This is a genomic window from Nocardioides sp. Arc9.136 (genome assembly GCF_030506255.1).
Classification (GTDB): Bacteria; Actinomycetota; Actinomycetes; order Propionibacteriales; family Nocardioidaceae; genus Nocardioides.
This window is the reverse complement of sequence record NZ_CP113431.1, coordinates 2,420,001-2,646,766: the sequence shown is the minus strand read 5'-3', so window position 1 is coordinate 2,646,766 and position 226,766 is coordinate 2,420,001. Positions and strand designations below refer to the sequence as shown.

The following is a 226,766-nucleotide window of genomic DNA, read 5'->3' as shown; positions in this document are numbered from 1 at the left end:
CCGGTTGAGTCGGTAGTCGATCAGGCGGGCGGTGGAGTCCGCGACCCGCTGCTCTGCGGCCTCGCGGGCGGCCCGGGGGTCTCGGTTCGCGATGGAGTCCACCACGGCACGGCAGCTGCGCACCATCTGCTCGTGGCTGGAGTCGTCCCCGAAGGCGATCCACAGGAGGGTGCCGAACTCCGCCTGGAGCCGGACCTCCTCGTGGTAGAGCTGCGGCGACTGGGCCGCCGCGGCCACCTCGACGTGGAAGTGGGCGTCGGCGCGCCGGCGTGCGTCGGGCGCGGTGGCGGTGGCGAGCGTGTCGGCCACCCGCCGCAGCCGGTCGAGGTCCTCGGCGCTGGAGCGGCGCGCGGCCAGGGCGGCGCTGGCGCCGCTGATGGCGGCGTAGACGTCACCGAGGTCGCGCAGCTCACTGAGGCTGAAGCCGTCGAGCCGGCGCCGGGCCAGCTCCACGACGCCACCCTCCGGCGTGCGCACGAAGCTGCCGCCCCCGCGACCCCGCCGGGTCTCGATCAGCCCCTCGGCCCGCAGGACGGACAGGGCCTCGCGGACGGTGACGGTCGAGACGCCGAAGATCCCGGCGAGGTCGGTCTCGCCGGGCAGCTGCTCGGCGTCGGGGAGGAGGCCGAGCGCGATCGCGTCGGTCAGGCGGCGGCTCACCAGCTCGGACCGGCTCTTGGACTCCAGTGGCGAGAACACCGCTGCCGACGCCCGGCCGTAGAACTGCACCGCCACGGGACCTCCTCGCTTGTTACCGCTCGATGACGTTTCCGACCATCCTGCCGGAACCTATTGCACTGTGAACTCTGAAGTCATAGGTTAACGCGCCAACCGGACCTGACGAAAGGCCACGACTGATGCCACACCCGACCAGCGCGACCGCGCCGGCCCCCGCGCCGGGCGCCGCCCCGCAGGTCCCTGCGATTTCCCTGCGCGGACTGCGCAAGCACTTCGGCGACGTCGCCGCGGTCGACGGCGTGGACCTCGACATCGCCGACGGCGAGTTCTTCTCCATGCTCGGTCCGTCGGGGTCGGGCAAGACCACGGTGCTGCGCCTGGTCGCCGGGTTCGAGCAGGCCTCGGAGGGCACCGTGCTGCTCGGCGGCGTCGACGTCACCCGGGCCGCGCCGTTCGAGCGCGACGTGCACACCGTCTTCCAGGACTACGCGCTCTTCCCGCACATGAGCGTCCTCGACAACGTCGCCTACGGGCTCCGCGTGCGGGGCCTGGGCAAGAAGGACCGCCGGCAGCGGGCCCAGCAGGCGCTCGACACCGTGCGGCTGGGCCACCTCGGCGGGCGACGTCCCACCCAGCTCTCCGGCGGCCAGCGCCAGCGGGTCGCCCTCGCGCGGGCGATCGTCCTCGAGCCCCGTGTGCTGCTCCTCGACGAGCCGCTCGGCGCGCTCGACCTCAAGCTCCGCGAGCAGATGCAGGTCGAGCTCAAGCAGCTCCAGCGCGACCTGGGCATCACATTCGTCTTCGTCACCCACGACCAGGAGGAGGCGCTCACCCTCAGCGACCGGATCGCCGTCTTCGACGCGGGTCGCATCCAGCAGCTCGGGACGCCCCGCGACATCTACGAGCACCCGACCTCGGCGTACGTCGCCGGGTTCGTCGGCACCACCAACCTGCTCACCGAGGAGGTGTCGAGGCAGCTGCTGGGCGTGGACGGCGAGCACGCGATCCGGCCGGAGCGGCTGCGGCTCACGCCGGCCGGGTCGGAGCCGCCGGCCTCCGGCGAGGTCGCCCTCGGCGCGGTCGTGGTCGAGACGATCTACCTCGGCAGCGCCAACCGGGTGCACCTGCGCACCCACGACGGCGTCGACCTGGTCGCGCTCGAGCCGAGCGACGGCCGGCTCACCGATCCCGAGCACCGCGGCGACTCCGTGACGGTCCGCTTCGCCCGGGCCGACGTGGTCGCGCTGAGCCCCGCCACCTCCTGAGCGCCGAGCGCCCACCCGAGCCCCACCCGAGCCCCACCCGAGCCCCACCGCACGACCACCACACCATCCCCAGAGAAAGCGGAGATCTGCATGAACCCCACACTCCGGCGTGGCCGCGCCACCCTGGCCTGCCTGACCCTCCTCTCGGTCTCCGTCCTGACCGCGTGCGGCGGGGGAGAGGACGACAAGGAGACCGCCGCCGTCGAGGAGGTCGGCAAGATGGAGGGCCAGGTCTCCATCCTCGCCTGGCCCGGCTACGTCGAGGACGGCACGAACGACCCGAAGGTCGACTGGGTCAGCGCGTTCGAGAAGGACACCGGCTGCGAGGTGACCAGCAAGGTCTACGGCACCTCCGACGAGGCCCTCAACCTCGCCAAGTCCGGTGAGTACGACGTGATCGCCGCCTCCGGTGACCTCTCGCTGCGCCTCATCGCCTCCGACGAGGCGCAGGAGGTCAACACCGACCTGATCCCGAACTACGAGAACGTCTACGACTTCCTCAAGAACACCGAGTGGAACACCGTCGACGACGTCAACTACGGCGTGCCGCACGGGTACGGCGCGAACCTGCTGATGTTCAACAAGAAGAACTTCGACACCCCGCCGACGTCGTGGGGCGCGGTCTTCGAGCCCGACCAGCTCGAGGCGAACACCGGCAAGGTGACGGCGTACGACTCGCCGATCTACATCGCCGACGCCGCGCTGTACCTGATGAAGACCCAGCCCGACCTCGGCATCGAGAACCCCTACGCGCTCGACCAGGAGCAGCTCGACGCCGCGGTGGAGCTGCTCAAGCAGCAGCGCCAGCACGTCGGGGAGTACTGGGCGGACTACCTCAAGGAGGTCCAGGCCTTCGAGACCGGCGACTCGGTGGTCGGCACCACCTGGCAGGTCATCAAGAACAACATCAAGAACAAGGACGTCGACGTCGTCCTGCCCGAGGAGGGCGCGACCGCGTGGAACGACACGTGGATGCTCTCCTCGCAGGCCAAGAACCCCAACTGCGCCTACGCCTGGATGGACTACATCCTGAGCCCGGAGGCCAACGCCCAGGCGACCGAGTACTTCGGCGAGGCGCCCAACAGCCCCGCCGCGTGCGAGGAGACCACCGACCCGAAGCACTGCGAGACCTTCCACGCCGGTGACGAGGAGTACGCCGACCAGCTGTGGTTCTGGCGCACGCCGATCAAGGAGTGCCTGGACGGCCGCACCGACGTCGAGTGCACCGACTACTCGCAGTGGACCCAGGCCTGGACGGAGATCAAGGGCTGACCATGGCCACCTCCACCCCCGTCACCGACGGCCGGACCGGCCGGACCACCGACCCCGCACTGCGGGCGCCGGTGGCCCGGCCGGGCTCCCGGCTGCTGCACCGCAGGGTGTGGCTGCGGCTGAGCCTGCTGCTCTCGGCGCCGCTCGCGTGGATGCTGCTCGTCTACGTCGTGGCGCTCGCCGCGCTCCTGATCACCTCGCTGTGGTCCGTCGACAGCCTCAGCAGCGAGATCGACCGCTCCTGGACGCTGGACAACTTCCGCACCCTGCTCGAGAACGAGGTGTACCGCACCGTCGCGGCCCGCACCGTGGGCGTGGCGCTGGCGGTGACGGTGATCGACGTGCTGATCGCGCTGCCGATCGCGTTCTACATGGCCAAGGTCGCCTCGCCGCGGGCGCGGCGGATGCTCGTCGTCGCCGTGCTCACCCCGCTGTGGGCCAGCTACCTGGTGAAGGTGTTCGCCTGGCGGGTGGTGCTCTCGGAGGGTGGCCTCGCCGAGTGGTCGGGCATCGGCTCGCCGGGCTACGGCCTGACCGCCGTGGTGATCGCCCAGTCCTACATCTGGCTGCCCTACGTCATCCTGCCGATCTTCGCGGCGCTCGAGCGGGTCCCCGACTCCCTCCTGGAGGCCGCGGGCGACCTCGGCGCGTCCGGGGGCATGGTGCTGCGCTCGATCGTCATGCCGCTGCTCGTGCCCGGCATCATCGCCGGCGCGATCTTCAGCTTCTCGCTGACCATGGGTGACTACATCACCGTCAACATCGTGGGCGGTGCGAGCCAGATGCTCGGCAACCTGGTCTTCGTCAACGCCGGCGCCGCCAACAACCTGCCGCTCGCCGCCGCCATCGCCATGATCCCCATCGTGGTCATGCTCGTGCTGCTCACCGCGATCCGTCGTACCGGCGCCCTGGAGAACCTCTGATGAACCTCAGCCGGACCGCGCGCCGGACGCTCGCCGCGCTCACCTTCCTCGTGCTGGCGCTGGTCTACCTGCCGCTGCTGGTGGTCGTGGTGAACTCGGTGAACCCCAGCCAGTCGATGACCTGGCCGCTCGACGGCGTGACCTTCGAGTGGTGGAGGCGGGCCGCCGGGAGCGAGGGCGCCCGCGACGCCCTGGTGACCAGCCTGCAGGTCGCGGTGCTCGCCACGGCCATCGCGCTGGTGCTCGGGACGCTCCTGGCCCTCGCGCTGCAGCGCTACTCCTTCTTCGGCAAGCACTCGGTCAACCTGCTGGTGATCCTGCCGATCGCCCTGCCCGGCGTCGTCACGGGCATCGCGCTGAACAACGGCTTCCGCACCATCCTGGGGGTCGACCTCAGCCTCTGGACGATCGTGGTGGCGCATGCGACGTTCTGCATCGTGACCGTCTTCAACAACGTCCAGGCCCGCCTGCGCCGGATGGGCACCAGCCTCGAGGAGGCCTCCGCGGACCTCGGCGCCGGGGTCCTGACCACCTTCCGGCTCGTGACGCTGCCGCAGCTGCGCTCGGCCCTGATGGCGGGCGGGATGCTCGCGTTCGCCCTCAGCTTCGACGAGATCATCGTGACCACGTTCACCGCCGGCAGCGGCGCCAACACCCTGCCGATCTGGATCCTCAACAACATGTTCCGGCCGAACCAGGCACCCGTGGTCAACGTCGTGGCGGTCGTGCTCATCGTCTTCTCCATCGTCCCCGTCTGGCTCGCGCAACGGCTCTCGTCCGACGTCGAAGCCGTCCGCTGACGCCCGCCCGCCACCCCAAGGAGCCCCCCATGCCCGAGTACGCCGTGCTGAACCCCGCCACCGGCGACCTGGTCGAGACCTTCCCGACCGCCACGGACGCCGAGGTCGACGCCGCCGTCGACGCCGCCGCCGCGGCGTACGCCGGCTGGCGGCGGACCTCGACCGTCGAGGACCGCGCCGCCCTGCTCCACCGCGTCGCCGAGCTGCACCGCGAGCGCCGCGAGGAGCTGTCGACCACGATGGTGGAGGAGATGGGCAAGCCCCTCGCCGACGCCGAGGGCGAGGTCGACTTCTCCGCCGACATCTACGACTACTACGCCGACAACGCCGCCCGCTTCCTGGCCGACGAGCCGATCGACCTGGCCGAGGGGGAGGGCTCCGCGCTGATCCGGCGGGCCCCCGTCGGGGTGCTGCTCGGGATCATGCCGTGGAACTTCCCCGCCTACCAGGTCGCCCGGTTCGCCGCGCCCAACCTGGCCACCGGCAACACCATCGTGCTCAAGCACGCCCCGCAGTGCCCGCGCTCGGCGGCGCTGCTGCACCGGCTCTTCCTCGACGCCGGCCTGCCCGAGGGCGCCTACGTCAACGTGTACGCCACACACGAGCAGGTCGAGCGGATCATCGCCGACCCGCGGGTGCAGGGCGTCTCGCTGACCGGCTCGGAGCGTGCCGGCTCCGCCGTCGCCGCGATCGCGGGGCGGCACCTGAAGAAGGTCGTGCTCGAGCTGGGCGGGTCGGACCCGTTCGTCGTGCTCGGCACCTCCGACATGGCGGCGACGGTCGAGGCCGCGGTGGCCGCCCGCCTGGAGAACACCGGCCAGGCGTGCAACGCCGGCAAGCGGTTCATCGTCGTCGACGAGCTCTACGAGGAGTTCGTCGCGCGGTTCACCGAGGCGCTCCTCGCCGCCTCCCCGGGCTCGCCGCTGGTCTCCGAGGCGGCCGCGACCAACCTCGCCGACCAGGTCGCGTCCGCCGTGGGCGGGGGAGCGGCGCTGAGCAGCGCCGGGGACCGGACCGGTGCGTTCCACCCCAGCGGCGTGCTCACGGGCGTCGAGCCGGGCAACCCGGCGTACCGCCAGGAGCTGTTCGGGCCGGTCGCGATGGCGTTCCGGGCCGCCGACGAGGACGACGCGGTCCGGCTGGCCAACGACACCCCCTACGGCCTCGGGTCCTACGTCTTCACCGACGACCCGGAGCAGGCGCGTCGCGTCGCGGACCAGATCGACGCAGGCATGGTGTTCGTCAACGGCGTCGGCCTCGACGCCGCGGAGCTGCCCTTCGGCGGCGTGAAGCGCTCGGGGTTCGGCCGCGAGCTCGGCCGGTACGGCATGGAGGAGTTCGTCAACAAGAAGCTCATCCGCACCGCCGGCTGACTCCGCGGCGCCGGGCCGTTCACTCGGGCGCTCCGCGGAGACCGAACCGTGCCGGGGCCCGGTCGAGGAGTCGACCGGACCCCGGCTCGGTGGGGCGGCCCCGCTCAGCGCACGCGCACGGTCGTGCGCGCGGCAGGGGTGAGGGCGTCGTGCCCGACGAGCACCGGGAGCGGCCCGCGCGGGGTCACCCAACGGTCACGGGCACTGTCCCAGAACGAGAACGCCTCCCGGGGCACCCGGATCGTCACCCGCCTGGACTGGCCGGGCCGGAGCTCGACGCGGGCGAACCCGGCGAGCTGACGGGCCGGGGTCCGGACCTTGCGGGTCGGCAGCCGGCCGACGTACACCTGCGGGACGTCGGCGCCCGCCCGGCCGCCACGGTTGGTGACCCGGACGCTCACCACGAGCGCCGTCCGGTCGCCCTTCGTGACCCGGGCACGGAGCCGGTCGTACCCGAACCGGGTGTAGGACAGCCCGTGCCCGAAGGGGAAGCTCACCTCGGAGCGGGAGAACCCCCGGTAGCCCACGCGCACCCCCTCGCGGAACACGGCGCGACCGGTTGGCGTGCCGGGGACCTGGCGCTCGCCGCGGACGATCGTCGCCGGCAGGTGGCCGGACGGGTTGACCCGCCCGAAGAGCACGTCGGCGATCGCCCGACCCTGCTCCTGCCCGGGGTACCACGCCTGGACGGCACCCTCGACGCGCCCGATCCACGGCCGCACCCTGCTCGGCGCCCCGGTCTCCACGACGACCACCGTCCGGGGGTTGACCCGCGCCACCTGGCGGATCAGCTGCTCCTGCTCCTTCGGGAGCCGGAGGTCCGGTCGGTCGGCGCCCTCGGTCTCGTAGTCGCGGACGACGACGACGGCGGCGTCCGCGGTCCGGGCGGTGCGGACGGCGCTCCGCATCTTCGGCGTCAGCACCGAGGCCGGGTGCCGCCAGAAGAGCCGCACCTGCCCGCCGGTGTACTGGTTGGCGGCGGGCGCGGCGTACTCCACCCGGACCGTGACCTCCTGGCCCTTGCGCAGCCGGACCCGCTTCCCGACCGACGACAGGTCACCGGTGTGCTCGACGAAGAGCTCGCCGTCGAGGTAGAGGCGGGCGTTCCCACGGGCCGTGAGGCCCAGGGAGTAGCGCGCCGTCGCCGGGGCGGTGAGCACGCCCTCCCACCTCGCGGAGAGGTCGCCGAGCAGGGCGAAGTCGCCCACCGGCGAGGGGATCTTCGGCGAGGTGGCGTTGAACCCGCCGAAGTTCTGGAACCCGAAGGCGACGTTGACGTTGGGGTCCACGACCGTGCGGTGCGGGTCGCCCTCGAAGTCGTCGTTGCTCCAGTACTGCGCGGACAGCCCGTTCTCGCGGCTGCCGGCCGCGGGGGCGAGGATCGAGGCCGGCACCGGGTGCGGCCCCGGCAGCAGGTCGCCCTCGGAGATGCCCTCGATCCCGGGGGCGTACCGAACCCGGGTGCGGTCGCCGACCGCTTGGCGGATCCCCTCCAGCGGGCTGACGGAGCGGGTCGGGACCGACACGACCGAGGAGCCCCCGCCCTGGGCGGAGATGTTGTCGGCGTCCGGCCCGATGACGGCCACCGACCGCAGTCCGGTGCCGAGCGGGAGGGCCCGCCCCTGGTTGCGCAGCAGCACCATGCCGCGCGCGGCGATGCGCCGCGCCTGCGTGCTGTTGCGCGCCTTGTCCCACTCGCGGACGGCAGGGCGGCTGTCGAGCAGTCCCAGGCCGACCATCGGCCGGAGGATCCGGCGGGCCATGTCGTCGAGTCGGGCCTGGCTGACCTCGCCCTCGGCGACCGCCGCCAGCAGGCGCTCCCCGAAGTTGGCGCTGCCGGGTCCCTGGTCCCCGGGTTGCTCCTGGTCGAGCCCGTTGTTGGCGGCCTGCACGGTGCTCGGCGTCGCGTTGTAGTCGCTCATGACGAACCCGCGGAAGCGCAGCTGCTGCTTGAGGATCCGGTTCAGCGCCGGGTGCTCGCAGGCGTGGATGCCGTTGAGCCGGTTGAAGGAGCACATCATCGAGCCGGGGTGCGAGCGACGCTGCGCGATCGCGAACGGGCGCACGTAGATCTCCTGGAGCGCCCGCTCACCGACCTCCGCGCTGACGTCGAACCGGTCGGTCTCCTGGTTGTAGGCGAACGGGTGCTTGAGGGTGGCGATGACCGGGCGGGACTGGATGCCCCGGACGACCTGCGCGCCGAGGTCGCCCGACACGAGGGGATCCTCGCCGAACCCCTCGAACGCCCGTCCCCACAACGGCGTGCGGGTGATGTCGAGGGTGGGGCCGAGCAGGACGTTGTGGCCGGTGTCGAAGGACTCCTGCCCCAGGATGCGCCCGTAGCGGCGGGCGGCGCGCGGGTCGAAGGTGGCGGCGAGCGAGGTGCCGGACGGCAGCTGCGTGGTCTCCCGGTTGACCTCGGGGTTGGCGACCCTGACCCCGATGGGCCCGTCGGCCATCGTCTGGGCAGGGATGCCGAGCCGTTCGACGGGGTCGTTGTAGAAGCCGAAGAAGTTGTTGAGCTCGCCCGTGGCGAGGTCGGCCTTCTCCTCGTCGGTCATCTGCGCGACGATCTCGCGGACGCGACGCTCGACGGCGGCCGAGGTGTCCCACCGGGGCAGCGGCGCGGCGAGCCCCGTGTCGGCGGGACGGACGGCGGGTGGCGGGAAGCCGGGGCCGGTGAAGCGCGGCCGTTGGTCGGCCCCGTCGCCGTCGGCCGAGACCGCTGCGAGCGGGGTGGCGACGACGAGGACGGCGGCGAGGGCGGTGCTGAGCGTTCTCGGTTGTCTCCTCATGGGGAGTCCTTGGGCTGGGGGTGCTCGGGGCGCCACGCCCCATGGCCGACACCTGTCGGAAGCGTCACGTGGCGGACCGAGGCGCCCGCAGTACCCACGTGCCGCGCGGATCATGCGCCGCCTGTCCGGGTGAGTGGAGGGCACCGGGCGGCACGTGGGCCCGGCCGGCGCGGCCGGCGTCAGGAGGCCGGCGCCGCCACGTGGTGCCGACCGATCGGGAGCATGAGCGGTCGCCCGGAGACGGGGTCGGTGATGACCGAGCAGTCCAGGCCGAAGACGGCGCGCACCGTCTCCTCGGTGAGCACGTCCGCGGGGTCGCCGGCGGCGTGGAGCCGGCCGTCGGCGAGGGCGACGAGGTGGTCGGCGTACCGCGCGGCGAGGTTGAGGTCGTGCAGCACCATCACGATGGTGGTGCCGCGGCTGCGGTTGAGGTCGGTGAGCAGGTCGAGGACCTCGACCTGGTGGCTGACGTCGAGGTACGTCGTGGGCTCGTCGAGCAGGAGCACGTCGGTCTGCTGGGCCAGCGCCATGGCGATCCAGACCCGCTGTCGCTGGCCGCCGGAGAGCTCGTCGACCGGCCGGTCGGCGAGGGCGACGGTGTCGGTCGCCTCGAGCGCGGCCGCGACGGCGGCGTCGTCCTCGCTGCTCCACCGGGACAGCAGCCCCTGGTGCGGGTTGCGACCCCGGCCGACGAGGTCGCTGACGGTGATGCCCTCGGGGGCGGTCGGCGCCTGGGGGAGCAGACCCAGCGTGCGGGCCAGCTCCTTCGCGGGCAGCTTGTGCACCTGCTCGCCGTCGAGCAGCACCCGGCCGGCCCGCGGGCGCAGCAGGCGCGACATCGACCGCAGGAGCGTCGACTTCCCGCAGGCGTTCGCCCCGACGATCGCGGTGACCCGGCCCGGCGGCAGCACCAGGTCGAGGGAGTCGATGACGGTGCGCTCGCCGTACCCCAGCTCGAGGTCGTGGACGGTGAGCGTGTGGTCGGCGGTCACAACGAGCCTCCGGCGCGGTTGGTGCGGACGATGAGGTAGACGAGGTACGGCGCGCCGAGCACGCCGGTCACGACGCCCACGGGGTAGCGGTGGTCGAAGGCGAACTGGCCGCACAGGTCGGCCACGAGCACCAGAAGCGCGCCGACCAGCGCGGAGGGCACGAGCAGCGAGGCGCCCGGCCCGACGATCCGCGCCGCGATCGGGCCGGCGAGGAACGCGACGAAGGCGATCGGGCCGGTGGCGGCGGTGGCGAAGGCGATCAGGCCGACGGCGGCGACGATGACGACGATCCGGGTCCGCTCGACCCGGACGCCGAGGGCGGACGCGGCGTCGTCGCCGAGCTGGAGCATGTCGAGGTCGCCCGACTTCACCACCAGCAGCGGTCCCAGGACCAGGAGCGCGAGGACGGTCGGGACGACGTCGTCCCAACCGGCGTTGTTGAGGCTGCCGGTCAGCCAGCGCGCCGCCTCCTGGAAGTCCCAGGCCGCCGCGCGGCTCAGCACGTAGGCGATGACGCTCTCGAGCATGGCGGCGATGCCGATGCCGATGAGGATCAGGCGGGTCCCCGCGACGCCGTCGCGGAAGGAGAGCACGTAGATGAGCAGCGCGACGCCGAGGCCGACGCTGATCGCGAGCAGCGACACCGCCGCCCCCGAGAGCCCGAAGGTGACGATCCCGACCGCCGCGGCCGCGCTCGACCCGGTGCTGATGCCGATGATGTCGGGGCTGGCCAGCGGGTTGCGCAGCATGGTCTGGAAGGTGACGCCCGCGATGCCGAAGCAGAGCCCCACCACCAGGGCGAGGACCGCCCGCGGGAGCCGCAGCCGACCGACGGTGAACGAGGCGCCCGGGACGTCCTGCCCGGCGATGACGGAGAGGACGTCGCCCGGCGGGTAGAAGGTGCGGCCCACCATGAGGCTGGTGGCGAAGGTCGCGAGCACCAGGACCGTGAGCACGACCACGACGCTGCGGCGCCTGGCCGCACGGCGCGCCCGGCCCCGGGCGACGCGCTCGACGGTGGAGGGGGCCGGGTCCGCGGTGAGGTCCGCGGCGGCCGGGGCGGTCGGGGCGGTCACAGCTCACGCACCTTGTGGCGGCGGACGACGTGGATGAAGAACGGTGCGCCGACGAGGGCGGTGATGATGCCGACGTCGACCTCGCTCGGGCGCGCGACGATCCGCCCGAGCACGTCGGCGGTGGTGAGCAGGGCGGCGCCACCGACCGCGGTGAACGGCAGCAGCCAGCGGTGGTCCACGCCGATGAGCATCCGGCACAGGTGCGGGACGACGAGGCCGACGAACCCGATCGGGCCGGCGACCGCCGTCGCCGCCCCGCAGAGCAGCACCGCGCCGGCCGCCGCCGCGCCGCGGGTGAGGGCCACCCGCTCGCCGAGGCCGGCGGCCACGTCGTCGCCGAGGGCCAGGGAGTCGAGCCCGCGGGCCGAGGCGAGGCAGACCAGCAGCCCGACGGCGAGGAACGGCAGCACGAGCGTGATGGCGTCGAACGACGCCCCGCCGACCCCACCGATCTGCCACGACAGCGCGCCCTCGGAGATGTCGTTGCGGGGCAGCACCACCGCGGTGATGAACGAGACCAGCGCGGCGGACGTGGCCGTGCCGGCCAGGGCGAGCTTGAGCGGCGTCGCGCCGCCCCGCCCGAGGGAGCCCACGGCGTACACGAAGACGGCCGCGACGGCGGCGCCGCCGATGGCGACCCAGATGTACGACGACGGCGCGGTGAGCCCGAACCAGGCGATGCCGGTCACGACCGCCAGCGAGGCGCCCATGTTGACCCCGAGGATCCCGGGATCGGCCAACGGGTTGCGGGTCACGCCCTGCATCACCGCGCCGGCGAGGCCGAGGGCGGCACCCACGAGGACGGCGAGCAGGGTGCGCGGGATCCGCTTGGTGACCGCGGCCTCGTCGAGCGTCTCGCTGGAGCCCCCGAGCGCCGCGACGATGTCGTCGAGGCCGACGTCGCGGGAGCCGACCGCGACCGAGAGGGCCGCCAGGGCGACCAGCAGCAGCAGGCTCGCGAGCAGCCAGGCAGCGCGCAGCCGCCTCGGGCGCCGCGTGGCGGCGCCCGAGGGGGTGCCCGAGGTCGGGCCGGCCTGGGTGGTGGTCACCGGAGGATGATGCCGTCGGTCCTAGGACTCGGCGCCGGCGGCCTCGGCCAGCATGGCGACGTAGTCCTCGAGGACGTAGGAGATCGACAGCGGCGTCGGGTTGGCGGCGGTGCCGAGGGGGTTGTTCGGCAGCAGCACGATCGCGTCGTTCGCGACGGCCGGCATCTTGGACAGCAGCGGGTCGCCCTTGAGCGCCTTGACCAGCTCCTCGTCGCCGTAGGTCACGATCACCTCGACGTCGTCGAGCTTGTCGACCTGCTCGGCGCTCAGCGTGCCGGAGAACTGGTCGGTCTCGGACGAGGCGTCCGCGATGCTCGCCGGGGTGGAGAGACCGAGGTCCTCGAAGAACTTCGCCCGGGTGTCGTGGGTCGTGTAGTAGCTGACCTCGCTGAGGTCCGTGGTGTCCACGTGGGTCAGGAACATCGCCGAGGTGCCCTCGAGACCGGGGTGCTCGGCGACGGTGTCGGTGATCTCCGACTCGAGCTCGGCGACCAGCTCCTCGCCCTCGGTGGCCATGCCCATGGCCTCGCTGCTCTGCAGGATCATGTCGCGCCACTCCGTCGACCAGGCGGCCTCGGGGTACGCGACGACCGGCGCGATCTCGCTGAGGGTGTCGTAGTCCTCCTGGGTGAGGCCGGAGTACGACGCCAGGATCAGGTCCGGCTCGGTGTCCGCGACGGCCTCGAAGTCGATGCCGTCGGTCTCGTCGAAGAGGACCGGGGTCTCGGCGTCGAGCTCCTCGAGCTCGTCGCTGACCCAGGGGAGCAGGCCGTCGCCGTCGTCGTCGCCGAAGTTGGCGGCGGCCATGCCGACCGGGACGACGCCGAGGGCCAGCGGCACCTCGTGGTTGGCCCAGTTGACGGTCGCGACGCGCTCGGGCTTCTCCTCGATCGTGGTGGTGCCGAGCGCGTGCTCGATCGTGATCGGGAACTGCGTCGACGAGCCGTCGCTGGACGGGGAGTCGGAGGCGGTGGACTCGTCGTCGGACGAGCCGCAGCCGCTGAGGACGAGGGCGGCTGCTCCGAGGGAGGCGGCCAGGAGGCGCAGGGAACGCACGGGTGGTCCTTTCGGCACGAGGGGCGCCGGCGGCGCCCGCACAGGTCGCTGGACGGGGTGCCCGGCCGGCTGACTGCAGGTGAGGCTAACCTAACTACGACGACGAGGTGGAGGAGGGTCCCGTGCACGGACGGGTGGAGACGGTGACGTGGGTGACGCCCGCGATGGTGCGGGTCGTGCTCGGCGGCGAGGGACTGGCCGGGTTCGCGACGGCGGACTCGACCGACGCCTACGTGAACCTCGCGATCGCACCGGAAGGCGCGCCGTACGACGCGGTCTTCGAGCCGGCCGAGGTGCGGGCGTCGTACGACGCGCAGTGGTGGCCGGCGCGCCGGCGCTACACCGTCCGGGCCTGGGACGGCCAGCGGCTGACCATCGACTTCGTCGTCCACGGCGACACCGGGGCCGCGGGCCGCTGGGCCTCGAGCGCCGCGCCGGGGGACGTGCTCGTGCTCGAGGGCCCGGGCAGCGGCTACCGCCCCGACCCGGACGCGGACTGGCACCTGATGGTGGGCGACGAGTCCGCGCTCCCGGCCATCGCGGCGTCGCTCGAGGCCGTGCCCGCCGGCGTGCCGGTCGTCGTCCGGCTGGTGTGCGACGACGCCGAGCACGAGCTGCCGCTCACCACGCCGGGCGCGCTGGACCTGCGCTGGCTGCACCGGGCCGGCGACGGGGACCCGGCGACCCTCCTGCTGCGCTCGGTCGAGCAGCTGCAGGCGCCGGCGGGCCGGGTGCACGCCTTCGTCCACGGCGAGGCCGAGGAGATCCGCGGCATCCGGCGCCACCTGCTCGCGGAGCGGGGGCTGGCCCGGGGCGACATGTCCTGCTCGCCGTACTGGCGCCGGACGATGACCGACGAGGCGTGGCGCGCGGTGAAGGGCGACTTCGTCGCCGCCATGGAGGCCGACGTCGCCTGAGGCCGGCCGCCGACGGCCGGGTGGTCGACGGCTAGGTGGTCGTCGGCCGCCGGTCCAGCAGGGCCCAGACCCGCAGCGCCGCGGCGAGGACCGCGAGCACGGTCGCCCCGATCGCGACGGAGGCCAGCAGCGGCGCCGCGTCCGGCGCGGCCTGGCCGCCCGTGCGCAGCAGCCGGCTCGTGGCGACGGCGGTGCCCGCGAGCACCGCGACGATCACGAGCGCCATCAGCGCCTGGCGGCCGACGACCGCCCAGCGCTCGCGGCTGCTGCGGCCACGGGCGGTGAGGTAGAGCTCGCGCAGCGGCATGAGCAGCGCGAGCACGACGTAGAGCAGGCCGCCGAGACCGGTGCCGGGGAGTCCCGCGGTCATCTCAGTGTCCCTTCTCGTAGACCAGCAGGGGCTTGCGCAGGACGACCTCGGTCCACAGCGCCTCGAGCATGAAGAAGCCGTTGACGGTGCGCAGCACCAGGAACGCGGGTATCGACGCGAGCGCCTTGCCCACCTCGCCGCGCCGGCGCGCCGCGACGAGCACCGGCACCAGGATCGCCGGCACGTCGACGACGTAGGCGAGCAGCACCCACGGGCTCAGGACGACGGCCAGCACCGGCAGCAGGAACAGGTAGACCAGCGAGGCGACCAGGGCGTCGACCATCGCGACGCCCACGACCGTGCTGAGGAACGGGATCGGCAGGATGCCGCGCCAGTGCAGCGCGACGTTCTGCACGAAGCCGTGCGACCAGCGCTTGAGCTGCTTGCTCATGAAGTCCAGGTCGTGCGGCTCGATCGGGTAGCAGACGGCCTCCGGGACGAACCGGACGCGGTGACCGCGCTGGTAGAAGGTCCAGGTCAGGTCCATGTCCTCGGCGCGGGTGCGCTCCGACCAGCCGCCCGCGTCGCGGAGCACCTCGGTGCGGTACGCCGAGAAGCAGCCCGAGGAGATCAGCGGCTTGCCGTAGTAGTCCTGGGTGGGCTTGTAGAAGGTGAACGACAGCAGGTACTCGACGTACCGGCCCCGCTCCCAGGTCGACCGGACGTGCCGCGGCACGACGAACCCGCAGGCCGCGACCGTCGCCTCGTCCTCCTCCAGGGGTGCCAGGAGCAGCTCGAGCGCGTCGGGGGCCAAGGTGGTGTCGGCGTCGATCGCCATCGTGTACGCCGTCGTCACCAGCTCCAGCGCGAGGTTCTGCGCGCCGGCCTTGGACCCGGTGTTGTCCTCGGGCCGGATCACCTCGGCGCCCGCCGCCCGGGCCAGGTCGCCGGTGCCGTCGTCGGAGCAGTCGTCGATGACGATCACACGCGCCGGCGGGGTGGTCTGCCCCAGCACGCTGCGGACTGTGTCGGCCACCGACGCGGCCTCGTTGTACGCCGGGATGACGACGGTGAGGTCGTCGGCCGGGACCCGGTCGCGACGGTGCCGGCCCGGCCGCTGCTCGGGCCGGTCCCGCCGCTCCGGGCCCGACGGCCCGTGCAGGTCGAGGTCGGGGGCGCTCCCCACGTCGGGGCGGACGGAGGTCGTCACGGCGGCTCCTGAACTGTCGTCGTGGCGCACCGGGGGCGGTGCCGGGCGGCGCAGGTCGTGCCGTCCCGACCTGACCTGTCGCGGGGACGCCCGGGTGTTACACGCCGGCGGCGACCGTCTCGGCGCTCAGGACACGAGGACGGGGTGCGCGGCGGGGCCGAGGAGCCCCTCGCGGCGGGCGACGACGACCGCCGCCGCGATGGTGGCGGCCACGGCGAGGCCGTTGAGCGAGGGAGCCGTGACCGTCTTGACCAGCACGAACGTGTCGAGCGGCTGGGACTCCAGCAGCCAAAGGGTGCCGGCCGCCTTCGCCGCGCCGAGCGCACCCCACAGCAGCGTGAGCCGCCAGAACAGCCGCCGGATCCCGGGCCGGACGGACAGCTCGTCGTCCAGGGGGTAGAAGTCGCCCGCCAGGCGCGCGACGACCGGGCGGGCCGTCGCGAGCGAGAGCAGGAACAGGGCCGCGATCACCCCGTCGGTGACGATGGGCTGCAGGAAGTAGAGGTAGGTGCTGTCGAGGAGGACCGCCACCAGCGTGCGCACGGTCATCACCGCCGCGGTCAGGTAGAGCAGGCCCGAGGGACGACGTCGGGTGCACGCGCGCCAGGCGATGGCGCCGTAGGACCAGCCGAGCGCGACGGCCATGGCGACCCACACGTCGGCCAGCCGGAAGCAGGCGTAGAAGAGCACTGCGGGCACGACGCAGGCGACGAGCAGGCTCACCGAGACCCGCCGGATCACCGCGCCCAGGCGCGGGCGGCAGGTCGCCGCGGTGGCGGGGGCCGTGGGGCCAGGCGGGACGGTCGCGTCGAGGAGCGGCATGGCGGGCCCTTCCGGACCTCGCGGTCCGTGTGGGGGTTCGTCACCGTGGGGGACGACGCCGGGTCGTCGTCGCGGGTCTCCTCGGTGCTCCGAGCCTACGTGGGCCGCGGTCGCCGGCCGCATCGGCGGCCGCCGCCGCACCCGCCGAACCGGGGACTCAGCAGGGCAGCGTGACGGTGAACGTCGTGCCGCGGCCGGGCTCGCTGTCGACGTCGATCGTGCCGCCGTGGGCGGTGACGATCGAGCTGACCACCTCCAGGCCCAGGCCGGTGCCGGGGATGTGCTTGCGCAGGGCCTCGCCGCCGCGGAAGAAGCGGGTGAAGACCTGGGGCACCTCGGCCGCCGCGATGCCGAGCCCGGTGTCGGCCACCACGAGCTCGACCGCTCCGGCGGACAGCCGCGCCGTGACGGTGACCGACCCGCCCGGCTCGGTGTACTTCACGCCGTTAGACACGAGGTTGTCGACGACCTGGCGCAGGCGCGGCCCGTCGGCGCGGACGACGAGCCGGTCGGGTGTCTCGAGCCGGAGGTCGATGCCGGCGCGCTCGGCCGACGGCCGGGCGGTCTCGACCGCGTCGCGGACCAGCGGGACGAGGTCGAGCTCCGAGCGCTGCATCACCAGCCCGACCTCCCCGGCCTGGGCGACGAGCAGCAGGTCGGCCACGAGCGTGCGCAGGCGCTCGGCGTTGCGCTGCACCACCCGCAGACGGTCCAGGACGTCGGGCGGCAGGTCCTCCTCGGCGAGCATCTCCAGGTGGCCCAGCATCGCGGTCAGCGGGGTGCGCAGCTCGTGGGAGGCCGAGGAGACGAACTGGTCCTTGACCTGCAGGGCCCGCAGCAGGTCGGTGATCTCCTGGTAGGCGAGGGCCGCTCCCAGGCGCTCCCCGGACGGCGCGCGCACCTGCCGCGCGGAGGTCGTGAACGCCGCCCGGGTCAGCGGGTCGTCGCCCACCCAGTACCGGTAGTCGGTGAACTCCTCGCCCTGGGTCGCGCGGTACGACGGCATCTCCTCGCGCGTCAGCGGGGTGCGGCCGTCGAGGTGGTAGACGTGGCCGAGCTGCCCGGCCCGGCCGGCGTGCCCGCCGGGGAAGGGCAGGTTCATCGTCTCGCGGTGCCGGCGGTTCATCCGCTGGTACCGACCCTCGGCGTCGATGAGCAGCAGCCCGACCCCGACCGTCTCGAAGACCGTCTCGATGGTCTGCCGCTCGTGCTCGACCTCGGCGATCGCCGCCCGGAGCCGCTGCTCGTACTCGTGCCGCTCGGTGACGTCGACGACCTGGGACACCAGGTGCGCCGGGCGGCCCTCGGCGTCGCGGACCAGGCCCACGGAGAGCTCGGTCCACACGTGGCCGCCGTCGGCGTGCAGGTAGCGCTTGCCCAGCCGGTAGGTGTCCAGCTCCCCGGCCACGCACCGCTCGAACTGCTCGACGTCGGCTGCGAGGTCGTCGGGGTGGGTGAGGTCGGCGAACGACGCGTGCTCGAGCGCCTCGGGCTCCCGGCCCAGCATCTCGGCGAACGCGCGGTTGGCGAGGAGGATCCTGCCCTCGAGGTCGACCACCGCGAGGCCGACGGGGGAGTGCTCCAGCGTCAGGCGCCACAGGGCGGCTGCGCCGGAGCCCGGGCCCTGCTCAGGCGTCCACTGCACTGGCCCTCCCGAGTCCGGTGTCAGATGTGCTGGCTCACGGTAGGCGACGGACGCCCTCGGCGGTGCCGGATCCGCGGACCCCGCCGGTCGGCTCAGGTGGTGCGGTACCGCCGCTCGGGGCGGCCGGTGCCGCCGTACCGCAGGCGCACGGTGGCCCTGCCCTCCTCGACGAAGTGCTCGAGGTAGCGCCGACAGCTCACCCGGGAGATGCCGACGACCTCCGCGGCCTCGCTCGCCGACAGCTCGCCCGCCTCGCCCAGGGCGGCGAGGACCGCCTCGGCGGTCTCGGGGCTCAGCCCCTTCGGCAGCACCGCGCGGGCCCGCCCGAGCGGGGCGAAGACGGCGTCGATGTGCTGCTGGTCGGGCGCGTCGACCCCCTGCAGTGCCTCGTGCGCCGCGCGGAAGGCCTCCAGCCGGGCCAGCAGGTCCTCGTGCTCGAACGGCTTGACCAGGTAGTGCGCGGCGCCGGCGGCGGCCGCCGCGCGGACGGTGTCGACCTCGCGCGCCGCGGTCACGACGATGACCCCCACGTCGTCGCCGCGGCCGCGCAGCCGGCGCAGCACCTCGATCCCGCTGAGGTCGGGCAGGTGGACGTCGAGCAGCACCAGGTCGGGCCGCAGCCGCTCGACCGCCTCGAGAGCCTCGGCACCGGTCGCCGCCCGGCCGGCCACCGCGAAGCCCGGGGCGCGCTCGACGAAGCGGGCGTGGATCGAGGCCACCATGAAGTCGTCGTCCACGACGAGGACCTGCAGGACCCCCGGCGACGTGGCGGTCGGGTCAGGCATCCTCGTCCCCTCCTTCGAGGCGTCCGGGCCGGTGCCCGGGCAACCGGGCGGTGAAGACCGCGCCGGGTCCGTCCTCCCGGTCGTGCACCGACACCGAGCCGCCCCGGCGCTCGCAGACGACCTGGACCAGGGCCAGGCCCAGCCCGCGCCCGCTGGCGTCGCTCGGCTTGGTGGTGAAGCCGCGCCGGAAGACGGCGTCGACCTGGTCGGACGGTACTCCCGGTCCCGTGTCGGCCACCTGCACCACCGCCGTCCCGTCCTCCTCCTGCACCAGCCGTACGTCGACACGCGCGCGTCGTCCGGTCCGGCCGGTCGTCGCCACGGCCTCGACGGCGTTGTCCACCAGGTTGCCCAGCACCGTGCCGAGGTCGGCGGAGAGCTCGTGGTCCAGCCGCGGCAGCCGGGTGTCGTCGGTGAGCCCGAGCCAGGTCTGCCGCTCGGCCGCCGAGCTGGTCTTCGCGATCAGCAGGGCCGCGACCGCCGGGTCCTCGACCCGGGAGGTGACCGCGTCGCTGATGGCGGCCCGGCGACGCGTGAGGGTGCTGATCACCCGACCCGCCTCCTCGTGCTCGCCGAGCTGGAGGAGCCCGGAGATCGTGTGCAGCTGGTTGCTGAACTCGTGGGTCTGGGCGCGCAGCGTCTCGGTGACGCTCTGCCGCGCGCTCAGCTCGCTCTGCAGCGCGAGCAGCTCGGTGCGGTCGCGCACCGTGGTCACCGTGCCGGTGGGCCGGCCGTCGTGCTGGACCGGGTTGCGGTTGGTCACCAGGACGCGGCCGGCGACGACGAGCACGCCGTCGCGGACCACGCCGTGGCCGGTGAGCAGGTCGCGCACCGCCGGCTCGAGCTCGAGCTCGGCCACGCGCCGCCCGGTGGGGTCGTCGGGGAGGCCCAGCAGGTCCCGGGCGCTGTCGCTGACCACCGTCAGGACGCCGGACTCGCTCACCGCGACGACCCCCTCGCGCAGCGAGGTCAGCAGCGCCTCGCGCTGGTCGGCGAGTGCGGCGATCTCTCCCGGTTCCAGGCCCCGCGTGCGCCGCTTGATGAGCCGGGAGAGGAGGAACGACCCGGCGACGCCGAGCGCGAGTCCCAGGGCCAGGAAGGTCACGAGGTCGTCGAGCGTGCCGCGCAGCCGCTCGGGCCAGGGCGGGTACCGCTCGGCGACCACGACCACGCCGACCAGCTCCCCGGCGCGCGGTGCGCCGTCGCCCCCCGGGCTGAGCACCGGGACCTCGGCCGCGATCGCCCGGTGACCGGCGTCCTCGATGTCGCCGGTCCAGCTCCGGCGCTCCAGCACGTCGCCGGGGCCCAGGTCCAGCAGCTCGCCCTCGCGGGTGGGGTCGGTGCCGACCAGGACCCGGCCCCGGGCGTCGGCCAGGTGCACGGCGGTCGCGCCGACGTCACCGGCCCGCTGCTGGGCGTAGAAGGCCAGGGAGTCCCGCCCGGTCCCGGTGGCCAGGGCGTCCTGCACCGCGTCGGTGCTCGCGAGGCCCTCGGCCGCCGACCGGAGCCGCGCCCCGCGGTCGTCGCGGAAGGTCACGTCGGCCTGCCGCACCGAGACGACCCCGGTCACCAGCACCACGACGAGCAGCACGAGCAGCTGCAGCGCGAGGAACTGCCCGGCGAGGCTCAGGTGGCGCGTCCGGGGCGGGCGCCAGCGCGGTGACCACAAGTTCCACAACCTCCGTTGCTTTCCCAAGGGTGACGGCCGCCACAGCGGGCGGGATGCTCGTCTCCGCAGAGCCTCGCAGCAGAACCGGACAGGAGCGACATGGTGGGAGCAGCACGAGCACTCGCGGCGGTGGCCGCCGGGCTGGCGCTGGTGGTCTCGACGACGGCCTGCGGGGTGACCCGCGGCGACGACGACCGGGACCTGGCGATGTGGATCCCGAACAGCCCCGGCGGCGGCTACGACCAGACCGGCCGCGCCGCGGTCGGCGTGCTGGAGTCCGAGGACATCACGGGGGGCTCCTTCGAGGTCACCAACATCCTCGGCGCCGGCGGGTCGGTCGCGCTGACCCGGCTGATGGGGGAGGAGGGCAACGAGCACCTGCTGATGACCGTCGGGCTCGGCGTCGTCGGCTCGGCGTACTCCTTCGGCCTCGAGCACGGCCTCGGCGACGCCACCCCGGTCGCCCAGCTGATCGAGGACTACGAGGGCGTGCTCGTGCCCGCCGACTCCCCGTTCAAGACGATCGACGACATGGTCCGCGCCTGGAAGGCCGACCCCGGGTCGGTCGTCGTCGGCGGCGGGTCGAGCCCGGGCGGCCCCGACCACCTCTTCCCCATGCAGCTGGCCGAGACCGTGGGCATCGACCCGCGCGAGGTCACCTACGTGCCCTACGACGGCGGCGGGCCGCTGACCAGCGCCCTCCTCGGCGACAAGATCCAGGTCGGCTTCTCCGGCCTGGGCGAGTTCGAGGGCCAGATCGCCAGCGGCGAGCTGCGCGTGCTGGCCGTCTCCGGCGACGAGCGGCTCGAGGGCGAGACGGTCAAGGACGTCCCGACCCTGGAGGAGTCCGGCATCGACCTGGTCTTCACCAACTGGCGCGGCGTCTTCGCCCCGCCGGGCATCTCCGACGAGCGGCGCGACGAGCTGGTCGACCTGCTCGGCCGGATGCGGGAGACCCCGGAGTGGCAGGAGCAGCTGGACAAGAACGGCTGGATCGACCGCTTCGTCACCGGCGAGGACTTCGGCGCATTCATCGACGAGCAGGACGCGCGCGTCGCATCGACCCTGGAGGAGGTGGGCCTGCTGTGAGCACCCTGGCCCCGGACACCCACGACACCGCCCCGGGCGGTCCCGCGGCGCCCCGTCGCGACCTGGCGCAGCTCGGCCTCGCCGCCGTGCTGGCGGTCGTCGGCGCGCTGACCGTGTACGACGCCACCACCCTCGGCACCGGCTTCGCCGACCCGGTCGGCCCGCGCGTCTTCCCCTACGTCATCGGCACCGGCATGGTCGTGCTCGCGGTGCTCCTGGCCGTCGCTGCGCTCCGGGGCGACGTGCCGGAGGCCGAGGGCGGCGAGGACGTCGACCTGACCAGCGACACCGACTGGCTCACCGTCGCCAAGCTCGTGGCCGTCCTGCTCTTCACCATCGCCACCGTCGACGTGCTCGGCTGGGCGATCTCCGGGGCCGTGCTCTTCGCCGGCTCCGCCTGGTCGCTCGGCAGCCGCACGCTGCTGCGCGACGTCCTCGTGGGCGCGGTGCTGGCGGTCGCCAGCTGGTACGCCTTCTACGTCGGCCTCGGCATCCCGCTGGCCCCCGGCATCCTGGACGGCATCCTCTGATGGACTCCTTCGACCTGCTCTGGGGCGGCCTGTCCGCGGCCGTCACCCCCGAGAACCTCATGTACGCCGCGATCGGCGTCCTCCTCGGCACCTTCGTCGGCGTGCTCCCGGGCATCGGCCCGGCGATGGCCGTCGCGCTGCTGCTCCCGGTGACCTACGGCCTCGAGGCGACCTCGTCGTTCATCATGTTCGCCGGCATCTACTACGGCGGCATGTACGGCGGCTCGACCACCTCGATCCTGCTCAACACCCCCGGCGAGTCGGCCTCGGTGATGACGGCGCTGGAGGGCAACAAGATGGCCAAGCGGGGGCGGGCGGCCCAAGCCCTCGCCACCGCGGCCATCGGGTCCTTCATCGCCGGCACCATCGGCACGCTCCTGGTCGCGTTCTTCGCCCCGGCGCTGGCCTCGGTCGCCGTCGACATCGGCGCCCCGTCGTACTTCGCGATCATGGTGCTCGCGCTGGTCATGACGGCCACGGTCATCGGTGCCTCGGTGATCCGCGGCCTGGTCGCCCTCTTCGTCGGCCTCACCATCGGCCTGGTCGGCCTCGACCTCAACACCGGCCAGCCCCGGCTGTCCTTCGGGGTCGCCCAGCTCAACGACCGGCTCGACATCGTCGTGGTCGCCGTCGGCATCTTCGCCCTGGGCGAGGCGCTCTGGGTGGCCGCCCACCTGCGGCGCACGCCGCTCCAGGTGGTCCCGGTCGGCCGGCCCTGGATGGGGCGCGCCGACGTCCGGCGCTCGGTCGGGCCGTGGCTGCGCGGCACGGCGTACGGCTTCCCCTTCGGGGCCATCCCCGCCGGCGGTGCCGAGATCCCGACCTTCCTGTCCTACGTGACCGAGAAGCGGCTGGCCCGCGGCAAGGGCGGCGAGGAGTTCGGCGAGGGCGCGATCGAGGGCGTCGCCGGTCCGGAGGCGGCCAACAACGCCTCGGCCGCCGGCATGTTCGTCCCGATGCTCGCGCTCGGCATCCCGGTCACCGCGACCGCCTCGGTGATGCTCGCGGCGCTGCAGGGCTACGGCATCACGCCCGGCCCGCAGCTGATGACCGAGCAGTCCGACCTGGTGTGGACGCTGCTGGCCAGCCTGCTGATCGGCAACTTCCTGCTGCTGGTGCTCAACCTGCCGCTGGCGCCGATGTGGGCCAAGCTGCTGCGCATCCCGCGGCCCCAGCTCTACGCCGGCATCCTGTTCTTCGCCTGCCTGGGTGCCTACGCCACCAACCTGGACCCCTTCGACGTCGGCCTGCTGCTGGTCTTCGGCCTGCTGGGCCTGGCGATGCGACGCTTCGGGCTGCCGGTGCTGCCGCTGATCCTCGGCGTCATCCTCGGCCCGCTGATGGAGACCAAGCTGCGCGAGGCGCTCACGATCTCCGACGGCGACGCCAGCGCGCTGGTGAGCGAGCCGCTCGCGGTCGTCGTGTACGTCGTCATCGCGCTCGCCCTGCTCGCCCGCGTGCTGCGCCGCCGCCCGGCGGCACCGACCCACCCCGAGGAGACCGACCGCCGTGACGAGGAGCTGGTGAACCGATGAGCGCAGGACGGATCGTGGTCGGGTGGACGCCCGACGAGTTCGGAGCGGTGGCCCTGGTCCACGCGCTCGCCGAGGCGCGGCTGCGCGGACTGGGCGTGGTCACGGTCAACGTCAGCCGCGGCGACGCCCTGGTCGACGAGCACTACGCACACCCGGAGGCGCTGGACCGCCTCGAGGCCGAGCTGTCGGCGTCGGGCCTGGAGCACGAGGTGCGCCAGGCGGTCGCCCCGGACGTGGCCGCCGAGATCCTGCGGGTCGCCGAGGAGGTGGGCGCGGCGCTCGTCGTGCTCGGCCTCAAGCGCCGCACGCCGGTAGGCAAGCTACTCATGGGCAGCGTCGCCCAGCGCGTGATCCTCGACGCACGCTGCCCCGTCCTGGCGGTCAAGCCGCACGAGTGAGCGGCCCCGCCGGCCCCGCGGGTTCGTCGGGGCGGGTGGTGGGCGGTCATACTCGGGCACGACCATGACTGCAGCTGACACCCGCCCCGGACCGACGACCCCGCTCTCGGTGGCGCTGCTGACCCTCGGGTGCGCGCGCAACGAGGTCGACTCCGAGGAGCTGGCCGGCCGGCTCGAGGCCGACGGCTTCCGCCTCGTCGAGGACCCCGCCGACGCCGACACGGTCGTCGTCAACACCTGCGGCTTCGTCGAGAGCGCCAAGAAGGACTCCGTCGACACCCTGCTCGAGGCCGCGGACCTGAAGCCCTCGGCCGGCGGCAGCGGCCGCGCCCAGGCCGTCGTGGCCGTCGGCTGCATGGCCGAGCGGTACGGCAAGGAGCTCGCCGAGTCCCTCCCCGAGGCCGACGCGGTCCTCGGCTTCGACGACTACCCCGACATCGCCGCGCGGCTGCGCTCGATCGTGGCGGGGGAGACCCACCACCCGCACACGCCGCAGGACCGGCGCCGGCTGCTGCCGATCTCGCCGGCCGAGCGGTCCTCCTCGACCCTGGCCGTCCCGGGCCACGCCTCGGTCTCCGGTGCCGCCGGGGTGGTCGCGCCCGCCGGGACCTCCGAGATCGGACTCGGCGCACCGGCCACCGGCCCGCGGGCCGTCCGGCGGCGGCTCGACGGCGGCCCGACCGCCCCGCTCAAGCTCGCCTCCGGCTGCGACCGGCGCTGCTCGTTCTGCGCGATCCCGGCCTTCCGCGGCTCCTTCGTCAGCCGCCGGCCCAACGACGTCCTGCAGGAGGCCCAGTGGCTGGCCACCCAGGGCGTGCGCGAGCTGTTCCTCGTGAGCGAGAACTCCACGTCGTACGGCAAGGACCTCGGCGACCTGCGCCTGCTCGAGACGATGCTGCCCGAGCTGGCCGCGATCGACGGCGTCGACCGGGTGCGCGTCTCCTACCTGCAGCCGGCGGAGACCCGCCCCGGGCTGGTCGAGGCGATCGCGACGACGCCGGGCGTCGTGCCGTACTTCGACCTCAGCTTCCAGCACGCGAGCGCGTCGGTGCTGCGCCGGATGCGCCGCTTCGGCGACCCGGAGAGCTTCCTCGGCCTGCTCGAGCAGGTGCGCGGCCACGCCCCGGAGGCGGGCGTGCGCTGCAACGTGATCGTCGGCTTCCCCGGTGAGACCGAGGAGGACCTGCAGACGCTGTGCGACTTCCTCGTCGCGGCCCGCCTCGACGTCACCGGCGTGTTCGGCTACTCCGACGAGGACGGCACCGAGGCGGCGACGTACGACGGCAAGCTGGACGAGGACGAGGTCCGCGCCCGCGCCGAGCACGTGACCGCGCTGGTCGAGGAGCTCACCGCCCAGCGGGCGCTGGAGCGGCTCGGCGAGACCGTCGAGGTCCTCGTCGAGTCCGTCACCCACGAGGACGGCGGGACCGCCGTCGAGGGACGCGCGGCGCACCAGGGCCCGGAGGTCGACGGCTCGACCTTCCTGGTCGGCTGCGAGGCGCGGGTCGGGGAGATCGTGACCGCGGTGGTCGTCGACGCCGAGGGCGCCGACCTGTACGCCGAGCCGATCGTGCAGGAGGCGCGCGCATGACCGAGACCCAGCCCCAGGTGTCGAACCTGAACCTGCCCAACGTGCTGACCACGCTGCGGATCGTGATGGTGCCGTTCTTCGGCTGGGCCATGCTCGTCGACGGCGGCGACTCGATCCTGTGGCGCTGCGTGGCCTACGGGCTGTTCGTCGTCGCGATGATCACCGACAAGATCGACGGTGACATCGCCCGCGCCCGCAACCTCGTCACCGACTTCGGCAAGATCGCCGACCCGATCGCCGACAAGGCGATCACCGGTATGGCGTTCATCGGCCTCTCCATCACCGGTGACATCTGGTGGTGGGTCACGATCGTGGTGCTCGCCCGGGAGTGGAGCGTGACGCTCCTGCGCCTCTCCGTCGCCAAGCGCGTCGTCATCGCCGCAGCCGACCTCGGCAAGCTCAAGACCACCGTGCAGGCCATCGCGCTCGGCGCGCTGGTGCTGCCGCTGCGCGACCCCGACCTCCCCGAGGCGCTCGAGGTCCCCGGCGAGGTCGTGTTCTACCTCGCCCAGGCCCTGCTGGTCGTCGCCGTCGTGCTGACCCTCTGGTCGGGCTACGAGTTCTTCCGCGACGTCTGGAAGCAGCGCCGCACCCTCCGCACCGCCGCGCGCTGATTCGTCACCTGATCGTCACCTTCCGGGTGACGCCAGGACCTGCGGCGCCGTACTAGGGTGACGGCGGCCTCATCGGCCGCCCGCCCCTCGTGCCGGAAGGTTTCCGCTTGCTCGCGCTCGTCTCGGGACGTCGTCTGTCGACGGCGATGACGTGTGCTGGCGCCCGCATCCGGGGCTGTCCTCGGGCCTCGGCCCGTTCCCCCTTCCAGGAGTTCCGCTACATGCCTGCATCCCGCAAGCGGCTGGTCGCACCCCTGGGTCTCGGGCTCGCCGCCTCGACCCTCGTGCTCATCCCCGCCCCCGCCCACGCCGCCGACGTCGACATCACCCTGCTCAACATCAACGACTTCCACGGTCGCATCGACGAGAACACCACCAAGTTCGCGACCACGATCGAGCAGGCCCGGACCGACGCGGGGGACGCGAACACGCTCTTCCTCTCGGCCGGCGACAACATCGGCGCCTCGCTGTTCGCCTCGTCGAACAAGCAGGACCAGCCGACGATCGACGTGCTGAACGCCCTCGACCTCGCCGGGTCCGCCGTGGGCAACCACGAGTTCGACCGCGGCTTCGCCGACCTCGAGGGACGCGTGCAGGACGCCGCCGACTTCGACTACCTCGGTGCGAACGTCTACACCAAGGGCACGACCACCCCGGCGCTCGACGAGTACGCCACCTACGAGGTCGGCGGCGTCACCGTCGGCGTGATCGGCGTGATCACCGAGGAGACCCCGTCCCTGGTGAGCCCGGCCGGGATCTCCCAGCTGACCTTCGGTGACCCGGTCGCCGCGGTGAACCGCGTGGCCACCCAGCTCTCCGACGGCAAGGCCGACAACGGCGAGGCCGACGTCCTGGTGGCGGAGTACCACGAGGGCGCCGGCGCCGGCACCCCGGAGAAGGCGACCCTCGAGCAGGAGATCGCGGGCGGCGGTGTCTTCGCCGACATCGTCACCAAGACCTCGGCCACGGTCGACGTCATCTTCACCGGTCACACCCACAAGCAGTACGCCTGGGACGCCCCCGTCCCCGGCGTGGCGGGCAAGACCCGGCCGGTCCTGCAGACCGGCTCCTACGGCGAGAACATCGGTCGGGTCGACCTGACCGTCGACGACGCCACCGGTGAGGTCTCGGCGTACACCGCGACGAACGTCGCGCGCGTCGCCACCGCGGACACCACCCTCCCGCGGGTCGCGGAGGTCGCCACGATCGTCGACGCCGCGCTCGCGGAGGCCGCCGCGATCGGCAACCAGCCGGTCGGGAAGATCACCGGCGACATCACGACCGCGTTCGCCGACGGCAAGCGCGACGACCGCGCCTCGGAGTCCACCCTCGGTGGACTGGTCGCCAACGCCCTGCGCGACGGCCTCTCCTCCATCGCGGAGCCGGACCTTGGCCTGACCAACCCCGGCGGCCTGCGCGCGGACCTGCTGTTCGCCGGCGACGCCGCGAAGAACCCCGCGAACACCGACGGCGTGGTCACGTTCGCCGAGGCCAACGCGGTGCTGCCGTTCAACAACACCGTCGCGCTGGTCAAGCTGACCGGCGCCTCGCTGACCAAGGTCCTCGAGCAGCAGTGGCAGACCAACGCCGACGGCACCGTGCCCTCGCGGCCTTACCTGCAGCTGGGGCTGTCGGACAACGTCCGCGTCGTCGCCGACCCCTCCAAGCCGGCCGGCCAGCGGATCACCTCGGTCACCGTCGACGGCAAGCCGCTCGACCCGGCGAAGACCTACACGGTCTCGACCCTGTCGTTCCTCGCCACCGGTGGTGACAACTTCCGTGCCTTCGGTGAGGGCACCTACACCGACACCGGCCTCCTCGACGCCGAGCTGTGGCGCAGCTACCTCGCCGCGAACTCGCCGATCGAGCCCGACTTCACCCAGCGCCAGGTCTTCTCGACCATCCCCGCGACCGTGAAGCCCGGCACGACGGTCTCGTTCCGCGTCGAGAAGCTCGGTCTCACCTCGCGCAGCGTCCCGGCGGACACCCAGCTGACCGCCACCCTCGGCGGCAGGACCATCGGCACCTTCCCGGTCACCGACCGGGCCGCCCAGGTCGAGCTCGTCGTCCCCGCGTCGGCCAAGGCCGGTGACGTCATCACGCTCACCAGCGAGCAGGGTGCCGTGCTGACCACCACGGTCGGCAAGAACGCCGCCGAGCTCAAGGCGACCCAGCCGGGCAAGGCCGTCGTCGGCCGGGCCGTGAAGCTCAAGGCCGCCGTCACCGCCGGCGGCCGACCGGCCACCGGGTCGATCAAGGTCTTCCGCTTCGGCAAGGCCACGACCATCAAGCTCGGCAAGAACGGCAAGGTCGCGTTCACGCTGAAGGGCTACGGCAAGCCGGGCCAGAAGAAGGTGCGCATCAAGTACCTCGGCAACGACAGCACGACGTCCGACACCCAGGTCGTGAAGTTCCGGGTCAGCAAGAAGTGATCCACCCGCGGGGCCTGCCGATCGGCAGGCCCCGCGGTCGTTCCGCCTGCAGTCTCCCCCCACCCCCCCTTCTCGGAGGTTCCGTCATGCCCTCATCCGGGCGTTCCCCGCGCAGGCTCCTCGCCTCGCTCTCCGGTCTCGCCGTCGCCGCGACCGGGCTGTCCTTCGCTCCGCTCCCCGCCTTCGCCGCTCCCGACGGCAGCGGCCTCGTCATCAGCGAGGTCTACGGCGGAGGTGGCTTCGCCGTCAGCGGCACCCTGCCGGCGTCGACCTACGCCAACGACTTCATCGAGCTGTACAACCCGACCACCGCGGACGTGCGCCTGGACGGCTGGGCCGTCTTCTACGGCAGCCCGTCGCGGAGCGCCGGCGGCAACCTGCAGAACAAGATCGACCTCTCCGGGACCATCCCGGCCGGCGGGCACTTCCTCGTCGGCGCCGCGGGAGGCGACAGCGGCGCCGCGCTGCCCACGCCTGACGTCAGCGGCGGCGTGAACCTGGGCGCGAACTCGGGCCTCGTGGTCCTGAGCAACCAGGCCAGCACGATCTCCGGTCTTCCCACCGGTGACATCACCGGCGCGTCGTCGGCCGTCGTCGACGCCGTGGGCTACGGCACCGCCAACACGTTCGAGGAGGCCAACCAGGGAACCGCGCTGTCGGGCACCAGCTCGGCCAACCGAGCGGCCACCGGGGCCGACACGGACAACAACTCCGTAGACCTGGTCGTCGCTGCACCGAGCCCCACCGCCTCCGGGAGGGGCACGGCCGAACCTGAGGAGCCGACCCCGCCGGCCACCCCGACCGCGCGCACGATCGCGCAGATCCAGGGCACCGGCACGGCCACGTCGCTCGCGGGCCAGCAGGTCGTGACCCGGGGCGTCGTCACCGCGGTCTACCCGAGCGGCGGCCTCAACGGGTTCTACCTGCAGACCGCCGGCACCGGAGGCACGGCGGTCGACACGACCCCCGGTGCGTCCGACGGCATCTTCGTGTACGCCGGCACGGCCGGATTCGCGACGTACCCGCAGATCGGCGACTCGGTGGAGGTGACGGGTCAGGCGGGCGAGTACACCAGCAGCGGTGCCAGCCTGACGCAGATCGGCGGCGCGACGTACACCGCGCTCACCCAGACGCTTGCGCCGGTGCAGCCGCGGAGCGTCGCCTGGTACACCACCGACGCGGAGCGCGAGGCGCACGAGGGCGAGCTGATCGACCCGACGGACGACTTCACCGTCACCAACAGCTACGCGACCTGGCAGTACGGCGAGGTCGGGCTGGCGACCGGGGACCGCCCGCTCATCCAGCCGACGGAGGTCGAGGACGCCCAGACCGGTGACCCGAGGTCCGTCGAGCAGGACAACGCGCGGCGCCTGGTCACGCTCGACGACGGCAAGTCCCAGAACTTCGGCGGTGCCGCCAGCGGTGAGCCGCTGTCCTGGCTCGATGCGCAGCGCTCGGTCACGGTCGGCGCCGAAGCGGTGCTGAAGGGCGCCTTCGTCGTCGACCACCGCAACGGTCTCTACAAGCTGCAGCCGACGAAGCCGGTCACCGGGCTCGGCACGGACGTCGCCGAGTTCGAGGACCTCCGCGCCGAGAACGCGGCGCCGGCGGACGTCGGCGGCGACAATCGGATCGCGACGTTCAACGTCCTCAACTACTTCCCGACGACGGGCAAGGAGTTCGAGTCCAAGGGGCTCGGCACCTGCACCTACTACGTCGACCGGGCGAAGAACCCCGTCACGGTCAACAGCTGCACGAACAACGGTCCGCGGGGCGCAGCCGAGACGGAGGACTTCGAGCGGCAGGAGGCGAAGATCGTCGCGGCGATCAACCGGCTCGGCGCGAGCGTCGTCTCCCTCGAGGAGATCGAGAACTCGGTGCAGTTCGGCAAGGACCGCGACTTCGCCCTCAGCACCCTCACCGACGCCCTCAACGAGGCGGCCGGCTCGGAGGTCTGGGAGTTCGTGCCGTCCCCGCCGGCCTCGGAGCTGCCGACCCCGGCGCAGGAGGACGTCATCCGGACGGCCTTCATCTACCAGCCGGCCAAGGTGGCGCCCGTCGGGACGTCGTCGGTCCTGATCGACGAGGTGAACTTCGACAACGCACGCGAGCCGCTCGCCCAGGCGTTCAAGGCCGTGGGTGCCCCCGACGCCGAGGCGTTCGGCGTCATCGTGAACCACTTCAAGTCCAAGGGATCGGGCGCCGACGACGGCACCGGCCAGGGCAACGCGAACCCGGACCGCATCGGGCAGGCGCGTGCGCTCGACGCCTTCGCCGACGACTTCGCGGAGAAGCGGTCGATCGACGCGGTGTTCCTGACCGGCGACTTCAACTCCTACAGCGAGGAGGACCCGGTCCAGCTGCTCGAGGAGAACGGCTGGACGGCGCTCGAGTCGACCGACGACCCGGACGAGGAGTCCTACTCGTTCTCCGGGCTGTACGGCTCCCTCGACCACGTCTTCGCGAACGCGGCCGCTCGCGAGCTGGTGACCGGCGTCGACATCTGGACGATCAACTCCAACGAGTCGGTCGGGTACCAGTACGGCCGGTTCAACAACAACGTCGTCGACCTGTACTCCGCCGACCCGTTCGGTGCGTCCGACCACAACCCGGAGATCGTCGGGCTCGACCTCGTCGCAGACAGCGTCCCCGGCCCGGTCGACCCGGGCCCGGTGACTCCCGGGCCGACCGACCCGCCGACCCCCGGCCCGACGGACCCGACGCCCGGGCCGACCGATCCCGAGCCGACGCCGACGGACCCGACCCCGACCGACCCCGAGCCGACCCCGGAGCCGGTGACGCCGAGCATCAAGCCGTCGGTCAACCCGGGCAGGATCGTCGCCGGCAAGACGCGGGCGAAGATCACCGTCCGCGTGGCCGCCGAGGGTGAGGACGCGAACGGCTGGGTCCGCATCGAGACCCCGGGCAAGCCGGCCAAGGTCGTCAGGCTCAAGAACGGCAAGGCCAGCGTCCGGCTGTGGCCGTTCGGCGGCGCCGGTGAGAAGACGCTGACGATCACCTACAACGGCCGCGGCGACGTGGCGGCCAGGACGATCACCCGCACGATCACCGTGGTCGCGGGGAAGTAGCCCGCCAGCACGACCACGACGGGGGTCGGCCCACGCGGGCCGGCCCCCGTCTGCGCGTCCTGCGGGCGCTGCGGCCACCCGGATCGTTCAATTGAACGATCCGGGTGCCCGCAGCAGCCGTGCAAGCGCTTCCACGCCACCGTGATCGTTCAATTGAACGATCACGGTGGTCCAGGAGCGAACCCGGGTCAGCGGCCGGTCAGCCGGCGACGTCGGCGACATCGGCGACGTCGGCGAGGACGAGCGCGGCCTGCACCAGGGTCAGGTGGCTGAACGCCTGGGGGAAGTTGCCCGTCATCCGGCAGGCGACGGGGTCGTACTCCTCGGCGAGCAGGCCGACGTCGTTGGCCAGCGCAGCGAGGCGGTCGAAGAGGGCGCGGGCGTCGTCGGTCCGACCGGCCAGCGCGAGAGCCGAGACCAGCCAGAACGAGCAGGCGAGGAAGGGGTGCTCGTCCCCGGCGAGGCCGTCGACGCCGGTCTCGGTGCGGTAGCGCAGCAGCAGCCCGTCGCGCATCAGCTCCCGCTCGACCGCCGCGATCGTCCCGAGGATGCGGGGGTCGTCGCCGGGCAGGAACCCGACGAGCGGCAGGACGAGGAGGGAGGCGTCGACCGCGTCGGTGTCGTAGTGCTGGGTGAAGGTGCCCTTCGCCTCGTTCCACCCGCGGGTCAGGACCTCCTCGCGCACCTCGTCACGGATGCGCCGCCACTCCTCGACCGGCCCGTCGAGGCCGTGGAGCTCGACCGCCTTGACGGCGCGGTCGAAGGCGACCCACACCATGGCCCGGGAGTGGGTGAAGTGGCGCGGCTCGCCGCGGATCTCCCAGATGCCGTGGTCGGGCTCCCGCCAGTGCTTGCCGAGGTCGTCGACCAGCGCCCGCTGCAGCGCCCAGGCGTCGTCGTCGGCCCTCCCGCGAGCGGTCCGGACCCGCTCCAGCGCGTCCATCACCTCGCCGAGCACGTCGTGCTGCTGCTGGACGGCGGCGCCGTTGCCGATCCGCACCGGCAGCGAGCCGGCGTACCCCGGCAGGTGCGGCAGCTCGTGCTCGGTCAGCCGGCGGGCGCCGTCGACGGCGTACATGATCTGCAGGTCCTCGGGGTCGCCCGCGACCGAGCGCAGCAGCCACGCCCGCCAGAGCATCGCCTCCTCGGTGTAGCCGGCGTCGATGAGGGAGGTGATCGTGAGGGCCGCGTCGCGCAGCCAGCAGAACCGGTAGTCCCAGTTGCGCTCGCCGCCGATCTCCTCGGGCAGCGAGGTCGTGGGCGCGGCGACGATGCCGCCGGTGACCTCGTGGGTCATCAGGCGCAGGGTCAGCAGCGAGCGCTGCACCAGGGCGGCGTGCGGGAGGTCGGACCGGCACGCGCGAGCCCACTCCTCGTCCTCCGCGATGCTGCGCGCGACCCGGTCCTCGACCTCCTCGAGCTCCTCCACGTCGACGTGCGAGGGGAGCCAGGTCATCGAGAACGTCAGCTCCTCGCCCGCCGAGACGTCGAAGGCGTCGTTGTGGCTGTGGTCGCTGGCGCGGGGGAGACGGGGACCCCGCAGGACGAGCTGGTCGGGGCCTGCGATGGCCACGATCGCCTCCGTGCCGTGGATGTGCTGCCGGCGGACCCACGGGTGGACGGCGCCGTAGTCGAGCCGGATCCGCCACTCGTGACGCATCCGGACGGTGCCGCGCACGCCGGTCACGCGTCGTACGACGTCGGCCTGGCCGTCGCCGCGGGGCATCAGGTCGGTCAGCCTCACCACGCCGTCGGCCGTCGTGAACGTCGTCTCCAGCACCGCCGAGGCACCGACGTAGCGGCGCTCGGTGCTGTAGACGCCCTCCGGGACGAGCTGCCAGTGGCCGTGCTCGTGGGTGCCGAGGAGCGCCGCGAGACAGGCGGGGGAGTCGAAGCGGGGCAGGCACAGCCAGTCGACGGAGCCGTCGGTGCCGACGAGCGCGGCGGTGCGGCGGTCCCCGATGAGCGCGTAGTCCTCGATCGGCAGCGGCATGCGGCGAGGCTACGGGTGCCGACCCACCGGGGAGGCCCCGGCGCACGGGACCACCGGTGGCCGCCTACGATCGCTGCGTGATCGACGTCGCCGCCCGCGTCCACCTGCTGCTGCGTGCCAGTGGGCACACGATCTCCTCGGCCGAGTCGCTGACCGGTGGCCGGCTGGCGGTGAAGCTCACCGAGACGCCGGGCGCGTCCGAGACGTTCCTCGGCGGCGTGGTCACCTACGCCACCGAGCTCAAGCACAGCCTGCTCGAGGTGTCCGACGAGGTCATCGAGGAGCACGGCGTCGTCTCGGCCGAGTGCGCCCGCGCGATGGCGGTCGGCGTCCGCAAGCTGACCGGCGCGACGTACGGCGTGTCGACCACCGGCGTCGCCGGACCGGGCGAGCAGGAGGGCAAGCCGGCGGGCACCGTCTTCGTCGGCCTCTCCGGCCCCGGGCTGCTCGAGGCCGTCGAGCTCGAGCTCGGCGGCGACCGCGTCACGATCCAGGACCTGACGGTGCAGCAGGCACTGTCGGCGCTCGAGGACATGCTGGGCACGGAAGAAACCGCGATCGGGTAGCGTTGACCAACCGACCAGGAAGGGGAACCCGCATGGTGCTGTTTCGTCGGCTGCTCGGCGACGTGCTCCGCGAGCACAGGATGCAGCGCGGGATGACCCTGCGGCAGGTGTCGGCCGAGGCCCGGGTGAGCCTCGGGTACATCTCTGAGATCGAGCGCGGCCAGAAGGAAGCCTCCTCCGAGCTGCTCGCCTCGCTCTGCGGGGCGCTCGACGTGCCGCTGAGCGACGTCCTGCGCGACGTCTCGCACGCGGTCGCCGTCGAGGAGGCCGCGCTGGCCCCCATCCCGATCACCGCCAGCAAGGTCGCCGCCCACCGCAGCGCCGGCGAGGTCGTCGCCTCCGCCGCCTGACGGTCCCCGGCTCGACCGCGGCTCAGTCCTGCGACCGCTCCGGCTGGCAGCTCGGGCACCAGTACGCCGCGCGCTCGCGCCCGGCGGGCCCGGTCATCGCCACCGCGATGGGCGTGCGGCACCGCCGGCACGGTGACCTGTCGCGCCGGTAGACCCACATCCGCTCGCGCAGGTCGCCGGTGGTGGACTGGACCGCTCGCTCCTTGTTGAGCTCGAGCATCTGCTTCCCGCGGCGCACCAGTCGCGGGAGGTTGGCCACCGAGCCGACCGGGTCACGCGGGTGCACGCCCGAGACGAAGCACAGCTCGGCCATGTACATGTTGCCGATGCCGGCCAGGTTGCGCTGGTCGAGCAGCGCCTCGCCGAGCGGGCGCTCCGGCTCGGCCCGCAGCCGCCGCAGCGCCTCCTCCTCGTCCCAGTCCGGGCCGAGCAGGTCGGGCCCCACGTGCCCGACCACGGAGTCCTCCTCGGCGGTGGGCACGAGCTCGACGATGCCGAGCGAGAAGCCCACCGCCACCCGGTCGTCGGTCGTCAGCACGACGCGGGCCTGGTGGGCCGGCCGCTTCCACCCCTCGCCCGGCTTGTGGACCCGCCAGGCACCCTCCATCTTCAGGTGGGTGTGCAGCGTCCAGCTGCCCTGGTCGCCGTCGATCCGGGTGAGCAGGTGCTTGCCCCGCGAGACGGTGCGCACGACCGTCGACCCGGCGAGGTCGACCGTCGCGTGCTGCGGCACCCGGAAGTCGGTCCGGAGCAGCCGGTGGCCCGACAGGCTGCGGTCCAGCAGCCGGGCGGCGCGGTAGACGGTGTCGCCCTCAGGCACCGGCGCCCCGTAGCCGTAGCCCCTTGGGCGTCGAGACGAACCCGGCCGCGGTCAGCGCCTCGCGCAGCGGCGTGGAGCCCGAGCCGAGCAGCTGCTCGCCGTCGGCGCGCTCGACGGTCAGCCGGCCGAGCGAGCCCCGCCGCGCGGCCTCGGCAAGCGCCTGCGCGGCCGGCGTGAGCCGGTCCTCCTCGTCGGTCCAGGTCAGCAGCGTGCGGCCGCCCCGCTCGACGTACATCGTCAGCACGCCGTCGACGAGCACCACCATCGCGCCGGCCTTGCGGCCCGGCCGGTGGCCGGCGGCGGTCCTCCCGTCGGCGGCGTCGCTGTCGACCACGCGCTCGGGCCAGGGCAGCGCGGCGCCGTACGGGTTCGCCGGGTCCGTCGCGGCCAGTGCGACCGCCACCGGCTTGGCGTCGGGCGGGAGCTCGGAGAAGGTCCGGAGGCGGTCGATCGCCCCCGAGGTGCCGAACTGTGCGGCGCCCAGGCCGTCGACGAAGTAGCCGCGCCGGCAGCGGCCGGAGTCCTCGAAGACCGACAGCACCTTGTACGCCGCCGCGAAGCCGCCCGGGATCCGCTCGCTCACGACCGCTCCGCGGATGACCACGCCGTGCCGGTCCAGGAGCCGCTCGGCGGTGGCGTGCGCACGCCGGGTGGGGTCGTCGTCGATCTCGGGGAGGACCGCCCAGCGACCGGCGGTCTCCGGGGGGCCGGTCCGGGCCGGCATCCGGCCGCGGGTGGTCTGGGACATCCGCACGCGGGGCGCCGAGCGCTTGGTCCGGTGGCTGGCCGACCCGCCGCGCACCAGCGCGCGCACCGGGGTCAGCGTGTCGTTGCTGATCCGGCCGGCCCAGACCAGGTCCCACAGCGCCGCCGACACCGCCGGGTCCGGGGTGCTGCCGACCGACGCGGTGACGGTGTCGGCGAGCTGGCGGAAGAAGTACGCGCCGCCGGGGGCGAGCGCGTCGAGGAGCGCCTGGTGCAGCTCGGAGTGCTCGAACGGCTCGTGCTCGGGCAGGGTCAGGTGGGCGGAGTCGGCCAGGTGCAGCGAGATCCATCCGTCGGAGCCCGGGAGTGCGCCGTGGCCGGCCCACAGCACCTCCCCGGACGCGGTGAGCTCGTCGAGGTAGGAGGACTCGTAGTCGCGGACCCGGGCAGAGAGCACCAGCGGCTCCAGCGCCGAGGCCGGCACCGGGCAGCCGGCCAGCTGCTCGATGACGGTCAGGACGCCGTCGACGCCGCGCGGGCCCCGGCCGGACCCGGTGTCCACGTGCTGCCACGCGGTGAGGAAGCGGCCGAGGGCGGCCGGCTCGACCGGCTCGACCTCCTTGCGCAGCCGCGCGAGCGAGCGGCGGCGCAGCCGGCGCAGCACCTCGGCGTCGCACCACTCCGACCCGGACCCGGAGGGACGGAACTCACCGTCGAGGACGCGGCCCTGGCCGGCCAGCCGCTGCAGGGTGTGCCGGACGACGGCCTGCCCGAGGCCGAGCCGGTCGGCGCACTGCTCGGTCGTGAACGGGCCGTGCGTGCGGGCGTAGCGGGAGACGAGGTCGGCGAGGGGGTCCTCGACCGGCTCGGTGAACGCCGAGGGGGTCCCGGGCGGCACCGCCACGCCGAGGCCGTCGCGCAGCCGACCGACGTCCTCGATCGAGGACCAGCGCTCCTCACCGGCCATGCGCACCTGGGTGGTCCGCCGGGAGTCCGCGAGCGCACCGAGCCAGGCGGTGACGTCGGCGCCGTCGACGCAGCGCTCGGCGACCTCGGCCGTGCTGAGCGGGCCGAGCCCGCGCAGCAGGTCGGCCACCCCCTCGGCGTCGCGGGCGCGGCGGTCGGGGTGGACGCGCTGGAGCTCGGCCTCCACCTCGGCCAGCACGTCGGGGTCGAGCAGCTCGCGCAGCTCCGCGCGACCGAGCAGCTCCGCGAGCAGCCCCTGGTCCAGGGAGAGGGCGGCCGCCCGCCGCTCGGCGATCGGGGAGTCGCCCTCGTACATGAACTGCGCGACGTACCCGAAGAGCAGGCTTCGCGCGAACGGCGACGGCGCGTGCGTCGAGACGTCGACCACCTGCACCTCGCGCCGGTCGACGCTGCGCATGAGCGCCACCAGGGACGGCAGGTCGTAGACGTCCTGGAGGCACTCGCGCACGGCCTCGAGGACGATCGGGAAGGAGGGGTACTTCGAGGCGACCTCGAGCAGGGCGGCGGACCGCTGCCGCTGCTGCCACAGCGGGGAACGGCGGCCCGGGTCCCGGCGGGGGAGCAGCAGCGCCCGCGCGGCGCACTCGCGGAAGCGCGAGGCGAACAGCGCGGAGCCGCCCACCTCCGTGGTGACCAGGTCCTCGATCTCCTCGGCCTCGAAGACCACGACGTCGCCACCCGGAGGGTCGGCGTCGGTGTCGGGGATCCGGATGACGATGCCGTCGTCGGAGGCGACCGCCTGGCCGTCCACGCCGTACCGCTCGCGCAGCCGCGCGTTGATCGCCAGCGCCCACGGGGCGTGCACCGGGATGCCGAAGGGGGAGTGCAGGACCAGCCGCCAGTCGCCGAGCTCGTCGCGGAAGCGCTCGACCACCATGGTCCGGTCGCTCGGCAGCGTGTTGGTCGCCTCGAGCTGCTCGTGGAGGTAGGTCACCAGGTTGCCGGCGGCGTACTCGTCGAGGCCGCGGTCGCGGGCCACCTGCTCCGCCTTCGCCGGCGGGAGCGAGCCGAGCTCGCGGGTGAAGGCTCCGATCGCGGCGCCGAGCTCGGCGGGACGGCCGGGGGCGTCGCCCTTCCAGAACGGCAGGCGCCCCGGGATGCCCGGCGCCGGGGTCACCAGCACCCGGTCGTGGGTGATGTCCTCGATCCGCCAGCTCGTCGCGCCGAGCGCGAAGATGTCGCCGACGCGCGACTCGTAGACCATCTCCTCGTCGAGCTCGCCGACCCGCTTGCCGGGGCCCTCGCCGCCGACGAGGAAGACCCCGAAGAGACCGCGGTCCGGGATCGTCCCGCCACTGGTCACGGCCAGCCGCTGGGCGCCGGGACGGCCGGTGAGCGTGCCGGTGACGCGGTCCCACACGATGCGCGGGCGCAGCTCGGCGAACTCGTCGGAGGGGTAGCGGCCCGACAGCAGGTCCAGCACCGCCTCGTACGCCGAGCGCGGCAGCTGCGCGAACGGGGCGGTGCGCCGGACCAGCTCGAAGAGCTCGTCGACCTGCCACGGCTCCATCGCGGTCGCCGCGACGACCTGCTGGGCCAGGACGTCGAGGGGGTTCGCCGGCACGCGCAGCGACTCGATCGCGCCGGTGCGCATCCGCTCGACGGCCACCGCGGTCTGGGCCAGGTCGCCCCGGTGCTTGGGGAACAGCACGCCGCGGGAGACCTCGCCGACCTGGTGCCCGGCGCGGCCGACCCGCTGCAGGGCGCTGGCCACGCTGGGCGGCGACTCGATCTGCACGACGAGGTCGACCGCGCCCATGTCGATGCCGAGCTCGAGGCTGCTCGTCGCGACCACGGCGGGGATCCGTCCGCGCTTGAGGTCGTCCTCGATCAGCGCCCGCTGGTCCTTGGAGACCGAGCCGTGGTGGGCCTTGGCCACGACCGTGGCGTACGGGTCGTCGGCCGAGACCGGCCGGGAGGAGCCGGACTGGGCCATCACCTGGGCGGGCGGGCCGGTCGGTCCGCCCCCGGTCTGCCGCTCGAGCGCCTCCGGCGGTGGAGCGGCGCGCTCGGTGGCGATCTCGTTGAGCCGGGCGGTCAACCGCTCGGCGAGGCGGCGGGAGTTGGCGAAGACGATCGTCGAGCGGTGCTGCTCGATCAGGTCGACCACCCGCTCCTCCACGTGCGGCCAGATCGACTGCGCGCGGCCGGGGTCCTCGGAGTCCTCGTCGTACTGCTCGGGAGCGGTCATGTCCTCGACCGGGACCACGACCCGGAGGTCCCACTCCTTGGCCGACGGCGGCGAGACGATCTCGACGGGCGCGGAGCCGCCGAGGAACCGGGCGACCTCCTCGAGCGGTCGGACGGTCGCGGACAGCCCGACGCGCTGCGCCGGCCGGTCGAGGAGCGCGTCGAGCCGCTCGAGGGTGAGCGCGAGGTGCGCGCCGCGCTTGGTGCCCGCGACCGCGTGGACCTCGTCGACGATGACGGTCTCCACCCCGCGCAGCGACTCCCGGGCCTGGGAGGTGAGCATCAGGAACAGCGACTCCGGCGTCGTGATCATGATGTCGGGCGGGTTCGTGACCAGCTTGCGCCGGTCGGCGGCCGGGGTGTCGCCCGAGCGGACGCCCACGGTGACCTCGGGGACCTGCGTCCCGAGCCGGTCGGCGGTCTGGCGGATGCCGATCAGCGGCGTGCGCAGGTTGCGCTCGACGTCGACGGCGAGCGCCTTGAGCGGGGAGACGTAGAGGACGCGGCACCGCTTCTGCTTGTCGTCCGGGCGCGGCCCGCTGAGCAGCCGGTCGAGCGACCAGAGGAACGCCGAGAGCGTCTTGCCGGACCCGGTCGGTGCCACGACCAGCGCGTGGCGGCCCGCGCCGATCGCCTCCCAGGCCCCCGCCTGCGCCGGCGTGGGCGCGGCGAACGCCGCACCGAACCAGGTGCGGGTCGCGTCGCTGAACCGTGCCAGCGGATCGGGTGCCTCGGGCATGCGTCCATCCTCGCTCAGGGCACCGACAGTGGTCCGGCGGCGCTTGCGGGGACCGTTGCCCGGGTACGTTCGGGAGCATGAGCGAGCAGCAGAGCCACCACGACCACGACGCCGCCGACCAGGCGCGCATCGACCGCCGTGCCGAGCTCCTGCCCGAGGAGGAGGCCGCCGGCAGCGCCGACCCGGAGGCGCAGGCCGAGGCGATCCTCGAGGAGTCCGACGAGCGGACCCAGGACCCCGAGGGCACGCAGGAGGAGTCCGAGCAGACCGGGCCGCGCACCTCCGAGCAGGCCAGCCACACCCCGACCGGCGCCTGACCCGCGCCCGGCGCGGCCGCCGGTCGCTCCCTCACTAGGCTCCGCGCCATGAGAGCCGTGGTCTACCGCGAGCACGCCGCGACGCCGGCCGTCGAGGACGTGGCCGAGCCGGCCTGCCCGGCCGACGGCGTGGTCGTCCAGGTCGCGGCGACGGGGGTGTGCCGCTCGGACTGGCACGCCTGGCAGGGCCACGACCCCGTGCCGCTCCCCATGGTCCCCGGCCACGAGCTGGCCGGGACCGTCGTGGAGGTCGGCGCGGGCACCACCCGGTGGTCGGCTGGCGACCGGGTGACCGTGCCGTTCGTCGTCGCGTGCGGACGGTGCTCGTGGTGCGCGGCGGGGGAGCACCAGGTGTGCCCCGACCAGGTGCAGCCGGGCTTCACCTACGCCGGGTCCTGGGCCGAGCGGGTCGCCGTCCCGGCCGCGGACACCAACCTCGTGCGCGTGCCCGACGGGATCGGCCTCGACGCGGCGGCGGCGCTGGGGTGCCGGTTCGCTACGTCGTTCCGCGCCCTGCACGCCCACGGCGAGCTCCGCGCCGGTCAGCAGCTGGCCGTCCACGGATGCGGCGGCGTGGGACTCTCGGCGGTGGTGATCGGCGTCGCGCTCGGCGCCCACGTGGTCGCCACGGACCTGGACCCGGCCGCCCGCGACGCCGCACGCCGGCTCGGCGCCGAGGTGGTCGACCCCGCAGCCGTCGCGTCGGTCGCCGATGCGGTCCGCGACCTCACCGACGGCGGCGCGCACGTCTCGCTCGACGCCGTCGGGTCGCCGGTCACCGCCACGGCGTCGGTCCGCTCCCTGCGCCGACGGGGGCGCCACGTCCAGGTCGGGCTCCTGCTCGGGACGGAGGCCGCCACCGCCCTGCCCATGGATGTCGTCGTCGCCCAGGAGCTGGCGGTCCTCGGGTCGCACGGCATGTCCGCACGCGAGTACCCCGCCATGCTCGACCTGGTCACCGCCGGCACCCTGGACCCCGCAGCCCTCGTCACCCGCAGGATCACGCTCGACGAGGCGCCCGCAGCCCTCGCCGCGCTGGGGACCCCCGGTGCCGCGACGCCCGGCATCACCGTCGTGCTCCCGGGCGGCTGAGCCGCGGCGTCGGGTCCGCGTCAGAGCCGCAGCTGCCACCACTCGGTGTCGATCCAGCGGTCGTGCTTGAAGCCGACCTCGCGCAGGACGCCCGCGGAGGTGAAGCCGCAGCGCCGGTGCAGCGCGACGCTGGCCGGGTTGGGCAGGGCGATGACGGCGAGGGCGGTGTGCACGCCGTCCGCGCGGAGCCGCCCGAGCAGGTCGTCGTACAGCGCGCTGCCGACGCCCCGGCCCCTGGCCGCGTCGGCGAGGTGGACCGACACCTCGCGGGTGCGGTCGTAGGCCGGCCGCGGGCGGTACGGCGCGGACGCGGCGTACCCGAGCACCCCGCCGTCCTCCTCGGCGACCAGGAGGTGGTCGCCGGACCCCAGGGCGGCCAGCCGGTGCTCCCAGTACGCCGTGCCCTGCGGCTCGAGGTCGAAGGTCGCCACGCCGGTCACCACCTGGTGGTCGTAGACCGCGGCGACGGCGGGCAGGTCGGCGGCGGTGGCGGGACGGACCAGCATGGCGCCATCCTGGCGGAGATCGGCAGGAAGTCGGCGGCGCCCCCGGCCCCGGCCCGCGAGGATGGCGCGCATGGACACGCCCCTGACCGCGCCCGGCGCCGCCGCACCCCTCGAGCCCGACACCAAGGACTGGACCTGGGTGCTCGACCGTCCCTGCCCCGAGTGCGGGTACGACGCCGCGTCGGTGGACCGCGGACGGCTCGGCGCGCTGGTGCGCGACAACGCCGCGGCGTGGGCGGTCGTGCTGGCCGACCCGGCGGCGACCGAGCGGCCCGACCCGGGCACCTGGTCGCCGGCCGAGTACGCCTGCCACGTGCGCGACGTCGACCGGCTCTTCGCCGAGCGGCTGGACCTGATGCTGACCCAGGACGACCCGACCTTCCCGAACTGGGACCAGGACGCGACCGCCCTCGAGGAGCGGTACGACCTGCAGGACCCCGCGGTCGTCCGCGAGGAGCTGCTGGCCGCCGCCGAGACCGTCGCCGCGGCATACGACGCGGTGCCGGCCGGTGCCTGGGAGCGGCGCGGCCTGCGCGACAACGGCAGCGAGTTCACCGTCGACACGTTCGGCCGCTACCACCTCCACGACCTGGTCCACCACCTCTGGGACGTGCGGGCGGGCTGACCCGGCGCGTCGCCCGAGTTGGCCCGGCGGCGATGATGGGCCCATGCGACACACCGAGTTCTGGGCGCGGCTGGAGCGCGCGCTGGGTGCGGGCTACTACGAGGTGTGGGCCGACCAGTTCGTGATGGCCGAGCTGGGTGGCCGGACCGCGCGCGAGGCGCTCGACGCCGGCGTGGCGCCCAAGCAGGTCTGGGCCGCGGTGTGGTCCGCGCTCGGCCTGCCGCCCAGCGAGAAGTGACGCCACCCGCGTCGAGCAGCGCCCGACCGGGCACAGTGGCGCCATGAACGCGCGCGCAGAGGTGGCCGTCATCGGCGGCACCGGCTTCTACTCCTTCCTCGACGACCCCGAGGAGCTCACCGTCGACACGCCGTACGGCGCGCCCTCCGCGCCGCTGGCGGTGGGCACCGTCGCGGGCCGACGGGTGGCGTTCCTGCCGCGCCACGGCGGGGACCACGCGCACCCGCCGCACGGCATCAACTACCGCGCCAACGCCTGGGCGCTGCGCTCGCTGGGCGTCCGGCAGGTGCTCGCGCCGTGCGCGGTCGGCGGCCTGCGGGAGACCGTCGCTCCCGGTGACGTCGTCGTGCCCGACCAGCTCGTCGACCGCACGCACCGCCGGGTGGGCAGCTTCGTGGACAGCGGGGCCGTGCACCTGCCCTTCGCCGACCCCTACTGCTCACGGCTCCGCGAGACCGTCGTCGCGGCCGGCGACGGCATCCGCGACGGCGGCACCATGGTGGTCGTCGAGGGCCCGCGGTTCTCCACCCGCGCCGAGTCGCAGCACTACGCGGCGCAGGGCTGGGACCTGATCAACATGACCGGCGCCCCCGAGGCGGCGCTCGCGCGCGAGATGCGGCAGTGCTACACCGCGATCGCGCTGGTGACCGACATGGACGCCGGCGTCGAGTCCGGTTCCGGTGTCGGGCAGGAGGAGGTCTTCGCGCTGTTCAAGGCCAACCTCGAGCGGCTCAAGGGGCTGCTGACCGGCGTCGTGGGCTCCCTGCCCGACCCGGACGGGTGCGAGTGCAGCACCTGGGCCGACGGCATCGACCTGACCTACGAGGTGCCGTGATGCGCGTCCTGCTCACCGGCTCGGCCGGGTTCATCGGCACCGCCATCGGTCGTCGGCTCGAGGAGCGCGGCGACGAGATCGTCCGGGTCGACGTGATGCTCGACAACGCCCACGGCGAGGCGGAGCCGCCCGAGGGCACCCACCGGCTCGACGTCCGCGACGCCGCCGAGTGGACCGACCTGCTGCGCGGCGTCGACGTCGTGTGCCACCAGGCCGCCCTGGTCGGGGCCGGCGTCACCGTCTCCGACCTGCCGCTCTACGCCGGCCACAACGACCTCGGGACGGCCGCGCTGCTCGCCTCCATGCACGAGGCGGGCGTCGACCGGCTGGTGCTGGCCTCCTCGATGGTCGTCTACGGCGAGGGCCGCTACGCCTGCCCCGAGCACGGCGTGCAGACCCCGCCGCCCCGCAGCCGCGAGGCGCTCGACGGCGGCGACTTCGAGAACCACTGCGCCACCTGCGGCCGCCCGCTGACCTGGGAGACCGTCGACGAGGACGCCCGGCTCGAACCACGCAGCACGTACGCCGCCAGCAAGCTCGCCCAGGAGCACTACTCCGCCGCGTGGGTGCGGCAGGCCGACGCCGCCGCGGTGGCGCTGCGCTACCACAACGTCTACGGGCCCGGCATGCCGCGGGACACGCCGTACTCCGGGGTCGCGGCGATGTTCCGCTCGTCGCTCGAGCGCGGCGAGGCTCCGAAGGTCTTCGAGGACGGCGGCCAGATGCGTGACTTCGTCCACGTCGACGACGTCGCCCGCGCCAACGTGGCGGCGGTCGACGCGGTCGCCGGTGCGGGCGGCGGCCACTGGGCGGCGTACAACGTCTGCTCGGGGGAGCCGGTGCCGATCCTCGACGTCGCCCGGCTCGTCGCGCGCGGCACGGCGGCCCGGACGGGCGACGCCATCGAGCCCGAGGTGACCGGCGGCTACCGGCTCGGCGACGTTCGGCACGTCGTCGCCTCGCCCGAGCGGGCGCGCTCCGGGCTCGGCTTCTCCGCCCAGGTCCGCCCCGAGGACGGGTTGGCGGAGTTCGCGACGGCGCCGCTGCGGGCGTGAGGGGGTGTCGGAATCCCCGGGGCCCCGGGGATTCCGGCACTCCTCAGGCGATGCATCCCCTGAGAAGCACCGGATTCCCCCGGGAAGCCCGGCTCACCAGCTCGTGTAGAGCAGGTGCTGCACGAGCAGCGCGAACGCCACCTGCAGCCCCAGGCCCCAGCGCCGCCACCGCTCCGGCAGGAGCGCGGTGGTGAGCACCATCCAGGGGACGAACGGCAACCAGATCCGCTCGACCTCGGCCTTGCTCATCCGGGACAGATCGGCGGCGGCGACGGCGAGCAGCGCGGCGCCGGCGAGCAGGACCACGACCAGGTCGGGCCGCCGGAACGACGCGCGGCGCACCGACGCGAGCCCGGCGCCGAGCAGGGGACCGGTGCAGACGAGGAGGGCGGCGACGTTGCCCCACATCCAGTACGCCGCCGGGCGGTCCGCCGCGATGCCCTCCCAGTACCGGTCGTTGAGGACCGGGTAGGCCTCCCACCACGCGAACCCGCCCGCCGCGAAGCCGAGCACCACCACCAGTGCCGACGCGGCCGCCACCGGCAGCGGGAGCCAGGAGCGGGCGAGCACGAGGACGGCGACCGCGAGGAACGCGAGCAGCCCCAGGCCGTAGGACAGCATCACGCAGCAGCCGAGCAGGAGACCGGCGAGCGCCGACCAGGCGACGGCCGCCCGGCGCCGGTCGGCGGGGCGGGTGGCGCCGAGCGCCAGGCACAGCAGTCCCGCGGCCGCCACCGCCCCGAAGAGCGCGTCTGCCGAGACCGCCATGAAGACCGCGGCCGGGGTGAGCACCAGGAACGGCGCCGCCCGTCGGGCGGCCCCCTCGGCGCCGAGCACGCGGACCGTCGCCAGCACCAGCGGGGCGGTCGCGGCGGCGAGCACCACGACGACCAGTGCCGCGGCCAGGTCCCCGCCGAGCCCGATCCGCACCAGGCCGACGAAGAACAGCAGCGCCAGCGGCGGGTGCCCGGCGACGTGCGTGGGCCAGTTGTCCGGCGCCGCGTCGTACGGGATCCGGTCGACGTAGGTGCGCAGCAGCTCGCCGACGTCGTCGACCTCGCGGGCGGTGGGGAGGTACTCAACGTCGCTGCCCAGCACCCGGGTCAGCCCCGACTCGCCGTCGACGAGCGCGAGGGCGAGCATCCACGCCAGCGCCGCGACGTACGACGCCGCCAGCAGGCGCCGCCAGGGCAGCCGGCCCGCGAGGTCGACGGCGTACCGCCACCCCAGCAGGGCGAGCACGAGCGCCGGCACCGTGCCCGGGCCGAACCACTTCGGCTCCCACAGCCCGTGCAGCGGCGGGATCGCCAGGTCCGACATCGAGCGCGGGGCGCGCGGCCACACCTCCCAGTCGGCCCAGCGAGGTACTGCGAAGGCGACCGCGACGAGCGCGACGGCGAGGACGAGTCCGAGGGCGGCACGGCGTGTCGCGGTCATGGCCAGACCCTACGGACGGGCCCGCACGTTGAGCAGTCCGCCTAGGTTGTCCCCCATGCCCGTGTGCGACCTGGTCCTTCCCTGCCGTGACGAGGCGCCTGCGCTCGCCGACCTCCTGCCCCGCGTCCCCGAGGAGTTCGCCGTCGTCGTCGTGGACAACGGCTCCTCGGACGGGACCGCCGACGTGGCCCGGCGCCTGGGGGCGACGGTCGTGCACGAGCCGGTGCCGGGGTACGGGTCGGCTGTGCACTCCGGCCTGCTCGCGGCGACCCACGACTACGTGGCGTTCATGGACGGCGACGGGTCGTTCGACCCCGCCGAGCTGCTCCCGCTGCTCGAGGACGTCCGTTCGGGCCGCTACGACATGGCGGTGGGACGACGCCGGCCGGTGGGCCGCGGGGTCTGGCCCTGGCACGCCCGGGCCGGGAACGCGGTGATCCTCGCCTGGCTGCGGCGCCGGATCGGCACCGACGTCCACGACATCGCACCCATCCGGGTCTCCGGTCGCTCCGAACTACTCGCGTTGGACGTCCAGGACCGCCGTTTCGGCTACCCCGTCGAGCTGCTGCAGAAGGTGGCGCTCGCAGGGTGGCGCGTGTCCGAGCGCGAGGTCTCCTACCACCCCCGAGCCGAGGGCACCCGGTCGAAGGTGTCCGGCTCCGTGCGCGGCACGCTGCGTGCCGCACGAGACTTCTGGAAGGTGCTCGAGAAGTGACGCGTGTGCTCGTCGTCGCCAAGGCCCCCGTCCCCGGCCTGGTCAAGACCCGGCTCGGCAAGGACATCGGCGCGGACGCAGCGGCCGAGGTGGCCGCCGCCTCCCTGCTCGACACCCTCGCCGCCTGCGCCGACGCCGTCGGTCCGCGGCAGTGCCACCTGTCGCTCTCCGGCGACCTCGACGAGGCGGTGCACGGTGAGCGGATCCAGCGCCGGCTGGCCGACTGGTGGGTGACGCCGCAGGTCGGCGAGGACTTCGCCGCCAGGCTCGCCCACGCCCACGCCGAGGGACCCGGGCCGGTCGTGCAGGTCGGCATGGACACCCCGCAGGTCACCGCCGACCTGCTGCTGGAGGTCGCCGAGGGGCTGGGCGCCCACGACGGCGTGCTCGGCCCGGCGGAGGACGGCGGCTGGTGGGTGCTGGGTCTCCGCGACCCCGCGCACGCCCGCGCGCTCGTCGGTGTCGAGATGTCCACGCCGACGACGTACGACGACACGCGGGCCGCGCTGGTCGCCGCCGGCGTGACGGTGGGGCTCGCGCCGGTGCTGCGCGACGTGGACACCGTCGCGGACGCCGAGGCGGTGGCGGCCGGGGCGCCGTCCTCGCACTTCGCCCACACCTGGCAGGAGGTGGCCCGGTGACCTTGAGCGACGACTCCTTCTCGACCGTCTTCTCCCACGCGCTGCGCGGCGAGCCCTGCGCCGTGGTGGGCCTCGGAGAGGCTCCCGAGCTGCTGCCGGTGGAGTCCTGGACGGCCGAGGCCGACGCCGACGACCTGGCGATCCTGGGCCACTGCGAGGGTCCGACCCTCGACATCGGCTGCGGCCCCGGCCGGATGGCGGCGGCGCTCGCCGGGCTGGGGCACGTCGTCCTCGGCATCGACGTCGTCCACGAGGCCGTGGGGCAGACCCGCGACCGGGGCGTGGCCGCGCTGCGGCGCGACGTCCTGGCGGACCCGCTGCCGGGGGAGGGCCGTTGGCGCAGCGCGCTGCTCGCTGACGGCAACGTCGGCATCGGCGGCGACCCCGAGGCGCTGCTCGCCCGCGCGGCCGACCTGCTCGGGCCCGGTGGCCGCGTGGTCGTCGAGCTGGCCGCGCCGGGGGTGCCGTCCTCGGCGGCGTGGGCGCGCCTGCAGTGCGACGGCACGCTCAGCCGGCCTTTCCGGTGGGCCGTGCTCGGCATGGACGACGTCGACAGGGTCGCCGCGGCCGCCGGGCTGGAGGTGCACGAGACCGCCGAGCACGGCGGCCGGTGGGTCGCGGTGCTGACGCCCTCGGGACCGGCACGAACCGGCTCGTGAAGGCCCCGGCCCCGGAGGACTTCACCTCGCCGCTGCACGGCCCGGCCGTCGCGGCGCGGGTCGGCTCCGCGCTCGGCGTCTGCTTCGGCGTCTGCTTCCTGACCGGCCTGCTCAGCCACTACGCGCAGCAGCCCTCCCAGCCGGTGCCGTTCCCGACCAGCCCGTCGTGGGGCTACCGCGTCACCCAGGGGCTGCACGTGGTCACTGGGACCGTCGCGGTCCCGCTGCTGCTCGTCAAGCTGTGGACGGTCTACCCGCGCTTCTTCCAGCGTCCGCCGCGGGGCCTGCGCCGGCTGGCGGTGACCGCGCTCGAGCGGCTCTCGATCCTCGTGCTGGTGGCCTCCGCGGTCTTCATGCTCGTCACCGGGCTGGCCAACTCCGCGCAGTGGTACCCGTGGTCGTTCTCCTTCCGGACCAGTCACTACGCCGTCGCCTGGGTGGCCGTCGGCGCGCTCGTGCTCCACATCGCCGTCAAGCTGCCGCTCATCCGCACGGAGCTGGGACGCCGGCTCGAGGAGGAGCCGGGTGGTGCGGTGCTGAGCCGCCGCGGGCTGCTGCGCACGACCTGGCTCGCCGTCGGTGTCGCCGCGCTGGCCACGGCGGGCTCGGCGGTGCCGCTGCTGCGTCGCGTCTCCGTGCTGGGGGTGCGCTCGGGGGAGGGGCCGCAGGACCTGCCGGTCAACAAGTCCGCCGTCGCGGCCGGGGTCACCGCGACCGCGACCGCGCCGGGCTGGGCGCTGACCGTCGCCCACGGCGACCGGACGGTCCGGTTGACCCGCGAGGACCTGCTCGGCCTCGAGCAGCGCACCGAGGAGCTCCCGATCGCCTGCGTCGAGGGGTGGAGCGCCTCGGGCACGTGGACCGGCGTGCGGGTGCGCGACCTGCTCGACGCCGTCGGGGCGCCGCAGGGCAGCGACGTCGTCGTCCGGTCGCTGCAGGAGTCCGGCCCCTACCGGACGACCGTGCTGCAGGCCGGCTTCGCCGACGACGACCGGACACTGGTCGCGCTGGCGCTGGACGGGGAGCCCCTGGCCCTCGACCACGGGTTCCCGGCACGGCTGATCGCGCCGAACCGCCCCGGCGTCCTGCAGACCAAGTGGCTCGACCGGCTGGAGGTGTCGGCGTGACCGCCGGCGTCCGGGTCGTGCTGGCCGCGGTGGGCGTGCTGCTGGCGACGTACGGCGCGTGGCTGCTCGTCTCCCGCGAGTCCGACCTGGTCGACGTCGGCACCTGGCTGCTCGGCGGGGCGGTCCTGCACGACGCGCTGCTCGTCCCGCTCGTGCTGGTCCTCGGGCTGGTCGCGAGCCGGTGGCTGCCCCGACCGGCCCGGGCGCCGGCGGCGGTCGGCCTGGTGGTCCTCGGCTCGGTCACGCTGCTCGCCGTGCCGGTGCTCGGCCGGTTCGGCGCGCGGGAGGACAACCCGACGCTGCTGGACCGTGACTACACCGCCGGGTGGCTGGTGCTCGCCGCCCTCGTCGCGCTGGGGGTAGTGGCCGGCACGATCGGACGGATCCTGCGGGACCGGCGTGGCGGGCGTGGATCGAACAGGTGTTCGGGCTAGATTCTCTCCACAGGCATGACGCTGGACGAGGTCGTCCACAGCAGTCGGCACGCTGACCAGGCGTTGTCGGTGGCTCGCTCTAGCGTCGTCGACGTGCCTGCAACCCGACGAGAGACGAGGAAGACCCCCATGGCTGGTGGAGACCGCGACAAGGCGCTGGACACAGCGCTCGCCAACATCGAGCGGCAGTTCGGCAAGGGCTCGGTCATGCGGCTCGGTGACGAGACGCGTGCCCCGCTCGAGGTGATCCCGACCGGGGCGATCGCCCTGGACGTCGCCCTCGGCCTCGGCGGTCTGCCGCGCGGCCGCGTGGTGGAGATCTACGGTCCTGAGTCCTCCGGAAAGACGACGGTCGCCCTGCACGCGGTGGCCAACGCCCAGCGCGCCGGCGGCATCGTGGCGTTCATCGACGCCGAGCACGCGCTCGACCCGGAGTACGCCAAGAACCTCGGCGTCGACACCGACGCCCTCCTCGTCTCCCAGCCCGACTCCGGTGAGCAGGCCCTGGAGATCGCCGACATGCTGATCCGCTCCGGCGCGCTGGACCTGATCGTCATCGACTCGGTCGCCGCGCTCGTGCCGCGTGCCGAGATCGAGGGCGAGATGGGCGACAGCCACGTGGGTCTGCAGGCCCGACTGATGAGCCAGGCGCTGCGAAAGATGACCGGTGCGCTCAACAACTCCAAGACCACCGCGATCTTCATCAACCAGCTGCGCGAGAAGATCGGCGTGATGTTCGGCTCGCCCGAGACCACGACCGGTGGTCGCGCGCTGAAGTTCTACTCCTCGGTCCGCCTCGACGTGCGGCGCATCGAGACCCTCAAGGACGGCACCGACATGGTCGGCAACCGGACCCGGGTCAAGGTCGTGAAGAACAAGGTCGCCCCGCCGTTCAAGCAGGCCGAGTTCGACATCATGTACGGCAAGGGCATCAGCCGCGAGGGCGGCCTCATCGACGTCGGCGTCGAGGCGGGCCTGGTCCGCAAGGCCGGCGCTTGGTACACCTACGAGGGCGACCAGCTCGGCCAGGGCAAGGAGAACGCGCGGAACTTCCTGCGCGACAACCCCGACCTCGCCAACGAGCTGGAGAAGAAGATCCTCGAGAAGCTCGGCGTCGGCCCGACCGTCGATGCCGAGGCCGAGCTCCCGGCGCAGCCGGTGGGCGTCGAGGACTTCTGAGCGGATCGCTGAGGAGGGCTCGTGCCCGACTTCCGTGACGAGCGGCCACCCCCGTCGTGGCTCGGTGACGTCTCCGACGGGGTGGATGCCTGGACCCAGCGCGCATCCACCCCGACGGAGCGGACGGCCGAGGAGACCGAGCAGGGCTCCCGACCGGCCGAGCAGGCCGCGCAGCGCTCGACCCGCGGCCGAGCGAGGTCCGGCAGGACCGGGCAGCGCGGTGGTCGCGGACGCTCGCGGACGGCGCCGCCGCCCGAGGACGAGGTGGCGGCCGGGCCGCCGGCCGACCCGGAGGCGGTGGCCCGCAAGATCCTGCTCGACCAGCTGACCGGCCAGGCCCGCTCGCGCAAGCAGCTGGCCGACAAGCTCGAGGCCAAGGACGTGCCGGTCGAGCTCGCGAACCGCCTGCTCGACCGGTTCGAGGAGGTCGGTCTCGTCGACGACGAGGCGTTCGCGCGCGCCTGGATCGCCAGCCGCCAGCCGGGCAAGGGCCTGGCCCGCCGGGCGCTCGCCCAGGAGCTGCGCCGCAAGGGCGTGGACGACGAGATCGCCCGCGAGGCGCTCGACGAGATCGACCCCGCGGACGAGGAGCAGGCCGCCCGCGCCCTGGTGCGCAAGAAGCTCCGGTCGCTGTCCCGCGTCGACGACGCCACCGCGACCCGACGGCTGGTCGGGATGCTCGCCCGCAAGGGGTACGGCGGCGGGATGGCCTTCAGCGTCGTGCGCGAGGAGCTGGCCCGGGCCGGGCGCGACGAGCCCGACGACGCGGACCTGGACTGACCGGTCGACGGGCGGACCGTGCAGAATGCTCGTCGTGGCAGACGAGCGCGAGCGCGAGGTCCTGACCTACGAGCTGTTCGGCACCGCGGTGCGCGAGCTGGCCCAGCAGGTGGTCGACGACGGGTACGAGCCGGACCTCGTCCTCTCCATCGCACGCGGGGGACTGGGCCTGGGGATGGGGCTGGGGTACGCCCTCGACATCAAGAACCTCTCCGCGATCAACGTCGAGTTCTACACCGGCGTCGACGAGCGCCTCGAGATGCCGGTGATGCTGCCACCGACCCCCGAGGCGGTCGACCTCTCGGGGCTCAAGGTGCTCATCGCCGACGACGTCGCCGACACCGGCAAGACGCTGCGGGTCGTCCAGGAGTTCTGCGCCGACCACGTCGCCGAGGCGCGCTCGATCGTCATCTACGAGAAGCCGTGGACGGTGGTCAACCCCGAGTACGTCTGGCGCCGTACCGATCGCTGGATCGACTTCCCGTGGTCCTCGCTGCCGCCGCTGGTCACCCGCGACCGCGGCCTCGCCCACTGATGGCGGCCGGCCTGCCGGTCGTCGCGGTGACCCGGTACGTCACGCCGCTGCGCGAGGGCGGCAGCCTCCCCGGGATCGTCGAGGCCGAGGACCTCGGCACCTACGTCATCAAGTTCCGCGGCGCCGGCCAGGGCGTCCGGGTGCTCGTGGCCGAGGTGGTCGTGGCGGAGCTGGCTCGCCGCATCGGGCTGCGCACCCCGCGCCTGGTGGTGCTCGACCTGGACGCCGAGATCGCGCGCTACGAGGCCGACGAGGAGGTGCAGGACCTGCTGGTCGCCAGCGTCGGGCTCAACCTCGGTGTGGACTTCCTGCCCGGCTCCTTCGGCTACGACGCCGGCCACGACCAGCCGGCCGCGGGCGGGGCGAGCGCCGCGGACGTGGCCGCGAAGGTGCTGTGGCTCGACGCGTTCTGCGCCAACGTGGACCGCAGCTGGCGCAACCCGAACCTGCTGGTCTGGCACGGCGACCTGTGGGTGATCGACCACGGGGCGTCGCTCTACTTCCACCACGGGTGGCCGGGCGGCGCGCTGGAGAAGGACGGCGCCGCGGAGCGCTTCGCTGCGCAGCCGTGGCGGATGGACGACCACGTGCTCTCCGCCCACGCCGGCGACCTGCCGGCCGCCGACGCGGAGGTCCGCGGCCTGCTCGGCCCCGAGGACCTGCCCGAGGTGCTGGCGCTGGTGCCGGACGCCTGGCTGGAGCCGGTGCCGGGGGCGTCGACGCCGGACGCCGTGCGCGCGGCGTACGTCGAGTTCCTCACCGCCCGCCTGGCCACCCGGGCCTGGCTCCCCGGCAGCGGGGAGGGGGCCCGATGACGCGCCTCGCCTACCAGTACGTCGTGCTCCGCTGCGTCCCGCGCGTGGACCGCGAGGAGTTCCTCAACGTCGGCGTGGTGGTCTACTGCCAGGCTGCGGACTACCTCGACGTGGCGTGGCAGGTCGACGCCGGCCGGCTCCGTGCGCTGGACCCGCGCATCGACGTCTACCAGGTGCGCGACGCCCTGCGGTTCGTGGAGGGCGTCTGCGCCGGGGACGACCGCGGGGGAGCGGCGGGTGCCCACCCGATCGGCCAGCGCTTCGGGTTCCTGAAGGCGCCGAAGAGCACGGTGATCCAGCCCGGACCGGTCCACGGCGGGGTCACCAGCGATCCGGCCGCCCAGCTCGCACACCTGCTGGGCTGCCTGGTCGGCTGAGCCGCCCCGCGGCCGTCATCCCGGGGAGCGGGAGGGACCGACCGGCGCTCCGGTGGCCGGGTGGGCGGCCCGACCTCTGCCCCCCGGAGGGACGGGCCGCCCGTGAGGTCTGCCGCAGCAGCGCGCTCACGCCCGAGGCCCGGCCAGGAACGGGTGTGAACGACACGCACCCGGGCTGGCGAACAACGGACGCCCCACCGTAGGGCCGGGCGACACCGCGCACCATCGACTTCGCCGGGACTTGCGGAAACCCAGCGGATCCGGTCGTGCCGGCGGTCGGGCGGTCTCGACCACCCGACCGCACCTGCTCACACCGGCACGAGCTCCACGGCGCCGACGGCGTACCGGGCGAGGATCGTCCGGGCCACCTCCGGGTGCGCGCCGAGCGGCTCGGAGACGGCGACGGCGCCCGCCTCGAGGGCGAGCTCGGCTGCCCGGTCCGGCAGGAAGCCCGGGGCCAGGAAGAGCGACGCCACCGCGATGTGGCGACGGCCCTCGGCGCGGAACGCGCGGACGGCCTCGCCGGCGGCCGGGGGAGCGGCCGAGGCGAAGGCGGCCGTGACCGGCAGCTTGTGGTGGGCGCCCCACAGCCGCGCCAGACGGGCGACGGACTGGTTGGCCAGGGCGTCGGAGGTGCCGGCCGCGGCCAGCACGAGCGCGTCGAGCTCACGGACCCGGGCCGCGCGCAGCGCCTCGCGCATCCGCACGTCGAGGACCTCGAGGAAGCACGGCTCGAGGCCGAGGACGTCGGTCGCGCGGACCTGGAGGCCGGGGTGCCGCTCGGTCGCCTCGGCGATGGCGCGGGGCACGTCGACGGTGGCGTGGTGGGCCTCGGTCAGCAGCAGCGGCACGACGACGATCTCGTCGTGCCCGGCGCGCACGAGCTTGTCGACGACCTTCGCGAACGTCGGCTTGGACAGCTCGAGGAACGCCTGCTCGACGCGGAGGTCCGGGCGCATGGAGCGGACCTCGGCGACGAGGTCGGTGATCGTGGCGGCGGAGCGCGGGTCACGACTGCCGTGAGCCAGCGCCACCAGGGCAGGAGCGGTCATGACGACGGCCTCCTTCGGGACGGGGCGATGACGGGAGAACGACCGACCACGCTGTCGGGGGTCCGGGTGGGGAGAGTGCGAGGGGCGATCACGTGTGGATCCCGCACTCGGTCTTGTTCGTGCCGGCCCAGCGGCCGCTGCGCGGGTCCTCGCCGGGGGCGACCCTGCGGGTGCACGGCGCGCAGCCGATGGAGGGGTAGCCGTCGTAGACGAGCGGGTTGACCAGCACGCCGTTCTCGGCGATGTAGCGCTCCATCTGCTCGTCGCTCCAGCGCGCGAGCGGCGAGACCTTCACCTTGCTCTTCTTGGCGTCCCAGCCGATCACCGGGGCGATCACCCGGTTGTGGGTCTCGGCGCGTCGCAGGCCGGTGGCCCACGCGTCGTACCCCGACAGCGCGTCGGCGAGCGGCTGGACCTTGCGCAGCTTGCAGCACAGGTCCGGGTCGGTCCGGTAGAGGTCCTTGCCGTGCTCGGCGTCCTGCTCGGCGACGGTCTGGCGCGGCGTGATGGTGAGGAGGGTGACGTCCATCGTCGCCTCGACGGCGTCGCGCGTGCCGATCGTCTCGACGAAGTGGTAGCCGGTGTCGAGGAAGACCACGTCGATGCCGGGGACGACCTTCGAGGCGAGGTGCGCGAGGGCGGCGTCGCCCATCGAGGAGGTCACGCAGAACCGCTCGCCGAACGTCGCGGCGGCCCACTCGATGATCACCTCGGCCGGTGCCAGCTCGAGCTCGGCGCCCCAGTGGGAGACGAGCTCGCGCAGCTCCTCGGGCGTGCGCCCCTCGGTCTCGATGCCGCGGTAGTTGCGCGCCGAGGTCGTGGTCGCGGCGGTCACGAGACCACCCCCGACGACCCGGGACGGACCATGCCGAGCATCTTCAGGGAGAAGGCGCGCAGGCAGCCGCGGCACTCCCAGGTGCCGTGCGGGCTGCTGACCTCGCCGGACTCCGAGACCACCTCGTGCGGGCGCAGGTCCTCCTCGCCGCAGAACGGGCAGTGGTACGGCGTTCCTGCGCGCTCGCTCATGACGCGCTCGCCGCCAGCTGTCGCTCGCCGCGCAGCAGCTCCTCGTCGGCCCGGTGCACCCAGGCGGAGAAGGTCTCCCCGTCGGTGCGGTCGGCGAGGTAGTTGGTGACGACCGCGGTGATGTAGTCGTCGAGCCCGGCGCTGGTCACCTTGTGGGCGCGCAGCTTGCGGCCGAAGTTGGCCTCCAGCCCGGTCGCGCCGCCCAGGTGGACCTGGAAGCCCTCGACCTGCTCGCCGTCGTGCATGACCAGCTGGCCCTTGAGGCCGATGTCGCCGACCTGGGTGCGGGCGCAGGCGTTGGGGCAGCCGTTGACGTTGACCGTGATGGGGGTGTCGAGGTCGGGGAAGCGCTGCTCGAGGGAGTCCACCAGGCGGCGCGCACGCTCCTTGGTGTCGACGATCGCCAGCTTGCAGAACTCGATGCCGGTGCAGGCCATTGTGTTGCGACGCCAGTTCGAGGGGCGCGCCGAGAGGCCGATCTCGTCGAGGCGGGCGACGACCTCCTCCACGGCGGCGGGCTCGACGCCGATGAGCACGATCTTCTGGTACGGCGTCAGGCGGGCGCCCGCGATGGCGTGGGTGTCCATCAGGTCGGCCAGCTGCGCCAGCATCGTGCCGGAGACCCGTCCGGCGGTCGGCGCGACGCCGACGTACTTCTTGCCGTCCTTCTGGTCGTGGACGCCGATGTGGTCGCGGTGCCCGACCGGCGAGGCGGGCGAGGGGTTGGAGACCAGCTCGCGCCGGAGGTACTCGGTCTCGAGGACCTCGCGGAACTTCTCGGTGCCCCAGTCGGCGACGAGGAACTTCAGCCGCGCCCGCGAGCGCAGCCGGCGGTAGCCGTAGTCGCGGAAGATCGAGGCGACGCCCTCCCAGACGTCCGGGACGTCCGCGAGAGGGATCCACACGCCCAGCTTCTGGGCGAGCATGGGGTTGGTGGAGAGGCCGCCGCCGACCCACAGGTCGAACCCGGGCCCGTGCTCGGGGTGCACGGTGCCGACGAAGGAGACGTCGTTGGTCTCCGGCGACACGTCGTGCGAGGGGTGGCCGGTGACGGCGGTCTTGAACTTGCGCGGCAGGTTCGAGAAGTCCGGGTTGCCGATGTAGCGCTCGAAGATCTCCTCGAGCGCCGAGGTCCCGTCGATGATCTCGTCGGTGGCCACGCCGGCGACCGGGGAGCCCAGGAACGGGCGGGGGGAGTCGCCGCAGGCCTCGAGCGAGCTGAGGCCGGCCTCGTCGAGGCGGTCCCAGATCGCCGGGACGTCCTCGATGCGGATCCAGTGGTACTGGATGTTGGCGCGGTCGGTGACGTCGGCGGTGTCCCGGGCGAAGTCCTGGCCGATGGTGCCGAGCGCGCGGACCGCCGCGGGGGAGAGCAGCCGGCCGTCGGAGCGGACCCGCAGCATGAAGTAGCGGTCGTCCAGCTCCTCCTCCGGCACCGTGGCGGTCTTGCCGCCGTCGAAGCCGGGGGCGCGCTGGGTGTAGAGGCCCATCCAGCGGAACCGGCCGCGGAGGTCGGCGGGATCGATGGAGTCGAACCCGCGCTTGGAGTAGATCGAGAGGATCCGCCCCCGCACGTTCAGAGGGTTGTCGTCCTTCTTCGACTGCTCGTTCTTGTTGAGCGGCTCCCGGTAGCCCAGGGCCCACTGGCCCTCACCACGCTTGGGGCGGGGCTTCGGCGCAGGGCGGGCGGGGGTCTCGGTCACAGGTGTGTCCTTCGCGCTGGTGTGCGGCGCGGCCTCGGGGGCGGCGCGGCGGTCGGTCGTGGGTCGGCGTCGTCAGCGCTAGCGACACATCGAGCTGCGGGTACGCCCGAGGTCCACGTGGCGGCGGACCACGAGGAAGGCGTGCGTTGCAGCGGAGACCATGTCAAGGAGTCTCAAGGGCCGGACGTGCTGCTCACAAGGCGACATCTCATGTGGTGGGACGGCTGTCCATGATGCGAGACGGTACTCCCGCGGCGCCGCGTGCCTACGGTCGCGGTGCGTCCCACGTCACACCGCCGGTGCACCCGCGAGGAAGCGGTCGCCGGCCGCAGACCTCACTAGGGTGGGCCGCATGAGCGACGACCTCTCCCGCCTCTCCAGTAGCGCGTACTCGCAGGCCCTCGAGGTCATCGCCTCGGTCGAGCCGCGGATCGCGCAGGCCACCCGTCAGGAGCTCGCCGACCAGCGGGCCTCCCTGAAGCTGATCGCGAGCGAGAACTACGCCTCGCCGGCCGTGCTGATGACCATGGGCACCTGGTTCAGCGACAAGTACGCCGAGGGCACCGTCGGGCACCGCTTCTACGCCGGCTGCCAGAACGTCGACACGGTGGAGTCGCTCGCCGCCGAGCACGCCCGCGAGCTGTTCGGCGCCGAGTACGCCTACGTCCAGCCGCACTCCGGCATCGACGCCAACCTGGTCGCCTTCTGGTCGATCCTGGCCCACCGCGTCGAGTCGCCCGCCCTGGAGCGGCTGGGTGCCAAGAACGTCAGCGAGCTGACCGAGGCCGACTGGGAGTCGCTGCGCAAGGACCTGGGCAACCAGCGGCTGCTCGGCATGTCCCTCGACGCCGGCGGCCACCTGACCCACGGCTTCCGCCCCAACATCAGCGGCAAGATGTTCCACCAGCAGCAGTACGGCACCGACCCCACGACCGGGCTGCTCGACTACGACGCGGTCGCCGCGAAGGCCCGCGAGTTCAAGCCGCTCGTGCTGGTCGCCGGCTACTCGGCGTACCCCCGGCGCGTGGACTTCGCGAAGATGCGCGAGATCGCCGACGAGGTCGGCGCGACGCTCATGGTCGACATGGCGCACTTCGCCGGCCTGGTCGCGGGCAAGGTCTTCACCGGGAACGAGGACCCGGTGCCGCACGCGCACGTCGTCACCACGACCACCCACAAGTCGCTGCGTGGTCCGCGTGGCGGCATGGTGCTGGCGACCGAGGAGTACGCCCCGAGCGTCGACCGCGGCTGCCCGATGGTCCTCGGCGGCCCGCTCTCGCACGTGATGGCCGCCAAGGCCGTCGCGCTGGCCGAGGCGCGCCAGGACTCCTTCCGCACCTACGCCCGGCAGGTCGCCGACAACGCCAAGTCGCTCGCCGAGGGCTTCCTCGCGCGGGGCGCGGACCTGGTCACCGGCGGCACCGACAACCACCTCGTGCTGCTCGACGTGTCCTCCTTCGGCCTCACCGGCCGGCAGGCGGAGTCGGCCCTGCTCGACGCGGGCGTGGTGACCAACCGCAACTCGGTGCCGCAGGACCCGAACGGCGCCTGGTACACCTCCGGCATCCGCCTCGGCACGCCCGCGCTGACGACCCGCGGCTTCGGCCACGACGAGTTCGACCGCGTCGCCGAGCTGATCGTCGACGTGCTGGGGAACACCCAGCCGGGCACCACCAAGGCGGGCGGGCCGTCGAAGGCGTCGTACGTCCTGGGCGACGGGGTGGCCGACCGGGTCAAGGGTGCCTCGGCCGAGATGCTGGACAAGCACCCGCTCTACCCAGGCCTCGAGCTGTCCTGACCCCGGTCCCCGGCCGGCCCGCCCCGCGTCGGGGGCGGGCGCCGGCGCGGTGTCGGGTGGATCACAGGCGGGTACCTGCCCCGGTCACCGTCCGCGAGCCCGGGAGCCGCCATGTCCGCCACCACCGACGCCGCTCCGAGCGACCGACCTGACGGGTCGGGTGGCCAGGCGCCCCCGAAGAGCCGCACGCACTACCTCTACATCGCGGTGATCGCGGCCGTGGTCGCGGGCATCGCCGTCGGGCTCGTGGCGCCGGACTTCGCCACTGAGCTGGCGTTCCTCGGCGAGGCGTTCGTCGCGCTGATCAAGATGATGATCCAGCCGGTCATCTTCGTGACGATCGTGATCGGCGTCGGCTCCGTGGCCAGCGCGGCCCGGGTCGGCAAGGTCGGCGGCCTCGCGCTGGGCTACTTCCTGACGATGTCGACGGTCGCGCTGGCGATCGGCCTGGTCGTCGGCAACCTGCTGAAGCCGGGCGAGGGCTTGGACCTGGACGAGGAGGTGGCGGCCGCCGGCCAGGAGCAGGCGGGGGAGAAGGAGTCGACCACCGACTTCCTCCTCGGGATGATCCCCGACTCGCTGTTCTCGGCGCTGACCTCGGGCGAGGTGCTGCAGACGCTGCTGGTCGCGTTGCTCGTCGGGTTCGCCCTCCAGGCGATGGGTCGTTCCGGCGAGCCGGTGCTCGCGGTCTTCGGCCACCTCCAGAAGCTCGTGTTCCGCGTGCTCGCGATGGTCATGTGGGCCGCGCCGGTCGGGGCGTTCGGCGCGATGGCGGGCGTCGTGGGGGAGACGGGCGTCGACGCGCTGAAGAGCCTGGCGGTGATCATGATCGGCTTCTACGCCACCTGCCTGATCTTCGTGCTGCTCGTGCTCGGCACCCTGCTGCGGGTGTTCGCCGGGGTGAACATCCTCAAGCTCCTGAAGTACCTCGGCCGGGAGTTCCTGCTGATCGTGTCGACGTCGTCCTCGGAGACCGCGCTGCCCCGCCTGATCGCGAAGATGGAGCACGCCGGCATCGACAAGCCCACGGTGGGCGTCGTCGTGCCCACCGGCTACTCCTTCAACCTCGACGGCACCGCGATCTACCTGACCATGGCGTCGCTCTTCATCGCCGAGGCGCTGGGCGACCCGCTCTCGATCGGCGAGCAGATCTCCCTCCTGCTGTTCATGATCATCGCCTCCAAGGGAGCCGCGGGCGTCTCCGGCGCCGGCCTCGCCACCCTCGCCGGTGGGCTCAGCTCCCACCGGCCCGAGCTCCTCGACGGGGTCGGCCTGATCGTCGGCATCGACCGGTTCATGTCGGAGGCGCGCGCGCTCACCAACTTCGCCGGCAACGCCGTCGCCACCGTGCTGGTCGGCCACTGGACCGGCGGCCTCGACCACGAGCGGCTCGACCGCGTCCTGGCCGGCGACGCCCCCTTCGACGAGACCACGATGCTCGACGACGACGAGCCGGTGGAGACCGGCGGCAACGCCCCGACCGACGAGCGGGTGACCACGCCTGCGGGCTGAGCGACCGGGCGCCGACCTGCGGACGTACCGAAGTGCCTCCGGCATCACCGTCGAGCGGCCGTGCAGGCGGCGCAGGCGACTTCGGTACGTCGGGCGGTCACGGCAGTGAGGACGGTCCGCACGTGGGTGGGGTCGTGCATCACGTCCTCCCAGGAGAACCGCAGCACGATCCACCCGTCGGCGACCAGCAGGTTGTAGCGGCGGGCGTCGCGGCGCAGCGCGGCCCGGCTCCCGTGCCACTCGAAGGAGTCGGCCTCCAGCACGATGCGCAGCCGGAGGTCGACGAGGTCGGGGCGCACCCACGGCGTGACCGAGGTGATCAGGCGCTGCGGCTCGACCGTCAGCCCCGGCACGTCCAGCGCGATGGCGCGCAGCACGGACTCGAACGGGTTCGCGGCCTCGGCGCTCGCCGCCGCTGCGACGGCTCGGACCCGGGCGGCTCCGCTCCTCGGGCCGTCCGGGCCGCCCGTCGGAGGGCCGCGACGTCACCGGCCCGGGCTGCCGAGTCGGCCACGGCTAGCGCCTCGTCGAACGGCAGCGAGCGGAGGCACTGGACGAGCGTGACGTCCTTGCTCGTGGCGACGCCCCCGGCGAGGTCGTCGGGCTGGTGGGAAGCGCGGTGCACCTCGGCCTGAGCCCGGTGCCCCGGGGAGAGTCGACGGTTGCGGGCGACGGCCACGTGCGGGCGTTCCGGCAGGGTCTTGACCGCCCACCCGTGGTGGAGCGCAGCGCTCGTCAGGCACAGGACACCGCTCAGCGCATGGGCGGTGGACACCGCCGCGTCGGTCGACGCCAGCACGTAGCGATCGCGCGCCACGCGGACGACCTCGCCCCGGTCCAGCGAACGCGCCAGGTCGGTCCGGGTGGCGAGGGTGAGCAGCTGGGCACGCGTGGCGGTCCCGCCCAACCTGGTCACCAGCTCCCTCAGCACGTCCCCAGGCTGTCGCAGGTCGCTCCTCGCCGCTCCGGTCGTCCACAGGGCCGGCCGCCTCAGACGACCGGGGTGGTCCGCTCGACGATCGCGCGGAGGTCGCCGCCGGCGAGGGCGCCGTACGTGCCGTCGTAGGAGCCGCCCAGGCGCGAGGCGCAGAAGACGTCCGCGACCTCGGGGGAGCCGGAGCGGACGAGCAGCGAGCCCTGGAGCACCGCGGCCATCCGGCCGGCCAGCCGCCGGGCGCCGACCTCGAGCTGGGAGGGGTCGCCCATGAGCGAGCCGAGCATCGCCAGCACGTCGTCGATCGCGCGGTCGAGACGGGCGTCGCCGCCGCGGGCCAGGCCGACCTCGGTGATCCAGGCGTCGAGGACCTCCGGCTCGCGGCCGAGCGCCCGCAGCACGTCGAGGGCGTTGACGTTGCCCGAGCCCTCCCACACGGAGTTGAGCGGGGCCTCGCGGTAGAGCAGCGGCATGACCGACTCCTCGACGTAGCCGTTGCCGCCGAGGCACTCCAGCGCCTCCCCGACCATGGCCGGGGTGCGCTTGCAGACCCAGAACTTCGCGAGCGGCAGGGCGATGCGGCGCAGTGCCGCCTCGTGCGGGTCGTGCAGCCGGTCGACCGCGGTGGCGAGCCGCATTGCCAGGACGGTGGCGGCCTCGGTCTCGACCGCGAGGTCGGCCAGGACGTTCTGCATGAGCGGCTTCTCGGCGAGCACCGAGCCGAACGCCGAGCGGTGCGCGGCGTGCCAGGAGGCCTCGGACACCGCGCGGCGCATCAGGCCCGCCGACCCGAGCACGCAGTCGAGCCGGGTCGCGGCAACCATCTCGATGATCGTCCGGACACCGCGGCCCTCGTCGCCGAGGCGGTGCGCGACGGTCCCGTCGAGCTCGAGCTCGGAGGAGGCGTTCGACCGGTTGCCGAGCTTGTCCTTGAGCCGTACGACGTCGAGCTGGTTGCGCGTGCCGTCGGGCAGGACGCGGGGGACGACGAAGCAGGTGACCCCGCCGTCGGTCTGGGCGAGCACGAGGAAGACGTCGTTCATCGGCGCCGAGGTGAACCACTTGTGCCCGTGCAGCGTGTAGGTGCCGTCGGTGCCGGCCGGGCGGGCCGAGGTGGTGTTCGCCCGCACGTCCGAGCCGCCCTGCTTCTCGGTCATGCCCATGCCGGCGAGCGCGCCGCGCTTCTCCGAGGCGAGGCGGACGCCCGGGTCGTAGGTCGTGCTGGCGAGCAGCGGGGCCCACTCCTTGGCGAGCGCGTCGTCGGCGCGGAGCGCCGGCACCGCGGCGTACGTCATCGAGATCGGGCAGCCGTGGCCGGGCTCGGTGTGCGACCACGCCATGAAGCCGGCCGCGCGCCGCAGGTGGGCGTGCGGCGCGCCGGCCTCCTGCTGCTCCCAGGGGGCCGCGGCGAGCCCATGACCGACGGCCCGCTCCATCAGCCAGTGCCAGGACGGGTGGAAGACGACCTCGTCGATCCGGTTGCCGAAGCGGTCGTACGGCGTGAGCCGCGGGTGGTGCTCGTTGGCGAGCTGCCCGTGCTCGCGGGCCTCGGCCGAGCCGGCCTGCGCACCCAGCTCGACCAGGTCGTCGAGGACCTCCTGCGAACCGTGGCGGAGGACCGCCTCGGACAGTGCCCGGTCGGCCGTGACGACGTTGTGACCCACCAGTGGCGGCGCCTGGTTCGTGGTGACCCGGATCTCGGTGCGCATGCGGATACCGTAGGACCATGGACCCGGCGACCGGGCCCCGGACGGCGGGGCGGCGGGAGGGCCGGGCGGAGCCGGGTGTCCGGGACCGCGTGGTCGGCTGGCTGGCGCGCATGGGGCACACGATCTGGCGCCTCGTGGTCGCGACGGTGGGCTCGTGCATGCGCTACCGGGTCACCGGGCTGGCGGCGGAGGGTGCGTTCTTCGCCGTGCTGTCGGTGCCGCCCCTGATCTTCGCGATGGCGGGAGCGATCGGCTACGTGACCGACCGGTTCAGCCCGGCGCAGGTCGAGGACGTGCGGCAGGCGGTCGTCGACCTGTCCTCCCGCCTGCTCACCGAGCGGGCCGTCGACGGGGTGATCGTGCCGACGATGAACGACGTGCTGCGCGGCGGCCGGTTCGACGTGATCTCGCTCGGCTTCGTGCTGGCGCTGTGGTCGGGGTCCCGCGCCCTCAACGTCTTCGTCGACACCATCACGATCATGCACGGGCTCGGCGGGCACCGCGGGATCATCAAGACCCGCGCCCTGTCGTTCGTGCTCTACGTGCTGGCGCTGGTCACGGGCGTCTTCTCGATCCCGCTCATGGTCGCCGGCCCGTCGCTGGTGCGCGACGCCCTGCCGGAGTCCCTGGACTTCCTGCTGTCGTTCTACTGGCCCGCGGTCTCGATCGTGTGCATCTGCTTCCTCGCCACGCTCTACCACGTGTCGGTGCCGGTGCGGACGAACTGGAGCTTCAACCTGCCCGGCGCGACGTTCTCGCTCGTGGCCTGGATCCTGGGTTCCTACGTGCTGCGGTGGGTGCTCACGGTGACCGCCGCGGACTCCAAGTCGATCTACGGTCCGCTCGCCGCCCCGATCGCGGTGCTGCTGTGGCTCTACATCGTCGCGATCGCCGTCCTGATCGGCGCCGCGGTCAACGCGGCGTTCGACACCGTGTTCCCCCAGAAGTCGACGACCCGTGCGCGGCTGGAGCTGATGACCCGCCTGCGTCACCTGGGTGCGCGGGACCGGTAGGTTCCTCGCGTGCCCAGCGACGTCGACCCGACCTCCGGGCAGCCCCTCGCCCCGGGCGGGCGCGGCCTGGTCTCGCTGCCGGAGCGCGCGCGCTCGCCGTGGTGGGAGCTCGGCCGCCGGTTGCTCGCCGCCCTGGCGATCCTCGTCGGGACGGTGCTGCTGGTCTACCTCGACCGCGAGGGCTACCGCGACGGCAACGACCCGACGAACACGATCAGCCTGATCGACGCGATCTACTACACGACCGTCACGCTGTCGACGACCGGGTACGGCGACATCGCGCCCGTCACCGACGCGGCACGGCTGGTCAACGCCTTCGTCATCACCCCCGCACGCATCGCGTTCCTGGTGCTGCTGATCGGCACCACCCTCGAGGTCCTCGCCTCGCAGGGCCGCGAGATGTTCCGCGTCGCCCGTTGGAGGAAGAACATGGACCACCACGTCGTCGTCGTCGGCTACGGCACCAAGGGCCGCAGCGCGGTCGAGACGCTCGTCAACAACGGGCTCGCGCGCGAGTCGGTCGTCATCGTCGACCCCAGCCCGCTGGCGCTGCAGGAGGCGCACGCCGACGGCCTCGCGGTCGTCACCGGCGACGCGACGAGGCGGGAGGTGCTGCGCCGCGCCGGCGTCATCGAGGCCGACCAGGTCATCATCACCACCGACCGCGACGACTCCAACGTGCTCGCGACCCTCACCGTCCGCCAGCTCAACCCCACCGCATGGATCGTCGCCGCGGCGCGCGAGCAGGAGAACGCGCCGCTGATGAAGCAGTCCGGCGCCAACTCGGTGATCACCTCCTCCGACGCGGTGGGCCGGCTGCTCGGGCTCTCCACGCTGTCGCCGCCGCTCGGCACCGTGATGGAGGACCTGCTGTCCTACGGCGAGGGCCTCGAGGTCGCCGAGCGGGAGCTGCTCGTCACCGAGGTCGGCAAGCAGCCGCAGACGCTGCCGGACCAGGTCATCGCGGTGGTCCGCGACGAGAAGGTCTACCGGTACTTCGACCCGGTCGTCACCCTGCTCGCCCGTGGTGACCGGCTCATCGTCGTGCGCCCCGCCAAGGAGCTGCCGTGGGCGCCGCGGCCGGGCACGCACAACGAGGACGTCGCCGACGCCGACTGAGCGTCGTCGGGCCGACGGCCCGTTCGAACGCGTGTTCGATCCTGGCCTATCATCGGCCCATGTCCACTCCGTCGCGCCACTGCTGGGTGGCCGACGGGTCGGGCGGGGGAGCGCGTCGGCCGGGCCTGCTCGTCGAGTGGCGCCAGACGCCGTCCGGCTGGGAGGGGCGGGTCGTGTACGGCGCGCTGCTGCGGCCAGGCGTGTGGGGCCTGGTCGAGGAGTGGCTGCCGGCGGCGCAGCTGACGCCGCTGTGAGCGCTGCGTCGGGACCGGTGGGGCGTCTGAGGACGCGAGCGGCGCCGAGGAGAAGTGTCGAGCCGCTGGAGTCTCGGGTCACCAGCGGCTCGACACCGACGACGGTAGCGCGCGCCCCGGGTCCGTGTCCCCCCGTTCGCCGGGGCGGACCGGACGACCGGGGTCGGATGGCCCGTCCGGGCCATGCCGGTCCGGCCGGCGGGCCGTGGGCGGCGCCGACCCGGCCGGGCACGATGGACGGTGCTGCCCCGCAGGCATGGGGAGGGCGGGGCTGCGGGTCCCGGGGCGCCGCCGTCACGTGAGCGGCGCCCCGGGAGACCCGTGACTGTCCAGACCACCGGCCCGGTTCGCCGACGTCCCGGCCGGGAGTCGTAGCCCTCGGCGTCGGTCCTCGTTGCACCGGCAGCTGGCCGTGCGTCCTCGGGGACGGGCGGCACGCGGTTCCCCCACGCGGCGCCGTCGCAGCAGGACCCGAGCCCCCTCCGACCACGGAACGGAGGGGACGCGGCTGCTGCTCCCCGGTGCTGCTCCGCGCGCGGGCCTGGTCCTCCGACCACGTCCACGTCATCGTGGGGGTGGGCCGACCCGGGGACGCCGCTGCCCCCGGGTCGGTCCCCACCTCCACCGGGCAGCGGCGCCGGCCGGCCCGGTGTTTCCCAGGTGGGTCGCGCGGGCACCGCTCCGACGTGTTCGGTGTCGGTAGGCTGGAGATCGTCGTGCTGGTCGTGGGGCTGCCCCGTGGTGTGGGCCGGCGTGACGGTGCTGCGCCGGCGCTGAGTGCGCGCCCCCGCCCCTGCAAGGAAGAGGTACGACACGCATGGCCATCTACAACTCCGACCTCCAGGCCGCCGTCGATGCGACGTCGATCGCCAAGGACGCCGGTCAGAGCGACGACCTGGTCGGCTACCTGCGCGAGCAGCTCGCGGAGCGCGAGATCGAGACCGCCGACGAGGACTGGCTGCGCCGCACGGTCGCGGCGATCGAGGCGGACCCCAACTACATGATCGCCGACGAGCCCTCGGACTTCGAGGCCAAGGAGATCCCGCAGGACGAGTGACGCGGACCCCGGAGGCCTCCGACCGGTCTGGACCGCTCGGAGGGCTCGCGACGGGCCGGTGGCCGCCTGCTGAGCGTGGGAGGTCACCGGCCCGTGCCGTGTGCGGCCGCTGGTCCGGACCAGTGCGGAGTGACGGCCGTCGCGCCGGCTCGTGTCCGCGGGTGTCGGCGCCGTCGCCCACCTACCCTGGAGGACATGCCGGGGGGACGAGAGAACATGACCTGTGAGGTGTGCTGGGCGTTGGTGCCCCGCGCCCTGATGCACTTCCACCGCGAGTGGCACGACGCCAGCGAGCGCGTGTCCGTCGTCCCGCTGGTCGAGCCGCCGGCGGTCGTGCGCGGCTGAGCCCCCGGACCGGTGCGGTCCGAGGGCTCCTCGAGGGCGTGCCGCGGCGTCAGCGGAGGACGGGGAACCGCCGGACCAGCGACGTGCGGGCCCAGGCCCTCCCGAAGCCCCAGGTGTCGCCGGCGCCGAGTGCCCCGAGGGCGACCAGGGTGGCGGCGCCGAGCAGGTGGTCGTCGAGGACCGGGTTGTTCTCCGGGGGCAGGACCACGGTCCACATCAGGACGTAGAGCAGGGCGCCGGCGGCGGTCGCGAGGCGCATCCCGATGCCGAGGGTGAGCGCGAGGCCGATGCCGGCGAGGCCGACCATGAACAGGGTGTCGGCCCACCAGGCGCCGGCGATGTCGTGGTAGAGGCCCTGGAAGGGGCCGTCGGCGCCGAAGGTCAGGAATCCCTCGGTGGGGCTGCCGCCATTGACCCAGGCGGCGTCGCCGAGGCGGTCCACGGCCCCGGTCTCGTCGCGGCCGGTGGAGAAGCCGAGCGCCAGGAGCTTGTCGAGGAAGGCCCACAGGAAGGTGAGGCCGAAGCCGATCCGCGTGACGGCCAGGGCGCGTCGGGCGAAGGGCGTGACGACCTGACCCTCCTGCTGCGGCGCGACGTCGGGGCGGTGGGCGTGGGAGCGGGCGATCGTGGTCATGTCGTGACCTCCTTGGGGAGCCGGGGTGGTGGGTCGGTCGGTGGTGCGGCGGTTGGAGCGGGTCAATCCGCGCCGGGGACGACGAGGACGGGGCAGGCGGCGCGCTCGAGGATGGCGGTGCTGACCGAACCGCGCAGGAGGGCGCTGACGGGCCCGTGCTGCTGGCGACCGACGACGACCAGGTCGTGGACGGCGGAGCCGCGGCCGAGCACCTCCTCGGCGAGCCCGCGGGCGAGCTCGACGGTGACCGGGACGTCCGGGAACTCCTCGGCCATCCCGCTGATGCTCTCCCCGACGAGGAGACGGATCTCCTCGACGTCCGCAGCGGTGGGCGCGAGCACCTCCGCGGGACCGGTCGCCGCGACGACGTCCCAGAAGCAGTGCACCACGGTGAGCGGCAGCCGGCGCTCGGACGCCTGGCGGTACGCCGCCTCGAGCGCCGGCAGCGAGCCGGCTGTGCCGTCGACGCCCACCACGACGCCGCGTCGGGCGACGCCCCGCGCGGTCGGGCGGACGACCACGACGGGGCTCGTCGCGTGCCGGGCCACGGCGACGCCGACCGAGCCGAGGAGGAGGCTGCTGACCGGACCGCGGCCGTGTGAGCCGACGACGACCACGGCGGCGGCGGTGGAGGCGTCGAGGAGGGCCTGGCGGGGGTCGACGAGCTGCAGGAGCTCGACCACCTCCAGACCGGGCCGGGCCTCGCGGACGCCCGCGGCCGCCTCGGCCAGCACCTCGCGGCCGGCGCCCTCGATGTCGTGGCGGACCTGGCCCGGGTCGACGGCCATCGAGGCCATCCACAGGCTGGCCGTGGCGCTCACCGCGTCGGCGGCGTGCAGCAGGACGAGCCGCCGTCCCTCGAGGGCGGCCTGCTCGGCGGCCCAGGCGACCGCGTCGGCGGCGTGGGTGGAGCCATCGACGCCGACGACGACGCTGCCGGCGGGGACCTGGCTGTCGGTGGTTGCTGTCATGCCTCCACGCTCCCGCGGCGAGCGCGGCCCTCCCATGGGCGGACGGCCCGAACCGGGCGGGACCAAAGACCCGCGGACGGGTCCACGTGCGCCTGGTGGATGCTGCCTCATCCGGGGCCATGAGGTCGGAGACCGTGCTGGACCTCCGGGACTGCCGCACCCTGCTCGAGCGGACCCTGCCGACCTCCGCGCCGGCCCGGCTGGTGCACGACCAGCCGGGGGTGCCGGTCGCCTTCGAGGTCGACGGGATCGACCACGAGGACCAGCGCGGGTGGAGCGTGCTCGCCCGCGGACCGCTCGACGAGCTGGCCGACCCCGTAGCGGTGGCCGCGATGGAGGCCAGCCGACAGCCGCGGACCTGGGGGCCGGGTGAGCGGACGGTCGTGGTCCGGCCGCTCTGGTGGGAGCTGACCGGGCGCCGCCTCGGGACCGGGTTGGACCCGGTCGCCGAGCAGGGACTACCGCCGGCTCTCCTGACCGGCGGTCCCTCGCGTCCGGGCGCCGAGGTCGACGACGGCGTCGACGAGGTCGAGCCCGCTGCCGTCGTGGGTGATCCACACCAGGCTGCGGTCCCGGGGGCCGGTCAGCAGCTCGGTCGCCAGCTCGGTCGCGGTGGCGTGGTCGAGGTGGGCGGTCGGCTCGTCGAGGACCAGCACGGGGTGCGCGGCCAGGAGGGACCGGGCCACGGCGATCCGCGCCCGCTCGCCGCCGGAGACCTGGGCGTGCCCCTCGCCCAGCCACGTGTCGAGGCCGTCCGGCAGTGCGTCCAGCCAGCTGCCGAGCCGGGCCCGCCGCAGGGCGTCCTCCACCTCCGCGTCGTCGGCACCGGGCCGCGCCAGGCGGACGTTCTCCACCAGCGTGCTGGCGAAGACGTGCGGGTCGTCGTCGACCAGGCCGACCAGGCGTCGTACCTGGTCGGGCGCGACGTCGGTGGTGCGCGCGCCGCCGAGCCGGACCTCGCCCGCGGCCGGGTCGAGGTAGCGCAGCAGCAGCGCGGCCAGGGTGCTCTTGCCCGAGCCCGAGGGGCCGACCACGCCGACCCGGGAGCCCGGGGCCAGGTCGAGGGAGACCCCGCGCAGGCCGGACCGCGCGTCGTCCCAGCCGCCGCCGAGGCCGTCGGCCTCGACGCGGTGCCCGTCGGGCTCGGCGGACGCCGGGGTGGCCCGGACGGCCGGCTCCCGGTGCTCGAGCTCGTGCAGCCGCGCCGCCGCGGCCGCCGTCCGCGACGACAGCGCGCCGGCGTCGGCCAGCGGGAGCAGGACGTCGGCGAGCGCCAGGGGCAGGAGGACGAGCAGGGCCGCCATCGGGCCCGAGAGCCTGCCTGCCCCCACCGCGTCGGCCGCGACGACGGCGGTGAGCGCGAGGGCGCCGCCGGTCGTGGCGAGCACGAGCGCACGGGCGGCGCCGGTCCAGGCGCCCGAGCGGACGGTCGAGCGGCCGAGCCGGTCGCTGAGCGCCGCGACCCGGTCGGCGGCGCGGTCGCCCGCCTGCCACATGACCAGGTCGGGCAGCACCGAGGTGACCTCGACGGCGGCCTCGGACAGGGCGGCGCGGTGGACGACCGCCGCGCGCTCCGCGCCGTCGGCGCCGAGCCGGGCGAGGAGGAAGGCGGCGCTGCCGGCCAGTGCCGCGACGGCCGTGACGACGAGGCCGGCCGCGGGGGCCAGCCAGGTCGCGACCGCACCAGCCAGCAGCACGACGAGGGCGGCCTGCCGCACTGGCATCCGCACGCGCAGCTCGGCGTCGACCACCCCGTCGACGTCGTCGACGACCGAGGCGAGCAGGTCGCCGCGGCGTCGGCCCAGCCGGCCGGGCGTCAGCGGCACGAGGGCGTCGTACACCTCGACCCGGCGGCGGGCCAGCAGCCGCAGCGCGACGTCGTGGGACCGCAACCGCTCGGCGTACCGCAGCACCGGCCGGGCCAGGCCGAAGGCCCGCACCCCGACGACCGCGACCATGAGGGTGAGCACGGCCGGGTGCGTCGAGGCCTGGACGATCAGCCAGCCCGCGGTGGCGGTCAGCGCGACGCCGGAGGCCGAGGCCAGGGCGCCGACGACCGTGGCCGGCCAGAGGCTGCCGACCGGGGCGGGCTCGGCGGGGCTGCCCACCGGCTGGGCGCTCCACGCGTGGGCGCTGTCCCGGCCCGTCCGGTGCGCCACCTCGGCGGGCCGCGCAGGCTCGGCCATCTCCAGCCGGCGGTCGGCGACCGCGAGGAGCGCGGGCCGGTGGGCGACGACGACGACCCCGCTGGTGCGGCCCAGCTCGGCGACGGTGTCGACGATGACCTGCTCGGTGAGGTCGTCGAGGTGGGCGGTGGGCTCGTCGAGCAGCACCCAGGCCCGGTCCGCGACCACGACGCGCGCGAGGGCGAGGCGGGCGCGCTCGCCGGCGGACAGCGTCAGCCCGTCCTCCCCGAGCGGGGTGTCCAGGCCCTCGGGCAGCGCGAGCACGCGCTCGGCGAGCGCGACCCGGCGCAGGGCCGACCACAGCTGGTCGTCGCTGGCCTCCGGCGTGCCGAGACGGAGGTTGTCGGCGAGCGAGCCGGCCACGAACACCGGCCGCTGGGGCAGCCAGGCGACCCGCTCCTGCCAGGCACGGCCGCCGACGGGCCGGCCGCCGGCCGAGACGGCCCCGGAGTCGCGCGCCAGCAGGCCGGCGAGGGTGGCGAGCAGCGTGGACTTGCCGCAGCCCGAGGGGCCGGTGACGACCGTGACGCCGCGGGCGGGGAGCGTCGCGCTGAGCGCGGAGACCGTCGGCGCGCCCCGGCCGGCGTGGGTCACGGTGAGGTCGACCAGCTCCAGGTCCCCGGTGCCCGGTTGCCCGGCCTGCGCGAGCCGGCCGGCCTGCTCGACCGGGGGAGCGGCGGAGACCAGCGCGTCGACCGCCTCGAACGTCGCGACGCCCTCGGCGGCGGCGTGGAACTCCGCACCGACCCGGCGCAGCGGCCAGTACGCCTCGGGGGCGAGGAGCAGGACGAGCAGCGCGGTGGGCAGGTCCAGCCCGCCCTCGGCGAGGCGGACGCCGACGGTGACGGCGACCAGGGCGACCGAGAGGGTGGCGACCAGCTCGAGCACCGCCGAGGACGCGAAGGCGAGGCGGAGGGTGCCGAGGGAGGCCCGGCGGTACCGGTCGGTGACGGCGCCGATGGTGCGCGACTGGGCGCGGGCCCGGCGGTAGGCGACCAGCGTCGGCAGCCCGCGGACCACGTCGAGGAAGTGGCCCGAGAGCGTGGACATGGCTCGCCACTGCTCCTCGGCCTTGTCGCGGGTGGCCAGGCCGACGAGAGCGCCGAAGACCGGCACGAGCGGCAGGGTGGCGCCGACGATGACGGCGGAGAGCAGGTCCTGGGTGGCGATGACGGCCAGGGTGAGCAGGGGCAGGACGCCGGCGAGGACGACGGCCGGCAGGTAGCGGGTGAGGTACGGCTCGGCGGCCGAGACCCCGCGGGTGAGCAGGACGGCGTCGCCGGGCTCGGCGGTGCCGCGCCGCGGGAGGGCGCCGACCACCTGGCGGCGCAGGTGGGTGCCCACGTGCGCCGCGGCGCGGGCAGCGAGCACGTCGCCGGTCCATCCGGTGAGCGCGCGGAGACCGAGGACGGCGGCGACGGCGAGCGCCCAGCCCTGCAGCGGCTCCTGGCGCACGACGGCAACGACGAGGCCGGTCACCGTCCAGGCCTGGGCGACCACCAGCACCGCACCGAGCAGGCCCGCGGCCAGCACGCCGCCCAGCGGCCCCCGGGCGGGGGCCAGCTGGCGGCGCAGGCGCGGGTCGCTGGGCCTCACGAGCCCTGCCCGGCGAGGACCGGCTCGGGGATGTGGTGCTCGGAGATCCGCTTCCGGAAGACCCAGTAGGTCCAGGCCTGGTAGAGCAGGACCAGCGGCGTGAAGATCGCGGCGACCACCGTCATGATCTTGAGCGTGTACGCCGTCGCCGCGGCGTTCGTGGTCGTCAGGCTCGTGCCGTCGGCCAGCGTCGTGGGCATCACGTCGGGGAAGAGCGCCAGGAACAGCCCGGCCACGCCGAGCGCGATGGCGACGAAGGTGCCGACGAAGGCCCAGCCCTCGCGGGCCGCGCCCAGCGCCACCAGGCCGGCGACCAGCGCGACGGCGGCGGCGCCGAAGGCCACGAGCGAGGCGCCGGTGCCCGTCTCGAGCTGGGTCCAGGCCAGGAACGCGACCGTGACCGCGGCGGCCGCGACGCCGGTCCGGGCGGCGAGCGCCCGCGCCTCCAGGCGGATCGGGCCGTCGGTCTTCAGGGAGACGAAGACCGCCCCGTGGGTGAGGAAGAGCAGCAGCGTCATCGCGCCGCCGAGCAGCGCGTAGGGGTTGAGCAGCTCGAAGAACCCGCCGACGTACTCCAGGTCGGCGTCGATCGCCACCCCGCGCAGGATGTTGGCGAAGGCCACGCCCCACAGGAAGGCCGGCATGACCGAGCCGACGATGATCGCGGCGTCCCAGCGGCCCTTCCAGGCGGTGTCGTCGCGCTTGTGGCGGTACTCGAAGGCCAGGCCCCGGACGATCAGGGCGACGAGGATCAGCAGCAGCGGCAGGTAGAAGCCGCTGAACAGGGTGGCGTACCACTCGGGGAAGGCGGCGAAGGTCGCGCCGCCGGCGACGAGCAGCCAGACCTCGTTGCCGTCCCAGACCGGGCCGATGGTGTTGATCAGGACCCGGCGACGACGGTCGTCGCGGCCGAGGACGGGCAGGAGCATGCCGACGCCGAAGTCGAAGCCCTCGAGGGCGAAGTAGCCCATCCACAGGATCGCGATGAGCGCGAACCAGACGGTGGTGAGTTCCATGGTGTGTGCGGTCTCCAGGCTCAGTAGGCGAAGGCGAAGGGCTTGTCGGCGTCGTCGTCGGTGCGGACCGACGGCAGGTCGGCCTCGGTCACCGGGTCGGCGCCCTTGCGGATGTAGGTGAGCAGCAGCCGGATCTCCACGACGGCCAGGACGCCGTACACCGCGGTGAGGGTGACCAGCGAGATGAGCATCTCGGTGGCGCTGACGCCGGGGGAGACGGCCGAGGCGGTCGTCATCAGGCCGAAGACGGCCCAGGGCTGGCGACCGATCTCGGTGAAGATCCAGCCCATCGAGTTGGCGAACAGCGGCATGAAGGGGAGCAGCACGACGGCGACGTACAGCAGCCGGCCGGCCGGGGCCCGTCCCTTGCGGGTCGCCCACAGCAACCAGGTCGCGACGCCCATGGCGAGCAGCCCCAGGCCGATCATGAACCGGAAGGTCCAGTACGTCGTCGGGATGTTGGGGGTGTAGTCGCCCGCGGAGTAGTACGCCGCGCCGGGGTCCTGGCCGTAGGTCTCGCGGTAGGTCTCGCGGAGGTCGCGGATGCCCTGGACCTCCCCGTCCCAGGTGCCGGTGGCCAGGTAGGAGAGCAGGTGGGGGACCGTGATGGAGAACTTCTCGTGCTCGCCGTCGGGCGTGCCGATCGTGAGCGCCGAGAACGACGCGGGCTGCTCGGTCTCGTAGAGCGCCTCGGCGGCCGCCATCTTCATCGGCTGCACCTCGGTCATCACCTTGCCCTGCACGTCACCGACGATGGCCACGGCGAGGCCGGTCACCAGCACCATCCAGGCGCCGGTGCGGGTGGCCTTGCGCCACATCCCCGACTCCTCGCTGGTGGCGTCGACGGCCTGGTGGCGGCGCAGGTGCCAGAAGGCGATGCCGACCACGAACGCGGCGGCGGTCATGTACGCCGCCAGCACCACGTGCGGGAAGGTCACGAGCTGGACCTTGTTGAACATCACCGCGGCGAAGTCGGTCATCTCCGCGCGCCCGGTCTCGGGGTTGTAGTCGTAGCCGACCGGGTGCTGCATCCAGGAGTTCGCGGCCAGGATGAAGTAGGCCGAGAACAGCGTGCCGAGGTGGACCAGCCACATGCACCCGTTGTGCAGCCGGGCCGGCAGCCGGTCCCAGCCGAAGATCCACAGGCCGAGGAAGGTCGACTCGAGGAAGAACGCGAGCAGGCCTTCGATGGCCAGCGGGGCTCCGAAGACGTCGCCCACGAAGCGGCTGTAGTCGCTCCAGTTCATGCCGAACTGGAACTCCTGGACGATGCCGGTGACCACGCCGATGGCGAAGTTGATGAGGAAGAGCTTCCCGAAGAAGCGGGTCAGCCGCAGCCACTGGGTGTTGCCCGTCCGCAACCAGGTGAGCTGGTAGCCGGCCACCATGGCCGAGAGACCGATGCTGATCGGCACGAACATGAAGTGGTAGACGGTCGTGATGGCGAACTGCCACCGGGCGATGTCGAGCGGGTCCACGGTCCCTCTTCCTGGGTGGTTCCGACGCCGGTCCTCCGGCGTGCACCACGCTAGGAACCAGGGCGGGCCGGCCGTCACGGTCGGCGGTCCCGAGCCCGCGGGACCTTGGTCCCGAGGCCCGCGGGCCCTCGGGCCCGCGGCCCCGTCGCCCGGGCCGGATCAGCCGAGCAGGACGTCGTCGAGGTCGCGGCGCGGGGTGCGCGGCAGCGTGCTCCGCGCGATCTCCTGCCACCCGATCCGGACGAGCAGCTGCGGGTGCAGCGTCCCGTCGAGCACCTCGTGGCGCAGCGCGTTGCGGGTCTCCTCGACCTCGACGACCTGGCTCAGCGGCACCACCGAGAGCCGCTCGGTGGTGGCGCGCAGCCACAGGGCGCTGAGCGCCTCGCCGGTGCGCAGGCGCTCCAGCGGACCGTCGTCCACCGTGGCGAGCAGCAGCACGCCGTCGGAGTGCTCGACGTCGTGCTCGGTCCGGTCGGGGACCGGCCCGGCCTCGAACCTGCTCCCGGCCCCAGCCGGAACCAGCCCGGAGGGCACCCCGTCGCGGACACCGTGGTCGACCCAGAGCCGCTGCTCCTCGCGCAGCCGGCTGTCGGCGGCCTGGCGCTCGCGCGCGCGGGAGAGCAGCAGGTCGGCCCGGTGCCGGCGGGCCAGGTCGACGAGGGGCACGACGGCCGCGCCCTCGCGCGCCCCGGTCGCTGCCAGGTGCTCCAGCCGCGACGCGGGGACCGGCCAGGACGTGAACCGCCGCCGGTCGGTGACCCGCGTCGCGATCGCCGCGAGGTCGGCGGCCGCGGTCGGCGGAACCTCGCCCGGCGACAGCGAGACACGCGCCAGCAGCTCGGGGCGGCGTACGTCGGGGAGCCGGTCGACCTCGGCGGTGAGCCCGTGCGCGGCCGCGCCGACCCGGAGGTGGTGCAGCGCGGCGCCGCAGCTGAGGAGGAGCTCGCGGCCGGTCGGGTCCGCCGCGGCGAGCCGGCGCGAGGGGTCGGCGTACAGCTCGACGGTGCAGGGCCCGTCCGTGCCGTCGACCGCCACCCGCCACAGCCACGGCTGGGTGTTGTGGACGCTCGGCGCCCGGCAGGCGACGCCGACCAGGGCGGCGAGCTCGCTGCGGGTGACGGACGGCATGGATGGGCTCCTCGACGACGGGCGGTCCCACCAGCGTGCGCGCTGCGGAGGCGCGGGGGCAGGGACCAAGGTCCCGACGTCCGGGGCCCAAGAGCCCGTGGGCGGCGCCGACCCGGCCTGTTGGCGTTAGGTTCGGTCCATGGCCGAGGAGACCTCCACGAAGATCCGGGTGTACCTGCTCGACGACCACGAGATCGTCCGCCGCGGCATCCGCGAGCTGCTCGAGAGCGAGGGCGACATCGAGGTGGTGGGGGAGTCCGGCCTGGCCGAGGAGGCCACCCGGCGGATCCCGGCGCTGCGCCCGGACGTCGCCATCCTCGACGGCCGGCTCCCGGACGGGTCGGGCATCGACGTGTGCCGGGAGGTCCGCTCGGTCGACCCCTCCATCCGCGCGCTCGTGCTGACCTCGTACGACGACGACGACGCGCTCTTCGCCGCGATCATGGCCGGCGCGGCCGGCTACGTCCTCAAGCAGGTGCGCGGCGCGGACCTGCTCGAGACCGTCCGCCGCGTCGCGGAGGGCAAGTCGATGCTGGACCCGGCGGTGACCGCGCAGGTGCTCGACCGGCTGCGCTCCGGCCCGCCCACCGACGAGGGCCACGACGGGCTGACCGGGCAGGAGCAGAAGATCCTCGCCCTCATCGCCGAGGGGCTGACCAACCGCCAGATCGGCGAGCGGATGTTCCTCGCCGAGAAGACGGTGAAGAACTACGTCTCCTCGCTGCTGGCCAAGCTCGGGCTCGAGAGCCGCACGCAGGCGGCGATCTACGCCACCAAGCAGCGGCGGTAGCAGCGGCGGCAGCAGCGGTACGGTGCGGCCATGACCGTGGACCGCGATCCCTCCGACCTCGGTTCCGCGGCGTTCGACGACCTGCTGCGAGAGGTGCTGGACCGGGTGCGCGGCGCGATCGACGAGCAGGACCGGTTGCGGCTGCTGCTCGACGCGGTCGTCACGATGGCGGCCGACCTCTCCCTCGACGGCGTGCTGTCGCGGATCGTCGAGGTCGCGAGCCGTCTGGTCGGGGCGCAGTACGCCGCGCTGGGCGTCATCGGGGGCGGGCCGAACCGCCCGCTGAGCACCTTCGTGCACCACGGCATGGAGACCGAGGTCGTCCACGTCATCGGCGACCTCCCACGCGGCCACGGCATCCTCGGCCTGATCATCGACCGTCCCGAGCCGCTGCGGCTGCACGACATCGCGGCCCACCCGGCGTCGTACGGCTTCCCGCCCGGGCACCCCCCGATGAGCTCGTTCCTCGGTGTCCCGGTCCGGATCCGGGACCGCGTCTTCGGCAACCTCTACCTGACCGAGAAGGAGGGCGGGGTCGACTTCACCGCCACCGACGAGGAGGTGGTCGTCGCCCTCGCGGCCGCCGCGGGTGTCGCGATCGAGAACGCCCGGCTCTACCACGAGGCCGCGGTGCGGCAGCGCTGGCTGGCCGCCACCGCGGAGGTCACCGGCCTCCTCGCCGGCGCCGACCCGCACGGCGTGCCGGCCGACGAGGTGGAGTCCGACGCCCTGCGTGCGGTGGCCGCGCTGGCCCGCGAGGCCGCCGACGCGGACCTGGTCTGGGTGGTCGCGGGACCGGAGGACGCCCCGGTGGTGGTCGCGGCCTCGGGCCGGGCACCCGACGTCCCGAGCCCCACCGTGCCCGCCCGTGCCGCGGCGCACCCGCCGGCCGACGCGGCGTCGTCGGTGCCGGACGTGGGCGAGGCGGGGTTCACCGGTGCGGGGTGGCTCGAGCTGGGTCCGGCGGTGACGGTGCCGGTCCGTGCGAGTGAGGAGGTCCACGGCGTCCTCGTCCTGGCGTGGTCACCGGAGCGCGCCCACCTGCACCGCGAGCTCGACCTGGCTGCCCCCACGGCCTTCGCCGAGCAGGCGGCCCTCGCCCTCCAGGTCGCCGCCGCCCGCGCGGACCAGCAGCGCCTGGTGGTCTTCGAGGACCGCGACCGGATCGGCCGCGACCTGCACGACCTGGTCATCCAGCGGCTCTTCGCCGTCGGGCTCGGCCTGCAGGGGACGGCGCGCCAGCTGCAGCAGCCCGAGCTGGCGGCCCGGCTCGAGGAGGCGGTCGACGAGCTCGACGCCACCATCAAGGACATCCGCCGCTCGATCTTCGCCCTCGGGTCGACCGATGCCCGCGCCGACCTGCAGACCGAGGTGACGCGCCTGGTCGACCGGGCCGCGCAGACCCTGAAGTTCCGCCCGGCGCTGAGCTTCGAGGGCCCGGTCCGCACGCTCGTGCCGGCCGAGGTCGCCCCGCACCTGCTCGCCGTCCTGGGGGAGGCGCTGTCGAACGCCAGCCGACACGCCGACGCCCGCTCGGTCGAGGTGCACGTCCGGGCCGGGCGGGAGGTCGTGCTGACCGTCGCCGACGACGGCCGTGGCCTGCCCGCCGACACGCGCGAGAGCGGCCTGCGCAACCTGCGCCAGCGGGCCGAGGAGCTCGGCGGCTCCTGCGAGGTCTCCTCCTCGCCCGGGCGTGGCACCACCGTGCGGTGGGCGGTCCCCATGCGACGCACCACCGGCTGACCGGTCGCGTCTGCTCGGCCCCGGCCAGGGGGAGGGCCGGAGAACCAGCGAACCCCCTGGCCGGGGGCCAGGGGGTTCGGGACTGGTGGGCGATACTGGGTTTGAACCAGTGACCTCTTCCGTGTCAAGGAAGCGCGCTACCACTGCGCCAATCGCCCAAGTATGGAGTTGTGGAGGTGGGTACGGGATTTGAACCCGTGTAGACGGATTTGCAGTCCGTTGCCTCGCCTCTCGGCCAACCCACCATGCGGGTCCTTCCATGGAAGGACCCGGTGGAAAGACCTTGCGAGCGGACGACGAGGCTCGAACTCGCGACCTCAACCTTGGCAAGGTTGCGCTCTACCAACTGAGCTACGTCCGCTTGCTTCCGGCCGGGGCCGGCGTGCGAGAAGAACATTAGCCGAATGCCAGGGGGCCGCAAAATCGGGGTCCCCCCGGCGTTTCGCGCAGGCGTTCGGAGGCCCCCACGGGCCCACGAGGCCTCCTTAGAGTGGCTGCATGCACGCCTGGATGGACGGCCACCTGCTCCCCGACGCGACTGCCCCGGCCGTGCCGGTGACCGACCACGGTTTCACCGTGGGCGACGGGGTGTTCGAGGCGGTGAAGGTCGTCGACGGTCGCGCGTTCGCCCTGGACCGACACCTGGAGCGGCTCGAGCGGAGCGCAGCGGGCCTCGGGCTGCCGCCCGTCGACGTCGACGCCGTGCGCCGCGGGGTCGACGCGGTCCTCGCCGCCGAGCACCTCCCGCTCGGCAGGCTCCGCATCACCTTCACCGGCGGACCGGCCCCGCTCGGGTCCGGCCGCGGCGACGCCGACCCCACCTTGGTCGTGGTGGCCGACGCCATGGGACCCGCCGCGCCGACCACCCGGGTCGCCACCGTCCCGTGGCCCCGCAACGAGCGTGGCGCGCTCGCCGGCCTCAAGACGACGTCGTACGCCGAGAACGTGGTGGCGCTGGCCGAGGCGCGACGCCGCGGCGCCACCGAGGCGGTGTTCGCCAACCTCGCCGGGCACCTGTGCGAGGGGACCGGCTCGAACGTCTTCTACGTCGTCGACGGGGAGCTGCGGACGCCCACCCTCGCGAGCGGCTGCCTGGCCGGAGTGACCCGGGCCCTCGTCCTGGAGTGGTGCGGTGGGCGCGAGGTCGACGAGCCGATCGGCGTGGTCGAGCGCGCCACCGAGGTCTTCCTGGTCTCCACGACCCGCGACGTGCAGGCCGTCTCGCACTGGGACGACCGCGAGCTCCCGGCTCCCGGCCCGGTCACCGCCGAGGCGGCGCGCGTGTGGCGCCGGCGCGAACCGGAGCTCCTCGGCCGCTGAGGCGTCCGAACGCCCGTCCGCCGGTGTCGGTGGCCGGTTGGGACCGGCGACCCGGCATGGGCTACAGTTTCGGCCGCACCTCAGGGTGCAGCACGGGCGATTGGCGCAGTGGTAGCGCGCTTCGTTCACACCGAAGAGGTCACTGGTTCGAACCCAGTATCGCCCACCTCCAGACCGGCCCCGGACCGTACAGGTCCGGGGCCGTCGTCTTCACGACGGTCTCCGTCTGCTGCGCCGTGCGTTCGGCTGCGGGCTCACTCCTCGGGATGGGACGCTCGGTCGTCGTACTCGTCTGACTGAAAGGCCCTTCGTGTTCTCTCGCATCAACCGCTCGCGCGCCGCCGGCGTCGCGGTCGCCGCTGTCGCACTCACCGCAGCTGTCGGTGGCGCCTACGCCACCACCGGTCAGAAGGCGTCCGCGAAGACCATCGACGGCTGCTACGCCGTCGCCACCGGCAACCTGCGCATCGAGACCAACGACGCGCCTTGCCGCGTCAACGCCGCTTGGTCCAAGCGCGAGCGCCGCATCTCCTGGAACCAGGAGGGCGAGCCGGGCGAGGACGGCCTGCCCGGCGTCGACGGGGTGGACGGCGAGGACGGCGCTCCGGGAGCTGTCGGCCCGATGGGTCCCGCGGGACCGGCGGGGGTCACCGGCGCGCAGGGCAGGACCGGTGTCGCGGGCCCGGCGGGGGAGAAGGGCGAGACGGGGCCGCAGGGCCCGATCGGGCTCACCGGACCGATCGGACTCACGGGCCTGACCGGCGCAACGGGACCGCAGGGGCTGCCGGGCGTCGACGGCGTCGACGGTGAGGACGGCGCGCAGGGCCCGGCCGGGCCGAAGGGCGAGACCGGCGCGGCCGGCGGGCAGGGGCCGAAGGGCGAGACCGGCCCGCAGGGCCCGAAGGGCGACGCGGGGCCGCAGGGTCCCGCCGGCGTGGGCGGCGGGTTCGCGGTGATCGACGGTCAGGGGCGAACGCTCGGCGAGGTGCTCTCCACCGACCGGAGCTCCTTCACCATCCTGACCTCGACCGGCTACATGCTCACCGCTCGCTGGGACGGGACCATCCCGACCTCGCAGACCTACTACACCGGGGCGGGGTGCACCGGCACGCCGTACCTCAACTCCAGCAGCGGCATCCCGGTCTTCGGCAAGACGCTGGTGTACCTGGGGACGCCGGGAACGCTGGGCATCCCGGACCCCACCGCCGCGGGTGCTGCGCCGGCGGTGTCGTTCGCCTCGGAGTCCATCGACAACCCCGCCTGCGGCTCCAGCGTGGGCACGCGCCTGGGCGTGAAGATGCAATCGACGACGCCCGCCGTCGTCGGGCTCCCGGCCGGCACGACCAACCAGCTCGCGACTCCGCTGTCAATCGGCTGAGCGGAGCACCGCGGAGCCGGCCCGCCTCGGCTCGATGAGACCGGAGCCTCACGGGGCGGACGAGGCGGTCCGGGCGCGCTATTCGTCCGCGGTGACTCCGTACAACCGGGACGGTCCGGCGTACCACTTCTCCACCACCCCGCGGTCGGCGAGGCCGACCCGCGCCATGACCGCCTGGGAGCGGACGTTGTCCAGGTCGGTCACCGCGAGCACCTCGGGCAGCCCGTGGGCGAAGGCGTGGTCGAGCAGGGCCCGCGCTGCCTCGCTGGCGTAGCCGCGGCCCCATGAGTCGGGGTGCAGGTGCCAGCCGATCTCGACCTCGCCGGCCTCGGCGCCCGGCAGCGTCAGCAGCAGCACCGTCCCGGCCACGGTGCCCGTGGACCGGACCTCGACCGCCCACATCCCGAGCGGAGGGGTGGCCGACCGCTCGACGTACCGGTCGATCCGGGCGTGGGCCTCCGCGAGGTCCCGCATCGGCTGCGGCGGCCCGTCGCCGAGCCAGCGGACCACCTCGACCCGGCTCAGGACGTCGAGCAGCCGGGGCGCCTCCTCGTGGCGCCAGGGCCGGACCCGCAGACGGTCGGTCTCGAGCAGGAGCCCGTCGGGCGCGTCGGTCACGGTCCCGATCCTCGCACCGCGGCGCGGGAGGTGCCTGCGGTCGCGCGATATCCGCGCGAGCCGCCGGGGGAGCGCTCGATAGCATCGGGCGGTCCGGCCGCACGGCCGGGACCACCTCAACCCTCCAGGAGAGACTGTGTCCGACATGAGAGTCGTCCTCGTCCACGCCGATGCGCGCCAGGACCGGACGACCACGACGGGCACCAAGGCCTGGGAGCTCTTCGCCGAGGACCCCGCGGTCATCGCGGCCCGGGTCAACGGGGAGCTGCGCGACCTCTCCCACGAGCTCGCCGACGGCGACGAGGTCGAGGGCGTGGCGATCGACAGCCCCGACGGCCTCGACGTGCTGCGCCACTCCACCGCGCACGTGATGGCGCAGGCCGTCCAGGAGCTGTTCCCGGACGCCAAGCTCGGCATCGGCCCGCCGGTCACCGACGGCTTCTACTACGACTTCGACGTCGAGACGCCGTTCGTGCCCGAGGACCTCGAGAAGATCGAGTCGCGGATGCGCAAGATCATCAAGGAGGGCCAGAAGTTCTCCCGCCGCGTCACCACCGACGCCGACGCGATCAACGAGCTGGCCGACGAGCCGTACAAGATCGAGCTGATCGGGCTGAAGGGCTCCGGGAAGTCCGAGGACGCCGCCGAGGGCGCGAGCGTCGAGGTCGGCGCGGGCGAGCTGACGATCTACGACAACATCCGCCGCAACGGCGACGTCGCCTGGAGCGACCTGTGCCGCGGCCCGCACCTGCCGACCACCAAGCGGATCCCGGCGTTCAAGCTGATGCGCACGGCCGCGGCGTACTGGCGCGGCGACGAGAAGAACAAGCAGCTCCAGCGCGTGTACGGCACCGCCTGGCCCTCCAAGGAGGACCTCGAGGCGTACCTCCACCGCCTCGAGGAGGCCGAGCGCCGCGACCACCGCAAGCTCGGGCGCGACCTCGACCTGTTCAGCTTCCCCGACGAGCTCGGCTCCGGCCTGCCGGTCTTCCACCCGCGCGGTGGCGTGATCAAGCGGGAGATGGAGGACTACGTCCGCCGCCGGCACATCGAGGAGGGCTTCGAGTACGTCGGCACGCCGCACATCAGCAAGGACGGGCTGTTCCACACCTCGGGGCACCTGCCGTACTACGCCGACACGATGTTCCCGCCGATGGAGCTCGAAGGCGCGAAGTACCAGCTGAAGGCGATGAACTGCCCGATGCACAACCTCATCTACTCCTCGCGCGGCCGCTCCTACCGCGAGCTGCCGCTGCGGCTCTTCGAGTTCGGCCACGTCTACCGCTACGAGAAGTCCGGCGTCGTGCACGGACTGACCCGGGTCCGCGGGTTCGCGCAGGACGACTCGCACTCCTACGTCACCCCCGAGCAGGCGCCCGGCGAGATCAAGCACCTGCTCGACTTCGTGCTCGGCCTCCTGCGCGACTTCGGCCTCGACGACTTCTACCTGGAGATGTCGACGCGCGACGACTCCAAGCCCGACAAGTTCATCGGCTCCGACGAGCAGTGGGAGGTCGCGACGGCGGTGCTGCGCGACGTCTGCGAGCAGTCCGGGCTCGAGCTCGTCCCCGACCCGGGCGGCGCGGCGTTCTACGGCCCCAAGGTGTCGGTGCAGGCGCGCGACGCGATCGGCCGGACCTGGCAGATGTCGACCATCCAGTACGACTTCAACCAGCCGCACCGCTTCGGGCTGGAGTACCAGGCCGCCGACGGCACCCGCCAGGAGCCGGTGATGATCCACTCGGCCAAGTTCGGGTCGATCGAGCGGTTCCTCGGCGTGCTGGTCGAGCACTACGCCGGCGCCTTCCCCCCGTGGCTCGCCCCGGTCCAGGTGCAGGCGATCCCGATCGCCGAGCGCCACGAGGACTACCTCTGGGACGTCGCCAAGAGGATGCGGACCGAGGGGCTGCGCGTGGAGGTCGACGACTCCACCGACCGGATGCAGAAGAAGATCCGCAACGCCCAGCTGCAGAAGGTGCCGTTCATGATGATCGCCGGCGACGACGACCTCGCCGCGGGTGCGGTCTCCTTCCGCTACCGCGACGGCCGCCAGGACAACGGTGTGCCGGTCGAGGAGGCCATCGCCCGTGTCCGGGAGGCCGTCGCCGGGCGGACCCAGGTCTGACCCGCCCTGCGGCGTACCGCCGCCTGCTCTTCGCCGAGGCCCGCTCCAGCTCCTGGGGCGGGCCTCGGCGCGTCGCGCGCCTTGTAACGCGCTGTTCGGAGCACTACCCGCCCGTTGCACCATGCCGACAGAGCACCGAACGGCGCGTTACAAGCGGGCCCGGCGACCAGCCAGCCGGAGTACCCGCGACACGCGTCGCACACACCTATTTACATCGGACGTCGTGTCGCACTAACCTCGCCGCATGACCGCGACGACGGACCAGCGCCCCAGCTCGTACGACGACACGCTCCGCACGCTGTCGGAGGCGTCGGTGCACCAGCACTTCGACGCGTTCCTCGACATCGCGTGGGACGACCCCGCGTACGCCGTGGACCCGACCGACCGCCGGTGGGTGCTGCCGGCGACCGACGTCCTCGGCCGCCACGAGTGGTACCGCTCGCTGCCGCTCGAGCGACAGGTCGAGATCGGGCTCTACCGCCAGGCCAACATCACCAAGGTCGGCCTGCAGTTCGAGCAGATCCTGATCAGCGGGCTGATGAACTACGCCTTCGGCCTGCGCAACGGCAGCCCCGAGTTCCGGTACTCCACCCACGAGGCGACCGAGGAGTGCCACCACACCCAGATGTTCCAGGAGTTCGTGAACCGCTCCGGGCAGGACGTCGCGGGCGGCACCTGGACCTTCCGCGCGGTCGCGCCGTTCCTGCCGCTGTTCGCCAAGTGGGCGCCGTTCGGGTTCTTCTACGGCGTGCTCGCCGGCGAGGAGCCGATCGACCACGTCCAGAAGTCGGTGCTGCGCGCCGGCGACGACATGCACCCGCTGCTGCGGCGGATCATGCAGATCCACGTGGCCGAGGAGGCCCGCCACATCGGGTTCGCCCACCAGTACCTCGAGCACCGGGCCCCGCGCCTGGGTCGCGTCGAGCGGGTGGTGCTGAGCCTCGTCGTGCCGCTGATCATGCGCTGGCTCTGCGACCAGATCCTCCGTCCGGGCCGCAAGGCGCGCCGCGACATGGGCATCCCGCGCTCGGTCGTCCGCGAGGTCTGGTGGGGGCGCGAGGAGTCGCGGAAGTTCCTGCGCGACCTCTTCGCCGACGTCCGGATGCTCGCCGAGCGCACCGGCATGATGAACCCGGTCTCCCGCGTCCTGTGGCGGCTGATGGGCATCGACGGCCGCAGCTCCCGGTTCCGCAGCCAGCCCGCCTCCGCGGCCTCCTGACCCGTGCCGTACGTCGTCACGCAGTCCTGCTGCGCCGACGCCTCGTGCGTCGTCGCCTGCCCGGTCAACTGCATCCACCCCGCGCCGGGGGAGCCCGGTTTCGCGACCGCCGAGATGCTGTACGTCGACCCGCGCTCGTGCGTGGGCTGCGGTGCGTGCACCACGGCGTGCCCGGTCGGGGCGGTCGTCCCGGACACCGCGCTGACCCCCGAGCAGGAGCCGTTTCGCGAGCTCAACGCGGCCTACTACGACGCGTTCCCGCACGCCGACCGCACCCCGCTGGCGCTGGTCCCCCCGCAGCGCCGGCTCCGGCGGTCCCGGCCGGTCCGCGTCGCCGTGGTCGGTGCCGGGCCGGCCGGGCTCTACACGGCCGACGAGCTGCTCCAGCACCCCGAGGTCACCGTGGACGTGCTCGACCGGCTGCCCACGCCGTACGGCCTGCTCCGCGCCGGCGTCGCCCCGGACCACCAGCACACCAAGGAGGCCGAGCGGCTCTTCCGGGCGATCGAGGAGCAGCCCGGCTTCCGCTACCTTCTTGGCGTCGAGGTCGGCCGGGACGTCACCCGCGCCGAGCTCGACGAGCGCTACGACGCCGTCGTGTGGACCGTCGGCGCGTCGGCCGACCGGCGGCTGGAGGTGCCGGGGGAGGACCTTCCCGGCTCGAGCTCGGCGACGGCCCTGGTCGGTTGGTACAACGGCCACCCCGACCACCGCGACCTCGCCGTCGACCTCTCCCACGAGCGCGTGGTGGTCATCGGCAACGGCAACGTGGCGCTCGACGTCGCCCGCGTCCTGACCGCCGACCCCGACGACCTCGCGCGCACCGACGTCGCTGACCACGCGCTGGCGGCGCTGCGCGCCAGCGCCGTCCGCGAGGTCGTCGTGGTCGGGCGCCGCGGGCCCGGCCAGGCGTCCTTCACGACCCCCGAGCTGGTGGGCCTCGCCGGGCTCGCCCGGTCCGGCGTCGTCGACGTCGTCGTCGACCCGGGCGGGGCCGACGCGGACGGGGCGGAGCCCGAGGGTCCCGCGGGCGACGACCTGCGGTCGCGCGTGCTGCGCGAGCTCACCCACCGCACCCCCGACCCCTCACGGCGGCGGATCGTGCTCCGCTTCCTCGCCTCGCCGACCCGCGTGCTCGGGTCCGACCGCGTCGAGGGCGTCGAGCTGGTCCGCAACGAGCTGGTGCCGGACGCCGCCGGGGTGCCACGGGCGAAGGCGACCGGCGAGACCGAGGTGCTGGAGGCCGGCATGGTGCTGCGCTCGGTCGGCTACCGCGGCCGGCCCGTCGCCGGGCTGCCGCACGAGCCGGTGTCCGGGACGGTGCCGAACGAGCACGGCCGCGTCGAGCCCGGGACGTACGTCGCCGGCTGGGTCAAGCGCGGTCCGACCGGCTTCCTGGGCACCAACAAGGCGTGCGCCCAGGAGGCCGTCGAGGCCCTGCTCGACGACCTCGACGCCGGGCTGCTCGAGGAGCGGGTGACCTCGACCGAGGACGTGCGCCGCCTGCTCGCGGCGCGCGACGTGCACGTCGTCGACCTCGCCGGCTGGCGCGCGATCGACCGCGAGGAGCGGCGCCGCGGCGAGGCCGCGGGCCGTCCCCGCGTGAAGCTGACCGATCCCGTCGAGATGGTCGAGACGGTGATGAGCGCCGGCCGTCGCGGCCGGCGGGGGCTCAGCGCTTCTTCTCGGTGAACTTGTCCATGGAGCTCGCGGTGTCCGAGGCGGCCTTCGCGCGCTTCTCGCCCCGCTTCTCCTTGATCGACTTGCCGGACTTCTTCGACATTCCTTGGCGCGGCGACTTGTCGCTCATGGCGTATCCCTTGGTGGAGGGCCTGGGCGGCCCCGTCCGGTGAGCCTACGCCCCTCTCCCCCCGGATACCCTGGCCTCCGCCGACCAACGGTTCAGGGAGAAACGGGGCTGAGGATGTCGTCCAGCGAGCAGGAGCGTCCCGACGGACGCCAGGCGCGCTGGGACCGGCACAACCAGCAGCGCCGCCAGCAGATCCTGGACGCCGCCATCGCGGTGATCGAGGCGGGCGAGCCGGGCGCGGAGTTCCACGTGCAGCAGATCGCCGAGCGGGCGGGGCTGAACCGGACGGTCGTCTACCGCCACTTCGCCGACCGCAGCGACCTCGACCGTGCGGTCCAGGTCGAGATCCTCGACGGGCTGTGGGCCGAGCTGCTGCCCTCGGTCACCCTCGACGGCACGATCCCGCAGATCGTGGAGCGGATCGTCGCGACGTACGTCGGCTGGGCCGTCGCCCACCCCGCCCTGCACCGGGTCGCCGAGCAGGAGGCCGACGTCACCGGGCCGCTGCAGCAGGGTCTGGAGCGGATCGCGGGCCAGGTCTGCGAGCTGATCACGACCGCCGTCGAGCTGCTGGGCCTGGAGGTCTCCGAGGACGAGCGCGCCGCGATCGACCCGTTGGTCTTCGGGCTCGTCGGTGCGGTCTTCGGAGCCGTGCGCCGCTGGGTCGCCCGCCCCGAACGGGTGCCGGCGGCACCGAAGATGGTCGAGCTGGTGACCCGGTCGGTGTGGTTCACCCTCGAGGGTCACGGCCGGGCGCTGGGCATCGAGCTCGACCCGCGCCAGCCGGTCGAGGAGCTGCTGGCCGCGGCGGTCGCCCGGGGAGAGGTCGTGCCGTGAGCGAGGGGAGCGTCGAGGGCGTGCTGCACCAGGACGGCGTCGGCCGCACCGACGAGCTGGACCGGCTCTGGACGCCGCACCGGATGGCCTACATCCGCGGCGAGAACAAGCCGGCGGACGCCTCGTCCGGCGAGTGCCCCTTCTGCCGCATCCCGTCGCTGGCCGACGACGAGGGCCTGGTCGTGCACCGCGGACGGCTCTCGTTCGTGGTCCTCAACCTCTACCCCTACGCGCCGGGGCACCTGATGGTCTGCCCCTACCGCCACATCGCCGACTACACCGAGACCACCGACGAGGAGGCGGCCGAGATCGCCGACCTCACCCGCGACGCCATGCGCGTGGTCCGCCGGGTCTCGGGCGCAGGAGGGTTCAACATCGGCATGAACCAGGGCCACATCGCCGGTGCCGGCATCGCCGCGCACCTCCACCAGCACGTCGTGCCGCGCTGGCCGGGCGACCAGAACTTCATGCCGATCATCGGCCGCACCAAGACGCTCCCCGAGCTGCTCGGGGACACCCGAGCGATGCTCGCGGAGGCCTGGCCGGGCGGGACGGGCGCGTGAGCGACCCCGCGCCCGACCTCGCCGAGGACGCCCGCCTGGCCGCGGACCTGGTGCGCGCGGCCGGGACCCTCGCCCGGCGGATGCGGTCCGAGGGCCTCGAGACCGACTACAAGACGTCGATCTCCGACGTCGTCACCGCGGCGGACCGGGCCGCGGAGGAGCTGGTCACCGGGCGGCTGCGCGCCGAGCGGCCCGGCGACGCGGTGCTGGGCGAGGAGCACGGGCACGTCGCGGCCGGCACGAACGGCCGCTCCTGGGTCGTCGACCCCGTCGACGGCACCTACAACTTCGTCAACGACCTGCCGTGGTGGTGCTCGGCCGTCGGCCTCCGCGACACCGAGGACCTGCTCGTCGGGGCGGTCCACGACCCCCTGGGCGACGCGACGTACGTCGGCGGGCCGGGGCTGCCGAGCACGTGCGACGGCGGGCCGCTGGCCCCGCTGGCCGACCGGCCGCTCACGGAGATCGGCGTGGCGACGTACCTCCACCCGCCCTTCCTCGAGGGCGAGGTCGGCGCCGCCTGGCGCCGCGCCGCGGGCGGTGCGGCCGCGCTGCGGTGGCTGGGGTCGATGAGCATGGACCAGGTCGGCGTGGCGACCGGGCGCATCGGCCTGGTCTTCCAGCACTCCGTGGCGCCGTGGGACGAGCTGCCCGGCGCCGCGATCATCCGCGGAGTCGGGGGAGTGACCCGGCACGTGGAGGTCGCCGGGAAGGACTGGTACGTCGCCGGGCCGCCCACCGCGGTCGCCGAAGTCTGCTCGCGGCTGCTCGACCGCTAGCCTGCTCCCGCCATGCTGGATCGTTTCCGTGCCTTCTGGACGAAGGTCGTCGCCCCCGTCGCCCACCTGCTCATCAGGCTCGGCGTCAGCGCCGACGTCGTGACCCTCGTCGGGACGATCGGGGTGTGCGCCGGCGCGCTCGTGTTCTACCCGCAGGGCGAGCTCCTCATCGGCACGCTCGTCATCACCGCCTTCGTCTTCAGCGACCTCGTCGACGGCTACATGGCGCGCACGACCGGCCGCTCGAGCAGCTTCGGGGCGTTCCTCGACTCCACGCTCGACCGGATCGGCGACGGCGCCATCTTCGCCGGTCTCGCCCTCTACTTCGCGTGGGAGGGCGACAGCCGGCTCTACCTCGTGCTGTCGCTGGTCTGCCTGGTGATGGGCAGCGTGACCTCCTACGCCCGGGCCCGCGCGGAGGGCCTCGGCTACACCGCCAAGGTGGGCATCGCCGAGCGCGCCGACCGGCTCGTGGCGATCCTGGTGATGACCGGTCTCGGAGCGATCTTCGACCTGCCGGTCCTGATGCACGTCGCGCTGTGGGCCCTCGCCATCGCCTCGACCGTCACGGTCGTGCAGCGGATCTGGGTGGTGCGCCAGCAGGCGCTCGCGGCCGTGACGGACCCGAATCCGTCCGCCGGGTAAATCCGCCTACGCTCGGGCCATGAGCGAGAGCACCAGCACCCCGAGCACCGGCACCACCCGCGTCAAGCGAGGCATGGCCGAGATGCTCAAGGGCGGCGTCATCATGGACGTCGTCACCCCCGACCAGGCGAAGATCGCCGAGGACGCCGGGGCCGTCGCGGTGATGGCGCTCGAACGGGTGCCCGCCGACATCCGTGCCCAGGGCGGCGTGTCGCGGATGAGCGACCCGGACATGATCGACGGGATCGTCGAGGCCGTCTCGATCCCGGTGATGGCCAAGGCGCGGATCGGTCACTTCGCCGAGGCGCAGGTGTTGCAGGCGCTCGGCGTGGACTACGTGGACGAGTCCGAGGTGCTGACCCCGGCCGACTACGCCCACCACATCGACAAGTGGGCCTTCACGGTGCCGTTCGTGTGCGGCGCGACGAACCTGGGCGAGGCGCTGCGGCGGATCACCGAGGGCGCGGCGATGATCCGCTCCAAGGGCGAGGCCGGCACCGGCGACGTGTCCAACGCGGTGACCCACATGCGCACGATCCGCGGGGAGATCCGCCGGCTGGCGGCGCTGGAGGGCGACGAGCTCTACGTTGCGGCCAAGGAGCTGCAGGCGCCGTACGACCTGGTCAAGGAGGTCGCCGAGTCCGGCAAGCTGCCGGTCGTGCTCTTCACCGCCGGCGGCATCGCGACCCCGGCGGACGCGGCGATGATGATGCAGCTGGGCGCCGAGGGCGTGTTCGTGGGGTCGGGGATCTTCAAGTCCGGCAACCCCGCGCAGCGTGCCGAGGCGATCGTCAAGGCCACGACGTTCCACGACGACCCCGACGTGGTCGCGAAGGTCTCGCGCGGGCTTGGCGAGGCCATGGTCGGCATCAACGTCGAGGAGATCCCGCAGCCCCACCGCCTCGCCGAGCGCGGCTGGTGACCAGCTGACCGACGTGCAGGACTCGTGGGTGGGCCAGGTCCTCGGCGTCCTGGCCCTCCTCCTGCTCCTCGCGCTGGTCGGGTGGTGGGCCCGCTGGCTCCACCGCAGGCTCGCGGTCGTCACCGGCGCGCCCCGCTGGGCGCGCCGCACCTCGCTCGCCGTGGTCGTCGGGGGCCTGCTGCTGTACGCCGCGACGAACCTCGCCTACCGCACGCTCGACCCCGCGCCGCTGCGGCCGGTGCTGTGGGTGGGCTTGGCCTGGCTCGGGCTCGCCTGGTACCTCACCCTCGGCTGTGCGCTGCTCGCCGTCGCCGCGCTCGTGCTGCGGCTGCTGCGCCGGCCCGCCGGCCGGGAGCGGCTGCTGCGCGTCGGCACCCCGCTCGTCGTCGTCCTCGCCCTGGTCGTCATGGCCGTGGGCGCCGTCGTGGCGCAGCGGCCGCGGGCCACGTCGTACGACATCGGCTCGGCGGCGGTGCCCGCCGGGTGGGACGGCGCGCGCATCGTGCTGCTCACCGACCTCCACGTCGGCGTCGTCCACGGCGAGGCCTGGACCCGCCGGGTCGTCGACCTGGTCAACGAGCAGCGGCCCGACCTCGTGGTCCTCGGCGGGGACCTCGTCGACGGCCGCGAGCGCTGGACCGGTCCGGACCTCGACCCGCTCGCGGACCTGCAGGCGCCCCTCGGCGTGCTCGCGGTCTCGGGCAACCACGAGATCGAGTCCGGCGACGCGCCGGCGTACCTCGACCGCCTCGACCGGCTCGGCATCGACGTCCTGCGCAACGAGCGCGTGGTGCTGACCCGCGGGGGAGACCCCCTCGTCGTGGCCGGCGTCCACGACGAGATCGGGACCGGCGCCCTCGAGCCGGACCCGGCCACCGCGCTCGGGGGCACCCGCCCCGACGACTACGTCGTGTACGTCGCGCACGAGCCGCGGCAGCTCGTCGCCGGTGCCGGCGTCGACCTGCAGCTCTCGGGGCACACCCACGGCGGGCAGATCTGGCCGTTCGGCTGGCTGGTGCCGCTGCAGCAGCCGACGACCGCCGGCGTCGACCGGGTCGACGGCGTCACGGTCGTCACCTCGCGTGGGGTCGGCACCTCCGGCCCGCCGGTCCGCACCGGCGCCGCGCCCGAGGTCACCGTCGTCACCCTGCACGGTGGTTGAGCCGGGCGCGCGCCTACGCTCTCGACCCGTGCCACCCACCATCGGTGTCCTCGCCCTGCAGGGCGACGTCCGCGAGCACGTCTCCGCTCTCACCGGCCTCGGCGTGGCGGCGACGACCGTGCGCCGCCCCGAGGAGCTGGAGCGGGTCGACGGACTGGTGCTGCCGGGTGGTGAGTCGACCACGATGGCCACGCTGCTGCGGACCTTCGCGCTGCTCGACCCGCTGCGCCGTCGGGTCGCCTCGGGCATGCCGGCCTTCGGCACCTGCGCGGGGATGATCCTGCTCGCCGAGCGGGTCCGCGACGGCGCCGTGGGCCAGGAGACCGTCGGCGGGCTGGACGTCACGGTGCGGCGCAACGCCTTCGGCCGGCAGGTCGACTCCTTCGAGACCGACCTGCCCGTGTCCGGGCTGGCGGACCCGGTGCACGCCGTGTTCATCCGCGCCCCGTGGGTCGAGGAGGTGGGCGCCGGTGTGGAGGTGCTCGCGGAGGCGGCCGGCCACCCCGTCGCCGTACGACAGGGGGCGCTGCTGGCGACCAGCTTCCACCCCGAGGTCGGTGGCGACGGGCGCCTGCACCGGCTGTTCCTCGACCTCGTCGGCTGACCGTGTCGGCCGCCCGCCGCTGCCGGCGCTAGGATCGACGGTCGTTGCAGGGGATGCAGCAGCACACGACCGGCGCGGGAAGAGGGACGTATGTCTGGCCACTCCAAGTGGGCGACCACGAAGCACAAGAAGGCCGCCATCGACGCCAAGCGCGGCAAGATGTTCGCCAAGCTGATCAAGAACGTCGAGGTCGCGGCCCGGATGGGCGGCGGTGACCCGGCCGGCAACCCCACGCTGTACGACGCCATCCAGAAGGCCAAGAAGTCCTCGGTCCCCAACGACAACATCGACCGCGCGGTCAAGCGCGGGTCGGGCGCCGAGACCGGCGGTGCCGACTACACGACCATCACCTACGAGGTCTACGGCGCCCAGGGCGTCGGCATCCTCGTCGAGTGCCTGACCGACAACAAGAACCGGGCAGCGATGGAGGTCCGCACCGCGGTCACCCGCAACGGCGGCACCATGGCCGACCCGGGCTCGGTCTCGCGGCTGTTCAACCGCAAGGGCGTCGTCCTGGTGCCGAAGGCACAGGAGGGCAAGGAGGTCACCGAGGACGACGTCCTCGAGGCGACCCTCGACGCCGGTGCCGAGGAGGTCAACGACCTCGACGACCAGTTCCAGGTCATCTCCGAGGCGACCGACCTCGTGGCGGTCCGCACCGCGCTCCAGGCGGCCGGCCTGGACTACGACTCCGCCGACATCCAGTTCGTCGCGACCATGGACATCCCCGTCGACGCGACCGCCGCCGGCAAGGTCTTCAAGCTCGTCGACGCCCTCGAGGACCTCGACGACGTGCAGGACGTGTTCAGCAACGTCGACGTCCCGGCCGACGTGCTCGCGGCGCTCGAGGACGCCTGACGGGCTCCACGGTCCTGAGCGGCGTGACCGGCGCGCCTCGGGCGTGTCGCCGTGGGTACGGCGGCGCCCGGCGGCTAGCGTTCCTCCCGAACAGACGTTCGACGGAAGGCTGGCCATGCGCGTGCTCGGGATCGACCCCGGCCTGACCCGCTGCGGGATGGGCGTGGTCGAGGGCTCGGTCGGGCGGCCGCTGGACCTGGTCGACGTCAACGTGCTGCGCACCAGCGCCGACCGGCCCGTGGCCGAGCGGCTGGTCACCATCGAGAAGGGCGTCGACGCGTGGCTCGACGAGCACCGACCCGACGCCGTGGCGATCGAGCGGGTCTTCGCCCGGTCCGACGTCAGCACCGTCATGGGCACCGCCCAGGCGAGCGGCATCGCGATGGTCTGCGCCGCGCGCCGCGGACTGCCGGTCGCGCTGCACACCCCCAGCGAGGTCAAGGCGGCCGTCTCGGGCAACGGCCGCGCCGACAAGGCGCAGGTGGGCGCGATGGTGACGCGGATCCTGCGGCTCGACGCGATGCCCAAGCCGGCCGACGCCGCCGACGCGCTGGCGCTGGCCATCACCCACATCTGGCGCGGTGGCGCGCAGGCCCGGATCGAGGCCGCCCTGGCGGCGTCCCGGACGCCGGCCCGCGCGGCCGCCCGCACGCCGGCCCGCCCGCCGGCACCGACGAGAGCAAGGAGTCGAGGTTGATCGCGTTCGTCCGCGGACAGGTCGCGGGGGTCACGCTGACCAGCGCGGTCCTCGAGGTCGGCGGGGTGGGTCTGGAGCTGATGTGCACGCCCGGCACGCTCGCGGGGCTGCGCACCGGCCACAGCGCGACACTGGCGACCAGCATGGTCGTCCGCGAGGACTCGCTGACCCTCTTCGGGTTCGCCGACGAGGACGAGAAGAGCATCTTCGAGCTCGTCCAGACCGCCTCCGGCGTCGGCCCGAAGGTGGCCCAGGCCATGGTCGCGGTGCTCAGCCCCGACGACGTGCGCCGCGCGATCGGCTCCGACGACGTCAAGACGCTCACCCGCGTGCCCGGGATCGGCCAGAAGGGCGCCCAGCGGATCATCCTCGAGCTCAAGGACCGGATCGGTCCTCCGACGGGCGCCGTCTCGGCCCCGGCAGCGGCCGGTGCCGAGCCGTGGCGCGACCAGGTGCACCAGGGCCTGGTCGGCCTCGGCTGGTCGGCGAAGGACGCCGAGAAGGCCGTCGACGCGGTCGCGCCCGACGCTGGAGCCGTGCCCGACGTCGCGACGCTGCTCCGCGCGGCCCTCCGCACGCTCAGCAAGGCCTGAGCGCCGTGCCCTTCCACGAGGACGAGCTCGACGAGGCCGAGGAGTCCCACCTCCGGTCCATCACGGCGGCCGAGGCCGACGGCGACGAGCGGGCGGTCGAGGCGGCGCTGCGACCCCGCACGCTCGACGAGGTGGTCGGGCAGTCGCGGGTGCGCGACCAGCTCGGGCTCGTGCTCGAGGCCGCACGTCGCCGGGGGCGTGCCCCCGACCACGTGCTGCTCAGCGGTCCTCCGGGCCTGGGCAAGACCACCCTGGCGATGATCATCGCCGCCGAGATGGCGGCCCCGCTGCGGCTGACCAGCGGCCCGGCCATCACCCACGCCGGCGACCTCGCCGCGATCCTGTCGGGGATGAACGAGGGCGAGGTGCTCTTCGTCGACGAGATCCACCGCATGTCCCGGCCGGCCGAGGAGATGCTCTACATGGCGATGGAGGACTTCCGAGTCGACGTCGTCATCGGCAAGGGGCCCGGCGCGACCGCGATCCCGATCGAGCTGCCGCCGTTCACCCTGGTCGGGGCGACCACCCGGGCCGGGTTGCTGCCGGGTCCGCTTCGCGACCGGTTCGGCTTCACCGCCCACCTGGAGTTCTACGAGCCGCACGAGCTCGACCTGATCGTCCACCGCTCCGCCGGGCTGCTCGGGGTCGAGCTGACCGACGAGGGCAGCGCCGAGATCGCCTCCCGCTCGCGGGGCACCCCCCGCATCGCCAACCGCCTGCTGCGCCGGGTGCGCGACTACGCGCAGGTCCGCGCCGACGGCGTGGTCACCCGGACGGTCGCCGAGGCGGCGCTGGACCTCTACGAGGTCGACCAGCTGGGCCTGGACCGGCTCGACCGCGCGGTCCTCGACGCCCTGTGCCGCCGGTTCGGCGGAGGACCGGTCGGCATCTCGACCCTGGCGGTCGCCGTGGGCGAGGAGCGGGAGACCGTCGAGGAGGTCGCCGAGCCCTTCCTCGTCCGCAACGGCTTCCTGGCCCGTACGCCGCGCGGCCGGATCGCCACACCCGCCGCCTGGGAGCACCTCGGGCTCGCCGTCCCGCCGTCCACGGGGGAGCCGACGCTCTTCGAGGAGTGAGCCCGGGGGCCGTCCCGCGGCCGCCGCGCCCGGCGTGTCCGCGGCGACCTGCCGGTCCGCGGGATTCGTCCGTGCGGGCGAGGCCGTAGGTATGCTTCCTCGTCGGCCGCCCCGGGACTCGCCCGGGTGCGCGGCCTCCCCATCATCGCTCGAGAGGTCTCGTCGTGCCGGAGCTCGCCTCCTTGTTGCCCCTGGTCGGCATCGCACTCCTCTTCTGGCTCCTGCTCATCAGGCCGGCTTCCCGGCGCCAGAAGGAACTCGTCCGCATGCAGTCGTCGTTGGAGGTGGGTGACGAGGTCGTCCTGACCTCCGGCTTCCTCGGCACGATCCGCGAGCTCTCCGACGACACCGCCCGGATCGAGATCGCCGAGGGGGTCGTCGTGACCGTCGCCCGCGGCGCGATCGGGACCGTCGCACAGCCAGGGCCCGTCGCCGACGAGCCGAAGGAGATCTGACACATGGCACGCAAGCCCCGTCCGGGACGCACCCTCGGGGTGTTCTTCCTCGGCCTGGTGCTCCTCTACGGACTGGTGACCCTCGGCGGCAGCTGGAAGCCCGAGCTCGGCCTGGACCTCCAGGGCGGTACCCGGATCACGCTGGTCGCCGACGACGAGGACCCGCCGGCCGACAGCCTCGAGCAGGCGCGCCAGATCATCGACGACCGCGTGAACGGCAGCGGTGTCACCGAGGCGGACGTCGTCACCGAGGGCGACAACATCATCGTCGTCGAGATCCCGGGCAGCTCGCGGCGCGACCTGCTCGACACCGTCAAGCGCCAGGCGCAGCTGCGGTTCCGGCTCGTGGCCTGCTCCGAGGACGCCCCGGGGCCGTGCGCCACCGGTGGCGGCGCGCCGGCCCTGGACCCGAACAGCCTCCCCGAGGGCACGGTCCAGGTCGACCCGAACGCCGGCGGGAACGGTGGTGCCGGGAACGGTGGTGCCGGCAACGGCGGTGCCGGGAACGGCGACGGCGGCCAGCAGGGCAGCAGCAACCGCCCGCCGGTCGGCTTCGCCGCCAAGCCCTCCCAGGCCGACGGCTCGGAGAGCCCGAGCGCCGAGCCGAGCGACGAGGCGAGCAACGCCCCGACCCCGGCCCCCGAGGGCGGCCCGGACGCCGGTGACCCGCTGGCCTGGACCGACGCGCCGAACGAGGCCGCGATCAAGGCCTACAACGACTTCACCTGCCCGGCCGACGGCTCGGCGCCGAACGTCGTCGACGACCCGGCCAAGCCCCTCGTCACCTGCGACACCGGCGAGCGCGGCCAGGTCATCAAGTACCTGCTGTCTCCCGCCGCCATCGAGGGCACCCAGCTGACCGACGCCGGCGCGGCGATCCCGCAGGGCCAGGTGAACTGGGTCGTCCAGCTCAGCTTCAACGGTGAGGGCACCGAGACCTTCGCGGACATCTCCCGCAAGCTCTTCAACAACGACGGCCAGTTCGCCGTCGTGCTCGACGGCCAGGTGCTCTCCGCGCCCGGCATGGACGCCGTGATCACCAACGGCGAGGCGCAGATCTACGGCGACTTCACCGAGTCGACGGCCAAGAGCCTGGCGACCAGCCTGAAGTTCGGCGCGCTGCCGATCGCCTTCCAGGACGACGTGTCGGCCGAGACGATCGGCCCCTCGCTGGCCGGTGACCAGCTCTCGGCGGGCCTCTGGGCCGGTGGCCTCGGCCTCGGCCTGGTGATGCTCTACTGCCTGGTCTACTACCGCGGGCTCGGCATCGTGGTCCTCGGCTCGCTGGCGGTCGCCGCGCTGATCACCTACGCGTTGGTGCTGCTGCTCAGCGAGACCGCCGGGTTCACGCTGACCCTGCCGGGCATCGCCGGCCTGATCATCGCGGTCGGTGTCACCGCCGACTCCTTCATCCTGTTCTTCGAACGCATCCGGGACGAGATGCGCGAGGGCAAGTCGATGCGCGTCGCGGTCGAGACCGGCTGGAAGCGTGCGAAGGTGACCCGCCTCGCGGCGAACACCGTCTCGCTGCTCTCCGCCGCCGTGCTCTACATCTTCGCGACCGGCGCCGTGAAGGGCTTCGGCTTCGCGCTGGGCCTGTCGACGCTGATCGACCTCGCGGTGCTGTTCTGGTTCACCAAGCCCGCGGTGTCCTACCTCGCGCGGTACAAGTTCTTCAACGGCGGCGGCCAGCTCTCCGGCCTCAGCCCCGAGACGCTCGGCATCGACCGGGTCCCCGCTGGAGGTAAGGCCTGATGGGCAAGTTCTCGCGGCTCGGCAACGAGCTCTACACCGGTCGGAAGTCGATCGACTTCGTCGGTCGCAAGCCGCTCTGGTACGCCGTCTCGCTGCTGCTCGTCGGCCTCGCGATCGCCGTCGTGCTCGTCAAGGGCCTCAACTTCGGCATCGAGTTCACCGGCGGCACCCAGTACCGCGTCGCGGTCGGCGCCTCCGAGGCGACGCAGGAGAACGCCGACGCCCTGCGCGAGGCGGTCGCCGACGCCGGCGTCGAGGGCGCGGACTCCCCGGTGGTCACGACCGCGGGCGAGTCGCTGCTCGTCCAGGTCGAGGACCTCGGCCCGGAGGAGAACGACCAGGTCGTCTCCGTCATCACCGACACGCTCTCGGTCGACGACCCGGCCAACGACATCTCCCAGGACGAGATCGGCGCGAGCTGGGGCCAGCAGGTGGCCGAGCGCGCCGCGATCGGCGTCGCGGTCTTCCTCGCGCTGGTCATGGTCTTCATCTGGATCTACTTCCGCGAGTGGAAGATGTCGATCGCGGCGATGGTGGCCCTGGTCCACGACATCGCGATCACGATCGGCATCTACGCCCTGTCGGGCTTCTCGGTGACGCCGTCGGCGGTCACCGGCCTGCTGGCGATCCTCGGCTTCTCGCTCTACGACACGGTCGTGGTCTTCGACAAGGTCCGCGAGAACACCCACGAGTACCGCCGGCCCGGCCAGTCCTACGCCGACGCGGCCAACCTCGCGGTCAACCAGACCCTGGTCCGCTCGATCAACACCGGCATCGTCGCGCTCATCCCGATCGGCGCCATCCTCTGGGTCAGCGCGGTGCAGCTGGGCGCGAGCTCGCTGCAGGACCTGGCGCTCTCGCAGTTCGTCGGCATGGCCGTCGGCGTCTACTCCTCGGTCTGCCTGGCGCCGCGCGTGCTGGTGCACCTGAAGTCGAACGAGTCGTCGGTCAAGGAGCAGGAGCGGCGCGCCAAGGCGCGGGCCCGGGCGCAGGCCGACCGGTACGCCTCCGTCCCGTCGTTCGCGGACGAGGGCGCCGCCTCCACCGGCGCCACGGCCTGGGACCCCGAGGCCGACCCCGAGCTGGTCGACCCCGACCTCGTCGACGACGAGCCGGTGGGCGAGCGGCCGGCCACCGCGCCCCCGCGGCGTCCCGAGGCGAGCGGGCGGGGTCGCGTCGTACCCCAGGCGAAGGGCGAGGTCCGCAGCAGCGGGGCCGCCGGACGCCAGCAGCCCTCCCGCGTCACCCGCTCCAAGCGCGGCAAGAAGTAGCCGGCCGGTGAGCACCCTGGGCAGCCGGTCGCACGTCGAGGCCGGCCGCGCCGCGCTCGAGCGGCTGGTCGTCGACGTCCCCGACTTCCCCGAGCCGGGGGTGGTCTTCAAGGACATCACCCCGCTGCTGGCCGACCACGACGGCCTCCGGGCCGTCGTGGAGGCGCTGGCCGACGCCGGCCGCGACGCCGAGGGGCGCCCGGTCGTCGACAAGGTCGTCGGGATGGAGGCGCGCGGGTTCATCCTCGGCGCCCCGGTCGCGCTGGCCCTCGGCGCGGGCTTCGTCCCGGTGCGCAAGGTGGGCAAGCTCCCGCGCGACACCCACGCGGTGTCCTACGCGCTGGAGTACGGCGAGGCGACGCTCGAGCTGCACCGCGACGCCGTCGCACCGGGGGACCGGGTGCTGCTGGTCGACGACGTGCTCGCCACCGGCGGCACCGTCCGGGCCACCCGTGAGCTGGTGGAGGCCTGCGGCGCGACGCCGGTCGCCGTCACCGTGCTGATGGAGCTGGGGTTCCTCGCCGGCCGGGACCTGGTCGGCGAGCTGCCGGTGCACAGCATCGCGGTCATCTGACCCCGCGCCGACGGCCTACACTTCAGGGGTGACCGAGGACCGCACCCCCGCGCCGGCGACGACCGGCGCGCGTGCGCCTGCCAAGCCGCGCACCCCGCGGCCGGCCTCCGCCGACTCGAGCGGCTCCTCGCCGTCCAACACCCGCGGCATGCGGGCCCGCCTGGCCCGGATGGGCACGCGCAGCCAGCCGACCAACCCGGTCCTCGAGCCGCTCTTCCGCGCCGTCCGGGCCAACCACCCGAAGGCCGACCTCGCGCTGCTCGAGCGCGCCTACGACGTCGCCGAGAAGATGCACGGCACGCAGATGCGCAAGAGCGGTGACCCCTACATCACCCACCCGCTCGCGGTCACCACCATCCTCGCAGGCATCGGCATGACCGAGCCGACCCTGGTCGCCTCCCTGCTCCACGACACGGTCGAGGACACGCCGTACACGCTCGACCAGCTGCGCAAGGACTTCGGCGACGAGGTCGCCCAGCTCGTCGACGGGGTGACCAAGCTCGACAAGGTCGTCTACGGCGACACCGCCGAGGCCGAGACCATCCGCAAGATGATCGTCGCGATGTCGCGCGACATCCGGGTGCTGGTCATCAAGCTCGCCGACCGCCTGCACAACATGCGGACCCTGCGCTACGTCAAGCAGGAGACCCAGGAGCGCAAGGCCCGCGAGACCCTCGACATCTACGCCCCGCTGGCCCACCGGCTGGGCATGAACACCCTCAAGTGGGAGCTGGAGGACCTCGCCTTCGCGACCCTCCACCCCAAGATCTACGACGAGATCGTGCGGATGGTCGCCGAGCGGGCGCCCTCGCGCGACCAGTTCCTCGCCGAGGTGATCAGCCAGGTCGAGAACGACCTGCGCGAGGCGAAGGTCAAGGCGACCGTCACCGGCCGGCCGAAGCACTACTACTCGATCTACCAGAAGATGATCGTGGGTGGCCGGGAGTTCTCCGACATCTACGACCTGGTCGGCATCCGCATCCTCGTCGAGGAGGACCGCGACTGCTACTCGGTCCTCGGCGTGCTGCACTCGCGCTGGAACCCGGTCCTGGGCCGGTTCAAGGACTACGTCGCGATGCCGAAGTTCAACATGTACCAGTCGCTGCACACGACGGTCATCGGCCCGGCGGGCAAGCCGGTCGAGGTGCAGATCCGGACCTTCGCGATGCACCGCCGCGCGGAGTACGGCGTCGCGGCGCACTGGAAGTACAAGGAGGACGGCCGCGCCGGCCTCGACACCGAGCGCCGAGCCGACCACGACGACATGACCTGGGTCCGGCAGCTGCTGGACTGGCAGAGCGAGGTCGAGGACCCGGGGGAGTTCCTGGAGTCGCTCCGCTTCGAGATCAACCGCGCGGAGACCTACGTCTTCACCCCGCGCGGCGACGTCATCGCGCTGCCGGCGGGGTCCACCCCGGTGGACTTCGCCTACGCCGTGCACACCGAGGTCGGGCACCACACGATCGGCGCCCGCGTCAACGGGCGGCTCGTGCCCCTGGAGTCGACGCTGGAGAACGGCGACGTCGTCGAGGTGTTCACCTCCAAGTCCGAGAACGCCGGGCCGTCGCGCGACTGGCTGACGTTCGTGCGGTCGCCGCGCGCCCGCTCCAAGATCCGGCACTGGTTCTCCAAGGAGCGGCGCGAGGAGGCGATCGAGCAGGGCAAGGAGCAGATCGCCAAGCTGATGCGCAAGGAGGGCCTGCCCCTCAAGCGGCTGATGTCGCACGAGTCGCTGACCCTCGCGGCGCGGCACTTCAACATCGCCGACGTCTCCGCGCTCTACGCCGCGGTCGGCGAGGGGAACCTGTCCGCCCAGGCGGTCGTCAAGCGGGTCATCGAGGAGCACGGCGGCAGCGAGGCGGCCCAGGAGGACCTGGCCGAGGCCGTCACCATCACCGGGCGCCGAGGCCGCTCGAAGGTGGCCCCGAGCGGCGGCGACGCCGGCGTCATCGTCAAGGGCGCGCCCGACGTGTGGGTCAAGCTCGCCAAGTGCTGCACCCCGGTCCCGCCCGACGACATCCTCGGCTTCGTCACCAAGGGCGGCGGCGTGTCGGTGCACCGCCACGACTGCACGAACGCCGCGTCGCTGAAGTCCCAGCCCGAGAAGCTGCTCGACGTCGAGTGGGCCCCCACCGGCTCCTCGACCTTCCTGGTCAACATCCAGGTCGAGGCGCTCGACCGGGCCCGGCTGCTCTCCGACATCACCATGGCGCTCTCCGACGCCCACGTGAACATCCTCAGCGCGAACCTCTCCACCACCCGCGACCGCGTCGCGAAGAGCCGCTTCAGCTTCGAGATGGCCGAGGCCAAGCACCTCGACCAGGTGCTCAAGGCCGTCCGCGGCGTCCCCGGCGTCTTCGACGCCTACCGCGTCACGGCCTGACCCGCCGGTCGAGCAGCGAGCCACCCGCTGGTCGAGCAGCGAGCGCGAGCGAGCCACCGCTGGTCGAGCAGCGAGCGCGAGCGAGCGTCGTCGAGACCCCGTGAGCCGCGCAGGGCAGCGACCAATGGGGTCACCGCAGTGCTGACGTCACCGGGTCTCGACGACGCTCGGGCCTGGCGGCCCTCCCTGCTCGACCAGCGGTACGCCGCTGGTCGAGCAGCGAGCGCGAGCGAGCCACCCGCTGGTCGAGCAGCGAGCGCGAGCGAGCGTCGTCGAGACCCCGTGAGTCGCGCAGGGCCTCGACCACTGAGGTAGCCGCCGTGCTCACGTCGCCGGGTCTCGACGACGCTCGGGCCTGGCGGCCCTCCCTGCTCGACCAGCGGTACGCCGCTGGTCGAGCAGCGAGCGTGAGCGAGCGTCGTCGAGACCCCGTGAGTCGCGCAGGGCCTCGACCACTGAGGTAGCCGCCGTGGGCACGTCACCGGGTCTCGACGACGCTCGGGCCTGGCGGCCCTCCCTGCTCGACCTGCGGTACGCCGCTGGTCGAGCAGCGAGCGCGAGCGAGCGTCATCGAGACCCGATGAGCCGCGCAGGGCGTCGACCACTGGGGTTACTGCCGTAGGCACGTCGCCGGGTCTCGACGACGCTCGGGCCTGGCGGCCCGCCCTGCTCGACCAGCGGCACGCCGCGAGGGAGCGTCGTCGGGCTCGCTCGACCTCAACCGGAGAAGTCCGCGGACGCCTTCCGGGCCATGTCGAGGAACTGCTGGCGCGAGGCGAGGTTCTCCTCGAGCTCGCGCACCTTCTTCTCGTTGCCGGTGGAGCGGGCCTGGTCGAGGTCGGCCTGGACCTTGGCGATCGCCACCTCGAGCTTGAGCACCATGTCCCCGGCGCGCGCGGACTTCTCGGGGTCCGAGCGCTTCCACTGCTCGTCCTCGACGGCGCGGATGGCCTGCTCGACCTTGCGGATGCGGCCCTCGAGCTCCTTCATCCGGTCGCGCGGGACCTTGCCGGCTGCGTCCCAGCGGTCGGCGATGTCGCGGAAGGCGCGCTTGGCGGCCTCGACGTCGGTGACGGGGACCAGCGCCTCGGCCTCGACGAGCAGCTGCTCCTTGACCTCGGCGTTGGCGGCGAACTCCTGGTCCTGCTCGGCGGCCGCGGCGTCACGGGCGCCGAAGAAGGTGTCCTGGGCGGACCGGAACCGCTTCCAGAGGGCGTCGTCGACCTCCTTGGGAGCCGGGCCGGCGGCCTTCCACTCGCGCATCAGGTCGCGGTAGCGGCCGGCGGTGGGACCCCACTCGGTGGAGTCGGCGATCTTCTCGGCCTCGACGACCAGGCGCTCCTTGATGCCGCGCGCCGCGTCCCGCTTCTCGTTCTGCTCCGCGAAGTGCGACTTGCGGCGGCGCGTGTAGGCGGTGCGGGCGGAGGAGAAGCGCCGCCACAGCGCGTCGTCGGACGCGCGGTCGATCCGGGGGAGTGCCTTCCACTCGTCGAGCAGCTCGCGGAGCCGGTTGGCGCCGTGACGCCAGTCCGAGCCCTGCGCCAGCTTCTCGGCCTCGCCGACCAGCTTCTCCTTGGCGGCCTTGGCCTCCGCGGACTTGGCCGCCTTCTCGGCCTTGCGCGCCTCGCGCTGGGTGGCGATCACGGGGCCCAGGGCGTCCAGGCGACCGCCCAGCGCGGCGAGGTCGCCGACGGCGTTCGCGTCGGTCACCTGGGCGCGGACCGTCTTCACCGACTCGGCGGCCTCCTCGGGGGAGAGCACGCCGGAGCGCACCCGCTGCTCCAGCAGCTCGACCTCGAAGGAGAGGGCGGCGTACCGCTCGGTGAAGAAGGTCAGCGCCTCCTCCGGCGTCCCCTCGGGATACTGACCGACGGGGCGCTCCCCGTCAGCGGTCCGGACGTAGACGGTGCCGTCGTCATCGACTCGGCCCCACTCATGGCTCGTCACTGCTGGTCCCTCGCATCGGTGGTCGCGGGCGGCTCGCTCACGCAGGCCCACATGCTAGTGGGGTACGCCGCCGGCCGCGCGCGTCGCGCGGCAGCCGGTCGAATCCCGGTGGAGCCGGACCGGTGTCCCACCGGTAGCCTGACCCGGTGCTGATCGCCGGATTCCCCGCCGGCCCGTGGGGGACGAACTGCTACGTCGCCGCCACCGGGCCGGGCGCCGAGTGCGTCGTCATCGACCCCGGGAAGGACTCCGCGGACGGTGTCGCCGAGGTCGTCCGCGAGCACCGGCTCAAGCCCGTCGCGGTGCTGGTGACCCATGGCCACGTCGACCACATGTGGTGCGTCGCGCCCGTCGCCGGCACCTACGACGCCACCGCCTGGATCCACCCCGAGGACCGGCACCTGCTCACCGACCCGATGGCCGGCATGTCGCGCGAGACGACCAGGATGATGCTGGGCGGCAGCTACGAGTGGGCCGAGCCCGACGACGTGCGCGAGCTGGCCGACGACCAGGAGCTCGAGCTCGCCGGGCTGCGGTTCCTCGTCGACCACACCCCCGGGCACACCCAGGGCTCGGTCACCTTCCGCACGCCCTACGAGCAGCAGGACGTCAGTGAGGTCATGTTCTCCGGTGACCTGCTCTTCGCGGGCTCGATCGGGCGCACCGACCTCCCGGGCGGTGACCACCCCACCATCCTGCGCAGCCTGCGGGACAAGGTGCTCACCCTGCGCGACGACGTCGTCGTCCTCCCCGGCCACGGCGAACAGACCTCGATCGGCCGCGAGCGTGCGACCAACCCCTACCTGCTGGACCTCCAGGACACCGACCCCGACGGTGCGGCGGACCCCACCAGCCCTGTGACGCGAGGTCTCTGACATGGCCAAGCCGACCCCGCTCAGCGGGTTCCCCGAGCTGCTCCCGGAGCAGCGCTTCGTCGAGCAGCAGGTGATCGACACCCTGCGCTCGGTCTTCGAGCTCCACGGCTTCGCCGGCATCGAGACCCGCGCGGTGGAACCGATGGACCAGCTGCTGCGCAAGGGCGACACCTCCAAGGAGGTCTACGTCCTGCGCCGGCTGCAGGAGGCCGACAGCGCCACCGACTCCGGCCTGGGCCTGCACTTCGACCTCACCGTGCCGTTCGCGCGGTTCGTGCTGGAGAACGCCGGCAAGCTGGAGTTCCCCTTCCGTCGCTACCAGGTGCAGAAGGCCTGGCGCGGCGAGCGGCCCCAGGACGGGCGCTACCGCGAGTTCACCCAGGCCGACATCGACATCGTCGGCAAGGACGAGCTGCCGTTCCACCACGACATCGAGGTCACGCGCGTCATGGTCGACGCGCTCTCGCGCCTCGCCGACCCCGAGGTGCTCGGCCTGCCGCCGTTCCGCCTGCAGGTCAACAACCGCAAGCTGATCCAGGGTTTCTACGCCGGCATCGGCGCGCCGGACCCCTCCGAGGTCATGCGGCTGGTCGACAAGCTCGACAAGCTGCCGGCCGAGACCGTGCGGGGGATGCTCGTCGAGGAGGCCGGGCTGTCGCCGGAGCAGGCGGACCGCTGCCTGGAGCTGGCGACGATCCGCAGCACCGACGACTCGTTCGTCGAGCGGGTCCGGGCGCTCGGCGTGGAGGACCCGCTGCTGGAGGAGGGCCTCGGCGAGCTCGCCGCCCTGCTCCGCGGCTGCGCGTCGCTCACGAGCGACAAGGTCACCATCGAGGCCGACCTCTCCATCGCGCGCGGGCTCGACTACTACACCGGCACCGTATTCGAGACCCGCCTCGAGGGCAGCGAGTCCCTCGGCTCGATCTGCTCGGGCGGTCGCTACGACGCGCTCGCGAGCGACGGCCGCACGACGTACCCCGGCGTCGGGATCTCCCTCGGCGTGAGCCGGGTGCTGGTGCCGCTGCTGAACCGCGGCGCCCTCGTCGCGGACCGCAAGGTGCCCTCGGTCGTGCTCGTCGCGCTGACCGGCGAGGACACCCGCGAGGAGTCCGACGCCATCGCGACGGCGCTGCGCGCGAACGGCGTGCCCTGCGAGGTCGCCGCGACCGCGCAGAAGTTCGGCAAGCAGATCCGGTACGCCGAGCGCCGAGGCATCCCGTACGTCTGGTTCACCGGCGACGACGGCCACCAGGTCAAGGACATCCGTACGGGGGAGCAGGTCGCCGCGGACCCGGCCACCTGGACCCCTCGCACCTCCGACCACCGACCGAAGGTCGTGGTCGCGACCGGCTCGACCACCCCACCAGCCAAGGAGCAGAAGCAGTGATCCGCACCCATGACGCCGGCGCCCTCCGCGCCGAGCACGTCGGCCAGACCGTCACCCTCGCCGGGTGGGTGGCCAACCGACGCGATCACGGGGGCGTCGCCTTCATCGACCTCCGCGAGGCCAGTGGTGTCGTCCAGGTGGTCATCCGCGACGAGGAGGTGGCCCACCAGCTGCGCGCCGAGTACTGCCTCAAGGTGACCGGCGAGGTGACCGCGCGCAAGGAGGGCAACGAGAACCCGAACCTGGCCACCGGTGCCGTCGAGGTCGTCGCGACCACCGTCGAGGTGCTCAGCGCCGCCGCGCCGCTGCCGTTCCCGATCAGCGACCACGTCGAGGTGGGCGAGGAGGTCCGGCTCAAGCACCGCTACCTCGACCTGCGCCGCTCCGGCCCGGCCGCCGCGATCCGCCTGCGCAGCAAGGTCAACAAGGCCGCGCGCGACGTGCTGGACCGCCACGACTTCGTCGAGATCGAGACCCCGACGCTCACCCGGAGCACCCCCGAGGGCGCCCGCGACTTCCTCGTGCCTGCCCGCCTGCACCCGGGCAGCTGGTACGCCCTGCCGCAGAGCCCGCAGCTGTTCAAGCAGCTGCTGATGGTCGGCGGCATGGAGCGCTACTACCAGATCGCGCGCTGCTACCGCGACGAGGACTTCCGCGCCGACCGCCAGCCGGAGTTCACCCAGCTCGACATCGAGATGTCCTTCGTCGAGCAGGAGGACGTCATCGCGCTGATGGAGGACGTCCTCGCCGCGATGTGGGCGCTCATCGACGTCAAGATCCCGCGCCCGATCCCGCGGATGACCTACGCCGAGGCGATGGCGAAGTACGGCTCGGACAAGCCGGACCTGCGGATGGGCAACGAGCTCGTCGAGTGCACCGACTACTTCAAGGACACCCCGTTCCGCGTCTTCCAGGCGGAGTACGTCGGCGCGGTCGTCATGCCGGGCGGCGCGAGCCAGCCCCGCAAGCAGCTCGACGCGTGGCAGGAGTGGGCCAAGCAGCGCGGCGCCCGCGGGCTGGCCTACGTGCTCGTCCAGGAGGACGGCACCCTCGGCGGCCCGGTCGCCAAGAACATCACCGAGGAGGAGAAGGCCGGCCTGGCCGCGCACGTGGGCGCCCAGCCGGGCGACTGCATCTTCTTCGCCGCCGGCGCCACCAAGTCCAGCCGCGCCCTGCTGGGTGCCGCGCGCCTCGAGATCGGCCGGCGCTGCGGGCTGATCGACGAGTCGGCGTTCGCCTTCACCTGGGTGGTCGACGCACCTCTCTTCGAGCCGGCCAGCGAAGCGGTCGCCAGCGGCGACGTCGCGGTCGGCGGGGGAGCGTGGACCGCGGTCCACCACGCCTTCACCAGCCCCAAGCCAGAGTTCCTCGACACCCTCGAGGACAACCCCGGCGAGGCGCTCGCCTACGCCTACGACATCGTCTGCAACGGCAGCGAGCTCGGCGGCGGGTCCATCCGGATCCACCGCGAGGACGTCCAGAAGCGCGTCTTCTCCGTCATGGGCATCGGCGAGGAGGAGGCGCAGGAGAAGTTCGGCTTCCTGCTCGACGCCTTCAAGTACGGCGCGCCCCCGCACGGCGGCATCGCCATCGGCATGGACCGCATCTGCGCGATCCTCGCCGGTGCGGACTCCATCCGCGACGTCATCGCCTTCCCGAAGTCGGGTGGCGGGTTCGACCCGCTGACGGCCGCCCCTGCGCCGATCACGCCTGCCCAGCGCAAGGAAGCCGGTGTCGACGCCGCTCCGGCGGAGGAAACCGGTTCCCCGGCCTGATCGGCCGAACGGCCCTGTCCACGGGTCGAGACCAGATCGTTACTCGTCGGTGAACGTCCGGGGCCGGATGCTGACGTAGTCTCCCTGAGGCGCCGGTCCTCCGCGCCCCACACTCACGATCCCCTCCAGGGGCGCGCCGCGCCCCTCGACCATCGAGGTGCCATGACACTGACGGCAGATCTGGCCAACCCGGGCTCTGCGCCCGAGCCGCCGGCCGAGGAGTCGGCGGCCGAGGAGAAGGTCGTCGGCCGGTCGCCCATGCAGCTGGCGATGGCCCGGTTCCGTCGCGACAAGCTGTCGATGGTCTCGGCCGTCATCTCGATCCTGATCGTCCTCTGCGCCATCGCGGCGCCGATCCTGGTCGGCCTCGACGTCCTGAGCCCGAACAAGTTCAACCAGGACCTGCTCGCCTCGGACGGCGTGACGCCCCAGGGCCGCTTCGGCGGGATCAGCTGGGACCACCCGCTCGGTCTCGAGCCGGGCACCGGCAGCGACCTGCTCTCACGTCTGATGCTCGCGATGACCTGGTCCCTCGGCATCGCGCTGACCGGCACCCTGCTGACCGTGCTCATCGGCGTGGTCCTCGGCATCATCTCGGGCTTCTCCGGCGGCTTCATCGACGCCACCGTGGGGCGGTTCATCGACCTGACGCTGTCCTTCCCGCAGACGATGATGCTGCTGGCGCTCTCCAGCCCCGTGGTGCTGCTGATCCAGACCGACGTCGCTGGGATCCCGGGCTTCGGCCTGTTCAAGGACCGCGACCTGGCCAACGGCTTCTACGTCGTGCTGATCCTGGCGGTCTTCGGCTGGCCGCCGGTCGCCCGCGTGGTCCGCGGCCAGGTGCTCTCCCTACGCGAGCGCGAGTACGTCGAGGCCGCCCGGTTGCTGGGTGCGTCGCGCCGCCGGCTGTACTTCAAGGAGGTGCTCCCGAACGTGTGGGCGCCGGTCCTGGTCTACTTCACGCTGCTCGTGCCGGCCTACATCTCGGCCGAGGCGGCGTTCAACTTCCTCGGTGTCGGCATCAAGCCGCCGACGCCGACGCTGGGCAACATCCTGGCCGACTCGGTGAACTACACGAGCGCGGACCCGATGTTCTTCTTCCTCCCCGGCTTCCTGCTCGCCCTGACGGTCGTGGTGTTCAACCTCGTCGGCGACGGAGCACGGGACGCCTTGGACCCCAAGGCCAACCGATAGGACTCAGCTCCCGCGCTCAGTCCGCGCAGGAGGCTGTTGACGCCGGATCACCGGCGCGATCACCCAGATAGGAGACATTGGATGGCGATCACGAAGAAGCCGTTCGCAGTCCTCGCGGCTGCGGCGCTTGCCGTCTCGCTCGCCGCGTGCGGCGGCGACGACGGCGACGGCGGCGGCGCCGGTGGCAGCAGCAACGAAGAGGGCACCGCTGGCGGTACCGCGATCTTCTTCAACGGTGCCCGGAACACCGAGCACTGGGACCCGCAGCGGATGTACATCGGCCGCGACCTGAACAACGCGGGCCGCCTGTTCTACCGCAGCCTCGTCGCGTTCCCGGCGTCGAACGACCCGGAGGAGGGCACCACGCCCGTCCCGGACCTCGCCACCGACACCGGCACCACCGAGGACGGCGGCAAGACCTGGCAGTTCACGATCCGCGACGACGTCAAGTGGGAGGACGGCGAGCCGATCACCTGCGAGGACTTCGCCTACGGCGCCTCGCGGAACTTCGCCACCGACGTCATCATCGGTGGTCCGGCGAACTACCTGTTCACCTACCTCGACATCCCCACGGGCAAGGACGGCCTCCCGGCCTACAAGGGCCCGTACACCGGCGAGGGCCAGGAGCTGTTCGACAAGGCCGTCTCCTGCGACGGCCAGACGATCACCTACAAGATGAAGAAGGCCTGGCCGGACTTCCCGCTCTCGGCCGCGTCGCTGCGCTACCTCGACCCGTACCGCGAGGACCTCGACAAGGGCGACGCGAACAACTTCGCCATCATCTCCAACGGTCCCTACAAGCTCGAGAGCACCTGGAAGGAGGGCACCGGCGCGACCTTCGTCCGCAACGAGAACTGGGACGAGTCCACCGACACCATCCGCAAGGCGCTCCCCGACGAGTGGGAGTTCCGCGAGGGCGACGAGGACGAGGCGATCTACGAGCAGCTCTTCGCCGACTCCGGTGACGCGCAGTACGCCGTGACCGAGCGCCGCGTTCCCCCGACGTTCTTCGGCCGTCTCGAGGAGGCCGGCGACCGCTACACCACCGTCGAGTCGCCCTACGTCGACTACGTCGTGCCGAACTTCAACTCCCCGGTCTTCAAGGACCTCGCCTGCCGCGAGGCGCTGGCGCTGGCCACCGACAAGGCCGGCTGGATCCAGGCCGGTGGTGGCGAGAAGGCCTTCACCCCCGCGTACTCCGTGATCAACCCGACGCTGCCCGGCTACCAGCCGAACCCGGCGTTCGAGAACATCCCGGACGAGGGTGACGCCGAGGCCGCCAAGGCCAAGCTCGAGGAGTGCTCCGCTCCGAAGCCGGTCGAGATCAAGTTCACCTACTCCGGTGGCACGCCGACCTCGGACAAGCAGGCTCGGGCCCTCAAGGAGGCCTGGGACGCCGCTGGCTTCGAGACGCAGCTCGACCCGCTGCAGGACACCTACTACTCCGTGATCCAGAAGCCGGACGCCGACTTCGACGTCACCTGGGGTGGTTGGGGCGCTGACTGGCCGTCCATCGGCACGGTCATCCCGCCGCTGTTCGACAGCCGGATCAACCTGACCGGCTCGTCCAACGGCAACGACTACGGCAACTACAAGGGTGGTCCGGAGGTCGACAAGATGATCGACGCGGCCTACGCCGAGACCGACCTGGACGCCGCTGCCGAGAAGTGGGCGGAGGTCGACGCCAAGCTCGGTGAGGACGTCGCCTACATCCCGCTCGAGATCACGATCTTCAACTTCCTCCACGGATCGAAGGTCACCGGGTACGCCAACAACGTGTCCGTGAACGGTTACGCCGACCTCGCCCTCATCGGCGTCGAGCAGTAACACCCGCGTCACTAGCCAGCCGGCGGTCGGAGTCGCTGTCTCCTCAGCGACACCGGCCGCCGGTGGCACGCGCGGTACCCGTCTTCCTACGCCTCCCAGGGGTTTCCCTTGATCGCCTACGTGGTGCGCCGCCTGCTCATCGGCGGCATCCTCCTGATCGTGATGAGCTTCGTGACCTTCGGGCTCTTTTTCGCCTCGCCGATCAACCCGGCTGACTTCGCCTGCGGAAAGAACTGCTCCGCGGCGCAGAAGGCGGAGACCGCCGCAGCCCTCGGCTACGACGACAACTTCGTCAACCAGTGGGCCGACTTCGCCAAGGGCGTCGTCGCCGGCCGTGACTTCCCCGACGACCCGAAGCTCCGCGAGACCGCGCCCGAGACGATCGTGCACTGCGACGCGCCCTGCCTGGGCTACTCGCGGGAGCGCAGCGCGACGGTGACTGACCTGATCAAGGACACGATGCCGGTCTCGGTGTCCCTCGCGATCGGTGCCTTCGTGCTCTGGATGATCGGCGGGGTGCTCTTCGGCGTCATCGCCGCCCTGCGCAAGGGCACGTTCATCGACCGCGGTGTCGTGGGTCTGTCCCTCATCTTCTACGCCTTCCCGACCTTCTTCGTCGGCCTGCTGCTCTACAAGTTCGTGGCCATCCAGTGGGGCTGGGTCGACATCCCGCGCTACCAGACCATCGAGGACGGCGGCATCGGCGGGTGGCTCTCCGGCCTGATGCTGCCCGCCATCACGTTGGCGCTCTTCTTCATGGCCGCCTACGTCCGGATGACGCGGGCGTTCGTGCTCGAGGCACTGACCGAGGACTACGTGCGTACCGCCAAGGCCAAGGGCCTGCCCGGACGCAAGGTGACGTTCAAGCACGCCCTGCGGGCGGCGCTGACGCCGATCGTCACGATGGCGGGGCTCGACTTCGCCGGCTTGCTGGGCGGTGCCATCATTACCGAGTCGGTGTTCAACTACCCGGGCCTCGGCAAGCTCGCCGTCCAGGCGAACAGCGACTTCGACCTCCCGACCCTCGTCGGCCTGGTCATCCTGCTGGCGGCCTTCGTCATCCTGGCCAACATCATCGTCGACCTGCTCTACGCGGTGATCGACCCGCGCGTGCGGCTGAGCTGAGTAAGGACAATCGTGGCTGACGTTCACAGCGCAGGGGACGCCTTCCTGTCCGTCGAGGACCTGAAGGTGCACTTCCCGACCCCCGACGGTCTCGTCAAGGCGACCGACGGGCTCTCCTTCACCCTCGGCCGCGGCCGGACCCTCGGCATCGTCGGGGAGTCCGGCTCGGGCAAGTCGGTGTCGAGCTCGGCGATCCTCGGGCTGCACCGGGGCAGCCGGGCCCAGGTGAGCGGCCGGATCATGCTGGACGGGGTGGACCTGCTGACGCTGTCCGACGAGGACATGCGCAAGCGCCGCGGCAAGGACGTCGCGATGATCTTCCAGGACCCCCTGAGCGCGATGCACCCGTACTACACGGTCGGCAACCAGATCATGGAGGCCGTCCGGGTCCACTCGGACATGAACAAGAAGCAGGCCCGGGCCCGCGCGATCGACATGCTCGGCCGGGTCGGCATCCCGCAGCCGGACCGACGCGTCGACGACTACCCGCACCAGTTCTCCGGTGGCATGCGCCAGCGCGCCATGATCGCGATGGGACTGATCAACAACCCCGGCCTGCTGATCGCCGACGAGCCCACGACGGCGCTCGACGTCACGGTGCAGGCCCAGATCCTCGACCTGCTGCAGGACCTGCAGCGCGAGTTCGACTCGGCGATCATCCTGATCACCCACGACCTGGGTGTCGTCGCCGAGATGGCCGACGACGTGCTCGTGATGTACGCCGGCAAGGCGGTCGAGCACGGCGAGGCCCGCGAGATCCTCCTGCACCCCGAGATGCCCTACACCTGGGGCCTGCTCTCCAGCGTGCCGGACGTCCACGGCGACCTCTCCGCGCAGCTGGTCCCGATCCCGGGCAGCCCGCCCAGCCTGCTCAGCCCGCCTCCGGGCTGCGCGTTCCACCCCCGCTGCCCGCACCGCGAGAAGGTCCCGGGCGACCTGTGCCGCACGGTCGCGCCCGACCTGGTGCCGGGCACCCGCGGCGGCGGGCACGTCAAGCGCTGCCACCTGGCTGACCCCGACGCCGTCTACCAGGCCGAGATCCGGCCGCGGACCGCGCCCGACCTCGTAGAGGAGATCTGATGTCGACCCACACCGGTGGCGACGACCTGCCGTCGTCCCACGAGCTCGAGCCGCGCTCGGCGAGCGGGCACACCGCCACGCTGCCGCCGGCGACCGCGGAGCCGATCCTCGAGGTCGAGGACCTGCGGATGTACTTCCCGGTGAAGTCCCGTGGCCTGGTCCGCCGGACCATCGGCCAGGTCCAGGCGGTCGACGGCGTCTCCTTCCAGGTCCCCAAGGGCGGCTCGCTCGGCCTGGTCGGCGAGTCCGGCTGCGGCAAGTCCACGACCGGCCGCCTGGTCACCCGGCTCTACGAGCCGACCGACGGCGCGATCCGGTTCGAGGGCGAGGACATCGCCAAGACCTCGGCGCGTGGGCTGAAGCCGCTGCGCCGCGAGATCCAGATGATCTTCCAGGACCCGTACACGTCGCTGAACCCCCGCCACACGGTGGGCTCGATCATCGGCGCGCCGCTGGAGATCCACAAGGTCGTCCCGAAGGACAAGGTCCTGCCGCGCGTGCAGGAGCTGCTCGAGATCGTCGGCCTGAACCCCGAGCACTACAACCGCTACCCGCACGAGTTCTCCGGTGGCCAGCGCCAGCGCATCGGCATCGCCCGCGCGCTCACGCTGCAGCCCAAGCTGCTCGTGGCCGACGAGCCGGTCTCCGCGCTCGACGTGTCGATCCAGGCCCAGGTGGTGAACCTGCTGCAGGACCTGCAGCGCGAGTTCGACATCGCCTTCCTCTTCATCGCCCACGACCTCGCGATCGTCCGGCACTTCTGCCCCGAGATCGCGGTGATGTACCTCGGCAAGATCGTCGAGATCGGCGACCGCACGTCGCTCTACGAGCGTCCGCTGCACCCCTACAGCCAGGCGCTGCTCTCGGCCGTGCCGGACATCAAGCAGGCAGCGATCGGCGGGCGGCGCGAGCGCATCCAGCTCACCGGCGACGTCCCCAGCCCGATCAACCCGCCGTCCGGCTGCCGGTTCCGCACGCGGTGCCCGCTGGCCCAGGACATCTGCGCCAAGGTCGAGCCGCCGCTCATGCAGGTCGGCCCGCGGCACAAGGTGGCCTGCCACTTCGCCGGCGAGCTCGGCAAGCACCCCGCCGAGCCGCTGACCCCGCGCCTGCTGGGCGTGGACAAGTACGGCGACTCCGACCCGGGCGCGAGCCCGGTCGACGGGCTGAACACCGGCCCGGGGTACGGCGACCGCTGGTTCGACGTCCACTCGCGCACCTTCCAGGACGCCCGCTCCGCGTCGTGACCGGCGCCCGGACCCGACCGGCCACGCCCCTAGGCTCCTGACGTGGACGGACTCTTCGAGGTGCCGGGTGGCCGGAGCGGCGGCGGGGGGTCCCTGGCGGCGAACACGCACGCCTCGGCGCCCCTCGCCGTGCGGATGCGCCCGCGCACCCTCGACGAGCTGGTCGGCCAGGAGCAGCTGCGGGCACCCGGTGCACCCCTGCGGCAGCTGATCGAGAACGACCAGTCGATGTCGCTGCTGCTGTGGGGACCTCCGGGCACCGGCAAGACGACGATCGCCTCGATCGTCAGCCAGCAGACCGACCGGCGCTTCGTGGAGGTCTCCGCGGTCTCCGCCGGCGTCAAGGAGGTGCGCGCGGCGATCGACACCGCCCGCGCCGAGCTGGTGGCGACCGGCCGGGAGACGGTGCTGTTCGTCGACGAGGTGCACCGGTTCAGCAAGGCCCAGCAGGACGCGCTGCTGCCCGGCGTCGAGAACCGCTGGGTCACCCTGGTCGCGGCCACGACGGAGAACCCGTTCTTCAGCGTGATCTCCCCGCTGCTCTCGCGCAGCTTGCTGCTCCGGCTGGAGTCACTGACCGACGAGCACGTCCGCGGCGTCCTGGACCAGGCGCTGGTCGACGAGCGCGGGCTGGCCGGCCGGTTCGGCGTCGAGGAGGAGGCGCTCGACCACCTGGTCCGTCTCGCCGGCGGTGACGCGCGGCGCTCGCTGACCTACCTGGAGGCGGCGACCGGCGCGGCGGCGGCCCGCGGCTCGGAGGTGGTGACCCTCGAGATGGCCGAGACCGCCGTCGACCAGGCGGCGGTGCGCTACGACCGGCAGGGCGACCAGCACTACGACGTCACGAGCGCCTTCATCAAGTCGGTGCGCGGGTCGGACGCCGATGCCGCGCTGCACTACCTGGCCCGGATGATGGAGGCGGGGGAGGACCCCCGCTTCATCGCCCGGCGGCTGATGATCCTCGCCAGCGAGGACATCGGCCTCGCGGACCCGACGGCGCTGCCGACCGCGGTCGCCGCCGCGCAGACCGTGCAGCTGATCGGCATGCCCGAGGCGCAGCTGACCCTGGCCCACGCGACCATCGCCCTCGCCGTCGCCCCGAAGTCGAACGCCGTCACGACGGCGATCGGCGCCGCGGTCGCCGACGTCCGCGCCGGCAAGATCGGGCCGGTCCCCGCGCACCTGCGCGACGCCCACTACTCGGGGGCCAAGAAGCTGGGCCACGGCGCGACGTACAAGTACAGCCACGACGAGCCCTACGGCATCGCCGAGCAGCAGTACGCCCCCGACGTCGTGCTGGACGCGGAGTACTACCGACCGACGGCGCTGGGCGCCGAGGCGGCGGTCAAGGAGCGCTGGGAGCGGGTGCGCCGCCTGATCCGCGGCGCCGGTCGGTCCGCGCGATCCGGACGGTAGGGTCGGGCACCATGGTCGAGGAGTGGAGCGTGCCCGCGTGGGCCGTGCTGGCGGTGGCCACCGCGGCACTGCTGGTCGTGCTGCTCGGACTCGTCCTCGCGGTCCGCGGCCGGGCCCGCCACCGGCGCGAGCTCGAGCGGGCGCAGGCGGAGACCAGCGCGCTGCAGGACCGTCTCACGGCGCTCGAGCGCCGGTTGCCCGAGCCCGGTGCGGTCCCGACGTCCTCGGCGCGACCCGTCGAGGAGTTCGTCATCACCCGTGCCGGCGAGCCCGAGCCCGCCGACGACGGGCGGGCGCCCGCCGTGCGGGCCCCGCTCTTCGCCGACCTGGTCCTGCGCGAGTCCGTCGTCCAGGCCGCGTCGCTCACCGCCGGGCTGCGGCGCGCGCTGTCGCCCGCGACGCGCAACCGGATCCGGTTCGAGGTCAAGCAGGAGGTACGCCGCTCGCGCAAGCAGCGCCGGGCCGACCTGCGGGCAGCGCGCCGGGACTGGGAGGCCCGCCAGCGCGGCGGGCTCGACGAGGCCGCCGAGGGCAGCGCGGCATGAGCCGCGGCCTCTGGTTCGTCGCCGGGGCCGGAGCGGGGGTCTACGCCATGGTGCGTGGCCGCCGCGCGGCCGAGGCGCTGACCGCCGACGGGCTCCGCGACCGGTGGAACGGCCTGGCGCTGGGCGCCCGGCTGCTCCGCGAGGAGGTCGCCCAGGGCAAGGCCGAGGCGGAGGTCGACCTCCGCGCCCGGCTGGGGCTCACCCCGGCCGGCACGCCCGAGCTGGCCGCACCGGCGCCCACCGACCACCACCAGCGATCCAGCACCACCCCCGACACCGCACAGCACGAGGAAGGCACCACCTGATGGACACCGCGGAGATCCGCCGACGGTTCGTGGCCCACTTCGAGGCCAACGCGCACACGGTCGTGCCGTCCGCCTCGCTGCTGCTCGACGACCCCAACCTGCTCTTCGTCAACGCGGGCATGGTGCCGTTCAAGCCCTACTTCCTCGGCCAGGAGACCGCGCCGTACGACCGCGCGGTCAGCGTCCAGAAGTGCGTGCGCACCCTCGACATCGAGGAGGTGGGCAAGACCACCCGGCACGGCACGTTCTTCCAGATGTGCGGCAACTTCTCCTTCGGCGACTACTTCAAGGAGGGGGCGATCCGGTTCGCCTGGAGCCTGATCACCGGCTCGGTGGAGGAGGGCGGCCTGGGCTTCGACCCCGAGCTGATCTGGGTGACCGTGCTGCCCTCCGACGACGAGGCGCGTGGGCTGTGGAAGAGCATCGCCGGCCTGCCCGACGAGCGGATCCAGGAGCGCGGGCTCAAGGACAACTACTGGAGCATGGGCGTGCCCGGCCCGGGTGGGCCGTGCTCGGAGATCTACGTCGACCGCGGCCCCGAGCACGGCCCCGACGGCGGCCCGAACGCCGACGAGGACCGGTTCCTGGAGATCTGGAACCTGGTCTTCATGCAGGAGTCGCTCAGCGCCGTGCGCGCCAAGGACGACTTCGACGTCGAGGGCCCCCTGCCGGCGAAGAACATCGACACCGGCATGGGTCTCGAGCGGGTCGCCTACCTGCTGCAGGGCAAGCAGAACATGTACGAGATCGACGAGGTCTTCCCCGTCATCGAGCGGGCCAGCGAGCTCACCGGCAAGGCGTACGGCGCGAACGCCGAGGACGACGTCCGGTTCCGCGTCGTCGCCGACCACGTGCGCAGCGCGCTGATGCTCATCGGCGACGGCGTCACCCCCGGCAACGAGGCCCGCGGCTACGTGCTGCGCCGGCTCCTGCGCCGCGCCGTGCGCTCGATGCGGCTGCTCGGCTACGAGGACCGGTCGCTGCCCGAGCTGCTCCCGGTCAGCATGAGCCGGATGAAGGCGTCCTACCCCGAGCTCGAGTCGGACTTCGAGCGGATCAGCCGGGTGGCGTACGCCGAGGAGGACGCGTTCCGCAAGACGCTCCAGGCCGGCACCCAGATCTTCGACCAGGCCGCCCAGCAGGTGAAGGCGTCGGGGGAGTCGCGGCTCACCGGCGACAAGGCCTTCGCCCTGCACGACACCTACGGCTTCCCGATCGACCTGACCCTGGAGATGGCCTCCGAGGCCGGTCTCAGCGTGGACGAGGAGGGCTTCCGGTCGCTGATGACCGAGCAGCGCGAGCGGGCCAAGGCCGACGCCCGCGCGAAGAAGGGCCAGCACGCCGACACCGGCGTCTACCGCGGGATCCTCGACGCGCACGGTCCCACCGAGTGGCTGGCCTACGAGACCCTCGAGACCGAGTCGCGGCCGCTGGCGCTGCTCTCCGGCGGCGCCCCGGCGCGTTCCCTGGCCGCGGGCGAGGTCGGCGAGCTCGTGCTCGACCGCACCCCCTTCTACGCCGAGTCCGGCGGCCAGGCCGCCGACGCGGGCACCATCGAGTTCGACGGCGGCCGGCTGGAGGTGCTCGACGTGCAGCGGCCGGTCCGCGGCCTCGTCGTGCACCAGGTCCGGGTCGTCGACGGTGAGCTGGACGCCTCCGGCTCCGCGGCCCTGCACGCCCGGGTCGACCCCGAGTGGCGCCTCGGCGCCCGCCAGGCCCACTCCGGCACCCACGTCGTGCACGCGGCGCTGCGGGAGGTCCTCGGCCCCACGGCGCTGCAGTCCGGCTCCTACAACCGGCCCGGCTACCTGCGCCTGGACTTCGGGTGGACCACCGGTCTCACCCCGGGCCAGGTCCACGACATCGAGCAGGTGTCCAACCACGCCCTGCGCGCCGACCTGCCCGTCTCCTGGCAGTACATGACCCTGCCCGAGGCCAAGGACTGGGGCGCGATCGCGCTGTTCGGCGAGACGTACGACGACACCAAGGTGCGCGTGGTCGAGATCGGCGGCCCGTGGTCGCGCGAGCTCTGCGGCGGCACGCACGTGGACCACTCCTCGCAGATCGGCACCCTCGTCGTCACCGGCGAGTCGTCGGTCGGCTCCGGCAACCGCCGCATCGAGGCCCTCACCGGCGTCGAGGGCTTCGCCTACCTCGCCCGGGAGCGTGACGTCGTCCACCAGCTCACCGGCCTGCTCAAGACCCAGCCCGACGACCTCGTCGGCCGCGTCTCCGAGCTCGTCGAGCGCCTCCGGGCGGTCGAGAAGGAGGCCGAGAAGGCACGCGTCGCCCAGCTCCTGGCGGCCGGCGGCCAGCTCGCCGCGGGGGCCCAGGTCGTCGGCGGCGTGCACGTCGTCGCGCACCGCGCCGACGGCGCGTCCGGCGGCGACGTGCGCACGCTGGCGATGGACGTCCGCGGCCGGCTGCCGCAGGGCGAGCCCGGCGTCGTGGTCGTGATCGGCGCCGCGGACGGCAAGGTCTCGGTCGTCGCGGCCGTCACCGACGCGGGTCGTGAGCGCGGGCTGTCGGCCAACGCCCTGGTCCGTGCGGTCGGACCGCTGGTCGGCGGCAAGGGCGGCGGCAAGGACGACGTCGCGCAGGGCGGCGGCACCGACGCCTCGCGGATCGACGAGGCGATCGCCCTGGTGACCGCGGAGGTCGCGCGGACGGTCGGCGCTTGAGGCACGGCGTACGGCTCGGCATCGACCCGGGGGACGCCCGGATCGGCGTCGCCCGCAGCGACCCGACCGGGTTCCTCGCGACCCCGGTCGAGACGGTCCGGCGTGGGAAGGGTGACCTCGCCCGGATCGCGCGGATCCTCCGGGAGGTCGCCGAGGAGTCCGAGGTCGCCGAGGTGGTCGTCGGCCTGCCCCGCAGCCTCTCGGGCGGCGAGGGGCCGGCGGCGGTCAAGACGCGCGAGTTCGCGGGCCGGCTGGCCCGCCGCGTCGCGCCCACGCCGGTGCGCCTGGTCGACGAGCGGCTGACCACCGTGTCGGCGGAGGCTATGCTCCGCGACCGAGGCAGGTCCGGCAGCAAGCGGCGAGCGGTGGTCGACCAGGCCGCGGCGGTCCTGATCCTCCAGCACGCGCTCGACACCGAGCGCACGACGGGGAACGCCCCCGGCGAGATCGTCCGGGCAGCGCCCGAGGAGCCCGAGGAGACCCAGTGAGCGACCCGAGCCACCCGAGCGACCCGCTCCTTCCCGTCGACGGCGGCAGCCCGGCGTACGAGCCCGGTCGGCGGCGCCGCAAGCGCCGCAGCCTGCCCGGCTGCCTGGCCGTGCTCGTCGCGCTGGCGATCGTCGCCGGCGGCCTGTGGTTCGGCGTGACCCGCGGGGTCAGCTGGATCGAGGACCAGTTCGCCGACCCCGAGGACTTCGCCGGCCCCGGCCGCGGCAAGGTCTCCTTCGAGGTCAGCGACGGCGACTCGAGCGCGCAGATCTGCCGCAACCTGAAGGCGTCCGGGGTAGTCGCCTCCGTGCAGGCCTGCATCGACGCGGCCGCCGCGGACCCGGACTCCCCGGGGATCCAGGTCGGCTTCTACCCGCTGAAGAAGGAGATGGCCTCCGAGGAGGCGATCGGCGTCCTCGTCGACCCCGCCAACATCATCACCAACGCCGTCACCATCCCCGAGGGCTACAACGTCGACCAGGTCGTCGAGGTCCTCGCCGATCGGACCGACTTCAACGCCTCGGACTTCGAGCGGGTCCTCGACCAGCCGGACCGGATCGGGCTGCCCGACTACGCCGACGGCAACCCCGAGGGCTACCTGTTCCCCTCCACCTACTCCTTCGGGCCGAACGCCAAGCCGCTCGACATGATCACCGCGATGGTCGACCGGTGGCGCCAGGCCGCGGACGACGCCGGCCTCGAGGAGGCGGCGGAGCGGCTGGGGTACACCCCCCACGAGCTGATGACCGTCGCCAGCCTGGTCGAGGCCGAGGGCCGCGGCGAGGACATGCCCAAGGTCGCGCGGGTGATCTACAACCGGGTCGAGAACCCCGACAACGGGATCACCAACGGTCTGCTGCAGGTCGACGCGGCGGTCAACTACGCGCTCGGCAAGGAGCCGATCGCGCGGCTGACGACCGACGAGATCGACTCGGTCGCGGACTCGCCGTACAACACCTACAAGCAGCCGGGCCTCCCGCCGGGCCCGATCGAGGCTCCCGGCGACGCGGCGATCGAGGCCGCGACGACACCCGCGGACGGGCCGTGGCTGTTCTACGTGACGGTCGACCTCGGCACCGGCGAGACCAAGTTCACCGACTCCTACGACGAGTTCCTCTCCTTCCGGGACGAGCTGGACGAGTACTGCGCGACGCAGTCCGACCGCTGCTGAGCGGCCGACCGCGATGCGCTGTGCCGTCCTGGGCGACCCCGTCGCCCACTCGTTGTCGCCGACCCTGCACCGGGCGGCGTACGCCGAGCTGGGGCTGGACTGGTCCTACGAGGCGGTCCGCGTGCCCGCCGGCGGGCTCGCGGACTTCCTGGGCGGGCTCGACGACACCTGGCGCGGGCTGTCCCTGACCATGCCGCTCAAGCGGGAGGTGGTGGCGCTCGCCGACGACGTCTCGGCGCGGGTCGCCCTGGTGGGCGCGGCGAACACCCTCGTGCTGGGGCCGGACGGTCGGCACGCCGACAACACCGACCTGCCCGGTGCGGTCGCCGCCGTCCGGGAGCGGTACGACGGACCGGTGCGGGCCGGCGCGGTGCTGGGCGGCGGCGCGACCGCCGCGTCGACCGGCCTGGCCCTGTGCGACCTCGGCGCGTCCCGGGTCACGCTGCACGTCCGCTCGGCCGAGCGCGGGGAGGACGCCGCCGCTGCGGTGCGCCGCCACCCGTCGGCGCCCGAGGTGGTGCTGGCCCCGCTCGACGAGCCGCCCACGGCCGACGTGGTCGTGTCCACGGTGCCGGCCGACGCGCAGACCCCGGCGCTGGTGGCCGGCTGCGCGGGCGTGCCCGTGGTCTTCGAGGTCGTCTACGACCCCTGGCCCACCCCGCTCGCGGCCTCCGTGACGACGGCCGGGAGCGCGGACCGCGTGCTGGTGAGCGGCCTGGACCTGCTCGTGCACCAGGCGGCGCTGCAGGTCGAGCTGTTCACCGGCGCCCGGGCGTCGGTCGCCGGGATGCGGGCCGCGGGCGAGGCGGCCCTGCGGCGAGCGGCGCGCCGGTGAGCGACGCGGCGGTGGCCGCGGTGGCCCTCGCCCTCGTCTGTGGGGCTCTCGGGCTGCTGGTCCCCGCGCTGGTGGCGCGCATCCCCGAGCCGGAGCCGGCCGCCGTGGACGAGCCGGTGGCCGAGCGCGACACCGCGCTGGCCAGCGTCGTCGGCGTCCCGGCCGAGGAGGAGCCCAAGGAGCCCTACGCCCACATCGCCCGCCTGCCCGGCCTCGCCGTCGGCTCGGCCGCGGTGTGCGCGGTCGCGGGCGCGCTCGTCGGCTGGTCGGTCGGCGCCGACTGGGACCTGCTGCCGCTCGTGCCGCTCGTCCCGGTCTCGGTGGCGCTCGCGGTCGTGGACTGGCGGACCCGGCTGCTGCCGACCAAGGTCATCGCCCCGACGTACGCCCTGACCATCGCGCTGACCCTGGTCACCTGGCTGCTCACCGGCGACACCGACGACCTGGTCCGGGCGTTCTGGGGGTGGCTGGTCGCGGGCGGCATCTTCTTCGTGCTGTGGTTCGTCCACCCCCGCGGCCTGGGGTACGGCGACGTACGGCTGGCCGGCCTGCTCGGCATCGCGCTGGGCCACCTCGGCTGGGGCGCCCTGCTCGCCGGGGTGTACGGCGGGTTCCTGCTGGGCGGGGTCGGCGGCGGGCTGCTGGCGCTGCTGCGGGTCGTCGAGCGCCGGGCGTTCCCCTTCGGACCGTTCATGCTGGTCGCGGCCCTGGTGGGGGTATGCGTCGGCGACGTGGTGCTCGACGGTCTCGTCACCGGGTGAGCGTCCGGGCGGCCGGAGCCGCCGTGGGAGACTGACGCCCATGCTTCGTTGGCTCACCGCGGGCGAGTCCCACGGCCCCTCCCTGGTCGCGATCCTCGAGGGTCTGCCCGCACACGTGCAGGTCACCTCCTCCGACATCCAGGACTCCCTGGCCCGCCGCCGGCTCGGCTACGGCCGCGGCGCCCGGATGAAGTTCGAGCAGGACCAGGTGACGCTGGTCGGCGGCGTGCGGCACGGCGCCACGCAGGGCGGCCCGGTCGCGATCGAGGTCGGCAACACCGAGTGGCCCAAGTGGGACAAGGTGATGTCCGCCGACCCGGTCGACCCCGACGAGCTGGCCTCGATGGCCCGCAACGCGCCGCTGACCCGGCCCCGCCCCGGCCACGCCGACCTGGCAGGCATGCAGAAGTACGACTTCGAGGACGCCCGGCCGATCCTCGAGCGGGCCTCCGCCCGCGAGACGGCCGCCCGGGTCGCGCTCGGCCGGGTGGCCAGCAACTTCCTGGAGCAGGCCGTGGGCGCCCGGATCGTCTCCCATGTGATCGAGCTCGGCGGCGTCCGCGCCCCCGACGGCCTGTGGCCGGCGGCCGACGACGTGGCGCGTCTCGACGAGGACCCCGTCCGCTGTCTCGACGCCGACACCTCGGGGCTGATGGTCGAGCGCATCGACGCCGCCCACAAGGACGGCGACACCCTCGGCGGCGTCGTCGAGGTGGTCGTGCACGGCCTGCCGCCGGGCCTCGGCTCGCACGTCCACTGGGACCGCCGCCTCGACTCTCGCCTGGCCGGCGCGCTGATGGGGATCCAGGCGATCAAGGGCGTCGAGGTCGGCGACGGCTTCGCGCTGGCGGCGACGCCCGGCTCGCTCGCGCACGACGAGATCGTCCCCACCGACGAGGGCATCCGTCGCGTCTCCGGGCGCTCCGGTGGCACCGAGGGTGGCATGACCACCGGCGAGGTGCTGCGCGTGCGGGCCGCGATGAAGCCGATCGCCACGGTGCCCCGCGCCCTGCGCACCGTCGACGTCGCCACCGGCGAGGAGGCCGTCGCCCACCACCAGCGATCGGACGTCTGCGCCGTGCCCGCGGCCGGCATCGTCGCCGAGGCGATGGTCGCGCTCGTGCTGGCGGACGCGGTCACCGAGAAGTTCGGCGGCGACTCGGTGGGGGAGACCCGGCGCAACGCCGAGTCCTATCTCTCCTCGCTGCGCTACCGATGACCGGACCCCGCGCGGTGCTGGTCGGCCCGATGGGCGCCGGCAAGACCACCGTGGCCGCGGTGCTGGCGGAAGCCTGGGGCGTCGCCGCTCGCGACACCGACCAGGACGTCGAGGCGGTCGAGGGCCGCTCGGTCTCCGACATCTTCGTGGACTCCGGCGAGGCGCACTTCCGCCGCCTCGAGGCGGCCGCCGTGGCGACGGCCCTCGCCGAGCACGACGGCGTGCTCGCCCTCGGCGGGGGAGCGGTGCTCGACCCGGCGACCCGTGAGCGGCTCGCGGGCCACCCGGTGGTGTTCCTCCGGGTCGGTCTCGCCGACGCCGTCAAGCGGGTCGGCCTCGGCACGTCGAGGCCGCTGCTGGTCGGTGGCGTACGGTCCCGGGTCAAGGCGCTGCTCGACGAGCGGACGCCGGTGTACGAGTCGGTGGCCACCCTGGTCGTCGACACCGACGGGCGCACCCCTGCCGAGGTCGCCGACGAGATCCTGGAGGCCCTCCACCGTGACTGACCACGCCGCTGACGCGACCGCCGCGACCGAGACCACGCTGCACGTGGGCGGCGCCTCGCCGTACGACGTCGTCGTCGGCACCGGCCTGGCCGGCCGCCTGCCGGCGATGGTCGGCGACGCCGCGGAACGGATCGCCGTCGTGGTCGACACCCGGCTCGAGCCGTTCGCCGAGGCGCTCACCGACCAGCTCCAGGACCGCGAGGTGCTGGTCTTCGCCGTGCCCGAGGGCGAGGAGTGCAAGACCGCCGAGGTCGCCTCGGAGATCTGGGACGCGCTCGGCGACGAGGGCTTCACCCGCTCCGACGTGGTCGTCACCCTCGGCGGCGGCGCGACCACCGACCTGGGCGGCTTCGTGGCCGCCACCTGGCTGCGCGGCGTGCGGGTCGTGCACGTGCCGACCACGCTGCTGGCGATGGTCGACGCGGCGGTCGGCGGCAAGACCGCCGTCAACACCGCCACCGGCAAGAACCTGGTCGGCGCCTTCCACGAGCCCGCCGGCGTGCTCTGCGACCTCTCCTACCTGCACACCCTCGCCGGGGAGGAGCTGGCCTCGGGCCTGGCCGAGGTCGTCAAGTGCGGCTTCATCGCCGACCCCGAGATCCTGCGCCTGGTGGAGTCCATCGACCCCGGCGCGCTGTCGGTCGGCGACCCCGTGCTGCGCGAGCTGGTCGAGCGGGCGATCCGGGTGAAGATCGACGTCGTCGTCGAGGACCTGCGCGAGACCGGCGGCCGCGACGGCCACCCCGGCCGCGAGGTGCTCAACTACGGCCACACGCTGGGCCACGCGATCGAGCAGCTCAGCGGCTACAGCATCCGCCACGGCGAGGCGGTCGCCCTGGGCGCGGTGTACGTCGCCGAGCTGGCGCGCCTCGAGGGGCGGATCTCCGAGGACCTGGTGCAGCGCCACCGCGAGGCGTTCGGCCGGTTCGGCCTGCCCACCGGCATGTCCGGCCCGACGTTCGAGGACGTGCACGAGCTGATGAAGGTCGACAAGAAGGCGCGCGGCTCGCAGCTGCGGTTCGTCGTGCTCGACGACGTCGCCCGCCCCGCGGTGCTCGCCGGGCCGTCCGAGGAGAACCTGCGCGCGGCGTACGAGCTCCTCCAGATCGACCCCGACGAGGCGGAGGAGGAGTGAGGGTCCTCGTCCTCAACGGCCCCAACCTGGGCCGGCTCGGGCGGCGGCAGCCGGAGATCTACGGCACCACCACCCACGAGGAGCTCGCGGCGCTGTGCGTGTCGTGGGGCGGCGACCTCGGCCTCGAGGTCGAGGTGCGGCAGACCAACCACGAGGGCGTGATGGTCGACTGGCTCAACGAGGCGGCCGACGAGCGCACACCGGTCGTGCTCAACGCGGCCGCGTGGACGCACTACTCCTACGCCGTCCTCGACGCCTGCGCGCAGCTCGAGGCGCCGCTGGTCGAGGTGCACATCTCCGACCCGCGGTCGCGGCCGGAGGAGTTCCGCCACCACTCGGTGGTCACGCCGTACGCCGTCGAGGTCGTCGCGGGCCAGGGCGTCGAGGGGTACCGCACCGCCCTCGGGGTCCTCGCCCGCGCCTGACTCCGCCTGCGCATTCGGGGAGAGCCCCGCAGCGCCGGTAGACTCGTGCGCCGTGCCCGGAGGCGCCCGTGAGGGCGGCCGCGAGCACCTCCTGCCCACCGGACGACGAAGGCTGACACGCGCGCATGGCAACGACGAACGACCTCAAGAACGGCATGGTCCTCAACATCGACGGGCAGCTCTGGTCCGTGGTGGAGTTCCAGCACGTCAAGCCGGGCAAGGGCCCCGCCTTCGTGCGCACCAAGCTCCGCAACGTCGAGTCGGGCAAGAACGTCGACAAGACCTTCAACGCCGGCACCAAGGTCGAGACCGCCACGGTCGACCGCCGCACGATGCAGTACCTCTACAACGACGGCACGTCGTTCGTGTTCATGGACGTCCAGAGCTACGACCAGCTCGAGGTCGCGCCGGAGATCGTCGGCGACGCCCAGAACTTCCTCCTGGAGAACCAGGAGGTCATCGTGGCCACCAACGAGGGCCGCGTCCTCTTCATCGAGATGCCCGCCTCGGTCGAGCTGCTGATCACCTTCACCGAGCCCGGCCTCGCCGGCGACTCCGCGACCGGTCGTACCAAGCCGGCGACGCTCGAGACCGGTCACGAGATCCAGGTCCCGCTCTTCATCAACCAGGGCGAGAAGGTCAAGGTCGACACCCGCGACTCCTCCTACCTGGGACGCGTCAAGTCCTGATGGTGGCTCGTTCGACGGCCCGGTCCAAGGCCCGCAAGCGCGCGCTCGACGTCCTCTACGCCTCCGACATGCGCGCGGAGTCGCCGGTCGAGGCGCTGGAGCGGGCGATCGCCGAGGGCGAGGGCCCGACCAACGCCTACACCGAGACGCTGGTGCGCGGCGTGGTCGAGCACCAGGGACGCATCGACGGGCTGCTGCGGCAGTACTCCGAGGGCTGGACCCTCGAGCGGATGCCGGCGGTCGACCGCAACGTGCTGCGTCTGGGGCTGTGGGAGCTGCTCTACGCCGAGGACGTCCCCGACACCGTGGCGATCAGCGAGGCCATGGCCCTGGTGCGCGACCTGTCGACCGACGACTCCCCGCAGTTCGTGAACGGCATCCTCGGCGCGCTGTCGCGCGACCGGGCGAGCCTGGGCTGAGGCCCCTCCACGGCCCTCCGGGGCCGTCCGGCGCGAGCAGCGCCGGGCGGCCTCCTGCACGGCCCCGTGCGCGGCTCCTTGCGCGACGCGCCATGCTGGCGCGGTGAGCACCGGAGAGCAGCAGGAGCACGAGGTGGACCTCGTCGTCATCGGCCTGGGGCCGGGCGGCGAGGCCCTGGCGACGGGCGCGGCGAAGGCCGGCCTCGAGGTCGTGGCGGTCGACAAGCACCTCGTCGGGGGTGAGTGCCCCTACTACGGGTGCATCCCGTCCAAGATGATGCTGCGCGCCGCCGACAGCCTCGCCGAGGCCAGGCGGGCCGGCACCCTGGCGGGCGACGTGGAGGTGACCGCCTCCTGGGCGCCGGTGGCCCGCCGCATCCGCGAGGAGGCCACCGACGACTGGGACGACACCGTCGCCGTGCGGCGCCTCGAGGACGCGGGTGCCACCGTCCACCACGGCATCGGCCGGCTCGACGGCGCACGTCGCGTGGTGGTCGAGCTGCGGGACGGCTCCACCCGGGTCTACACCGCCAGGCGTGGTGTGGTCCTCAACCCCGGCACCCGGCCGGCGCAGGTCCCCGTCCCGGGCCTCGAGGGCACCCCGTGGTGGTCCAACCGCGACGCCGTCCGTGCCACCGAGGCCCCGGCCTCGCTGGTGGTCGTCGGCGGCGGGCCGATTGGCTGCGAGCTGGCGCAGGTTTTCGCCCGGTTCGGCACGCGCGTAACCCTGCTGCAGCACAACGAGCACCTGCTGCCCCACGACGAGCCGGAGGCCTCCGCCGCCCTGGAGCGCGTGCTCCTCGACGAGGGCGTCCGGATCGTGACCGGCGCCGACGTGCGCGAGGTGGCGTACGCCGACGGCGGCTTCACCGTCACCGTGGGCGAGGACCGGGTGACCGGCGACCGGCTGCTGGTGGCCGCCGGCCGCACCCCGAACCTCGACGGGCTCGGCCTCGAGACGGTCGGGCTGGACCCTGGTGTCCGCACCGTGGAGGTCGACGAGCGGCTGCGCGCCGCCGACGGCCTGTGGGTGCTCGGCGACGTCACCGGCAAGGGCGCCTACACCCACGTGTCGATGTACCAGTCGGCGATCGCGCTGCGCGACCTGCTCGAGCAGGACGGCCCGCCGGCGTCGTACCACGCGGTGCCGCACGTGACGTTCACCGATCCCGAGGTCGCCGGGGTCGGGCTGACCGAGCAGCAGGCGCGGGACGCCGGGCTGCGGGTCGCCACCGGCTCGACGCCGATGGAGCAGTCCTCCCGCGGGTTCGTCCACGGCCCCGGCGCCACCGGGCTGGTCAAGGTGGTCGCCGACGCCGACCGGGGCGTGCTGGTGGGCGCGACCGTGGTCGGGCCGGCCGGGGGAGAGGTGCTCGGCGCGCTCGCCGTGGCGGTCCACGCGGCCGTGCCCGTGGACGTCCTGCGCTCGATGGTCTACGCCTACCCGACGTTCCACCGCGCGATCGAGTCCGCGCTGGCCGACCTGGGTATCTGACCTGCGTGAACGACCTCCAGCAGAACGCCAAGCAGACGGCGCGTCGCGCCGACGACAGCACCTGGTTCGACGGCGCGGTGCGGGCGGGGCTGGTCGCCTACGGGCTGGTCTACGTCGTCATCGCCTGGCTCGCCGTGCAGCTCGCCCTCGGGGACCGCGAGGGTGAGGCGTCGACGAGCGGTGCGGTGCGCGAGCTGGCGCAGCAGCCCTTCGGCAAGGTGCTCGTCTGGCTGGTCGCCATCGGGATGTTCGTGCTCGTGCTGTGGCGGGCGCTCGAGGCGGCGGCCGGCCACCGCGACGAGGAGGGCGCCACCCGGCTCCGCAAGCGGCTCACCTCGGCGGGCAAGGGCGTGCTGTACGCCGCCATCGGCATCAGCGCGCTGCGCGTGGCGACCGGCTCCGGCGGGGGCGGCGGGAAGCGGTCCTCCGAGGACACGCTCACCGCGAAGCTGCTGGACCTGCCGTTCGGGCAGGTGCTCGTCTTCCTCGTCGGCCTCGCGATCATCGGGTACGGCGTCGGGCTGGGCGTCCGCGCCTGGACCGAGAAGTTCCGTGAGCAGCTCAGCGCCGAGGGCCGCAGCGGCGACACCGGTACGGCGTACCTCTGGCTCGGCAAGATCGGCCACGCCGCCAAGGGGGTCGCGCTCGTGATCGTCGGCGCGCTGTTCTGCTACGCCGCGGTCACCCACGACGCGAAGAAGTCCGGCGGCCTCGACCAGGCGCTGAAGGAGGTCCTCGACCAGCCCTTCGGGCCGGTGCTGCTGACCGTCGTCGGCCTGGGGATCGGCTGCTACGGCCTGTTCACCTTCGCCCGGGCCCGGCACCTGTCGCGATGAGCGCCGCGGAGCAGGCGGTCGACGTCGTGGTCCTGGGCCTCGGCGCCGGCGGCGAGCACGCCGCGATCAAGCTGGCCCGCGCCGGCCTCGACGTCGTCGGCGTCGAGCGCGACCTCGTCGGCGGGGAGTGCCCGTTCTGGGGCTGCACCCCCTCGAAGCTCATCATCCGTGGCGCGCACGTGCTGGCCGAGGCCCGGCACGTCGACGAGCTGGCCGGCAGGGTGACGCTCGAGCCGGACCTCGGGCCGACCGCGCGACGGGTCCGCGAGGCCAACCACGACTGGACCGACGACGGGCACAGCGCACCGCTGCGCGAGGCCGGCGTCCGCCTGGTCCGCGGCCGCGGCCGGCTCGACGGTCCCGGCCGCGTCGTCGTCGAGACGTCCAGCGGCACCGAGACGTACGTCGCCACCCGCGGCGTCGTGCTCGCGACCGGCACCGAGGCGGCCGTGCCGCCGATCGACGGCCTGGCCGGTACGCCGTACTGGACCAACAAGGAGGTCGTCCACGCCACCACGGCGCCCGCCCGGCTCGGGGTGCTGGGCGGCGGCCCGATCGGCGCCGAGCTGGCGCAGGCCTTCGCCCGGTTCGGCTCGGCGGTCACCCTGCTCGAGGCCGGCCCCCGGCTGCTCGGGCCGGAGGAGCCGGAGGCGAGCGCGGCGGTGACCGCGGCCTTCGTCCGCGAGGGTCTCGACGTGCGCACCGGCGCGGAGGTGCGGGCCGTCTCGCACGTCGACGGGGTGTTCCGGCTGCGGGTGGGCCAGGAGGAGGTCGTCGTCGACCAGCTGCTGGTCGCTACCGGCCGCCGGGCCAACCTGCGCGGCACCGGCCTGGAGACGGTCGGCCTCGACCCCGAGGCCGACGCGGTCGCGGTCGACGACCGGCTGCGGGCCGGCGAGCGGCTCTGGGCCGTCGGCGACATCACGGGGGAGGGCCCCTACACCCACGTCGCGAAGTACCAGGCCGTCGGCGTCGTCGGCGACGTCCTCGGCCACCCCGCGCGCCCCGCGGACTACCGCGGGCTGACCCGCGTGACGTTCACCGACCCCGAGGTCGGCGCGGTGGGGATGACGGAGGAGCAGGCGCGCGCGGCCGGCGTCGACGTGCGCGTCGGGCTCGCCGACGTCCCGCGCTCCAGCCGGGGCTGGATGCACGGGCCCGGCAACGAGGGCGTCGTCAAGGTCGTGGCCGACGCCGCCCGCGGGGTGCTGGTCGGCGGCACGGTCGTGTCGCCGTACGGCGGGGAGGTGATGGGACTGCTGTCCACCGCCGTCCACGCCGAGGTGCCGGTCGACGTCCTGCGCGGCATGCACTTCCCCTTTCCGACCTTCCAGCGGGCCGTCGAGACCGCGCTGCGCGACCTCGACCTCTGACCCCGCCCCGCCCGTGGATCGGACCCGCCGCGCACGTGTGACCTGCGGGGATCGGGGGAAGGAACCCCGCAGCCGCGACCGGCGCACCGGTCCCGGCACGAACGAGCACCGCTGATCGCGACGACGGAGGACTTCCCGGATGACCCAGCCGCAGGACCCCCACGAGCGGGCCGATGCGCACGACCTCTCCGACACCAGCGACCGGCTCTACACCCCCGAGGAGCTCGGGGCGTACGCCGCCGGGCAGCGCGCCGGCGCGGACCCGCTGAGCGACCCGCTCGGCGACCCCCTGGCCGATCCGCTGGCCGACCCGCTCTCCGACGAGCGGCACCACACGCGCGAGGTGCCGCAGGTGCATCCGCAGGCCCCGACGTCGGCCCCGCCGAGCAGCCCGCCGCCGAGCGCGCCGCCGCAGTCCAACCCGTGGCCCACCACGCCGCCGCCGGCCGCACCTCCGGCTGCTCCGCCCCAGGCCGCACCTCCGGTGCCGCCGCCGGCCGTACCGCCGGCTGCCCCGTCGACGCCGCCGGTCACCTCGACCGCCGGCACCAACGCCGTGCCGCCGTCGGGGGAGCCGGGTGAGCCGCGCCGGTTCATGACGGCCACCGACTTCCTCGACCGGCGCGCCGACGAGGTCGACCACGGGCCCGCCAGCTGGGGCTGGCGCGGCAAGGTCCGGCGGTGGAGCGGCGGGCTCGTCTCCCCGCGGATGGGTGCGGCGGAGACCTCCTACGAGAACGACCGCCGCACGATCCAGCGCGACTTCGACGGTCCTCGCACGATCGCCTTCATCAACCCCAAGGGCGGTGCGGCCAAGACGACCGGCGTGCTGGCCGCCGGCTACACCTTCGGCACGGTCCGCGGCGGCGGGGTCGTGGCCTGGGACAACAACGAGACGCGGGGCACGCTCGGCATCCGGGGCACGCGCAGCACGCACCGCAACACCACCCGGGAGCTGCTGGAGGACCTCAACCGGTTCAGCGACGTCTACCAGTCGCGGATCGGCGACCTCGGGGCCTTCGTCCGGTCCCAGGGCGACGCGCACTTCGACGTGCTCGCCTCCGACGAGCGCCCCGACGTGACCGGCATGATCCGCGCGCAGGACTTCCAGGCCGTCCACCAGCTGCTCGAGCGGTTCTACCGGGTGATCCTCGTCGACACCGGCAACAACATGCGCGCCGAGAACTGGCTGGCCGCCGCCGACGCCGCGGACCTGCTCGTCGTGACCAGCACGGTCCGCGAGGACACCGGCTACTCCGGGCTCTGGATGCTCGACGCCCTGCAGGACGCCGGCTACCAGAACCTCAAGCACAAGACGGTCACGGTGCTCTCCGACCCCTCCGCCCAGGTCGACAGCAAGCTGGCCCACGACCTGGTCCAGGTCTACGAGCAGCGGACGCGCGCGGTCTACCGGGTGCCGTACGACCCGGCGCTCGTGTCCGGGTCGGTCGTGCCGTACGCCTCGCTGTCCCACGCCACCCGGATGCAGTGGCTCAAGGCCTGTGCGGGGATGGCCGCTGCGCTCTGAGCGGACCAGCGACGGCCGGGCCCGGCCACGGGCCGGACCCGGCCGCGGGCCGGACCCGGCCGCGGGGTCAGTCCTTCGCCGCGCCCCAGCCGTGCCAGCGGTCGACGGTCATCCAGGCGCTGACGCGGGGGGACTCGCGGTCGGGGTAGGGCTCGCCGCCGTAGTGGGTGCTGCACCGGTCGATGTCGACCAGTCCCTCGTCGTCGCGCATCTCGGTGACCCGGCCGATCAGCGAGACGTGGGTGTACCAGCTGCCCTCGTCGAGCACGGTCAGCGAGACGCGGGGGTCGTTGCGCAGGTGCTTGAGCCGGACCCGGGTGGCGTCCATGTTCAGCAGGACGCGGTCGTCGTCCTCGAGCAGGTACCAGGTGGCGACCGACACCGGGGTTCCGTCGGAGCGCAGCGTGGTGACGACGGCCGGGTTCGGCTTGCGCAGCAGCTCGCGGACGTCGTCGGGGAAGGGCAGCTCGGGCATTGATCCTCCTGGTGGCGGGTTACCGGTGAGGAGTTCCCGATACCCAGCCCGGAAGGGGCAACGCATGCGTGCAGTCGTCTACCGCGAGACCGGTCCGTCCAGCGTGCTGGAGGTGGTCGAGCGCGACGTGCCGGAACCGGGCATCGGCGAGGTGCGCGTCCGGCTGGTCCGCGCCGGGGTGAATCCGACGGACTGGAAGTTCCGCGCCGGGATGATGAGCGGGTACGACGAGGTGACGCCCGGGCAGGACGGCGCGGGCGTCGTCGACGCGGTCGGCCCGGACGTCCTCGGGTTCGCCGTCGAGGACCGGGTCTGGGTGTTCCTCGCCCAGCACGGCCAGGCCCACGGCACGGCGGCCGAGCACGTCGTGCTGCCGGCGACGCAGGTGGTGCACCTGCCGGTCGGGGTGTCCTACGACGCGGGCGCCGCGCTCGGCGTGCCCGCCATCACCGCGCACCGCGCGCTGACCAGCGGCGAGGACGTCGACCGGCTGGCGCCCGGGGCGCTCGAGGGGCGCACGGTGCTCGTGGCCGGCGGGGCCGGTGCGGTCGGCAACGCCGCGATCCAGCTCGCGCGGTGGGCCGGCGCGACCGTGGTCGCGACGGTCAGCAGCGACGAGAAGGGTGCGCTGGCGGTCGCCGCCGGGGCCGACCACACCGTCAACTACACGGTCGGCGACACCGCCGCGGCCGTCCGGGAGATCGCACCCGACGGCGTCGACCTGGTCGTCGAGGTGGCCCCGGCGCAGAACAACGACCTGGACCGCGAGGTCACCCGGGTCCGCGGCACGATCGCGATCTACGCCAACAACGGCGGCGACGAGGTCGTGCTGCCGGTGCGCGAGACGTTCTCCAAGAACCTGCGCTACCAGTTCGTGCTGCTCTACACCCTCGGCGAGGACCTGCTGCGCGCCGCCGCGGAGGACATCACCGCCGCGCTGGAGGACGGCGCGTTCGCGGTCGGCGAGGACGCCGGCGTGCCGCTGCACCACTTCGGCCTCGAGGAGACCGCCGCCGCCCACGACGCCGTCGAGCAGGGCGCCGTCGGCAAGGTGCTGCTCGCGATCTCGGAGGAGTGACCCGCGGCCCCCGGGACCGGCGCTCCCGCCCGCCGCAATCGTTCAATTGCGCGGGTTGCGACGGATGGAAGCGCTCCCACCGTGTCGCAACCCAGCAATTGAACGATTCGGGCGGCAGGGACGGCCCCGGGACCGGCGCTGGTAGGGTCGGCGCCGTTCGACATCCTTTAACGAGCCGTCCCGTGAGGCGGAGAAGGAGGTCACGGCACCCGTGCCCGCCCAGCCTGCAGCACCCCCCGGCCCCGGCCGCGTCGTCCTCGACGCCCGCGACATCGCCCGGGCGCTGACCCGCATCTCCCACGAGATCCTCGAGCGCAACAAGGGCGCCGGCGACCTCGTCCTGCTCGGCATCCCCAGCCGCGGCGTGCCGCTGGCCGAACGGATCGCCGAGCGCATCGCGTCGGTCGAGGGGTACGACGTGCCGACCGGCTCGCTCGACGTCACGATGTACCGCGACGACCTGCGCCTCAAGCCGGCCCGTGCGCTGCTGCACACCGAGATCCCCGAGACCGGCATCGACGGGAGGACCGTCGTCCTGGTCGACGACGTGCTCTTCTCCGGCCGCACCATCCGCGCCGCGCTCGACGCCCTCAACGACCTCGGCCGCCCGCGCGCCGTGCGCCTCGCGGTCCTCGTCGACCGCGGCCACCGCGAGCTGCCGATCCGCGCCGACTTCGTCGGCAAGAACCTCCCCACCTCGCTGGTCGAGCGGGTCAAGGTCACCCTCGCCGGGATCGACGACGTCGACGCGGTCACCATCCACGGCGAGGTGGGTGCGGAGTGAAGCGCCACCTGCTCAGCGCCGCCGACCTCAGCCGTGACGACGCGGAGCTGGTGCTGAGCACCGCCGCGGAGCTGCGGTCGCTGGCCGACCGGCCGATCAAGAAGCTCCCCGCGCTGCGCGGTCGCACGGTGGTCAACCTCTTCTTCGAGGACTCCACCCGCACCCGGATCTCCTTCGAGGCCGCGGCCAAGCGGCTCAGCGCGGACGTCATCAACTTCTCCGCCAAGGGCTCGAGCCTGTCCAAGGGCGAGAGCCTCAAGGACACCGCGCTGACCCTCGAGGCGATGGGCGCCGACGCCGTCGTGGTCCGCCACGGCGCCAGCGGCGCCCCGCACCGGCTCGCGCACTCGGGCTGGGTCCGCTCCAGCGTCGTCAACGCCGGCGACGGCACCCACGAGCACCCCACGCAGGCGCTGCTCGACGCCTTCACCATGAGCCGCCACCTCGGCCGGGGCGAGCGCGGCAGCCTCGACGGGCGCCGGGTCGCGATCGTCGGCGACGTCCTGCACAGCCGGGTCGCCCGGTCCAACGCGCTGCTGCTCGCGACGCTCGGCGCCGAGGTCACGCTCGTCGCGCCGCCGACGCTGCTGCCGGTGGGCGTCGACACCTGGCCGGTCGAGACGTCGTACGACCTCGACGCGGTCCTGCCGAAGGCGGACGTGGTCATGATGCTGCGCGTCCAGCGGGAGCGGATGAACGGCGGGTTCTTCCCCACGCCGCGGGAGTACTCCCGCCGCTACGGCCTCGACGGCCGCCGGATGGCCACCCTCCAGGACCACACGATCGTGATGCACCCCGGCCCGATGGTCCGGGGCATGGAGATCAGCGCCGACGTCGCGGACTCCGACCGCTCGGTCATCGTCGAGCAGGTCACCAACGGCGTCGCCGTGCGGATGGCCGTCCTGTACCTCCTCCTCGGGGGAGCCCAGCCCGTCGGAGGAGACGAGTGAGCACCACCTACCTGATCCAGAACGCCTCCCTCCTCGGCGGCGACCCGACCGACCTGGTGCTGCGCGACGGTGTCGTCGCGGAGGTCGGGACCGGCCTCCAGGCCGACGGCGCCGAGGTCCTGGACGCCACCGGGCTCGTCGCGCTGCCCGGCCTCGTCGACCTGCACACCCACCTGCGCGAGCCGGGCCGCGAGGACGCCGAGACGGTCGAGTCCGGCACGCGTGCCGCGGCCCTGGGCGGCTTCACCGCGGTGCACGCCATGGCCAACACCGAGCCGGTCGCCGACACCGCCGGCGTGGTCGAGCAGGTCTGGCGGCTGGGCCGCGAGGCGGGCTTCTGCGACGTCTACCCGGTGGGTGCGGTCACCGTGGGCCTCCAGGGCGAGCGGCTCGCCGAGCTCGGTGCGATGGCTGACTCCGCCGCCCGCGTGCGGGTCTTCTCCGACGACGGCAAGTGCGTCTCCGACGCGGTGCTGATGCGCCGGGCGCTGGAGTACGTCAAGGCCTTCGACGGCGTGGTGGCCCAGCACGCCCAGGAGCCGCGGCTCACCGAGGGCGCCCAGATGAACGAGGGCGAGCTGTCGGGCAGGCTCGGGCTCACCGGCTGGCCCGCGGTCGCCGAGGAGGCCGTCATCGCCCGCGACTGCCTGCTCGCCGCGCACGTCGGCTCGCGGCTGCACGTGTGCCACGTGTCCACGGCCGGGTCGGTGCAGATCGTCCGCGAGGCCAAGGCACGCGGGGTCGACGTGACCGCCGAGGCCTGCCCGCACCACCTGATCCTCACCGACGAGCTCGCGGCGACGTACGACCCGATCTACAAGGTCAACCCGCCGCTGCGCACGCGCGCCGACGTCGAGGCGCTGCGCGGGGGCCTGGCCGACGGCACCATCGACATCGTCGCCACCGACCACGCGCCGCACCCCCACGAGGACAAGGACTGCGAGTGGGCGGCGGCGGCGTTCGGCATGCTCGGCCTGGAGACCGCCCTGTCGATCGTGCAGGAGACGATGGTCGACCCCGGCCTGCTCGACTGGGCCGGCGTCGCCGAGCGGATGTCCCACGCCCCGGCCCGCATCGGCCGCGTGGCCGACCACGGCCAGCCGCTCGCCGTCGGTGCGCCGGCGAACGTCGTGCTCTACGACCCGGCGGTGCGTCGCACGGTCGACCCGGCGCGCTCGGCCAGCCTCAGCCGCAACACGCCGTACCGCGGGATGGAGCTGCCCGGCCGCGTGGTCGCCACCTTCCTGCGCGGGAGGCCGACGGTCCTCGACGGTGCACTGGTCTGAGGTCGACCTCCCCGTCCGCGCCGGCCTGCCGGCGCTGACCGAGGCCCTGCGCGAGCGGTCGGCGGCCGTGCTCTGGGCGCCACCGGGCAGCGGCAAGACGACGCTGGTCCCGCCGGCCGTCGCCGAGCTGGGCGGCGGCCGGGTCGTCGTCACCCAGCCCCGGCGGATCGCCGCCCGCGCCGCCGCGCGCCGGCTCGCCGGGATCCTGGGCGAGCCCGTCGGCCAGACGGTGGGGTACGCCGTGCGCGGCGACCGCCGCTCGTCGGCCCGCACGCGGGTCGAGATGGTGACCACCGGCGTGCTGCTGCGGCGGCTGCAGCGCGACCCCGACCTCCCGGGCGTCGCCGCGGTGGTGGTCGACGAGGTGCACGAGCGCGCCCTCGACGCCGACCTGCTGCTCGCCCTGCTCGTCGACGTGCGGGCGCACCTGCGCGAGGACCTGCGGCTGGTGGCGATGTCGGCGACCGTCGAGGCCGAGCGCACCGCGGCGCTGCTCGGCCGGCCGCCCGTGCCGGTGGTCGAGGTCCCCGGTGCCCTGCACCCGGTCGGGACGGTGCACTCCGCGCTGCCGCCGGGCGTCCTGCGCACCGACGACCGCGGGGTCACGCCGGCCTTCCTGGACCACGTCGCCGCGACCGCCCGCCGCGCGCTGGCCGAGCGGCCGGGCGACGTGCTGGTGTTCCTGCCCGGCGTGGCCGAGGTCGACGGCGTGGTCCGCAGGCTCGCCGGGGTGGAGGCCGACCTGCGCCCCCTGCACGGCCGGCTGCCCGCCTCCGAGCAGGACGCCGCGCTCAGCCCCGGGCCGCGGCGGCGGGTGGTGGTCTCGACGTCGGTGGCGGAGTCGTCGCTGACGGTCCCCGGCGTGCGCACCGTGGTCGACGCCGGCCTGGTGCGCCAGCCGCGCACCGACCACCGCCGCGGGCTGGCCGGGCTGGTGACGGTCCGGGTGAGCCGGGCCGCGGCCGACCAGCGGGCCGGACGCGCCGGCCGCGAGGGCCCGGGCACGGCGTACCGCTGCTGGTCGGAGGCCGAGCACGCCCACCTCCCCGCGCACCCCGAGCCGGAGGTCGCGGTCGCGGACCTGACCGGCTTCGCCCTCGAGCTGGCGGTGTGGGGGACCCCCGACGGCGCCGGCCTGGCGCTGCTCGACCCGCCTCCGGCGCCGGCGCTGGCGACCGCCCGGGCCACCCTGGCCGACCTCGGCGCCGTCGACGAGGACGGCGCCGTGACCGAGCGCGGCCGGGCGATCGCCCGGGTGCCGGCCGACCCCCGCCTGGGGCGCGCGCTGCTCGACGGGGCGCCCCTCGTCGGCGCCCGCCGCGCCGCCGAGGTGGTGGCCCTCCTCGCCGACGACGTCCGGGCCCCGGGCGGGGACCTGGTCGCGGCGCTGCGCCAGGCCCGCCGCGAGAGTCCCGCGGCCCGGCGCAGGCTCGTGGAGGACCTGCGGGCCCACGTGGCCGACGCGGACGGCCCGGGACGGCTGACCGACGACCTCGCCGTCGGTGCCGTGGTGGCCCTCGCGCACCCCGACCGGGTCGCGCGCCGCCGGCCGGGCTCGGCGGCGTACCTGATGGTCGGCGGGACCGGGGCGGTGCTGCCGCGCGGCTCGGCGCTCGCCGGAACCAGCTGGCTGGCCGTCGCCGACGTCGACCGCCGGCCGGGGGAGCGCGACGCCACGATCCGCTCGGCCGCCGCCATCGACGAGGGGCTCGCCCTCGAGGCGGCGGCCGCGCGCTGGAGCGAGGACGACGAGGTCGGCTGGGCCGACGGGCGGGTGGTCGCCCGGCGGGTCACGCGGCTGGGCGCGGTCGAGCTCGCCTCGGTGCCGCTGGCCGAGCCCCCGGTCGCCGGGGTCGCCGCCGCGGTGCGCGAGGGGCTGCGCCAGGAGGGCCTCGCGGTGCTGCCGTGGACCGACGCGGCACGCTCGCTGCGCGAGCGGCTGGACTTCCTCCACCGCACGCTCGGCGAGCCGTGGCCGTCGGTGTCGGACGAGACGCTGGTGGCCGAGGCGGAGACCTGGCTCGGACCCGAGCTGTCCCGCGTCCGGGGGACCCGGGACCTGGCGCGGGTGGACGTGCTGGCGGCCCTGCGGCGGCTGCTGCCCTGGCCCGCCGCCGGGCGGCTCGACGAGCTGGCCCCCGAGCGGCTCGGCGTGCCCAGCGGCTCGTCGGTCCGGGTCGACTACTCCGCCGAGCAGCCGGTGCTCGCCGTGCGGCTGCAGGAGACGTTCGGGTGGGCGGCCACGCCGAGGGTGGCCGACGGCCGGGTCCCGGTGCTGCTGCACCTGCTGTCCCCGGCCCGCCGCCCGGTCGCGGTGACCGCCGACCTCGCGTCGTTCTGGGAGAACGGCTACCCCCAGGTGCGCGCCGAGCTGCGCGGCCGCTACCCCAAGCACCCGTGGCCCGAGGACCCGTGGACGGCACCGCCGACCCGCGGGACGGGAAGGAACCGCGGCTCGTAGGCGTTCGGCACCACATGACGATCCCGCTCTCCGTCCTGGACCTCGCCCCCATCGCCGAGGGGGAGAGCGTCTCCAGCAGCATCGCCGCCAGCGTCGCCCTCGCCCGCCGCGCCGAGGAGCACGGCTACGAGCGCGTCTGGTACGCCGAGCACCACAACATGCCGCGCATCGCCTCCTCGGCGACCAGCGTGCTGATCTCGCACGTGGGCGCGCACACCTCCACGATCCGGCTCGGCGCCGGCGGCGTGATGCTGCCCAACCACTCCCCGCTGACGATCGCCGAGCAGTTCGGCACGCTCGAGGCGATGTACCCCGGCCGCATCGACCTCGGCCTGGGCCGCGCGCCGGGCTCGGACCAGAACACGATGTACGCCCTGCGCCGCGACCCCCGCTCCTCCGAGCGCTTCCCCGAGGACGTCCTTGAGCTGCAGGCGTTCCTGGCCGGCGACTCCCGGGTGCCCGGGGTCCAGGCCGTGCCCGGCCGCGGCTCGCACGTCCCGCTGTACATCCTCGGGTCCTCCATGTTCGGTGCCCACCTCGCGGCGCGCCTCGGGCTGCCGTACGCCTTCGCCAGCCACTTCGCGCCGCAGGCGCTCGAGGCGGCGGTCGAGGCCTACCGCCGGGAGTTCCGTCCCTCCGAGCAGCTCGACGCGCCGTACGTCATCGCGGGGGTGAACGTCGTCGCGGCCGACACCGCTGAGCAGGCGCGGGAGAACCACGCGTCGGTCCGCCGCACGCTCGCGGTGGGCCTCTTCGGCAACGGCCAGGAGCTCTCGGCCACCGAGGCCGACGTGCTCCTGCGCCGCGGCGCCGCCACCCACGTCGACTCGATGCTGACCTACACCGCCCTGGGATCGCCCGCAGAGGTCGGCGCCTACCTGCGCGCCTTTGCCGAGAGGGTCGGCGCCGACGAGCTGATCACCGCCCACCAGGCCCCCACGACCGAGGCCCGCCTGCGCTCGGTCGAGCTCGCCGCGGAGGCGGTCAGCCGGGTCGCCGCCTGAGCCAGCACGGGCTCCGGGAGGCCCGTCCGTCCGGCGGCGCCGGGCCCCGGTCCGGGTCCGCGCGCTGGTAGGGTCGGGGCCGTTCGAACATCCTTTAACGATCCGTCCCGTGAGGCGGAGAAGGAGGTGCGGCGTGCCGTTGCATGCCCCCGCGATCCTGGTCCTCGAGGACGGTCGCAGCTTCACCGGAGAGGCGTTCGGCGCCCCGGGCGAGACCTTCGGCGAGGCCGTCTTCAACACCGGCATGACCGGCTACCAGGAGACGCTGACCGACCCGTCCTACCACCGGCAGGTGGTCGTGATGACGTCCCCGCACGTCGGCAACACCGGCATCAACGACGAGGACCCCGAGTCCCGCCGGATCTGGGTCGCCGGGTACGTCGTGCGCGACCCCGCCCGCGTGCCGTCGAGCTGGCGCAGCCGCCGCACCCTCGACGAGGAGCTGCGCGAGCAGGGCGTCGTCGGCATCAGCGGCGTCGACACCCGCGCCCTCACCCGCCACCTGCGCGACCGCGGCGCGATGCGCGTCGGCATCTCGAGCACCGAGACCGACCCCGCGGCGCTGCTCGAGCGGGTCCGCGCCTCGGCGGAGATGAGCGGGCTCGAGCTCGCCGACGAGGTCACCACCCCAGAGCCCTACGTGGTGCCGGCGCAGGGGGAGAAGCGGTTCACCGTGGCCGCCCTCGACCTGGGCATCAAGTCGATGACGCCGTACCGCATGGCCGAGCGCGGCATCGAGGTGCACGTGCTGCCGGCGACCTCGACGCTCGAGGACGTCCTGGCGGTCGAGCCGGACGGGCTGTTCTACTCCAACGGGCCCGGCGACCCCGCGGCCACCACCCAGCAGGTCGAGGTGCTCCAGGGCGCGCTGGGCCAGGGCGTGCCGTACTTCGGGATCTGCTTCGGCAACCAGCTCTTCGGCCGCGCGCTCGGCTTCGGCACCTACAAGCTGAAGTACGGCCACCGCGGCATCAACCAGCCGGTCATGGACCGCACCACGGGCAAGGTCGAGGTGACCGCGCACAACCACGGCTTCGCCGTCGACGCGCCGCTCGAGGGCACCACCTCCACGCCGTACGGCGAGGCGAGCGTGAGCCACGTGTGCCTCAACGACGACGTCGTCGAGGGGCTCGAGCTGCGCGACGACCGGGGCCGGCTCACCAGCTTCTCGGTCCAGTACCACCCCGAGGCCGCCGCGGGCCCGCACGACGCGGCGTACCTCTTCGACCGCTTCACCCAGCTGATGGCCGACCGCTCGACCGAGCAGAAGGGCGCCTGACATGCCCAAGCGCACCGACATCGAGTCCGTCCTCGTCATCGGCTCGGGGCCGATCATCATCGGCCAGGCCGCGGAGTTCGACTACTCCGGCACCCAGGCCTGCCGCGTGTTGCGCGAGGAGGGCCTGCGGGTCGTCCTGGTCAACTCCAACCCGGCGACGATCATGACCGACCCGGAGTTCGCCGACGCGACGTACGTCGAGCCGATCACCCCGGAGTTCGTGGAGAAGGTCATCGCCAAGGAGCGGCCCGACGCGCTGCTCGCGACCCTCGGCGGACAGACCGCGCTCAACGCCGCGATGGCGCTGGACCGCGACGGCGTGCTCGAGAAGTACGGCGTGGAGCTGATCGGCGCCAACATCGAGGCGATCGACCGCGGCGAGAACCGGCAGGTCTTCAAGAAGATCGTCGAGGAGCTCGGCGGGGAGTCCGCGCGGTCCGCGATCTGCCACTCGATGGAGGACTGCCTGGCCGCCGTCGAGGACCTCGGCTACCCGGTCGTGGTCCGGCCGTCGTTCACCATGGGCGGCACCGGCTCGGGCATGGCGTACGACGAGACCGACCTGCACCGCATCGCCGGCGCCGGCCTCGACGCGAGCCCGACCACCGAGGTGCTCCTGGAGGAGTCGATCCTCGGGTGGAAGGAGTACGAGCTCGAGGTCATGCGCGACACCGCGGACAACGTGGTGATCATCTGCTCGATCGAGAACCTCGACCCGATGGGCGTCCACACCGGTGACTCGATCACGGTCGCGCCGGCCATGACGCTGACCGACCGCGAGTACCAGAAGATGCGCGACCTCGCGATCGGCATCATCCGCTCGGTCGGCGTCGACACCGGCGGCTGCAACATCCAGTACGCCGTGAACCCCGCCGACGGGCGCCTCGTCGTCATCGAGATGAACCCGCGGGTCTCGCGCTCCTCGGCGCTGGCCTCGAAGGCGACCGGGTTCCCGATCGCCAAGATCGCCGCCAAGGTCGCGATCGGCTACACCCTCGACGAGATCCCCAACGACATCACCACCCGCCCCGACGGTCACTCCACGCCGGCGAGCTTCGAGCCGACGCTGGACTACGTGGTGGTCAAGGTGCCGCGGTTCGCCTTCGAGAAGTTCCCCGGCGCCGACCCGACGCTGACCACCCACATGAAGTCGGTGGGCGAGGCGATGGCGATCGGGCGCAGCTTCACCGAGGCGCTGCAGAAGGCGCTGCGCTCGCTGGAGAGCCCGAACGCCGTCTTCGACTGGCACCAGGAGTGGGTCGACCTCGACAAGGACGCAATCCTGGCGAGCATCCGGACCCCGCACGACGGGCGGCTGCGCGGGGTCATGGACGCGATCCGCGCCGGCGCGACCCCCGAGGAGATCTTCGAGGCCACCGGCATCGACCCGTGGTTCCTCGACCAGCTCGCGCTGATCAACGAGGTCGCCGCGGAGGTCACCGCCGCCGTCGAGCTCACGCCGGACCTGCTGCGCCGCGCGAAGCGGCACGGCTTCTCCGACGACCAGATCGGCAAGATCCGCGGCATGTCGGCCGACGTGGTCCGCGGCGTCCGGCACGCGCTGGGCATCCGGCCCGTCTACAAGACCGTCGACACCTGTGCGGCGGAGTTCGCGGCCGCGACGCCGTACCACTACTCCTCCTACGACGAGGAGAGCGAGGTCGCCCCCCGCGAGCGGCCCGCGGTGATCATCCTGGGATCCGGGCCGAACCGGATCGGGCAGGGCATCGAGTTCGACTACTCCTGCGTGCACGCCTCCCTGGCGCTCGGCACCGGGGAGGGTGGTGCCGGCTACGAGACCGTCATGGTCAACTGCAACCCCGAGACCGTCTCGACCGACTACGACACCTCGAACCGGCTCTACTTCGAGCCGCTGACCCTCGAGGACGTCCTCGAGGTCGTCCACGCCGAGCAGGTCGCCGGCCCGGTCGCCGGCGTCATCTGCCAGCTCGGCGGGCAGACCCCGCTCGGGCTCGCCCAGGGCCTGGCGCGCGCGGGGGTGCCGATCGTCGGCACCTCGCCCGACGCGATCGACCTGGCCGAGGAGCGCGGTGCGTTCGGCCGCGTGCTCGCCGAGGCGGGGCTGACCGCTCCCAAGCACGGCACGGCGACGTCGTACCCCGAGGCGCAGCGGATCGCCACCGAGATCGGCTACCCGGTGCTCGTGCGGCCGTCGTACGTGCTCGGCGGCCGGGGCATGGAGATCGTCTACGGCGACGAGGCGCTCGAGACCTACCTGGAGAAGTACGTCGCCGCCGGGCTGATCTCGCCGCAGGCGCCCGTGCTGGTCGACCGGTTCCTCGACGACGCGGTCGAGATCGACGTCGACGCGCTCTTCGACGGCGAGGACCTCTTCCTCGGCGGCGTGATGGAGCACATCGAGGAGGCCGGCATCCACTCCGGCGACTCCTCGTGCGCGCTGCCCCCGATCACCCTGGGTGCGCGGGAGATCGCGCGGATCCGGGAGGCGACCGAGGCGATCGCGCGCGGCGTCGGCGTGCGCGGGCTGCTGAACATCCAGTTCGCGCTCGGGTCGGACATCCTCTACGTGCTGGAGGCCAACCCGCGGGCGTCGCGGACGGTGCCCTTCGTGTCCAAGGCGACCGCGACGCCGCTGGCAAAGGCCGCCGCCCGGATCATGCTGGGCGAGTCGGTCGCCGACCTCCGTGCGAGCGGGCTGCTGCCCGCGACCGGCGACGGCGGCACGCTGCCGGCCGACCAGCCGATCGCGGTCAAGGAGGCGGTCATGCCGTTCAACCGGTTCCGCACCCCCGACGGCGCGCAGGTCGACACCGTCCTCGGCCCCGAGATGAAGTCGACCGGCGAGGTGATGGGCCTGGACCGCGACTTCGGCACGGCGTTCGCCAAGTCCCAGGCCGCGGCGTTCGGGCCGCTGCCCGCGAGCGGCAAGGTGTTCGTCTCGGTGGCCAACCGCGACAAGCGCTCGATGGTCTTCCCGATCCGGGCGCTGGCCGACCTCGGCTTCGAGATCCTCGCGACCGCCGGCACCGCGGAGGTGCTGCGCCGCAACGGCGTGCCGGCGACGGTCGTGCGCAAGCACTTCGAGGGCACCGGTCCCGACGGGGAGCGGACCACCGTCCAGCTGATCCTCGACGGCGAGATCCAGATGGTGGTCAACACGCCGTACGGCGCGGGGGAGGGCCACGCCCGCCTCGACGGCTACGAGATCCGCACCGCCGCCGTCCGCGCCAACGTCCCCTGCATCACCACGGTGCAGGGGCTGGGCGCGGCCGTCCAGGGCATCGAGGCCGCCCGTCGCGGCGACATCGGCGTGCGCAGCCTGCAGGAGTGGGCGAGCCGGTGACGGCGTACGGACTGCTCTTCGACCACGTCGCGACGCGCATCGACGCCGAGCGGGCCCACCACCTGGGCTTCCGGGCGGTGCGCGCCGCCGCGCCGGTGACCGGTCGGCTCCCGGTGCCCGGGCAGCCGGTCCGGGCGCTCGGCCTGATCTTCCCCAACGTGCTCGGCATGGCGGCCGGCTTCGACAAGAACGCCGTCGGCATCGATGCCCTCGCCGCGCTCGGGTTCGGCCACGTCGAGGTCGGCACGGTCACCGGCGAGGCGCAGCCGGGCAACCCGAGGCCGCGCCTCTTCCGGCTGCCCGCCGACCGGGCCGTCGTGAACCGGATGGGGTTCAACAACGACGGCGCCGAGGTGGTCGCCCGCCGGCTGGCCGCGCGCGCCGCCCGCTCCTCAGGGGAAACCGGCGCTCCTCAGGGGATGCATCGGCCGAGAAGCGCCGGAATCCCCGGGGGGCCGGGGAATCCGGCAGCCCCCCGCCCCGTCCTCGGCGTCAACATCGGCAAGACCAAGGTGGTGCCCGACGACGACCAGGCCGCGGTGGAGGCCGACTACGCCAAGAGCACGCGGCTGCTGGCGCCGCACGCCGACTACCTCGTGGTCAACGTGAGCTCGCCGAACACCCCCGGACTGCGCAACCTGCAGGCCGTCGAGAAGCTCCAGCCGCTGCTGGAGCACGTGCGCCGCATCGCCGACACCGTCACCTCGGCGCGGGTCCCGCTGGTCGTGAAGATCGCGCCGGACCTCGCCGACGAGGACGTGCTGGCGGTCGCCGACATGGCGGTGGCGATCGGCCTCGACGGGATCATCGCCACCAACACAACGACGTCCCGTGCCGGGCTCGCCAGCCCGGACGCCGACGTCGAGGCCGTGGGCGCGGGAGGGCTGTCCGGTCGGCCGCTGACCGCCCGCGCGCTCGAGGTCACCCGGCTGCTGCGCGACCGGGTGGGCCCCGCGCTGACGATCATCGGCGTCGGCGGGATCACCACGCCCGAGGACGCCCGCGCGCGGCTCGAGGCCGGGGCCGACCTGCTCCAGGGCTACAGCGCGTTCGTCTACGAGGGCCCGCTGTGGCCGCGGCGGATCCTCGCCGGCACGAGCACCACCGCCACGGCAGGACCGGCCACGGCAGGACCGGCGACGGGGTGAGGGGACCGCTCCACACCACCGGGGAGGTGCTGGCCAGCAAGCGGGTCGGCGCCTACCAGCACCTGACCGTGGTCGCGCCGGGCGTGGCCGAGCGGTTCCGGCCCGGAACGTTCGTCGCGGTCGCCGTCGACGGGACCCGGCTCACCCCCCGCGCGCTGTGGATCCACGGCGTCAAGCCGGTCGGCGGCTACGGGCCCGCGCTGCAGCTGGTCGTCGACCCGGTCGGTCCGGGCACCCACTGGCTCGCCGAGCGGCCGGTCGGCACCCGGCTGGAGCTCACCGGCCCGCTCGGCCGGGCGTTCGCGCTGCCCAAGGAGCCCGTCGCCACCCTGCTGGTGGGGGAGGGGTACGCCGCGGCCCCGCTGTTCCCGCTCGCCGAGCGGCTGCGCGAGCGCGGCTGCCAGGTCAACCTCCTCGTCGCCGCCCCCGACGAGCGCCACCTGCTCTCGGCGCTGGAGGCACGCCGCGTCGCACGGGCGGTCACGGTCGTCACCGCCGACGGCTCGGTCGGCCGCCGCGGGGCGGTCGCCGACGTGGTCGCCGGCGTGCTCGCGCAGTCCGCCGCCGAGGTGGTGTACGCCGCCGGGCCGGTGCGCACGCTGCACGCCGTCGCGTCCGCGGCCGAGCAGGCCGGTGCCTGGAGCCAGACCGCCGTCGAGCAGCCGCTCGCCTGCGGCACCGGGCTGTGCCTCGGCTGCCCGCTGCCCGTGGTCGGCGAGGACGGTGTCGGTCGTGTCGTCCGCGCCTGCACCGAGGGCCCCGTCGTCCGCGGCGACCGGGTTCGCTGGACCGAGCTGGCACCGACCTGGACCGGCCCCGAGGCCCCACGCGCGGACGCCCGCCCGGGCCGGCCGACGGGGGATCCGTCGTGATCGAGCTGCCGTCCCCCGTCGTGGTGGCCGCCGGGTGCGGCGGCACCGGTCGCGAGCTCGTCGCGCTGGGCGCCCTCGAGGGCGTCGGTGCGTTCACCACCCGGTCGCTGACCCTCAACGCCCGCACCGGCGGGCCGGGACCGCGCTTCGCCGAGACGCCGGCCGGGCTCGTCCACAGCACCGGCCTGCCGGGCCCGGGGCTGGAGATCTTCCTGGCCACCGAGCTGCCGTGGCTGGTGCAGCAGGGGGTCCGGGTCGTGGTGTCGGTGACCGGCTCCTCGGTCGCCGAGCACGCCGAGGTCGCCAAGCGGCTCGCCCGGGCGCCCGGCGTCCGGGCCATCGAGGTGGACCTCGCCGTCCCCGACGCCCGCGCCCACGGACTGCTCGACGTGCGCGAGCCGTTCCACGCCGCCAACGTCGTCGCCGCGGTGGTCCGCGAGGCCCAGGACCTCCCCGTCCTGGCCAAGGTGCGCGCCGACGTGCTGCGGGTGGCGGAGTCCGCCCGCGTCGTGACCGACGCCGGCGCGGCCGCCGTCGTCGTCGGCGGCCCGCAGGCCGCGGCGCTCCCCGACGGCCGGCCGGCCGGGCTCAGCGGCCCCGCGGTCCTGCCGCTCTCCCTGCGGTGCGTGACCGAGGTGCGCGCCGCGCTGCCCGCCGTACCCGTCGTCGGCGGGGGCGGCATCGCCACGACCGCCGACGCGCGCTGCTTCCTCGACGCCGGCGCCGTGGCCGTCCAGGTCGGCACCGCCCTGCTCCGCGACCCCACCACCGCCGCCCGGATCGCGGCCGACCTCAGCTGAGGAGACAGCCATGACCAGCCCCTTCGGCGCCCGCCTGCGCGCCGCCGTCGACGAGCGGGGCCCGCTCTGCGTCGGCATCGACCCCCACGCCGCCCTGCTCGCCGACTGGGGACTCCCCGACGACGTCGAGGGGCTGCGCCGCTTCGCGCTGACCGCGGTCGAGGCGGTCGCCCCGCACGCCTCGACGGTCAAGCCGCAGTCGGCGTTCTACGAGCGGTTCGGGAGCCGGGGCGTCGCCGTCCTCGAGGAGGTCGTGGCAGCGGCGCGCGCGGCGGGGGCGCTCGTCGTCATGGACGCCAAGCGCGGCGACATCGGCTCGACGTCGCAGGCCTATGCCGACGCCTACCTCGACCCGTCCTCGCCGCTGGCCGCCGACGCCCTCACCGTCAGCCCGTTCCTCGGGTTCGGCTCGCTCGACCCGTTCGTCGACAGCGCCCGCCGGCACGGCGCCGGCCTCTTCGTGCTGGCGCTGACCTCGAACGCGGAGGGGCCGGAGGTCCAGCACGCCCGCCTCGAGGACGGCTCGACCGTGGCCGGGCGGATCCTCGACCACCTGCGCCGGCTGAACGCCGACGCGGACCCGCTCGGGTCCTTCGGTGCCGTTGTCGGCGCGACGATCGGGGAGACCGCCGAGGACCTGGCCTTCAACGGCCCGGTGCTGGCACCGGGGTACGGCGCGCAGGGCGGGACCGTCGAGGACGTGCGGCGGATCTTCGGGGCCACCGCGGCGAACGTCCTGCCCAGCTCCTCGCGCGACGTCCTCCGCCTGGGCCCGGACGCGGCCGCCCTGCGCGACGCCGTCCGCGCCACGAACGACCGGCTGGCGGCGCTGCGGTGAGGACCCGCCCGCGCCGCACGACCGTCTCGCTCGTCCCCCTCGTCGCAGCGCTGCTGGGCTCGCTGCTGCTGCCGCTGACGGCCTGCTCGCAGGACCCGTTCGAGGCGTACTGCGACGAGGTGCTCGCCCAGCGCGAGGACCTCTCCGAGGCGGTCGCCGACGGCGGGCCGGGCGCGCTGGTGGCGGCGCTGCCGCACCTCGAGGCGCTCGAGGAGGAGGCCCCCCGCGACATCCGCGACGAGTGGGACCTCGTCGTCGGCCGCGTCGGCGAGCTCCGCGACGCCCTGGAGGACGCCGGGGTCGACCCCGCGTCGTACGACCGGGAGGACCGCTCCACCGACGTGTCCGCGGCGCAGCGGGCTCGGATCGACGCCGCCGCCCGCGAGCTCGCGGCCCGGCCGACCGTGGAGGCGCTCGCCGGGGTCCAGCAGCAGGCGCGCGACGTGTGCGGCACCCCGCTGACCCTCTGAGGCCGGCCGGGGACGACCGGCGACGACCGGCGACGCCGGTGGCCAGGGCCGGACGGCGGTGGGGGTGACCTGCGTTGCCGGTGGTGAAGAGTTCTGACTAGATTGGCCCTCGCCCTCCGACCTGCCGCTCGACCCAAAGGACATCGCCCGTGGCGCTCCCGCCCCTCACGCCGGAACAACGCCAGGCGGCCCTGGAGAAGGCAGCCGCTTCCCGCCGCGAGCGGGCCGAGGTCAAGAACCGCCTGAAGAACTCGGGCGCCTCGATCGTCGACGTGCTCCACGAGGGCCAGGAGAACGAGGTCATCGGCAAGATGCGGGTCGTCGACCTGCTGCAGTCGATGCCCGGGCTCGGCAAGGTCCGCGCCCGTCAGGTCATGGAGCGCCTCGGCATCGCCGAGAGCAGGCGCGTCCGCGGGCTCGGCACCAAGCAGGTCGCCGCGCTCGAGAAGGAGTTCGCGTCGCGTGACTCCGCGTGACGGGCGCTGAGCGCCGCTCGCGACTGGTCGTGCTGGCCGGCCCCACGGCCGTCGGCAAGGGCACGGTCGCGGCGCACATCCGCGAGCACCACCCGGAGGTCTGGATCTCGGTCTCCGCGACCACCCGGCCGCCGCGTCCGGGCGAGGTCAACGGCGTGCACTACTGGTTCGTCTCCGACGAGGAGTTCGACCGGATGGTCGCCGAGGACGACCTGCTGGAGTGGGCGGTCGTGCACAAGGCCGCCCGGTACGGCACTCCCCGGCAGCCGGTCGACCTCGCGCTGGCCTCCGGCCGCCCCGCGATGCTCGAGATCGACCTGCAGGGCGCGCGCCAGGTCCGGCAGACCATGCCCGAGGCGCTCTTCGTCTTCCTCAAGCCGCCCTCGTGGGAGGAGCTGGTCCGCCGCCTGGTCGGTCGCGGCACCGAGACCGAGGCGGAGCGGGAGCGCCGGCTCACCACCGCGCGGGCCGAGCTCGCGGCCGAGACGGAGTTCGACGTCACCATCGTCAACCACGAAGTTCACGCTGCTGCGGACGAGTTGGTAGCCTTGATGGTGCTCGACTGAGGCGCTGCCTCTCCGCGCCGGCTCCGCCCGTCGGGCGTCCATCCACCGATCAGTGAGGCTTCACGCGTGTCTGCCCCCAACATCGACGCTCAGGGTGTCACCAACCCCTCGATCGACGACCTGCTCACCAAGACCGACAGCAAGTACAAGCTGGTCCTCTACAGCGCCAAGCGCGCCCGGCAGATCAACGCCTACTACTCCCAGCTCGGCGAGGGCCTGCTGGAGTACGTCGGCCCGCTCGTCGACACCCACGTGCAGGAGAAGCCCCTCTCGATCGCGCTCCGCGAGATCAACGAGGACCTCCTGACGTGCGAGGACGTCGACCCCGCCGAGCTCGCCGCCGAGGAGGCCGCCGCCAAGGCCGCCGCCATCGACGCCTCGTTCAACCCCGGCGAGTGATCCGCTGAGCACCAGCTCCGCCCACGAGGCCGCGTCCCCCACGGGGGCGCGGCCCGTTGTCGTCCTCGGGGTCACCGGCGGGATCGCGGCGTACAAGGCCTGTGAGCTGTTGCGCCGGCTCACCGAGTCCGGCCACGACGTGACGGTCGTGCCGACCGAGTCGGCGCTGGAGTTCGTGGGCGCGCCCACCTGGGCGGCGCTGTCGGGCAAGCCGGTCGCCACCGACGTGTGGACCGACGTCCACCGGGTGCCGCACGTGCGGCTGGGCCAGTCGGCCGACCTCGTGGTCGTCGCGCCCGCCACCGCCGACACGCTGGCGCGCGCCGCGCACGGCCTGGCCGACGACCTGCTCACGAACACCTTGCTCACCGCCCGCTGCCCGGTGGTGGTGGCCCCGGCCATGCACACCGAGATGTGGGAGCACCCTGCGACCCGGGCGAACGTCGCCACGCTGCGCGAGCGCGGCGTGCTCGTCCTCGAGCCGGCCGAGGGCCGGCTGACCGGCAAGGACACCGGCAAGGGCCGGCTGCCCGAGCCCGGCGAGATCTTCGACGTCTGCACGCAGGTGCTGGCCCGCGGCGAGGCGGGGTCCACGCTGGACCTCGTCGGACGGCACGTCGTGGTCTCCGCCGGGGGCACGCGGGAGTACCTCGACCCGGTGCGCTTCCTCGGCAACCGCTCGTCGGGCCTGCAGGGGTTCGCGCTGGCGCGCGCCGCCGCGGCCCGGGGGGCCCAGGTCACCCTGGTCGCCGCCAACACCAGCCTCCCCGAGCCCGCCGGAGTGACGGTCGTGCGCGTCGAGACCACCGCGCAGCTGCGCGACGCCGTCGTCCCCGCCGCCGCGTCCGCCGACGCCGTGGTCATGGCGGCCGCGCCCGCGGACTTCCGGCCCCTCGACGTCAGCGAGGCCAAGATCAAGAAGGCGGCCGACGGCTCGGCCCCCTCGATCGAGCTGCAGCAGAACCCCGACGTGCTGCACGAGATCAGCACCCGGCGAGCGCGACCGGGCACCGTGGTGGTCGGCTTCGCCGCCGAGACCGGCGACGACACCGGCTCGGTGCTCGAGCTGGCCCGCGCCAAGCTCGCCCGCAAGGGCTGCGACCTGCTGGTCGTCAACGACGTCAGCGGGGGAGCGGTCTTCGGCAGCCCGGACAACGAGGCGGTCATCCTGGGTGCCGACGGCGCCGCGACCGACGTGCCGCGGGGGTCGAAGACCACGCTCGCGCACGCCATTTGGGACGAAGTCGTCCGCAGGCTGCAGGATTGAACCCCCAATGTTGGTGAACCGATGCTGAGACGCCCGTCCCACGCGGTGGGACGCGCTCTACCGTGAGCACCACCCCGAACGACAGGAGCTGCGCTGTGGCCGGACGACTCTTCACCTCCGAGTCCGTGACCGAGGGACACCCGGACAAGATCGCCGACCGCATCAGCGACACGGTGCTCGACTACCTGATGGCCAACGACGGCGACAAGGAGAACCTCCGGGTCGCGGTCGAGACGCTGCTGACCACCGGGCTCGTCGTCGTCGCCGGCGAGGTGCGCACCAACGCCTACGCCCCGGTCGCCGAGCTCGTGCGCGAGGCCATCCTCGACATCGGGTACGACTCCTCGGAGAAGGGCTTCGACGGCACGACCTGCGGCGTGCAGGTGGCCATCGGCGGCCAGTCCGCCGACATCGCCCAGGGCGTCGACCACGGCCACGAGTCGCGCGTCGGCACCTCCGAGGACGAGCTGGACCGCCGCGGGGCCGGCGACCAGGGCCTGATGTTCGGCTACGCCTGCGACGACACCCCGGTGCTGATGCCGCTGCCGATCGTCATCGCCCAGCGCCTCTCCGAGCGGCTCACCGAGGTCCGCAAGAACGGCGTGATGGACAACCTCCGCCCGGACGGCAAGACCCAGGTCACCATCGAGTACGACGCCGACGACCGTCCGGTCCGCGTCGACACGGTCGTCCTCTCCACGCAGCACTCCGAGGAGACCGACCTGGTCAAGCTCGAGGCCGAGATCAAGCAGAACGTCATCGACCCGGTGCTGGCGTCGTTCGACATCCCCTCCGACGACTACCGGCTGCTGGTCAACCCGACCGGCCGCTTCGTCGTCGGCGGCCCGATGGGTGACGCCGGCCTGACCGGCCGCAAGATCATCGTCGACACCTACGGCGGCATGGCCCGGCACGGCGGCGGCGCCTTCTCGGGCAAGGACCCCTCGAAGGTGGACCGCTCCGCGGCGTACGCCATGCGCTGGGTGGCCAAGAACGTCGTCGCCGCGGGCCTGGCCCGCCGCTGCGAGGTCCAGGTCGCCTACGCGATCGGCAAGGCCCAGCCGGTCGGCGTCTTCGTGCAGACCTTCGGCACCGGCGTGGTCTCCGACGAGGAGATCCAGAAGGCCGTCCTCGAGGTCTTCGACCTCCGCCCGGCCGCGATCCTGCGTGACCTCGACCTGCTGCGCCCGATCTACGCCAAGACCTCGGCGTACGGCCACTTCGGCCGCGAGCTGCCCGAGTTCACCTGGGAGCGCACCGACCGCGCCGACGCCCTCAAGGCCGCCGCCGGCATCTGAGCCTCCGCCACGGTCCTGCCGACGCCTGCCGACGGGACCGTCGGCGCTCGCTGGGAGACTTCCGCTCGTGACCGGACCGGAGGAGCAGCCCGAGCTGCTCCCCGGCCTGGTGCGGGCGAGCCTGCAGGAGTCGCAGGCCAAGGCGCGGGCGACCCGGGCGCGCAAGGCGGCCGAGGCGGAGGTCGCCGAGGCCGACCCGGTGGCGCGGGTGCTGGTCGACGTGGCGCTGGCCCACCTGGACCGCACCTTCGACTACGCGGTGCCCGCGTCGATGGCGGAGGCGGCGCAGCCGGGCGTCCGGGTCAAGGTCCGGTTCGCCGGGCAGGACGTGGACGGCTACCTCCTCGGGCGTTTCGCCTCCTCCGACCACACCGGCCGGCTGGCGCCGCTGCGCCGGGTGGTCAGCCCGGAGCCGGTGCTCAGCCCCGCGGTGGCCGAGCTCTGCGGATCGCTCGCCGAGCGGTACGCCGGCACCCGCTCGGACCTGCTGCGCCTGGCCGTGCCGCCGCGGCACGCCACGACCGAGAAGGAGCCGTCCTCGCCGGAGCCGGCCGTCCCCCCGGCCGGTGCCGCCGAGACCGCGGCGTGGTCGGTCTACGAGCCGGCCGCGGCGTACCTCGCGCACCTCGCCGAGGGCGGCGCGCCGCGTGCGGTGTGGTCCGCCGCGCCGGGGGAGGAGTGGCCGCGTCGCTTGGCCGAGGCGGCGGCCGCCACCCGGCGCTCCGGCCGGGGGGCGCTGATCTGCGTGCCGGACGGCAAGGACGTGGACCGCGTCGACCGGGCGCTGACCGAGGTCCTCGGTCCCGATCACCACGTCACGCTCACCGCCGACGCCGGGCCGGCCCGTCGGTACCGGGAGTTCCTCGCGGTCAGCCGGGGCACCCGCCGGATCGTCGTGGGCACCCGCGCGGCGGCGTTCGCCCCGGTGCACGACCTCGGGCTGGTGGCCGTCTGGGACGACGGCGACGACCTCTACGCCGAGCCTCGCGCGCCGTACCCCCACACCCGGGAGACCCTGCTGCTGCGTGCAGAGCTCGAGGGCGCCGCGGCGCTGGTCGGGGGCTTCGCCCGCAGCGTCGAGGCGGAGTACCTCCTGCGCACCGGCTGGGCCCGTGAGCTGGCCGCGCCCCGCGCGGTCGTGCGCGAGCGGGTGCGCACCGCGGTGGCCGGCGCGAGCGACCTCGACCTCGAGCGCGACCCGCTCGCGCGCGCGTCCCGGGTGCCCCGCCAGGCGCTGGAGGCGATCCGGTGGGGGATCGAGCGGGGCCCGGTGCTCGTGCAGAACCCGCGGCTCGGGTACGTCGCGGCGCTGGCCTGCGAGCGGTGCCGCACCCCCGCGCGCTGCGGCGCCTGCCGGGGCCCGCTCGCGCTCACCGGGCCGACGACGCCGCCGGCGTGCCGGTGGTGCGGCACCGAGGCCCCCGGGTGGGCCTGCGGGGAGTGCGGCTACCGCGGGCTGCGCGCACCGGTCGTCGGCGACGCCCGCACCGCCGAGGAGCTCGGCCGGGCGCTGCCCAGCACGCGGGTGCTGACCAGCTCCCGGGACCGGGTCCTCGCCACGGTGGACGCCCGCCCGGCGGTCGTGGTCGCGACGCCGGGGGCGGAGCCGGTCGCGGAGGGCGGGTACGCCGCGGTGGTGCTCCTCGACGCCTGGCTGCTGCTGGGCCGCACCGACCTGCGCACCGAGGAGGAGGCGCTGCGCCGTTGGTCCGACGCGGTCGGGCTGGTCCGGCCCGGCGGCCGCGCGGTCGTCGTCGGCGACCCCGCCCACCCCGCGGTGCAGGCGCTGGTCAGGTGGGACCCGAGCGGGTTCGCCGCCCGCGAGACCGCCGAGCGGCAGGAGGCGCACCTGCCCCCCGCCAGCCGGCTGGCCACGATCACCGGTGAGCCCGGCGCGGTCGACGACGCCCTCACCCTGCTCGACCTCCCCGAGGCCGGCGAGGTGCTCGGACCGATGCCGACGGGGGAGCAGGAGGTCCGCGCGGTCGTCCGGGTGCCCCGGTCGCACGCAGCCGCCCTCGGCCGCGCGCTGGGCGAGCTGCAGCGCGTCCGCTCCGCCCGCAAGCTCGACCCCGTCCGCGTCCAGGTCGACCCGCCGTCGCTGTAGGTCCCTGGGGTCGCCGTGGTCGCCTGTGGCCGCCTGCGGGCCGGGCGGCTGGGCCCGGGCCGGGGCTGGGCCCGGCCCGGGCCGGGGCCGGGGCAGGGCTTTCCGGGGTAGTCCCGTGCTTGCCGGGGCAGATCTACCCCGGTAAGCGCAGGAGTCCCCGGTGAACCGGGGACTCCTGCGTCCGCCGCGCCCGCCACCGACGGCTCGCCGACGGCTCGACGGCGCTCGCCTGCTCGACAGCGGCGGTGGCGATCTCGGCCGGGCGAGCGTCGTACTGGCGACTTCTCAGGGCAAACCGGCGCTTCTCAGGCGATGCTTCCCCTGAGAAGCACCGGAATCCCCGGGGCCCCGGGGATTCCGGCACCCCCGCCCGACACCGCGGCCGCGGGCCGGACCGGGCGCAGCTCCCGGGGCAGTCCCTCGCTTGCCGGGGCAGATCTACCCCGGTGAGCGCAGGAGTCCCCGGTGAACCGGGGACTCCTGCAGCACGCCGGCACGCCGCCGACACCCCCAGCCGAGCCGGCGCGCGCGACCAGCGAGCAGCCACGCACAGCGGCCGAATAGACTGGACCGCTGCCCCGCACGACGTACCGACCGCACACAGGAGACACGTGGCCATCCAGCCGATCCGACTCTTCGGGGACCCGGTGCTGCGCAAGCCGGCCGTGGAGGTCGTGGACTTCGACAAGGAGCTGCGCCAGCTCGTCGCGGACCTCACCGACACGATGCTCGAGGCGCCCGGCGCTGGTCTCGCCGCACCGCAGATCGGGGTCGGGCTCCGCGTGTTCACCTGGTACGTCGACGGGGAGGTCGGCCACCTGGTCAACCCGACGCTCGAGCTCTCCGAGGAGGTCCAGGACGGCCTGGAGGGATGCCTGTCGCTGCCGGAGCTGACCTACGAGTGCCGTCGGGCGATGTCGGTCGTCGCCCAGGGGTTCGACATGCACGGCGAGCCGCTGACGATCCACGGGTCCGAGCTGCTGGCGCGGGCGATCCAGCACGAGACCGACCACCTCGACGGCGTGCTCTTCATCGACCGGCTCGACCAGGCCGCCCGGAAGGCGGCGATGAAGGAGATCCGCGAGTCCGAGTGGTTCGGCCTCGAGAAGCCCCAGGTCAAGATCAGTCCCCACCCCACGAACGGTTTCGGTTTCTAGCCCATGCGCCTCGTCTTCGCCGGCACCCCTGAGGTCGCCGTCCCCTCCCTCGACGCGATCGCCGCGTCCGACCACGAGCTGGTCGGCGTCGTCACGCGCCCCGACGCTCCCGCCGGCCGCGGCCGCAAGCTGGTCGCAAGCCCGGTCGCGCAGCGCGCCGAGGAGCTCGGCGTGCCCGTGCTCAAGCCCGACCACCCCCGCGACCCGGCGTTCCAGGAGGAGCTGCGGGCGCTGCGGCCCGACTGCTGCCCCGTCGTGGCGTACGGCGCGCTGCTGCCGCAGTCGGCGCTCGACATCCCGCCGCACGGCTGGGTGAACCTGCACTTCTCCTGCCTGCCGGCATGGCGCGGCGCGGCCCCGGTGCAGCACGCGATCTGGGCCGGTGACGAGGTGACCGGCGCGACGACGTTCCGCATCGTCAAGGCGATGGACGCCGGCCCGACGTTCGGCGTGATGACCGAGCGGATCCGTCCCACCGACACCGCCGGCGACCTGCTCGGCCGGCTGGCCGAGGGCGGCGCCGGGCTCCTGGTGGCCACCCTCGACGGGATCGAGGACGGCTCGCTGGTGGCCCGCGATCAGCCCGAGGACGGCGTCAGCGTCGCCCCCAAGATCCTCGTCGAGGACGCCGAGGTGGACTGGACCGAGCCCGCCGTCGCCGTCGACCGCCGGATCCGCGCCTGCACGCCGGGGCCCGGCGCCTGGTCGACCCACGACGGCGAGCGGCTCAAGGTGGGCCCGGTCGCGGTCGAGGAGGGCACCCGGCTGGAGCCCGGCGTGCTCGAGGTGCGCAAGAACGCGGTGCTCGTCGGCACCGGCACCGACGCGGTCCGCCTCGGCGAGGTGAAGGCGTTCGGGAAGAAGCAGATGGGCGCGGCCGACTGGGCCCGCGGCGTACGCCTGGAGTCCGGCACCCGGCTCGGGGCCTGAGCGATGGGCCGCCCCGCGACGCCGGAGGACGTGGACGCGATCTGCCGGTCGCTGCCCGAGGTCGAGCTCGGCACGAGCTGGGGCGACCGTCCGACGTACCTCGTGCACGGACGCGGGTTCCTGCTCTTCCGCGCGCCCGACCGGCACACGGTGGACCCGGCGACCGGGGAGCCCTACGAGGACCTGCTGGTCGTCACGACGCCGTCCATGGACGCCAAGGAGGCGCTGGTCGCCGACCCGTCGACGCCGTTCTTCACCATCGACCACTTCCGGCGCACCAGCGCGGTGCTCGTCTCGCAGTCGCGGCTCGGTGAGCTCGACGTCGAGGAGCTGCGCGAGGTCCTGACCGACGCCTGGACCGCCCGCGCGCCGAAGCGGCTCGTGCGCGACCACCTCGGGGACGACCGTGGCTGACCGTCGGCGGCGTCCGCCCTCGAGCCCTGCCGCCGGCGCGGCCGGCCGGCCGCGCGTCGACGTCCCCCGGCTCGCGGCGCTCGAGGTGCTCAAGGCGGTCCGGGTCGACGACGCCTACACGAACCTGGTGCTGCCCGCGGTCCTCACGCAGCACGACCTGTCGGGCCGCGACGCGGCGTTCGTGACCGAGCTGGTGTCCGGGACGATCCGCCGCCAGGGCACGTACGACGCGGTGTTGGCGGCGTGCATCGACCGTCCGCTGGCCAAGGTCGAGGCCAAGGTGCTCGACGCGCTGCGGCTCGGCGCCCACCAGCTGCTCTCGATGCGCGTGCCCGCGCACGCCGCGATCAGCACCACTGTCGACCTGGTGCGCGCGAAGGTCGGTGCGGGCGCCGCCGGGTTCGCCAACGCCGTGCTGCGCAAGGTGACCGCCCACGACCTCGACGCCTGGGTGGCCCTGGTGGCCCCGGACGCGACGGCGGACCCCGTCGGGCACGCCGCCGTGGCGTCCAGCCACCCCGGCTGGGTCGTCGAGGAGCTCCGCCGTGCCGTGGGCGCCCCCGAGCTGGCCGCGCTGCTCGCGGCCGACAACGAGCCGCCGCGCGTCACGCTCGTCGCCCGACCCGGGCGCGCCACGCGGGACGAGCTGCCGGGCCAGCCGACGCCCTGGTCGCCGTACGGCGTGGTGCTGGAGGGCGGCGACCCCGGTGCCGTGCCGGCCGTCGCCGAGGGGCGGGCGGGCGTCCAGGACGAGGGTTCCCAGCTCGTCGCCGTGGTCGCCGCGGCCGCTCCGCTCGACGGGCGCGACGAGCGCTGGCTCGACCTGTGCGCCGGCCCCGGCGGCAAGTCCGCGCTGCTGGCCGCCCTCGCCGCAGGTCGCGGGGCGCGCCTGGTGGCCGGCGAGCGGCAGGCGCACCGCGCCCGGCTGGTCGCCCGCAACCTGCGCGGTGCCGAGGGCGTCGCCGGGGTGCTCACCGCCGACGGCACCCGCCCGCCGTTCCGTCCCGGCACCTTCGACCGGGTGCTGGTCGACGCTCCGTGCACGGGCCTCGGCGCGCTCCGCCGCCGGCCCGAGGCCCGGTGGCGGCGCCGGCCCCAGGACCTGGCCGACCTGGTCACCCTCCAGCGGCGGCTGGTCGGGTCGGCGCTCGACCTGGTGCGGCCGGCCGGGGTGGTCCTGTACGCGACCTGCTCGCCGGTCCTGGCCGAGACCGCCGACGTCGTCTCCGAGGTGCTCGGCTCGCGCGACGACGTACGCCTCGAGGACGCCGCGCCGCTGCTGCCGGACGTCCCGGACGCCGCCGGGCCCCTCGCGGGCACCCTGCAGCTGTGGCCGCACCGGCACGGCACCGACGCGATGTTCCTGGCCCTGCTGCGCCGTTCCTGAGTCCTCAGCCCAGCACGTGGCGCAGGTAGCGCTCCGGGTCGGCCAGGTAGGCGCGCCAGTGCTCGACCAGCTCCAGCTGCTCCCAGGTGGCCGGGCGGAGGCCCCAGGGCCCGACCTCGAGGATCCTCGTCCCGGGCATGGCGGCCAGCACGGGGGAGTGGGTCGCGCACAGCACCTGCCCGCCCCTCGCGACGAGCTCGTGCAGGGCGGCGACCAGCGCGAGGGTCGAGGAGAACGACAGCGCGGCCTCGGGCTCGTCGAGACAGTAGAAGCCGGGGGAGTCGAAGCGGGTGCGCAGCAGCTCGAGGAACGACTCGCCGTGGCTGAGCTCGTGGAAGACCGGCTCCTCGGGCTCCGGCCGGTCCACCCGACGCACCCGCGTCTCCTCCAGGTAGGTGTAGAAGCCGTGCATCGTCTCGGCGCGGAGGAAGAACCCCCAGCGCGGTGCGCCGATCCCGCGCCGCAGGTCCAGGGCCGCGCCGAGCGGTGACTCCGAGGGGCGGGTGGTGTGGCGCGCCCCGGTCGAGCCGCCCTCGACGCCCATGCCGTACGCCTCGGCGACGGCCTCGACGATCGTCGACTTCCCCGAGCCGTTCTCGCCGACCAGGAAGGTCACGCCGGGGGCGAGGTCGAGCCCGCGCCGCACGAGGTGCTCGACGGCCGGCACGGTCAGCGGCCACCGGCCCAGGGGCAGTCGCTCGGCCCGCCCCTCGCGCGGCACCGACACGCGGACGACGGGCGGCTGGCGGAGTCCCACGGGCGTCACCGTACGGCCCACTACGGTGGACGCGTGGCCGCCTCGAAGTCCGCGTCGAAGACCCCGTCCGTCGAGATCGAGGTCGACGACCGCGTCGTGCGGGTGAGCAACCCCGACCGGGTGTACTTCCCCGAGTCCGGCGCCACCAAGCTCGACCTGGTCGAGTACTACGTGGCCGTCGGTCCCGGCATCGTCAACGCGCTCCTCGAGCGGCCCTGCATGCTGCACCGGTTCCCGAAGGGCCTGGCCGGGGACAAGGTGCACCAGAAGCGGCTGCCGCAGGGCGCGCCGCCGTGGGTGGAGACCGTGCGCCTGCACTTCCCGCGCTGGGACCGCACCGCCGACGAGCTGTGCGTCACCGAGCTGGCCTCGGTCATCTGGGCGGTGCAGATGTCCACGGTCGAGTTCCACCCCTGGAACAGCCGCCGCGAGGACACCGAGAAGCCCGACGAGTGGCGCATCGACCTCGACCCGGGCCCGGACTGCGACTTCGACCGGGTACGTCGCGTGGCCGGCGTCGCCCGCGAGGTGCTCGACGAGCTCGGGGTGACGGGCTACCCCAAGACCAGCGGCAGCAAGGGCCTGCACGTCTACGTCCGGATCCGCCCCGACCACGGGTTCAAGGAGGTCCGGCGGGCGGCGCTGGCCTTCGCCCGCGAGGTCGAGCGGCGGGCGCCCGACGACGTCGACCTCACCTGGTGGCGCAAGGACCGCGACCCCGCCACGGTCTTCGTCGACTACAACCAGAACGCCCGCGACCACACCATCGCCGCGGCGTACTCCGTGCGCGGGCTGCCCGACGCCCGCGTGTCCACCCCGATCCGGTGGGACGAGGTCGCCGACGTCGACCCGCGCGACCTCACGATCTTCACCGTGCCGCAGCGCTTCGCCGAGCTCGGCGACCTCCACGCGGACATCGACGCCGACCCGTGGGACATCGCCCCGCTGCTGGAGTGGGCCGACCGGGACGAGGCGGCGGGCGCGGAGGGACCGGCCGACCCGGAGGAGTGAGCGACGTTCGCCCCGACGGGTGAGGTGGGGGTCCGGGGGCGCCGGGTAACGGCTCGCGGTGACCTCCCAGCAGCTCCTGACCAGGGTCGAGAAGACGGCCCGCGAGGTCTTCGGCCACGACCACCTCCTCGGCGGCCAGGCCGACGCGACGACCGCCCTGCTCTCGGGCCACGACGTGCTGCTGGTCTCCCCGACGGGCTCGGGCAAGTCGCTGGTCTACCAGGCGGCCGGGGTGCTGACCGACGGCTGCACGCTGGTGGTCTCCCCGCTCCTCGCGCTGCAGCAGGACCAGGTCGACAGCATCCGGTCCGCGCCCGGAGGGCTGACCGCGTGCCGGTTGAGCTCGGCGGAGTCCGAGGCGGAGAAGCGCGAGGTCCTCGAGCGGGCCACCGCGGGCGAGGTCGACTTCCTGTTCTGCTCACCCGAGCAGCTGGCCAACGACGAGGTGCGCGCCGCCGTCGCCGCCGCGGGGATCGGCCTGGTCGCCGTGGACGAGGCCCACTGCGTCTCGGCTTGGGGCCACGACTTCCGGCCCGACTACTTCCGGCTCGGCGAGCTGCTGGCCGAGCTCGCCGACGAGCAGGGCACTCCGCCCCGGGTGGTCGCCATGACCGCCACCGCGGCGCCACCGGTCCAGGACGACATCGTCGCCCGGCTGGGGATGCGCGAGCCCCGCACGGTGCTCACCGGGTTCGCCCGGGACAACATCGCCCTCGACGTCGTCCGGGTCGTCGAGGAGGCCGACCAGCGCACGGCGGTCCTCGAGCTGGTCGCCGCGACCCCGGGCGCCGGCATCGTCTACTGCCGCACCCGCCCCGCCGCCGAGGAGTACGCCGCGGCGCTGGCCGACGCGGGGCGCCGCACGGCCGTCTACCACGCCGGTCTGTCCCACCGCCGCCGCGAGGAGACCCACGAGGCGTTCATGGCCGACGAGGTCGAGGTGGTCGTGGCCACCTCGGCGTTCGGCATGGGCATCGACAAGCCCGACATCCGCTTCGTCGTGCACGCCCAGGTCCCCGAGTCGCCGGACACCTACTACCAGGAGGTCGGCCGGGCCGGCCGGGACGGCGAGCCCGCGTCCGCCACCCTGGTCTACCGGCCCGAGGACCTCGCGCTGGGCAAGTTCTTCTCCGGCGGCGTCCCGCGGAAGAAGGACGTCCACGCCGTCCTCCGGGCGGCCGGCGAGGTCGGCACCGACCCCAAGGACGTCGCCGGGGCGGCCGGGTTCGGTCCGCGCAAGACCGGCCGCATCCTCAACCTGCTCGTCCTCGTCCACGAGACCCGGCCCGAGGCGAACCGGCCCGACGACGCGGTCGCGGCGGTCGTCGACATCGCCGAGTCGCACCGCCGGCTGGAGAGGTCCCGCGTCGACATGATGCGCGGGTACGCCGAGACCGACCGCTGCCGGTCGGCGTACCTCCAGGGCTACTTCGGCGAGCAGGCCGAGCACCGGTGCGGGCGCTGCGACAACTGCCGGGCCGGCATCGCCGAGGACCCCGCCGACGAGCAGGACGCGGCGTACCCGGTGCAGTCGGAGGTGCGGCACGAGGAGTTCGGTCCCGGCGTGGTGACCGACGTCGAGGACGACCGGGTCACCGTGCTCTTCGAGTCGGTGGGCTACCGGACGCTCTCGCTCGACGTCGTCGAGGAGCACGAGCTCCTGCAGCTGGCCTGACCCGCATCCCACAGCGGGCGCACACCCGGCTCTCACGGCGGTCTCATCCGGGCGCCCTACCGTCGGGGCCATGTCCACCCCAGCAGCTGTCCGCCGGGTCGCGGTCGTCGTCAACACCGGCTCGCGCCGGGGCGCCGCCGCGCTCGAGCAGGCCACCGCCGCGCTGCGGTCCGCCGGCTTGGGCGAGGTCCGCACGCACCCGGTCCGCGACGGAGCCACCCTCGCCGCCACCCTCGACCGCGTCGTCGCCGAGGCGCCGGACCTGCTCGTGGTCGGCGGCGGCGACGGCACGGTCGGCTGCGCCGCCGGACGGGTCGCCGGGACAGTGGTCACCCTCGGCGTGCTGCCGCTCGGGACCGCCAACGACTTCGCCCGGACCCTCGAGATCCCGTCCGACGTGCCCGGCGCCGTGGCGGCGCTCGTCGCCGGGCGGGTGGTCGACGTCGACCTGGGCCGGGTCGACGGCCGGGCCTTCCTCAACGTCGCGTCGGTCGGCCTGTCGGTGGCCGTCACCGAGCGCCTCACGCCCGCGCTGAAGCGCCGGCTCGGCCCCGCGGCGTACCCCGTCGCGACCCTGGGCGCCTACCGCCACCACCGGCCGTTCGCCGCACGACTGGAGTTCCCCGACGGCGACCACGAGCCGGTCGAGCTCGACGACCTGCTGCAGGTGGCGGTCGGCAACGGACGCCACTACGGCGGGGGCAACGCGGTCTCGCCGTCCGCCTCGATCGACGACCACCTGCTCGACGTCTACGCGATCGAGCGCGGCCGGCTGCGCGACCACGTGTCCATCGCGCGCTTCCTCAAGGACGGCTCGTTCGTCGAGCACGAGCGCGTCCACCACCTGACGACCCGGCGGGTGCGCCTGCGCACCGACCCGGTGCTGGGGGTGAACCTGGACGGGGAGGTGGTGGCGACCACGCCCGCGCTGTTCGAGGTCGAGCGCAACGCCGTCCACGTCGTCGTGCCGCCGACCAGCCGCGCGGCCGTGCTCGACGGGAGGCGCGCCGGCGAGGCGTCCTGACCCTCCCTAGACTGCGGGCCCGTGGGCCACCTCCAGATCACGCCGAGCATCCTCAACGCCGACTTCGCGAACCTCGGGGCGGAGGTGGCGCGGATCCCCGGCGCGGACTGGGTCCACGTCGACGTCATGGACAACCACTTCGTCCCCAACCTCACCTTCGGCCCGACCATGGTCGAGGCACTCGCCCGGACCACGGACGTCCCCCTCGACGCGCACCTGATGATCGAGGAGCCCGACAGCAACGCGCTGGCGTACGTCGAGGCCGGCTGCGGCTCCGTCACGTTCCACGTCGAGGCGGCCAGGGCGCCCGTGCGCCTGGCGCGCGAGCTGCGCTCGCACGGGGCGCGCGCCTCGATGGCGCTGCGGCCGGCGACCCCGATCGAGCCCTACGAGGACCTGCTCGGCGAGCTCGACATGGTGCTGCTGATGACCGTCGAGCCCGGCTTCGGCGGCCAGAAGTTCCTCGACCTGGTGCTGCCCAAGATCCGCCGCGCCCGCGCCCTCATGGACAAGCACGGCGTCGAGACGTGGCTGCAGGTCGACGGGGGAGTCTCGCTGGAGACCATCGGGCGCTGCGCCGAGGCCGGTGCCGACGTCTTCGTGGCCGGCTCGGCCGTCTACTCCGCCGACGACCCCGACGCCATGGTCGCCTCGCTGCGCGAGACCGCCACCGCCGCCCGGGGCTGACCCTCAGCGGGCCCGCAGCGTGCGCACCGTCCGGCCACCGTCGGTCGAGACCACCAGCGGGGCGGTGTCGTCGCCCGTGACCAGCCAGAGCACGCCGCCGCCGCGCGGGTCGGCGCGGAGGTCCCGCACGCCCCCGGGATCGGCGGCCCACGGTGACCACGCCGACCAGTCGGTGTCGTCGGAGACCCAGAGCCCGTGGTGGACGGCGCTCGGCCGGCCGGGCCGGTCGCCGCTCCAGGTCGGCACCAGGGCCAGCAGCCGGCCGTCGGGCAGGACGACGGCCGAGGAGACGTAGCCCCGCTCGCCGTCGACGACGGGCACGTCGTACGCGGTCCAGGTCCCGGCGGCCAGGCGCGCGACCCGCTGGAACGGGAGCACCGTGGCCCCGTCGCCCCCGCCCAGCACCGCCCGGACGGTGCGCCGGTCGAGCGAGACGGCGTCCTGGGTCAGGAGCCCGTCCAGGCCGGCGTCCGTCGGCGGCCGCGGGGGGACAGCTCGGGACGTCGTCCCGGCGAACAGGCGGCTCGCCCGGCCCGGGCCGGTGGCGTCGTACGTCGCGCTGCGGAAGTCGTCCCCGCTGCGGGCGATCGCCTGGTCCCGACGGGCGCAGCCGGCGTCCACGCAGCCCCACCACGCCGCGACCTGCAGGCCGTGCGGCGACCGGCGGACGAGTGCCGCTCGGAGGCGGGAGGTGCGTGCGGTGACGACGGCCCGGGCGTCGCGGTGCCGGTCCTCCGCGACCGAGGCGACGGTCGCGGCGCCGCCGCCCGCGGGCGCGGGGCCACAGCCGGTGAGGGCGTGACCCAGGAGGACGGCGGCCAGGCCGAGGGCGGCGGTCGAGGTGCGCATGCCAGGGAGACGCCTGCCGCGCCACGGGAGTTGTCCCGCTCTGTGGGCCGGCTCACGAGGAGGCGGGGCGGGCGCTGTGGCAGACTCCGACCAGACGAGCAAACACGCTCGCGTGCTCTGGGGTCGGTGAAATTCCGAGCCGGCGGTGACTGGACGCAGGTCCAGAAGTCCGCGACCCGGTCACCGCCAGTGACCGGTTGACCAGGTGAGAGTCCTGGACCGACGGTCAAAGTCCGGATGGGAAGCGCACGCAGGCGGCTCGGCACCCCGTGCCGCACGCCGCCGTCGCCCCGGAGTCCGCGACGACACCGGACAGGGGCGGACGATGGGCTTCAGCGAGGCCGAGCAGCGCGCGATGCGCCGCGCCCTCACGCTGGCCGCGAGCCCGGGCGTGCCGCTGGGCCCGAACCCGCGGGTCGGCTGCGTGCTGCTCGCCGACGACGGCTCGACGGTGGCCGAGGGCCACCACCGCGGCGCCGGCACGGCGCACGCCGAGGCCGACGCCCTGGCCCGCGCGGGGGAGCGGGCCCGGGGCACGACGGCCGTGGTGACCCTCGAGCCGTGCAACCACACCGGCCGCACCGGCCCGTGCGCCCGGGCGCTGGTGGAGGCGGGCGTGCGGCGCGTGGTCTTCGCCCAGGGGGACGCCAACCCCGTGGCCGTCGGCGGCGCCGACACGCTGCGGGCGGCCGGCGTCGAGGTCGAGGAGGGCCTGCTGGCCGGCGAGGCCCGTGCGCTCAACCGCACCTGGACGTTCGCCGTCGAGCACGCCCGGCCCTTCGTCACCTGGAAGTTCGCGACCACGCTCGACGGGCGCAGCGCCGCGGCCGACGGCACCAGCCGGTGGGTCTCCGGCCGCGCCGCCCGGATCGACACCCACCGGCTCCGGGCGCTGGCCGACACGATGCTCGTCGGGACCGCGACGGTCGAGGTCGACGACCCGGCGCTGACCGTCCGCGACGAGCACGACGTGCCCGTGGCCGACCAGCCCCTGCGCGCGGTCATGGGCCTGCGCGACCTCGACCCCGGCCGGCGGGTCCTCGACGGGCAGGCCCCGACGGTGCTGCTGCGCACCCGCGACCCGCACGAGGCGCTCGCCGACCTGCGCGCCCGCGACCGTCAGCACGTCTTCCTCGAGGGCGGGCCGACCCTCGCCGCGGCGTTCCTGCGCGCGGGTCTCGTCGACGAGGTGGTGGCGTACGTCGCGCCGGTGCTGCTCGGCGCCGGGACGTCCGCCGTGGCCGACCTCGGAATCACCACCATCTCCGCGGCGTTGCGGCCCATGGTCACCGACGTGACCGTGCTGGAGCCGGCGACGCCGGACGAGCAGCCGAACGTCCGGCTGACCATGACCCCCGACCGGTCCGCAGCGGCGGCCGGGCACACCGAGGAGCACTGACATGTTCACAGGGATCGTCGAGGAGCTGGGCACCGTCGCCGCGGTCGAGGACCAGGGCGACGCCATCCGGCTCACGATCCGGGCCGCGACGGTGCTCGAGGACGCCGCGCTGGGGGACTCGATCGCCGTCAACGGCTGCTGCCTGACCGTGGCCGGCCGCGAGGACGACACCTGGACCGCGGACGTCATGCAGGAGACCCTCGACAAGACCAGCCTGCGCGGCGTGCAGCCGGGCGACAGGGTGAACCTCGAGCGCGCCGTCACGGCCGCGACCCGCCTCGGCGGGCACATCGTGCAGGGCCACGTCGACGGCGTCGGCGAGGTGCTCCGGCGCACACCCAGCGAGCACTGGGAGCTCGTCGAGGTGTCGCTGCCCGGACACCTGGGCCGCTACCTGGTCGACAAGGGCTCGATCACCGTCGACGGGGTGAGCCTCACGGTCGTCGAGGCGGGGGAGGGCTCCTTCACCGTCAGCCTGATCCCCGAGACCCTCGCGCGCACCACGCTGGGCTCCCGCCAGGTCGGCGACCGGGTGAACCTGGAGGCCGACGTCATCGCCAAGCACGTCGAGAAGCTGCTCGCGGGCCACCTCCCGCCGGCCCCCGCCACGACCCCGGGGGAGGACGCCTGATGCTCGACTGGCTGCTCCACGGGACCATCGCGGTCGGCGACGGCTCGCTGGCCGTCCGCGAGGTCGTCGGCAACGGCTTCGGCCTGGCCAGCGCGCTGCTCGGCATGCGCCGCCTCGTCTGGGCCTGGCCGGTCGGCCTGGTCGGCAACGTCCTGCTGTTCACGGTGTTCGTCAGCGGCGAGCTGAGCGGAGCGACCTCCGAGCCGCTGTGGGGCCAGGCCGGGCGCCAGGTGATGTTCGCGGTCGTCGGGCTCTACGGCTGGTGGCGCTGGAGCGCCGCCCGGCGCGACGCCGGTGCGGTGCCGGTGACCCCGCGGTGGGCCAGCGCGCGGGAGAGGCTCGCGCTGCTCGCGCTGGCCGCGGTCGGGTACGCCGCGGCGTACGCGCTGCTCGTCCGGATCGGCTCCTGGGGTCCCGCGACGGAGGCCTGGATCCTCGCCGGCTCGCTCGTGGCGACGTACGGCATGGCGCGCGGCTGGGTGGAGTTCTGGCTGGTGTGGATCGCCGTCGACGTGGTCGGCGTGACCACGCTGGTCCGGGCCGGCTACTACCCGACCGCCGGCATGTACCTGTTCTACGGCGCGTTCTGCGTGCTGGGCCTGATCACCTGGTGGCGCGTGGAGCGCGCCACCCACCAGCCGGTCGCCGCCCCGCGCCCGGTCGACGAAGGAGTACCCGCATGACCGCCACGCCCCTCCAGCCCGAGCAGCACGCGAAGGTCCGGCTCGACAGCGTCGAGCAGGCGATCGCCGACATCGCCGCGGGCAAGGCGGTGATCGTCGTCGACGACGAGGACCGCGAGAACGAGGGCGACATCATCTTCGCCGCGAGCCGGGCCACCCCCGAGCTGATGGCCTGGACCATCCGGCACAGCAGCGGCGTCATCTGCGCCCCGATGCCCGCCGAGATGCTCGACCGGCTCGAGATCCCGCTGATGACGCCGCACAACAAGGACCGGCTGCGCACGGCGTACACGATCTCCGTCGACGCCCGGGACGGGGTCTCCACCGGCATCTCGGCCGCCGACCGGGCGCACACCGTCCGGGTGCTGGCCGACTCCGCCACCGAGCCCTGGGAGATCACCCGGCCCGGGCACGTCTTCCCGCTGCGCTACCGCGAGGGCGGCGTGCTGGTCCGGCGCGGCCACACCGAGGCCGCGGTCGACCTGGCGACGCTGGCCGGGCTCACCCCCGTCGGCGTGCTGGTCGAGGTGGTCAACGACGACGGGACGATGAAGCGGGCGCCGGAGCTGCGCGAGTTCGCCGACGAGCACGGCCTGGCGATGATCTCGATCGAGCAGCTGGTCAAGCACCGCCGGCGCCACGAGAACCTCGTCGAGCGCGTCGCGGAGACGCGGCTGCCCACCCGGCACGGCGACTTCACGGCGTACGGCTACCGGATCACCGTCGACGGCTCCGAGCACCTGGCGCTCGTGCACGGTGACATCAGCGGCGACGGGCCGGTGCTGACCCGGGTGCACTCGGAGTGCCTGACCGGAGACGTCTTCAGCAGCCACCGCTGCGACTGCGGGCCGCAGCTCGACGAGGCGCTCGAGCGGATCGTCACCGAGGGCCGCGGCGTCGTCGTCTACCTGCGCGGCCACGAGGGCCGGGGGATCGGCCTGGTCGCCAAGCTGCAGGCCTACCAGCTCCAGGACGGCGGCCGCGACACCGTCGACGCCAACCTCGACCTCGGGCTCCCCGCCGACGCCCGCCACTACGGCGCGGCGACGCAGGTGCTGCGCGACCTCGGTGTCACCAGCGTGCGGTTGCTGACGAACAACCCCGAGAAGGTCAGCAGCCTGGAGGACTACGGCATCGGCGTCGCCGAGCGGGTGCCGCTGACCCCGCACCCGAACGGGCACAACCTGGCCTACCTGATCACCAAGCGCGACCGGATGGGCCACGTCCTGCCCGGCCTGGACCCCCACGAGCCCGACCCCGCACCCGTGCGGACGACCGAGGAGAACGACGCATGAGCGGCCACGGCGCCCCCGACCTCCAGCCCCTCGACTGCAGCGGCCTGCGCGTCGCCGTCGTCGCCGCCAGCTGGCACACCGAGGTCATGGACGGCCTCCTCGCCGGGGCCGAGCGGGCCCTCGACGCCCACCAGGTGGGCGAGTCCACGGTGGTGCGGGTGCCGGGGACCTTCGAGCTCCCCGTCGTCGCGGCCGCCCTGGCCGAGGAGGGCTTCGACGCGGTCGTGGCGCTGGGCGTGGTCGTCCGCGGAGGGACGCCGCACTTCGAGTACGTCTGCTCGGCGGCCACCGACGGGCTCACCCGGGTGGCGCTCGACCACCGGACGCCGGTCGGCTTCGGCGTGCTCACCTGCGACACCGACGAGCAGGCGCTGGACCGGGCGGGGCTGCCGGGGTCCTCGGAGGACAAGGGCTACGAGGCCACCGCCGCGGCCCTGCAGACCGCCCACACGCTGCGCGGCATCACCGGGCGCTGAGGAGACGGTCAGGCCCAGCCGAGCATCGTGGAGATCTCGCCGGCGAGGCTCATGGGGTCGAACGGCTTGGAGATGACGCCGGCCACGGCCATCTCGTCCCAGAGCTGACGGTCGCCCACCTGCACCTTGGCGGTCAGCAGCACCACGGGGATGTGCGCGGTGGACTGCTGGGCCTGCAGGTGGCGGAAGGTCGTCAGTCCGTCCATGTCGGGCATCATCAGGTCCAGCACGATGACGTCGGGCAGGTGCTCGTCGGCCATCTCGATGGCGAGCTGACCGCCGTCGGCGGTCACGACCTCCCAGCCGGCCACGACCTCGAGGGCCAGCTGGGTGATCTCGCGGATCGAGTCGTCGTCGTCGACGACGAGGGCGCGCGGCATCAGCTGGACCGCGGCGGTCCGGAGAAGAGTGCGGTGTAGTACGTCTGGGTGTCCGTAGCCTCCACCTCCACGTCGGCGATCCGGTGCAGCAGCGCCTCGGTACCCGGACCGAGCCGGAGCACCTCGTTGTTGAACTTGCAGTAGTCGTAGCCGCAGACCGCCTTCTCGGCGACCAGCATCTCCACGATGGTGGAGATCATGGACCACATGACGCTGGTCTGTCGCTGGTCCTGGCGCACCAGAGTGAAGCCGAGGTAGTAGACGGCGTTGCGGGCGGTGTGCTCGGGGTAGTGGTGCGCCCACCAGCCGGGGCTGATCCACGGCACGGTCTCGAGGTCCCGCGTGAGCGTGGAGAGGCCCACGACCTCGCCGTCGGCGTTGCGGGCGACGTACTTCATGACGCGGGGGTCGGTCATCTCCTCGACGAACTCGTGCTCGTGGAGGAGGTGCCGGGCCATCGCCCGGGTCTCGAGCTCGGCGAAGGTCTCGCGGTAGAGCTTCCAGTACGCCGCGACGGTCTGCTCGTCCAGCTCGGTCTCCACGGTGATGGCCGGCGACCCGCTCGCGCGGTCAGCCACGGGTGCTCTCCTTGGGCGACCAGTCCTCGACGGAGTACGCCGCCACGACCAGCGCGCAGACCGGCCGGTCCACGCAGTGCGCGGACGCGGTGGCGTGCTCGACCGGCCCGTAGCCGCCGCCGCGGTTGACGTCCATGTCGTGGAGGCTGAAGGTGATCTGCTCGAGCAGGGACTCCTCGCTGCCGCCGTGGTGCTCCACGAAGAGGCCGCCGGTCGTGTGGTCCCGCGTCCAGCCGAGGCCGGCCCAGACGGTCTCGCCGCTGTGCTCGGCGAAGGAGGCCGACTCCACGCAGTAGAGCTTGTCGCCGTGGCCGCCGGCGAGGACCTCGGCCGCGGGGTCCTCCAGCACCCGCACAGTGCTGTGCGGCGGGATGACCGAGGAGAGCTTGATCAGGTTGAGGTTGCCGACGCCGGCGTTGAGAAGGGCGTGGTCGTACGCCGCCAGCGGCGTGCGGCCGGTCCCGGTTGCTGCGCGGACCGTGATCTCGAGTCGGGTGGTCACCGCTCCTCCTTGGGGATGGTGTCGGACGCTGTTCGCGACGTGGTGGTGGTCGTGGTGCCCGTGGTGGTGGTGCTCGTCGTGGTGGGGCTGGTGGGGACGCGTGCCTCGGCGGGCCGTCCGGTGACGGCGTCGAGCAGGCCGAGGACCCGCTGCTCGAGGTCCTCGGGCGCGGTGCGTCCCTTGGTGAGGAAGACGGTCGGCCCCAGCTCGAGGGAGGCCCGGCGCTCGACCTCGACGTCCGCGGCGCTGTAGACGACGAGGGGCGTCGCCGCCAGCGCGGGGTCGCGGCGGAAGGCGGCGACGACCGCCGAGCCGTCGTCGTCGGGCAGGTGCAGGTCCAGGACGATGACCTGCGGGCGCACCGCCCGCCCGGTCTCGATCGCCGAGGCGGCCGTGGTGGCGTGGTCGACGCGGAGGCCGTGGGCGTGCAGCAGTGCGCTGATCACCTCGGCCAGGTCCTCGTCGTCCTCGACGAGCAGCACGGCGCTCTCGCTGAGCCGCCCGGCCAGGGCCACCTCGACGGCCTGCACGAGCTGGCCCTCGGTGACCGGCTTGACCAGCCAGCCGTCGGCCTGCGGGCTCAGCTCGGGGTCGCTCTCGGGAGCGAGGCCGGAGACGACCACGACCGGGATGTTGCGGGTCCGCTCGCCTCGCCGCAGCTCGGCGAGGACCTCCGCGCCGGACGTGCCGGACATGCGGAGGTCGAGGAGGACGGCGGCCGGGCGCTCCGCGGTGGCCCGGGCGATCGCCTCGTCGCCGTCGCCGACGCCCACCGGGCGGTAGCCGTGCTGGGCGAGCATCGCCGACAGCGTGCCGACCACCGCGGGCTCGTCGTCGCAGACGAGGATCGTGGGGGCGTCGGCGGGCACGGCCTCGCCCGCGAGGCGGGAGCGGTGCGGCGCCGGCAGGGTGAACTGCACGGTCGTGCTCCGCCCCGGCTCGCTCTCCGCCCAGATCCGCCCGCCGTGCCGGTCCACGATGCCGCGGCTGATCGCCAGCCCGAGCCCGGTGCCGCCCTTCTGGCGGGCGTCGGAGGAGTCGACCTGGTGGAACCGGTCGAAGATCGTGCCGATCTGGTCCGCCGGGATCCCGCGTCCCTCGTCGTGCACGCGGAAGAGCACGGTCCCGCCGTCGCGCGGCTGCGCGTCGACGACGACCCGGCCCCCGGCGGAGGAGAACTTGATCGCGTTGTTGAGCAGGTTGATCAGCGTCTGGACGATCCGGTCGCGGTCGGCGAGGACGGTCCCGGCGGTGTCGCCGACCTCGAGCCGGACGTCCGCGCCGCGCGCCATGGCGTCCAGCTCCGCGGTCGCCGCCTCCACGAGGGCCCGCGCGTCGATGACGGCCAGCTCCATCGGGCGGGCGCCGGACTCGATGCGCTCGAGGTCGAGGATGTCGTTGATCAGCCGGGTCAGCCGCTCGCTGCTCTCCAGCGCGATCCGCGCCATCGACGTGGCCCGCGGGCTCAGCTCGCCGAGCTGGCCGCCCGCGAGCAGGCCGAGGGAGCCGCGGATCGACGTCAGCGGCGTGCGCAGCTCGTGGCTGACCACGGAGAGGAACTCGTTCTTCATCCGGTCGACCTCGCGCCGCTGCGTCACGTCACGGAACACGACGACCGCGCCCGTGACCACGTCGTCGTCGAGCAGCGGGCTCGCGGTGATCTCGACCGGGAACTCCGCCCCGTCGGCGCAGACGTAGACGTCCTCCTCGGCGCTGGTCACCGTGCCCGAGGCGATCGCCTCGGCGATGTAGCAGCCCTCGTAGGGGAACGGCGCGCCGTCGACGCCCGGGGCGTGGAAGAGCTCGTGGGCCGGCTGACCGAGCAGCGCCTCGGGGGTGTAGCCGAGCGCGCGGGCGCCGGAGGGGTTCATCGAGGTGATCCGTCCGCGGGCGTCCACGCCGTAGATGCCGTCGCCGACGGAGGTCAGGAGCGTCTCGGTACGCCGCGCGAGGCGCCGCAGGTCGGCGGTCTGCTCCGCGACCCGGCGCTCGAGGCCCCGCCGCAGCTGGGCGTTGTCCGCGGTGAGCAGCACCTGGCGGGCGCCGGTGGCGACTGCGAGCGCCAGCCAGAGGACCTCCTGGGCCCGCTGCATCTCCTCGCCGCCGCTGAAGAAGATCTGCACGATCCCCGCCACGCCGACGACCGAGAAGACCAGCAGGGTGTCCCGGGCGTCGGCGGCGGTGTGGGCGTCCTCGACGGCCTCGTCCTCGTCACCGGCGGGGTACCAGGACGCGACCGCGATCAGCAGGTAGCCCGCGATCCACCCGAGGTCGGGGAAGTCGCCCCAGGTGAAGGTCCCCTGGGCCACCCGCACCGCGAAGGACAGGTCGGCGATGGCGTACAGCAGGAAGCCCAGCGCTACGAGCGCGAGCGCGGGACGGCTCTCACCCCGGCTGCGCAGCACCAGGAAGAGGCCGAAGGTCACCAGGGCCACGTCGAGGAACGGGATGAGCAGGCTGAAGAACTCCGGGCCGAAGACCTGGTCGACCGACGCCAGGAGCTCGTCGTAGACGAGCACCGAGGCCATGATCAGCACCGCCGACCCGCCCACGATCCCGTCGAGGACCATGATCGTGAGGTTGCGGCCCCGGCGGCGCGCGGTCGGGAAGGTCAGCAGTCCCACGATCGACAGCGCCAGCGCGAGCGACACGCTCAGGTCGCTGACCAGGCTGGGGTCGGTCACCGGGTCGTAACCGGCGATCGCGGCCCAGACGTTGCCCAGCACCGCGGAGACCGCGGCGGCCAGCAGCCAGAGCCACCCGCGGCGCCGCCGCCCGCTCGACCACCGAGCCCGCAGCCAGACGCTCACGCCGGTGGTGGTCCCGGCGGCCATCAGGCCCAGCGCGCTCGCGCCCTCGCGGAAGGTGTCGGAGAAACCCGGGTGCAGGAGCACCGCGAAGAGCACCACGGTGAGGACGGCAGCGGGTGCGGCCACCCGGAAACGGCGTCGCTGCGCGGCGAGCGACAGCGATCTGCCCATACCCCGGAAGGTATCAGCAGGTCAGACCCGTCTTAACCGTCGCCCGGTCGAGCCGTCGACCGGCGCGTCGCCTAGGCTGGTCGCCCGTGAAGACGTTCGACGAGCTGTGGACCGAGCTGCAGGAGAAGGCACGGACCCGGCCCGCCGGTTCCGGCACCGTGCGACAGCTCGACGCGGGTGTGCACGCGATCGGGAAGAAGCTGGTCGAGGAGGCCGCCGAGTCCTGGATGGCGGCCGAGCACGAGGGCAAGGAGCGCACGGCCGAGGAGATCAGCCAGCTGCTGTACCACGCGCAGTGCCTGATGATCGCCAGCGGCATCGACCTCGACGACGTCTACGCCCACCTCTGACCCAGCCTGACCCGGCCCCGAACAGGACCCGCATGTCCCTCCTCCGTGTCGCCGTCCCGAACAAGGGCTCGCTCTCGCAGTCCGCGTCCGAGATCCTCCGGGAGTCCGGCTACCGCCAGCGCGACGACAGCAAGCAGCTGACGCTGATCGACGACGAGAACGGCGTCGAGTTCTTCTACCTGCGTCCGCGCGACATCGCGCTCTACGTCGGCGAGGGCACCCTCGACGTCGGCATCACCGGCCGCGACCTGCTGCGCGACTCCGGGGCCCAGGCCGACGAGGTCCGGTCCCTGGGCTTCGGCCGCAGCCGCTTCCGGTTCGCCGGCCCCGCCGGCCGCTACACCGACCTGTCCGAGCTGTCGGGCCTCCGGATCGCCACGTCGTACGTCGGCGTGGTCGGAGCCTTCCTCGCCGAGCAGGGCATCGAGGCGTCGGTGGTGCGGCTCGACGGGGCGGTCGAGACCAGCATCCAGCTCGGCGTCGCCGACGTGGTCGCCGACGTGGTCGAGACCGGCAGCACCCTGCGCCAGGCGGGCCTCGAGGTCTTCGGCGGCACGATCCTGGAGTCCGAGGCGGTGCTCATCACCCGCTCGGCCGCCGAGCCGCCCGCCGGCTTCGAGGTGTTCAAGCGGCGCCTCGACGGCGTCCTGGTCGCGCGCAGCTACGTGATGATGGACTACGACATCGAGAGCCAGCACGTCTCCTCCGCCGTCGCCCTCACGCCCGGCATCGAGAGCCCGACGGTGTCCCCGCTGCACAAGGACGGCTGGGTCGCTGTCCGCGCGATGGTGCCCCGCGACGGTGCCCAGCGGCTGATGGACGAGCTCTGGGAGCTCGGCGCCCGCGGCATCCTCCTCACCGACATCCATGCCTGCCGGCTCTGAGGCCCCGGGCCCGGGCCTGCCGCGCACGTGGCGACCGCTCGGACCGCGGATCGTCGCGATCGTGCTGGGCGTCGGCCTCCTCGTCATCCTGGCGATGGCCTGGATCTCCTTCGGTGACGAGGTGCGGTCGAAGTTCACGACGTTCCAGCGGGGCACGGTCGTCTTCTTCGTGCTGCTCGGGGGAGCGGTGCTGCACGCGCTGACCCGCTCCCGCGTCACGGCCGACCGGGACGGCCTGACGGTCGTCAACGGCTACCGCAGCCGCCGCTACGAGTGGGCCGAGGTCGTCGCGGTCAACCTCCCAACCGGTGCCCCGTGGGTCACCATCGACCTCTCCGACGGCCGGACGGTGTCGGCCATGGGCATCCAGGGCTCTGACGGGGCGAAGTCCCGCGAGGCCGTCCGCGAGCTCCGCCGGCTCGCCGACGAGCTCTCCCGCTGACGCGCCCCGCGACCCCCGGTCTGCCCGGGAACCGCGGTCAGGATCGCGGGAACCTGATCCGCACGAGCCGACTGGTGGCCCAGTCCTCGAGCCGGGTCGGCCGGATGGTGCCCGGGTCGTGCGGCTGATTGAGGTCGGCGACGATCTCCGCCAGCACGGCCCGGCGCTCCGCGGGGTCGGTGACAGGCGTGGCCCGCGCGGGCAGGTCGGCACGGACCCCGTTCTTGAGGTGGAAGGTGAAGGCGGGCTCGGCCAGGAGGTTGGCGTGCCAGTCGGTCGCGGCGCCGCCGGCGCCGCTGCACAGGTAGGTGGCGCCCGCGGCCCGGTAGAAGAAGATCTCGAGGCGGCGCGGCCGGCCGGTGCGGCGCCCCCGCGTCGTGATGTCGATGATCCGCTCCCGGGTGCCAGCGGCGGGGGTGATCTCGATGGCGCGCCGGACGTGGTCGGGCAGGTGCGCCAGGGAGTCGTCCGGGGCCGGGTCGCTCGGCCCGGTGGCGCTCGGGGTGCTCACGCGGTCTCGGCCTGCAGCGCGGGACCGAGCAGCAGACCGCCGTCGACGACGTGCTCCGAGCCGGTGACGAACGACGCCTCCGAGGAGGCGAGGAACAGCAGGAGACGGGTGACGTCGGTCGGCTCCCCGAGCCGGGGGACCGCGAACGGCTCGGGGGAGTAGAAGTCGGCGATCGCCGCGGTGGCACCGGCTGCCGGCTCGTGGATGAACGGCGTCGCGATCACGCCGGGGTGGATGGTGTTGACCCGGATGCCGTCGCGGCCGAGCTCGAGCGCCGCCGTCCGGGTCAGGCCCCGCACGGCCCACTTGCTGGCGACGTACGGCGCGTAGTGGGCCGTGCCGCCCAGTGCCATGGTCGAGGCGATGTTGACGATGGCTCCGCCTCCTGCGCGGCGCAGGGCGGGGGCCGCGACCTTGGTGCCGAGGAAGGTCCCGGTGAGGTTGACGCCGAGGATGCGCGACCAGGTCGCCTGGTCGGTCTCCTCGATGGGTGCCGGCGGGTTCTGCACGCCGGCGTTGTTGACGAGCACGTCCAGGGTGCCGAAGGCGCGCTCGGCGGCGAGCACGGCGGCGGACCACGAGTCCTCGTCGGTGACGTCGAGGTGGGCGAAGCGCGCGCGGTCCCCGAGCGCGGCGGCGAGGGCGACGCCGCGTCCGGGGTCGATGTCGGCGATCACCACGCTCGCCCCCTCCGCGTGGAAGGCGCGCACGTGGCTCGACCCCTGGCCCCCGGTCCCACCCGTCACGAGCACGGTCTGGTCGTTGAAGCGGTGCATCTGCTGGTCCTCCGGTACGGGGTGACCGGCCGGTCCCGGTGGGGGCCGGCCAGTGGTGAGTCGAGTGGCTCACCACTGGCGACCCTAAGCCGCCCATAGAGGCGAGTCAAGCCACTCACCTCGTATGCTCGGCCCATGAGCAGGGCTGTGACGACGTACCACCAGCGCATCGCGCAGGAGAAGCGCGCGCTGATCCTGGCGGCCGCGACCGCCCTGTTCCTCGAGCTGGGCTACGACCGGACGTCGCTGGCGCGGATCGCCGAGCGTTCGGGCGTCTCGCGCGCCACGTTGTTCAAGCAGTTCCCGACCAAGGCCGCCCTCTTCGACGCGATGGTCACCGAGTCCTGGTCGACCGGGGACGACGAGGCCCCGCCGCCGGTGGGCGACGTCGTCGCCGGGCTCGGCACCATCGGTCGCCGCTACGCCGAGCTGCTGGGCCGCGCCCGGATGACCGACTTGTTCCGGATCGTCATCGCCGAGCTGCCGCGGTTCCCCGAGCTCGCCAGCGCGCAGTTCTCGCACGGCAAGATGCCCTACTTCGAGTCCGTGCGGGACTACCTGCGGGCCGAGCACGAGGCGGGGACCGTGCGGGTCGAGGACGTCGACCTCGCCGCCACGCAGTTCCTGGGGATGATCTCCAACTACGTCTTCTGGCCGACCCTCCTCGTGCCGGGCTGGGAGGTGGGCGACGAACGCGTCACGCAGGTGGTCGACGAGGCCGTCCGCACCACCACCGCCCGGTACGCGGTGGACGGCACTGGACCGTCCTGAGGGCCGCCGACCCCGGACCGGTCGAGGGCCCTCCGGCCCGGTCAGTCCTCGAGCGCGCGGATGCCCCAGACCACGGAGACGGTCTCGTCGGGGGCGAGGGTGAAGAGGTCCTCGCCGGAGCGCAGGGCGTCCGGCGGTGCCGTCATCGGCTCGACGGCCAGTGACCGGCGGGCGGTGGCCGGCACGTCGTCGGCGGTGTAGAGCAGGAGCCACGGGTGGTGGCCGTCGACCCAGAGCGTGACGCCGTCGCCGCTCGCGGGGTCGCGCAGCACCGCGGTGGTGTTCCCCTCCGGGTCGCGCTGGAGGTCGGTGAAGCAGTGGTTGAGCGCGAGGTCGCGCAGGGGCCGCGCCACGCGGAAGTCGTACGCCGTGCCCTCGACCGCCTCGCGCCCGACCGGCAGCAGCCGCTCGTCGTCGACCAGCAGGCGGGTCGCCGCCGGGAGCGTGAGCTCCCAGGTGTCGACCGGGCCGTCGCCGACGCGCAGGTACGGGTGCGCGCCGGACGCGTACGGCGCGGGCGCGCCGGAGTCGTTCGTCGCCGTCTGGGTGACGGTGAGCCCGTCGGCGGAGAGGTCGTAGGCGACGTGCAGGTCGAGGGTCCAGGGGTAGCCGGTCTGCGCCATCAGGCGGTACTGCAGCGAGACCGAGTGGCCGGTGTGCTCCTCGACGCTCCAGGCGACCCAGCGGGCCAGCCCGTGGGAGGCGTTGTGCCGGGCAGGCTCGGTGAGCGGCAGCTGGAGGTCGCGTCCGGCGAAGGCGTACTGCCCGTCGCGGACCCGGTTGGGCCAGGGCACGAGGAGCTGCCCGCGCCCGCCGGCGGACATCTCGTCCTCGCCGAACCCGTCGACCAGGTCGCGCCCGCGGAAGGAGAGGCCGCGCAGCGCTGCGCCGCTCTCGGTCACGACGGCGCGGTAGCCGCCGCCCTCGATCTCGAACTGTTCGCCGCTGGGAGGGAGCACCTGGTCACCCTAGGTGGACGGCGGGGGTGCGGCCGGTCCCGTCCACCAGCACGTCGGCGCGCGCCCGGGTCCCGTCGGCGGCGAAGTGGGCCGCCTCCGCCACCCCCCAGCGGTGCCAGTGCGGCTCGACGGCGGCGCCGTCGCGGGCGAGGCCGCGGGCCAGGCGCAGGTCGGCCGGGGCCTCGACCCACACCAGGACCGTGGCCAGGGCGGCGTACGCCGCGGAGCCGGCGCCCACGCCCTCGAGCACGCGCAGCGGGGCGGGCGGCACCGTGACCGTCCCGGCGTACGCGCCGGCGTGCCAGTCGTAGCGTCGGTAGCGGCCGGCCTCGCCCCGCGCGAGCGGGAGGAGGAGCGTGCCGAGCTGGTCGCCGACGCGGGGCAGGCCGTCCCAGCCGTCGTACAGGTCGTCCATGTGCAGCACCGGCGCGTCGCCGAGGGCGCCGATCCGCCCGGCCAGCGTCGTCTTGCCCGAGCCCGCCGGTCCGTCGACGCAGACGAGGCGGCCGCCGCCCAGGGTGGCCGGGCGCGCCCGGGCCAGCCCCAGGACGACCGCGGCCGGGTCAGAAGACGAGGCCGTGCCCACGGTAGGTGGGGACCTCCTCGACGAACCGGTCGCCGCGCAGCAGGTGGACGCGGTCGGTGTGCTCGAAGAGCTCCCCGGACTTGGCGTGCCGGAACCACACCAGGTCGCCGATCGAGAGGCGGCCGGCGGTGGGGCCGGTCAGGGGCGTCTGCACCTCGCCGGCGCCCTCGAGTCCGGTGAGCCGGAGGCCGGCCGGCGCCCACGGCGTCGGCAGCCGGTCCCGGCCGGCGGCGCCCGAGGCCGCGAAGCCGCCACCGTGCACGGTCGCGACGTCCGCCGACGGGCGACGGACCACCGGCACGCCGTAGTACGCCGCCGGGCGCGGGTCGAAGGAGCGGTAGTGGTCGAACAGGGTCGGCACGAGCAGGCCCGAGCCGGCGGCGACCTCGGTCACGACCGGGTCCGCGACGGTCGACTCCACCGATCCCGAACCGCCACCGTTCCACAGCTCGAGGTCGACCAGCGGAGCGAGCGCGTCCGCGACCGCCCGCCGGCGCTCGGAGAGCTGGGTGCGGGAGGCCGCCTTCAGGCCGCGCACGACCGTCGAGCGGGCGCGGCTGGTCGGCACCGCGTCCGGCACGCCCGCGACCTGGCCCTCGTACGTCATCACGCCCACGAGCCGGAAGCCCGGTCGCTCCAGGACGTCGCGCGCCAGCCGGGCGACGTCCTCGGGGTCGTGCAGGGGGCTGCGCTTGGGCCCGACGTGCCGCCCGCGCACCCACAGGCCGGCGTCGACCTCCAGCGCGACCCGGACGGGGACGGCGGAGGAGGCCCGGACCGAGTCCACGACGTCGAGGTGGGCGACGTCGTCGACCATCAGCGTCACGTGGGCCGCGGCAGCGGGGGAGGACACGAGCCGGGCGAGCGCGCCGCGGTCGACGGTGGGGTACGCCACGAGCACGTCATCGGTGACGCCCTGCTCCTCCAGCCACAGCGCCTCGCGCAAGGTGTAGGCGAGCACGCCCTGGAAGCCCTCGGTCGCCAGCGCCCGGCGCAGCAGCGCGGGGACCCGGATGGACTTGGACGCGACGCGGACCGGCTTGCCGCCGGCCCGGCGCACCAGGTCGGCGGCGTTGGTGTCGAAGGCGTCGAGGTCGACCACCACGACGGGGGTCGGCAGGTCTCCCTCGGTGGCCGCGACGGCCGTGGAGAGCCGGGTCCAGAGCCGGTTGCGGCTGACGTCGTCGAGGTGGGTCATCGCAGGAGCCTAGGAGACGCGGTCACCCCGGTCAGGAGATGCCGCGCTTGCGCAGCAGCGCCTCGATGTCGGCGAGGTCGTCGTCGCCGCCGTCGGGCGTGCCGATCGCGGGCTTCCCCTTGCCCGTCGCCCGGCGCGGCTCGGGGTCGGACCGCGGCGCGCCGTCCACGGCCTTGGCGCGCTCACGGTCGCGGACCACGCCCGAGACCACCAGCAGCACCGCGGCGACGCCCGCCAGGACGATGCCGGACCAGACCACGGGGCTGAGCACCAGGCCGGTGGCCCAGTCGCCGACGGCGGTGCCGATCCGGGTGAACATCCGCAGGGTGTCGGTGAGGTACGCCGCGACCGGCAGCAGGGTCAGGCCCGCGCCGCGCAGCCCGGAGGCCAGCCCGCGTCGCCGGAACGCGTGCCAGGTCCACACCGCCCCGAGCACGGTCAGGGTGAGTGCGAGGGCGGCCCACGTCGCGTCGTCCACGGGACCAGCCTGCCACGCGGCCCGGCGTACCTGCTCCAGGAGCGCCGAGCAGGCCGGTCCGGTGGCGGTCAGGCGGGCGCCAGGGCCGGGGCCGCGCCGGCGGCCGCGCCGAGCAGGCCCCGACGACGCAGGTGCGGGACGACCCCCTCGGCGAACCAGTAGGCCTCCTCCACGTGCGGGTAGCCCGAGAGCACCAGCTCGTCGATGCCGGCGCGGTGGTAGGCCTCGACGAGGTCGGCGACCTCCTCGTGGCTGCCCACCAGCGAGGTGCCGGCACCGCCGCGCACCAGCCCGACGCCCGACCAGAGGCCGGGGTGGACCTCCAGGTCGTGCGCCGAGGAGTACGACGCGCCCGACCGGCGCAGCGCGGACATGCGCTGCTGGCCGGTCGACTCGCTGCGTGCCTGCGCGGCCTGGGCAGCCTCGACCGTCGCCGGGTCGAGCCCGTCGAGCAGCCACTGCGCGTGCCGCCAGGCGTCCTCGGAGGTGTCCCGCGACAGCGTGTGCACCCGCAGCCCGAAGCGCATCGTGCGCCCCTGCGCCGCGGCCAGGTCCCGGACCCAGGCGACCTTCTCGGCCACCTGGTCCGGCGGCTCGCCCCAGGTCAGGTAGACGTCGGCGTGCCGAGCGGCCACCGGACCTGCCGCTGCGGACGAGCCGCCGAAGTAGACGGGCGGGACCGGGTCGATCCCGCCGCTGACCAGCGCGCCCTCGGCGCGGTAGTGCGTGCCCTCGAAGTCGTACGGCGCCTGCGACCAGGTGCCGCGGACGACCTCGAGGAACTCGTCGGTGCGGGCGTAACGCTCGTCCTTGGGTGCGAGGTCGCCGAACCGGGCCTGCTCCTTGGGCTCCCCGCCGGTGACGACGTTGAGCATCAGCCGCCCGTCCGAGATGCGCTGGTAGGTGGCCGCCATCTGGGCGGCGAGCACCGGGTTGACCACGCCGGGGCGGAAGGCCACGAGGAACTTCAGCCGGGTGGTCTCCCGCACGAGCGCGGCGGTGGTCAGCCACGCGTCCTCGCAGAAGGTGCCGGTCGGCGTGAGCACGCCCTCGAACCCGAGCTTCTCGGCGGTCCGCGCGACGTCGGCGAGGTAGTCGAGGGTCGGGGGCCGGAACCGGTCGCGCACCGAGTCCCCGAGGGTGTCCGCGAGCCCGGTGGTGAGGTCGTGGGGGACGCCCTGCCCGGCACCCACCAACCCCCGGCTGTCGCCGGAGGTCGGCAGGAACCAGTGCAGCGTCAGCGGTGCGGTCACTGGACGGCGTCGCCGGTGGTCGCGTCCGCGAACTGGTCGCTGAAGAAGCCCGACACGTCGACCTCCTCGGGGATCAGCCCGTTGGCGGTGAAGGTGTCGGCCATCTGCTGCTCGGAGTCGATGACCTCCTGGTCGATCGGCTGCGGTGTCACGGGGCGGTTCTTCGCGGCGGCGAGGGTGACCTCCTCGCTCAGGCCGGTCTGCTCGGCCCACACCTTCGCCCAGTCCTGCTGGTTCTCCGCCGACCAGATCTGGGCCTTGGTGATCCGGGTCAGGTAGTCCTCGAGCGCCGCCGTGGTGGCCTCGTCGTCGAGTGCGGACTGCGAGGCGACCTGGAAGTTCAGTCCGTTGACCAGCCCGTCGCCGTCGACGAGGACGCGTGCGCCCTCGTCGACCACGGCCTGGGAGGTGTAGGGGTCCCACACGGCCCAGGCGTCGACGTGGCCGTTGGCGAACGCCGCGAGCGCGTCGGCGGGCTGGAGGTTCTGGACCTCGATGTCGTCGTAGGTCAGGCCGGCCTCCTCAAGCTGGGCGAGCAGGTTGTAGTTGGCCGAGCTCCCCTCGGCGACGGCGACCTTCTTGCCCTTCAGCTCCGAGACGTCCTGGATGGTGGAGTCCTTCGGCACCAGGATGGTGTCGCCCTTGCCGGTGTAGGAGGCGGTGGCCACCATCTTGAAGGTGCCGCCGGCGGCGGCCGCGAAGACCGGTGGGGTGTTGCCGACCATGCCGACGTGGATCGCGTCGGAGTTGAGGGCCTCGAGGATCGGCGGGCCGGAGGTGAACTCCTTCCACTCGATGGCGTACTCGGTGTCGTCGAGGCCGGCGGCGGTCAGCAGCGCCTTGGCGCTGGTGCCCTTCTGGTCGCCGACGATCAGGGTCACCTGGGAGAGGTCGACCTCGCCGTCGTCGCCCACGGCGGCCTCGTTGCCGGTCGCCGAGCCGCCGCAGGCGGCGAGCGCCAGGGTCGTGGCGGCGAGCACCGCGGTCAGGGCGGTGCGCAGGCCGCGCCGGCGGCCGGGCCTCGGGGTGGTGGTGCGGGTCATGCTGCTCCTCGCTTCGCGGGCTGGGTGGGGTGGGCGGGGCCGAGCTCCCCGGTGACGGGGTCCCGTCGGGGGTTCGGCGGGGTGGGCTTGACGCCGAGGGCCCCGAGCACCTCGGCGCGGGTCCGGGCGATGTCCGGCTGGGAGGGGGCGCGGTCCGACCGCGGCAGGGAGATCTCCCAGGTGCGGGCGATCCGTCCCTCGTCCATCACGACCATCCGGTCGGCGAGCGCGAGCGCCTCGTCCACGTCGTGGGTGACGAGCAGGATCGCCATGGAGTGGCGACGCCACAGCTCGATGACGAGCTGGTGCATCTCGATCCGGGTCAGGGCGTCGAGGGCGCTGAACGGCTCGTCGAGCAGCAGCAGCGCCGGGTTGCTCACCAGTGCCCGGGCCAGGGACACCCGCTGGGCCTGGCCGCCGGAGAGCTGCAGGGGCCAGGCGTCCAGCTTCGCGCCGAGCCCGACCTCGGCGAGGGTCTCCTCGGCGAGCGTGAAGCGCTGCTTGCGCTCGGGGCTGTTGAGCAGGGCCAGCGCGACGTTCTGCTGGACCGTGCGCCAGTTGAGCAGGCGCGGCTCCTGGAAGGCGACGCCGGTGCGGCCGTTGACCTCGATCTCGCCGGCCGGGGCCGGGTCGAGGTGCGCGAGGCTGCGCAGGAGGGTCGACTTGCCGCAGCCGCTGCGGCCCAGGAGGGCGACGATCTCGCCGTGCCGGACGTCGAGGTCGATGTCGCGCAGGACGTGGGTGTCGCCGAAGGAGCGGTTGTGGCGGCGCACGCGGGCGACGTGCTCACCGCCGGGCGACGGGGGAGCGGGCGGGGTGGCGGTGGTCGTGCCGGGGGTCAGGAGCGCCATGCGAGGGCCTTCCTCTCGAGGTAGCGGACGACGGCGTCGGTGGCGAGACCGAGCAGGCTGTAGACGGCGAGGCCGACGACGATGACGTCGGTCTGGAGGAAGTCCTTGGCGTGGTTGATCATGTATCCGAGTCCGGACTGGGAGGCGATGGTCTCCGCGACGATCAGCGACAGCCACGCGATGCCGAGGCTCTGCCGCAGGCCCACCAGGGTCTGGGGCAGCGCGCCGGGGATGACGACGTGCCGGATCCGCTGCGCCCAGGTGAGGTGCAGCGCCTGGGCGGCCTCGAGGGTCTTGCGCTCGATGCCGCGGATGCCGCCGAGCGTGTTGAGGTAGAGCGGGAACGTCGCTCCCAGCGCGATGAGCGCCACCTTCGGCGTCTCCCCGATCCCGAACCAGATGATGAAGAGCGTGACGAGTCCGAAGTGCGGCAGCGTCCGGAGCATCTGCATGGGCGGGTCGATCGCGTCCTCGCCCACGCGGCTGAGCCCGGCGACCACGGCGAGCGCCAGGCCGATCGTGGCGCCGATCGCGAAGCCGAGGCCGACCCGCTGCAGCGAGATGAGCGTCTGGGTGCCCAGCGTGCCGGCCTGGACCAGGTCGAGCGCGGTGGTCGCGACCTGCGCGGGGGAGGCGAGCTTGCGCTCGTCCAGCACCCCGGTCGAGGAGGCCAGCTGCCACAGGGCGACGAGTGCGACGGGGGACACCCATCGACGGAGCAGGTGCAGGGGTGCCCGGCGGCGCCGCCTCGGGGGCGACGCCTGCTGCAGGCGTGCGCCGGCGGGGACGCCGGCGACGGCGGTGGTCGTGTCCATGGGCGTATGTCTACGGAAGTTGGGTACTTAAATCAAGCGACTCGCTCGACTTTGGGCGTGCCGGTCGCGCGTCTGAGACCATCACGGGCGTGAGCGAGCGTCCCGACCAGAAGCGGCTCCTGGGCCCCGGCTTCCCCGACGACGACGGCGGGGCGCCGCCCGGGCTCGTCGCGGCGGCCACGGCGTACGCGACGGACCGCGCGCGGTACGGCGACGTGCTCGCCGCCCTGACCACGTGCCGGCTCCTCGTGCCGGTGGTGGCGGTGCTCGGCGAGGTCGAGGTCGACGAGCACGGGCTGGCCCACGACAAGACCTCCGACATGGCGGCCGTGCTGCTCACCGGTGCCGACGGCCGGCTCGCGCTGCTCGCCTTCTCCGGCACCGCGGCGATGGCGGCGTGGGACCCGGCGGCGCGCCCGGTGCCGGTGCCCGCCCGGGTCGCCGCGCAGTCGGCGGTGCAGGAGGGCGCCGTCGCGCTCCTGGTCGACGTGGCCGGCCCGGTGCGGTTGGTCGTCGAGGGCGAGGACCTGCACGCCCTGGCGGCCGGGTGGACGCTGGCGCGGGTGGGCGACCGGCAGGCATGGATTCGGCCCGGGACGGAATGATCGGCTAGTCTTCCGTGTTGACCGATCAGTGACCTGGGCCAGGCGTGCCTGGACCGGGGAGCAGATCCACAAGCGGGGACCAGCACCATCCGTCTCCCACCCGCAGCGACCGCCGCCCAGCAGCACCCAGCACCACTCGGGCACAGGTCGTCGGGTCCGGTCCTGAAGGCTCCGGCCGTGGCACCTGCACGTACGTCGTGCGTGGCGCCGTGGTGATGGGCAGTGACAGGCCTCCGCTTGCGTCAGCGGAGGCCTTTCGTCATTTCCGGAACCGATCCGGGGAGGCGTCGGGGCCGCCGGCCACGTAGCCACCAGGAGGACACATCAGCACCGAGCTTCGTATCAACGACCGGATCCGGGTTTCCGAGGTCCGCCTCGTTGGACCCAACGGCGAGACCGTCGGCATCGTCCCGACGGCCGACGCCCTCCGCCTCGCGCAGGAGGCCGACCTCGACCTGGTCGAGGTGGCACCCATGGCGCGCCCGCCGGTCTGCAAGCTCATGGACTACGGCAAGTTCAAGTACGAGAACGCCCAGAAGGCCCGCGAGGCGCGTCGGAACCAGACGAACGTGATCATCAAGGAGATGAAGCTTCGTCCGAAGATCGACGCCCACGACTACGAGACCAAGAAGGGTCACGTCGTGCGGTTCCTCAAGGCGGGGGACAAGGTCAAGATCACGATCATGTTCCGCGGTCGTGAGCAGCACCGCCCCGAGCTGGGCTTCCGCCTGCTCCAGCGCCTGGCCGAGGACGTCACCGACCTCGGCTTCGTGGAGTCGGCCCCCAAGCAGGACGGCCGCAACATGATCATGGTGCTCGGCCCGCACAAGAAGAAGGCCGACGCCAAGGTCGACGTGCAGGCCGCCAAGGACGCCCGCACCGCCGAGCGCGCCGCGGCCGAGGCCGAGGAGCAGGCAGAGCGCGAGGCCGCCCACGCGGCGGGTCCGGTGGCGCAGAAGAAGGAGCGCCGCCGCTCCGAGAACCTCGACCCCGAGATCGACGCCTGACGTCATGCGGACGGGGGTGCAGACCCCGACCGCCCAGAGACTTCCGCCGTGGCACCACCGTGCCGTCGGCAGGACGACGAGAGAGAGACAGAGATGCCGAAGAACAAGACGCACTCCGGTGCCAGCAAGCGCTTCAAGGTGACCGGCTCCGGCAAGATCCTTCGCGAGAAGGCCGGCAAGCGCCACAACCTCGAGAAGAAGCCCTCGAAGGTCACCCGCCGGATGACCGGGACGGTCGAGCTGGCCAAGTCCGACGTCAAGCGCGCGAAGAAGATGCTGGGTCTCTGACCTCGCCCCACCCGAATCCACGGTGGGTCGTCGGCAGCAGCCGATGAGCCCGTCGAGACCATGAGCACCAAGGAGCAAGACAGATGGCACGCGTCAAGCGGGCAGTGAACGCCCAGAAGAAGCGCCGTACGACCCTCGAGCGCGCCAGCGGCTACCGCGGCCAGCGCTCGCGCCTGTACCGCAAGGCCAAGGAGCAGGTCACCCACTCGCTGGTCTACAGCTACAACGACCGGCGCAAGAACAAGGGCAACTTCCGCAAGCTGTGGATCCAGCGCATCAACGCTGCGGCCCGCGCCCAGGGGATGACCTACAACCGCTTCATCCAGGGCCTCAACCTCGCCGGTGTCGAGGTCGACCGCAAGATCCTGGCCGAGCTGGCCGTCAACGACGTCGCGGCGTTCAACGCCCTCGTCGAGGTCGCGAAGAACGCCCTCCCCGAGGACGTCAACGCGCCCAAGGCGGAGGCGTCGGCCTGACGACCACGCCGCCACTCGTCGCGGGCAACGCCCGCGTCAAGGACGCACGCAGGCTCAGCCGCCGCTCGGTACGCACCGAGCGGCGGCTGTTCCTCGCTGACGGCCCGAAGGCGGTCGAGGGGGCCCTGGAGCTGCCCGGCGCCGTCGTCGAGGTCTTCGCGACCCCCGAGGCCACCGGGACGTACGCCGCGCTGGCGGCCGCCGCCGAGCGCGCGCAGGTCCGTTGGACCCTCGTCGAGGACAAGGCGCTGGCCTCGCTGAGCGACAGCGTCACGCCGGCGGGCGTGGTCGGCCTCTGCCGCCACCTCGACCGCCCGCTGGCCGACCTGCTGTCCGGTGACCGCGCAGCCCGCCTCGTCGCGATCTGCGCCGACGTGCGCGACCCGGGCAACGCCGGCACGGTCGTGCGCTGCGCCGACGCGGCCGGCGCCGACCTCGTGGTGCTCGCCGGCAGCTCGGTCGACGCCTACAACCCCAAGACGGTCCGGGCCAGCGTCGGCAGCCTCTTCCACCTGCCGCTGGCCGTCGAGCCCGACGCCGCCGCGGCCGTGCGCGCAGCCCAGGACGCCGGTCTCGTCGTCCTCGCGGCGGACGGTGCCGGCGAGGTGGACCTCGACGCCCCGGCCACCGCGGACCTGCTCGCCCGGCCGACCGCCTGGCTCTTCGGCAACGAGGCCTGGGGTCTCCCGGCGGAGCTGGCCGGGCTGGCCGACCACCGGGTCCGCATCCCGATCCACGGCCGCGCCGAGAGCCTGAACCTCTCCACGGCCGCCGCGCTCTGCCTCTACGCCTCGGCCCGGGCCCACCGGGCCTGACTGCGCCCGACCGTATGCCGGCCCCCGACCGGGGAACCCGCACGGCATGCGCACGATGGTGGCCGCGACGGACTCCTGGACCGACCCCGACGGGTTCCGGACCCCGGCCGGCGAGGTGCACGCGTGGTCGCCGGGCACGAACCAGACGCTGTGCGGGATCCCGGTGAAGAAGGCGGGGCTGGGGCGGTTCTCCCACGTCGAGTGGGCCGACGTGCAGCCTGCGACCGGCCGGGACGCCGACCGGGTCTCCTCGGTCTGCCACCGGTGCCTCGCGGCGACGGGGCACCGGCGTGACGAGAAGCGCTGGACGCGCACGAACCCCCGACCCTGAGGAGCCGGGCTCAGGACAGGAGCGCGAGGAGGTCCTCGACGTGCTCGGGCACGACGCGCCGGGCGGCGAGGGCGCGGGGGGAGCGGCGCACGGCGTGCACGAGCCCCCGAGCGGCCGGGAGGTCACGCTCGTGGAGGACCGCGCCCACCTCGCGCAGCACCACCGGCCAGGGACGGCGCATGAGCGCGGTCAGCAGGTGGTTGCGCACGATCCGCGTGCGCCGGTGCCCGCCCGGGTCGCGGACCGGTGAGGGGTGGTGGTGGGCGACGACGTCGTCGACGTAGGCGAGGTCCCAGCCCCGGGCCACCAGGTCCAGGGCGACCCGCTCCTCCTCGCCGGGGAACTCCACCACCGCGTCGAACCCGCCGACTTCGAGGAACGCCTCGCGCCGCACGACCGCGCCGCAGGCCACGAACCCCACGATCGCGGGTCCGGGCAGTCCGCGCGTGCGCGGGAGCGGGCTGTCGGCCAGCCGGGCGCAGAGGCCGTCGAGGCGCTCCTCGGGCCCGACGAGGATCCGGGCGTGGACGACGGCCAGGCGCGGGTGGGCGTCGAGGAGGTCCGCCGCCCGCTCCAGCGCGCCAGGGGCCCACCACGAGTCGTCGTCGGCGAAGGCGACGTACGGCGTGCCGGCGGCCTCGACGCCGAGGTTCCGCGCCGGCGCAGCCAGGTTGTGCGGGAGCGCGATGACCTCGACGTCGGGGAACGCCCGGCCCACGTGCCACGGGGTGCCGTCGCGCGAGCCGTTGTCGACGAGCACCACCGGGGGCTCGTGGTGCGGGAGCGAGCCCTGCAGGTCCGGCCAGCGGTCCCGGCTGATGACGACGGTGGTGACCCGTGCGCTCACCCCGCAGCGCCTCCACCGCGGAGGGCGTCCTCGAGCACGTCGTCCCAGCGCTCGAGGAACCGCGGCAGCCCGTAGTGCTCCAGGGCGTGCTTGCGTGCGTGCGCACCCGCCTCGGCGGCGAGCGCGGGGTCCGCGAGGAACCGGGCGACGGCGGCGCGGAGCTCCGAGCGGCGCGTGGTGACCACCCCGGCCTCCGGCGGCACGGCCACGGACGCCTCGGTGGTGGCGAGGGCGACCACGGGCAAGCCGAGGTGCATCGCCTCGAGCAGGGAGAGCCCCAGCGACGTCCACCGTGCGGTGTGCACGTAGACGCGACGCCGCGAGAGCTCGTCGTGCATCGAGGCCTGGGGGAGGTCCTCGTGGGTGGTCAGGCCGTCGGCGGACGGGAGCTGGTCGACCCGCATGCCGAACACGTCGACCGGACCCGCGGCGAGCAGGTCGGGCAGCAGGTCGGTGCCGACCGAGCGGCCCCGCCGCACCGGGTCGTTGACCACGACCGCGGCGTGCGGCAGCTCGCCGGTCCAGCGCTGGCCGGGGTCCACGATGCCGTGGTCGATGACCGTGGTGCGGGCGTCACCGGTGTCCCAGAACAGCTCGTTGAAGCCGGTCACGTGCACCACCGGCACCGCGGCCTGGTCGGCCATCGGGTGACGGGTGTCCGGCACGTCGGGATGCCCGTGCAGCGGGGTGTTGTGCTCGAGGTAGACCGCCGGCAGGTCGACCCCGGGCCGGCGGCCGAGCCAGCGCTCGGCCAGCTCCAGCTCGTGCGGCCGCTGCAGCACCACCAGGTCGATCCCGGCGCCGGCCAGCTCCTCCGGCGGCAGCTCGACGACGCTCGCGGGCCAGTCCCACGTGCGCGCCCGCCCGAGGCCGTCCGGTCCCCGCCCGGGCGTCACCGGCACGACGTACTCGTGGCGGCCCTGGACGAAGGAGGTGGTCCACGACCCGTGCACGTGCCAGAGCAGGACGCGCATCAGCGGGCGGGCAGCGGGCTCGAAGGGGTCACCTGGCGACGGTTCCCCTGGTGCCGGAGGACATTCACCCGTCGGGACGAAAGCACTTCGAGCAGTGCAGGTCAGCGCGGGTATGCCTTCCTGCCGCGCGGGAACTGCGAGGGCACCCGACGACAGGAGTGCGCGTGAAGGTCCTCGGCATCAACGCCTTGTTCCACGACCCGGCGGCCGCCCTCGTGGTCGACGGCGTGACGGTCGCCGCGGCCGAGGAGGAGCGGTTCTCCCGGCGCAAGCACGGCAAGCGCCCGGTGCCGTTCGCGGCGTGGGAGCAGCCCGAGCTCGCGGCGCGCTGGTGCCTCGAGCAGGCCGGCATCGACGTCTCCGAGCTCGACGCCGTGACGTACTCCTACGACCCCGAGCGGGCCCGCCCGGCCGAGGACATGGGGCTGTTCGACCCCTGGGACCACCTGCGCCAGACGTACGCGCGCCAGGCGCCGGGCTTCCTCGCGACCGCGCTGCCCGGCCTGGACCCCGCCACGGTGCGCTTCGTGCCGCACCACGTCTCGCACGGCGCGTCCAGCGCACTGGCCTCGCCCCACCCGGACACCGACGTGCTGGTCCTCGACGGACGTGGCGAGTGCGCCAGCCACCTGGCCGGGCGCTACGAGGGCGGCGGCCTCACCGTCCACGCGGCCCAGGAGCTGCCCCAGTCGCTCGGCCTGCTCTACGAGGACCTCACCGAGCACCTGGGCTTCCTGCGCTCCTCCGACGAGTACAAGGTCATGGCGATGGCCTCCTACGGCAGGCCGCGGTTCATGGACGAGATCCGCGACCTGGTCCGCGCCGACGGCGAGGGCGGCTTCCGCACCCAGGGCGTCGACTGGTCCGCGCTGGCCAAGCGGCTGGCGCCGGGGGAGGAGTGGACCCAGGACCACGCCGACCTGGCCGCCACCGTGCAGACGCGGCTCGAGGAGGTCCTCATCGACCTCGCCGAGTGGCTACGGCGGCGCACCGGCGGCACCACGCTCACCCTCGCCGGCGGCGTGGCGCTCAACTGCGTCGCGAACACCCGGCTGCACGCCGAGACCGGCTACGAGTCGGTGTGGGTGCAGCCCGCCGCCGGCGACGCCGGCACGGCGCTGGGGAGCGCCCTGCACCACGCCTACACCCACGGGGACACGCTCACCCCGATGCGCGGCGCCGACCTCGGCCGCGGGTTCTCCGAGGAGGAGATCGAGGCGTGGCTGCGCACGGCGCAGGTGCCCTACGAGCGACCTGCGGACGTGGCCGTGGAGGTCGCGGAGTGCCTCGCGGCCGACGGCGTCGTCGCCTGGTTCCAGGGCCGCAGCGAGTACGGTCCCCGAGCGCTCGGGCACCGCTCGCTGCTGGCCCACCCGGGCCGCAAGGAGAACCTCGAGCGGCTCAACGACGTCAAGGGCCGCGAGCAGTTCCGACCGGTCGCGCCGATGGTGCGCGCCGAGCGCGCGGCCGAGATCTTCAGCCGCGGGCCGCTGCCCTCGCCGTACATGCTCTTCGTGCACGACGTCGCGCCCGACTGGCGCGACCGGATCCCGGCGGTCGTCCACGTCGACGGCACGGCCCGGGTGCAGACCGTGGAGTCCGAGGACCACCCGCTGCTCGGCCGGATGCTCGAGGTCTTCGAGCAGCGCACGGGTCTCCCGGTGGTCATCAACACCAGCCTCAACACCGCGGGCCGCCCGATGGTCGACGACCCGCGCGACGCACTGGAGTGCTTCGGCTCCGCGCCGGTGACGATGCTCGCGATCGGCCCGTTCGTGGTCCGCCGCCGGGGGCTGGCAGGCGTCGCGTGACGGGGCGCCACGCCCGCACCGACACCACCGTCGTCGTCCCCACCGTCGGGCGGCCCAGCCTGCTCGTCCTGCTCCAGCGGCTCTCCGATCAGACCGTCCCGCTCGACGTGCCCGTCGTGCTCGTCGACGACCGCCGCGAGGGGCCCGACCTGGCCGGGCTGGTGCGCCGCGAGCTGCCGGGCCTCGGGCTGGACCTGCGGGTGGTGCGGGCCGGCGGCGGAGGCCCGGCGCGAGCCCGGAACATCGGCTGGCGGCACGCCCGCACCACCTGGGTCTGCTTCCTCGACGACGACGTCCTCCCCGAGCGGGACTGGCACGAGCACCTCCGCGTCGACCTCGAGCTGGCGGACGCGCGCGAGGCCGTCGGGTCCGAGGGGCGGATCCGTGTGCCGCTGCCCACCGACCGCCGACCGACCGACTGGGAGCGCGGGACCGCCGGCCTGGAGACCGCGCGCTGGATCACCGCCGACCTGACGTACCGGCGCCGCGACCTGGCGGCCGTGGGCGGCTTCGACGAGCGCTTCCCCCGTGCCTTCCGCGAGGACGCCGACCTCGCGCTGCGGCTCGGCGCCGACCGCGGGCGCGTGCTCGACGGGTCGCGGCTCACCGTGCACCCGGTCCGGCCGGCCGACGACCTCGCGAGCCTGCGTCAGCAGGCCGGCAATGCCGACGACTACCTGATGCGGGCCGTCCACGGACCCGACTGGCACGTGCGCGCCGTGGCGCCGCAGGGCCGGCGCCCGCGGCACGTCGCGATCGCCGCAGCCGGGGTGGTCGCGGTCGGGGCCCTGCTCGGCCGGCGGCGACGCACGGCGCTGGCGGCGGCGGCCGCCTGGGCGGCCGGCACCGCCGACTTCGCCTGGGCCCGGATCGCGCCGGGCCCCCGGGACGCCGCGGAGGTACGACGCATGCTGCTCACCAGCGCCGCGATCCCGTTCGCCGCGACCTGGCACTCCGCCCGCGGCATCGTGCGGCACCGGCACGCCGGCCCGTGGCGCGGCCTGCCCGACCTGGTGCTGCTGGACCGGGACGGCACGCTGGTCCACGACGTCCCCTACAACGGCGACCCGGCACTCGTGCGGCCCGTCGACGACGCCCGCGAGGCGCTCGACCGGCTGCGCGCGCTCGGCGTCCGCCTGGGCGTCGTGACCAACCAGTCCGGCATCGCCCGCGGCCTGGTCACCCGCGAGCAGGTCGAGGCGGTCAACGCCCGCGTCGCGGAGCTGCTCGGGCCGTTCGAGGTCGTGCTGCTGTGCCCGCACGGCCCCGACGACGGATGCGGCTGCCGCAAGCCGGCGCCCGGCATGGTCAAGCAGGCCTGCGCCGAGCTCGACGTCGACCCGGCGCGGACGGTGCTCGTCGGTGACATCGAGGCCGACGTGCGGGCCGCCGAGGCAGCGGGCGCGGTGGGGGTGCTGGTGCCGACGCCGGTGACCCGGGCCGAGGAGGTGGCCCGCGCTGCCCGTGTGGAGCGGTCGCTGCCGGCGGCCGTGGACGCGATCGTCGGGGGGCGCTGGTGACCCGCACGCTCGCCGTACGCCTCGACAGCCTGGGGGACGTCCTCGTCACCGGCCCGGCGGTGCGTGCCCTGGCTGCCGGGTCCGACCACGTGACCCTGCTGTGCGGACCGCGCGGACGCGCCGCCGCGGAGCTGCTGCCCGGGGTGGACGAGCTGCTGTGCTGGCGCTCGCCGTGGATCGACCCCGAGCCGGACCCGGTCGACCGCGCCGACGTCGAGGACCTGGTGCGGCGGCTGGCGGAGCGCCGCTTCGACCGGGCGGTCGTCTTCACCTCCTTCCACCAGTCCGCGCTCCCCACCGCGCTGCTGCTCCGGATGGCCGGCATCCCGTGGGTGGGCGCGATCAGCGAGGACTACCCCGGCTCGCTGCTCGACGTGCGGCACCGCTTCGACGAGGACGTCCCGGAGCCCGAGCGTGCCCTCTCGCTCGCCCGGGCCTGCGGCTTCGACCTGCCCGCCGGGGACGGGGGCGGCCTGGCGGTCCGCACGGTGGTGCCCGAGGCCTCGCCGGTGCCGTACGTCGTGCTGCACCCGGGCACGTCGGTGCCGGCGCGTGCCTGGCCGGCCGAGCGGTTCCGCGAGACCTGCCACCTGCTCACCGCCCGCGGGGTGACCGTGGTGGTGACCGGCGGACCCGACGAGCGCGACCTGACCGCGTTCGTCGCCGGCGGGGGAGGCGTCGACCGCGGCGGCTGCACCGACCTCGGCGAGCTCGCCGGGCTCCTGGCCGGGGCGCGCGTCGTCGTCGTCGGCAACACCGGACCGGCCCACCTCGCCGCCGCGGTCGGGGTGCCGGTCGTGTCGCTCTTCGCCCCGACCGTCCCGGCCGAGCGCTGGGCGCCGTACACCCCGCACCGGGTGCTGCTGGGTGACCCGACCGCGGCGTGCCGCGGCACCCGCGCGACGACCTGCCCCGTCCCCGGACACCCCTGCCTGACGTCGGTCACCGCCGAGGAGGTCGTCGCCGCCGCCACCGCGCTCGGCGACCTGCCCGGCACCGCGCCGAGCCGAGCCGCGGGCGCGACCCTGAGGAGGATCCCGTGAAGATCGCACTCGTCTCCGAGCACGCCGACCCGCTGGCGACCCTCGGCGGGGTCGACGCGGGCGGCCAGAACGTCCACGTCGCGGCGCTCGCCGCCGGCCTGGCCCGCCGGGGCCACGACGTCGTCGTCCACACCCGGCGGGACAGCACCGCCGGCCCCGCCCGCGTGCGCACCCCCGACGGGTACCTCGTCGACCACGTGCCGGCCGGCCCGCCCACCGAGGTGCCCAAGGACGACCTGCTGCCGCACATGGGTCGCTTCGCGGAGGTGCTCCGCGACCGGTGGCGCGGCTGGCGGCCCGACGTGGTGCACGCCCACTTCTGGATGAGCGGGCTGGCCGCCCTCGACGCGGCGGCCGGGACCGGCGTGCCGGTGGTGCAGACCTTCCACGCGCTCGGGTCGGTCAAGCGCCGCTGGCAGGGCGCGGACGACACCAGCCCCGACGACCGGATCGCGCTGGAGCGCCGGATCTGCCGTGACGTGGACCGGGTCGTCGCCACCTGCTCCGACGAGGTCCAGGAGCTGTCCGCGCTCGGGCTGGACCCGGCGCGGGCCGAGGTCATCCCGTGCGGCGTCGACGTCGAGCACTTCCGGCCCGGGCGCGCGCCGGCGGCGTCCGGCCGGCGGAGGGTGCTGGTCATCGGCCGCCTGGTCGCCCGCAAGGGCATCGACGACGCGGTGCGGGCCGTCGCCGCGCTCCCCGACGTCGAGCTGGTGGTCGCCGGCGGGCCGCGGGCCGACGCGCTGGACGCCGACCCCGAGGTCGGCCGCCTCCGCGCGCTGGCCGCCGAGCTGGGCGCCGCCGACCGGGTCGAGCTCGTCGGTGCGGTCCCGCGTGCCGAGGTGCCGGACCTCATCCGCAGCAGCGACGTCGTCGTCACGGTCCCGTGGTACGAGCCGTTCGGCATCGTCCCGCTGGAGGCCATGGCCTGCGGCCGGCCGGTGGTCGGCTCCGCGGTCGGCGGGCTGCTCGACACCGTCGTCCCCGGCGTCACCGGCGAGCTGGTCCCGCCGCGCGACCCCGACGCCCTGGTCGCGGCCCTCGGGGGCCTGCTCGCCGACGACGTCCGGCGCGCGGCGTACGGCAGGGCCGGGCGGCGCCGGGCGCTGGAGCGCTACGACTGGCGCTGCGTCGTCGAGCAGACCGAGCACGTCTACCAAGCACTCGTCGGCGCCACCGAGCGCCTGACCTCGGAGGTGACCCGATGAGCTCCACCCGCCCCCTGCACACGCCCTGCGACCACGAGCACCTGCTGGAGCTGTCGCGCGCGCTGGAGAAGTTCGGGCCGTGCGTCGACGTCGTGGACGACTGGGGCGTGCGCCTGGCCGAGGTCCTCGACGGCGGCGGCCGGCTGCTCGCGGCGGGGAACGGCGGCAGCGCCGCGCAGGCCCAGCACCTCACCGCCGAGCTCGTCGGCCGGTACCGCGAGGACCGGCCGCCGTTCTCGGCGATCTGCCTGACCGCGGAGACCTCGAGCCTCACCGCGATCGCCAACGACTACCCGCCCGAGGAGCTCTTCGCCCGGCAGGTCGAGGCGCACGGCCGCCCCGGCGACGTGCTGGTGCTGATGTCGACCAGCGGCCGCAGCCCCAACATGGTGGCCGCCGCGGAGCGTGGGCGGGCGGTCGGGATGCAGGTCTGGGCGATGACCGGCCCCCGGCCCAACCCGCTGGCCGAGGCCGCCGAGGAGTCGTGCTGCGTCGACGCGCCGTACACCGCCACCGTCCAGGAGCTCCACCTGGTGGCGCTGCACATCACCTGCGCGGCGCTGGACCGCACCCTGGGCGTCGGCGTCTCGCGGACCCGGATGTCGAACGAGGACCTCGTGTGCCGATCGGGGGCCAGCGCGTGAGCCGCGGGCCGCTCGTCGTCGTCGGCGACGCGCTGCTCGACGTCGACCTGGAGGGGCGCGCCGGGCGCCTGTGCCCCGACGCCCCGGTGCCGGTGCTCGACGACCTCGTCGAGCACGCCCGGCCCGGCGGCGCCGGGCTCGCGGCGGCGCTGGCCGCTCGCGACGGGCACGACGTCGTGCTGGTGTCCGCGGTGGCCGACGACGCCGACGGCGAGCACCTCGCGACGCTGCTGGCGGCGTACGGCGTGCGGCTGGTCGCGGTGCCCCACGCCGGCAGCACGCCGGTCAAGAAGCGGGTGCGCTCGGCCGGGCAGTCGCTGCTGCGGCTCGACACCGGCACGGCCGGTGCCGTCGGCCCCGCCCCGGAGTCCGCGCTCGAGGCGATCCGCTCGGCCAGCGCGGTGCTGGTCGCCGACTACGGACGCGGGCTGACCGACGAGCCGGCCGTCCGGGAGGCGCTGTCCGGCGTCGCGGGCCGGGTGCCGGTGGTGTGGGACCCGCACCCGCGCGGGTCGGCGCCGGTCCCCGGCGTGCGCCTGGTGACCCCGAACCGCGACGAGGCCGCGCACTTCGCCGGCGACGTGGGCCGGGACGCGCGCACCCCGCTCGGCCAGGCGAGCGCCCGCGCGGCCGCGCTGGTCGAGCGCTGGTCGGCCTCGGCCGTCGCGATGACCCTCGGCGCCCAGGGGGCGCTGCTGAGCCACGGGGAGTCCTCGCCGTCGGTCCTGCCCGCGCCGCGGGTGGCGGTGGCCGACCCCTGCGGCGCCGGCGACCGGTTCGCCAGCGCCGCGGCCGGGGCCCTGGCCTCGGGGGCGGTGACGACCGAGGCGGTGCAGGCCGCGGTGCTGGCGGCCGCGGACTTCGTCGCCGCCGGGGGAGCGGCGGCCTTCGGCCGGCCCGGGACCGACGGCGACCCGGCCGAGCACGCCCCTCGCGGCCTGGAGCGCGTGGAGCGGGTCCGGGCCGCGGGCGGCACGGTGGTGGCGACCGGGGGCTGCTTCGACCTCCTGCACGCCGGCCACGTCGCGACGCTCGAGGCCGCCCGCGCCCTCGGCGACTGCCTGGTCGTCTGCCTGAACTCCGACGCCTCCGTGCGCCGGCTGAAGGGGGAGGCCCGACCCCTGGTGCCGCAGGACGACCGCGCCCGCGTGCTGGCCGCCCTGGAACCGGTCGACGCCGTCGTGGTCTTCGACGAGGACACCCCGACCGAGGCGCTGCGGCGGGTCCGGCCGGACGTGTGGGCCAAGGGCGGCGACTACGCCGGCGTGGAGCTGCCCGAGGCGACGCTGCTGCGCGAGTGGGGCGGCCAGTCCGTCGTGCTGCCCTACCTGCAGGGACGGTCCACGACGAACCTGGTGGCCACCGCGGCGGAGCGCGCCGGGCTGCGCGGGTGAGCCCCGGGCGGCCGCGAGCGCTCGTGCTCCGGGCGATCGGCCTCGGCGACCACCTGGCCGGGGTCCCGGCGCTCAAGGCGCTGCGCCGGGCGCTCCCCGACCACGAGCTGGTCCTCGCCGCGCCGGCGCCGCTCGCACCGCTGGTGGCCCTGGTCCCGGCCGTCGACACCCACCTCCCCGTCGCCGAGCTCGCGCCGGTCCCGTGGACCGGGCCGCCGCCGGACGTGGCGGTCGACCTGCACGGCAACGGGCCGGCGAGCCGGCGGCTGCTCGAGGACCTCGGGCCGGGCCGGCTGGTCGCCTACGAGACGGCGGACGGCCCCCGGTGGGACCCCGAGGAGCACGAGCGCGCGCGGTGGTGCCGGCTGGTGAGGACCGCCTTCGCCCTCCTACCGACGGAGGCGGATCCTGACGACGTCTCGCTCGACGCGCCGCCGGCCGCCCCGCAGGTCGCCGGGGCCGTCGTCGTGCACCCCGGCGCGGCCTACCCCGGGCGGCGGTGGCCGCCCGTCCGGTTCGCGCAGGTCACCCGCGCGCTCGCCGCGGAGGGTCACCGGGTGGTGGTCACCGGCTCGGCCGCCGAGGCGCCGCTGGCCGAGGAGGTACGCCGTGCCGCCGGCCTCCCGGCGGAGGCCGTCCTCGCGGGGCGCACCGACCTCGGCGGGCTGGCCGCCCTCGTCGCGGCCGCGCGGCTGGTGGTCTGCGGCGACACCGGCACCGCGCACCTCGCCTCGGCGTACGCGACCCCGTCGGTGCTGCTCTTCGGGCCCACCCCGCCGCACCGCTGGGGGCCGCCGGCGCGCGGCCCGCACACCGTGCTGTGGCACGGCACCGGGCCCGGCGACCCGCACGCGACCGAGCTCGACCCGGCCCTCGCCGCGATCGGCGTGGAGGAGGTGCTCGAGGCGTGCCGCGTCAGGCTGTCGCGGGCTGGGTCCGCTCGCCGGCCATCCACCGCACCGTCCGGCTGAGCCCCTCGCGGACCGGTGTGGACGGGCGCCAGCCCAGCAGCTGCTCGGCGCGGCCGATGTCGGGGCGCCGCACCTTGGGGTCGTCGGTCGGGAGGTCGACGAAGTCGACCCGGGAGTCCGAACCGGTGAGCTCGGTGATCAGCTCGGCGATCTGGAGCACCGTCAGCTCCTGGTCGTTGCCGATGTTGACCGGCCCCGGCTCGCCCGAGGCCGCCAGCCGCAGGAGGCCGTCGACGGTGTCCTCCACGAAGCACAGGGAACGGGTCTGGCTGCCGTCGCCGGCGACGGTGAGCGGCTCGCCGGCCAGCGCCTGGTGGACGAAGGTCGGCACGACCCGGCCGTCCTGGTCGGCCATCCGCGGGCCGTAGGTGTTGAAGATCCGGGCGATCACGGTGTCCACGCCGCGGTGCTCGCGGTAGGCGGTGGTGAGGGCCTCGGAGAACCGCTTCGCCTCGTCGTACACGCTGCGCGGGCCGATCGGGTTGACGTTCCCCCAGTAGGTCTCGCGCTGCGGGTGCTCCAGCGGGTCGCCGTACACCTCCGAGGTCGAGGCCATGAGGAAGCGGGCCCCCTTGCGCTCGGCCAGGTCGAGCGCGTTCGTGGTTCCCCGGCTGCCGACCATCAGCGTCTCGACGGGCATCCGCAGGTAGTGGACCGGCGAGGCCGGCGAGGCGAGGTGCAGGACGAGGTCCACCTCGCCGGGGACGTCGAAGGGGTCGCACACGTCCGCGACGACCAGGTGGAAGCGCGGGTCGTGCAGCAGGTGCGCGACGTTGTCGCGGCCACCGGTGACGAAGGAGTCGACGCACCACACCTCGTGACCGTCGGCGAGGAGCCGCTGGCACAGCCAGGAGCCGACGAAACCCGCTCCACCGGTGACCACCGCGGTGCCTGGTGTGCGCCTCATCCGTTGTCCGCCTCTCCCGTCGACGTGCGCACCCCTCGTGCGGGGCGCTCGGAACGCTCGGTGCCGCGGGGGTACCCGGGGCCGACCACTTCATCCCTCCGGGCGAAAGTGGCAGGTCTCGGCGCCGGCGCCGCGGGTACAGCGCAGCCATGACGACTCAGGAGCTCGAGGGGCGCGTCGCGCTCGTCACCGGTGGCGGCAGCGGCCTCGGCCGCGCGATCAGCCTCGACCTGTCCGGACGCGGCGCGCACGTGCTCGTCGCCGACATCGACGTCGACGGCGCCAAGCGGACCGCGGAGCTCGCGGCGGACGCGGGCGTCGGCAGCGCCGAGGCGGTGGCCCTGGACGTCACCGACCGCGCGGCCGTCGACGAGGTGGTCCGGCGCGCGGGCAAGGAGCACGGTGCGCGCTTCGACCTGCTCGTGAACAACGCCGGCACCGACCGCGGCGCGGACGTCGTCGAGGTCGACGACGACCAGTGGCACGGAGTCTTCGCCGTCAACGTCCACGGGCCGATGTACCTCAGCCGCGCCTTCGTGCGGCACCTGCAGGCGCTCGGCGCCGAGACCGGCGACATCGTGTGCGTCGTGTCGATCAGCGCGCTCACGGTCGGCGCGGGTGCCGGTGCCTACAACGCCTCCAAGGCCGCGATGCACAAGCTGGCGGAGGTCATGCAGACCGAGTCCCGCGAGCGCGGCTGGCCGGCGCGGGTCAGCATCATCGACCCGGCGGCCATGGCCACGCCGATGATGGACCAGTGGGGCCTCCCGCCCGAGCGGATGATGGACCCCGCGATCGTCGCCGGCCTCGTCCGCACCGCGGTGACGCTGCCGCCGGAGGTGGTGCTCCAGAACGTCGTGGTGACGCTGCGCAACGAGAACTACCCGCGCTGAGCGCACCCGGCCGGCCCTCGCCGCCTAGGGTGGCGTGCGTGGACGCCCAGGCACTGGCCGACTCGCTGCCCGACGGCGTCGTCGTCGCCGACGCCGACCAGCGGGTGGTGCTGGTCTCGGCACCGGCGGCGCGGATGCTGGGGGTCGACGGCCCCGGAGCCGTCGGACGCCCGCTGCCCGAGGTGCTGGCGCTGCGCGACCAGGACGGCCGCGCCTGGACGGCGTGCAACCGCCCGTACGGCGGGATCGCCACCCGCACCGCCGTCCCGGAGCAGTCCTGGCTGCTCCCGGACGGCACCGAGGTGCTCGTCGCGGCCCGCATCCACCGCGACGGTGTCCGCGAACCGGTGCGCCAGGTCGCGGTGACCATCCGCTCCGGCCGCGGCCGCGCCCGGCTCGACCGGGAGCGCTCGGACCTCGTGGCGACCGTGGCGCACGAGCTGCGCTCGCCGCTGACCGGGGTGAAGGGCTTCGTGCAGGCGCTGCTCAACCGGTGGGACAAGCTCAACGACGAGCAGAAGAAGCTCATGCTCACCACCGTCGCCGCCGACTCCGACCGGCTCAGCCGGCTGATCGCCGAGCTGCTGGACGTCGCCCGCATCGACACGGGCCGGCTCCAGCTCTACCCCCGGCCCTCCGACGCCGGGGTGCTGGTCACCCGGATCGTGGAGTCGGTCGCCGCCGGCACCGCCCGGCCGATCGACCTCACCCTCGACGACGACCTCCCGGCGGTGCACGTCGACCCCGACAAGTTCACCCAGGTCGTGACCAACCTCGTCGAGAACGGCGTGCGGCACGGGGACGGTTCCGTGCGCGTGCACGTCGAGGCCGTCGCCGAGGGGCAGGGCAGCGACCCGGCCGGCGTCCGCGTCACCGTGGACGACCAGGGTGAGGGCGTCCCCGAGGAGATGCGCCGACGGGTGTTCACCAAGTTCTGGAAGGGCGGCGCCCGCGGCGGCTCCGGCCTGGGGCTCTACATCGTGCACGGGCTGGTGCGCGCCCACGGCGGCACGGTGACCATCACCGACGCCCCCGGCGGCGGCGCCCGGCTGGTCACCACGTGGCCGGCGGAGGACCTCCGGGCCGACTGACCGCTCCGGCGCCGGCTCGGTCTCGCTGGGTGCGTCGTGACCGCCGCGCGCGGCGGCGTCCACCGGACCTGCCGACCAGCGTGCGATCGCAGACACTCCATACTGAGGCCCATGTCCGCATCCGGGAACGTGGTGGACCAGCGGGACGAGGAGGAGTCGCCGGGCTCGGCTCCGCCTGGCCCCCGCCGGCGACTCGACCGTCGGTGGATCGCCGCTGGGCTGGCCCTCCTCCTGGTCCTGGGACTGGTGCTGGCGTACTCCCGGTGGTGGACGAAGCCGAGTACGTTCACCGCTGTCGGCAACGGCTTCTCGACGAAGCAGGCCGCCTCGAACCCTCACCCGGTCACCTTCGACATGGTGCAGCGCCCGATCCACGAGGACCCCGAGACCATCACCGTGAACGGGGTTCGACCCCGCGTCGTCACCAACACCGCCGATGCCCTCATCACCTTCGCCGTGTGCCAGCGCAGCGGCGAGCCCTTCATCGCGGCAGACGGGACCGCAGACCGCTCGTGCGATTCCCTTGCCGACGTCGCAGGTCGGAAGGTCCGCCTGGCCCCTGCCGCCACCACGACCATCGCCATGACGGTGACCCCACGGCGAGCAGGGCGGGTGGTGATCAGGGGCATGGACGTCACCTACGTCCGGGGGGCGGACCACCTATGGCAACGCGGCACCCAGGCCACCGGCATGGTCGTCAACGTGAAGGTCGGGGACTAGCTCTCCCGCCTCCTTCGCCAACACCCCCCGGTCAGAGCGGGCCGAGGGTCCAGGACACGGTGTGCTCGTCACCGGGACGCAGCACGACGAGGTCCTCGCCGGAGCGGAACGCGTCCGGCGGGCAGGTCATCGGCTCGACAGCCAGGCCGCGACGGTCGTTCTCGGGCTCGTCGGGGAGGTCGCCGGTGTGGACCTGGAGCCAGGGCAGGCGGGTCGGGTCCCACACGCACTGCACGCCGGTGCCGGTGCCGTCGTGCAGGCGCACGCGGGCCAACCCGTCGGGGTCCGGACGCACGCCGGTGAAGGCGTGGTCCACCGCGGTGCCGGCGATGGGACGGGCCGCGAGGAAGTCGCGGTCGGTGCCGGCCACGGGGGAGCGGTCCAGCGGGAGCAGCCGGTCGGGGGTCACCTCGAGCACCTCGGTGACGGGCAGCTGCAGGGTCCAGTCGTCGACCACGCCCGGGCCCGCGACGAGGTAGGGGTGCGGTGCCACGCCGTACGGCGCGTCCTCGGCGCCGGCGTTCCGGGCCGTCACCGTCGTGGTGAGTCCGTCCTCGGCGAGCGCGTGACGGACGGTCACGTCGAGCTCGAAGGGGTAGCCCGGCTGCGGCACCAGCCGGTGGCCGAAGGTCGCTGAGTCGGAGGTGGAGTCGAGCATGTCGAAGCGCACCCAGCACACGAGGCCGTGCAGCGCGTTGCCGCGGTCGGGCTCGGTGAGCGGCAGCTGGTGCTCCTGGCCGCCGAAGCGGTAGCGCCCGTCGGCGACCCGGTTGGGCCACGGGAGCAGCACCGACCCGCGGAAGCGCGGACGCACCTCGTCGGCTGCGTAGGGACGGACCAGGTCGCGGCCGTCGTGCTGGAGCAGGCGCACACCGCCGCCGACCTCGGTGACGACGGCGACGAGCCCACCGTGGGTGAGCTCGTGCTCGGCCCCGCCCCGGCTCACGAGGCGTTCCCGACGCCGTCGGCGGTGCCGGCGGTCCGACCGGCGGTCAGCGGTGCGAGCACGAGGTCGACCCCCAGCTCACGCATGGTCGCCCGGCCGTCCGGGTCGAGGCCGTCGTCGGCGACGACGACGTCGGCCCGGTCCAGCGGGACGATCGTCGAGATGCCGATGATCCCCCACTTGGTGTGGTCGGCCAGGACCACGAGGCGCTGGCCGGCGGCGACGAGCGCCTGGTCGGTGTCGGCCTCGAGCAGGTTGGGCGTGGTGTAGCCGGCGCGGGCGTCCATCCCGTGCACGCCCAGGAAGACCAGGTCCAGGTGGAGCAGCCGCAGGGAGGAGACCGCCACCGGTCCGACGAGGGCGTCGGAGGGCGTGCGCACGCCGCCGGTGAGGACGACGTTGGGGGCAGCGCCGCCCGCCTTGTGCAGCACCTCCGCGACCCGCATCGAGTTCGTCACGACCGTCAGGTCCGGGATCGTGCGCAGGTGGTGCGCCAGGGTCCAGGTCGTCGTGCCGGCCGACAGCCCGACGGCGGAGCCCGGACGCACCATCGCCGCGGCGGCGGCGGCGATCGCCTCCTTCTCCGCGGTCTGGCGCGCCCACTTGGCCTCGAACCCCGGCTCGTCGGTGCTGGGCTTGGTGCCGCCCGCGATCGTCGCGCCGCCGTGGACCTTGTCCAGGCGGCCCTGGGAGGCCAGGTTGTCCAGGTCCCGCCGGATGGTCATCTCCGAGACCTCGAGCAGCCGGGCGAGCTGGCTGACGCGGGCTGCTCCGCGCTGCTGCACCTCGTGCAGGATGCGTGCCTGGCGTTCGGCGGCGAGCAATGCGGCCCCTCTCGTCGACCCCCGTGCCCCCTCATCGCGGACTGTGAGGGGATGTTCGGACTTGAGGTCCGATGTGCACATCCTGAGGGTGGGGTGGGCGAGGTGGCAAGGGCCAGTTCGTCCCGAGTTGCCGCGGGATCCACGCTCGCATCCGCGCCGAGTGCCGTATCCGCGACGTCGTCAGGGCCTCGGCGAACAGAATCCTTTGCAGTTCGTCTCCCCGGGTGATTGCGCTTTTGTGTGCGGTCATGTTTGCTTGCGCGAAGGCACTTGTGACGGCTATCTCACGCCGGGCCCGCCCACCTCACCCCACGGGAGCATCGATGAAGACCATGAACCGCACGGCGCCCTGGAAGACGATCGCCGCAGCGGCGGTGGCCGGTCTCGCCCTGACCGGCTGCACCAACTCCGGCGACGACAGCGCCTCGGACGACGCCGGCACCGGCAAGGACGAGCAGGTCGTCAAGGAGACCGAGAACACCGGTCCCGGCTGCACGCTGGACAAGTACGGCGCCGAGAAGCTCGACCTGAAGAACGCCACCGTCGGGTTCTCCCAGTCCGAGCCGGACACCGCCGCCTTCCGCGCGGCGGAGACCGAGTCGATCAAGGAGGCCGCGAAGGAGGCCGGCGTCAAGAAGCTGATCACCACCAACGCGAACGCCGAGCTGCCCAAGCAGATCGCCGACATCCAGGACATGCTCAACCAGGGCGCGCAGTTCCTCATCGTCGCGCCGGTCAACTCCGACGGCCTCGACCCCGCCCTCGACGCCGCCAAGAAGAAGGGCGTCCCGGTCCTCACCATCGACCGCAAGGTGACCAACGAGCCGTGCTCGGACTACATCGCGTTCCTGGGCTCGGACTTCTACGACCAGGGGATGCGCGCCGCCGACGCGATGGCCGAGGCCACCGGTGGCGAGGGCAAGGTCGCGGTGCTGCTCGGCTCCTCGGGCAACAACGTCACCGACGAGCGCAACGCCGGCTTCAAGGACCGCGTCGAGGAGGAGTACCCCGACCTGGAGATCATCGTCGAGCAGACGGCGAACTTCGCGCGTGACGAGGGCCAGTCGGTGACCGAGCAGCTGCTCCAGTCCAACCCGGAGATCACCGCGATCTACGCCCACAACGACGAGATGGCGCTCGGCGCCGTCACGGCCGTCCGCGCCGCGGGCAAGGACCCGGGCAGCGACATCAAGATCGTGTCGATCGACGGCACGCGCAACGCCGTCCAGGCCATCGTCGACGGCGACATCAACGCCGTCATCGAGTCCAACCCGCGCTTCGGCCCGCTCGCCTTCGAGACCGCGACGAAGTTCTACGACGGTGAGGAGATCCCCGAGGACGTCATCATCGAGGACGACTCCTACACCACCGAGAACGCCGAGCAGGACCTCGGCAAGGCGTTCTGAGCCACCCGTGACGCAGACCAGCAGCACGCCGCCGCGGGGCGGTGGTGACCCCGTCCTCCAGACGGTCGGGGTCACCAAGTCCTTCGGCGGCGTCCACGCCCTCCGCGGCGTCGACTTCGAGCTCCGGGCGGGGGAGATCCACACGCTCGTGGGGGAGAACGGCGCCGGCAAGTCGACGCTGATCAAGGTCCTGACCGGCGTCTACACCCCCGACGAGGGGGAGGTCCGGTACGCCGGCGAGACGGTGCACTTCCGCCGTCCCTCCGACGCCCAGCACGCCGGGATCTCGACCATCTACCAGGAGGTGAACCTGGTCCCGCTGCTCAGCGTGGCCCGGAACATCTTCCTGGGGCGCGAGCCGCGCAGGTTCGGGCTCATCGACGTACGCGCGATGAACCGCCGGGCCCGTGAGCTCGTCGAGGAGCTCGGCATCGACATCGACGTCACCGCCGAGCTCGGCCGGCTCGGGCTCGGGTCGCAGCAGATGGTCGCCCTCGCCCGGGCCATGTCGGTCGACAGCCGGGTCGTGATCATGGACGAGCCGACGTCCTCGCTGGAGACCAAGGAGGTCGAGACCCTGTTCCGCGTCGCCCGCGGCCTGCGGGACCGGGGCGTGGGGCTGGTCTTCGTCTCCCACCGGCTCGACGAGCTGTGGGAGTTGTGCGACCGGGTCACCATCCTGCGCGACGGCCAGTGGGTCCACACCGGCACGATGGCCGAGATGAGCCGGCTCGAGCTGGTCTCGAAGATGCTCGGTCGCGACGTCGAGGAGGTCCAGGCCGAGGGCGCCACCGAGTTCGGCGCGTCCCACCGCCAGTCGGAGGAGCCGGCGCTGGTGGTCTCCGGGCTCGACGTCCGCAACCGCCTGCACGGCATCGACCTCGAGGTGCGCCCCGGCGAGGTGGTCGGCCTGGCCGGCCTCCTCGGCTCCGGGCGCAGCGAGACCGTCAAGGCCATCTACGGCGCCCTGCGCGCCCAGTCCGGTGACGTCACCGTCGCCGGGTCGAAGGTCAAGGCCAACTCGGTGAGGGGCGCGCTCGCCTCCGGCGTGGCGCTGCTGTCGGAGGACCGCAAGGCGGAGGGGATCGTCCCGGACCTCTCGGTCCGCGACAACATCGCGCTCGCCGTGCTCCCGCGGATGTCGCGCGCCGGGGTCGTGTCGGAGGCCAAGATCGACCGGCTCGTCGACACCTTCATGAAGCGGCTGCGGATCAAGGCGTCGAGCCCGGACCAGAAGGTCCGCGAGCTCTCCGGCGGCAACCAGCAGAAGGTGCTGATCGCCCGCTGGCTGGCCACCGAGCCCACCGTGTTCCTCCTCGACGAGCCGACCCGAGGCATCGACGTCGGCGCCAAGAGCGAGGTGCAGGCGCTCATCGACGAGCTCGCCGAGCAGGGGCTCGCCGTCGTGCTGATCTCCAGCGAGATGGACGAGCTCGTCGAGGGCGCGGACCGGATCGTCGTGCTGCACGACGGGCACGTCCAGGCCGAGCTCGACAGCACCAACCTGAGCAGCTCCGAGCTGCTGACCGCGCTGGCGGGAGACCGAGAGATGGAGGGGAGCAGCCGTGAGTGACGGCACTGCCACGGCCCCGTCGGCCACCACGGCCGAGGACGCCACCACCCGCACCCGACCGCGCTTCGACCAGGACTGGGTGCGGCGCAACGGCGTGTTCGTCGCGCTGGGCCTGCTGCTCCTGGCCAACGTGCTGCTGACCGACAACTTCGTCAGCACCGGGACCCTGCGGCTGCAGCTCGTCCAGGTCGCGCCGGTCGTGATCGTCGCGCTCGGCATGGCGCTGGTGATCGGCACCGAGGGCATCGACCTGTCCGTGGGCGCCGTGATGGCGCTCGCCGCCGCCCTCATCCCGCTCTATGTCGGGTACGGCTCGGTCGGCGCGATCGTCATCGGCCTCGTCGCCGGCGTCGTGGTCGGCCTGATCGCCGGTGTGCTGGTCGCCGTCGTCGGGGTGCAACCGATCGTCGCGACCCTCGGCCTGATGGTCGTCGGTCGCGGCGTCGCGAACCTCTTCGGCGGGGAGATCAAGAGCATCCGCGAGCCCGGGATCGTCGAGCTCGGCACGGGGAGCGTCCTCGGCATCCCCTACGTCGTGCTCATCGCCGCGGCCGCGTCGATCGTGGTCTGGCTCCTCGTGCGGCGCTCGACCTACGGGCGCCAGCTCGTGGCGATCGGCGGCAACAAGCTCGCCGCCCAGCTCGCCGGCCTGCCCGTGCGGCGCGTGCTCGTGACGACGTACGTCGTCTCCGGGCTGCTCGCCGCGATGGCCGGCATCCTGCTGGCGGCCCGCTCGCAGGCGAGCGACCCGACGAAGCTCGGTCAGCTGATGGAGCTCTCGGCCATCACCGCGGTCGTCATCGGTGGCACGCCGCTCTCCGGCGGCCAGGTGCGGATCCTCGGCACCATCGCCGGAGCGCTGCTCATGCAGCTGATCACCGCCACCTTGATCTTCCACAACATCCCGGACTCGACGGCCCAGATCGTGCAGGCGGTCATCGTCATCGCCGCCGTCTACGTCCAGCTCGGCCGAGGAAAGGCGCGACGCACATGAGCACCTCCACCGTCGTCGACCCGGCGACGTCGAACGCGCCGGAGGCCGCCGCGGCCTCGCGGGCCCGGTTCGCCTCGCTGGTCCAGCGCCAGGGCGCGCTGGCGATCTTCGTGGTCGTGGTCGCCGTTGCGAGCGTCAGCTTCGACACCTTCGCGAGCCGGGGGAACCTGACCGGCATCGCGGTGCAGGCGTCGTTCCTCGCGATGCTCGCCCTCGGCATGACGTTCGTGATCATGACCGGCGGCATCGACCTGTCGGTCGGCAGCGTCTTCGCCCTCGGCGGCGTCCTCGCCGCCTGGGGCAGCCAGCACGGCACGCTCGTCGCGTTCGTCCTGCCTCTGGCGGTCTGCGGCGCGATCGGGCTCACCCAGGGGCTGATCATCGCCCGCGGCGGCCTGCCACCGTTCATCGTCACGCTGGCGGGTCTGCTGTTCGCCCGCGGGCTGCTGCTGCTCCTCAGCGACGAGGGCGCCACGACGTACAAGGTCCCGCGGGGCTCGGCGTTCCGGAAGCTCGCCCAGGGGGAGCTGTTCGGCATCCCCTACCCGGTCCTGCTGGTGGTGCTGTTCTTCGCGATCGGCGCCCTGGTGCTGCACCGCACGTCCTACGGCGCCTCCGTGCTCGCGATCGGCGGCCAGGAGGACGCGGCCGACCTGATGGGCCTCCCGGTGCAGCGCACCAAGGTGCTGACGTACGTCGCCTCCTCGCTGCTCGCCGGCTTCGGCGGCATCATGATCGCCAGCTACACCTCCTCGGGCGTCACGATCCTCGGTGTCGGCACCGAGCTCGAGGCGATCGCCGCGGTGGTCCTCGGCGGCACGCTGCTCACCGGCGGCGCCGGCACCGTGCTCGGCACGCTCATCGGCGTCCTGCTGCTGCAGGTGATCAAGAACGTCATCAACCAGATCGGCTCGCTGGACTCCGACTGGCAGTCCGTGGTCAGCGGCACCATCCTGCTGCTGGTCGTCACGCTGCAGCGCTGGCTCACCCGCGTCGACCGGACCTAGCGACCGTCACAGCGCGGTACCGCCTGATCGTGCCCCTCACCGGCTCCGGCCGGTGAGGGGCACGACGCGTTCCTCACCGGTGGTGCACCGGGGACCCCCGCAGGCCGTCCCCGCCGCGCCGCCCCAGCCCGGCCACTTCTCAGGCAGAACCGGCACTTCTCAGGGGTTGCAATCCCTGAGAGGTGCCGGAATCCCCGGGGCCCCGGGGAATCCGGCAGCCACCCGGCAACCGCGGGACCCAGCCCGAGCAACGACTCAGGCGTACCGCACGACGTGCGCGACGCCCTGGCGCCGGGCCATGGCGCGCCCGAGGCGCTCGGCGTCCTGGAAGGTCTGGTGCCGCAGGGCGGTGTCCTGGTCGTACCGCGACCCGGCGACGTCGTTCCACCAGAAGCCGCCGTCGCAGTAGGTGACGATCGTGCCGCTCTCCATGGTCTTCCCCCCACCGTCGGTCCGGGTGGCCGACGGTCCGTTTTTACTTTGCCGGGGTGGCGGCTGTCCGGCCATCGGCGCACGTGTGGCCGAACGGTCCGGGCACCCACCCGTTCGGGCCATGTCCCTGGGGTCCCGCACACGCGGACGCAGACGCACACGCAGACGCCGACGGCCCGGCACCCCTTGCGGGTGCCGGGCCGTCGGCGTGGGACCGGGTGGGACGGAGGCTCAGGCCTCGCCCATCACCAGGCCCTCGATGGTGTGCTTCTGGGTGATCGGCGTGAGCTCGTTGACGACGGGGCAGTCGAGGTGGTCGCGGACGCGCTGGGGGAGGTTCTCCCAGTACTGGCGGGTCACGGCGAGGTCGTGCTTCTCGTCGTTGCCGGCGCCGGGGGCGTCCACGCCGAGCACCAGGACCGGACGGGACTTCGCCGACTCGTTCTTGGTCCCGCGGTGGACCGTGAGCGCGGAGCGCGCCGAGATGTCACCCATCTGCGGGTACTTGCGCACGGCGCGCTCCTCGAAGCGGGAGTACTCCTTCTTCAGCGGGAACATCCCGTGGTTGAACTCCTCGCCCTTGTCCCAGTGGGTGCCCGGCGCGACCTCGAAGGGACCCATGTCCTCCTCGGTGTCGACGCAGGTCACGTTGAAGGCGAGCGAGGTGAGCCGGCCCTCCTCGAGGGTCTCCTTCGGGCTCGGGAAGTCGCGGTGCCACGGCTGGTTCTTGGCGCCCTCGAACGGGATGTCGAAGCCGACCTCGACGATCTTGTAGTCCGGGCCGAGGACGGCCTCGCAGGTCGCGCGGACCCACGGGTGGTCGACGAGGTCGACGAAGCCGCGCAGGGCCTCGGGGTGGATCTCGACGTAGTACCGGTTCGGCCCGCGGCCGACGGAGCCGCCCTCGCGGGACTGGGCCTCGGCGAAGGCCGCCTCGACGTCCTCGCGGAGCTGCTCGACCCACTCGCGGGAGAAGGCGCCCTTGCAGCCGATGATGCCGTCGGTCTGGATGGTGTCGCGGATGACGTCCGTGTCGATCGGCACGTCGAGTGCTGCGGCGGTCATGTGGTCCTCCCGGGAAAGTGGTGTGACGTTCGGTACCCAGTTTGCAACGTTGCAATGCCACGTTGCAATACCCTGCGTCGAGAAATCCGCGACGAACGCACGAGGAGGCGGCATGAGGGCGAACCTGCGGGACGTGGCCGAGCGCGCGGGCGTGAGCGTCCGCACCGTGTCGAACGTCGTGAACACCCCCGAGGTCGTCGCCCCCGCCACCCGGGAGCGGGTCCAGCGCGTGATCGACGAGGTCGGCTACCGGCCCAACATCGCGGCCCGCCAGCTGCGCCGCGGGCGCGGCGACGTCATCGGGCTGGTCGTGCCGGAGATCGACTCGCCGTACTTCGCCGAGCTGGCCGCCCACGTCGTCCGCGCCGCCGAGGAGCGGGGCTGGACGGTCCTGGTCGAGCAGACCGACGGCGACCCCCGGCGGGAGCGCGACCTCCTCGACGGTGCCCGCGGGCAGGGCGTGGACGGCGTGGTGTTCAGCCCGTGGTCGATGACGCCGGCCGAGGTCTCGCGCCGCTCGAGCGCGCCGCCGGTGGTGATGCTGGGGGAGCAGGCCGGCTTCGGGCACGTCGACCGCGTCGCCATCGACAACCAGGCGGCCGCGCGCGAGGCCACGGCGCACCTCGTCGCCTCCGGGCGGCGCCGGGTCGCAGCCGTCGGCCTGCAGCCGCACCTGAGCAACGAGACGGCCCGGCACCGGCTCGCCGGCTACCGGGCCGCGCTCGCCGCCGGCGGGCTGCCGGAGGACCCGGCGCTCGAGGTGGGCGTCGAGCGGCTGCACCACGCCGACGGCGTACGGGCCATGGCGGCCCTGCTCGACCTCGCCGACCCGCCGGACGCCGTCTTCTGCTTCACCGACCAGCTCGCGCTCGGCGCCCTGCGGGCGTGCGCGTCCCGCGAGGTCGCCGTCCCCGGCGACCTCGACGTCGTCGGCTTCGACGACATCGAGGCCGGCCGCTACTCGGTGCCGTCGCTGACGACGGTGGCGCCCGACAAGCAGCGGCTCGCCGCGCTCGCCCTCCAGACGCTCGCCGAGCGGATGGCCGACCCCTCGCTGCCCGGTCGCGACGTCGTCGTCCCCCACGAGCTGCTGGTCCGGGAGAGCGCCCCCGGCCGGTGAGGTGCCGGTGAGGTGCCGGCGAGGCGCCGGGCGGGCCGCCGGTGACCGGAACGGCAACCGGGTGGAGCGCGGCGCGCGCGGCTTCCTAGACTTGCCCCTCGACCGGCCGGTCACCAGCTGGAGAGGCGTGCCATGTCCGGACCCAACACCGACTACGACCCCGTGGAGGTCACTGCCTTGAAGCCCGAGGAGGTCGAGTCGGCACGCGACGCCGCGCTCGCCGCCATCGCCGCCGCGACCGACCTCGCCGAGCTCAAGCAGGTGCGCATCGACCACACCGGCGACCGCTCGCCGCTGGCGCTCGCCAACCGCGAGATCGGCGCACTGCCGCCCCAGGCCCGCAAGGAGGCCGGCCAGCGGATCGGCCAGGCTCGCGGTGCCGTGGCCAAGGCGCTGGGCGAGCGGCAGGCCGTGCTCGAGGTCGAGCACGAGGAGCGGATGCTGGTCGAGGAGACCGTCGACGTCACCCTGCCCACCGACCGCCTGCCCGCCGGTGCGCGGCACCCGCTCACCACCGGCGCGGAGCTGATCGCCGACATCTTCGTGGCGATGGGCTGGGAGGTCGCCGAGGGTCCGGTCATCGAGGCCGAGTGGCTGAACTTCGACGCGCTCAACCTCGGTCCCGACCACCCGGCACGGACGATGCAGGACACCTTCTGGACCGACCCGCAGGACGACGGTGTCGTGCTCCGGACCCACACGTCGCCGGTGCAGGCGCGGACCATGCTCACCCGGACGCCGCCCATCTACGTCGTGTGCCCCGGCCGGGTCTTCCGGACCGACGAGTACGACGCCACGCACAGCCCGATGTTCCACCAGGTCGAGGGCCTCGCCATCGACGAGGGCATCACCATGGCGCACCTCAAGGGGACCCTCGACCACTTCGCCACGGCGATGTTCGGCGAGGGCTCGACGACACGGTTCCGCCCGTCGTACTTCCCCTTCACCGAGCCGTCCGCCGAGGTCGACCTGCTGTGCTTCGTGTGCCGCGGTGCCGGGGAGCTCGAGGGCGCCCGCTGCCGCACCTGCCGCGGCGAGGGCTGGATCGAGTGGGGTGGCTGCGGCGTGGTCAACCCGCGCGTGCTGGCCGCCTGCGGCGTCGACAGCGAGCGCTACACCGGCTTCGCGTTCGGCATGGGCATCGACCGCACCCTGATGTTCCGGCACGGCGTGGAGGACCTCCGCGGGTTCTTCGAGGGCGACGTCCGGTTCACCACCGCTTTCGGAAGCGAGCTCTGAGCACCCCGTGAAGACCCCTGTCTCCTGGATCCGCGAGTACGTCGACCTCCCGGCCGACGTCACCACCGAGGCGCTGGCCGCCGAGCTGACCGACCTCGGGCTCAAGCTCGAGGCGATCGAGAAGCCCGGCGACCAGATCACCGGTCCGCTCGTCGTCGGTCGAGTGCTCACCATGGAGCCCGAGCCCCAGAAGAACGGCAAGACCATCAACTGGTGCACCGTCGACGTCGGCGACGCCAACGGGACCGGCGAGCCGCAGGGCATCGTGTGCGGCGCGCACAACTTCGCGCCCGGCGACCTCGTGGTGGTCGTGCTGCCCGGCGCGGTGCTCCCCGGTGACTTCGCGATCTCCGCGCGCAAGACCTACGGCCACCTCTCCGCCGGGATGATCTGCTCGGCCCGTGAGCTCGGCCTGGGCGAGGACCACGAGGGCATCATCGTGCTCCCCGAGGGCGCCGGCGAGCCGGGGCAGAGCGCCTTCGGCGTGCTCGGCCTCGACGAGGAGGTCATCGAGTTCGAGATCAACCCCGACCGGGCCTACGCGCTGTCGCTGCGCGGGGTCGCCCGCGAGGCCGCCTTGGCGTACGACGCGGCGTACCGCGACCCGACGCAGCGCGAGGTCCCTCCGGCCGACGACCAGGGCCACCCGGTCGTGGTCGACGACCCCACCGGGTGCCCGGTCTTCGTGGCCCGCACGGTCTCCGGGTTCGACCCGGCCGCGCCGACGCCGGACTGGATGGCGCGTCGCATCCAGCTCGCGGGCATGCGACCGATCTCGCTGGCCGTCGACGTCACGAACTACGTGATGCTCGAGACCGGTCGGCCCATCCACGGCTACGACGCCGACAAGCTGCAGGGCGCGATCCGCGTCCGCCGGGCCGAGCCCGGCGAGCGGCTCACCACCCTCGACGGCACCGACCGTGTGCTCTCCCCGGAGGACCTCGTCGTCACCGACGACTCCGGGATCATCGGCCTCGGCGGCGTCATGGGCGGCGAGGCGACCGAGATGTCGGCGACCACCACCCGCGTGCTCGTGGAGGCCGCGCACTGGGACGCGGTCTCGATGTTCCGCACCGGCAAGCGGCACAAGATCTCCTCCGAGGCCGGCAAGCGCAACGAGCGCGGGGTCGACCCGACGATCTGCGAGGCCGCGGCCGACCGCGTGGTCGAGCTGCTGACGACGTACGGCGGCGCGACGGCGGAGCCGGGTGTGACCGTGGTCGGCACGCCGCCGGCTGCCGGCAGCATCGCCGTCGACGCCGACCTGCCCGCCCGCGTGACCGGCATGGACATCGACACCGCCACGACCGTGGCGCACCTGCGCGCTGTCGGGTGCGAGGTCGTCGAGGACGGCGGACGGCTCACCGCGACGGTCCCGCCGTGGCGCCCGGACCTCGCCGACCCCTTCGACCTCGTCGAGGAGGTCGCCCGGATCGTCGGCTACCGCAACGTGCCGTCGGTCCTGCCCACCCCCGGCGCCGGGCGTGGCCTCACCCGCGAGCAGCGGCTGCGTCGCCGCGTCGGTCGCACCCTGGCCGGCGCGGGCTGCGTCGAGGTGCTCAGCTTCCCGTTCGTCGGCGACGCGGCCTTCGACCAGCTCGGGCTCGCCGCCGACGACCCGCGCCGCCACACGGTGCGGCTCGCGAACCCGCTCTCGGCCGAGGAGCCGTCGTACACCACGACGCTCCTCCCGGGCCTGCTCAAGGCCGCCGCCCGCAACGTGGGTCGCGGCGCGACGGGCGTCGCGCTGTTCGAGACCGGGACCGTCGCATTCCCCGTCGACCGGGGCCCCGCCCCGATCTACGGCGTCGACCGGCGACCCACGGCCGAGGAGCTCGCGGCGCTGGTCGACGCGCTGCCGCTCCAGCCGCTGCACCTCGCCGTCGTCCTCGCCGGCGAGCGCGAGCGCGCCGGCTGGTGGGGCGCGGGCCGCGAGGCCGGCTGGGCCGACGCGATCGCCGTGGTCCGCCGGCTGGCCGACGAGCTGGGCGTGGAGCTCACCGTCGACGCGGAGGCACGCACGCCGTGGCACCCGGGCCGGTGCGCCCGGCTGAGCGTCGGGGAGGTCGTGCTCGGCCACGCCGGCGAGTTGCACCCCAAGGTGTGCAAGGCGTTCGGCCTGCCCGCGCGGTCGGCCGCCGTCGAGCTCGACCTCGACGCACTGCTGCGCACGGCCGTCGACGTGGCGCCGGCGCCGGAGTTCTCGACGTACCCGGTCGCGAAGGAGGACGTCGCGCTCGTCGTCGACGCCTCCGTCCGCGCCGCGGACGTCGGGTCGGCCCTGCGCGAGGGCGCGGGTGAGCTGCTGGAGTCGCTGCGGCTCTTCGACGTCTACACCGGCGAGCAGGTCGGCGAGGGACGCAAGTCGCTGGCCTTCGCGCTCCGGTTCCGCGCACCGGACCGGACCCTCACCGAGGACGAGACGGCCGCCGCCCGCGACGCCGCGGTCGCCCGCGCCGCCGAGCTCACCGGCGCGACCCAGCGGAGCTGAGGAGCGCCCCGCCGGGCTGTCCACCAAGGGATGTCGCCGGACCCTCGCTCCCCACGGTGAGCTCACCGTGGGGAGCGACGGTCTCCCCAGGGATGCAGCCGAACCGCCCCGCGAGCCGGTTCACCTGCATCCCTTGATGGAGCGACCGCGTAGACCCCTCACGCGGCGACGCATGGTGATCGCCCGTCCGGGCACCAGTGGGGTCGAGCGCGCTGCGCGCACGGGCGTCGCCCCCGTGACGAGCGCCACGGTCCACGCACCGGCACCCGGCTTCGCATAGTCATTCCGAGTTCGGTATGGTCATGCACATGACCAGGAAGCGCGTCGCTGTCGCCGGAGCCAGCGGGTACGCCGGAGGGGAGCTCCTGCGCCACCTCCTCGCCCATCCCGATGTCGAGATCGGTGCCCTCACAGGCGCCTCGAACGCGGGGGAGCGCCTCGGCGTGCTCCAGCCGCACCTCGTGCCGATCGCCGAGCGCATGCTCGAGCCGACGAACGCCGAGACCCTCGGCGGGCACGACGTGGTGTTCCTCGCGCTCCCGCACGGGCAGTCCGGCGCGATCGCGAACGAGCTGCAGGCCGCCGACCCGAGCACGGTCGTCATCGACTGCGGCGCCGACTTCCGGCTGCAGGACGCCGCGGAGTGGGAGAGGTTCTACGGCGGCGACCACGCCGGCACCTGGCCCTACGGCCTCCCCGAGCTGCCCGGCCAGCGCGACGCCCTCCGCGGCGCCACGCGCGTCGCCGTGCCCGGCTGCTACCCGACGGTGTCCACGCTGACGCTCGCACCGGCGATCGCCGCGGGGATCATCGAGCCCGAGGTCGTGGTGGTGGCCGCCTCGGGCACCAGCGGCGCGGGCAAGGCCGCCAAGCCGCACCTCCTCGGCAGCGAGGTGATGGGCAACGCCAGCGCGTACGGCGTGGGCGGCACCCACCGGCACACCCCGGAGATCACCCAGAACCTCACGGGGCTGCTGACCGACCAGCCGGTCACCGTCAGCTTCACGCCGCTGCTCGTCCCGATGTCGCGCGGCATCCTGGCGACCTGCTCGGCCCGCCTCGTCGCCGGCGTCACCGCGGAGGACGTCCGTGAGACCTACCTGAAGGCCTACGCCGACGAGCCGTTCGTCCACGTGCTCCCCGAGGGGCTCTGGCCGCAGACCAAGTCCGTGACCGGCTCGAACGCCGTCCACGTGCAGGCGACGGTCGACGAGGCCGCCGGGCGCATGGTCGCCGTCGGCGCCGTCGACAACCTCGCCAAGGGCACGGCCGGCGCGGCCGTGCAGTGCATGAACCTCGCCCTCGGCCTCGACGAGGGCACCGGCCTCACCACGATCGGAGTCGCCCCGTAATGAGCGTGACCACCCCCCAGGGCTTCCGGGCCGCCGGCGTCGAGGCCGGGCTGAAGAACAGCGGCGGCAAGGACGTCGCGCTGGTCGTCAACGACGGGCCCACCTTCGACTCCGCCACCGTCTTCACCGCCAACCGCTGCAAGGCCAACCCGGTCCTGTGGAGCCAGGAGGTCGTCAAGGACGGCACCGTCCGGGCGGTCGTGCTGAACTCCGGCGGCGCCAACTGCTACACCGGGCCCGAGGGCTTCCAGACCACCCACGCGGTCGCCGAGCAGGTCGCCGGCCACCTCGGCGCCGGCGCGATCGACGTCGTCGTCTGCTCGACCGGGCTGATCGGCCTCACCAACGACCGGCAGCAGGTGCTCGCCGGCGTCGACGCGGCGTACGCCGCCCTCGCGGCCGACGGCGGCCAGGACGCGGCCGAGGCGATCATGACCACCGACTCGGTCAGCAAGCAGGTCGTCGTCGAGGGCGCGGGCTGGTCGATCGGCGGCATGGCCAAGGGCGCGGGCATGCTGGCCCCGCAGCTGGCCACGATGCTCGTCGTGCTCACCACCGACGCGGTGGTCCCGGCCGCCGACCTCGACACCGCGCTCCGCGCGGCGACCCGGGTCTCCTTCGACCGGCTCGACTCCGACGGCTGCATGTCGACCAACGACACGGTCACGGTCATGGCCAGCGGCGCGAGCGGGATCACGCCCAGCCTCGACGACTTCACCCAGGCGCTCACCCAGGCCTGCACGGACCTGGCGATGCAGCTGCTCAAGGACGCCGAGGGCGCCGACCACGAGATCGCGATCACGACGGTCGGCGCGGCGTCCGAGGACGAGGCGGTCGAGGTCAGCCGCAGCGTGGCCCGGAGCAACCTGTTCAAGGCCGCGATCTTCGGCAACGACCCCAACTGGGGTCGCGTCCTGGCCAGCATCGGCACCACGTCCGCGCGGTTCGACCCCGCCGACCTCGACGTCGCGATGAACGGAGTCTGGGTCTGCCGGCAGTCCACGCCGCACGCGGACCCGGCCGGCGTCGACCTGAGCGCCCGCGAGGTCAGCGTGACCATCGACCTCAAGTCCGGGTCCGAGCGGGCGACCGTCTGGACCAACGACCTCACCCACGCCTACGTCCACGAGAACAGCGCGTATGCCTCATGAACGACTCCAGCAGCCCCACGGGCGCCTTCGACACCAGCAAGCCCGACCAGGCCAAGGCCCGCACGCTCGCGGCGGCCCTGCCGTGGATGAAGCGGTACCACGGCAAGATCGTCGTGGTGAAGTACGGCGGCAACGCCATGACCGACGACGCCCTCAAGCAGGCCTTCGCCGAGGACATCGCGTTCCTCCGGTTCGCCGGCTTCAAGCCGGTCGTCGTGCACGGCGGCGGTCCGCAGATCTCCTCGATGCTCGACCGGCTCGGCATCGAGTCGGAGTTCCGCGGCGGCCTGCGCGTGACCACGCCCGAGGCGATGGACGTGGTCCGGATGGTCCTCGTCGGGCAGGTCCAGCGCGAGCTGGTCGGGCTCATCAACGAGCACGGGCCGCTGGCGGTCGGGTGCTCCGGCGAGGACGCCGGCCTCTTCACCGCGGTGCCGGCGACCACCGTCGTGGACGGCGAGGAGGTGGACCTCGGCCTCGTCGGCGAGGTGACCAGCGTCCGCCCGGAGTCGGTGCTCGACCTGATCGAGGCGGGCCGGATCCCGGTCGTCTCCAGCGTCGCGCCCGACGTGGACGGCACCGTCCACAACGTCAACGCCGACACCGCCGCCGCGGCGCTCGCGGTCGCGTTGGGAGCGGAGAAGCTGCTGGTCCTCACCGACGTCGAGGGCCTGTACCTCGACTGGCCGGACCCCACCGACGTCATCGGCGAGATCAGCCCCGAGGCCCTCGAGGAGCTGATGCCGACCCTGGCCTCCGGCATGGTCCCGAAGATGGGCGCCTGCCTGGCGGCCGTGCAGAACGGCGTCCCGCGCGCGACCGTCGTCGACGGCCGCGAGCCGCACGCCGTCATCCTCGAGCTCTTCACCCAGGAGGGGGTCGGCACGCAGGTGCTCCCCGGCGTGGAGACCAAGACCCGGAAGGTCAGGGACAGCCAGTGACCACCACCAGCACCCCCAGCACCCCCAGCACCGTCACCCAGGCCCAGGAGCGGTACGCCGCCAGCCTGATGAACACCTTCGGCCCGCCGAAGCTGCAGCTGGTCCGCGGCGAGGGTGCCCACGTCTGGGACGCCGACGGCAACGAGTACGTCGACTACCTCGGCGGGATCGCGGTCAACGCGCTCGGCCACGCACACCCGGCGCTCGTCGAGGCCGTGGCCACCCAGCTGGGGACCCTCGGCCACGTCTCGAACTTCTTCACCACCGGCCCCCAGCTCGACCTCGCCGAGAAACTCCTCGAGCTGGTCGGCGGCGGCACGCGTGCCGAGGGCCGGGTCTTCTTCACCAACTCCGGCACCGAGGCCAACGAGGCGGCGTTCAAGCTCACCCGCCGCACCGGCCGCACCCACGTCGTGGCCACCGAGGGCGGCTTCCACGGCCGGACGATGGGCGCCCTGGCGCTCACGTCCAAGGAGGCCTACCGCACGCCGTTCGAGCCGCTGCCCGGGGACGTGACGTTCGTGCCGTACGGCGACGCCGACGCGCTCGCCGCCGCGGTCACCGACGAGACCGCAGCGGTCCTGGTCGAGCCGATCCAGGGCGAGGCCGGCGTCGTCGTGCCCCCCGAGGGCTACCTCGCCGCGGCGCGCGCCGTCGCCGACGAGCACGGCGCGCTGCTGTGGATCGACGAGGTGCAGACCGGCATGGGCCGCACCGGCCGTTGGCTCGCCAGCGAGGGCGTGCGTCCCGACGTCGTGACCCTGGCCAAGGGCCTCGGCGGCGGCTTCCCGATCGGCGCCTGCATCGGCCTCGGGGACGCCGGCGCGCTGCTGCAGCCCGGCAACCACGGCACCACCTTCGGCGGCAACCCGGTGGCCTGCGCCGCCGGCCTGGCCGTCATCGCCACCATCGAGTCCGAGGGCCTGCTCGAGCGGGCGACGGTGCTCGGCCGGCGGCTCCGCGAGGGCCTCGGCGCCGACGCCCGCGTGACCGAGGTCCGCGGGGCCGGCCTGATGATCGGGCTCGACCTGGGCGAGGACGCGGCGGCCGAGGTGGTCGCCGCGGGTCTGGCGCACGGGTTCGTGCTCAACAACACCACGCCGCGCCGGATCCGGCTCGTGCCCCCGCTCGTCCTCACCGAGGCCGACGCGGACGCCCTGCTCGCCGCGTGGCCGCGGATCCTCGACGACGCGTTCGCCGCCCTCGCGGCCGGGAAGGACTCCTGATGCGCCACCTGCTCCGCGACGACGACCTCACCCCGGCCGAGCAGGCCGAGGTGCTCGAGCTCGCGGCCGCGATGAAGGCCGAGCCCTACGCGCGCCGCCCGCTCGAGGGGCCGCAGACGGTCGCGATGGTCTTCGACAAGCCCACGCTGCGCACCCAGGCCTCCTTCGCGGCCGGCGTCGCGGAGCTCGGCGGCTTCCCGATGGTCGTCGACGGCCGGCTCGCCGGGATCGGCGAGCGCGAGTCGGTCGCCGACGTCGCCCGCATCCTGGGCCGGCAGGCCTCGGCGATCGCGTGGCGGACCTTCGCCCAGTCCGACCTCGAGGACATGGCCGAGCACGCCGGCGTCCCCGTCGTCAACGCGCTGACCGACGACTTCCACCCCTGCCAGCTGCTGGCCGACCTGGTGACGGTGCGCGAGCACAAGCCCGAGCTCGCCGGCCTCACCGTGACGTTCTTCGGCGACGGCGCCTGTAACATGGGCAACTCCTGGCTGCTCGCCGGCGCCACCGCGGGCATGCACGTCCGGATCAGCGCGCCCGAGGGCTACACCCCGCCCGCGGAGGTCTTCGAGCGCGCCGGCGAGATCGGCGAGCAGACCGGCGGGTCCGCGACCTGGGTGGAGGACCCCCGCGAGGCCGCGGAGGGCACGGACGTGGTCGTCACCGACACGTGGGTCTCGATGGGCAAGGAGGAGGAGGCCGCCGCGCGGACCGAGGTGTTCGCGCCGTACTCCGTCACCCAGGCGCTCTTCGAGACCGCCAACCCCGACGCCATCGCCATGCACTGCCTGCCCGCCTACCGCGGGAAGGAGATCGCCGCCGAGGTGCTCGACGGGATCCAGAGCGTGGTGTGGGACGAGGCCGAGAACCGCCGGCACGCCCAGAAGGCCGTGCTCGCCTGGCTGCTCGAGAGGGCCGGGACGGGGGAGCGGTGATGACCGAGCACGCCCTGCGCCCGGCCACCAAGAACGCCCGGCACCGGCGGATCGTCGAGCTGGTCACGCACCACGAGATCCGCTCCCAGTCCGAGCTCGCCGAGCTGCTCGCCGAGAGCGGTGTCCGGGTCACCCAGGCGACCCTCTCGCGCGACCTCGTGGAGCTGGACGCGGTCAAGGTACGGGCGTCCTCCGGCGCGCTCGTGTACGCCGTGCCCGCCGAGGGCGGTGACCGCCGGCCGGCGGCGCCGACCGACACCGCGGCGGCCTCCCACCGCCTGGCCCGCCTCCTCGGCGAGCTGCTCGTCTCGGCCGAGGCGAGCGCCAACCTGGTCGTCCTGCGCACCCCGCCGGGCGCCGCCCAGTACCTCGGCTCCGCCTTCGACGGCGCCGGTCTCCCCGACGTCCTCGGCACCATCGCCGGGGACGACACGATCCTCGTCATCGGGCGGGACCCGGCCGGCGGCGACGCGCTCGCGCAGCGCTTCCTCGCCCTGGCCGACTCCTCCCTCCCCACCAGTCCTCTCAAGGAGATCTAAGTGAGCAAGGTCCTCACCACGCTGCCCCAGGGCGAGCGTGTCGGCATCGCGTTCTCCGGCGGCCTCGACACCTCCGTCGCCGTCGCCTGGATGCGGGACAAGGGTGCGGTGCCCTGCACCTACACCGCCGACATCGGGCAGTACGACGAGCCGGACATCTCCGGCGTGCCCGACCGGGCCCTGCAGTACGGCGCCGAGATCGCCCGCGCGGTCGACTGCCGTCGCCAGCTGGTCGAGGAGGGCCTGGCCGCGCTCGCGTGCGGTGCGTTCCACATCCGCTCCGGCGGCCGCGCCTACTTCAACACCACTCCGCTGGGCCGCGCCGTCACCGGCACGATGCTGGTGCGCGCGATGCAGGAGGACGGCGTCGACATCTGGGGCGACGGGTCGACCTTCAAGGGCAACGACATCGAGCGGTTCTACCGCTACGGGCTCCTGGCCAACCCGAACCTGCGCATCTACAAGCCCTGGCTCGACCACGACTTCGTCACCGAGCTGGGCGGACGCGCCGAGATGAGCCAGTGGCTCACCGAGCACGGGCTGCCCTACCGCGACAGCAAGGAGAAGGCGTACTCCACCGACGCCAACATCTGGGGCGCGACCCACGAGGCGAAGACGCTCGAGCACCTCGACGTCTCGCTGGAGACGGTCGAGCCGATCATGGGCGTGAAGTTCTGGGACCCCTCGGTCGACATCGCCACCGAGGACGTCACGATCCGCTTCGAGGCCGGTCGTCCGGTGGCGATCAACGGCACGACGTACGACGACCCGGTCGCGCTGGTCCACGAGGCCAACACGATCGGCGGCCGGCACGGCCTGGGCATGTCCGACCAGATCGAGAACCGGATCATCGAGGCCAAGTCGCGCGGCATCTACGAGGCGCCGGGCATGGCGCTGCTGTGGATCGCCTACGAGCGCCTGGTCAACGCGGTGCACAACGAGGACACCATCGCCAGCTACCACAACGAGGGGCGCCGTCTCGGCCGGCTCCTCTACGAGGGCCGCTGGCTCGACCCGCAGGCGCTGATGATCCGCGAGGCCATCCAGCGCTGGATCGCCTCCCTGGTCACCGGCGAGGTGACGGTCCGGCTGCGCCGCGGCGAGGACTACACCGTCCTGGCCACCGACGGCCCGGCCTTCTCCTACCACCCCGACAAGCTGTCGATGGAGCGCACCGAGAACGCCGCGTTCGGCCCGGTCGACCGGATCGGCCAGCTCACCATGCGCAACCTCGACATCGCCGACTCCCGCGCCAAGCTCGAGCTGTACGCCGGTCAGCCGCTCGACCAGGGCCAGGTGCTGGTCGAGAACGGCACGCTCTTCGGCGAGCTGCCGGCCGGCGGGTACGACCGGATCACCGACAACCCGGAGTACGCCGAGGGCACCGAGGAGGTCGCGCTCGACGCGGCGGCCATGGAGCTGGGCACGGACTGATGGGCGGTTCCACCCGGCCGGTGCGCGAGCGCGTCTGCGCCCGCGTGCTGCCGGTCAACACGGCCGGCGAGGTCCTGCTCCTGCACGGGTGGGACCCCGCCGACCCCGGCTCGCCGTACTGGTTCACCATCGGCGGCGGAACCGAGCCGGGGGAGTCGCTGGTCGAGGCGGCCGCCCGCGAGATGCACGAGGAGAGCGGCCTGCGGGTCGACCCCGGGGCCCTGGTCGGCCCGCTGCACCGCGAGACGGTGGGGTTCGACTGGGGTCCGTGGCACCTGGTGCAGGACCAGACGTACTTCGCGGTGCGTGTCGACCTGGCCCCCGGCCAGGAGGTCCACCTCGGCGGGCTCGAGCCGCTCGAGGTCGGCACGATCGACCGGGCCGCGTGGTGGACCCCCGCGGCGCTGGACGAGGATGGCACTGCCGTGAGCGAGGAGCTCACGACGATCATGCGGACCGCGGTCACCGCGGTCGGAGGAGGCAGCACGTGAGCACCACCAACGAGGGCAAGCTCTGGGGCGGCCGGTTCGCCGGCGGCCCGTCGCCCGAGCTCGACGCGCTCTCGCGCTCGACGCACTTCGACTGGCGGCTGACCCCCTACGACCTCGCCGGCTCCCGGGCGCACGCCAACGCGCTGCACCGGGCCGGTCTGCTCTCCGACGACGACCTCGCCGAGTTGCAGCGGGGCCTCGACGTGCTGGGGGAGCGGTACGCCGCGGGCGAGCTGCACCCGGACCCGTCCGACGAGGACGTGCACGGCGCCCTCGAGCGGCTGCTCCTCGAGGAGGTCGGGCCCGACGTCGGCGGCCGGCTCCGCGCGGGCCGCAGCCGCAACGACCAGATCGCCACGCTGTTCAAGGTCTTCCTGCGCGACCACGCGCGGGTCGTCGCCGGGCAGGTGCTCGACCTCGTCGACGTGCTCGCCGGCCAGGCGCGCGACCACCTCCACCCCGAGCCGACGATCATGCCGGGGCGCACCCACCTGCAGCACGCCCAGCCGGTGCTGCTCGCCCACCACCTGATGGCCCACGCGTGGCCGCTGCTGCGCGACGTGGACCGGCTGCTCGACTGGGACGCCCGGGTGGCGGCGGACTCGCCGTACGGCTCGGGCGCGCTGGCGGGCCAGTCGTTGGGGCTCGACCCGACCGGGGTGGCGGCCGAGCTGGGGTTCACCGGCTCCACGGCCAACTCCATCGACGGCACCGCGTCCCGGGACTTCGTCGCCGAGCTCGCCTTCGTCGCCGCACAGGTCGGCGTGGACGTCAGCCGGATCGCCGAGGAGGTCATCCTCTGGGCGACCAAGGAGTTCGGCTTCGTCACGCTGCACGACTCGTGGTCGACGGGGTCGAGCATCATGCCGCAGAAGAAGAACCCCGACATCGCCGAGCTGGCCCGGGGCAAGGCCGGCCGGCTGGTGGGCAACCTGTCCGGGCTGCTCGCCACCCTCAAGGCGCTCCCGCTCGCCTACAACCGCGACCTGCAGGAGGACAAGGAGCCGGTCTTCGACTCCGTGGACACCCTCGAGGTGCTGCTGCCGGCGTTCACCGGCATGGTCGCCACGCTCGTCTTCGACCGCGAGCGGCTGGCCGAGCTGGCGCCCCAGGGCTTCTCGCTCGCCACCGACGTGGCGGAGTGGCTGGTGCGCCAGGACGTCCCGTTCCGGGTCGCCCACGAGCTGGCCGGTGCGTGCGTGCGGGAGTGCGAGCAGCACGGGATCGAGCTGCACGAGCTCTCCGACGAGCAGCTCGCCGCGATCTCGCCGCACCTGGTGCCAGCGGTCCGCGAGGTGCTCACCGCCGAGGGGTCGGTCGCCTCCCGCGACGGCCGTGGCGGCACCGCCCCCGTCCGGGTCCGCGAGCAGCTCGACGAGCTGGTCGAGCGCGCCGCGTCGTACCGTGCCCGGCTCGGCTGAGCGGTCCCACGGACTGGCCGACCTCCTGCGGGGGCCGGTCGACGAGGTCGCGCCGAGGCTGCTCGGCGCCCTCGTCAGCCACGGCGACGTCGTCGTCCGGCTGACCGAGGTCGAGGCGTACGCCGGCCCGGCCGACCCCGGCTCGCACGCCTACCGGGGCATGACCCGGCGCAACGCGACGATGTTCGGGCCGCCCGCGCACCTGTACTGCTACTTCACCTACGGCATGCACGTGTGCTGCAACGTGGTCACCGGACCGGAGGGGGACCCGAGCGCGGTGCTGCTCCGCGCCGGCGAGGTCGTCGAGGGGATCGCGACCGCGCGGGAGCGTCGCCCGGGCTCCTCCGACCGGGACCTCGCGCGGGGACCGGCACGTCTCTGCAACGCCCTGGGGATCGGCCTCGACCACGACGGCGACGACCTCATCGCCGGCCCGGTGCTGCTGGTTCCGGCGGAGCCGGTCTCCGCGGTCTCGACCGGCCCGCGCGTCGGCCTGCGCGGTGCGCCCGACCGGCCGTGGCGGTTCTGGGAGACCGGCCACCCGACCGTCTCGACCTACCGCCCCGCCAAGCCGCGGCTCCCGCGACCCGCCGGCTGAACGCCGTACGGCACGCGTGTTGCCGGCGTGTGACGGGCGTGCGACGAATGGATTTGGCACATCGGGGGAGAGCGCGTAACGTTCTTCCTCGCCGCGGCAAGCGGCTCCCGCCGGTCGGAAGACCAGCACGACAGGGAGCAGCAGGCCCCGGCCCGGGTCCACCGGAACGCGAAGCTCCCCGGAGTTGCGCAGGAGGATCGGAACCGGTAAGTTTCTGCAGGTTGCCCCGCGGCCGGCCCGGAAGGGTTCGGAACGGGCGCGTGTGATTCTTGAGAACTCAACAGTGTGTCATAGTCGACGAATTAGTTTGTTATGCCCCGTCGACTGATCTTCCTCTTTTGTGGGGTTTGGTTGGTTGATGGTTTCTTTGACAATGATTCTGGCTGGGCCCCTTTGGGGGTCCAATGAATGTCAGTTTCTCCTGTCAGGGGCATCTCTTTTTCCGCTGCTGGGCTTTGTGTCTGGTGGTGGTGTTGTTTTTCAACGGAGAGTTTGATCCTGGCTCAGGACGAACGCTGGCGGCGTGCTTAACACATGCAAGTCGAGCGGTAAGGCCCTTTCGGGGGTACACGAGCGGCGAACGGGTGAGTAACACGTGAGTAATCTGCCCTCCACTTCGGGATAAGCCTCGGAAACGGGGTCTAATACCGGATATGACGACTGCATGCATGTGTGGTTGTGGAAAGTTTTTTCGGTGGGGGATGTGCTCGCGGCCTATCAGCTTGTTGGTGGGGTAATGGCCTACCAAGGCTTCGACGGGTAGCCGGCCTGAGAGGGTGACCGGCCACACTGGGA

The 226,766-nt window shown here is 73.7% G+C and carries 213 protein-coding genes, 4 tRNA genes, 1 rRNA gene and 1 riboswitch (2 of these 219 cut by a window edge); of the genes, 159 read left to right on the top strand and 59 right to left on the bottom strand.

The features are described 5' to 3' along the window. Positions 1-735, bottom strand: the 5' portion of a protein-coding gene (locus tag OSR43_RS12860; protein ID WP_302266961.1) for a FadR/GntR family transcriptional regulator. The gene continues 12 nt to the left of window position 1, outside the view; 735 of the gene's 747 nt are visible here — the first part of the coding sequence; it begins with the start codon at positions 733-735; its stop codon lies beyond the left edge, outside the window. Positions 736-857: 122 nt separating this feature from the next. Here OSR43_RS12860 and OSR43_RS12855 point away from each other — a divergent pair, with 122 nt between their 5' ends. The 5 genes from OSR43_RS12855 (at position 858) to OSR43_RS12835 (ending at position 6,311) form a co-directional block, all read left to right on the top strand. Then, the gene (locus OSR43_RS12855; RefSeq protein ID WP_302266960.1) at positions 858-1,943 is read left to right on the top strand and encodes an ABC transporter ATP-binding protein; all 1,086 of its coding nucleotides are present in this window, start codon (positions 858-860) and stop codon (positions 1,941-1,943) included. Between the two features lie 90 nt (positions 1,944-2,033). Then, entirely contained in the window at positions 2,034-3,215 is a 1,182-nt protein-coding gene (locus OSR43_RS12850) for an extracellular solute-binding protein (protein WP_302266959.1), read from the top strand. 2 nt (positions 3,216-3,217) lie between these two features. Continuing rightward, positions 3,218-4,138 (top strand): ABC transporter permease, encoded by a 921-nt coding sequence (locus OSR43_RS12845; RefSeq protein ID WP_302266958.1) that lies wholly within the window; start codon positions 3,218-3,220, stop codon positions 4,136-4,138. Then, positions 4,138-4,938 carry an ABC transporter permease gene (locus tag OSR43_RS12840; RefSeq protein WP_302266957.1) on the top strand — a complete coding sequence of 267 codons (801 nt, stop codon included), beginning with the start codon at positions 4,138-4,140 and terminating at the stop codon, positions 4,936-4,938. The genes OSR43_RS12845 and OSR43_RS12840 overlap by 1 nt, the downstream gene beginning before the upstream one ends. Before the next feature lie 29 nt (positions 4,939-4,967). Beyond that, positions 4,968-6,311: an NAD-dependent succinate-semialdehyde dehydrogenase gene (locus OSR43_RS12835; protein ID WP_302266956.1), complete on the top strand. Its 1,344-nt coding sequence runs from the start codon at positions 4,968-4,970 to the stop codon at positions 6,309-6,311. 104 nt (positions 6,312-6,415) lie between these two features. Here the strand turns inward: OSR43_RS12835 and OSR43_RS12830 are convergent, their stop codons facing one another. The 5 genes from OSR43_RS12830 to OSR43_RS12810 all read right to left on the bottom strand — a co-directional run bounded on the left by OSR43_RS12830 (position 6,416) and on the right by OSR43_RS12810 (position 13,279). Continuing rightward, positions 6,416-9,106 carry a glycoside hydrolase family 3 protein gene (locus OSR43_RS12830; RefSeq protein WP_302266955.1) on the bottom strand — a complete coding sequence of 897 codons (2,691 nt, stop codon included), beginning with the start codon at positions 9,104-9,106 and terminating at the stop codon, positions 6,416-6,418. A gap of 179 nt (positions 9,107-9,285) precedes the next feature. Next, positions 9,286-10,098, bottom strand: a complete 813-nt coding sequence (locus OSR43_RS12825) for an ABC transporter ATP-binding protein (RefSeq protein WP_302266954.1) — start codon at positions 10,096-10,098, stop codon at positions 9,286-9,288. Then, the gene (locus OSR43_RS12820; RefSeq protein ID WP_302266953.1) at positions 10,095-11,174 is read right to left on the bottom strand and encodes an iron chelate uptake ABC transporter family permease subunit; all 1,080 of its coding nucleotides are present in this window, start codon (positions 11,172-11,174) and stop codon (positions 10,095-10,097) included. The genes OSR43_RS12825 and OSR43_RS12820 overlap by 4 nt, the downstream gene beginning before the upstream one ends. Continuing rightward, positions 11,171-12,223 carry an iron ABC transporter permease gene (locus tag OSR43_RS12815; RefSeq protein WP_302266952.1) on the bottom strand — a complete coding sequence of 351 codons (1,053 nt, stop codon included), beginning with the start codon at positions 12,221-12,223 and terminating at the stop codon, positions 11,171-11,173. Before OSR43_RS12815 ends, OSR43_RS12820 begins: the two co-directional genes overlap by 4 nt. Positions 12,224-12,244: 21 nt before the next feature. Next, the gene (locus OSR43_RS12810; protein WP_302266951.1) at positions 12,245-13,279 is read right to left on the bottom strand and encodes an iron-siderophore ABC transporter substrate-binding protein; all 1,035 of its coding nucleotides are present in this window, start codon (positions 13,277-13,279) and stop codon (positions 12,245-12,247) included. Between the two features lie 122 nt (positions 13,280-13,401). Here OSR43_RS12810 and OSR43_RS12805 point away from each other — a divergent pair, with 122 nt between their 5' ends. Beyond that, complete coding sequence (locus OSR43_RS12805) at positions 13,402-14,196, top strand: siderophore-interacting protein (protein WP_302266950.1); 795 nt, start codon at positions 13,402-13,404, stop codon at positions 14,194-14,196. A 31-nt stretch (positions 14,197-14,227) separates the two neighbouring features. Here the strand turns inward: OSR43_RS12805 and OSR43_RS12800 are convergent, their stop codons facing one another. The 6 genes from OSR43_RS12800 to OSR43_RS12775 all read right to left on the bottom strand — a co-directional run bounded on the left by OSR43_RS12800 (position 14,228) and on the right by OSR43_RS12775 (position 20,637). Then, a complete protein-coding gene (locus OSR43_RS12800) occupies positions 14,228-14,566 on the bottom strand; it encodes a hypothetical protein (RefSeq protein ID WP_302266949.1) in 339 nt (112 codons plus the stop codon). Between the two features lies 1 nt (position 14,567). Continuing rightward, complete coding sequence (locus tag OSR43_RS12795) at positions 14,568-15,716, bottom strand: glycosyltransferase family 2 protein (RefSeq protein ID WP_302266948.1); 1,149 nt, start codon at positions 15,714-15,716, stop codon at positions 14,568-14,570. 126 nt (positions 15,717-15,842) lie between these two features. Beyond that, the gene (locus OSR43_RS12790; protein WP_302266947.1) at positions 15,843-16,538 is read right to left on the bottom strand and encodes a VC0807 family protein; all 696 of its coding nucleotides are present in this window, start codon (positions 16,536-16,538) and stop codon (positions 15,843-15,845) included. A gap of 157 nt (positions 16,539-16,695) precedes the next feature. Beyond that, positions 16,696-18,183 (bottom strand): cell wall metabolism sensor histidine kinase WalK, encoded by a 1,488-nt coding sequence (locus OSR43_RS12785; RefSeq protein ID WP_302266946.1) that lies wholly within the window; start codon positions 18,181-18,183, stop codon positions 16,696-16,698. A gap of 92 nt (positions 18,184-18,275) precedes the next feature. Beyond that, positions 18,276-18,968 (bottom strand): response regulator, encoded by a 693-nt coding sequence (locus OSR43_RS12780; protein ID WP_302266945.1) that lies wholly within the window; start codon positions 18,966-18,968, stop codon positions 18,276-18,278. Then, positions 18,961-20,637 carry an ATP-binding protein gene (locus OSR43_RS12775; RefSeq protein WP_302266944.1) on the bottom strand — a complete coding sequence of 559 codons (1,677 nt, stop codon included), beginning with the start codon at positions 20,635-20,637 and terminating at the stop codon, positions 18,961-18,963. Before OSR43_RS12775 ends, OSR43_RS12780 begins: the two co-directional genes overlap by 8 nt. Positions 20,638-20,739: 102 nt before the next feature. Between OSR43_RS12775 and OSR43_RS12770 the strand changes: the two genes are divergently transcribed. The 8 genes from OSR43_RS12770 to OSR43_RS12735 all read left to right on the top strand — a co-directional run bounded on the left by OSR43_RS12770 (position 20,740) and on the right by OSR43_RS12735 (position 31,915). Beyond that, a complete protein-coding gene (locus OSR43_RS12770; RefSeq protein WP_302266943.1) occupies positions 20,740-21,726 on the top strand; it encodes a tripartite tricarboxylate transporter substrate binding protein in 987 nt (328 codons plus the stop codon). Continuing rightward, on the top strand, positions 21,723-22,256 hold the full coding sequence (locus OSR43_RS12765; RefSeq protein ID WP_302266942.1) for a tripartite tricarboxylate transporter TctB family protein: 534 nt from the start codon (positions 21,723-21,725) through the stop codon (positions 22,254-22,256). The genes OSR43_RS12770 and OSR43_RS12765 overlap by 4 nt, the downstream gene beginning before the upstream one ends. Then, the gene (locus tag OSR43_RS12760) at positions 22,256-23,791 is read left to right on the top strand and encodes a tripartite tricarboxylate transporter permease (RefSeq protein ID WP_302266941.1); all 1,536 of its coding nucleotides are present in this window, start codon (positions 22,256-22,258) and stop codon (positions 23,789-23,791) included. The genes OSR43_RS12765 and OSR43_RS12760 overlap by 1 nt, the downstream gene beginning before the upstream one ends. Next, on the top strand, positions 23,788-24,189 hold the full coding sequence (locus OSR43_RS12755) for a universal stress protein (protein ID WP_302266940.1): 402 nt from the start codon (positions 23,788-23,790) through the stop codon (positions 24,187-24,189). Before OSR43_RS12760 ends, OSR43_RS12755 begins: the two co-directional genes overlap by 4 nt. Before the next feature lie 64 nt (positions 24,190-24,253). Continuing rightward, a complete protein-coding gene (gene rimO, locus OSR43_RS12750) occupies positions 24,254-25,780 on the top strand; it encodes a 30S ribosomal protein S12 methylthiotransferase RimO (RefSeq protein ID WP_302266939.1) in 1,527 nt (508 codons plus the stop codon). After that, positions 25,777-26,394, top strand: a complete 618-nt coding sequence (pgsA, locus tag OSR43_RS12745) for a CDP-diacylglycerol--glycerol-3-phosphate 3-phosphatidyltransferase (protein WP_302266938.1) — start codon at positions 25,777-25,779, stop codon at positions 26,392-26,394. Before rimO ends, pgsA (OSR43_RS12745) begins: the two co-directional genes overlap by 4 nt. A 221-nt stretch (positions 26,395-26,615) precedes the next feature. After that, positions 26,616-28,826 (top strand): bifunctional UDP-sugar hydrolase/5'-nucleotidase, encoded by a 2,211-nt coding sequence (locus tag OSR43_RS12740; protein ID WP_302266937.1) that lies wholly within the window; start codon positions 26,616-26,618, stop codon positions 28,824-28,826. 86 nt (positions 28,827-28,912) lie between these two features. Further along, positions 28,913-31,915, top strand: a complete 3,003-nt coding sequence (locus OSR43_RS12735; protein ID WP_302266935.1) for an ExeM/NucH family extracellular endonuclease — start codon at positions 28,913-28,915, stop codon at positions 31,913-31,915. Positions 31,916-32,114: 199 nt separating this feature from the next. Here OSR43_RS12735 and OSR43_RS12730 read toward each other — a convergent pair whose 3' ends face one another. Then, entirely contained in the window at positions 32,115-33,908 is a 1,794-nt protein-coding gene (locus OSR43_RS12730; protein WP_302266934.1) for a glycoside hydrolase family 15 protein, read from the bottom strand. A gap of 77 nt (positions 33,909-33,985) precedes the next feature. Here OSR43_RS12730 and OSR43_RS12725 point away from each other — a divergent pair, with 77 nt between their 5' ends. Next, entirely contained in the window at positions 33,986-34,474 is a 489-nt protein-coding gene (locus OSR43_RS12725) for a CinA family protein (protein ID WP_302266933.1), read from the top strand. 32 nt (positions 34,475-34,506) lie between these two features. Next, positions 34,507-34,824 carry a helix-turn-helix domain-containing protein gene (locus tag OSR43_RS12720; RefSeq protein ID WP_302266932.1) on the top strand — a complete coding sequence of 106 codons (318 nt, stop codon included), beginning with the start codon at positions 34,507-34,509 and terminating at the stop codon, positions 34,822-34,824. A 22-nt stretch (positions 34,825-34,846) separates the two neighbouring features. Here OSR43_RS12720 and OSR43_RS12715 read toward each other — a convergent pair whose 3' ends face one another. Then, complete coding sequence (locus OSR43_RS12715) at positions 34,847-35,644, bottom strand: DNA-formamidopyrimidine glycosylase family protein (RefSeq protein WP_302266931.1); 798 nt, start codon at positions 35,642-35,644, stop codon at positions 34,847-34,849. After that, a complete protein-coding gene (locus OSR43_RS12710; RefSeq protein WP_302266930.1) occupies positions 35,637-40,265 on the bottom strand; it encodes an ATP-dependent helicase in 4,629 nt (1,542 codons plus the stop codon). Before OSR43_RS12710 ends, OSR43_RS12715 begins: the two co-directional genes overlap by 8 nt. A gap of 77 nt (positions 40,266-40,342) precedes the next feature. On the opposite strand from OSR43_RS12710, the gene OSR43_RS12705 reads away from it, so the two are divergent. Together OSR43_RS12705 and OSR43_RS12700 are read left to right on the top strand one after the other, a co-directional pair. Next, on the top strand, positions 40,343-40,582 hold the full coding sequence (locus OSR43_RS12705) for a hypothetical protein (RefSeq protein ID WP_302266929.1): 240 nt from the start codon (positions 40,343-40,345) through the stop codon (positions 40,580-40,582). Between the two features lie 48 nt (positions 40,583-40,630). Continuing rightward, a complete protein-coding gene (locus OSR43_RS12700) occupies positions 40,631-41,674 on the top strand; it encodes a zinc-dependent alcohol dehydrogenase family protein (protein ID WP_302266927.1) in 1,044 nt (347 codons plus the stop codon). Positions 41,675-41,694: 20 nt separating this feature from the next. Here OSR43_RS12700 and OSR43_RS12695 read toward each other — a convergent pair whose 3' ends face one another. Further along, positions 41,695-42,180, bottom strand: coding sequence for a GNAT family N-acetyltransferase (locus tag OSR43_RS12695; RefSeq protein ID WP_302266925.1), 486 nt, complete (start codon positions 42,178-42,180; stop codon positions 41,695-41,697). A 70-nt stretch (positions 42,181-42,250) separates the two neighbouring features. Between OSR43_RS12695 and OSR43_RS12690 the strand changes: the two genes are divergently transcribed. The 4 genes from OSR43_RS12690 to OSR43_RS12675 are packed head-to-tail and all read left to right on the top strand — an operon-like array spanning position 42,251 to position 44,933. After that, positions 42,251-42,805: a DinB family protein gene (locus OSR43_RS12690; RefSeq protein WP_302266923.1), complete on the top strand. Its 555-nt coding sequence runs from the start codon at positions 42,251-42,253 to the stop codon at positions 42,803-42,805. A 43-nt stretch (positions 42,806-42,848) separates the two neighbouring features. Then, positions 42,849-43,043, top strand: coding sequence for a DUF3046 domain-containing protein (locus OSR43_RS12685; RefSeq protein ID WP_302266921.1), 195 nt, complete (start codon positions 42,849-42,851; stop codon positions 43,041-43,043). A gap of 43 nt (positions 43,044-43,086) precedes the next feature. After that, complete coding sequence (locus tag OSR43_RS12680; protein ID WP_302266919.1) at positions 43,087-43,878, top strand: S-methyl-5'-thioadenosine phosphorylase; 792 nt, start codon at positions 43,087-43,089, stop codon at positions 43,876-43,878. Next, on the top strand, positions 43,878-44,933 hold the full coding sequence (locus OSR43_RS12675; RefSeq protein WP_302266917.1) for an NAD(P)-dependent oxidoreductase: 1,056 nt from the start codon (positions 43,878-43,880) through the stop codon (positions 44,931-44,933). Before OSR43_RS12680 ends, OSR43_RS12675 begins: the two co-directional genes overlap by 1 nt. Before the next feature lie 93 nt (positions 44,934-45,026). On the opposite strand, the gene OSR43_RS12670 is transcribed toward OSR43_RS12675, so the two are convergent. Beyond that, positions 45,027-46,370 (bottom strand): hypothetical protein, encoded by a 1,344-nt coding sequence (locus OSR43_RS12670; protein WP_302266916.1) that lies wholly within the window; start codon positions 46,368-46,370, stop codon positions 45,027-45,029. Between the two features lie 55 nt (positions 46,371-46,425). Between OSR43_RS12670 and OSR43_RS12665 the strand changes: the two genes are divergently transcribed. From OSR43_RS12665 to OSR43_RS12620, 10 genes are all read left to right on the top strand, one after another. Then, positions 46,426-47,085: a glycosyltransferase family 2 protein gene (locus OSR43_RS12665; protein WP_302266915.1), complete on the top strand. Its 660-nt coding sequence runs from the start codon at positions 46,426-46,428 to the stop codon at positions 47,083-47,085. Further along, the gene (locus OSR43_RS12660; RefSeq protein WP_302266914.1) at positions 47,082-47,726 is read left to right on the top strand and encodes a DUF2064 domain-containing protein; all 645 of its coding nucleotides are present in this window, start codon (positions 47,082-47,084) and stop codon (positions 47,724-47,726) included. The genes OSR43_RS12665 and OSR43_RS12660 overlap by 4 nt, the downstream gene beginning before the upstream one ends. Continuing rightward, positions 47,723-48,385, top strand: coding sequence for a bifunctional 2-polyprenyl-6-hydroxyphenol methylase/3-demethylubiquinol 3-O-methyltransferase UbiG (locus OSR43_RS12655; RefSeq protein WP_302266913.1), 663 nt, complete (start codon positions 47,723-47,725; stop codon positions 48,383-48,385). Before OSR43_RS12660 ends, OSR43_RS12655 begins: the two co-directional genes overlap by 4 nt. Then, positions 48,382-49,512: a molybdopterin-dependent oxidoreductase gene (locus OSR43_RS12650; RefSeq protein WP_302266912.1), complete on the top strand. Its 1,131-nt coding sequence runs from the start codon at positions 48,382-48,384 to the stop codon at positions 49,510-49,512. Before OSR43_RS12655 ends, OSR43_RS12650 begins: the two co-directional genes overlap by 4 nt. Then, positions 49,509-49,946 carry a hypothetical protein gene (locus tag OSR43_RS12645; RefSeq protein WP_302266911.1) on the top strand — a complete coding sequence of 146 codons (438 nt, stop codon included), beginning with the start codon at positions 49,509-49,511 and terminating at the stop codon, positions 49,944-49,946. Before OSR43_RS12650 ends, OSR43_RS12645 begins: the two co-directional genes overlap by 4 nt. Positions 49,947-50,075: 129 nt before the next feature. Further along, entirely contained in the window at positions 50,076-51,125 is a 1,050-nt protein-coding gene (recA, locus tag OSR43_RS12640) for a recombinase RecA (RefSeq protein ID WP_302266910.1), read from the top strand. Between the two features lie 21 nt (positions 51,126-51,146). Next, complete coding sequence (locus OSR43_RS12635) at positions 51,147-51,905, top strand: regulatory protein RecX (protein ID WP_302266908.1); 759 nt, start codon at positions 51,147-51,149, stop codon at positions 51,903-51,905. Positions 51,906-51,939: 34 nt separating this feature from the next. Beyond that, the gene (locus OSR43_RS12630) at positions 51,940-52,440 is read left to right on the top strand and encodes a phosphoribosyltransferase (protein ID WP_302266907.1); all 501 of its coding nucleotides are present in this window, start codon (positions 51,940-51,942) and stop codon (positions 52,438-52,440) included. Beyond that, entirely contained in the window at positions 52,440-53,255 is an 816-nt protein-coding gene (locus OSR43_RS12625; RefSeq protein WP_302266906.1) for a HipA family kinase, read from the top strand. Before OSR43_RS12630 ends, OSR43_RS12625 begins: the two co-directional genes overlap by 1 nt. Continuing rightward, positions 53,252-53,632 (top strand): DUF3037 domain-containing protein, encoded by a 381-nt coding sequence (locus tag OSR43_RS12620; RefSeq protein WP_302266905.1) that lies wholly within the window; start codon positions 53,252-53,254, stop codon positions 53,630-53,632. The genes OSR43_RS12625 and OSR43_RS12620 overlap by 4 nt, the downstream gene beginning before the upstream one ends. 308 nt (positions 53,633-53,940) lie before the next feature. Here OSR43_RS12620 and OSR43_RS12615 read toward each other — a convergent pair whose 3' ends face one another. From OSR43_RS12615 to OSR43_RS12600, 4 genes are all read right to left on the bottom strand, one after another. Beyond that, positions 53,941-54,684 (bottom strand): sirohydrochlorin chelatase, encoded by a 744-nt coding sequence (locus OSR43_RS12615; protein WP_302266904.1) that lies wholly within the window; start codon positions 54,682-54,684, stop codon positions 53,941-53,943. An 88-nt stretch (positions 54,685-54,772) separates the two neighbouring features. Continuing rightward, on the bottom strand, positions 54,773-55,519 hold the full coding sequence (locus OSR43_RS12610) for a phosphoadenylyl-sulfate reductase (RefSeq protein ID WP_302266903.1): 747 nt from the start codon (positions 55,517-55,519) through the stop codon (positions 54,773-54,775). Further along, a complete protein-coding gene (locus tag OSR43_RS12605; protein WP_302266902.1) occupies positions 55,516-55,710 on the bottom strand; it encodes a hypothetical protein in 195 nt (64 codons plus the stop codon). The genes OSR43_RS12610 and OSR43_RS12605 overlap by 4 nt, the downstream gene beginning before the upstream one ends. Further along, positions 55,707-57,413, bottom strand: coding sequence for a nitrite/sulfite reductase (locus tag OSR43_RS12600; RefSeq protein ID WP_302266901.1), 1,707 nt, complete (start codon positions 57,411-57,413; stop codon positions 55,707-55,709). The genes OSR43_RS12605 and OSR43_RS12600 overlap by 4 nt, the downstream gene beginning before the upstream one ends. A gap of 352 nt (positions 57,414-57,765) precedes the next feature. Here OSR43_RS12600 and OSR43_RS12595 point away from each other — a divergent pair, with 352 nt between their 5' ends. Then, entirely contained in the window at positions 57,766-59,211 is a 1,446-nt protein-coding gene (locus tag OSR43_RS12595) for a glycine hydroxymethyltransferase (RefSeq protein WP_302266900.1), read from the top strand. A 111-nt stretch (positions 59,212-59,322) separates the two neighbouring features. Then, positions 59,323-60,723: a cation:dicarboxylase symporter family transporter gene (locus OSR43_RS12590; RefSeq protein WP_302266899.1), complete on the top strand. Its 1,401-nt coding sequence runs from the start codon at positions 59,323-59,325 to the stop codon at positions 60,721-60,723. A gap of 44 nt (positions 60,724-60,767) precedes the next feature. Here the strand turns inward: OSR43_RS12590 and OSR43_RS12585 are convergent, their stop codons facing one another. Then, positions 60,768-61,100, bottom strand: a complete 333-nt coding sequence (locus tag OSR43_RS12585; RefSeq protein WP_302266898.1) for a DUF559 domain-containing protein — start codon at positions 61,098-61,100, stop codon at positions 60,768-60,770. 613 nt (positions 61,101-61,713) lie between these two features. Then, the gene (locus tag OSR43_RS12580; protein ID WP_302266897.1) at positions 61,714-63,366 is read right to left on the bottom strand and encodes an acyl-CoA dehydrogenase family protein; all 1,653 of its coding nucleotides are present in this window, start codon (positions 63,364-63,366) and stop codon (positions 61,714-61,716) included. A 17-nt stretch (positions 63,367-63,383) separates the two neighbouring features. Here OSR43_RS12580 and OSR43_RS12575 point away from each other — a divergent pair, with 17 nt between their 5' ends. The 5 genes from OSR43_RS12575 (at position 63,384) to OSR43_RS12555 (ending at position 67,154) form a co-directional block, all read left to right on the top strand. Next, entirely contained in the window at positions 63,384-64,379 is a 996-nt protein-coding gene (locus OSR43_RS12575) for a YihY/virulence factor BrkB family protein (protein WP_302266896.1), read from the top strand. Positions 64,380-64,388: 9 nt separating this feature from the next. Next, positions 64,389-65,498 carry a TrkA family potassium uptake protein gene (locus OSR43_RS12570; RefSeq protein ID WP_302266894.1) on the top strand — a complete coding sequence of 370 codons (1,110 nt, stop codon included), beginning with the start codon at positions 64,389-64,391 and terminating at the stop codon, positions 65,496-65,498. A 59-nt stretch (positions 65,499-65,557) separates the two neighbouring features. Then, positions 65,558-65,752 (top strand): hypothetical protein, encoded by a 195-nt coding sequence (locus OSR43_RS12565; RefSeq protein ID WP_302266892.1) that lies wholly within the window; start codon positions 65,558-65,560, stop codon positions 65,750-65,752. Positions 65,753-66,569: 817 nt separating this feature from the next. Continuing rightward, entirely contained in the window at positions 66,570-66,809 is a 240-nt protein-coding gene (locus tag OSR43_RS12560) for a hypothetical protein (protein WP_302266890.1), read from the top strand. A 195-nt stretch (positions 66,810-67,004) separates the two neighbouring features. Then, a complete protein-coding gene (locus tag OSR43_RS12555) occupies positions 67,005-67,154 on the top strand; it encodes a hypothetical protein (protein WP_302266888.1) in 150 nt (49 codons plus the stop codon). Positions 67,155-67,203: 49 nt separating this feature from the next. On the opposite strand, the gene OSR43_RS12550 is transcribed toward OSR43_RS12555, so the two are convergent. The 6 genes from OSR43_RS12550 to OSR43_RS12525 all read right to left on the bottom strand — a co-directional run bounded on the left by OSR43_RS12550 (position 67,204) and on the right by OSR43_RS12525 (position 76,163). Further along, a complete protein-coding gene (locus OSR43_RS12550) occupies positions 67,204-67,788 on the bottom strand; it encodes a hypothetical protein (protein ID WP_302266886.1) in 585 nt (194 codons plus the stop codon). A 62-nt stretch (positions 67,789-67,850) separates the two neighbouring features. Next, entirely contained in the window at positions 67,851-68,759 is a 909-nt protein-coding gene (locus tag OSR43_RS12545; protein WP_302266885.1) for a universal stress protein, read from the bottom strand. Between the two features lie 458 nt (positions 68,760-69,217). Continuing rightward, positions 69,218-72,541, bottom strand: a complete 3,324-nt coding sequence (gene cydD, locus OSR43_RS12540) for a thiol reductant ABC exporter subunit CydD (RefSeq protein WP_302266884.1) — start codon at positions 72,539-72,541, stop codon at positions 69,218-69,220. Continuing rightward, positions 72,538-73,557, bottom strand: a complete 1,020-nt coding sequence (gene cydB / locus OSR43_RS12535) for a cytochrome d ubiquinol oxidase subunit II (RefSeq protein WP_302266883.1) — start codon at positions 73,555-73,557, stop codon at positions 72,538-72,540. Before cydB ends, cydD begins: the two co-directional genes overlap by 4 nt. Positions 73,558-73,577: 20 nt before the next feature. After that, on the bottom strand, positions 73,578-75,035 hold the full coding sequence (locus OSR43_RS12530; protein ID WP_302266882.1) for a cytochrome ubiquinol oxidase subunit I: 1,458 nt from the start codon (positions 75,033-75,035) through the stop codon (positions 73,578-73,580). 159 nt (positions 75,036-75,194) lie between these two features. Beyond that, positions 75,195-76,163 carry a hypothetical protein gene (locus OSR43_RS12525; RefSeq protein ID WP_302266881.1) on the bottom strand — a complete coding sequence of 323 codons (969 nt, stop codon included), beginning with the start codon at positions 76,161-76,163 and terminating at the stop codon, positions 75,195-75,197. A gap of 139 nt (positions 76,164-76,302) precedes the next feature. Between OSR43_RS12525 and OSR43_RS12520 the strand changes: the two genes are divergently transcribed. Further along, a complete protein-coding gene (locus tag OSR43_RS12520) occupies positions 76,303-76,953 on the top strand; it encodes a response regulator transcription factor (protein ID WP_302266880.1) in 651 nt (216 codons plus the stop codon). 30 nt (positions 76,954-76,983) lie between these two features. Beyond that, a complete protein-coding gene (locus tag OSR43_RS12515; protein WP_302266879.1) occupies positions 76,984-78,696 on the top strand; it encodes a GAF domain-containing protein in 1,713 nt (570 codons plus the stop codon). Between the two features lie 83 nt (positions 78,697-78,779). On the opposite strand, the gene OSR43_RS12510 is transcribed toward OSR43_RS12515, so the two are convergent. From OSR43_RS12510 to OSR43_RS12500, 3 genes are all read right to left on the bottom strand, one after another. Next, positions 78,780-78,854: transfer RNA gene (locus OSR43_RS12510), tRNA-Val, on the bottom strand. A 13-nt stretch (positions 78,855-78,867) separates the two neighbouring features. Next, a tRNA-Cys gene (locus tag OSR43_RS12505) sits at positions 78,868-78,941 on the bottom strand. A 43-nt stretch (positions 78,942-78,984) separates the two neighbouring features. Further along, positions 78,985-79,057, bottom strand: a tRNA-Gly gene (locus OSR43_RS12500). Positions 79,058-79,194: 137 nt separating this feature from the next. Between OSR43_RS12500 and OSR43_RS12495 the strand changes: the two genes are divergently transcribed. The 3 genes from OSR43_RS12495 (at position 79,195) to OSR43_RS12485 (ending at position 81,394) form a co-directional block, all read left to right on the top strand. Further along, positions 79,195-80,016 (top strand): aminotransferase class IV, encoded by an 822-nt coding sequence (locus tag OSR43_RS12495; protein WP_302266878.1) that lies wholly within the window; start codon positions 79,195-79,197, stop codon positions 80,014-80,016. A gap of 94 nt (positions 80,017-80,110) precedes the next feature. After that, positions 80,111-80,182, top strand: a tRNA-Val gene (locus OSR43_RS12490). Positions 80,183-80,326: 144 nt separating this feature from the next. Beyond that, positions 80,327-81,394, top strand: a complete 1,068-nt coding sequence (locus OSR43_RS12485) for a hypothetical protein (RefSeq protein WP_302266877.1) — start codon at positions 80,327-80,329, stop codon at positions 81,392-81,394. A gap of 78 nt (positions 81,395-81,472) precedes the next feature. Here OSR43_RS12485 and OSR43_RS12480 read toward each other — a convergent pair whose 3' ends face one another. Further along, the gene (locus tag OSR43_RS12480; protein ID WP_302266876.1) at positions 81,473-82,012 is read right to left on the bottom strand and encodes a GNAT family N-acetyltransferase; all 540 of its coding nucleotides are present in this window, start codon (positions 82,010-82,012) and stop codon (positions 81,473-81,475) included. A 136-nt stretch (positions 82,013-82,148) separates the two neighbouring features. On the opposite strand from OSR43_RS12480, the gene thrS reads away from it, so the two are divergent. The 3 genes from thrS (at position 82,149) to OSR43_RS12465 (ending at position 87,048) form a co-directional block, all read left to right on the top strand. Further along, entirely contained in the window at positions 82,149-84,137 is a 1,989-nt protein-coding gene (thrS, locus tag OSR43_RS12475) for a threonine--tRNA ligase (RefSeq protein WP_302266875.1), read from the top strand. Positions 84,138-84,381: 244 nt separating this feature from the next. Next, entirely contained in the window at positions 84,382-85,356 is a 975-nt protein-coding gene (locus OSR43_RS12470; protein WP_302266874.1) for a diiron oxygenase, read from the top strand. Positions 85,357-85,359: 3 nt separating this feature from the next. After that, the gene (locus OSR43_RS12465; RefSeq protein ID WP_302266873.1) at positions 85,360-87,048 is read left to right on the top strand and encodes an FAD-dependent oxidoreductase; all 1,689 of its coding nucleotides are present in this window, start codon (positions 85,360-85,362) and stop codon (positions 87,046-87,048) included. Here OSR43_RS12465 and OSR43_RS12460 read toward each other — a convergent pair. After that, on the bottom strand, positions 87,029-87,166 hold the full coding sequence (locus OSR43_RS12460) for a hypothetical protein (protein WP_302266872.1): 138 nt from the start codon (positions 87,164-87,166) through the stop codon (positions 87,029-87,031). The two genes, OSR43_RS12465 and OSR43_RS12460, sit on opposite strands and share 20 nt — an antisense overlap. A gap of 114 nt (positions 87,167-87,280) precedes the next feature. Here OSR43_RS12460 and OSR43_RS12455 point away from each other — a divergent pair, with 114 nt between their 5' ends. From OSR43_RS12455 to OSR43_RS12380, 16 genes are all read left to right on the top strand, one after another. Continuing rightward, on the top strand, positions 87,281-88,003 hold the full coding sequence (locus OSR43_RS12455) for a TetR/AcrR family transcriptional regulator (RefSeq protein ID WP_302266871.1): 723 nt from the start codon (positions 87,281-87,283) through the stop codon (positions 88,001-88,003). After that, positions 88,000-88,566, top strand: coding sequence for an HIT domain-containing protein (locus tag OSR43_RS12450; RefSeq protein ID WP_302266870.1), 567 nt, complete (start codon positions 88,000-88,002; stop codon positions 88,564-88,566). Before OSR43_RS12455 ends, OSR43_RS12450 begins: the two co-directional genes overlap by 4 nt. Next, positions 88,563-89,345, top strand: a complete 783-nt coding sequence (locus OSR43_RS12445) for an inositol monophosphatase (protein WP_302266869.1) — start codon at positions 88,563-88,565, stop codon at positions 89,343-89,345. Before OSR43_RS12450 ends, OSR43_RS12445 begins: the two co-directional genes overlap by 4 nt. Positions 89,346-89,357: 12 nt before the next feature. After that, positions 89,358-89,990 (top strand): phosphatidylinositol phosphate synthase, encoded by a 633-nt coding sequence (gene pgsA, locus OSR43_RS12440; protein ID WP_302266868.1) that lies wholly within the window; start codon positions 89,358-89,360, stop codon positions 89,988-89,990. A gap of 19 nt (positions 89,991-90,009) precedes the next feature. Beyond that, complete coding sequence (gene pdxS, locus OSR43_RS12435; protein WP_302266867.1) at positions 90,010-90,912, top strand: pyridoxal 5'-phosphate synthase lyase subunit PdxS; 903 nt, start codon at positions 90,010-90,012, stop codon at positions 90,910-90,912. Positions 90,913-90,925: 13 nt separating this feature from the next. Further along, complete coding sequence (locus tag OSR43_RS12430; protein WP_302266866.1) at positions 90,926-92,074, top strand: metallophosphoesterase; 1,149 nt, start codon at positions 90,926-90,928, stop codon at positions 92,072-92,074. 28 nt (positions 92,075-92,102) lie between these two features. Continuing rightward, positions 92,103-92,678: a pyridoxal 5'-phosphate synthase glutaminase subunit PdxT gene (gene pdxT / locus OSR43_RS12425; protein ID WP_302266865.1), complete on the top strand. Its 576-nt coding sequence runs from the start codon at positions 92,103-92,105 to the stop codon at positions 92,676-92,678. Between the two features lie 90 nt (positions 92,679-92,768). Next, positions 92,769-93,536: a YebC/PmpR family DNA-binding transcriptional regulator gene (locus tag OSR43_RS12420; RefSeq protein ID WP_302266864.1), complete on the top strand. Its 768-nt coding sequence runs from the start codon at positions 92,769-92,771 to the stop codon at positions 93,534-93,536. 115 nt (positions 93,537-93,651) lie between these two features. Next, positions 93,652-94,233 carry a crossover junction endodeoxyribonuclease RuvC gene (gene ruvC / locus OSR43_RS12415; protein ID WP_302266863.1) on the top strand — a complete coding sequence of 194 codons (582 nt, stop codon included), beginning with the start codon at positions 93,652-93,654 and terminating at the stop codon, positions 94,231-94,233. After that, complete coding sequence (ruvA, locus tag OSR43_RS12410) at positions 94,230-94,826, top strand: Holliday junction branch migration protein RuvA (RefSeq protein ID WP_302266862.1); 597 nt, start codon at positions 94,230-94,232, stop codon at positions 94,824-94,826. The genes ruvC and ruvA overlap by 4 nt, the downstream gene beginning before the upstream one ends. A gap of 5 nt (positions 94,827-94,831) precedes the next feature. Further along, a complete protein-coding gene (gene ruvB / locus OSR43_RS12405) occupies positions 94,832-95,902 on the top strand; it encodes a Holliday junction branch migration DNA helicase RuvB (protein WP_302266861.1) in 1,071 nt (356 codons plus the stop codon). Positions 95,903-96,066: 164 nt separating this feature from the next. Beyond that, complete coding sequence (yajC, locus tag OSR43_RS12400) at positions 96,067-96,357, top strand: preprotein translocase subunit YajC (RefSeq protein ID WP_302266860.1); 291 nt, start codon at positions 96,067-96,069, stop codon at positions 96,355-96,357. A 3-nt stretch (positions 96,358-96,360) separates the two neighbouring features. Beyond that, positions 96,361-98,112, top strand: coding sequence for a protein translocase subunit SecD (gene secD, locus OSR43_RS12395; protein WP_302266859.1), 1,752 nt, complete (start codon positions 96,361-96,363; stop codon positions 98,110-98,112). Beyond that, a complete protein-coding gene (secF, locus tag OSR43_RS12390) occupies positions 98,112-99,383 on the top strand; it encodes a protein translocase subunit SecF (RefSeq protein ID WP_302266858.1) in 1,272 nt (423 codons plus the stop codon). Before secD ends, secF begins: the two co-directional genes overlap by 1 nt. 16 nt (positions 99,384-99,399) lie before the next feature. After that, positions 99,400-99,957: an adenine phosphoribosyltransferase gene (locus OSR43_RS12385; RefSeq protein WP_302271678.1), complete on the top strand. Its 558-nt coding sequence runs from the start codon at positions 99,400-99,402 to the stop codon at positions 99,955-99,957. A 148-nt stretch (positions 99,958-100,105) separates the two neighbouring features. Next, positions 100,106-102,340: a bifunctional (p)ppGpp synthetase/guanosine-3',5'-bis(diphosphate) 3'-pyrophosphohydrolase gene (locus OSR43_RS12380; protein WP_302271676.1), complete on the top strand. Its 2,235-nt coding sequence runs from the start codon at positions 100,106-100,108 to the stop codon at positions 102,338-102,340. A gap of 717 nt (positions 102,341-103,057) precedes the next feature. Here the strand turns inward: OSR43_RS12380 and OSR43_RS12375 are convergent. Next, positions 103,058-104,287: a DUF349 domain-containing protein gene (locus tag OSR43_RS12375; protein WP_302266857.1), complete on the bottom strand. Its 1,230-nt coding sequence runs from the start codon at positions 104,285-104,287 to the stop codon at positions 103,058-103,060. A 146-nt stretch (positions 104,288-104,433) separates the two neighbouring features. Here OSR43_RS12375 and OSR43_RS12370 point away from each other — a divergent pair, with 146 nt between their 5' ends. From OSR43_RS12370 to OSR43_RS12245, 26 genes are all read left to right on the top strand, one after another. Continuing rightward, the gene (locus OSR43_RS12370) at positions 104,434-105,162 is read left to right on the top strand and encodes an MBL fold metallo-hydrolase (RefSeq protein ID WP_302266856.1); all 729 of its coding nucleotides are present in this window, start codon (positions 104,434-104,436) and stop codon (positions 105,160-105,162) included. A gap of 1 nt (position 105,163) precedes the next feature. Further along, the gene (hisS, locus tag OSR43_RS12365) at positions 105,164-106,549 is read left to right on the top strand and encodes a histidine--tRNA ligase (protein ID WP_302266855.1); all 1,386 of its coding nucleotides are present in this window, start codon (positions 105,164-105,166) and stop codon (positions 106,547-106,549) included. Continuing rightward, the gene (gene aspS / locus OSR43_RS12360; RefSeq protein WP_302266854.1) at positions 106,546-108,324 is read left to right on the top strand and encodes an aspartate--tRNA ligase; all 1,779 of its coding nucleotides are present in this window, start codon (positions 106,546-106,548) and stop codon (positions 108,322-108,324) included. The genes hisS and aspS overlap by 4 nt, the downstream gene beginning before the upstream one ends. A 162-nt stretch (positions 108,325-108,486) precedes the next feature. Further along, positions 108,487-109,518 carry an ABC transporter permease gene (locus OSR43_RS12355; protein WP_302266853.1) on the top strand — a complete coding sequence of 344 codons (1,032 nt, stop codon included), beginning with the start codon at positions 108,487-108,489 and terminating at the stop codon, positions 109,516-109,518. Positions 109,519-109,599: 81 nt separating this feature from the next. Further along, entirely contained in the window at positions 109,600-111,345 is a 1,746-nt protein-coding gene (locus OSR43_RS12350; protein ID WP_302266852.1) for an ABC transporter substrate-binding protein, read from the top strand. A gap of 108 nt (positions 111,346-111,453) precedes the next feature. After that, the gene (locus tag OSR43_RS12345; protein WP_302266851.1) at positions 111,454-112,470 is read left to right on the top strand and encodes an ABC transporter permease; all 1,017 of its coding nucleotides are present in this window, start codon (positions 111,454-111,456) and stop codon (positions 112,468-112,470) included. Between the two features lie 12 nt (positions 112,471-112,482). Then, positions 112,483-113,550 carry an ABC transporter ATP-binding protein gene (locus OSR43_RS12340; protein ID WP_302266850.1) on the top strand — a complete coding sequence of 356 codons (1,068 nt, stop codon included), beginning with the start codon at positions 112,483-112,485 and terminating at the stop codon, positions 113,548-113,550. Beyond that, positions 113,550-114,797, top strand: a complete 1,248-nt coding sequence (locus tag OSR43_RS12335) for an ABC transporter ATP-binding protein (RefSeq protein WP_302266849.1) — start codon at positions 113,550-113,552, stop codon at positions 114,795-114,797. Before OSR43_RS12340 ends, OSR43_RS12335 begins: the two co-directional genes overlap by 1 nt. A 42-nt stretch (positions 114,798-114,839) precedes the next feature. Then, complete coding sequence (locus tag OSR43_RS12330) at positions 114,840-116,213, top strand: replication-associated recombination protein A (RefSeq protein WP_302266848.1); 1,374 nt, start codon at positions 114,840-114,842, stop codon at positions 116,211-116,213. An 11-nt stretch (positions 116,214-116,224) separates the two neighbouring features. Next, on the top strand, positions 116,225-116,758 hold the full coding sequence (locus OSR43_RS12325) for a hypothetical protein (protein ID WP_302266847.1): 534 nt from the start codon (positions 116,225-116,227) through the stop codon (positions 116,756-116,758). After that, the gene (locus OSR43_RS12320; RefSeq protein WP_302266846.1) at positions 116,755-117,063 is read left to right on the top strand and encodes a DUF6167 family protein; all 309 of its coding nucleotides are present in this window, start codon (positions 116,755-116,757) and stop codon (positions 117,061-117,063) included. The genes OSR43_RS12325 and OSR43_RS12320 overlap by 4 nt, the downstream gene beginning before the upstream one ends. Beyond that, a complete protein-coding gene (gene alaS / locus OSR43_RS12315; RefSeq protein WP_302266845.1) occupies positions 117,063-119,744 on the top strand; it encodes an alanine--tRNA ligase in 2,682 nt (893 codons plus the stop codon). Before OSR43_RS12320 ends, alaS begins: the two co-directional genes overlap by 1 nt. Beyond that, a complete protein-coding gene (gene ruvX / locus OSR43_RS12310) occupies positions 119,741-120,232 on the top strand; it encodes a Holliday junction resolvase RuvX (RefSeq protein WP_302266844.1) in 492 nt (163 codons plus the stop codon). The genes alaS and ruvX overlap by 4 nt, the downstream gene beginning before the upstream one ends. Further along, positions 120,229-121,404, top strand: coding sequence for an endolytic transglycosylase MltG (gene mltG / locus OSR43_RS12305; protein ID WP_302266843.1), 1,176 nt, complete (start codon positions 120,229-120,231; stop codon positions 121,402-121,404). The genes ruvX and mltG overlap by 4 nt, the downstream gene beginning before the upstream one ends. 13 nt (positions 121,405-121,417) lie before the next feature. After that, complete coding sequence (locus OSR43_RS12300; protein WP_302266842.1) at positions 121,418-122,239, top strand: shikimate dehydrogenase; 822 nt, start codon at positions 121,418-121,420, stop codon at positions 122,237-122,239. Then, positions 122,236-123,000 carry an A24 family peptidase gene (locus tag OSR43_RS12295; protein WP_302266841.1) on the top strand — a complete coding sequence of 255 codons (765 nt, stop codon included), beginning with the start codon at positions 122,236-122,238 and terminating at the stop codon, positions 122,998-123,000. Before OSR43_RS12300 ends, OSR43_RS12295 begins: the two co-directional genes overlap by 4 nt. A 40-nt stretch (positions 123,001-123,040) precedes the next feature. Then, complete coding sequence (aroC, locus tag OSR43_RS12290) at positions 123,041-124,219, top strand: chorismate synthase (protein WP_302266840.1); 1,179 nt, start codon at positions 123,041-123,043, stop codon at positions 124,217-124,219. Further along, a complete protein-coding gene (locus OSR43_RS12285) occupies positions 124,216-124,725 on the top strand; it encodes a shikimate kinase (RefSeq protein ID WP_302266839.1) in 510 nt (169 codons plus the stop codon). Before aroC ends, OSR43_RS12285 begins: the two co-directional genes overlap by 4 nt. Beyond that, a complete protein-coding gene (gene aroB / locus OSR43_RS12280; protein ID WP_302266838.1) occupies positions 124,718-125,860 on the top strand; it encodes a 3-dehydroquinate synthase in 1,143 nt (380 codons plus the stop codon). The genes OSR43_RS12285 and aroB overlap by 8 nt, the downstream gene beginning before the upstream one ends. After that, on the top strand, positions 125,857-126,285 hold the full coding sequence (locus OSR43_RS12275; RefSeq protein WP_302266837.1) for a type II 3-dehydroquinate dehydratase: 429 nt from the start codon (positions 125,857-125,859) through the stop codon (positions 126,283-126,285). The genes aroB and OSR43_RS12275 overlap by 4 nt, the downstream gene beginning before the upstream one ends. 125 nt (positions 126,286-126,410) lie before the next feature. Beyond that, the gene (efp, locus tag OSR43_RS12270) at positions 126,411-126,974 is read left to right on the top strand and encodes an elongation factor P (RefSeq protein ID WP_302266836.1); all 564 of its coding nucleotides are present in this window, start codon (positions 126,411-126,413) and stop codon (positions 126,972-126,974) included. Next, entirely contained in the window at positions 126,974-127,393 is a 420-nt protein-coding gene (nusB, locus tag OSR43_RS12265; protein WP_302266835.1) for a transcription antitermination factor NusB, read from the top strand. Before efp ends, nusB begins: the two co-directional genes overlap by 1 nt. A 103-nt stretch (positions 127,394-127,496) precedes the next feature. Further along, on the top strand, positions 127,497-128,888 hold the full coding sequence (locus OSR43_RS12260) for an NAD(P)/FAD-dependent oxidoreductase (RefSeq protein WP_302266834.1): 1,392 nt from the start codon (positions 127,497-127,499) through the stop codon (positions 128,886-128,888). A 5-nt stretch (positions 128,889-128,893) separates the two neighbouring features. After that, positions 128,894-129,724 carry a DUF1206 domain-containing protein gene (locus OSR43_RS12255; protein WP_302266833.1) on the top strand — a complete coding sequence of 277 codons (831 nt, stop codon included), beginning with the start codon at positions 128,894-128,896 and terminating at the stop codon, positions 129,722-129,724. Continuing rightward, complete coding sequence (locus tag OSR43_RS12250) at positions 129,721-131,097, top strand: NAD(P)/FAD-dependent oxidoreductase (protein WP_302266832.1); 1,377 nt, start codon at positions 129,721-129,723, stop codon at positions 131,095-131,097. The genes OSR43_RS12255 and OSR43_RS12250 overlap by 4 nt, the downstream gene beginning before the upstream one ends. A gap of 139 nt (positions 131,098-131,236) precedes the next feature. Further along, a complete protein-coding gene (locus tag OSR43_RS12245; protein WP_302266831.1) occupies positions 131,237-132,625 on the top strand; it encodes a hypothetical protein in 1,389 nt (462 codons plus the stop codon). A gap of 67 nt (positions 132,626-132,692) precedes the next feature. On the opposite strand, the gene OSR43_RS12240 is transcribed toward OSR43_RS12245, so the two are convergent. After that, positions 132,693-133,100, bottom strand: a complete 408-nt coding sequence (locus OSR43_RS12240; RefSeq protein ID WP_302266830.1) for a PPOX class F420-dependent oxidoreductase — start codon at positions 133,098-133,100, stop codon at positions 132,693-132,695. Between the two features lie 64 nt (positions 133,101-133,164). Here OSR43_RS12240 and OSR43_RS12235 point away from each other — a divergent pair, with 64 nt between their 5' ends. From OSR43_RS12235 to OSR43_RS12125, 23 genes are all read left to right on the top strand, one after another. After that, positions 133,165-134,178 carry an NADPH:quinone reductase gene (locus tag OSR43_RS12235; protein ID WP_302266829.1) on the top strand — a complete coding sequence of 338 codons (1,014 nt, stop codon included), beginning with the start codon at positions 133,165-133,167 and terminating at the stop codon, positions 134,176-134,178. Between the two features lie 211 nt (positions 134,179-134,389). Then, positions 134,390-134,962: a bifunctional pyr operon transcriptional regulator/uracil phosphoribosyltransferase PyrR gene (pyrR, locus tag OSR43_RS12230; protein ID WP_302266828.1), complete on the top strand. Its 573-nt coding sequence runs from the start codon at positions 134,390-134,392 to the stop codon at positions 134,960-134,962. Then, positions 134,959-135,912, top strand: coding sequence for an aspartate carbamoyltransferase catalytic subunit (locus OSR43_RS12225; protein WP_302266827.1), 954 nt, complete (start codon positions 134,959-134,961; stop codon positions 135,910-135,912). The genes pyrR and OSR43_RS12225 overlap by 4 nt, the downstream gene beginning before the upstream one ends. Next, positions 135,909-137,198 (top strand): dihydroorotase, encoded by a 1,290-nt coding sequence (locus OSR43_RS12220; protein WP_302266826.1) that lies wholly within the window; start codon positions 135,909-135,911, stop codon positions 137,196-137,198. Before OSR43_RS12225 ends, OSR43_RS12220 begins: the two co-directional genes overlap by 4 nt. Then, the gene (hrpB, locus tag OSR43_RS12215) at positions 137,185-139,659 is read left to right on the top strand and encodes an ATP-dependent helicase HrpB (RefSeq protein ID WP_302266825.1); all 2,475 of its coding nucleotides are present in this window, start codon (positions 137,185-137,187) and stop codon (positions 139,657-139,659) included. The genes OSR43_RS12220 and hrpB overlap by 14 nt, the downstream gene beginning before the upstream one ends. A 14-nt stretch (positions 139,660-139,673) precedes the next feature. After that, the gene (locus OSR43_RS12210; protein ID WP_302266824.1) at positions 139,674-140,663 is read left to right on the top strand and encodes an LLM class flavin-dependent oxidoreductase; all 990 of its coding nucleotides are present in this window, start codon (positions 139,674-139,676) and stop codon (positions 140,661-140,663) included. Between the two features lie 133 nt (positions 140,664-140,796). After that, positions 140,797-141,942, top strand: coding sequence for a glutamine-hydrolyzing carbamoyl-phosphate synthase small subunit (gene carA / locus OSR43_RS12205; RefSeq protein ID WP_302266823.1), 1,146 nt, complete (start codon positions 140,797-140,799; stop codon positions 141,940-141,942). A 1-nt stretch (position 141,943) separates the two neighbouring features. Then, on the top strand, positions 141,944-145,267 hold the full coding sequence (gene carB / locus OSR43_RS12200) for a carbamoyl-phosphate synthase large subunit (RefSeq protein ID WP_302266822.1): 3,324 nt from the start codon (positions 141,944-141,946) through the stop codon (positions 145,265-145,267). After that, a complete protein-coding gene (locus OSR43_RS12195) occupies positions 145,252-146,415 on the top strand; it encodes a quinone-dependent dihydroorotate dehydrogenase (protein WP_302266821.1) in 1,164 nt (387 codons plus the stop codon). The genes carB and OSR43_RS12195 overlap by 16 nt, the downstream gene beginning before the upstream one ends. After that, positions 146,412-147,287, top strand: a complete 876-nt coding sequence (locus OSR43_RS12190) for a hypothetical protein (RefSeq protein WP_302266820.1) — start codon at positions 146,412-146,414, stop codon at positions 147,285-147,287. Before OSR43_RS12195 ends, OSR43_RS12190 begins: the two co-directional genes overlap by 4 nt. Next, complete coding sequence (locus OSR43_RS12185) at positions 147,284-148,087, top strand: tRNA-dihydrouridine synthase (protein WP_302266819.1); 804 nt, start codon at positions 147,284-147,286, stop codon at positions 148,085-148,087. The genes OSR43_RS12190 and OSR43_RS12185 overlap by 4 nt, the downstream gene beginning before the upstream one ends. A 10-nt stretch (positions 148,088-148,097) precedes the next feature. Next, the gene (gene pyrF, locus OSR43_RS12180) at positions 148,098-148,925 is read left to right on the top strand and encodes an orotidine-5'-phosphate decarboxylase (protein WP_302266818.1); all 828 of its coding nucleotides are present in this window, start codon (positions 148,098-148,100) and stop codon (positions 148,923-148,925) included. Further along, positions 148,922-149,395: a hypothetical protein gene (locus OSR43_RS12175; RefSeq protein ID WP_302266817.1), complete on the top strand. Its 474-nt coding sequence runs from the start codon at positions 148,922-148,924 to the stop codon at positions 149,393-149,395. The genes pyrF and OSR43_RS12175 overlap by 4 nt, the downstream gene beginning before the upstream one ends. Before the next feature lie 149 nt (positions 149,396-149,544). Next, positions 149,545-149,871 (top strand): integration host factor, actinobacterial type, encoded by a 327-nt coding sequence (mihF, locus tag OSR43_RS12170; RefSeq protein ID WP_302266816.1) that lies wholly within the window; start codon positions 149,545-149,547, stop codon positions 149,869-149,871. After that, on the top strand, positions 149,868-150,437 hold the full coding sequence (gmk, locus tag OSR43_RS12165; protein ID WP_302266815.1) for a guanylate kinase: 570 nt from the start codon (positions 149,868-149,870) through the stop codon (positions 150,435-150,437). The genes mihF and gmk overlap by 4 nt, the downstream gene beginning before the upstream one ends. A gap of 66 nt (positions 150,438-150,503) precedes the next feature. After that, positions 150,504-150,836, top strand: coding sequence for a DNA-directed RNA polymerase subunit omega (rpoZ, locus tag OSR43_RS12160; protein ID WP_300960461.1), 333 nt, complete (start codon positions 150,504-150,506; stop codon positions 150,834-150,836). 4 nt (positions 150,837-150,840) lie between these two features. After that, positions 150,841-152,103 (top strand): bifunctional phosphopantothenoylcysteine decarboxylase/phosphopantothenate--cysteine ligase CoaBC, encoded by a 1,263-nt coding sequence (gene coaBC, locus OSR43_RS12155; RefSeq protein ID WP_302271674.1) that lies wholly within the window; start codon positions 150,841-150,843, stop codon positions 152,101-152,103. A gap of 95 nt (positions 152,104-152,198) precedes the next feature. Further along, entirely contained in the window at positions 152,199-153,401 is a 1,203-nt protein-coding gene (gene metK / locus OSR43_RS12150) for a methionine adenosyltransferase (protein WP_302266814.1), read from the top strand. Positions 153,402-153,468: 67 nt separating this feature from the next. Next, positions 153,469-155,508 carry a primosomal protein N' gene (locus OSR43_RS12145; RefSeq protein WP_302266813.1) on the top strand — a complete coding sequence of 680 codons (2,040 nt, stop codon included), beginning with the start codon at positions 153,469-153,471 and terminating at the stop codon, positions 155,506-155,508. A gap of 611 nt (positions 155,509-156,119) precedes the next feature. Continuing rightward, positions 156,120-156,665: a peptide deformylase gene (gene def / locus OSR43_RS12140; protein WP_302266812.1), complete on the top strand. Its 546-nt coding sequence runs from the start codon at positions 156,120-156,122 to the stop codon at positions 156,663-156,665. Positions 156,666-156,668: 3 nt separating this feature from the next. Beyond that, entirely contained in the window at positions 156,669-157,595 is a 927-nt protein-coding gene (gene fmt / locus OSR43_RS12135) for a methionyl-tRNA formyltransferase (protein ID WP_302266811.1), read from the top strand. 3 nt (positions 157,596-157,598) lie between these two features. Further along, positions 157,599-158,009, top strand: a complete 411-nt coding sequence (locus OSR43_RS12130; protein ID WP_302266810.1) for an MmcQ/YjbR family DNA-binding protein — start codon at positions 157,599-157,601, stop codon at positions 158,007-158,009. Further along, complete coding sequence (locus OSR43_RS12125; RefSeq protein WP_302266809.1) at positions 158,002-159,396, top strand: RsmB/NOP family class I SAM-dependent RNA methyltransferase; 1,395 nt, start codon at positions 158,002-158,004, stop codon at positions 159,394-159,396. Before OSR43_RS12130 ends, OSR43_RS12125 begins: the two co-directional genes overlap by 8 nt. A gap of 4 nt (positions 159,397-159,400) precedes the next feature. Here OSR43_RS12125 and OSR43_RS12120 read toward each other — a convergent pair whose 3' ends face one another. Next, on the bottom strand, positions 159,401-160,153 hold the full coding sequence (locus tag OSR43_RS12120; RefSeq protein ID WP_302266808.1) for an AAA family ATPase: 753 nt from the start codon (positions 160,151-160,153) through the stop codon (positions 159,401-159,403). Between the two features lie 33 nt (positions 160,154-160,186). On the opposite strand from OSR43_RS12120, the gene ligD reads away from it, so the two are divergent. The 4 genes from ligD (at position 160,187) to rpe (ending at position 164,550) form a co-directional block, all read left to right on the top strand. Continuing rightward, positions 160,187-161,164, top strand: a complete 978-nt coding sequence (ligD, locus tag OSR43_RS12115; protein ID WP_302266807.1) for a non-homologous end-joining DNA ligase — start codon at positions 160,187-160,189, stop codon at positions 161,162-161,164. Positions 161,165-161,222: 58 nt separating this feature from the next. Next, positions 161,223-162,839: an ATP-dependent DNA helicase RecQ gene (locus tag OSR43_RS12110; RefSeq protein ID WP_302266806.1), complete on the top strand. Its 1,617-nt coding sequence runs from the start codon at positions 161,223-161,225 to the stop codon at positions 162,837-162,839. A 70-nt stretch (positions 162,840-162,909) separates the two neighbouring features. Further along, on the top strand, positions 162,910-163,863 hold the full coding sequence (locus OSR43_RS12105; protein WP_302266805.1) for a lipid kinase: 954 nt from the start codon (positions 162,910-162,912) through the stop codon (positions 163,861-163,863). A gap of 21 nt (positions 163,864-163,884) precedes the next feature. Next, a complete protein-coding gene (gene rpe / locus OSR43_RS12100) occupies positions 163,885-164,550 on the top strand; it encodes a ribulose-phosphate 3-epimerase (RefSeq protein WP_302266804.1) in 666 nt (221 codons plus the stop codon). A gap of 3 nt (positions 164,551-164,553) precedes the next feature. Here rpe and OSR43_RS12095 read toward each other — a convergent pair whose 3' ends face one another. Continuing rightward, positions 164,554-165,399 carry a hypothetical protein gene (locus OSR43_RS12095; RefSeq protein WP_302266803.1) on the bottom strand — a complete coding sequence of 282 codons (846 nt, stop codon included), beginning with the start codon at positions 165,397-165,399 and terminating at the stop codon, positions 164,554-164,556. Positions 165,400-165,507: 108 nt separating this feature from the next. After that, positions 165,508-165,653, top strand: a riboswitch (FMN riboswitch). 71 nt (positions 165,654-165,724) lie between these two features. Between OSR43_RS12095 and ribD the strand changes: the two genes are divergently transcribed. From ribD to ribH, 5 genes are read left to right on the top strand one after another with little or no spacing between them, the layout of a single operon-like run. Beyond that, positions 165,725-166,798: a bifunctional diaminohydroxyphosphoribosylaminopyrimidine deaminase/5-amino-6-(5-phosphoribosylamino)uracil reductase RibD gene (gene ribD, locus OSR43_RS12090; protein ID WP_302266802.1), complete on the top strand. Its 1,074-nt coding sequence runs from the start codon at positions 165,725-165,727 to the stop codon at positions 166,796-166,798. A gap of 1 nt (position 166,799) precedes the next feature. Further along, positions 166,800-167,429: a riboflavin synthase gene (locus tag OSR43_RS12085; protein ID WP_302266801.1), complete on the top strand. Its 630-nt coding sequence runs from the start codon at positions 166,800-166,802 to the stop codon at positions 167,427-167,429. Next, positions 167,429-168,112, top strand: coding sequence for a nicotinamide mononucleotide transporter family protein (locus OSR43_RS12080; protein ID WP_302266800.1), 684 nt, complete (start codon positions 167,429-167,431; stop codon positions 168,110-168,112). The genes OSR43_RS12085 and OSR43_RS12080 overlap by 1 nt, the downstream gene beginning before the upstream one ends. Further along, on the top strand, positions 168,109-169,407 hold the full coding sequence (locus OSR43_RS12075; protein WP_302266799.1) for a bifunctional 3,4-dihydroxy-2-butanone-4-phosphate synthase/GTP cyclohydrolase II: 1,299 nt from the start codon (positions 168,109-168,111) through the stop codon (positions 169,405-169,407). The genes OSR43_RS12080 and OSR43_RS12075 overlap by 4 nt, the downstream gene beginning before the upstream one ends. After that, positions 169,404-169,883 (top strand): 6,7-dimethyl-8-ribityllumazine synthase, encoded by a 480-nt coding sequence (gene ribH / locus OSR43_RS12070; protein ID WP_302266798.1) that lies wholly within the window; start codon positions 169,404-169,406, stop codon positions 169,881-169,883. Before OSR43_RS12075 ends, ribH begins: the two co-directional genes overlap by 4 nt. Positions 169,884-169,891: 8 nt before the next feature. On the opposite strand, the gene OSR43_RS12065 is transcribed toward ribH, so the two are convergent. Genes OSR43_RS12065 through OSR43_RS12050 form a run of 4 tightly spaced genes read right to left on the bottom strand, consistent with a single transcriptional unit; the run spans position 169,892 to position 174,324 of the window. After that, a complete protein-coding gene (locus tag OSR43_RS12065; RefSeq protein WP_302266797.1) occupies positions 169,892-170,263 on the bottom strand; it encodes a response regulator in 372 nt (123 codons plus the stop codon). Further along, positions 170,263-170,841, bottom strand: a complete 579-nt coding sequence (locus tag OSR43_RS12060; RefSeq protein ID WP_302266796.1) for a hypothetical protein — start codon at positions 170,839-170,841, stop codon at positions 170,263-170,265. The genes OSR43_RS12065 and OSR43_RS12060 overlap by 1 nt, the downstream gene beginning before the upstream one ends. Then, entirely contained in the window at positions 170,834-171,343 is a 510-nt protein-coding gene (locus tag OSR43_RS12055) for a pyruvoyl-dependent arginine decarboxylase (RefSeq protein WP_302266795.1), read from the bottom strand. Before OSR43_RS12055 ends, OSR43_RS12060 begins: the two co-directional genes overlap by 8 nt. After that, the gene (locus tag OSR43_RS12050; RefSeq protein ID WP_302266794.1) at positions 171,340-174,324 is read right to left on the bottom strand and encodes a response regulator; all 2,985 of its coding nucleotides are present in this window, start codon (positions 174,322-174,324) and stop codon (positions 171,340-171,342) included. Before OSR43_RS12050 ends, OSR43_RS12055 begins: the two co-directional genes overlap by 4 nt. Positions 174,325-174,410: 86 nt before the next feature. Between OSR43_RS12050 and OSR43_RS12045 the strand changes: the two genes are divergently transcribed. The 3 genes from OSR43_RS12045 to OSR43_RS12035 are packed head-to-tail and all read left to right on the top strand — an operon-like array spanning position 174,411 to position 176,000. After that, positions 174,411-174,674 (top strand): phosphoribosyl-ATP diphosphatase, encoded by a 264-nt coding sequence (locus OSR43_RS12045; protein ID WP_302266793.1) that lies wholly within the window; start codon positions 174,411-174,413, stop codon positions 174,672-174,674. A 32-nt stretch (positions 174,675-174,706) separates the two neighbouring features. Beyond that, positions 174,707-175,558, top strand: a complete 852-nt coding sequence (hisG, locus tag OSR43_RS12040) for an ATP phosphoribosyltransferase (protein ID WP_302266792.1) — start codon at positions 174,707-174,709, stop codon at positions 175,556-175,558. Further along, complete coding sequence (locus tag OSR43_RS12035) at positions 175,542-176,000, top strand: PH domain-containing protein (RefSeq protein ID WP_302266791.1); 459 nt, start codon at positions 175,542-175,544, stop codon at positions 175,998-176,000. The genes hisG and OSR43_RS12035 overlap by 17 nt, the downstream gene beginning before the upstream one ends. Before the next feature lie 37 nt (positions 176,001-176,037). On the opposite strand, the gene OSR43_RS12030 is transcribed toward OSR43_RS12035, so the two are convergent. Together OSR43_RS12030 and OSR43_RS12025 are read right to left on the bottom strand one after the other, a co-directional pair. Further along, a complete protein-coding gene (locus tag OSR43_RS12030; RefSeq protein ID WP_302266790.1) occupies positions 176,038-176,511 on the bottom strand; it encodes a nitroreductase/quinone reductase family protein in 474 nt (157 codons plus the stop codon). Then, positions 176,508-177,287, bottom strand: coding sequence for a glucose 1-dehydrogenase (locus OSR43_RS12025; protein WP_302266789.1), 780 nt, complete (start codon positions 177,285-177,287; stop codon positions 176,508-176,510). Before OSR43_RS12025 ends, OSR43_RS12030 begins: the two co-directional genes overlap by 4 nt. Positions 177,288-177,422: 135 nt before the next feature. On the opposite strand from OSR43_RS12025, the gene OSR43_RS12020 reads away from it, so the two are divergent. Beyond that, positions 177,423-178,058 (top strand): TetR/AcrR family transcriptional regulator, encoded by a 636-nt coding sequence (locus tag OSR43_RS12020; RefSeq protein WP_302266788.1) that lies wholly within the window; start codon positions 177,423-177,425, stop codon positions 178,056-178,058. A gap of 41 nt (positions 178,059-178,099) precedes the next feature. On the opposite strand, the gene OSR43_RS12015 is transcribed toward OSR43_RS12020, so the two are convergent. From OSR43_RS12015 to OSR43_RS11980, 8 genes are all read right to left on the bottom strand, one after another. Beyond that, complete coding sequence (locus OSR43_RS12015; protein ID WP_302266787.1) at positions 178,100-179,017, bottom strand: aldose 1-epimerase family protein; 918 nt, start codon at positions 179,015-179,017, stop codon at positions 178,100-178,102. 4 nt (positions 179,018-179,021) lie between these two features. After that, complete coding sequence (locus tag OSR43_RS12010) at positions 179,022-179,603, bottom strand: uridine kinase (RefSeq protein ID WP_302266786.1); 582 nt, start codon at positions 179,601-179,603, stop codon at positions 179,022-179,024. Continuing rightward, the gene (locus tag OSR43_RS12005) at positions 179,581-180,801 is read right to left on the bottom strand and encodes an amino acid deaminase/aldolase (RefSeq protein WP_302266785.1); all 1,221 of its coding nucleotides are present in this window, start codon (positions 180,799-180,801) and stop codon (positions 179,581-179,583) included. The genes OSR43_RS12010 and OSR43_RS12005 overlap by 23 nt, the downstream gene beginning before the upstream one ends. Before the next feature lie 31 nt (positions 180,802-180,832). After that, a complete protein-coding gene (locus OSR43_RS12000) occupies positions 180,833-181,279 on the bottom strand; it encodes a hypothetical protein (RefSeq protein WP_302266784.1) in 447 nt (148 codons plus the stop codon). 68 nt (positions 181,280-181,347) lie between these two features. Beyond that, positions 181,348-182,532 (bottom strand): LLM class flavin-dependent oxidoreductase, encoded by a 1,185-nt coding sequence (locus OSR43_RS11995; RefSeq protein ID WP_302266783.1) that lies wholly within the window; start codon positions 182,530-182,532, stop codon positions 181,348-181,350. Further along, positions 182,529-183,575: an ABC transporter substrate-binding protein gene (locus tag OSR43_RS11990; RefSeq protein ID WP_302266782.1), complete on the bottom strand. Its 1,047-nt coding sequence runs from the start codon at positions 183,573-183,575 to the stop codon at positions 182,529-182,531. The genes OSR43_RS11995 and OSR43_RS11990 overlap by 4 nt, the downstream gene beginning before the upstream one ends. Continuing rightward, entirely contained in the window at positions 183,572-184,426 is an 855-nt protein-coding gene (locus OSR43_RS11985; RefSeq protein ID WP_302266781.1) for an ABC transporter ATP-binding protein, read from the bottom strand. The genes OSR43_RS11990 and OSR43_RS11985 overlap by 4 nt, the downstream gene beginning before the upstream one ends. Beyond that, positions 184,414-185,241, bottom strand: a complete 828-nt coding sequence (locus OSR43_RS11980) for an ABC transporter permease (protein ID WP_302266780.1) — start codon at positions 185,239-185,241, stop codon at positions 184,414-184,416. The genes OSR43_RS11985 and OSR43_RS11980 overlap by 13 nt, the downstream gene beginning before the upstream one ends. Before the next feature lie 89 nt (positions 185,242-185,330). Here OSR43_RS11980 and OSR43_RS11975 point away from each other — a divergent pair, with 89 nt between their 5' ends. The 6 genes from OSR43_RS11975 (at position 185,331) to OSR43_RS11950 (ending at position 188,763) form a co-directional block, all read left to right on the top strand. Beyond that, the gene (locus OSR43_RS11975) at positions 185,331-185,846 is read left to right on the top strand and encodes an SseB family protein (protein WP_302266779.1); all 516 of its coding nucleotides are present in this window, start codon (positions 185,331-185,333) and stop codon (positions 185,844-185,846) included. A gap of 323 nt (positions 185,847-186,169) precedes the next feature. Continuing rightward, the gene (gene infC, locus OSR43_RS11970; protein WP_367891530.1) at positions 186,170-186,853 is read left to right on the top strand and encodes a translation initiation factor IF-3; all 684 of its coding nucleotides are present in this window, start codon (positions 186,170-186,172) and stop codon (positions 186,851-186,853) included. A 93-nt stretch (positions 186,854-186,946) separates the two neighbouring features. Further along, positions 186,947-187,141: a 50S ribosomal protein L35 gene (rpmI, locus tag OSR43_RS11965; protein WP_302266778.1), complete on the top strand. Its 195-nt coding sequence runs from the start codon at positions 186,947-186,949 to the stop codon at positions 187,139-187,141. A gap of 83 nt (positions 187,142-187,224) precedes the next feature. Further along, a complete protein-coding gene (gene rplT, locus OSR43_RS11960; RefSeq protein ID WP_154617256.1) occupies positions 187,225-187,617 on the top strand; it encodes a 50S ribosomal protein L20 in 393 nt (130 codons plus the stop codon). Next, positions 187,614-188,432 (top strand): RNA methyltransferase, encoded by an 819-nt coding sequence (locus OSR43_RS11955; protein ID WP_302271669.1) that lies wholly within the window; start codon positions 187,614-187,616, stop codon positions 188,430-188,432. The genes rplT and OSR43_RS11955 overlap by 4 nt, the downstream gene beginning before the upstream one ends. A gap of 46 nt (positions 188,433-188,478) precedes the next feature. Beyond that, entirely contained in the window at positions 188,479-188,763 is a 285-nt protein-coding gene (locus OSR43_RS11950; RefSeq protein ID WP_302266777.1) for a hypothetical protein, read from the top strand. A gap of 10 nt (positions 188,764-188,773) precedes the next feature. Here the strand turns inward: OSR43_RS11950 and OSR43_RS11945 are convergent, their stop codons facing one another. Both OSR43_RS11945 and OSR43_RS11940 read right to left on the bottom strand, forming a co-directional pair. Then, positions 188,774-189,610 (bottom strand): glycosyltransferase family 2 protein, encoded by an 837-nt coding sequence (locus OSR43_RS11945; protein ID WP_302266776.1) that lies wholly within the window; start codon positions 189,608-189,610, stop codon positions 188,774-188,776. Then, complete coding sequence (locus OSR43_RS11940; RefSeq protein ID WP_302266775.1) at positions 189,607-190,584, bottom strand: glycosyltransferase; 978 nt, start codon at positions 190,582-190,584, stop codon at positions 189,607-189,609. Before OSR43_RS11940 ends, OSR43_RS11945 begins: the two co-directional genes overlap by 4 nt. 164 nt (positions 190,585-190,748) lie before the next feature. Here OSR43_RS11940 and OSR43_RS11935 point away from each other — a divergent pair, with 164 nt between their 5' ends. From OSR43_RS11935 to OSR43_RS11905, 7 genes are read left to right on the top strand one after another with little or no spacing between them, the layout of a single operon-like run. Then, positions 190,749-192,395: a carbamoyltransferase C-terminal domain-containing protein gene (locus OSR43_RS11935; RefSeq protein WP_302266774.1), complete on the top strand. Its 1,647-nt coding sequence runs from the start codon at positions 190,749-190,751 to the stop codon at positions 192,393-192,395. After that, on the top strand, positions 192,392-193,915 hold the full coding sequence (locus OSR43_RS11930; RefSeq protein ID WP_302266773.1) for an HAD-IIIA family hydrolase: 1,524 nt from the start codon (positions 192,392-192,394) through the stop codon (positions 193,913-193,915). The genes OSR43_RS11935 and OSR43_RS11930 overlap by 4 nt, the downstream gene beginning before the upstream one ends. After that, positions 193,912-194,958, top strand: coding sequence for a glycosyltransferase family 9 protein (locus OSR43_RS11925; RefSeq protein ID WP_302266772.1), 1,047 nt, complete (start codon positions 193,912-193,914; stop codon positions 194,956-194,958). The genes OSR43_RS11930 and OSR43_RS11925 overlap by 4 nt, the downstream gene beginning before the upstream one ends. Continuing rightward, a complete protein-coding gene (locus OSR43_RS11920) occupies positions 194,955-196,166 on the top strand; it encodes a glycosyltransferase (RefSeq protein ID WP_302266771.1) in 1,212 nt (403 codons plus the stop codon). Before OSR43_RS11925 ends, OSR43_RS11920 begins: the two co-directional genes overlap by 4 nt. Then, positions 196,163-196,810 carry an SIS domain-containing protein gene (locus OSR43_RS11915; RefSeq protein ID WP_302266770.1) on the top strand — a complete coding sequence of 216 codons (648 nt, stop codon included), beginning with the start codon at positions 196,163-196,165 and terminating at the stop codon, positions 196,808-196,810. The genes OSR43_RS11920 and OSR43_RS11915 overlap by 4 nt, the downstream gene beginning before the upstream one ends. Beyond that, positions 196,807-198,204 (top strand): D-glycero-beta-D-manno-heptose 1-phosphate adenylyltransferase, encoded by a 1,398-nt coding sequence (gene rfaE2, locus OSR43_RS11910; protein ID WP_302266769.1) that lies wholly within the window; start codon positions 196,807-196,809, stop codon positions 198,202-198,204. The genes OSR43_RS11915 and rfaE2 overlap by 4 nt, the downstream gene beginning before the upstream one ends. Next, the gene (locus OSR43_RS11905) at positions 198,201-199,175 is read left to right on the top strand and encodes a glycosyltransferase family 9 protein (protein ID WP_302266768.1); all 975 of its coding nucleotides are present in this window, start codon (positions 198,201-198,203) and stop codon (positions 199,173-199,175) included. The genes rfaE2 and OSR43_RS11905 overlap by 4 nt, the downstream gene beginning before the upstream one ends. Here OSR43_RS11905 and OSR43_RS11900 read toward each other — a convergent pair. Further along, entirely contained in the window at positions 199,120-200,082 is a 963-nt protein-coding gene (locus OSR43_RS11900) for a UDP-glucuronic acid decarboxylase family protein (RefSeq protein WP_302266767.1), read from the bottom strand. The two genes, OSR43_RS11905 and OSR43_RS11900, sit on opposite strands and share 56 nt — an antisense overlap. Positions 200,083-200,231: 149 nt before the next feature. On the opposite strand from OSR43_RS11900, the gene OSR43_RS11895 reads away from it, so the two are divergent. The 3 genes from OSR43_RS11895 to OSR43_RS11885 all read left to right on the top strand — a co-directional run bounded on the left by OSR43_RS11895 (position 200,232) and on the right by OSR43_RS11885 (position 202,786). After that, positions 200,232-200,975 carry an SDR family oxidoreductase gene (locus OSR43_RS11895; RefSeq protein WP_302266766.1) on the top strand — a complete coding sequence of 248 codons (744 nt, stop codon included), beginning with the start codon at positions 200,232-200,234 and terminating at the stop codon, positions 200,973-200,975. Between the two features lie 38 nt (positions 200,976-201,013). After that, positions 201,014-202,066 carry an ATP-binding protein gene (locus OSR43_RS11890; protein WP_302266765.1) on the top strand — a complete coding sequence of 351 codons (1,053 nt, stop codon included), beginning with the start codon at positions 201,014-201,016 and terminating at the stop codon, positions 202,064-202,066. Between the two features lie 246 nt (positions 202,067-202,312). Further along, on the top strand, positions 202,313-202,786 hold the full coding sequence (locus OSR43_RS11885; protein ID WP_302266764.1) for a hypothetical protein: 474 nt from the start codon (positions 202,313-202,315) through the stop codon (positions 202,784-202,786). A gap of 31 nt (positions 202,787-202,817) precedes the next feature. On the opposite strand, the gene OSR43_RS11880 is transcribed toward OSR43_RS11885, so the two are convergent. Together OSR43_RS11880 and OSR43_RS11875 are read right to left on the bottom strand one after the other, a co-directional pair. Further along, positions 202,818-203,732 (bottom strand): aldose 1-epimerase family protein, encoded by a 915-nt coding sequence (locus tag OSR43_RS11880; protein WP_302266763.1) that lies wholly within the window; start codon positions 203,730-203,732, stop codon positions 202,818-202,820. Beyond that, the gene (locus OSR43_RS11875; RefSeq protein WP_302266762.1) at positions 203,729-204,556 is read right to left on the bottom strand and encodes a DeoR/GlpR family DNA-binding transcription regulator; all 828 of its coding nucleotides are present in this window, start codon (positions 204,554-204,556) and stop codon (positions 203,729-203,731) included. Before OSR43_RS11875 ends, OSR43_RS11880 begins: the two co-directional genes overlap by 4 nt. Positions 204,557-204,879: 323 nt before the next feature. On the opposite strand from OSR43_RS11875, the gene OSR43_RS11870 reads away from it, so the two are divergent. From OSR43_RS11870 to OSR43_RS11855, 4 genes are read left to right on the top strand one after another with little or no spacing between them, the layout of a single operon-like run. Beyond that, positions 204,880-205,962, top strand: coding sequence for an ABC transporter substrate-binding protein (locus tag OSR43_RS11870; protein WP_302266761.1), 1,083 nt, complete (start codon positions 204,880-204,882; stop codon positions 205,960-205,962). A 7-nt stretch (positions 205,963-205,969) separates the two neighbouring features. Then, the gene (locus OSR43_RS11865; protein ID WP_302266760.1) at positions 205,970-207,535 is read left to right on the top strand and encodes a sugar ABC transporter ATP-binding protein; all 1,566 of its coding nucleotides are present in this window, start codon (positions 205,970-205,972) and stop codon (positions 207,533-207,535) included. After that, a complete protein-coding gene (locus tag OSR43_RS11860) occupies positions 207,528-208,529 on the top strand; it encodes an ABC transporter permease (RefSeq protein WP_302266759.1) in 1,002 nt (333 codons plus the stop codon). Before OSR43_RS11865 ends, OSR43_RS11860 begins: the two co-directional genes overlap by 8 nt. Next, positions 208,526-209,536: an ABC transporter permease gene (locus OSR43_RS11855; protein ID WP_302266758.1), complete on the top strand. Its 1,011-nt coding sequence runs from the start codon at positions 208,526-208,528 to the stop codon at positions 209,534-209,536. The genes OSR43_RS11860 and OSR43_RS11855 overlap by 4 nt, the downstream gene beginning before the upstream one ends. A gap of 255 nt (positions 209,537-209,791) precedes the next feature. Here OSR43_RS11855 and OSR43_RS11850 read toward each other — a convergent pair whose 3' ends face one another. After that, on the bottom strand, positions 209,792-209,968 hold the full coding sequence (locus OSR43_RS11850; protein WP_302266757.1) for a hypothetical protein: 177 nt from the start codon (positions 209,966-209,968) through the stop codon (positions 209,792-209,794). 231 nt (positions 209,969-210,199) lie between these two features. After that, positions 210,200-211,033 carry a phytanoyl-CoA dioxygenase family protein gene (locus OSR43_RS11845; RefSeq protein WP_302266756.1) on the bottom strand — a complete coding sequence of 278 codons (834 nt, stop codon included), beginning with the start codon at positions 211,031-211,033 and terminating at the stop codon, positions 210,200-210,202. Between the two features lie 112 nt (positions 211,034-211,145). Here OSR43_RS11845 and OSR43_RS11840 point away from each other — a divergent pair, with 112 nt between their 5' ends. The 14 genes from OSR43_RS11840 to OSR43_RS11775 all read left to right on the top strand — a co-directional run. Beyond that, a complete protein-coding gene (locus OSR43_RS11840; protein WP_302266755.1) occupies positions 211,146-212,153 on the top strand; it encodes a LacI family DNA-binding transcriptional regulator in 1,008 nt (335 codons plus the stop codon). 132 nt (positions 212,154-212,285) lie between these two features. Then, on the top strand, positions 212,286-213,392 hold the full coding sequence (gene pheS, locus OSR43_RS11835) for a phenylalanine--tRNA ligase subunit alpha (protein WP_302266754.1): 1,107 nt from the start codon (positions 212,286-212,288) through the stop codon (positions 213,390-213,392). A 7-nt stretch (positions 213,393-213,399) separates the two neighbouring features. Continuing rightward, positions 213,400-215,883: a phenylalanine--tRNA ligase subunit beta gene (pheT, locus tag OSR43_RS11830; RefSeq protein WP_302266753.1), complete on the top strand. Its 2,484-nt coding sequence runs from the start codon at positions 213,400-213,402 to the stop codon at positions 215,881-215,883. A 308-nt stretch (positions 215,884-216,191) separates the two neighbouring features. Continuing rightward, positions 216,192-217,235 carry an N-acetyl-gamma-glutamyl-phosphate reductase gene (gene argC / locus OSR43_RS11825; protein ID WP_302266752.1) on the top strand — a complete coding sequence of 348 codons (1,044 nt, stop codon included), beginning with the start codon at positions 216,192-216,194 and terminating at the stop codon, positions 217,233-217,235. After that, the gene (gene argJ / locus OSR43_RS11820) at positions 217,235-218,386 is read left to right on the top strand and encodes a bifunctional glutamate N-acetyltransferase/amino-acid acetyltransferase ArgJ (RefSeq protein ID WP_302266751.1); all 1,152 of its coding nucleotides are present in this window, start codon (positions 217,235-217,237) and stop codon (positions 218,384-218,386) included. The genes argC and argJ overlap by 1 nt, the downstream gene beginning before the upstream one ends. Further along, on the top strand, positions 218,383-219,327 hold the full coding sequence (argB, locus tag OSR43_RS11815; RefSeq protein ID WP_302266750.1) for an acetylglutamate kinase: 945 nt from the start codon (positions 218,383-218,385) through the stop codon (positions 219,325-219,327). The genes argJ and argB overlap by 4 nt, the downstream gene beginning before the upstream one ends. Then, complete coding sequence (locus OSR43_RS11810; RefSeq protein ID WP_302266749.1) at positions 219,324-220,553, top strand: acetylornithine transaminase; 1,230 nt, start codon at positions 219,324-219,326, stop codon at positions 220,551-220,553. Before argB ends, OSR43_RS11810 begins: the two co-directional genes overlap by 4 nt. Next, complete coding sequence (gene argF / locus OSR43_RS11805; protein ID WP_302271668.1) at positions 220,550-221,488, top strand: ornithine carbamoyltransferase; 939 nt, start codon at positions 220,550-220,552, stop codon at positions 221,486-221,488. The genes OSR43_RS11810 and argF overlap by 4 nt, the downstream gene beginning before the upstream one ends. After that, entirely contained in the window at positions 221,488-222,027 is a 540-nt protein-coding gene (locus tag OSR43_RS11800) for an arginine repressor (protein WP_302266748.1), read from the top strand. The genes argF and OSR43_RS11800 overlap by 1 nt, the downstream gene beginning before the upstream one ends. Next, positions 222,028-223,461, top strand: coding sequence for an argininosuccinate synthase (gene argG, locus OSR43_RS11795; protein WP_302266747.1), 1,434 nt, complete (start codon positions 222,028-222,030; stop codon positions 223,459-223,461). Continuing rightward, on the top strand, positions 223,461-223,952 hold the full coding sequence (locus tag OSR43_RS11790; RefSeq protein WP_302266746.1) for an NUDIX hydrolase: 492 nt from the start codon (positions 223,461-223,463) through the stop codon (positions 223,950-223,952). The genes argG and OSR43_RS11790 overlap by 1 nt, the downstream gene beginning before the upstream one ends. Next, positions 223,949-225,373, top strand: a complete 1,425-nt coding sequence (gene argH, locus OSR43_RS11785) for an argininosuccinate lyase (RefSeq protein WP_302266745.1) — start codon at positions 223,949-223,951, stop codon at positions 225,371-225,373. The genes OSR43_RS11790 and argH overlap by 4 nt, the downstream gene beginning before the upstream one ends. Continuing rightward, a complete protein-coding gene (locus OSR43_RS11780) occupies positions 225,357-225,971 on the top strand; it encodes a DNA-3-methyladenine glycosylase (RefSeq protein WP_302266744.1) in 615 nt (204 codons plus the stop codon). Before argH ends, OSR43_RS11780 begins: the two co-directional genes overlap by 17 nt. A 480-nt stretch (positions 225,972-226,451) precedes the next feature. After that, a 16S ribosomal RNA gene (locus OSR43_RS11775) occupies positions 226,452-226,766 on the top strand (it continues 1,204 nt past the right edge of the window).

Excerpts from the sequence above, each read along its gene's own strand:
- OSR43_RS11990 (WP_302266782.1), bottom strand. The coding sequence starts at position 183,575 with ATGACCCGCACCACCACCCCGAGGCCCGGCCGCCGGCGCGGCCTGCGC.
- OSR43_RS12085 (WP_302266801.1), top strand. The coding sequence starts at position 166,800 with ATGTTCACAGGGATCGTCGAGGAGCTGGGCACCGTCGCCGCGGTCGAG.
- nusB (WP_302266835.1), top strand. The coding sequence starts at position 126,974 with ATGGTGGCTCGTTCGACGGCCCGGTCCAAGGCCCGCAAGCGCGCGCTC.
- pheS (WP_302266754.1), top strand. The coding sequence starts at position 212,286 with ATGTCCGGACCCAACACCGACTACGACCCCGTGGAGGTCACTGCCTTG.
- OSR43_RS12050 (WP_302266794.1), bottom strand. The coding sequence starts at position 174,324 with ATGGGCAGATCGCTGTCGCTCGCCGCGCAGCGACGCCGTTTCCGGGTG.
- OSR43_RS12720 (WP_302266932.1), top strand. The coding sequence starts at position 34,507 with ATGGTGCTGTTTCGTCGGCTGCTCGGCGACGTGCTCCGCGAGCACAGG.
- OSR43_RS12675 (WP_302266917.1), top strand. The coding sequence starts at position 43,878 with ATGCGCGTCCTGCTCACCGGCTCGGCCGGGTTCATCGGCACCGCCATC.
- OSR43_RS12035 (WP_302266791.1), top strand. The coding sequence starts at position 175,542 with ATGCCTGCCGGCTCTGAGGCCCCGGGCCCGGGCCTGCCGCGCACGTGG.
- OSR43_RS12800 (WP_302266949.1), bottom strand. The coding sequence starts at position 14,566 with ATGACCGCGGGACTCCCCGGCACCGGTCTCGGCGGCCTGCTCTACGTC.
- OSR43_RS12665 (WP_302266915.1), top strand. The coding sequence starts at position 46,426 with ATGCCCGTGTGCGACCTGGTCCTTCCCTGCCGTGACGAGGCGCCTGCG.
- rplT (WP_154617256.1), top strand. The coding sequence starts at position 187,225 with ATGGCACGCGTCAAGCGGGCAGTGAACGCCCAGAAGAAGCGCCGTACG.
- OSR43_RS12130 (WP_302266810.1), top strand. The coding sequence starts at position 157,599 with ATGGGCCGCCCCGCGACGCCGGAGGACGTGGACGCGATCTGCCGGTCG.
- OSR43_RS12835 (WP_302266956.1), top strand. The coding sequence starts at position 4,968 with ATGCCCGAGTACGCCGTGCTGAACCCCGCCACCGGCGACCTGGTCGAG.
- OSR43_RS12245 (WP_302266831.1), top strand. The coding sequence starts at position 131,237 with ATGACCCAGCCGCAGGACCCCCACGAGCGGGCCGATGCGCACGACCTC.
- aroC (WP_302266840.1), top strand. The coding sequence starts at position 123,041 with ATGCTTCGTTGGCTCACCGCGGGCGAGTCCCACGGCCCCTCCCTGGTC.
- OSR43_RS12285 (WP_302266839.1), top strand. The coding sequence starts at position 124,216 with ATGACCGGACCCCGCGCGGTGCTGGTCGGCCCGATGGGCGCCGGCAAG.
- OSR43_RS12710 (WP_302266930.1), bottom strand. The coding sequence starts at position 40,265 with ATGCCCGAGGCACCCGATCCGCTGGCACGGTTCAGCGACGCGACCCGC.
- OSR43_RS12615 (WP_302266904.1), bottom strand. The coding sequence starts at position 54,684 with ATGACCGCTCCTGCCCTGGTGGCGCTGGCTCACGGCAGTCGTGACCCG.
- OSR43_RS12575 (WP_302266896.1), top strand. The coding sequence starts at position 63,384 with ATGGACCCGGCGACCGGGCCCCGGACGGCGGGGCGGCGGGAGGGCCGG.
- pdxS (WP_302266867.1), top strand. The coding sequence starts at position 90,010 with ATGAGCGAGAGCACCAGCACCCCGAGCACCGGCACCACCCGCGTCAAG.
- OSR43_RS12740 (WP_302266937.1), top strand. The coding sequence starts at position 26,616 with ATGCCTGCATCCCGCAAGCGGCTGGTCGCACCCCTGGGTCTCGGGCTC.
- OSR43_RS12700 (WP_302266927.1), top strand. The coding sequence starts at position 40,631 with ATGAGAGCCGTGGTCTACCGCGAGCACGCCGCGACGCCGGCCGTCGAG.
- OSR43_RS12075 (WP_302266799.1), top strand. The coding sequence starts at position 168,109 with ATGACCGCCACGCCCCTCCAGCCCGAGCAGCACGCGAAGGTCCGGCTC.
- OSR43_RS12210 (WP_302266824.1), top strand. The coding sequence starts at position 139,674 with ATGACGATCCCGCTCTCCGTCCTGGACCTCGCCCCCATCGCCGAGGGG.
- OSR43_RS12565 (WP_302266892.1), top strand. The coding sequence starts at position 65,558 with ATGTCCACTCCGTCGCGCCACTGCTGGGTGGCCGACGGGTCGGGCGGG.
- OSR43_RS11940 (WP_302266775.1), bottom strand. The coding sequence starts at position 190,584 with ATGCGCGTCCTGCTCTGGCACGTGCACGGGTCGTGGACCACCTCCTTC.
- OSR43_RS11790 (WP_302266746.1), top strand. The coding sequence starts at position 223,461 with ATGGGCGGTTCCACCCGGCCGGTGCGCGAGCGCGTCTGCGCCCGCGTG.
- efp (WP_302266836.1), top strand. The coding sequence starts at position 126,411 with ATGGCAACGACGAACGACCTCAAGAACGGCATGGTCCTCAACATCGAC.
- OSR43_RS12020 (WP_302266788.1), top strand. The coding sequence starts at position 177,423 with ATGAGCAGGGCTGTGACGACGTACCACCAGCGCATCGCGCAGGAGAAG.
- cydB (WP_302266883.1), bottom strand. The coding sequence starts at position 73,557 with ATGGAACTCACCACCGTCTGGTTCGCGCTCATCGCGATCCTGTGGATG.
- OSR43_RS12730 (WP_302266934.1), bottom strand. The coding sequence starts at position 33,908 with ATGCCGCTGCCGATCGAGGACTACGCGCTCATCGGGGACCGCCGCACC.
- ribH (WP_302266798.1), top strand. The coding sequence starts at position 169,404 with ATGAGCGGCCACGGCGCCCCCGACCTCCAGCCCCTCGACTGCAGCGGC.
- OSR43_RS12580 (WP_302266897.1), bottom strand. The coding sequence starts at position 63,366 with ATGCGCACCGAGATCCGGGTCACCACGAACCAGGCGCCGCCACTGGTG.
- OSR43_RS12380 (WP_302271676.1), top strand. The coding sequence starts at position 100,106 with ATGCGGGCCCGCCTGGCCCGGATGGGCACGCGCAGCCAGCCGACCAAC.
- ruvC (WP_302266863.1), top strand. The coding sequence starts at position 93,652 with ATGCGCGTGCTCGGGATCGACCCCGGCCTGACCCGCTGCGGGATGGGC.
- OSR43_RS12005 (WP_302266785.1), bottom strand. The coding sequence starts at position 180,801 with ATGACCCACCTCGACGACGTCAGCCGCAACCGGCTCTGGACCCGGCTC.
- OSR43_RS12560 (WP_302266890.1), top strand. The coding sequence starts at position 66,570 with ATGGCCATCTACAACTCCGACCTCCAGGCCGCCGTCGATGCGACGTCG.
- OSR43_RS12355 (WP_302266853.1), top strand. The coding sequence starts at position 108,487 with ATGACACTGACGGCAGATCTGGCCAACCCGGGCTCTGCGCCCGAGCCG.
- OSR43_RS12590 (WP_302266899.1), top strand. The coding sequence starts at position 59,323 with ATGTCCGCCACCACCGACGCCGCTCCGAGCGACCGACCTGACGGGTCG.
- OSR43_RS12695 (WP_302266925.1), bottom strand. The coding sequence starts at position 42,180 with ATGCTGGTCCGTCCCGCCACCGCCGCCGACCTGCCCGCCGTCGCCGCG.
- alaS (WP_302266845.1), top strand. The coding sequence starts at position 117,063 with ATGGACACCGCGGAGATCCGCCGACGGTTCGTGGCCCACTTCGAGGCC.
- OSR43_RS11895 (WP_302266766.1), top strand. The coding sequence starts at position 200,232 with ATGACGACTCAGGAGCTCGAGGGGCGCGTCGCGCTCGTCACCGGTGGC.
- OSR43_RS12065 (WP_302266797.1), bottom strand. The coding sequence starts at position 170,263 with ATGCCGCGCGCCCTCGTCGTCGACGACGACGACTCGATCCGCGAGATC.
- OSR43_RS12325 (WP_302266847.1), top strand. The coding sequence starts at position 116,225 with ATGGTCGAGGAGTGGAGCGTGCCCGCGTGGGCCGTGCTGGCGGTGGCC.
- secD (WP_302266859.1), top strand. The coding sequence starts at position 96,361 with ATGGCACGCAAGCCCCGTCCGGGACGCACCCTCGGGGTGTTCTTCCTC.
- OSR43_RS11800 (WP_302266748.1), top strand. The coding sequence starts at position 221,488 with ATGACCGAGCACGCCCTGCGCCCGGCCACCAAGAACGCCCGGCACCGG.
- OSR43_RS12235 (WP_302266829.1), top strand. The coding sequence starts at position 133,165 with ATGCGTGCAGTCGTCTACCGCGAGACCGGTCCGTCCAGCGTGCTGGAG.
- OSR43_RS12790 (WP_302266947.1), bottom strand. The coding sequence starts at position 16,538 with ATGCCGCTCCTCGACGCGACCGTCCCGCCTGGCCCCACGGCCCCCGCC.
- OSR43_RS11915 (WP_302266770.1), top strand. The coding sequence starts at position 196,163 with ATGAGCTCCACCCGCCCCCTGCACACGCCCTGCGACCACGAGCACCTG.
- OSR43_RS12520 (WP_302266880.1), top strand. The coding sequence starts at position 76,303 with ATGGCCGAGGAGACCTCCACGAAGATCCGGGTGTACCTGCTCGACGAC.
- OSR43_RS12250 (WP_302266832.1), top strand. The coding sequence starts at position 129,721 with ATGAGCGCCGCGGAGCAGGCGGTCGACGTCGTGGTCCTGGGCCTCGGC.
- argB (WP_302266750.1), top strand. The coding sequence starts at position 218,383 with ATGAACGACTCCAGCAGCCCCACGGGCGCCTTCGACACCAGCAAGCCC.
- OSR43_RS12525 (WP_302266881.1), bottom strand. The coding sequence starts at position 76,163 with ATGCCGTCCGTCACCCGCAGCGAGCTCGCCGCCCTGGTCGGCGTCGCC.
- OSR43_RS11900 (WP_302266767.1), bottom strand. The coding sequence starts at position 200,082 with ATGAGGCGCACACCAGGCACCGCGGTGGTCACCGGTGGAGCGGGTTTC.
- OSR43_RS11870 (WP_302266761.1), top strand. The coding sequence starts at position 204,880 with ATGAAGACCATGAACCGCACGGCGCCCTGGAAGACGATCGCCGCAGCG.
- OSR43_RS12840 (WP_302266957.1), top strand. The coding sequence starts at position 4,138 with ATGAACCTCAGCCGGACCGCGCGCCGGACGCTCGCCGCGCTCACCTTC.
- hisG (WP_302266792.1), top strand. The coding sequence starts at position 174,707 with ATGTCCCTCCTCCGTGTCGCCGTCCCGAACAAGGGCTCGCTCTCGCAG.
- OSR43_RS12595 (WP_302266900.1), top strand. The coding sequence starts at position 57,766 with ATGAGCGACGACCTCTCCCGCCTCTCCAGTAGCGCGTACTCGCAGGCC.
- OSR43_RS12300 (WP_302266842.1), top strand. The coding sequence starts at position 121,418 with ATGCGCTGTGCCGTCCTGGGCGACCCCGTCGCCCACTCGTTGTCGCCG.
- OSR43_RS12760 (WP_302266941.1), top strand. The coding sequence starts at position 22,256 with ATGGACTCCTTCGACCTGCTCTGGGGCGGCCTGTCCGCGGCCGTCACC.
- ribD (WP_302266802.1), top strand. The coding sequence starts at position 165,725 with ATGGGCTTCAGCGAGGCCGAGCAGCGCGCGATGCGCCGCGCCCTCACG.
- hisS (WP_302266855.1), top strand. The coding sequence starts at position 105,164 with ATGGCCAAGCCGACCCCGCTCAGCGGGTTCCCCGAGCTGCTCCCGGAG.
- OSR43_RS12545 (WP_302266885.1), bottom strand. The coding sequence starts at position 68,759 with ATGACAGCAACCACCGACAGCCAGGTCCCCGCCGGCAGCGTCGTCGTC.
- OSR43_RS12240 (WP_302266830.1), bottom strand. The coding sequence starts at position 133,100 with ATGCCCGAGCTGCCCTTCCCCGACGACGTCCGCGAGCTGCTGCGCAAG.
- fmt (WP_302266811.1), top strand. The coding sequence starts at position 156,669 with ATGCGCCTCGTCTTCGCCGGCACCCCTGAGGTCGCCGTCCCCTCCCTC.
- OSR43_RS12845 (WP_302266958.1), top strand. The coding sequence starts at position 3,218 with ATGGCCACCTCCACCCCCGTCACCGACGGCCGGACCGGCCGGACCACC.
- OSR43_RS12555 (WP_302266888.1), top strand. The coding sequence starts at position 67,005 with ATGCCGGGGGGACGAGAGAACATGACCTGTGAGGTGTGCTGGGCGTTG.
- rimO (WP_302266939.1), top strand. The coding sequence starts at position 24,254 with ATGACTGCAGCTGACACCCGCCCCGGACCGACGACCCCGCTCTCGGTG.
- OSR43_RS11850 (WP_302266757.1), bottom strand. The coding sequence starts at position 209,968 with ATGGAGAGCGGCACGATCGTCACCTACTGCGACGGCGGCTTCTGGTGG.
- OSR43_RS12455 (WP_302266871.1), top strand. The coding sequence starts at position 87,281 with ATGTCGTCCAGCGAGCAGGAGCGTCCCGACGGACGCCAGGCGCGCTGG.
- OSR43_RS12755 (WP_302266940.1), top strand. The coding sequence starts at position 23,788 with ATGAGCGCAGGACGGATCGTGGTCGGGTGGACGCCCGACGAGTTCGGA.
- OSR43_RS12670 (WP_302266916.1), bottom strand. The coding sequence starts at position 46,370 with ATGACCGCGACACGCCGTGCCGCCCTCGGACTCGTCCTCGCCGTCGCG.
- pgsA (WP_302266868.1), top strand. The coding sequence starts at position 89,358 with ATGCTGGATCGTTTCCGTGCCTTCTGGACGAAGGTCGTCGCCCCCGTC.
- OSR43_RS12735 (WP_302266935.1), top strand. The coding sequence starts at position 28,913 with ATGCCCTCATCCGGGCGTTCCCCGCGCAGGCTCCTCGCCTCGCTCTCC.
- OSR43_RS12350 (WP_302266852.1), top strand. The coding sequence starts at position 109,600 with ATGGCGATCACGAAGAAGCCGTTCGCAGTCCTCGCGGCTGCGGCGCTT.
- secF (WP_302266858.1), top strand. The coding sequence starts at position 98,112 with ATGGGCAAGTTCTCGCGGCTCGGCAACGAGCTCTACACCGGTCGGAAG.
- OSR43_RS12420 (WP_302266864.1), top strand. The coding sequence starts at position 92,769 with ATGTCTGGCCACTCCAAGTGGGCGACCACGAAGCACAAGAAGGCCGCC.
- OSR43_RS12550 (WP_302266886.1), bottom strand. The coding sequence starts at position 67,788 with ATGACCACGATCGCCCGCTCCCACGCCCACCGCCCCGACGTCGCGCCG.
- OSR43_RS12625 (WP_302266906.1), top strand. The coding sequence starts at position 52,440 with ATGGCGGCCGGCCTGCCGGTCGTCGCGGTGACCCGGTACGTCACGCCG.
- OSR43_RS12105 (WP_302266805.1), top strand. The coding sequence starts at position 162,910 with ATGTCCACCCCAGCAGCTGTCCGCCGGGTCGCGGTCGTCGTCAACACC.
- OSR43_RS12685 (WP_302266921.1), top strand. The coding sequence starts at position 42,849 with ATGCGACACACCGAGTTCTGGGCGCGGCTGGAGCGCGCGCTGGGTGCG.
- OSR43_RS12495 (WP_302266878.1), top strand. The coding sequence starts at position 79,195 with ATGCACGCCTGGATGGACGGCCACCTGCTCCCCGACGCGACTGCCCCG.
- OSR43_RS11980 (WP_302266780.1), bottom strand. The coding sequence starts at position 185,241 with ATGGACACGACCACCGCCGTCGCCGGCGTCCCCGCCGGCGCACGCCTG.
- recA (WP_302266910.1), top strand. The coding sequence starts at position 50,076 with ATGGCTGGTGGAGACCGCGACAAGGCGCTGGACACAGCGCTCGCCAAC.
- OSR43_RS12620 (WP_302266905.1), top strand. The coding sequence starts at position 53,252 with ATGACGCGCCTCGCCTACCAGTACGTCGTGCTCCGCTGCGTCCCGCGC.
- OSR43_RS12830 (WP_302266955.1), bottom strand. The coding sequence starts at position 9,106 with ATGAGGAGACAACCGAGAACGCTCAGCACCGCCCTCGCCGCCGTCCTC.
- argC (WP_302266752.1), top strand. The coding sequence starts at position 216,192 with ATGACCAGGAAGCGCGTCGCTGTCGCCGGAGCCAGCGGGTACGCCGGA.
- OSR43_RS12080 (WP_302266800.1), top strand. The coding sequence starts at position 167,429 with ATGCTCGACTGGCTGCTCCACGGGACCATCGCGGTCGGCGACGGCTCG.
- OSR43_RS11985 (WP_302266781.1), bottom strand. The coding sequence starts at position 184,426 with ATGGCGCTCCTGACCCCCGGCACGACCACCGCCACCCCGCCCGCTCCC.
- OSR43_RS12460 (WP_302266872.1), bottom strand. The coding sequence starts at position 87,166 with ATGAGCGACAAGTCGCCGCGCCAAGGAATGTCGAAGAAGTCCGGCAAG.
- OSR43_RS12515 (WP_302266879.1), top strand. The coding sequence starts at position 76,984 with ATGACCGTGGACCGCGATCCCTCCGACCTCGGTTCCGCGGCGTTCGAC.
- OSR43_RS12320 (WP_302266846.1), top strand. The coding sequence starts at position 116,755 with ATGAGCCGCGGCCTCTGGTTCGTCGCCGGGGCCGGAGCGGGGGTCTAC.
- OSR43_RS12780 (WP_302266945.1), bottom strand. The coding sequence starts at position 18,968 with ATGCCTGACCCGACCGCCACGTCGCCGGGGGTCCTGCAGGTCCTCGTC.
- OSR43_RS11840 (WP_302266755.1), top strand. The coding sequence starts at position 211,146 with ATGAGGGCGAACCTGCGGGACGTGGCCGAGCGCGCGGGCGTGAGCGTC.
- argJ (WP_302266751.1), top strand. The coding sequence starts at position 217,235 with ATGAGCGTGACCACCCCCCAGGGCTTCCGGGCCGCCGGCGTCGAGGCC.
- OSR43_RS12680 (WP_302266919.1), top strand. The coding sequence starts at position 43,087 with ATGAACGCGCGCGCAGAGGTGGCCGTCATCGGCGGCACCGGCTTCTAC.
- OSR43_RS12335 (WP_302266849.1), top strand. The coding sequence starts at position 113,550 with ATGTCGACCCACACCGGTGGCGACGACCTGCCGTCGTCCCACGAGCTC.
- pgsA (WP_302266938.1), top strand. The coding sequence starts at position 25,777 with ATGACCGAGACCCAGCCCCAGGTGTCGAACCTGAACCTGCCCAACGTG.
- OSR43_RS12470 (WP_302266874.1), top strand. The coding sequence starts at position 84,382 with ATGACCGCGACGACGGACCAGCGCCCCAGCTCGTACGACGACACGCTC.
- OSR43_RS11950 (WP_302266777.1), top strand. The coding sequence starts at position 188,479 with ATGCGCACGATGGTGGCCGCGACGGACTCCTGGACCGACCCCGACGGG.
- OSR43_RS11855 (WP_302266758.1), top strand. The coding sequence starts at position 208,526 with ATGAGCACCTCCACCGTCGTCGACCCGGCGACGTCGAACGCGCCGGAG.
- pyrF (WP_302266818.1), top strand. The coding sequence starts at position 148,098 with ATGACCAGCCCCTTCGGCGCCCGCCTGCGCGCCGCCGTCGACGAGCGG.
- OSR43_RS12850 (WP_302266959.1), top strand. The coding sequence starts at position 2,034 with ATGAACCCCACACTCCGGCGTGGCCGCGCCACCCTGGCCTGCCTGACC.
- OSR43_RS11845 (WP_302266756.1), bottom strand. The coding sequence starts at position 211,033 with ATGACCGCCGCAGCACTCGACGTGCCGATCGACACGGACGTCATCCGC.
- carB (WP_302266822.1), top strand. The coding sequence starts at position 141,944 with ATGCCCAAGCGCACCGACATCGAGTCCGTCCTCGTCATCGGCTCGGGG.
- rpmI (WP_302266778.1), top strand. The coding sequence starts at position 186,947 with ATGCCGAAGAACAAGACGCACTCCGGTGCCAGCAAGCGCTTCAAGGTG.
- OSR43_RS12605 (WP_302266902.1), bottom strand. The coding sequence starts at position 55,710 with ATGAGCGAGCGCGCAGGAACGCCGTACCACTGCCCGTTCTGCGGCGAG.
- OSR43_RS12025 (WP_302266789.1), bottom strand. The coding sequence starts at position 177,287 with ATGCACCGCTTCAACGACCAGACCGTGCTCGTGACGGGTGGGACCGGG.
- OSR43_RS12705 (WP_302266929.1), top strand. The coding sequence starts at position 40,343 with ATGAGCGAGCAGCAGAGCCACCACGACCACGACGCCGCCGACCAGGCG.
- OSR43_RS12855 (WP_302266960.1), top strand. The coding sequence starts at position 858 with ATGCCACACCCGACCAGCGCGACCGCGCCGGCCCCCGCGCCGGGCGCC.
- OSR43_RS12690 (WP_302266923.1), top strand. The coding sequence starts at position 42,251 with ATGGACACGCCCCTGACCGCGCCCGGCGCCGCCGCACCCCTCGAGCCC.
- OSR43_RS12095 (WP_302266803.1), bottom strand. The coding sequence starts at position 165,399 with ATGCGCACCTCGACCGCCGCCCTCGGCCTGGCCGCCGTCCTCCTGGGT.